The sequence below is a fragment of the Pigmentiphaga litoralis genome (genome assembly GCF_048632615.1).
Lineage (GTDB): Bacteria > Pseudomonadota > Gammaproteobacteria > Burkholderiales > Burkholderiaceae_B > Pigmentiphaga > Pigmentiphaga litoralis_B.
Genome location: NZ_CP184479.1, coordinates 5,115,871 through 5,341,816 on the forward strand (window position 1 = coordinate 5,115,871; position 225,946 = coordinate 5,341,816).

Below are 225,946 nucleotides of genomic sequence, written 5' to 3' on the forward strand. Positions count from 1 at the left end.
GACCGTCTGCCGGTGCCACAGCAGGCGGTGCGCCTGGGCCTGCTGCAGGTGCAACTGCCCGGCCGCTTCCAGATCCTGCCTGGCCAGCCGACCGTGATCCTGGACGTGGCGCACAATCCGCACGCCGCCGCCGTGCTGGCCGACAACCTGGGCAACATGGGCTTCCACCCCTACACCTATGCGGTGTTCGGCATGCTAAGCGACAAGGACATCGACGGTGTGGTGGAAAAGCTGAAGGGGCGTATCGACCACTGGCTGTGCGCCGGCCTGCCGGGCCCGCGCGGGCTGAGCGGCGAGGCGCTGGCCGAGCGTTTGCGCGCCCTGGGCGTGCCCGAGGGCAAGGACAACTCGATCACTGCTTACAACAACCCGGGCGACGCGTACGCTGCCGTCGAGGCAAGGGCAGGCGAGGGTGATAGAATCCTTGTCTTCGGATCATTTCTTACCGTGGCCGGCGTGTTGTCATATCAGCGTGAGGCCAAGGCCGCGCGCCATGCTTGACTGACAGCGGGTTGAAGTCCCAACCCCCACCACGCCGCCAGCCTCATCGCCGGACGTACAAATGGGATTGCTCGAACGCAAACAGAAGGCCGGAACGACCTCGGCCAGGCCCACTCGTGCCAGTTATGGTGCAGGTAACGACGAACCTCAAGATCCCGCGCAGGAAGCACGACGCCGCGCGCGCCGCCGCCTGGTCGGGGCGATCGCCCTCGTGCTGGCTGCCGTCATCGTGCTGCCCATGGTGCTCGATTCCGAGCCCACGCCGCTGCGCGACGATATCCCCATCCTGATTCCCGACAAGAACGGCCAGGTCGAAGCGCCCAAGCCGCCGGTCGCGGCCGTCACACCCGCGCCCGCGCCGTCCACCGACGCGCCGCCGGCCACGCCCGCGCCGTCGACCCCGGTGGCGCCCACGCCCGATCCCCGTCCGGCCGAGGTCGCCAGGCCGGAACCCGCCCGCCCGGAGCCGGCCCGGCCCGAGCCGCGTCCGGAGCCCTCGCGGCCCGAACGCACGGAACGCGCCGAAGCGCCCAAGCCTGAACCCAAGCCCGAACCCAAGCCGTCCGCCAACGCCGCCCGCGCCGAAGCCGAACGGGCACGCGCGCTGCTCGAAGGCCAGACCGTCGCGCGCGCCACCCCGCCCGCGGCCGCCGAATCGAAAGCGGACAGCAAGGCCGACAGCAAGAACAGTTTCGCGGTCCAGATCGCGGCGTTTTCGACCGAAGAACGCGCGCAGGACATGCGTGACCGGCTCAGCGCCGCCGGCATCAAAGCCTTTACCGAACGGGTCAAGACGGGCAAGGGCGACGTATTCCGCGTCCGCATCGGCCCGTTCTCGTCGCGCGAAGCCGCCGATGTCGCCCGCAATCGCGTCAATTCCGCAGGTTTCAGCAGTTCCATCGTGCCGCTGTGACCAATTTTGACTACGCGGTCATCGCGATACTGGCCGCGTCGGTCCTGATAGGCTTGTTCCGCGGGCTGATCAAGGAACTGCTGTCGCTGATCGCTTACGTTGCGGCCTTCACCGCCGCAACACGGTACGGCCCTCTTGTGTATGAGTGGCTGACCCCGCATATAGACACGCCCGCATTGCGCCTGGGCGTGTCCTACGTGGGCGTATTCATTGCGGTGCTGCTGGCGGTGGGCATCGTGAACATGGCGCTCGGCATGCTCATCAAGGCAACCGGGCTGTCACCCGCCGATCGCGGCCTGGGCGGAATTTTTGGCCTGGCACGTGGTCTGCTCATCGTGCTGGTGCTGGTCATTGCTGCAGGGTTCACTCCTTTACCCAAGGAGCCCTGGTGGACCGAGGCGACATTCTCGCCTCTCGCCGAAGAAGGCGCACGGGCGGTCAAGCCGTGGGTACCGGAACAGTTTGCGGATTGGATCCGTTATTGAAGTTGTGCTCTTGAAACGAGGCTCTCATGTGTGGAATCGTCGGTGTCGTCTCCAACGCGCCGGTTAATCAGTTGCTCTACGACAGTCTGTTGCTCCTGCAGCACCGTGGGCAGGACGCGGCCGGTATCGCCACGTCGCAGGGCAATATGTTCAATATGTACAAGGCCCATGGGCTGGTGCGTGACGTTTTCCGCACCCGCAACATGCGTTCGCTGCCTGGCAGCGTGGGCATTGGCCAGGTGCGCTATCCCACCGCGGGGTCCAGCTCCAGCGCCGAGGAAGCCCAACCCTTCTACGTGAACGCCCCGTTCGGCATCACGTTCGCCACCAACGGCAACCTGACCAACTGGGAAAGCCTGCGCGAAGAGCTCTTCCGTATCGACCGCCGCCACATCAACACGAACTCCGATTCCGAAGTGCTGCTGAATGTGCTCGCGCACGAACTACAGCAATCGTCGAATGGCGTCTCGCTCGATGAAGACGCGATCTTCCGCGCCGTGTCCGCCGTTCACCGGCGCGCCAAGGGCGCGTATGCGGTGGTCGCCCAGATTTCGGGCTACGGCCTGCTCGCCTTCCGCGACCCGTTCGGGATTCGCCCGCTCTGTATCGGCAAGCTCGAGACCGACACCGGCACCGAATGGATGGTGGCGTCCGAATCCGTCACGCTCGAAGGCATGGGCTTCCAGCTGGTGCGCGACGTCGAACCCGGCGAAGCCATCTTCATCGATATCAACGGCCGTTTCTCGGCCCGCCAGTGCGCGATCAACCCCCAGCTGAACCCCTGCATTTTCGAGTACGTGTACTTCGCGCGCCCGGACTCGCTGATGGACGGCGTGTCGGTGTATGGTTCGCGCCTGCGCATGGGCGAGTACCTGGCCGACAAGGTCGCGACCAACCTGCGCCTGGGCGATATCGACGTGGTCATGCCGATCCCGGATTCAGCCCGCCCGGCCGCCATGCAGCTGGCCGCCCGCCTGAACCTGGATTACCGCGAAGGGTTCATCAAGAACCGTTACGTGGGCCGGACCTTCATCATGCCGGGCCAGGCGGTCCGCAAGAAGTCGGTGCGCCAGAAGCTCAACGCCATGGGCGTCGAGTTCAAGGGCAAGAACGTGCTGATCGTCGATGATTCCATCGTGCGCGGCACCACCAGCGGCGAAATCGTCGACATGGCCCGCGCGGCCGGCGCCAACAAGGTGTTCTTCGCCTCGGCAGCGCCTCCAGTGCGGTTCCCCAACGTGTACGGCATCGACATGCCGACTCGCCGCGAACTGATCGCCTACGGCCGGACCGACGAGGAAATCGCCAAGGTCATTGGCGCCGACGCGCTGGTCTACCAGGACATCGGGGCCATGCAGCAGGCCGTGCGCGACATGAATCCGCGCCTGGAACGTTTCGATGTCTCGTGCTTCGACGGCAATTACGTCACGGGCGACGTCACCACCGAGTATCTGGACCATGTCGAGCGCTCGCGCGGTGCCCGCACCGACAAGGAGGCTGAAGGCGGCCTGCGTATCAACATGGGCCACGCAGCCACGGAAGAAGCCTGATCCGGCGGTGGGAGGCCGAGCCTCCCGCCGTTAATAAGCGCTTTTCTCATAAAGAACCGGGCGCTTAGATCAAAATCCGCATATATAAATGACAAATCGATGGTTCCGTTGATCGTCTGGCATTTGTAAGCTTCGACGATTACGCCGGGCGGGTGGCTTGCTTCCCGCCCCGACGCCATCCACAGAGGCAAGCTGCATGTATCAGTACGATCCCATCGACCAGCAATTGGTTGAGCAACGCGCCGCGCAGTTTCGCGGCCAGACGCGCCGCTTTCTGGCGGGCGAGCTGACCGAAGACGAATTCCGTGTGCTGCGCTTGCAGAACGGCCTGTATATCCAGCGCCATGCACCGATGCTGCGCGTCGCGGTCCCTTACGGCATGCTCGCATCGCGCCAGCTGCGTACGGTGGCCTACATTGCCCGCAAGTGGGATCGTGGCTACGGCCACTTCAGCACCCGTCAGAACATCCAGTTCAACTGGCCCAAGCTGGAAGACGTGCCGGACATTCTGGACGAACTGGCCAAGGTGCAGATGCACGCCATCCAGACCAGCGGCAACTGCATCCGCAACACCACCACTGACCAGTTCGCCGGCATCGCGCCCGACGAATTCGTCAACCCGCTGGTCTGGTGCGAGCTGATCCGGGAATGGTCCACCTTGCACCCCGAATTCGCGTTCCTGCCGCGCAAGTTCAAGATCGCGGTCAGCGGCTCGGTCACCGACCGCGCCGCCGTGGGCGTGCACGACATTGGCCTGCAGGCCGTCGAACAGGACGGCGAAGTCGGCTTTCGCGTCTGGATCGGCGGCGGCCTGGGCCGCACACCCATCGTCGGCCAGCTTATCCGCCCGTTCCTGCCCTGGCAGCACCTGCTGACCTACATGCAGGCCGCGCTGCGGGTCTACAACCTGCATGGCCGCCGCGACAACAAGTACAAGGCGCGCATCAAGATCCTGGTCAAGGACCTGACGCCGCAGGTGTTCGCCGAACAGGTCGAACAGGAATGGGCGTTGATCAAGGACGGCCCGGACACGCTGACCAGCGACATGGTCGACGCCATCGCCCAGCGTTTCACGACGCCGGCGTATGTGGCCGACCCGGGCGCGGACACGTCGGCGCACCATGCCGCCAACGACGTGGCGTTTGCCCGCTGGATGCGCCGCAATGTCCACCATCACAAGGTGGCGGGGTACGCCGCGGTGACGCTGTCGCTCAAGCGCACGGGCGTGCCGCCGGGCGACATCACCGCCGACCAGATGGACGCCGTCGCCGACCTGGCCGACCGTTATACCTTCGGCGAAATGCGCGTGTCGCACGAACAGAATCTGGTCTTTACCGACGTCCCGCGCAGCCAGTTGTTCACACTGTGGCGCGAACTGGATGCGCTGGGCCTGGCCACGCCGAACATCGGCATGTTGACCAACATCATCGCCTGTCCGGGCGGCGACTTCTGCGCGCTGGCCAATGCCGTGTCGATCCCGGTGGCCGAATCGATCCAGCAGCGTTTCGACGATCTGGATTACCTGTATGAAGTGGGCGAGATCGACCTGAACATCTCGGGCTGCATCAACGCCTGCGGGCATCACCACGTGGGCCACATCGGCATTCTTGGCGTCGACAAGGCAGGCGAGGAGTGGTATCAGGTCACCCTGGGCGGCCGCCAGAATGGCGCGGCCAAGCCGCTGCCGGATATTGAATCGCGCCGCGGCGCGGGCGCCGCGATCGGCAAGATCATCGGCCCGTCGTTTGCTCGTGCACAGGTGCCCGACGTGGTCGAGAATCTGGTCCAGACCTATCTTGAACTGCGCGACAGCGACGCCGAACGATTCATCGACGTCGTCGATCGCCTGGGCATCGATCCCTTCAAGACCCGCGTGTACGCCGACGAGAAGCTGGCCAAGCCCGCCAAGGAGGCCGCTCATGTCTGATCCTACGCTGATCCGTAATGGCGAACTGCAGGTGGACACGTGGCAGCGGTTCACGCCGTCCGACGACCAGGCCCTGCCCGCCGACGACGGCAACTGGCTCGTGCCACTGACGGTATGGCTGGCGTCGCATGCGCAACTGCGCACGCGCCAGCACCCGGTCGGCATCTTCCTGGAACCCGCCGATGAACCGCTGGAACTGGCCGACCACGGCGCATTCGATGCGACGGGCGTGGCCCTGATCGCCATCGACTTCCCCCAGTACACCGACGGTCGTGGCTATTCGATCGCACAGATCTTGCGCACCCGCCTGAAGTACACCGGCGAACTGCGCGCGGTCGGCGACGTGATGATTGACACCATCCACTATCAGGCCCGCTGCGGGTTCGACAGTTTCCTGCTCAAGCCGGGCCATCGTCCCGAAGAGGCCCTGGCCGCGTTCAACGCGTTCACGGTGCATTACCAGCAGACCTATCCCAAGCCGCGGCAGGTGGCTTGAATGGAAGCAGGGCGGTCAGGCCCAGTCTATCTTGTCGGCGCCGGTCCGGGCGCGGCCGACCTGCTCACCCTGCGCGCCGCGCGCCTGCTCTCGCGCGCCGACATTGTCTTCCATGATGCGCTGGTCCAGCCCGATGTGCTGGCGCTGGCGCCCCAGGCGCGGCTCGTGGCCGTCGGAAAACGCAGCGGTCGTCTCTCCACCGCCCAGCAGTTCATCAACAAGCAACTGGTCGACGCCGCCAGGCAATACGATTGCGTCGTCCGGCTCAAGGGCGGCGATCCCATGCTGTTCGGCCGCGCGCAGGAAGAGATCGATGCCTTGCACCAGGCGGGCATCGCGCTCGAAGTCGTGCCGGGCATCAGCGCCGCCTTTGGCGCGTCGGCCGAGGTCGGCCAGTCGCTGACGCGTCGTGGCCTGAGCCGCAGTGTCCTTTTCCTGACTCCGGCGGTAGGCAAGGGCGAAGTGCCGCATGCCTGGGCCGACGCCACCCACGGCGTGGACACGCTGGTGCTGTACATGGCCGGCCGCCAGGCGCGCGACATTGCCGACGGCCTGATCGCTGCCGGCATTCCGGCCAGCCGGCCCGCGATGCTGGTCGAAAACGCCAGCCTGCCGCAGCAACGCATGTGGCCCACGACGGTGGGCGGACTGCCTGATGCGGCCGCCCAGCTGGCAGAGGGTCCCGCACTCATCCTGGTCGGAGAGGTCTATGGCGAGTGCCTGCCGCAGGCGCTGGCCTTGCCCAGGCTGCGTCACGCTGCAGCCTGACCGCTAATCTTCTACACTGCCCGCATGCTGATCGAAGACTACATGCTGGGCTTCGGCAAGAGCTTCCTGTTCGCGCTTGCCACCCTCATTCCCATCCTGAACCCCACCGCCACCGCGCCCATCTTCCTGTCCCTGACGGAAGGCGCGTCCAATCACACGCGCGAAGTCCTGGCGCAGAAAATCGCGCGCAGCGTCTTCTTGCTGTTGACGGCGGCGATGCTGGTCGGGTCCTTCGTCCTCGACTTCTTCGGCATCTCGCTGGCCATTGTGCGCGTCGGCGGCGGCCTGTTGGTCGTGGCCAGCGCATGGCGTCTGCTCAACTCGTCCGACGGGGGCATGGAACGGTCCGCGCGCATGGCCGAAGGCTTCACGCCAGAAATGGCCAAACGCAAGGCCTTCTATCCGCTGACCTTTCCGATTTCATGTGGGCCGGGCTCGATCGCGGCGGCTATTACCGTGGGCGCCAGCCTGCATCCCAATATGTCGATCGCCATGGGCGCCAGCCGCATGTCGGGCGCGGTGGCCGGGCTGGTGCTGGTGGCCTTTGCCGTCTTCTTCTGCTTCCGTTTCGCGCAGCGCCTGCTGCGTCCCCTGGGCGAGACGGGAACCGTCGTGTTCCTGCGGCTGTCTGCTTTCATCCTGCTCTGCCTTGGCGTGCAAATCGTGTGGGATGGCGTCAGCGAACTCATCATCGACGTCATCCAGCGCGCGAACCTGGCCTTGCCGGCCGTACGCACCGCTTCCTGAGCCGTCTTCCTCCTTAGTGTGCGTCCCTCCATGACCTCTGCTCCGTCCGATCGCCAGCTTCTTTTCGTCACCTTTGCCAGTCTGTTGGCCGTGGGCATTGCGCTGGTGTCGCAGCACTTCTATGACATGCCGCCTTGCGCCTATTGTGTGTTCCAGCGGGTGGTCTACGTGGCGATAGCGTTCAGCGCCATCCTGGCCTTGCTGCTGCGCCGTGTGCGCCCCGCGCAAATGGCGTTTACCTTGCTGGCCGTGGTGCTGAGCCTGGTGGGCATCTGGGCCGCGTGGTATCAGCATTCGGTCGCCCAGCATCTGTTGTCGTGCGACATGACGTTCGCGGACCGCTTCATGACCAGGTCGGGCCTGGACGAAGCCTTGCCCAACGTGTTCGGCATCTTTGCCAGCTGCATGGACGCGGCGGTGGATGTCCTGGGGGTCAAGTACGAAATCTGGAGCCTGGCGCTGTTCGTGATCCTGGGCGGGGTGTCACTGATGGCGCTGATCCGTCAGTCGCGCACGCCGGCGCGGCGGTACGCTTAGCGCAAACCCGCCGCCTACACCTTCCATCCAGACGGAGACCCTCGCCATGAACGACGTCGTACTGTTCGAAGAGCGCCCGACCTCCCACGGCAAGGCCATCGGCATTGCCACGCTGAACGCGCCCAAGGCGCTCAATGCCGTGTCGCACGAGATGGTCGAACTGCTGCTGCCGCGGCTTCGTCAGTGGGCTGACGATCCGGCCGTTGCCGTGGTGGTGCTGCAGGGTGCGGGCGACCGCGCCTTCTGTGCGGGCGGCGATCTGCACGGGCTGTACCGCGGCCTGACCACGGGCGATACGACGTCGGCACCGGGTCTGCCGGTACCCGCATCGATCGAGGGCTTCTTTGCCGAAGAATATCGGCTCGACTACCTGATCCATACCTATCCCAAGCCCATGCTTTGTTGGGCAAATGGCGTGGTCATGGGTGGGGGCATGGGGCTGATGGTGGGCGCCAGCCACCGGGTGGTCACCGAGCACTCTCGCCTGGCCATGCCCGAAGTGGCGATCGGCTTGTTTCCCGATGTGGGCGGGTCGTGGTTCCTGAATCGCATGCCCGACGGCGTCGGCCTGTTCCTGGGCTTGACCGCATCGCAGCTGCGGGCGGCCGACGCCCTGTTCGCGGGCTGGGCCGACCATCACGTGCCGCACGCGCGGCATGCGCACGTGCTCGACACCCTGGTTGCGCAAGAGTGGGGCGATGATCGCACCGCCAACAATGTGACGCTGACACGCATCCTGACCGAGGCCGAGACCGCGCCCGAACCCGCGATCGGACCGTTGCAGTCGCACATGCCGGTCCTGCGCGAGATCTGCGCGGGCGACACCCTGGAACAGATCGTGGGTGCGATCCACCATGCGGCAGGCGCCGATCCGTGGCTGTACTCGGCCAACGCCAACCTGAAGGCGGGGTCGCCTGGTACGGCGCGCCTGGCGTTCGAGCTGTTGCGCCGCACGCAAGGCTGGTCACTGGCCGACGTGTTGCGACTGGAACTGCAGGTGGCCTTGCATTGCTCGGCCCAGCCCGATATTCGCGAAGGCATTCGCGCGCTGTTGATCGACAAGGACAAGTCGCCGAAGTGGCATCCGGCGTCGTTGGGCGATGCCGACGCGGACTGGGTGGAGCGGTTCTTCGTGCCCATCTATGACGCCCATGCGCACCCGCTGAGAGACTTGTGAGCCCGGACGCGGGGCCGCCCGCTCCCGTTTCGTTCTGGACCGCCTTCGGCTTCTGGTTCAAGCTGGGCTGCATCAGCTTTGGCGGACCGGCGGGGCAGATCGCCATCATGCATGCCGAACTGGTCGAACGCCGGCGCTGGATCAGCGAACGGCGTTTTCTGCATGCGCTGAACTACTGCATGGTGTTGCCGGGGCCCGAAGCGCAGCAGCTTGCCACGTATATCGGTTGGCTCATGCATCGCAGCTGGGGCGGGATCATTGCTGGCGGCCTCTTCGTGCTGCCATCCTTGTTCGTGCTGATCGCATTGTCGTGGGTCTATCTGCGCTTTGGCGACGTCCCTGTCATTGCCGGCATCTTCTACGGGATCAAGCCGGCCGTGACGGCCCTGGTGGTGCATGCGGCGTTCCGGCTTGGAAGCCGCGCGTTGCGCAATCGGGCCATGGCCGCGATCGCGCTTGCATCCTTCATTGCCATCTTTGCGTTTGGCGTGCCTTTCCCGGCGATCGTGGTCGCGGCGGCCGCGATCGGTATCGCGGGCGCGCGGTGGGCGCCGGCCGGGTTCGCGCCGCCCGCCGCGTCGGGCCACGGCGCGCCGGGTCGCGCGCAAGGCAAGCTCGACGACAGCGGCGCGGCACGTCTTCCGCCCGCCGTGATCGACGACGACACGCCCACGCCCGCCCATGCCCGTGCATCCCGTGGGCAGATGCTGCGTGTACTGACGATCGGCATCGCGCTGTGGGGCCTGGCCTTCGGCGCACTGGCCGCGTGGGCCGGACCGCATGGCACCCTCACGCAGATGGCCACCTTCTTTTCCAAGGCTGCACTGATCACGTTCGGCGGCGCCTATGCCGTGCTGCCTTACGTCTACCAGGCGGCGGTCGACCAATTCCAGTGGGTGACCGCCACGCAGATGATCGACGGCCTGGCCTTGGGCGAAAGCACGCCGGGGCCGTTGATCATGGTCGTGGCCTTCGTCGGTTTCGTTGGCGGATGGACGCATGCGGTGCTCGGCCCGGATGCGGTGTTTGTGGGCGGCGCGGTGGCTGCAACCGTGGTGACGTTCTTCACTTTCCTGCCGTCCTTCATTTTCATTCTGGCAGGCGGGCCGCTGATCGAAGCCACGCACGGGCGCCTGGCCTTCACAGCCCCGCTGTCGGCCATCAGTGCCGCTGTGGTCGGCGTCATTGCGACGCTGGCGTGTTTCTTTGCCTGGCACGTGTTCTGGCCGCAAGGCCTGGGCGGCCACATCGACGCCGTCGCGGTAGTCATTGCCTTGCTGGCCGCGATCGCCTTGTTCCGCTTCAAGGTCGGCGTGGTGCCGCTGCTGGCCGCGTGTGGCGCGCTTGGCGTGATGGCGACCTGGGCATTGCCGGGCTTGCGTTAGGCGTGCTGCGTGCGCGCTTCGTTGAGCTTGACCAACGCATACAGCACACGATTGGCTGGCGTCGGCACACCCAGTTCAGCGCCCTTGCGCACCACGTGGCCGTTCAGATGATCGATCTCGCTGGCGCGGCCGCGCGCCATGTCCTGCGCGGTGGATGACAACTGCGTCGGCATGGTGACCGCAATCCGTTCAACGGCATCCCACATCGATGGGCCGACGCGCACGCCTGCAGCAGCAGCCACGGCCAGGCATTCTTCCATCACGTCGCGCATGGTGCCGCGCACTTCCACGCCGTCGATCAGTCGGCCATACGGCGTCTGCGACAGCGCCGACAGCGCGTTGTAGACGCAATTCATCAGCAGCTTTTCCCAGAGCGCGCCCAGCACGTTATCGGATATGTCGGTCTGCACGCCCGCCGCGCGCAATGCCGCCGCCACGTCCGCGCTGCGGTGCGACGGCCCGATCACCAGCTCGCCGCGGCCATGGTGCCGGACATGACCAGCACCTACCATCTCCGTCGCCACATACACGACGGTGGGAACCACCAGGTGGTTCTGCAACACGGACTGCAGGCGTTCCGCATTGTCGACGCCATTCTGCAGCGTCAGTACGACGGTGTGTGGCGCAAGGAAGGGCAGCAGTTCCCGGCCCGCCGACTCGGTCGCGGTCGACTTGACGCAAAACAGGACGAGGTCGGCACCCTGCACACCATCAGGCTCGGTCGTGGCCGCGACACGAACGGGTGCATCGACGCCGGGCGCGTCCAGCCGCAAGCCTTGCCGCTGGATCGCGTCGACATGCTGCGGCCGTCCGATCAGGGTCACGTCGTGACCCGCGCGGCCCAGCATGCCGCCGTAATAGCACCCGACGGCGCCCGCGCCCATGACTGCGATCTTCATCTGTCGACTCCAGGAAAAGAGGGCGCCAGTGTAGATCGAGTCGGAAAGGCGACGTGCGTCAGTCCGTCAATCCCCGTCCCGCCGGCTCCTTGCAATCGTCCTCGTTCACGGAAAGCCCGCGCCCCCGGACGCGCCGTAGACCTGGCCCGTGGCGTAGCTGGATTCCTGGGATGCCAGCAGCACATACACCGGCGCGATCTCTGCGGGCTGGCCCGGACGGCCCAATGGGGAGTCGGCGCCGAACTGCGTCAGCTTTTCCTGCGTCTGGCCGCCGCTGGGTTGCAGCGGCGTCCAGAACGGACCCGGCGCGACGGCGTTCACCCGGATGCCTTTCTTGGCCAGCTGCTTGGACAAGGACTTGGTGAAGGCAACGATGGACGCCTTGGTCTGCGCGTAGTCCAGCAGATTGGCAGGCGGCTCGTAGGCCACGACCGATGCCGTGTTGATAATGGACGCGCCTTCGCCCAGATGCGCGATGGCCGCCTTGGTGATCCAGAACATGGCGTACACGTTGGTGCGGAAGGTCGCGTCGAACTGCTCGGTGGTCAGCTCGGTAATCGAATCGACCGAATGCTGCTTGCCTGCGTTGTTGACCAGGATGTCGAGCCCGCCCAGTTGCTGCGCCGCCGAGTTGACGAGCTGATTGCAAAAGGCCTCGCTGCGGATGTCGCCAGGAATCGCCACCGCCTTGCGGCCTGACGCGCGGATCCATTCGACCACTTCACGCGCGTCCGACTCTTCTTCAGGCAGATAGTTGATCGCCACATCGGCGCCTTCGCGGGCATAGGCGATGGCGGCGGCACGGCCGATGCCGGAGTCGCCGCCGGTGATCAGCGCCTTGCGGCCAAGCAGACGGCCCGACCCTTGATAGGTGGTCTCGCCATGATCGGGGCGGGGATTCATGCGGCTGGCAAGGCCCGGAAAATCCTGTGGCTGTTTGGCAAACGGAGGCTTGGGGTACTGGGACACCGGATTGCGTTTGACGGACTGCATTGGCCCCTGGCCTCCACCCGCGGCGCCTGCGGCAGCGCCAGGGGTGGACGGCGTCTGTGCCGTGACGGGGCTGGCCATGGCGGCAACGAGGCCCGTTGTCAGGCCTCCGACGAAGTGGCGGCGGGAATTGGGGGTGTTGGCGTCCTGGGTCATCATGGGTCCTGGTTTCGATGCCGCGCAGATGGGAGGCTGCCGGCGCGCGAATTCGCGCAACGGCCGGATCAGGCGGCGCGGCAAGACGCCGGATCCGGATGTCAGGGGTTTCCCGACGCCATCCATCGCGCAACCCGCGTTCCCGCGATCTCGCGACGGTGCGGCCGGCCACTGCGACTCAAATGCCGCACGGTTGTGGGGTTCGCCGCGGAACGCGCGCCGCGCCGTTGCCCGTGTTACCCACGTTTGCAAAGCAGTGTGTGACTAGTCCGTGAGGACTAGGCCAGAATTCCAGCTCTTCAATAAGCTGGCCGCCTTGCTTCGGCCGACATGAACACATGATTCGCTTCAGGCGTGCAAAGCGTTGTTGCAACCCTACCGCTGTGGCATCGGCCGCGGCGGCCTGGAAGGCCCCGCATGCCATCGCCGCGCTGTCGCTGGCATGGACGATGGCTTGCGCAGCAGCCGTCGCCGCAGCGCCTGCCGCCGTTCCCGGCCCGTCGCATATCGTTGTCGACACGGGGCACACCCCGCAGCATCCCGGCGCGACCGGGGCGAGCGGGCGCGTGGAATACCTGTACAACCTGGACTTGAGCACCGCCATCGCTGATCGCCTGGTGGCGGCCGGTCAGCAAGTCACCCGTGTCGCCGCGGACGGCCGGGAGATCGCACTGCAGGATCGCGCGACCCGCAAGCCGGATGCCGACCTGTTCGTCTCCATCCATCACGACTCCATGCAACAGGCATGGATCGACGCTGGCCGCCGCCGCGAATTTGCCGGGTATTCCATCTTCGTGTCCGAAAAGAATCCCCGCTATGCGGACAGCCTGCGTTGCGCGCAATCGGTGGGGGAGGCCATGCGCAATGCGGGCCAGATGCCTTCGCTGTATCACGCGACGCCAATTCCCGGCGAAAACCGCCCGCTGATCGACGCGCGGCTCGGCATCCATCGTTTCGATGACCTGGTGGTGCTCAAGACCGCGCCCATCCCCGCCATCCTGATCGAAGCCGGTGTCATCGCGAACCCGGATGACGAGGCACGGGTCGGGCGGCCCGATACCGTCCAGTTGCTGGCCACCGCGATCGCCCAGGGCATTCAGGCATGCCGGGCGCCGGGGTGACCCCCCAACCGTCTTACTCATACCCTTCTTTCCCACCCGGAGACGCACCATGAAAAAACTTGCCCTTGCTATGACTTGCCTGTCTGCCTCGCTGTTGACATCCGCGGCCTTTGGCGCCCAGTCGGGCTGCGATACGCCCCGCAATGCGTTCGATCAGCTGTATTGCTCCAGCACCATCTTTGCGCAGACCGACAAGGACCTGAACACCACCTACGGCGCCTTGCGCAAGCAATTGCAGCCTGCGCAGCAGGAAGCGCTCAAGCAGGGGCAACTGGCCTGGATCAAGAAGCGCGACGACGAATGCAGCTACGAGAAGCCTAACGGTTACTACGTCAACCTGACCTGCGCGGTGAAACAGACCCAGTCACGGCTGGATTTCCTGAAGGCGCGGCAGCGCGAATGCGGCAGCACCGGGTGCGTCACGTCGAAACTGGGCGAATGATTCCCGGCGATACGCAGTAGACTAAGGGTTTTCACTGACCCGGCCTCTCCAGGCCCTGTCTGGAATCCCTGATGTCTTCCCCTCCTGTCTATTCTCCCCGCGCCGTCGCCATGGCCGCGCTCGCCTTGGCCATCGGCGGCTTCGGCATCGGTACCGGCGAATTCGCCATCATGGGCTTGCTGCCCAATGTGGCCGAACACCTGCAGGTATCGGCGCCCGAAGTGGGCCACCTCATCAGCGCCTACGCCCTGGGGGTCGTGATCGGCGCCCCGCTGATTGCGGTCATGGCGGCGCATCTGTCGCGCAGCACTTTGCTGTTCGGCTTGATGATCTGGTTCGTCGTGGGCAACTTTGCCAGTGCTTTTGCACCGGGCTATTACTCGTTGATGGCCTTCCGTTTCCTGACCGGCATGCCGCACGGCGCCTATTTTGGCGTCGCCGCCCTGGTGGCGGCGTCCATGGTGCCGCCGCATCGGCGGGGGCAGGCGATCGGCAGGGTGATGCTGGGGCTCACGGTCGCCGCGCTGATCGGCAACCCGCTGGCGACAGGCCTCGGCCAATGGCTGGGCTGGCGTGCCGCGTTCGCGGCCGTTGGAACCATCGGCATCATCACCCTGATCATGCTCAACAAATTCGTGCCGCACCAGGCAGACCAGCCGGTCAGCAGCGCGCGGCAGGAACTGGGCGCGCTGCGGCGCGGCCAGGTGTGGTTCACGCTGGGCATCGGCGCCATCGGGTTCGGTGGCCTGTTCGCCGTGTTCAGCTATATCGCGCCGACACTGACGCAGGTCACGGGCCTGGGCGAGTCGTGGGTGCCGATCGCGCTGGCCGTCATGGGCGCGGGCATGATCGCCGGCAACATCGCCGGCGGCTGGCTGGCGGATCGCGCGCTGGTGAAGTCGATCGGCGGCGTGCTGGTGTGGACCATGCTGGTGCTGGCGATCTTCCCGTGGATGGCCGGCAATACCTGGACCATGATGCTCGACATCTTCCTGATCGGAACCGGTCTGGCCTTGGGTCCGGTGCTGCAGATCCGCCTGATGGACGTCGCGGCGGATGCGCAGACCCTGGCCGCGTCCCTCAACCATTCGGCGTTCAACATGGCCAATGCGCTGGGTGCGTGGCTAGGTGGCGTGGCCATCACGGCCGGATATGGCTGGACATCGACGGGCTGGGTCGGCGCAATGCTGGCGCTGGCCGGGCTGCTGCTGTTCGGGCTGTCGCTGCTGCACATGCGTCGCATGGAGACGGTTTCCGGGGCGGCCTGAGCGTCGGCCGACCGGGGTAGACGTCTCTGGGTCGCGGGGGAGTCCATATCAGGGCTTTCCCGCGTCTCCCCTAATGTAAGTTGATTTATATAAAGCGGCCTTATATAGTTCGCGAATCGACCCGCGCGGTGATCGTGCGGCAACTTACAACGAGGAGACGATCCATGTCCGAGCAGTCCAGCACCGCGCAAGAAACCCAGGCCAACGACGCACCGCCCGTCCTGGTCGAATTCGAAGATGGCATTGCGTGGGTGACCCTCAATCGCCCGCACAAGCGCAATGCCATCAACCCGGGCATCGTCTACGCCATGCTCAAGACCATGGAAGACCTGGAAACGGACGACCGGTGCAAGGTGCTGGTGCTGACCGGCGCCGGCGACGCCTTCTCCGCCGGCATGGACCTGCGTGAATACTTCCGTGGCACGGACAACAATCCCAAGGAACGCGTCAAGCTGTTCCGCGCCAACGGCCAGTGGCAGTGGCGCATGCTGCGCCATTATTCGAAGCCGACCATCGCCATGGTCAATGGCTGGTGCTTCGGCGGCGCGTTCACGCCGCTGATTTCGTGCGACCTGGCGATCGCCGCCGAAGAAGCGCAGTTCGGCCTGTCGGAAATCAACTGGGGCATCATCCCCGCCGGTGTGGTCAGCCGCGCCGTCGCCCAGCTGGTGCGCGAACGCGAAGCCATGTACTACGTCATGACCGGCGAAAAGTTCGACGGCAAGCGCGCCGCGCAGATCGGCCTGGTGAACGAAGCCGTGCCGCTTGCACAACTGCGTGACCGCGTCCGCGAACTTGCCAAGGTGCTGATGGCAAAGAACCCGACCGTGCTGCGCACGGCCAAGATCGCGCACCGCATCGCATCCGAAATGACCTGGGAGCAGGCGGCCGACTACCTGATGGCCAAGGTCGATCAGTCCACGTTCCAGGATCCCGAAAACGGCCGCAACACCGCCATGGGTCAATTCCTCGACGAAAAGACCTTCAAGCCGGGCCTCGAAACGTACCGCCGTTAAGGCGCACTATCGTTGGCAGGTGGACGGATGGTTGTTATCTGCAATCATCCGTGAAAGAACATCAGGGGATGAACGATGACCAGGAATGCACTGGAGCGCCTGTTGCGGCCGCGCTCCATCGCGGTGGTGGGCGCCTCGCCCGAACCCGCATCGGTAAGTGGCTTGCTGCTGACCAATATCGGACGTTTCGACTACGGCGGTGACCTGCACCTGGTCAGCCGCAGCCGCGACGAAGTCAACGGGCGGCCGTGTCTCAAGTCCATCGATGATCTGCCCGAAGGCGTGGATGCCGCCGTGCTGGTGGTCCCGCAAGTGGCGGTATATGACTCGGTGGAAGCCTGCGGCAAACGCGGCGTGGGCGGCGCGATCATTTTTGCATCGGGCTTTTCGGAACTGGGTGATGAAGGCCGGGCCGCGCAGGACCGGCTGGCCGACATGGCGCGCGGTTATGGCATGGCGCTGCTGGGTCCGAACTGCATGGGCTTCGTGAACTTCAGCGATCACGTGCCGCTGACCTTCGAGCCCGTGCCCGCACGCAAGACCATGACTGGCCCCAAGGTCGCGATCATCGCGCAAAGCGGCGCCATGAACGGAAACCTGCGCGCCGGCCTGACGGCACGGGGCGTCAACGTATCGTTCTCGCTGTCGACCGGGAATGAGGCGGTGACCAGCGCCGAAGATCTGCTTAGTGCACTGATCGATGCCGACGACGTGGACGCATTTGCGATCTTTGTCGAGATGCTGCGCAAGCCCGCGCTGTTCCTGCAGGCGGTGGCCCGCGCCCGCGCGCTGGGCAAGCCCGTCGTGCTGATGCACCCCGGCCGCAGCCAGCGCGCGCGCGAAGCCGCGCAGTCGCACACCGGCGCACTGGCGGGCGACTATCAGGTAATGCGCACGCTGGTCGAGCGTGAAGGCGTGGTGGTGGTCGACACGCTGGACGAACTGTTCGATGTGACGGCGATCCTGGCGCGCTATCCCGTTCCGATTCAGTCGGGCAAGGCAGCCGTGTCGTCGAACTCGGGCGCCCTGCGCGGCGTGGCGATCGACTTCTGCGAAGACGTCGGCATGGAACTCGCCACGCTGTCGCCACAGACGCTCACTCGCATCAACGAAATTCTGCCGGACTTCGTTACGGCGGATAACCCGCTCGACCTGACCTCGCAAGGCATGCAGCGGCCAGAAATCTTTGGACAGACGGCGCAAGCCATCCTGGACGATCCGGCCGTCGGCAGTCTGATCGTGCCCTTGATGGGCGGATCGCCGGCGCAGCAGGTGGCCAAGGCCAACTCCTTGCTGCCCGTCATGATCGCGTCGCAAAAGCCCGTCGCCTTCTGCATCATGGGCGACACCGCGCCGCTGGCCGAAGAATTCACGCGTCTGGTGACTGAAAGCGGCATGCCGTTTGGCCGGTCGCCCGACCGTGCCTTGCGCGCCATGGCGCACGTCCACCGCTACGGTCAGCTGAACACGGCAAGCGGCGAGCGGGCCGAAGGCGGTCAGGGCAGGAAGCTGCCCGATCTGAAGCCAGGTCCGCTGGTCGAGTATCGCGGCAAGGCCTGGCTGCGGGACCTGGGCATCAAGACGCCCGACGGTGACCTGGCGACATCCATTGAAAGCGCCCTGGCCGTGGCGGATCGCATCGGCTATCCGGTCGTGCTGAAGGCGCAGGCCGCGCAGCTGATGCACAAAAGCGATGTAGGCGGCGTGGCGGTGAATGTGCGTGATGCCGGGGCCTTGCGCGACGCATGGTCGCGCATGCAGGACAGCATTGCGGCCAAGTGCCCGGGGCTGGTGCTGGATGGCATCCTGGTCGAAGCCATGTCGCGTCCGGGCCTCGAAATGGTGATAGGCGGCCGACGGGATGCCAATTGGGGCGTGGTGATGCTCGTGGGCCTGGGCGGCATCTGGATCGAAGCCCTGCATGACGTCAAGCTGTTGCCTCCCGACCTGACCGTGCCGCAGATCATTGCGGCCATGCATACGCTCAAGGGCGCCAAGCTGCTGTCCGGCCTGCGGGGCAAGGGGCCGGTCGATGTGCAGGCCGTCGCCGAAGCGGTCTCGCGGCTCGCTGCATTGATGCTGGCCAACCCCGAGATCACCGAGATCGACGTCAACCCGTTGATCGCCCTGCCGGAAGGCGAAGGGGTGGTCGCGCTGGACGCCTTGTTCGTGATGTGAAGGAGACACGCATGCCCGCCGTCCTGGACGACGACAGCTTTCGGCAGTTGATGGATTCCATCAACCGGTTCATCCAGCAACGGCTCAAGCCGCTGGAAGCACAGGTGGAAGAGACCGAAGAAGTCCCCGCCGACCTCATTGCCACCATGCAGGAGATGGGCCTGTTCGGTCTGGGCATTCCCGAAGCCTACGGCGGCTTCGAGTTGACCCTGCGGCAGGAAATCGAGGTGCAGATGGCGTTCAGCCAGGTGTCACCGGCCTTCCGGCTGGTGTTCTGGCCGAACGTCGGCATCGGCAGCAAGGGCATCGTGATGGCCGGTACCGAGGCCCAGAAGCAGGCCTATCTGCCCGGGCTGGCGAGCGGCGAACTGCGCGCCGCGTTCTGCCTGACCGAACCGGAAGCGGGGTCTGACGCCGCCAGTCTCAAGACGTCGGCCGTGCGCGATGGCGATGACTTCGTATTGAATGGCACCAAGCGCTACATCACCAACGCGTCGCGCGCCCACGTGTTCACGGTCATGGCGCGCACCGATCCGGGCAAGCCAGGCGCCGACGGCGTGACCGCGTTCATCGTGGATCGCGACACGCCGGGTCTGCACATCGGCACGCCCGAACGCAAGATGGGCCAGCGCGGCTCGCCCATCTGCGACGTGATCCTGGAAAACGTTCGCGTGCCGGCCAGCCGCATCGTGGGCGGGCCGGCGAACGAAGGCAAAGGCTTCCGGATCGCCATGAAGGTGCTGGACGCGGGGCGCATCAGTGTGGCCGCGTCGGCGCTGGGCATGGCGAAACGCCTGATCGACGAAGCCGCCACCTACGCGCTGCAGCGCAAGCAGTTTGGCCAGGCCATTGCACAGTTCCAGCTGGTCCAGGCCATGCTGGCCGATTCCGAGACCGACTACCTTGCGGGCCACGCCTTGGTGCTGCGCGCGGCCGACGCGCTGGAGCAGGGCGAAGACACCCGCAACCTGGCCGCGGCCGCCAAGTATTTCTGTTCCGAAGCGCTGGGACGCACGGCCGACCGCGCCGTCCAGATCCTGGGCGGCGCGGGCTACGTGGCCGACTACCCGGTGGAACGCCTGTACCGCGACGCGCGCGCGGTGCGCATTTACGAAGGCACCAGCCAGGTTTTGCAACTGATGATCGCCCGCACGCTGCTCAAGCGCTACGAGGCCTGATCTCCTTACCAAGGAATTTCCCATGCATGCAACCGCGAACCTGGTGGGCCATGGGCCCCGGCACGTCATTGCGCTGAGCGGCTGGATGGGCAGCGCGGCCCACTGGGGCACGGTGTTCGACGCAATGGATCCGGCGGCGACCACCGTGGCCCTGATCGACTACCGCGGGTACGGCGCGGCTCGCGAGCATCCCGGCCCTTACGGCTTTGCCCAGGTGGCTGGCGATGTCGTGGCGATGGCGGACCAACTGGGCTGGGACCGCTACAGCCTGATCGGACATTCGATGGGCGGGGTCGCGATCCAGCACGTGCTGGCCTTGGCCCCCGAGCGCGTCGATGCGTTGATCGGCATCACCGCCGTGCCGGCCTGCGGCTCGCGCATGGACGACGCCCGGCTGGGTTTCTTCGACAAGGCGGTGGATGACGTCGGCGTGCGGCGCAAAATCTTCGAGGTATCGACCGGCGGGCGGCTGTCGGCCGCGTGGCTGGACCGCATGGCGGCCGAGTCCGACGGCCTCATGCGGCCCGACGCCATGCGCGCCTACCTGCGCGAGTGGGCGACCCAGGACATCTCGGCCCGGATCGCGGGACTGGAGCTGCCCGTGGGCCTGTTCATCGGGGAACACGATCCGACGCTGTCGGAGGCGCTGATGCGCGATACCTGGATGCGCTTCTATCCGAACGCCACGCTGGAGGTGATCGGCAACGCCGGGCACTACCCGATGTTCGAGGCGCCGGTGATGCTGGGCACGCGGATCGATGCATTTCTCAATGATCGAATTCGCTTGTGACTCCATCAATTTTATGTGATTCAGCTCCCCCGGGCTTTCCGATACATTGGCCGTATTCCTATAACGATGACAGCGATCGGAGACAAGCCGCTGGCATACGCCCATCACGGATGGACCCACTGTGTACCCGTTGAGCTATGTACGTCCAGACACGCTGGACCAGGCCCTGGCGCTGTTGGCCGACCAGGAAGACGCCAAGCCGCTGTCCGGCGGTATGACCCTCATCCCCACCCTCAAACAGCGCCTTGCGGCTCCGTCGCACCTGGTGGACCTGTCCCGCCTGGACGCCCTGCGCGGCATCGGTGTGGACGGCGGCGTGCTGCGGATCGGCGCCGCGACCCGGCATGTCGAGGTGGCGCGATCCGACGTGGTGGCCGGCACGATCCCGGCGCTGGCGGCCCTGGCCGGCGTGATTGCCGATCCCCAGGTGCGCAATCGCGGCACCCTGGGCGGTTCGGTGGCCAATAACGATCCGGCGGCGGACTACCCCGCCGCGGTGCTGGGGCTGGGCGCCGTCATCGTGACCAGCCGCCGCCGGCTCCCTGCCGACGACTTTTTCGTGGGCATGTTCGAAACGGCGCTGGAGCCCGGCGAACTGATCGTGGCCATCGAATTTCCGGTGCCCGAACGCGCGGGCTACCAAAAGCTGCGGCACCGCGCGACCGGCTATGCGATCACCGGCGTGTTCGTTGCGCAATTCAACGATGCCGTGCGCGTGGCGGTGACCGGCGCCGCCTCGTCGGTGTTCCGGTGGACCGAGGCCGAAACCGCGTTGGCGGGCGGCTGCCAGTCGGACCGCCTGGCCGATGCGCCGATCGACGAGACGCTGTTCAACAGCGATGCCAACGGCAGCGCCGCCTATCGGGCCAATCTGGTACGGGTCATGACCCGGCGCGCCGTCGACGCGCTGGTGGCGCGCCCCCGCTGATCGGGCGGGCAGCACGGCGCAGCCCGCGGGCGGCACGCCTTACGGCCACCGTTTGCGCCGCATCGTTGCCATGGCCCACGACGTCGAACCGCGGCATCCGTTGCCCCTCATTCTCTTTTCTTCTGGAAACGTCATGGAATTCAAAGGCAGTCATCGCATTCCGGCTCCCCGCAACCAGGTCTGGGCCGGCCTCAATGACCCCGCCGTGCTCCAGGCCTGCGTGCCGGGCTGCGAGGCCTTCGAGCCCACCGAACCGGACACGTACGCGGCGGTCGTCGTAGCCGCGATCGGGCCGGTCAAGGCCCGCTTCAAGGGCAAGCTGACCATTGCCGACAAGGTGGAAGACACTGGTTACACCATCATCGGCCAGGGCGACGGCGGCATGGCCGGCTTCGGCAAAATGACCGCCACGGTGACGTTGACGGACACCGACGACGGTTGCGAGTTGGTCTATGTGGCCGTGGCCGAAGTGGGCGGCAAGCTGGCCCAGATCGGGTCGCGCCTGATCGGTTCGGTGACCAACAAACTGGCCGACGAATTCTTCAAACGCTTTACGGCCGCCATGACCGAACGGGTGGGGCAGGCATGACGCAGGTGCACCTGACTCTGAACGGCGAGGCCGTCTCGCGCGACGTGGACGACCGCACGCTGCTGGTCGAGTTCATTCGCAAGGACCTGGGGCTGACAGGCACCCACGTCGGCTGCGACACCAGCCAATGCGGCGCGTGCACCGTGCATCTGGACGGCGTGGCCGTCAAATCCTGTTCCGTGCTGGCGGCGCAGGCCAGCGGCGGCGACGTCGTCACGATCGAAGGCCTTGCGCCATCGCCCGGCGCGCTTGGCCCGGTGCAGGAAGCGTTCGTGGCGTGCCACGGATTGCAATGCGGCTTCTGCACGCCAGGCATGATCATGGCGGTCGATCACTATCTGACGGTGGATGGCCGGCTTGACGACGCGTCGATCTGCCATGGCCTGGAAGGCAACATCTGCCGCTGCACCGGCTACGTCAACATCATCGAAGCCGTCAAGCATGCTGCGGCGGCGACGCAAGGAGCCCCGCATGCCTAAGCTGATCGGCCAGCCCATGCCAAGGGCGGAGGATGCGCGTCTGGTCGCAGGCAAAGGGCAGTACACGGATGACGTGTCGCTGCCGGGACAGGTGTATGCCGCCTTTTTGCGATCGTCGCGGCCCCATGCGGTCATTCGCGGCATGGACCTGGAAGCGGCGCGGTCCGCCCCCGGGGTGATCGCCGTGCTGACAGGCCAGGACTATCTGGATGATGGCCATCAGGGCATGGACCACGTGCCCAATCCCGCCGATGCCATCGCGCACGAACAGCGTGCGTTCAACGATTCCCTGACGGGCCACGTGTTCAACCAGCGCCATATTCCGCTGCCCATCGACAAAGTGCGCCATGTGGGCGAAGCGGTGGTCATGGTGGTGGCCGAGACGCAGCGCGAAGCGCGCGATGCAGCCGAACTGATTGATGTTGACTACGATCCCTTGCCCGCCGTGGTGGATGCGGACAAGGGGATGCTGCCCGATGCGCCACAGTTGTGGGACGACTTGCCATCGAATCTGTGCTTCCAGGTGCAGATCGGCGATCCCGAAGAGATCGCCCGCATTTTTGCCGGGGCGCACCATGTCGTGCGCCGCGAATTTCGCAACAGCCGCATCGTCAATTGCCAGATGGAGCCGCGGTCGGCGCTGGGCAGCTACGATCCCGAGTCGGGCTATCTGCTGATCTCGGGCAGCCAGGGTGTGACCCGCCAACAGTTGTGCATTGCGGATGCGCTGAAGGTGCCTCGCACGCAGGTGCGCGTGATCAGCCCCGACGTGGGCGGCGGCTTCGGCCCGCGCAGCATGGTCAACCCTGAACAGCTGGCGGTGCTGTGGGCATCGAAGCGGGTAGGGCGGCCGATCAAATGGACCAGCGATCGCAACGAGGCCTTCCTGTCGGATTACCAGGGGCGCGACCAGGTCGCGCGCGCGGCCATGGCGCTGTCGGCCGATGGCCGCATCCTGGCCGTCGACCATGAACTGATCGGCAACGTCGGGGCGCATACCGTGTCGTACGTGCCGCTGTCGAACGGGTCGCGTGTCATGACCACGGTCTACCACGTGCCCGCCGCCGCCGCGAAGCTGAGCGCCGTCATGACGAACAGTGCGCCCACCGGACCGTATCGCGGCGCGGGGCGGCCCGAATCGACGCACGTCATGGAACGCATGCTGGACATCGCCGCCCGCGAACTGGGGATCGACCGGGTCGAGATCCGCCGGCGCAATCTGATCCAGCCCGGCCAGATGCCGTACCGCAGCCCGATGGGCCTGAACTACGACAGCGGCGCGTTTGCCGCCAACATGGAACGCGCGCTGGCGGTGTCGGAGTGGGACGATGCCGAGGCGCGCCGTGCGGCGGCGCGCGCGCGGGGACGGTGGCTCGGCATCGGCGTCGCCAATTACGTCGAATCGCCCGTGGGCGCGCCCAAGGAACGCATCGAACTGATGGTGGAACCCGACGGCCGGGTGGATCTGGTGGCGGGTACGCAAACGACCGGACAGGGCCATGCCACCACGTTCGCGCAGGTCCTGGCCGACAAGCTCGGTGTGCCGTTTGACGCCATCACGCTGCGCACGGGCGATTCCGCGTTTGTGAGCGTGGGCGGTGGCACGCATTCCGACCGGTCCATGCGGCTGGTGGGTACGCTGATCGTTCAGGCCGTGTCGTCGCTGGTCGATCTTGGCAAGCCCGTGGCCGCGACCTTGCTGGACACGACCGAAGGGCAAGTCAGTTTCATCGATGGCGAGTATGTCGACGCTACGTCGCAGCGCAAGGTGGCCCTGGCCGACGTTGCCCGATGGATCGCGGAGTCCGGACTGCCGGAGGGGGCGAGCGCCGCTTCCGGGTCGTTGCGGAATTCAACGGTCGGATCCCGGCACACCCGACGGGCGCGGCGGTCTGCGAACTGGAAGTCGATCCGGATACGGGCGAAGTCGAACTCACGCGCTACACGTCCATCGATGACGTCGGCACGCCCATCAATCCGCTGATCGTGGAAGGGCAGGTGCATGGGGGACTGGCGCAGGGTATCGGCCAGGCCCTGTATGAAGGCTTCCAGGTCGATCCCGAAAGCGGGCAGGTGCTGAGCGGGTCGTACATGGATTACGGCGTGGCGCGTGCGGGCGCCTTGCCGCCCCTGCGCATCGAACTGACCGAAGACCCTACCAGCGGCAATCCGCTGGGCGTCAAGGGCGGCGGCGAAAGCGGCATCACGCCGGCCACTGCCGCCATCTTCAATGCACTGGCCGACGCGCTGCGCGAGGTCACTACCGACGAGTTGCCGATGCCCGCTACCGCGGCATCGATCTGGGAAGCCATCCATCAAGGGGACAGAGTGTGAATACCGACAAGGTCACCGTCACGCGCAACGGCGCGCTGCTCGACATCGCGCTGAACACGCCGGCCAATGGCAACCTGCTCGATGCGGAAATGGGCCGCGCCATCGTTGCCGCCGTCAACCAACTGGATGACGACATCAAGCTGATCCGACTTTCGGGCAACGGCGCCGACTTTTGCGCGGGGCGCGTGTCGCCCATGCCGGCCAAGGGCGCTGCGCCATCCGCCGAACATCTGCGCCGCACTGTGGCGATGCCGGCGCTGGAACTCTATGACGCCCTGAAGGCCACCGCGGTGCCGGTGCTGGGCGTGATCCGGGGCCGTGCGATCGGCGTGGGCTGCGCCCTGGCCGGGGTGTGCGACATCACCCTTGCGGCAGACAGCGCCACCTTCCAGATCCCCGAAATGGAGCGCGATATCCCGCCCACGCTGGTCATGTCTGCCCTGATCGGCCGCGTGCCCGTGAAGACCGTGGCGCGGATGGTGCTCACCCGCGACACCGTCTCGGCGGCCGAAGCGCTGCAGGCCGGACTGGTCAGTCAAGTCGTCACAGAGGACCAACTGGACGCCGAAGCCGAGCGCATCAGCACGATCATGCTGGGCTGCGGCGCGGTCACGATTCGTGCCGTCAAACAATTCCTGGAGCTGGCGCCGGGCCTGCCGCGCGGCACGTCCAGCGGACTGGCCGGGCATCTGGCCGGCACCGCCTTGTCGGCCAAGTTCTAGCACCGCCTGCACCGGTCGCCACCGCGGCCCGGCCGCAGGCATCCGCCGGCTTCCCATCCGTGACATCCCCAGACTTACCGGCGCGGCTACGTATCGCGCCATGCCCTACCCAGGAGACAGCATGACTTCGTTTTTTCCACGCGGCGGGCGTTTCACGCTGCCGCCTTGTCGGCCACCGGGCTGGCAGTGTTCGCAGCGGCTACCTTAGGCCTGTCATCCACCGCCCACGCGCAGGCCTACCCGGCCAAGCCCATTCGTATGGTGCTGGGCTATCCGGCAGGCAGCGGCATCGACGCCGTGGCCCGGCAGGTCGCGGCGCGCCTGGAAAAGGAAGCGGGCCAGCCGGTTGTCGTCGACAACCGTGCGGGCGCCCTGGGCAATATCGCGGCCGACATGGTGGCTAAGTCACCCGCTGATGGATACACGATTCTGTTCACGCCGAACTCGACGCACGCGGCCAACATCCATCTGTTCAAGAAGCTGCCTTTCGATCCGGTCAAGGACTTCCAGCCGGTGGGCACCGTCGCATCGCTCGGCTTCGTGCTGCTGACCAATCCCGAGGCGCGGCCCTACAAGACCGTGGCCGACCTGACCGCCACGCTCAAGCGCGAACCGGGCAAGTATTCCTGGGGGAGCGGCAACGCTACGGGGCAGGTCGCCGGCGAACTCTACAAGACCCTGGCCGGCGTGGATGCCGTCAATGTGCCGTACAAGGGCGTCCCGCAAGCCATGACCGATCTGATCGGTGGACGAATCGATTTTCTGTTTGCCGATGCGACCTTGGCGATTCCCCAGCTGAAGGGTGGCCGCGTGCGCGCGCTGGCCGTGACCGGCAAGACCCGCCCGACCTCCTTGCCCGACGTGCCCACCATGGCCGAAGCGGGCGTGCCCGGTTACGACCTGAGCGGCTGGTTCGGCATCTTCCTGCCTGCCAACGCCCCGGCGCCGGTGCTCGCAAGCCTGACGGGCTGGCTCAACACGGTCACGCGCGATCCGGCCATCGCGGAGTTCATGCGCAGCATTGGCGCCGAACCGTTGCCTGGCGGTCCGGCTGACCTGGCCACGCTGGTACGTACCGACACCGAGAAGTGGGGCAAGATCATCCGCGCGGCCGGTATCACTGCCGAATGATTGCAATCGTCAACTATCTGGAGCATCCATGAGCGATGATGTGCTGGACCTGAAAATGTTCATCGACGGCGAGTGGCTCGACACCACGGGCCGCCGTTCCGAGCCGGTCATCAACCCGGCCACCGGCGCCAGCCTGGGCGACCTGCCGCATGCCACGACCGATGATCTGCAACGGGCGATCGACACGTCGCAGGCCGCCTTCCAGCGCTGGCGCATCATGTCGCCCCTGGCGCGCGGTGAAATCCTGCGCAAGGCCGCACAGCTGTTCCGCGAACGCAGCGATCGTATCGCGCGGATCATGTCGCTCGAACAGGGCAAGACGCTGACCGAGTCCCGCATCGAAGTCATGGTGACGGCCGAGATGCTGGAATGGGCGGCCGAAGAGGGCCGCCGCACGTACGGCCGTGTGATTCCGCCTCGCGAGAACGGCTGGCGGCAGATCGTCGTGCAGGAACCCGTCGGCGTGACCGCGGCGTTCACGCCATGGAATTTCCCGGCGATGATTCCGGCGCGCAAGATCGCCAGTTCGCTGGCGGCAGGCTGCACGTGCATCATCAAGCCCTCGGAAGAAACGCCTGCATGCGCGATCGAAATCGCGCGCGCCCTGCAGGACGCCGGCTTGCCCAAAGGGGTGCTGAACGTGGTGTTTGGCGTGCCGGCCGAGGTCTCCGAATTCCTGATCGCATCGCCTGTCGTCCGCAAGGTGTCTTTCACCGGCAGCGTCGCGGTGGGCAAACACATTGCCGGCCTCGCGGCCCGGGGCGTCAAACCCGTCACGCTGGAGCTGGGCGGTCATGCGCCCGTGCTGGTGTTCGACGATGTCAATGTCGAAGCCGTGGCGCGCATGGCGGCCGCGGGCAAGTACCGCAACGCGGGGCAGGTCTGCATTTCGCCGACGCGTTTCTTCGTACATCGCAAGGTGCACGATGCCTTTGTCGATCTGTTTGGCCGCGCAGCCGGCGCTTTGCGGGTCGGCCCGGGTGTCGAGGCCTCGTCGCAGATGGGCGCCCTGGCCAACCCACGCCGCCTGACCGCCATGGACACACTGGTGGAGGACGCCCGGTCCCGTGGCGCTTCCGTCGTGACCGGCGGCGAGCGCATGTCGGGTGACGGCTTCTTTTCAGGCCCACGGTGCTGGCCAGCCTGCATGCCGAATCGCGGGTGCTGTCCGAAGAACCGTTCGGCCCGCTGGCCATGGTCGTGCCTTTCGATGATGACGAAGAGGCGCTGCGCCAGGCCAATCATCTGCCATACGGACTGGCGGCCTACGCGTTCACGTCCAACGCCGACCGCATCATCAAGGTGTCGAACGGCATTGAAAGCGGCATGGTAGGCATGAACACCTTTGCGATCGCCTCGGCCGAATCGCCCTTTGGCGGGGTGAAGGACAGTGGCTACGGGTCCGAGGGCGGCATCGAAGGCGTTGCCGCCTACCTGACGCCCAAATTCATTTCGCAGTCCCCCGCGCCATGAACGACCTGACCGGCAAGACCGCGATCGTCACCGGCGCAAGTTCCGGCATCGGCCGCGCCGTGGCCGTGGCATTGGCCGCGGCGGGCGCACGCGTGATGGTTGCGGCTCGCAACGAACAGGGGCTTGCCGAGACCGCGTCGCTGATCACCCAGGCGGGCGGCACGGCGTCGATCTGCATGACCGACGTGACCGACGAAGCGCAGGTGCAGCACCTGTTCGACAGCACCGTGGCCGCCTTTGGTGGCGTCGATCTGCTGGTCAACAATGCCGGCGTGACCACCAGTCAGCCCATCGAAGACCTGACCCTGGCGGCGTGGCGTCAGGTGCTCGACGTCAATCTGACCGGTGCCTTCTTGTGCAGCCGGGAAGCCTTCCGCGTGATGAAGCCGCGCGGCGGCGGGCGCATCATCAACATGGGGAGCGTGGCGGCTCGGGTGCCACGACCGCATTCGGTGCCCTACACGACGACCAAGCATGGCCTGGATGGCATGACGCACGCGCTGGCGCTGGATGGCCGCGAGCATGGCATTGCCGTCAGTGTGCTGCACCCTGGCGTGACCGAATCGGCGCTGGCCGAGAAGTCCGGACGCAAGTTCGCGCCCGGTGAACTGATGAAGGCGTCCGACGTGGCAAGGGTGGTGCTGTTGATGGCGTCCCTGCCGCCCGAGGTCAACCTGTATGAAAGCGTCATCTTCCCGCTGTCGATGCCGCTGCTGGGGCGCGGCTGAACCCGCCCGCCGCGACGATCACTTCGCGCGCGGTTTCTTGCCCGTGGGGATGGCCGGCACTTCGGCGCCGGTAGGGCCCAGGCCCTGGATCGCCAACGCCAGCAAGGCACGAAGGCGGGCCAGGCCGACCGCGGGCTTGGGGGTGCCTTGCGCGAGCCAGCGGCGCACTTCGGTCAGGTAGATCGTCATGATCAGGCCGGCGATCAATTCGGGTGGCGCGGTGTTGGCGATCTTGCCGGCTTCCTGCTTCTGGCGTGCAAGGTCGGTCAGCATCGACGAGATGTTGGAACGGCGCGCGTAGAAGCGGCTGGTTTCCTTGCCCTTGTCGGTGGTCTCGGCCAGGAAGTCGGCGGTTTCCTGCACGGCCGCGCGCGACAGGGGCGGTTCCTTGGCCCAGTAGGTGTAGCGCAGCGTGAAAAACTTCATCAGCTGTTCGAGCAAGGGCAGGTCGGACTGCAGGGCCTTTTCACCCTTTTCGTTCACGGCGTCCAGATCGTTGTTGATGATCAGCATCAACAGGTCGCGTTTGTCAGCCGCATAGACGAACACGGTGCCGATCGCGACGTCGGCGCGCTGGGCGATTTCGCGCGTGGTCGCGTCGTCGAACCCCTTTTCAAGGAAGACCTCGCGTGCCGCCTGCTTGATGCGACGGAGCTTGTCTTGTTTGCTGCGTTCACGCAGACCAAGCGCAGGGGCGGAGGCGGATTTTCCAGTGAGGGTGTCTTTCATGAATTTCTTGTTGTCGGCCCGCGCGAGCGTAGCCAGGGTAGGAGCGGATGCGTCAAACGGTGCCTATTCTAAAAGAAAAGCCCTGGGCGCACGATGCCGCGACGCGTTGACAAAGTAAGTGTAGTTTATATAAAGTTAACTTATTAATAAGGAGACCACCGTGGCCGACGCTGCCGATATCGCTGTCAAGGATGCTTCCGGGCTGTCCGCCAACGCAGGGGATACGGTCGTCGGAGACCTGCCGGCAGACGCAGCACGTTGGGAAGCCACGGCCCGCCGTGTCTCTACGCCTGAAGGGGCGAACACGATCACGTGGCGCATCTGGGGCAGCGGGTCGCCCGTGGTCTTGCTGCACGGCAATAGCGGCTCGTGGACGCACTGGATCCGCAACCTGGAAGCGCTGAGCGCCAACCACACGCTGTACGTGCCTGACCTGCCGGGCCACGGCGACGCCGATCCCTTTGCCGGCACGCCCAGCATGGCGGGGTTCGCGTCGCTGCTGTGGCGCGGGCTGGACGAGGTGTTGCCGGAGCAGAGCACGCCCGTGGACATCCTGGGGTTTTCACTGGGCTCGGTCCTGGCGGAGACCATGGCGGTTGAACGTCCTGCGCAGGTGCGCAAGCTGGTCCTGCTGCGCGGCAGCTTTTCCGATGGCCCGCTGGCCTTGCCCGAGGGCGTGCGACGCTGGCGCGGCGTTGATGATCCGGCCGAGATGGCGGCCATCCAGAAGCACAACCTGGGCGTGCTGATGATCCATGACACCGCGCGCATCGATGCGCTCGCCGTCGCCCTGCAAACCCGCAATGTGCTGCGCACGACGCTGGACATGCGGCCGTTGCTGGCCAGCCGTTCACCGCAAAACTTCCGTCAATTGGCCTGCGAGATCCATGGTGTGTCGGGAGAATTCGACGTCTATGGGGGCGACGTTGCCGAGCAGGGCCGCGTGCTGACGCAGGTGCACCCTTCCGCGCAATTCCATCTGATTCCAGGCGCGGGCCATTGGGCCATCTACGAGGCCGCCGATGTCATCAATCCCTTGCTGGTGGACATTCTGGCCGGTGCGACGGATCAGGCCTCCGGCATCCGGATGAAGGGTTGATCCGCATACGCCCGGCGCAGCAAATAAATGACCATGCTCAAATATGAGCGTAATATATTTTTCTGATACCGGCATTCAGACCGGTAGGTAAAGACAGCCGCGCCGCAAAACGTGCGCGGCCCAACAGGAGACCGCAGTGAAGACATGGACCCTTGCGCTGGCAGCCAGCTGCACGCTGGCTGTTCTGCCAGGCGCGTACGCCCAGGCGCCCGCAGCCTACCCCACCAAGCCGATTCGCATGATCGTGGCGTTTCCACCAGGCGGCAGCACCGACCTGATCGCCCGGGTGATCGCACCCGTCATGTCCGAGCGGCTCGGCCAGCAGGTCGTGGTCGAAAACCGCGGCGGGGCGGGCGGCAACATTGCGATGGAAGCGGTGGCGCGGGCAGCGCCCGATGGCTACGTGATCGGGTTCAGCGGCGCGGGCGCATTGGGCATCAACGGTGTGCTGTACCGGAACATGACCTTCGATCCGATCAAGGACCTGACGCCGGTCGGCCGTGTCGCGTATTCGCCGTTCGTGCTGGTGGGGCCGCCCGATGCCAAGGCCAAGACCATTGCCGACGTGCTGGCCGAAGCCAAGGCCATGCCTGACAAGTTGTCGTTGGGCCATGGCGGGCAAGGCACGGTCATGCAGCTGGCCAGCGAACTGTTCAACCAGACCGCGGGCGTCAAGACGGTGCTGGTGCCGTACAAGGGTACCGGTCCCGCCACGGTGGACGCCATGAGCGGACAGATCCCGCTGGCCATGAGCGACACGCCCAGCTCGGTCAACTACATCCAGGCCGGCAAGCTGAAGGCCTATGCCGTCACCACCGCCGAACGCAGCCCGGCCCTGCCCGATGTCCCGACGCTGGCCGAATCCGGTCTGAAGGGCTACGAGGCGACCGGCTGGTTCGCGATCGCCGCCCCGACCGGCACGCCGCCCGCCATCATCGACAAGCTGAACGGCGCGCTGAACGCGGCATTGAACAATGCCGAGGTCAAGACGCGTATCGTGGCCGCGGGTGCGACCCCCGGCCCGACGACGCCCGATGAACTGCGGCAGCTGATCGCCGTGGACACCGACAAGTGGGGCAAGATCATCAAGCGCCTGAACCTGCGGTTGGACTGATCGCCGGCGCATGAATATTTCCCTGCGTCAGCTCAAGGCCTTCCTGGGCGTGGCCGAGTCGGCCAACTTTACGAAGACGGCTCAGCATCTGCATCTGAGCCAGGCGGGCCTGAGCGCCACCATTCGCGAGCTGGAGTCCCAGCTCAACACCCGGTTGTTCGAACGGACCACGCGCGCGGTGGTGCTGACCGAAGCCGGCCGGGTGTTCCTGCCCACCGCGGCGTTGATCGCGCGGGAACTGAGCGACGCGGCGCTGCGCCTGCGCGACATGGAAAGGCAGGACATTGCCACGCTGCGGGTCGGCTTCACTCCGTTGATGGCGTCAACCATCGTGCCGGACACCTTGCTGCGGTTCGCAGCGACGCATCCGCAGGTGGATGTGGAAGTGGTGGACGGCAGCCCGGTCGAAATCCAGCAGGCCGTGGAAAACGGCGGACTGGATGCGGCTTTCGGCGCGTTCTTCGCCAAAGTGTCGGGGCTGCGGCGTGAAGCGATCGTCCCGTCTTATCTGGCTGCGGTGTACGCATCGGACCGGCGCGAGGGCAGGACGGCCAAGGCGGCCACTACCGCCCACGCCGCCGATACCGGCAGCGGCGACATGCCATGGCAGGCGTTGAACGAGCAGGCGCTGATCTGCCTCACGCCCGAGAGCCCCGTACAGAGCCTGACCGAAGAAGCCTTGTTCCGCCACAAGCTGAACATTGCGCGGCGGACCACGGTGCAGCATCTGGAGACCGCCATTGCGATGGCCGAAAAAGGTTTCGGCATCGCGATCATTCCGTCGTTCGCGCAGAGCGCCTGCCTGCGCTACGCGGTGCATTGCCGACCGCTGGTGCCGGCCGTCAGTTTCGACTTCTATGCCATCACGCGGGCCGGCGCCGTCCCGTCACCGACCTTGACCGCGTTCGTATCGACGTTCGAGCAGGTGGTCGCGGAACTGCCCAGACCGTCGGCGGGGTAAGGCAACCGGCCTGCGGCAGCCGGTTGCCCTTTGTTCGACGGATGCTTATCGCGCCGGCGCGATGCGCCCGCGGCATTCGCCAAAGCCTATCGTCCGAAAACCCGCTTTTTCGGCCTTGCCGCGCAGCACGATCTCGTCGCCGTCCATCAGCCACTTCCGCGTTTCGCCGTTAGGCAGCGTGATCGCTTCCGCCCCGGCGCTGGTCATCTCGGTCATGCAGGCCATCGAGCTGCGCGCTTCCCCCGACACCGTGCCGCTGCCGATCAGGTCGCCCGGCAGCAGGTTGCACCCGTTGCTGGTGTGATGCGCCACCATCTGGCCAAAGGTCCAGTACAAGGTCCGGGCATTGGTCTGGCTGATGCGGGCCGGACCTTCGCCGGACGTGCGCATGGCATCGCTGGACAGCCAGGCTTCGAGCTGGATATCGAACGCACCCTGGCGTTGATCCGCATCGCTTGCCAGATGGGGCAGCGGCGCGGGATCCCCTTCGGGACGCGCGCAGGCGGCCGTGCGAAATGGCGCCAGCGCCTCGGCCGTGACCACCCACGGTGACACCGAGGTATGGAAGTTCTTGCCCAGGAAGGGGCCAAGCACTTGTTCCCACCACTGGATACTTTTGGCGGACCAATCGTTCAACAGGCAGAAGCCGAACAGATAGTCGGCCACCTGGTCGATCGGAATCGGCGACGCCTGGGCGTTGCCCTGGCCCACGAACAGGCCAAGTTCCAGCTCGAAGTCCATGGCTTCAATCGCGCCGAACTGCACGCTGCCGTCCGCGGCCTTCCATTGACCATGCGGACGCACCACGTCCGGCCCGCTGACGCGAATCGACGACGTGCGGCCGTGGTAGGCGACGGGCAGGTACTTGAAGGCAGGCGGCAGCGGGTCTTTCAGGCCCTTGAGCTTGCCGTGGCGTTCGGTGTGATGGATAGACGTCAGGAAGTCGGTATAGCCTTCGATGCGGCAGGGCAGGTGCAGCGTTACGCCCGCGGCTGGCACCAGCACCTTGGCCGCGTCGGCACGCGCCTTGTCTGCCAGCGTTCCATTGGCGCGCAGCCTGTCGAAAAGCGCAGCCCGCAAGGCATGCGTGTCGGCGGGCGGCAGGGCCATCAAGGCGTTGAGCGTGGGCGCGGCGGCGGCTTCGGCGGCACGCCGGGCCGCGCCCTCGAACCAGCCCGCGTCCAGCGCAGCGCCGATATCCAGCACCTGATCGCCAATGGCGACCGCGCCCCCGCGTCTTCCATCGCGCTCAAGAATGCCGTACGGCAGGTTCTGGATCGGGAAATCGGTGTCGTCGGCATTGGCGCTCTCGACCCAGCTCCGCGCGGACGCGTCGTGGGTGGCGTTCAAAGCGGTGGTGTTCGATTCAGCCATACGGTCAGTGTCCCAAAGCGGTGGAGGAAGAAGCGCTGGCGGACGCGCGCAGCTGCGCCTTGTCGGTCACCCACTTGGCCAGATCGGCATGGGCGACGCGCGCATGCGACTTCATCTCGGCATCTGACACGGTGCGCACCGTCAGTTCGACCCGGAAGCCATTCGGGTCGAAAAAGTAGATCGACTTGACGATGTGGTGGTCCGTCACGCCCAGCACATCGACGCCGGCCTCTTCAAGCCTGGCCTTGAGCGCCATCAGCCGGTCCAGGCTGTCGACCTGCAGCGCAATGTGGTTGACCCACGCAGGCGTGTTCGGCGAGGGCAGGGCGGACACGTCGTCGCCCAGGTCGAAGAATGCAATGTAGGATCCGTCGCCCATCTCGAAAAAGATGTGGACGTAGGGGCAGTACTCGCCGGTGCTGGGCACGTGGTCCAGACGGATCACATGGACCAGCGGCAGGCCGATCAGGTCTTCGTAGAAATGCCGCGTTTCTTCGGCATCACGGCAGCGCCACGCGAAGTGGTGCAGTCCTTGAACGGTAGGCGCCGAGAGGTCGGCGGAGGTCAGGGTGTTCATGGGGTGTCCTTTCAACGGCAGGTTCACGACAGATGGCTGCGCGCGGCTTTAGAGCGGCGCGGTCTCGACGTCATACGTGAACAGCCATTCATAGCGTTCCTTGACGCGGTCTTCCTGCCACTCGCGATTCACATACGCGGCCGCCCCTTCGGGGTGGGCCAGTTCCTTGTTGTGGAAGCGTTTGGCGTTGGCGTTCGATCCTTCCACCACGCGCGCGGTGCGGTCCTTGCGGGCCTCTTCATAGTGCTGCAATGCGACTGCCGGATCGTCGCGGTATTCGTCCAGCGCGCGCGCCAGCATATAACCGTCTTCGATCGCCATGGCCGCGCCTTGCGCCAGGAAGGGAAGGGTGGGATGGCAGGCGTCGCCGAGCAAGGTAATGTTGCCGTTGCTCCACTTCTCCATTGGCGCGCGCACCATCAGCGCCCACTTGTACGGGACGTCGATCGCGCGGATCAGGCTGTGCACGTCCTCGTGCCAGCCGGCCAGGTCGGCCAGGCATTCTTCGGTCGACCCGCGCTCGGTCCACGACTCCACTTGCCAGTCCGTCCGCTCGACGGCAGCCACGAAGTTGACGAGCTTGTTGGCGCGCAACGGGTAGTGGATGACATGGGCGCCAGGACCCACCCAGTTCACGCCCAGGGGGCGCTGCAACTGCGGCGGCAAGGTCTCGGCTTCGATCACGCCGCGCCAGGCCACGATGCCCGAAAAGCGCGGCTTGTCGGCGCCGAACAAGGTTTCGCGCACCAGCGAATGCACGCCGTCGGCGCCGACCAGCACGTCGCCATGAAAGCTGCGGCCGTCTTCGGTCCGCACCGTCACACCGTCAGCATGCTGGTCGAACGCCACCATTTTCGCGCCCAGCACGATGGCATCCGGATCTTCGCGCCGCACGGCGTTGGCCAGTGTCTGGTGCAGATCCGCCCGGTGCGCGGTCAGGTAGGGGTAGCCATACAGCTTGCGGGACACGCTGCCCAGGTCGAACAGGTTCCACGTCTGGCCCGTGTTCCATAGCCGCACGATCTTGCCTTGCGGCTCGGATGCGAGCTTCATGAACTCGGGTTCAAGGCCAAGCTTGAACAGCACGTGATTGCAGTTGGGGCTCAGCTGGATGCCGGCGCCGACTTCTTTCAGCTGCGCGGCCTGCTCCAGGATCCGGACATCGAAGCCCTTCTTGAGCAAGGCCAGTCCGGCGGTCAGGCCACCCAGGCCGCCTCCCGCGATAAGTATGCGCATGATCAGTCCACGACAGGTTTGGTTTTGGCAACCAGCGCCGTCCACTTCTTGGACTCGCCGGCAAGGAAGGTGCGGAATTCGTCGGGCGTCGTCTGGATCACATCCAGTCCGCTCGTTTCCATCTGCTTGCGCAGTTCGGGATCGTTCTGCGCGTCACGCAGCGCGGCGTTCAACTTCTGCAGCACGGCAGGCGGTGTCTTGGCCGGGGCCACCAGCGCCAGCCACGAATACACCTCGAAGTCGTTGCCGTAGAGTTCCTGCACCGTGGGCACGTCGGGCATCGCAGGCGAGCGTTTCGCGCTGGTGGTGGCCAGCACCTTGATGCGGCCATTGGCCATGTAGGGCTGGGCCAGGCTGATGGTTTCGAGCGACATGTCGACCTGGCCGCTGACCATATCGGCAAAGGCCGGCGCGCCGCCCTTGTAAGGCACATGCAGCATGTCGAATTTGGCGACTTCCTTCAGCCACTCGCCCGTCAGGTGGTTGATCGATCCATTGCCGGCCGATCCGTACGATGACTTGTGGGTCTTGGCATAGGCCACGAACTCCTGCAGCGTCTTGGGCGGCAGCGCACTGCGCGTCACCAGCAGGATGGGCGTGCGGCCGACCATGCCGATCGGCGCGAACGATGTCATCGGCGCATAGCCCGGATTGGGATACAGCGAGGGCGCGACCCCCAGGCTGCTGGTGCTGCCCCACAGCAAGGTGTAGCCGTCGGCGGGTGCGCGGGCTACGAAGGCCGAGCCGACGGTGCCACCCGCGCCTGGGCGGTTTTCAACAATGACCGGTTTGCCAAGCAGGGTGCCCAGCGACTTCCCGACCAGACGCGCGCTGACGTCGGTCGGACCGCCCGGCGGAAAGGGCACGATCAGTGTGATGGGGCCGGTGGGATAGTCCTGGGCGGCGGCCGGGCTCAGCGGCGCCAGTGTGGCGGTGGCGCCCAGCGCGAGCGCGGCAATGGTGCCGAGGGCCCTGCAAACGAAAACGCGCCGCGAAGGGGCGGCGCGCGTGGTGGTGTCGGTCATCGGTGTCCCCTGGTCGATGCAGGCTGCGCGATCCGTGCCGCGGTGCGCGGCCAGTCGCTGTCGGTGTGGTCGTGAGCCACGTACCAGGGGAAATATAAAAGAAGCGATCCCTGAAATGAATCACATAAATATTATGGAGTCACAACTGAATTCGATGAACTGATGGCCCCCTAGGCGCTGCGCGCCTCCCCAGGTAACTCGCCACTGCGGTCGAGTTCAGGCGTTCTGGTCTTGTTCGTTTTGCGCTCCGCGCAACTCGCCCACCAGGATGCGCAGGTTGGCGCGCATCGTTTTCAGGTCGCGGGGGTCGAGGCAGGCGAAGGCGTCGGCTTCTACGGTTTCGATGTCTTTCGCGCCGGCGTCGACCAGGGTGCGGCCTTCGGGGGTGAGGCTGACACGCAGGATGCGGCGGTTGGCGGCGTCTTCGCGGCGGACGAGCAGGCCGCGTTCTTCCAGTGTGCTGAGCAACTGGCCCATGGACTGCGGCGTGACATAGAAGCGGCGGGACAGGTCGGCCGATGACAGACCGTCGCGATGTCCGAGCACGGACAGGACCGTGTACTGGATGCCCGTGACAGCGTATTTCTTCAGTGCGGCTTCGGTGCGGTTGCGCAACGCGAAGTGAACTTGCGACACGAGATACGTGGTGCTTGCGCCAAGGCTGGGTTCGGCGGCAGCGGGTGCGGTCTTCGGCAAAAAAGCTCCCCGGGGGTGTCGTTTTTTCTTGCCAGTTTAACGCGGACCGATCGGAAAAGGCCCACGAGCGAGGCACGCCAGACGTGCACTCGCTGGCGAGCGGCACGGTTCACACCGGCCGCTCAGGCACATGGCGCTTACTTCGCGTCCACGGCATCCTTCAGCACCTTGGCGGCGCTGAATGCGGGCGCTTTGCGCGCGGCGATCTGGATGGCTTCACCCGTACGTGGGTTGCGGCCCGTCTTGGCAGCCTTGGCCTTGACAGAGAACTTGCCGACACCTGGCAGCACGACTTCGTCACCGCTTGCCAGCGAGGCGCGCAGTGCGTCGCCCAGGGCGTCGATGAAAGCTTCCGACACGTTCTTCGGTTGCTGGGTCCGTTCGGCGAGGGCGTCGATCAGTTCTTTCTTGGTGCGCATGCGTACTCCTTAAAAAAGTTGGCAGGTCGCCGACAGTGGCGGGTCGCCAACAGCACTAGGGCGGCATTCAAACAATCTTGGAGGATAAATGCAAGTCGGTTTTGGCTTTGCGCGCGACACCTGCGGTGCCCGCGCGGCCTGTATCGACGCCAAATTCCGGCATTGCGATACAAAAAAAGGGCGTGCTCGGAACGATTCTTTCCAAGCCCGATAACTGAACGTTAAGGGTCAACTTGATCAACTTCGTGAAAATCACGGCAAAATCGGACAACTCTCACCGATACTGCCGCGATCCAGCGTTTGCGCCGCATGTCTGGATTGCCTACCATGCCAGGTTGCCGCGCGGCGCCCTCCTGAAAACCCGCGTGGTCAAGGAGTCCCCATGCATACCGATATCCCCACGACAAGCGTTACGCCTTCCGTTACAACTCGCCGCAATTCAGCGGCCTGGACAGTTGCCGGCATCGTCGAATTGTTCGAACTGCCTTTCGCGGATCTGATGTTCCGGGCCCAGCAGACCCACCGTGAACACTTCGATCCCAACGCGGTCCAGCTGTCAACGCTCTTGTCGATCAAGACAGGCGGCTGTCCCGAAGACTGTTCGTACTGCCCGCAATCCTCGCGCTACGACACCGGACTGGAAGCCGAAAAGCTGTTGCCGTTGTCCGAGGTGCTGGACGCGGCGCACGCCGCCAAAGCGAACGGCGCGACACGCTTCTGCATGGGCGCCGCGTGGCGCAGCCCCAAACCGCATCAGGTCGACGCCGTGGCCGAGATGGTGTCCGCGGTCAAGGACCTGGGTCTGGAAACCTGCGTGACGCTGGGCATGCTGCGCGATGGACAAGCGCAGCAGTTGCGGGATGCCGGTCTCGACTACTACAACCACAATCTGGACACCTCGCCCGAGTTCTATGGCCAGGTCATCACAACCCGCACCTATCAGGACCGCCTGGACACGCTCGCCCGTGTGCGCGACGCCGGCGTGAAAGTCTGCTGCGGCGGCATCGTGGGTCTGGGTGAAACACGGCGCGAACGCGCCGGCCTGATTGCGCAGCTGGCCAATATGGACCCGTATCCGGAGTCGGTACCCATCAACAATCTGGTTCGTGTGGAAGGCACACCGCTAGCCGACAATGACGCGGTGGACCCGTTTGAATTCGTGCGCACGATCGCCGTGGCGCGCATCACGATGCCACAGGCAATGGTGCGTCTGTCGGCCGGCCGCGAGACGATGGACGATGCGCTGCAAGCCCTGTGCTTCCTGGCCGGCGCGAATTCGATGTTCTACGGCGATCGTCTGCTGACCACTGATAACCCGCAATCCGTGGCTGACCGTGCGTTGATGGGCCGGCTCGGCCTGCACGCATCGTCAGGGCACTGATCGTCAGCATGCTGCACATCTACGGCAATGCCTGGCTGGACGAGGACGACGTCGAGTTCACCATGATCCGCGCGCAGGGATCGGGCGGGCAGAACGTCAACAAGGTGTCGAGCGCGATCCATTTGCGCTTTGACATTCCGCGCTCGTCGCTGCCGGATGAACTCAAGGCAGCGCTGCTCGCGGCGAACGATCAGCGCATCACCAAGGAAGGGGTGGTGGTGATCAAGGCGCAGGCCTATCGCAGCCAGGACAAGAATCGCGACGACGCCCTGCAGCGGCTGGTAGGCCTGATCGCGTCGCACGCGGTGCCGGCCAAGCCACGCAAGCCGACCAAGCCCACGCGCGGATCGCAGCAGCGCCGCTTGCAGCGCAAGGTGTTGCGGGGAGAGATCAAGCGCAACCGCGGCAAGGTAACGGACTGACCCGGATCCGTCGTCACGGCCGATAGCCCTAAGCGCACAGGCCGACGTGCAGGATATCGCCGGCGATCAGGTCCGGTAGGCGCCGTGCAGGTCGAGCGCGGCCCAGCCTTCGGGGCCGATGTTGCGCAGCGTCTCGATATTCTTTTCGTAAATGACGTCGGCTTCAGGGAAGCTGTCGACCGCCTTGTCCACGCTTTCTTCGCGCAGCAGATGCAGCGTGGGGTAGGGCGCGCGATTGCTGTAGTTCTCGATGTCGTCCGGGCCCGTATCCGCGAACTGATAGTCGGGATGGAAGCTTGCGACCTGGATGATGCCGCCCAGGTCCAGTTCTTCGACCGCCGCATCGGCAATGTCCAGAAAGTCGTTGTAATCCGCAAAGTCATTCAGCACCCACGGATGGATCAGCAGGGTCGTGTCGATCGTTTCCGGCGATGCCTGTGCGATCTCTTCCAGCGCCCGTGCCAGATCGGCCAGCAGCGCTTCTTCGTCGCGCGCGTCACTCACGATATAGCGGATCTGGTCCTTGACATGCACGGCCTTGGCAAACGGACAGAGATTCAGGCCGATGACGGCCTTTTCGATCCACGCGCGTGTGTCCGCAACGGCGGTTTCGTGGGAAGGGCCATTGCCGGTTTCGGGAAAAGAGGACATAGAAATTTCCATTCGATAAATAAGGTGGCACCATGCGGCATGCCGGCCGTGAGCGCGACGGTTCGTTGCGAACGCAAGGTGCTTGCGGCTCCCGTCAGGCCACCGTCACCGCGCCGTGCGACACCGCGTGCTGTTCGGGTTCGATGTGGATGGTGACGGAGCTGTCAATGACGGCGTGGCTGAGCGCGTCTTCAATGCGATCGCAGATGTCATGGGCGTCGGCCACGGTCATCTCGCCCGGCGTCACCAGATTGAATTCGATAAAGGTGATGTTGCCCGACCGGCGCGTCCGCACGGCATTGGCCTGGATCGCACCCGTGGCATGGGCCGCGATCACCGACGCGATGGTGGCCTGCACGTCGGGCGCAACGGCTTCGTCCATCAGCCCGCCGACCGACTCGCGCATCAGCTTCCAGCCCGACCACAGGATGTTGACGGCCACCAGCGCGGCAATGACCGAGTCGAGCTTGGCCCAGCCGGTCCAGGCCACCAGCGCCACACCGATCACGACGCCGATCGATGACACCACGTCGGTCCACAGATGGTGGGCATCGGCCACCAGTGCGGGCGAACGCCAGCGGCGGCCGAAACGGAACAGCACCAGGCTCCATATGCCATTCAGCACGCCCGCCCCGACGTTGATGGCCAGGCCCAGGGCCGGCGCCTGCAGGGGCGCGGGCGCCATGAACCCTTGCCACGCCTCCTTCAGTATCAGCAGGGCGGCGACCAGGATCAGCGCGGCCTCGAGCACGGCCGACAGGTACTCGGCCTTCTGGTGGCCGTAGGGATGGTTGGCGTCGGCCGGCATGGCGCTGACCGATACGGCGGCCAGCGTTGCGATCGCCGTCGCCACGTTGATGATGCTTTCGAGCGCGTCGGAATACAGCGCGACGCTGCCCGTCAGCACATAGGCCAGATACTTGAGGCCAAGGACGGCGACCCCGACGACGATGGTGCCGACCGCCAGGCGAGACGCAGGCGTCATGACCGTGCGTCCGGAACGGACGCTGGCAGGGGCGCGCATCGATCACAAGCGCATTGCGCCAGAGGACAGGAGGTGGGCATAAAAGGTTACAGGGCAGCCGGGATAAGCGGGATTCTAGCCCGTAGAATCGGCGGACCGCCCGCGACGGCGCCCTTTGTGGATGATGCATGAGCCCCTCCCGTCAGGACCTGACGACCGGTCCGATCGGCAGTACGCTGCTGAAATTCTCGCTGCCCGTGCTGGGCGGCAACGTGTTGCAGTCACTGAACGCGTCCGTGAATGCGGTCTGGGTCGGCCACTACCTGGGCGAAGCCGCGCTGACCGCCACATCCAATGCCAACATCATCCTGTTCTTCCTGCTGGGCGTGGTGTTCGGGGTAGGCATGGCCACGACGATCCTGGTGGGGCAATCGGTGGGCCGCAAGGACATTGCGCAGGCGCGCTGCATCGTGGGAACGGGATCGGTCTTCTTTATTGTGCTGTCGGTGATCGCAGCCGTGCTTGGCTATGTGTTCACACCGGCCATCTTCCTTGCAATGGGCACGCCGATCGAAGCGCAACCGCTGGCCATCAGCTATCTGCGCGTCATCTTCATTGCATTGCCGTTCATGTTCTTTTTCAGCTTCGTGATGATGGCCCTGCGCGGCGCGGGCGACTCGCGCACGCCGTTCTACTTCATGGCGCTGTCGGTACTGCTCGACCTCGTGCTCAATCCGGTCTTCATCTTTGGCGTAGGGCCGTTGCCAGCGCTGGGCATCGCGGGGTCCGCGCTGGCCACGCTGATTGCGCAACTGCTCAGCCTGCTCGCCATGCTGGTGTTTTTGGTCAAACGCGGCCACTTCCTGCTGCCGACGCGCAGGGAATTGAGCGTGTTCAAGCCCAAGCCGGCCTTGCTGCGCACCCTGGTGGCGAAGGGCCTGCCCATGGGCTTGCAGATGGTGGTGATCTCGTCATCGGCCATCGTCATGATCAGCCTGGTCAACACCTACGGCACGGACACCACCGCGGCGTATGGCGTTGCGTCGCAACTCTGGACCTATGTGCAGATGCCGGCGCTCGCACTGGGGGCGGGCGTGTCGTCCATGGCTGCGCAGAACGTGGGCGCGGGCCTGTGGAACCGGGTGGATCGTATCGCCACGGTCGGGGTAGGACTGAATCTGGTGCTGACCGGCGCGCTGGCCGGGGTGCTGTATGTGTTCAACCGCCACTCGCTTGGCATCTTCCTGCCCGAGGGCACGCAGGCGATCGCGATCGCGCAGCACATCAATCTGATCGTGGTGTGGTCCTTCGTGGCGTTCGGGGTCACCATCGTGGTGTTCGGCGTGGTCCGCGCCACGGGCGCCGTCTATGCGCCGTTGATCATCCTGTTCGTTTCGATCTGGCTGATCCGCCTGCCGGTGGCCAGCCTGTTGCAGGAACGCTTTGGAGCGGACGCGATCTGGTGGAGCTTCCCCTTGGGCGCGATGGTGTCGCTCGTCCTGGCGGCGGGGTATTACCGGTTTGGCGGATGGCGCCAGTCGCGCATGACGGTGGGCGCACCGGCGCCCGACAAAACGACGCCGGTCGCCCAGGCGCCCGAAACCGGCATGGGCATGCCCGCGGCGGCGCCGGCCGTGCCGCGTCAGCACTAGGACAGGGAAGGTATGCGGTGCCTGGCGCCAAATACGGCGCGCCAGGCACCCGGCACCTGGAGCGGGCGCCTAGCGGGCGCCGCTAAGCCCCGGAAACAGGCCGCCCAGGTCGGGCATCTGGAATGATCCGGCTGGCAGGTCGAAGCGAGCCGCGGCCGGGGTGGTGCCGTTCAGGGAATTGATCTCGATCCGGTTGCCGAAACGCAGGAGACCCAGGCCGTCCCGCTGGATGCGGGCCACCAGATCGTCCGCACCGGGCGGGATGATCGTGCCGGACGCCGCCGCCAGCGTCTTGCCGAAGTGCACCGCCGCCGACGTGAATTCATTGGCGCGTGCGTCCCTCGCCAGAACGAGGTCTTCGGTGCGCGTGCGGCGCTGGCCGTCTTCGTACGTCAGCTTGTAGACGGTGCCCGTGATCCCGGCCACTGTTTCCTTGGCCGAGGTCGGCGTCAGTGACACCACGCTGTTGACCTGCTCGATGGCGGCGGTCGGACTCGGCATCATGTTGCCCGCCATGCGCATCAGGTCCTTGGCTTCCATCACCACCGTGCGTCCCTGGATCTTCGCGATGTTGTAGACCTTTCCGTCTCGCGCGATCATGTAGGCGCCCGGCTGATTGGGCGAGGTCACCCGCAGCCGCGATGTCCCCACGAATTCGACCGTGGCAGTCAGTTGCTTGCCCTGTTCATCGCGCGCGGTCAGATTCGCGGTGCCACCGGCGTAGACACAGGCAGGCGCCAGCATTGCGGCAAGAATCCAGGTACGACCAATCATGCAAGCTTCCTTCGCCACAATGCGGCAGATGCGGCCGCGGGCTAGGCGCCTGCGGCCTGAGGGGGAGACGACGCCGGATGGAATTCACCGGTCGCCGGGTCGCGCACCAGCAATAGGCCGGTGGCGACGCCAAAGTACGCGCCGTGCAACTGCAGCTGGCCGCGTTCGACCAGGATCCGCACGCACGGAAACGTCATCAGGTTATTGAGGCTGTGCTCGACCACCGCAAGTTCCATCTGCATCAGATATTTGCCGGGGTTGTCGCCGATCGGGCCCAATCGTTCGGCCACCGGAGCGATCTGGCTCATCCACTTGCCGATGAAGTCGCCGGGCGACAGCGCGGCTGCGTTCTTGGCCACGGCCTGAATGCCGCCGCAATGGGCGTGGCCCAGCACGACGATGTGCTTGACACGCAGCGACTGCACCGCAAATTCGAGCGCGGCGCTGGTGCCGTGGTAGGTCTCGCGGTCATCTTCGTAAGGCGGCACCAGGTTGGCCACGTTGCGAACCACGAACAGTTCGCCTGGCGACGCATCGAAGATCACTTCGGGCGCGACACGCGAGTCGCAACAGCCGATCACCATGACTTCGGGGGTCTGGCCACGTTCGGCCAATGTGCGGTAACGGGCGCTTTCATCGCTGAAGCGGCCGTCAAGAAAATTCCGGTATCCGTCGGAGAGTCGTGTAGGGAACATGGGGGCACCTGTCTTCGCCGTTCCAGAACGGGAACGGATGGCGAATGATATCAGCCGCCCTGGGTCCGGGACGGCAAGGGCAGGTCAGCGCTGCGCGCGCAGATCGACCAGGGCCTGGGAAAGCAGGTGCAGCGGATCTTCCGACGCGGCCACGGCCACTCCGTCCACCGTCAGCACCAGAATGGCGCCCGGCAGTTCGATCAGGTCGATCGAATTGGGGGCAATCGCGACGCCGGCTTTTGGAGCGATCATCTTCAAGGTGCGCATCAGCGCGTCGAGATCGTCGTGGTCGTAATTGGGATGGAAACCGCGGAACCGATCGAGCAATTCGTCTTTGAGCCGGTCCACGGACCGTTGCAACGCCACTTCCACGCCATACACCTGTGCGCTTAGCAGGCCGTTTTCATCGGCCGTAACCAGTAGCGCGGTGGAAGGAAGGTCCGGACGGACGCCAAACAGGGCGGTCTGCAACTGAGCTTCAGCGACGAGGCGCCGGTCGCCGGTCGACTGGGGTATGGGCATGGCAAGACTTCCAGTTCGAAGGGACGAGTTCAGGATAGTCGGATGCCCCTTGGTGAGGGGTTACAGCAGGGTTGCGGGCATTTCCGGGTATGACAGGGAAACACGCTGCCGCAACCCCGTTGTTCCCATGGACTTTACCGAGCAGCCATGCGGGTTTGTGCTAAGGTAGCGCGCACCGCTGGGCTGCGCGCCCGGCGGCCAACGTTCTCGGGGCGGGGTGCGATTCCCCACCGGCGGTAATGGCGTCGCATCCTTGATGTGCGCCTAGCCCGCGAGCGCCCGCCACCCTGGTGGGGTCAGCAGATTTCGGTGCGATTCCGAAGCCGACGGTACAGTCCGGATGAAAGAGAGCGGGACCCATGCACCTTGCCGCGCCTGCGCGCCCGGCCGCTGCGTGGGCCATCCCGTTTGCCTCGACTTTTTCCTGAATGGAGAGTCGGAAGTGGGTCTTGCCAATACCAAATCATCTCCTGGCGCTGCCGCGCCGGGCCGCATCGCGTTCGTCCAGGCCTGCTGGCATCGCGAGATCGTCGACCAGAGTCGCGACGCGTTCATCGAAGAGATGGGCCGTCTTGGGTACGCCCGCGATGCCATCGATTGTTTCGAAGTCCCGGGCGCTTTCGAAATTCCCCTGCATGCGAAGCGCCTGGCTGGAACCGGGGCATATGCCGGCATCGTGGCGGCCGGCCTGGTCGTGGACGGCGGCATCTATCGGCACGAATTCGTCGCGCATGCCGTCATTGACGGCCTGATGCGCGTTCAGCTGGACACCGGCGTGCCGGTGTTCTCGGCCGTGCTGACGCCGCATCATTTCCACTCGCACGGCGAACATCACGACTTCTTCCATACGCATTTCCTGATCAAGGGCAGGGAAGTCGCCCAGGCTTGTGCCACCACGGTGGCTGCCCTGGCCGCGCTGCCCGCGTAACGCGCCTGACATTTCCGGAACGTTGGCGTATGCTCACGCCTTCGTTCCAATCGTGTCTTTTTGTTACGCGCCTTGTCATGAATCGGTTACTGAGTCTGTTGGTGCTGGGGTGGGTCCTTGGCGCGTTGCCGCCGGCAAGCGCCGATGTCGTCGGCGAAGCACGAGAAGCCTGCGCCACCACCCGCGACGTCAGTCTCGTCATCGTCAATCTTCGCGACCAGGGTTGGGCGGCCCAGCGCGTCGTCGACGCCGTGCTGGATGTCTCCAAGGTGGCGGACCCCGACACGCGCGCGTGGTTCCTCGGCCTGGTGCGGGATGCCTACGACAATCGCGTGAGCACGCAAGACGTCGAAACCGAATACCAGGCCTGCCTGAAAGTGCCGCCCGCCACCTCACGCCTGCAGATCTGACGCGTCAGGTTCCCAGGGCGTTCAGGCGCCGCCCGCGGCCAGCGCCTGCCGGCGTTCAGTCAGCGCGCCGGCCTGCGTAACGCTTACGCGCCGTTCACGGCTCGCCACGCCCTGCGCCAACTGATCGATGGCATCCTCCAGCCGCACGCGAACCTCGTCCGCGAACACATACCCCTTGTTGGCATTGCGCACCAATTGTGCTTCGGTCGCGAACACCGTGCTGAGGATGTGCCGCGCGCCCAGCGCGGAAAGCACCGGCTTCAAGGCGTAATCGACGGCAAGAAAGTGCGCGGCCGACCCTCCCGTTGCCACTGGCAGGATCAGCTTGTCGTGAAAGGCGGTCTGGGGCAACAGATCGAGCAGGGCCTTCAAGACGCCGCTGTACGCCGCTTTGTAGATGGGCGTTCCAATGATGACGGCGTCTGCCCGCTGCACCTGGTTGACGAAGTCAACGATAGCCGGACTGTCGAAGCGCGCGTGCAGCAGATCATGGGCAGGAATGTCGCGCACGTCCAGCGAGCGCGTATCGATGCCAAGGTCGTGCAGACGCGACGCCAGGGTGGCGACCAGGAAGGTGGAGCGGGAGTCGGCGGAAGGACTTCCGGAAATCGTCAGAATGGTCATCACGCCGCCTTTGCCGGGTTGACGTCCTGGGCCAGCAGGCGCCGCGCGGCGGCCAATGGTTCCGGCGTTATCCAATCGTCGATCGAAAAGTCCCGCTGGATGAAGCCGTGTGCGAGCAGGAAGTCTTTTCGGACACGCAAGGCATCCACCAGGTCGGGACGCAGGCTGGGTTCCAGGTTGTCGAACAACGCGTCGTCGAAGGCGTCGGGCACCCACTCTTCGACCACCGACACCTCGGCCGCAATGATCCGCGTTGCCTCCTGCTGGTGGGCGCGCGCCCAGGCGGCTGCGCGCAGGACCTGCGCCAGGTAGCGGGCAACCAGGTCAGGATGCTCGCGCACCAGCGCGCCGCTGACCGTCAGCACATTGGGCGTGCCGTTGTTGATCGCAACTTTCTGGTCCGGGTGATGATTGATATCGGCAACTACATGCGCGCCCAGGCAGGCCTGGAGCGACGGCCCCGAGGCGCCATAGTTGTAGATCGCATCGACTTCGCCGCGGATCAGCGCGAAGGTTTCGGCCCGCGCCGACGCCGCAGCCTGCCGCGCGTCGAACAGGGGTCCGTTCGCGGATGCGGACACGTTGCCGATGTAGGGGGCCTCCACGGGCAAGTCGACGAAAGTTACGTCATGGGCACCGAGGCCTTCGGCCGCAAGCGCCTGCAGATAGCCTTGCAATGCCGAGGCGCGCCAGAAGTCGATCTTTTCGTTCACGCGGCGCGGAAGGGCGAGCCGCCTGCCTTTCAGATCCGCGACCGAGGCGATGCCCGAATCGGGCAAGGACAGGATGGACTGGTATTGCGGCAGCCACGTCAGCCCGACCACCACGACGTCCTGCCCTTGCGAACGCGACCAGATGGGCGGCGCATTGCCGCCCTGGCGGAAGGAATTGACCTGGCGGTGATCGAAGTGCGACTCGCGCAGAGCGCGGTCGGGCGACGCCCGCAACGACGACACGGTAATGCCGTCGGGCGCGAATTCGGCGTCGATCCAGCCGTGATGGATGGCAATGCCCGAGGCGGTAGGAACGGGGCAGCGGGTGTACCAGAGACGGTCGATGGACATGAAGGCAGCTCCGGTTCAGTCGATGTGGATGTCGTGCGAGCGGATCACTTTTTCCCAGCTCGTGATGGAGTCGTTGATGACCTTGCCAAAGTCGGCTGGGGATCCGCCCACCGTGTCGAAGGCCTGCGCCAGCAGCTTGGCCTTGACGTCGGGATCGTTCAGCATGGCATTCAGTTCGGCGTTCAGGCGGTCGACGATCGGCTTGGGTGTCCCGCCTGGCACGACGAAGCCCTGCCAGGAATCGAACTTGAAGTCGGGCAGCCCCTGTTCGACAAAGGTCGGAACGTCGGGCAGTGCGGCCGAGCGTGTGCCGGTGGACACGCCCAGTGCGCGCAGCTTGCCTTCCTTGATGAAGGGCAGGGCCGGCGCGATCGTCACGATGATGCCGTCCGCATGTCTGCCCAGCACGTCGGTCAGCGCCGGCTGCGCGCTGCGGTACACGACTGGCTTGACCTGGATCGCGGCCTGGCTTTGCAGCAGCAGCACACCCAACTGGCCGGTGGTGCCGATGGCGGGCGATGCCAGGCCATACCTGTCGGGCGCCGCCTTGGCGAGCTGAATGAATTCCTGCACGCTGCGGGCTGGCACATCCGGGTGCACCGCAAAGACCTGCGGCGACGAAATGGCGTGGATGACGGGCGCGAAGCTGGTGCGCGCATCGAAGGGCAGGTTGCGGAACAGCGTCTGATTGATCGAGATACTGTCGGTCGCAACGAACAGGGTGTAGCCATCGGCTGGCGAACGTGCAACGTGGGTGGCGGCGATGTTGCCTGCGCCCCCTGGGCGGTTGTCCACGCTGACGGGCTGGCCGACGCGCGCGCTCAACGCCTTGGCGACGATGCGCGCCAGGATGTCGGGGCTGCCGCCTGGCGCCGCCGAGACGACGATCTGCAACGGTTTGGAAGGAAACGCATCCGCGGCAATGGCGGGCATGGCAAGGGCCGGCGCGAACAGCGCGAGGGTGAACGTGCGGAGCAACACGGGACGGGAGAAGCGGAGCATGGCGAGACAGAGCAGGGGTGAAGGTCGGCCAACCATACCGATGATCCCCGCGCGCGAGAACGAATAAGATCGGCTGTCGATATGCGCCGGATGCGTAACGGCGGCCGTGTCTGCGGCATGACCTTAGAGCCAGGCAATCGTTCGTGCGCAGCCCGCCCTGTGCAATGATCGTGATGATCGAATCCATCTGCCCAACGCCGCGCTGGCCGCCGGGGACATCGAAGCCAACGCCTTTCAGCATCTGCCTTTTCTTGAGAACCAGGTGAAGGCGCGGGGTTTCAAGATCGCGTCGGCGGGGCTGACCGTCACGGCACCGCTGGCGTTCTATTCACGCAAGGTCAAGTCGCTGGACGCGCTGTCCGACGGCGCGCGCGTGGGCATCCAGAACGATCCGTCCAACGGGAACCGCGCTTTGCAGTTGCTTGCCGCGAAGGGGGTGATCGGGTTGACGGCCGCTGCCATCGCAGGCAACGCCGCCACGCCGCGCGATGTGACGAGCAATCGCCCGAAGTCAAAGCGTATATCGTCAAGACCTTCCAGGGGTCGCTGATCCCGGCGTTCTAGGTCGCCTAGAGAGCGATTCGCGCGCCCCGCGATCCGCATATCGATACACGAATCGGATCGTTGCCGCCGGTCCGGGCGCGCGCCACCATGGCGATCGTTCCCAGGTGCGCACTCATGACTCTTTCTGCCATTGCCGTCGGTGACGGCGTTACCGCCTTGTCGGGCCCGGCGCTTGCGCTCGGCGCGGCCGACCGCCGATTGCGGTCGGCCCTTGTTGAAGCCGTGCACTCCTTGCACGATCGCAAGGCGCTGGATTTCGGCGGCGCGGCCAATGCCAGCGTGCGGCTGGTGGACCGCCCCGGGTGTGTCCTGGTCACTTCACGCGGCCTGCCGCGAGACCTGGGCGACGACGACTTCGGCATCGTCACGCTGGGCGGTGAATTCGTGGGCGGCAAGCTCGGCAAGGGCATCCGGTCGGTCATCGCGATGCACACCCATGCCTACCGCCGCGAAGGCGTCAACGCGGCGATCCACACGCATTCCCCTTATGCCACCGTATTTGCCGTCGCGCACCAGCCGATCCCGGCAGGCCATTACGAGCCCCTGGTGAACCGCGGCCAGCGCGTCGACGTGCCCGTGAGCCGCTACGGCAATCGCAATTCGGGCGAGATGGTGGGCGAACTCGACCGGGTGCTTGCTGACCATCCCGACACCCGCGCGGTGCTGCTTGCCAATCATGGGCTGCTGGTGTTTGACGAAGACATCCGCAAGGCAGCCGATCTTGTCGTGACGATAGATGAAGCCGCCGCGCTGTTCCTGCGTGCCCGCGCGCTGGGCGGATCGCGCCCCATCGATCGCTGATTTTTTTTCAGGACCCCATTGTGGATATTCTTTGGTACATCGTCGGCAAAGACGGCCGCTTCCCTTGGGACCCTTCGTGGTCCCGCCCCGTGGATCTGGGCTACCTGAAGGCCCTGGCCGCCACGCTGGATGCGCGCAATTATTCGGGCGCGCTGCTGGCCACGTCGCCCACGGGCGGACTGGACCCCTTCCTGACGGCTGCCTCGCTGGCCGAAGTCACGCGGCGCATGCGCTTTCTGGTGGCGATCCACCCGTCGATTTTTACGCCCACGCAACTGGTCAAGCTGTCGACCACGCTGGACCAGAATTCGGGCGGGCGGCTGCTGCTCAATATCGTCAACGGCCACACCAGCTTCGCGGCGGCGGGCATCCACCTGGACCACGATGCGCGCTATCGCCGCTGCGATGAATTCCTGACGGTCTACCGCCGCCTGATGGCGGGGGAGACCGTGGACTTCGATGGCGAATACCTGAACATCCAGGGCGCAAAGGCCGAGTTCCCGTCGATTCAGCGTCCGCATCCGCCACTGTGGTTCGGCGGGTCGTCGGACATTGCCATGGAGATCGCGGCCAAGCATGTCGACAAGTACCTGACCTGGGGCGAGCCGCCCCCCAGACGGCCGCCACGATTGCCGATGTCCGGGCGCGCGCGGCGCGGTACGGCCGGCAGCAGACGATAGGGTTCGGCATTCGCCTGAATCTGATCGTTCGCGACACCGACGACGAAGCCTGGGCGGCGGCGCAGGAGATGCTCGATAGCGCCAGTGACGCCACGATCGCCCGGGTGCAGGCCAACAACACGAAGCAGGATGCGGTCGGGCAGGACCGGCAGACTGCCTTGCACGGCGGCGTGCGGCCCCAGCGCGCCCGCGACCTCGAGGTGTATCCCAACATCTGGTCAGGGTTCGGCCTGCTGCGCCACGGACCCGGCATTGCGGTCGTGGGCAGCCCCCGATCGGTTGCGGACCGGTTGATCGAATACCACCGTCTTGGTGTCGAGTCCTTCATCGTTTCGGGCAATCCGCTGCTTGAAGAGGCGCATCGTTTTGCGGACCAGGTGATGCCCTTGCTGCCGCTGGACGAGGCCTGGACTTCCGGGCAGCGCGCGCCGATGCCTTATGAATGGCCCGCGGCCGCCCCTTCCGCTACCCCTGCGGCGACCCCCGCCCATACCCTGCAGACCTCTGCAGCATCGCTGGCCTCGGCTGGGTAACACGTTCCTCTTCCTGGACATTTCCATGCATTTGCGTACAGCGTTTCCTTCGTTCCAATCCCGACGTCAGCTCTTGAAAACCCTGCGGGCCGGCATGGTGGCGGCGGCCTTGGGGCCGTTGCTGGGCCTGTTGGCCACGGGCGCCCACGCACAGGTCCCCGCGCCTGTGACCTTGCGGCTAGGTGCGCCGGTGGGCGCCGTGGCGGGCATCAAGACCGCCATCGAAGAAGGATTTTTGCACGCGAGGGCATCACCATTTCGCTGGTGACGCTGGCGGGTGGGCCGAACATCCTGGCGGCCACGGTAGGCGGATCGCTGGAGGTCGGGTACGCCGATCTCTTTGCGTGGGTGGGCGCGCTGGACAACGGTTTCGATCTGACGATGCTGCAGTCCGCCAATGGCCGAGGCAATTCGGACTACCTGATCGCCGGTCCCAATACCGGCATCCAGTCGCCCAAGGATCTGAAGGGCAAGAAGATCGGCGTGGCCGCCCATGCACAGTCCAAGCTGCGCGTAGGCCTGTATCTGGAACGTTTTGGCCTGTCGGCCAAGGACATCCAGTTCGTGGTCATGAATCAGCGCGACACAGTGGGCGCCGCGCTGTCGAGCGGGCAGCTCGATGCGTCGATTGCGGCGGATCCGGATGTGGCGCAATGGGAGCATCAATACAAGGTGCGGCCACTGGAAGGACGTCCGTGGGAACAGATACCCGCTGCCACCACGACCGCGGGCTTTTTCGTGACCAAGGCCTGGGCGGCAAAGAACCCGGAACTGGCGGTGCGTTTCGTGCGCGCGGCCCGCGCGGGTGCGGCACGGTACAACGCCTATTCGGCTGAGCAGAAGGCGGGTATCTCGCTTAAGTACGACAAAGTCGATCTGTTCAAGCTGGAAAAGGAAGTGCCCGGCGTGATAAAGCGGATGGACGACGCCAATGCCGCGCAGTCGGGCCCCACCGATATCGCGGCGACGAATGGATGGATCGCAATCGCGCAGAAGCATGGCGTGGTCAAGAAGGCCATCGACATCACGCCGCTGCTGTATCCCACGGCAACGGCCGACACCCTGTAAGCGCGAGGCCGTATCCATGACACAAGCGCACCTTCAGCAGCCGGCCGCGTGGCCCACGACGCCGACGCCAACCATCGCTTCGCGCGCGGACGGCATTCACGTCAATGGCGTGGAAGTGACCTACGACGGCAAGCGCGGACCGGTGCGCGCGTTGTCCGGGGTGTCGCTGTCGATTGCACCCGGCGACTTCGTGGCGGTGGTTGGCCGTTCCGGATCGGGCAAGTCGACCTTGCTGCGCGTGTTGGGCGGGCTCATCCGCCCATCGTCTGGCCGCGTGACGCTGGACGGCGTGGCCGTGGAGGGGCCGCCGCGGCAGGCGCGTTTTGTCGCTCAGGACTACACACAATCCCTGTTGCCGTGGCTGACCGTTGAAGACAACGTGCGCTTTGGCAGCCGGCATGCGGTAGCCGCGCGTCCGTCGGTCCGGCAGGCCGCAGACGAGGGCGCGGGGGGCGCGGGTGGCACGGGTGGCGCGGGCGGCACGGGCCCCTCCATCAGCGAGCTGCTGGATCTGGTAGGGCTGACCCACGCGCGCACACGCTATCCGCGCGAGCTTTCCGGTGGCATGCAGCAGCGGGTGGCCATCGCGCGGGCGCTGGCGTCCCGCCCCGACATCCTGCTGCTGGATGAGGCGTTCGGGTCGGTCGACGCGCTGAGCCGGGCCACTTTGCAGGACATGGTGCTGGCCCTGTGGTCGGCGCTGGGCTTTACCGCCATTCTGGTGACGCATGACATCGATGAGGCGATCTATCTGGCCAACCGTGTCGTGGTCATGGACGAGGGCGGCAAAGGTATTGCCGCGGACGTCGCCATCGATCTGCCGCGCCCGCGCCTGCAGGTCGAAACCCGCGAGCAACCTCGCTATCTCGACTATCGCCGCGAGTTGCTGCGCCGCGTGCTCGCACCCACTCAAGAGGCCGCCTGATCATGAGCAGTACGCCAATGCCACCCAGCTTCGAGTCCGCGGTCGCGGCAGGCATGCTCGACACGCACGAGCTGCCCGGCAAAGTCGTTCCCGACCGGTATGGTTCCGGGCAGACGTCCCGCCGTGTGTCTCGCCCGGTGCGCAAGCTGTCCTTCTTCCATCGGCGCGCCTTCGGCTGGCTGACATTGCTGGCGCTGGTCGTGGTGTGGGAAGTGCTAGCGGCGGTCCATCCGTCGCCCGGCATGCCTGCGCCGACCCGCATTGCCACCGTGTGGTGGGAAGAGGTGACGCAGGGCGCGCTTCTGACGCAACTGGGCGATACCTTGCAGTCGATGGCGTATGGCTACGGCATTGCCGCCTGCCTGGGCATCACGCTTGGCGTGCTGATGGCGCGTGTGCGGGTGGTGTATGCCCTGTTCGAACCGCTGGTGGAAATGATCCGGCCGGTGCCGACCATCATTTTCATTCCGGTCATCATTCTGTACGTCGGGCTGGGCCGTGAAATGAATGTGCTGGCCATCGTGCTCAGCGCGACCGAACCCATTCTGATCGCGGCGTTCTCGGGTGCGCGCGCGGTGTCTGCGGCCTTGCGGGATACGGCGGCCACGTTCGGTCTGACGTCGTGGCAGGCGCTGCGCGAGATCGTGCTGCCGGCCGCCGCGCCGCAGATCTTCGTTGGCCTGCGGCTGGCGCTGGCAAGTTCATTGGTCCTGGCGATCGCATCGGGCATGATCGCCGGCAATTCCGGGATCGGCTTCTACATCCTGACGGCGCAGCAGACCCTGGATATAGCGCGCATGTACGCCGGCGCCTTTACGGTCGCGGCCGTCGGCTATGCGCTGAATTTCGGTTTCCTGGCGCTGGAACGCCGGCTGCTGCACTGGCACGCCGCGCACGACCGGCCCGCCACCACCTGACGCATCGATCGATTGACTTCACCGCATCAAGGACGCGCATGTCTGCCTTGCCCGCATCTTCCCTGACCGGCTTGCCTGAGGGAACGCGCCCGCGCGCCGACCCGCCCGCCAAGCTCTGGTACACCCGCTGTGCTGTGCCAACGGCCAGCGGTATCGCTTACGACCAAGGCTGGCTGTCCAGCCTGTATGCCAACGAGGGAGTCGAGATCGGCATCCTTCAGGACGCGCCGCTGGACATTGCGCGCCACCATTACGACCACGACCTGCCGGGCCTGATCCGCGAAGGCGGAAATGTGCCTGCGATCGTCGCCCGGGCGGCCGGCGCGCCCACCCGGCTCGTGGGCCTGACCTGGATCGATGAGCGGCAGGCGATCGTTGTCAGGGACAACGACCCGCAACGCGGCGCCAGCCTGAAAGGAAGACGCATGGCCGTGCCAGGCTGGGCCGCCGAGCGCCACGCCAGCCACCAGCGGGCGATGGCGCTGGCGGGCTTCGCGTCGGCGCTGGCGCATCAAGGACTGTCGCTGGATGACGTCGTGCACGTCGACCTGCCGGTGGGGGCCACCATCCCCCGGGACATCTGCGCAAGCGCGGACCCAAGGGCGAGTGGGCGGGCGTACATGCCGTCGCCGACGGACGTGCGGACGCGGCCTACATCAAGGGGGCTGCGGCCATCGAGGCGGCGCGCGCTGCGGGCCTGGTGGTCGAGGTCGAACTCGATCAATTGCCCGATCGCCGCTTCCGGGTCAACAACGGCACCCCGCGGCCCCTGACCGTGCACGAAGACCTGCTGCAACGCCGGCCGGAATGGGTGATCGGATTCCTTGCGCAGACCTTGCGCGCCGCCGCGTGGGCTACCGACCATCCGGCAGACGTCCGCGCGATCCTGGCGCGCGAAACCGGCGCGGGGGACGAAGGCGTCGCCGCCGCATACGGACCGGACTTTCATGCAACGCTGGCCCCGGATCTGTCGCGCGAACGGCTGGACCTGCTTGCGATACAGGTGGATTTCCTTGCCCGCCAGGGGTTCGTCGATACGCCCTTCAATGTGGATGGCTGGGCGGAGCACGGCATTCTGGCGCGGGCGCTTGCCTTGGCCTAGGCCTCCTGCATGGCCGCCTGCCGCACGGCCCCGATCTGCGGCACCAGCACCATCACCATCAGCCCGGCGGCACCCACCAGAAAAGCCAGGCTGAGCGGCATGGTCAGAAACACGGTCGGGTCGCCGTCCGACAGCCGCATCGACCGCCGGAAGTGTTCTTCGATCAAGGGGCCCAGCACGAAGCCGAGCACCAGCGGCGCGGGTTCGCAATCCAGCTTCTTGAACCCGTAGCCCAGCACCGCGAACAGGGCCAGCGACCAGACTTCGAACGTGCTTGTGCTGACGGCGTAGCCGCCGATGCAGCAGAACACCAGAATGGCCGGAAAGAGGGCGCGGTAGGGCACCTTCAACAGACGTATCCACAGCCCGATCAGCGGCAGGTTCAGCACCACCAGCATCAGGTTGCCGACCCACATGCTGGCGGTCAGTCCCCAGAAGAGTTCGGGCCTTTCGGTCATCACTTGCGGCCCGGGGGTAATGCCTTGCACCATCAGCGCGCCCAGAATGACCGCCATGACCGGGCCACCGGGAATGCCCAGGGTGAGCAGCGGAATGAACGACGTCTGCGCGCCCGCGTTGTTGGCCGATTCCGGGGCCGCCACACCGCGGATGTCACCGTCGCCAAAATGCGTGGGTGTCCGCGCGACCTTCTTTTCCAGTGAGTACGCACTGAAGGAAGCGAGCAGCGCGCCTCCGCCCGGCAGCACGCCCAGCACCGACCCGAGCGAGGTCCCGCGCAGAATGGCGCCGACTGACATGGCCAGTTCATGGCGCGTCGGCAGGATGCGGCCTACCTTGTCTACGCGTAGGGTGCGATGTTCGGGATGGGCCAGGTTGGCCGCGACTTCGGCGATGCCGAACAGCCCCATGGTGACGGCGACGAAGCTGATGCCGTCGGCCAGTTCCGGCACGCCGCCCAGCGTGAAGCGCTCGACACCGGAGTTGACGTCGGTCCCGACCAGGCCGAGCAGCAGCCCCAGCACGACCATGCACAGGGCATTGAGCAATGACCCATGGGCAAGGACGACTGCCGTGACCACGCCCAGCACCATCAATGAAAAATATTCCTGCGCGCGGAAGGTCAGCGCAACTTGCGCGAGCATGGGCGAACACACCGCGATCACCATGGTCGACACGCAGCCGGCGAAGAAGGAACCGATGGCGGCAATGCCCAGGGCGGCGCCCGCGCGGCCCTGCTGCGCCATCTTGTAGCCGTCGATCGCGGTCACCACGGACGACGCTTCGCCCGGAATGTTCACCAGGATCGCCGTCGTCGAGCCGCCATACTGCGCGCCGTAGTAGATGCCGGCAAGCATGATGATGGAAGACGTGGGTTCGAGCGTGAGGCTGAAGGGCATCAGCATGGCGACGGTGGCGACCGGGCCGAGTCCCGGCAGCACGCCGACCAATGTGCCGAGCAGCACGCCGCAGAAGCAGTACAGAAGATTGACGGGATCGAGCGCGGCGCCCATCCCCATGGCGATGCCGCCGAAAACGTCGGTCATGGTTGGTCCGGCATCAAGGCACGGCAGGAGTAGCGGAAGGGAAAAGCGCAGGCCACAGCGGCGCGGAAACGCCCAGCCCCCACACGAAAACGGCGGCCGCCAGCACGGACAGCCCGGCTGCCAGCACCACGGCGTCGCGCACGCGGAAGGCGTCGCCCGCCTGGGTGCTAACCAGGACCAGCACGGCCGTGGCCAGCACCAGTCCAAGGGGCATGAGCAGGGCCGCGAACAGCACGACCGCAAGCACGATCACCGCAAGGGGGCGCAGACGGCCCAGAGCAAGCGGCGTGGCGCTTGGGCCAAGGCCGCGTGCCGCCGATGCCAAGCCCAGCACGATCAGCAGGGCGGAAAGCGCCCCCGGCACGAAAGCCGGACCCATGCGTTCCGGCGTGCCGATGCGGTACTGGCCCGAATACACCAGGAACGCCAGGCCAAGCACGGTGAACAGCGCGCCCGCCCAGAATTCGCGGGTAGCAACCAGCCGGCGAAAAGTGGTTGACATCGTCAATCAGTCGGGACGGATGTTGGCTTTGCGCACGATGGCTTCGTTGCGGGCGGCTTCGGCCTTGACGGCGGCGCCAAAGGTGCCGAAGGTCGCGCCACCGGGTTCGGCGCCCAGGTTTTCGAGCTGTCCCTTGACGGACGGATCGGCCAGGGCGACGGCAAAATCGGCGGCCAGTTTCTGCTGAATGGCGGCGGGTGTGCCGGCCTTCACATATAGGCCGGTCCACACCGACGCCAGTGCGGCGTTCTTGTAGCCTTGCTCGGCCAGGGTGGGCCAGTCGGGCAGGCTGGCGAGCCGCTGGGTGCCCGTCACGCCGAGCACGCGCAGCGTGCCTGCCTTGACGTAGGGCAGCGCCGACGAGATGGCCATGGCGCCAAGGACCACTTCGCCGCCTGCGGCGGCCACCGACGCCGGTCCGCCGCCTTTGTACGGCACGTGCTTGAGCGAGATGCCAGCTTCATCCGAAAACAGTTCGACCGCCAGGTGCGGGTTGGATCCATTGCCCGCGGTCGAGTAGCTGATCTTGCCTGGCGCTGCCTTGGCAGCCGTGATCACGTCGTTCAGGGTCTTGTACGGCGAGTTGGCATGGATCGCCAGCACGATGGGGTTGAGCGTGGTCTGGAAAACCGGAACGAAGTCCTTGTCGTAGCTGTACGGCAGGTCATCGCGCACGAAGGGGCTGATCGTGATTTCGCTCGCAGCCACCATTTGCAGGGTGTAGCCGTCGGCCGGGGCGCGAGCGACCACGCCTGACGCAATAATGCCGCCGCCGCCAGGACGGTTCTCGACCTGCACCTGCTGGCCCCATAGTGTGGACAGACGCTGCGCGAAGACACGCGCGGCCACGTCGGCCACGCCGCCAGCCGACCAGCCGACGACGATCTTGACGGGTTTGGTGGGATAGGTGACGGCGCCTTGAGCATGGACGAAGCTGCTTATAAATGGAGACAGCGCGGCGGCCAGCGTCGCCAGCAGGAGAGGGTGTCGCATGGGATTCCTTGGGTGGCCCGATACACATCAGTGGCCCCGCGCAACCTGGTCATGACGGCGCAGCAGGGTTGGGCAGGGCGGGACAGGGATGGTAGCCAGCGACAGCCGGCTGCCAGAAGGAATCGATTTGTGCTTGCTTATGCGTTTTCTGTTGCAGCAATCAGGTGCGGTACGCCGGGGCCTCGTCTTCGAGCAGGCGCAGGGTGGCCTGCCAGTCACGCTGATTGGCGTCGGGATAGCCCAGGGCCTCATGTTCGCTTGCGGCAGCTTCGGCAGCAGCGTCGTCGATGATGATCAGATTGTCCCGGCCAGCGGACAATGCGGCGACCTGCGCGCGACATGACGCTTCAAAGAAGTGGTGCTTCAGGAACGCCTCCGGGATCGTGCGCCCGCCGATCAGCACCCCATGGTTGCGCAAGACCAGGACCAGCTTGTCGCCGATCGCCTTGCGCATGGCGTCGCGGGTGTCGATATGAAATTCGAAGCCGTTGAAGTCGTAGTAGCCGACCCGGTTGAAGAAGCGCACGGAATGCTGCGTCAGCGGCAACAGGCCCCATGTCTGCACGCTGACTGCCATGTTCGCGGGGGTATGGGTGTGGAACACGGTGGCCAGGTCGGGGCGGCTGGCCATCAGGCCTCCATGGATCACCAGCCCACCGCGGCTGACCTTGCCCTCGCCCGACAGCTTGGTGCCGCTCAGGTCGTACTTGAGCAACGACGACGCGGTCACTTCATTGAAGAACAGGTGTTCGCTTTTGATCAGGAAGTGATCAGGCTGGTCCGGCACCCGCGCCGACAGATGGTTGTAGGTCAGGTCGGTGATGCCGGCAAGCGCAAGCGCCCGGTAAGCCGCCGCCAGTTCCACCCGTGTCCGCCACTCGGCATCGCTGGCGTGGGGCGCCCGGGGCTCGAAGGGAATGTCAGTAAGGGTTGCGGTAGTCATGGCGGTCTGCCGAAAAAGTTTCCAGCATGCTACCCAGCTCGGCCAGCCGGGCTAACGACGGAATGCGTGCTTGCTTATGCGTTTCATGAAGCCTTGGACGCGAGTCGTCATCCGGTCCCGACGGCACCGCTGCCCATGCATGGTGTCCATGCCGCTGTGTATGCATATGCGAAATGCTTCGTTCGCGATCCTGGCGCCTCGGCTGACCATGCATGGCTTGCCCAGTCCAACCCGCCCATCCCGGCAACAGGAGCATGACGTGGCCCAAGCTCATTCGAAACTTGCGGCGGCGCCGACCGCCGTGCCGCCCCTGCGCGAGCGCGTGTCCGAAGCCGAATGGCAAGCCCGCGTCGATCTGGCCGCCTGCTATCGCCTGGCCGTGCAGTTTCGCTGGACCGATCACATCTACACCCATTTTTCGGCGCGCGTGCCCGGCGACGAAGACCATTTTCTGATCAACCCCTTTGGCTATACCTTTGAGGAAGTGACCGCCTCGAACCTGGTCAAGGTCGATCTCGACGGGAACGTCATCACCGACATCACGGGCGTGGGCATCAACCACGCCGGCTACATCATCCACAGCGCCATCCACGCCGGCAAGCCCGAGTACACCTGCGTGCTGCACACGCATACGCCAGCGGGCATCGCCGTATCGGCGCAGCGGGACGGGTTGCTCATGCTGTCGCAGCACGCCGCCCGGTTCTTCAACCGCGTGGGCTATCACGCGTACGAAGGTTTTGCCGTCGATGTGGACGAACGCGAACGCCTGGTCAAAGACCTTGGCAACCATCGTGTGATGGTGCTGCGCAATCACGGCCTGCTGGCGGCAGGAACCAGCATTCCGGAAGCGTTCCAGGAACTGCACTTCATCGAGCGCGCATGCGCGGCGCAATTGGCGGCGCAGTCGTCGGGCGCCCCTTTGTTGATCATTCCGGACCCGCAGGCCGAAGAGGCGGCGCAGTTCATCGAGGGCAGCCGGCACAGCGGCCGTATCGAGCGCCATTGGAATGCGCTGATCCGGCAACTGGATCGCGAGACGAACGACTACCGTCAGTAAGCCTGCACAGTGGGTGCTCCGGGTGGGAACCCGCAGATCCTGCCTTGGCTGCTACCTGCGCGGCAGGCCCAGATTGCCGCGCAGCGTGGTGGATGCGTAGTCGCGGTGGAACAGGCCGCGGTCCTGCAGGATAGGGATCACCAGATCGATGAAGTCCTGGAATGCGCCGGGAAAGTAGGGCGCCATGATGTTGAAGCCGTCGGCGGCGCCTTGGGTGAACCACTGCTCGAGTTCGTCGGCAATCCGGCTGGGCGATCCGACGATCAGGTGGTGACCATTGCTTGCCGCGGTGTGGCGATACAGTTCGCGCAGCGTCAGCCGCCTGCGCCGCGCCATCGACGACAACAGTTCGATCCGGCTGCGAAAGCCGTTGGTTTCGGGCAGGTCATCGGGTAGCGGATCGTCTGGATGCAAGGCCGACAGGTCCACGCCGAACCGGTGGCTCAATTGCGCCACGGAGTTGTTGGTATCAATCAACGATTGCAGATGCTCGTAGCGGTCCTGCGCCTCGGCGTCGGTCCGGCCGACGATAGGCATGACACCGGGAAGCACAAACACATGGGCGGGCGACCGGCCCTGCAGCGCAATGCCTTGCTTGATCCCCGAGTAGAACGCTTGCGCGGGCTGCAGTTCGGATTGCGCGGTGAAGATGATGTCGGCAATGCGGCTGGCAAGCGCCTGCCCCGGGCCGGACGACCCCGCCTGGATCATGACGGGGTGCCCTTGCGGCGGACGTGACATGTTGAGCGGCCCGGCCACATCAAAAAGTTCGCCGTGGTGGTCCAGCGCGCGCAGCCTGGATGCATCGACATAGGTGCCCGTCGCCTTGTCGCGCACCAGCGCACCGTCATCCCAGGTGTCCCACAGGCCACGTACCACGTCGACGAATTCTTGGGCGCGCGCGTAGCGCGCTTCGGGGCCGGGTGCGCGTCCATGCCAAAGTTGGCGGCGTCGTGCGTGCTGGCCGATGTGACCACATTCCACCCGGCGCGGCCGCGGCTGATGTGGTCGAGCGAGGCGAACTGCCGTGCGATATGGAAGGGCTGGCCGTAGGTCGTGCTGGCCGTTGCGGCAAGGCCGATGTGTCGCGTGCGCACGGCCACCGCGCTCAGTAGCGTGAGCGGTTCGAGCCGCGCAAGCATCGACGGAGGCGTTTTCGCAGACGCGCTCAGGCCGTCACCCAGAAACGCCAGGTGAAACTTTGCGCGTTCCGCGCGCCGACAGATGTCGGTCAGGAAGTCGATGTCCTCGGTATCGGACACGGCGTCGGGATGGCGCCAGCCAGCCACGTGATAGCCGGCGGCGTGAAGGAAGAGGCCCAGCACCATGGAACGTGGCGCCCGGGGCGTATCGAAGGGGGCGGATGAAGAAGCGGCGGACATGCGCGATTGTGTTCGCCGGGCCCCGTGTCGAGGAAGGAATGTTCTCGTGCTTGCTTATGCGCGGGATGTCATGTGCGGAATGTCGTTCGATCCGGGCGGCCGCGCGGAAGGTCGCGGCCCCCGTGCCGCACACCCACCCGAGCGGGTCGGCGCGATGCCGCGGTGCGTATGCATAGGCGGTTTTATTCGTTGGCGCACCTTTGGCGCATCGCTACCTTGGCGGCTTGTTCTTCATTTGACTGGAAGCCTTCATGCCTGCCCGACCCATCTGGATTGCCTCGCTGGCAGCCGCGGCCCTGCTTGCCGTGCTGCCCCCGGCAGCTTCCGCCGACGCCGACACCGCCGCCTATCCCACCAAGCCTATCCGGCTCGTGTTTCCCTGGACCTCGGGTGGATCGCTCAGCGACCTGGCGCGCAGCCTGGGCGACGGCGTGTCGCAGCGGCTTGGCCAGCCGGTCGTGGTGGATTACAAGCCCGGTGCATCGTCCACCATCGCAGCCGCGTTGGTCGCGCGATCGGCGCCCGATGGCTACACGCTGCTGATCGGCGGCAACCCCACGTATGCCATCAATCAGTTCACGCATCGCAAGCTGTCATATGACCCGGCCATCGATCTGGCGCCGGTCGCGCTCGTGGCGACAGCGCCGTTCTTCGTGATGACAGGTCCTTCCTTGCCGGTGTCAAATCTCAACGAGCTGCTTGCCCACGCCCGCGCCCATCCGGGCAAGCTGAGCTATGGCACGCCTGGCGTGGGATCGGTGCCGCATCTTTCGGTCGTGCGCTTTGCCGAGCAGGCCGGCCTGGACCTGGTCCACGTGCCCTACAACGGACAGGCCCAGTTCATGACCGACCTGATTGGCGGACATATCGATCTGGTGTTCAGCAGCGCCGGCTTTCCGTACATCCAGTCGGGCAAGGTCAAGGGCCTGGCGGTAACCGGCGCGCAGCGAGTGCCCGGCGCGCCTGACATTCCGACCGTTGCCGAAGCCGGCGTGAAGGGCTTCAGTGCCGAAGTCTGGTGGGGCATCGCCGCACCCCGCGGCACCCCGGCGGCGATCGTTGACAAGATCAACCATGCGATCAACGGCGTGATCGGGGAGGCGGCATTCCAGCAACGCTTCGCCGAAGCCGGCTACCGCTTTGAAACCGGCACACCCGCCCAATTCGCCAGCCGCATCCAAGGCGAAATCCCAGTCTGGCGCAACGTCGTCGCGCGCGCCAACCTGACCGGCGGCGAATGAGGGGCGAGGAGTGACAGGCGAGGAATGACGGACGACGGATAACGGCAGGCCCGCACGCCGCGTCAAAAGCGGAAACCGCCCGACCCAAGACACCCCAAGATCTAGGGCACAGCGGATCTGGCTCCGCCAGTCCGCCAGTGCCGCCCCTGGGGGAGGCGCGCAGCGCCTAGGGGGGCTTAACCCCTACTCTTTTTCGACGCCCGCGTCGGCCGCGACCTTCTGCCAGCGCACGCCTTCGGCGCGCACGAACTCGGCGAACTGCGCCGGGGTGCCCGGGGCGGCCGCCACGTTGCCGGCCTTTTCGATCCGGTCCATGTAGTCGGGCTGCTTCGCGATCTTTGCCAGTTCCGAATTCAGGCGCGTCACGATCGCAGGCGGCAGGTTGGCGGGTGCGAACAGGCCGGTCCATGCATTCACGGTCAGCTTGGGCAGGCCCTGTTCCGCGAAAGTGGGCACGTCAGGCAAGGACGTCGAACGCTTCTCCCCCGTCGTCGACAGCGCAATCAGCTTGCCGCCCTTGACCGCGCCCAGCGTGTTCGGAATGGTCTCGACCATCATCTGCACCTGTCCGCCGAGCAGGTCGGGCATGGCCGCGCCGCCGCCCTTGTAGGGCACGTGGGTGATGTCCAGGCGGCTTTCCGACTTGAAGAGCTCACCCGCCAGATGCGAGATCGACCCGATGCCGGCCGATGCATACGCCAGCTTGTTCGGGTTGGCCTTGGCATAGGCTTCCAGTTCGCGCATGTTCTTGGCCGGCACGGACGGGTTGATCACCAGCACCAAGGGACCGTCTTGCAGGCGGCCGATGGCGGTGAAGTCCTTGTTCAGGTCGAACGGCAGCGTTTTCTTCAGCGCCAGGTTGATGGCGTGGGTGCCGATGGTGCCGAACAGCAGCGTGTAGCCATCGGCCGGGGCGCGCGCCACCTGTTCCGACGCAATGATGCCGCCCGCACCCGGCTTGTTTTCGACAACGACCGGCTGACCCAGTTGCTGGGCGAGCGATTGGGCCATGCTGCGCGCCAGGATGTCCGACGAGCCGCCCGCCGCGAACGGCACGACCAGCCGCACGGGGCGGTTGGGGTAATCCTGGGCAGATGCGGCGGGCACGATGGCGACGGCCAGCAACAGGCCGGCGAAGGGTGCCAGCGCGGCGGCAACAGACGTTGAAAGCGAGGGCGCCGAGGTCGGACGCGTCGAGGTCAGGCGGTTAGGTAATCCCATGGTGGCTCACTCTGGCAGATGGTAGGAGATGCGGTGGACGGCTGAGCCCCGCGGGCTCATGGCGATTGCGGCGGGTCGGCACGCGATCGGTCTCCGTCGGCCAGCGCCTGCAAGGAATTCCATGCGGCATTGACCGTGTTGTTAGGGGTCTTGCGGGCACTTCGTAAACAAGCCCTGGACCACCGTTTCGTCTATGGTCCAGTAGTTTGCAGGCGACACATTATTGGCCCTCGTAACAGAGTGTCAAGGCATTTCGGGCGGTGTCCGGTCCAGCACCACGTATGTTGGAGCTATGCCAATATTGCATCGATCGCCTCAGCCGGTTAAGGTGGCGCGTTGCGGTCGGAGCACGGAAACATGGATTTCAAGCAGCTCGAGTATTTCGTTCGCGTGGCGGAACATGGCAGCTTCAGCCGGGCCGCCGCGGCGCTCGATACCGGCCAGCCTTTCCTGAGCCGGCAGGTGCGTCAGCTGGAGGTCGAGCTGCGCAAGAATCTGTTCCACCGGCACGGGCGGGGGATTGTGCTGACCGATGCCGGCGAGCAGTTCCTGGCCTTCGCCAAAAGCGTGCTGCTGCAATTCGAAGCGGCCAGCCAGGCGCTGAGCAAAGCCGAGGCGGACATCACCGGCCGCGTGGTAGTGGGCCTGCCGCCGTCGCTGGGACGGGTGCTGACCGTGCCGCTGGTACGTGCCTTCAGCTCGCGTTTTCCGCAGGCGCGGCTGACCATCGTCGAGGCGTTGAGTACATCGCTGCATGAACGGCTGGTGGCCGACAAGATCGACGCCACGCTGGTGTACGACCCCGTCGCCTCGTCGCTGACCCAGGTGGAACGCCTGGTGACCGAGCCGATGTGTCTGATCCTGCGCAAGTCCCCGGAAAACGCCGGCCTGAACACCGTGTCGTTTTCGCAACTGGCCGATCATTCCCTGATCTTTCCGTGCGAGCCGCATCCCTTGCGGTCGCGCGTCGATGCCGAGGCAAGCCGCCAGGGTTTCGAGCTGGACGTCGCGTTCGAGATCGACGGTGTGGCATCGATCGAGGCGCTGGTCGGCAACGGCCTGGGCGCCGCCGTGGTGCCGTACAACGTATTGCGCGCCGGGCTGCATGGCTCGCAGCACGCCGAGGAATTGCTGATCTGCCCGCTGGTCGACCCGATCATGAGTTCGACCATCTGTCTGGTGACCGCCAGCCGCCGGCCGCCCACCTTGCTGGCGACCAAGATGGTCGACATGCTGCGGCAGGTGGCGGTGGAGACGCTGGTGCTGCCTGATGACGCACGGGAAGCCTGGCTGAACGAGGCCGCGCGGGCGTAGCCTGCCAGGAGGGTGGCTGTTGCGGATTGCTATGCACCTCTTGCATATCAAGTAGTAGCCATCGGCGTCTGGCGAAGGACCGGCCGGACGCGCATGATGTCGTTACTGAACGCCCGTTGCGGGCCGCCTGTTACAGGCGGAGAACGCCGGCCGATTGCCCTGCAGAGGAAACCATGTCCTATACCTCCATTACCGCCACGCCGATTTCCCCGCACATCGGCGCCGAGATCGGCAATATCGATCTCACCCAGCCGCTGTCCGACATTCAGCAGAAAGAACTGCATGATGCCTTCATCAAGTATCAGGTCGTGTTCTTCCGCGAACAGGAAATCAGCTTCGAAGACCAGATCCGGGTCGCCAGCTATTTCGGGCCGCTCGGCAAGCATGTCGGCGTCAACACGATCAGCAAGACGACCGATAACCCGCTGGTGCGCAAGTTCCACTACGACGAAACCTCCAAGCAGATCTCGGGTGAAAACTTCCACAGCGACCAGTCGTGTGCCGCGATCCCGCCGCTCGGCAGCATGCTGTACAACCACACGGTGCCGCCCGATGGCGGTGGCGACACTATGTTCGCCAGCATGTATTCGGCGTACGACGCATTGTCGCCACGCATGAAGGTGTACCTGGAAGGCCTGACGGCAACCCATGACGGCACGCGGGTGTTTGGGCCGGGCACGCCCATCAATTCGCATCCGGTCATCGCGCGTCACCCGGTCAGCGGCAAGAAGCTGATCTACGTGAATACCGATTTCACGTCCAAGATCAACGAACTGTCGCCCAAGGAAAGCGATGCGATCCTAAAATTCCTGGTCGATCATTGCAACAAGCCCGAGTGGACCTGCCGCTTCCGCTGGCGCAATCATTCGATCGCGTTCTGGGACAACCGCTGCACCCACCATAAGGCGATCTGGGACTACTGGCCCAACGTGCGCTCGGGCTTCCGCGTGCAGGTCGAAGGCACGGCGCCCCCGCTGGCGGGCTGACGCCTACACGCGTTCGTCTGCATCGATGACGGTCCGGCCGCATCGTTTCCTTACGGACGGACCTGCCAGACCAACGGCGATGCCGCGCATGCGCGGCGTCGCCGTTTTTCATTGCCACGCCCGGTTACGTTGGCCGCGTGTTTGTGACGCGTCTTTTCCCTGACATGGCGTAAGCTTCGCGTGACTATTTCAGGAATCGGACGCCGGGCAGGACGGGCGCGAGCAGGAGCGGCAAGGCATGTGGAATGACATCTGGGGTACGGTCGTCGCGGAATTTTCTGATCTGCACGACGTGGCCGAGATCACGCGGGTATGCGTCAGACTGCTGGTGGCGATGGTGCTTGGCGGTCTGCTGGGGTATGAACGGGAGCTGCGCGGCACCGCGGCCGGCCTGCGCACCCACATGCTGGTGGCGGTTGGGGCGGCGCTGTTCGTGCTGGTGCCGCTGCAGGCCGGAACGCAGCTGGCCGACATGAGCCGGGTGTTGCAGGGCGTGATTGCCGGCATCGGCTTTCTGGGCGCGGGCGCCATCATCAAGCTGGGCGAGCAGCAGGTGCGTGGTGTCACGACCGCGGCAAGCATCTGGGCGACCGCGGCGATCGGCATTGCCGCGGGCATGGGCCGGGAAGCCACCGCCATTCTGAGCACGGTGTTTGCATTGATCATCCTGGCCGCCGTCCGCAAGGTGGCGCCCGACAAACGCTCGCCGCCGTTGGTGGAAGTGCCGCACGGCGCACGGCATGAAGACCGGTCCAAGCTGATGCCCTGACGAGCGCCGCTACGGCGGTGCCACGCTGCGCCGGGGGACGGCCCGGTCCGCGCCCGAGCTGGCGGCGATCCTGGTCAATGAAAATTCCGGCTTTCGGTATTGAGCTTGCCAAGCAGCCCCGACAGGTCGACCAGCCGCTTCGCCACCAGGCTGCGGACACCCTGGTGGCTTTGCCAGATGCCGTAGACCCCCAGTAACGAGGACCCCAGCAATTCCCTGCGTTGGGCGTCGACCAGGCTGGGCCAGACGATGACGTTGACCGGCCCGGTCTCGTCTTCCAGGGTGACGAAGATGGTGCCATGCGCCGTGCCCGGCCGCTGGCGGACAGTCACGATGCCCGCGGCGCGAGCCAGCCTGCCGTCGGGAAACTGGTTCAACCGGTCGGCCGCCATGAAGCCGCGCGTACCCAGATAACCCCGTAGCAAGGCCAGGGGGTGGCGGTTCAACGTCATCCGCAAGGACTGGTAGTCGGCCACGATCTCTTCGGATTCGGTAGGGGCGGGCAGGTCGGGCGCCGGTTCATGGACGCCGGCGTCGCGCAACAGGCCGCGTTCGGGCACGCTGTCGACTGCTTCCCACAAGGCCGTACGCCGATGGCCCGACAGCGCCTGCAATGCATTGGCCGCGGCCAGGGCCTGCAGGCTGTGCCGGTCCAGTGCGGCCCGGCGCCCCAGATCGGTGGTGTCGCTGAACATGCGTTGCCGCCGCACATCGACGATGCGCCGTCCCACGGCTTCGGCCAGTCCCTGGATCTGGTTGAGCCCGAGCCGCACCGACGGCGGTTGCGTGGCGTTGTCGAGTTTCGCGTCCCAGTCGCTGAGGCAGATATCGACTGGCAGCACCTTGACTCCATGCCGCTTGGCGTCCTGCACCAGTTGGTAAGGAGAATAGAAGCCCATTGGCTGGCTGTTCAACAGCGCGGTCAGGAAGGCTTCGGGTTCATGGCATTTGAGCCACGAACTGACATACGCCAGCTGCGCGAAGCTGGACGCATGCGATTCCGGAAAGCCGTATTCGCCAAAGCCTTCGATCTGCCGGAAGATGGCCTCGGCAAAGTCCGCGTCGTAACCGTTGCCCAGCATGCCCGCCATGAGTTTGGTGCGATGCTTTTCCAGGCCGCCCTTGCGTTTCCAGGCCGCCATCGACCGGCGCAGCTGATCGGCTTCACCCGCCGTATAGCCGCCGGCCAGGATCGCGATCTGCATCACCTGTTCCTGGAAGATGGGCACGCCCAGGGTCCGGGCCAGGGCCTGTTCCACCTGCGGGCTGGGATATTCGATCGGTTCCAGCCCCTGGCGGCGTTTGAGGTAGGGATGGACCATGCCGCCCTGGATCGGACCGGGCCGCACGATGGCGACTTCGACCACCAGGTCGTACAGCCGCCGCGGCCGCAACCTCGGCAGCATGGTCATCTGCGCCCGCGATTCGATCTGGAAGACGCCCATGGTGTCGGCGGCGCAGATCATGTCGTAGGTGGCGGTGTCGTCGGCGGGAATCTGGTACATCTCGAGCACGCGGCCGCGCTGCTGCGACACCAGGTCGAGCGCCCGCCGGATGACCGTCAGCATGCCCAGCGCCAGCACGTCCACCTTGAGCAGGCCAACGGCGTCCAGGTCATCCTTGTCCCACTGCACCACGCTGCGGTCGGCCATGGTGGCGTTTTCGATCGGCACCATCCGCGACAGCTTGCCCCGCGACATGACGAAGCCGCCCGGATGCTGCGACAGATGGCGCGGAAAACCCATCAGCCTTTCCGACAAGGCGCCCCAGCGCTGCGCATGCAGCGATGCCGGATCGAAGCCGCATTCCACGAACCGTTTGTTCAGACCTTCCTTGCCGTCCCACCACTGGTGGGTCTTGGCGACCTGGTCGACCACGGCCAGGTCGACGCCCAGCGCCTTGCCCACGTCGCGCAGCACGCTGCGCGGCCGGTAGCTGATGACCACCGCCGTCAATGCCGCCCGGTCGCGTCCGTATTTGGCGTAGATGTATTGGATCACTTCTTCGCGCCGCTGGTGTTCGAAGTCGACGTCGATATCGGGCGGCTCGGAACGTTCGCGGCTGATGAAGCGTTCGAACAGCAGCTCGCTTTCCAACGGCGAAACGGCGGTGATTCCCAGGCAGAAGCAGACCGCCGAGTTGGCCGCCGACCCCCGACCCTGGCACAGGATGCGGTGATGGCGGGCGAACTTGACGATGTCGTACACCGTCAGGAAATAGGCTTCGTAATTGAGTTCGACGATCAGGTCGAGTTCACGCGTCAGCTGCGCCACCAGCTTGGCGGGCAGGCTGGGCCCGAAACGTTCGTGCGCGCCCGCCCAGGTTTCGCGGCGCAGATAGCTGCCCGGCGTTTCGCCGGGTGGCACCACTTCTTCGGGGTATTCGTACTTGAGTTCGTCGAGCGAGAAGGTGCAGCTGTCGGCCACCTTCAGGGTTTCGGCCAGCACGTCCGGCTTGTACAGATTGGCCAGGTGCAGACGCGACCGCACGTGCTGCTCGGCATTCTGCGACAGCGCAAAGCCGCAGTCGGCCACGGATTTGCCGAGCCGGATCGCGCACATCGTGTCATGCAGGGGCTTGCGGGACCGCACGTGCATTTCGACCTGGCCCGTGGCCACGATGGGCAAGCCATGCAGGGCGGCGGCCTGTTCCACCACGGCGCGATGCCGCGTATCTTGTGCGCGGTTCAACAGGCACAGCCCCAGGCGGCAGCGCCCGGGAAAGGCGGCGGCCACCCACGCGGCCTGGGCCGACAGGGTGTCGGGGTCGATGCCGTAGTCGACCGACAGAATGATCTGGCAATCGGGCAGGCCCCGCAGGTGAGCCAGGTCTGGCGGAGGAGACGTGAAGTCGTTGGCAATGACCAGGTAGCTGCCCTTGTCGGCACGGGTGCGGGCCAGGGTAATGAGCTCGCACAGATTGCCATAGCCATTGCGATTCTGGGCCAGCGCCACCAGCGACAGCGCGGGCGTGCCATCGGGCGCGGTCAGGGTGAACTGGCTGCCGACAATGAGCTTGATCGGTGTGTCGGGATCCTTGGCCTGCACATGCGCGCGCACGACGCCGGCCAGCGAACATTCGTCGGTCATGGCCAAGGCCGAATAACCCAGGGCAGCTGCCCGCATGACCAGTTCTTCGGGGTGCGAGGCACCGCGCAGGAACGAGAAGTTCGACAGGCTTTGCAGCTCTGCATAGGCCGGAAGCATGGGTGTGAACAGGGAGGCCTGCGCGCTCATGCGAACAACCCGTGCAGGAACCAGCGAAAATCGTCGTCCACCCGTTCGCGGTAGATCCAATAACGAACCTGATTGTCGGATTCGGCAATGAAGTAGTCGCGCGAGGCCGGGGCATTATCCCACCAGCCGGTTTCGAGCCGGTCGGGGCCGCGCAGCATCTTCAGCCGTGACCCGTACACCGGCCGGTGCTGCTGCATGACGAGCGCAATCGGTTGTTCGAGCAGCCAGAAGGGCCGGTCGGCAGCAGGCGCCACGGGCGCCGGTTTGGCCTTGGGCTGCGGCGCCGGCTGCCAGCCATTGGCGACTTCCGGCCGGTGATCGGCCTTGGGCAGCGGCTGCAGCACCTTGTCGGCGCCCAGGCGCGCGGTCAGCAATTCCAACAGACGGTTGTGATCGGCCGGTGTGCCGCCCGGCTCGGGAAACAGGGATTCGGACGGCAGGGTGCGCGCCGCGACGTCGGGCGCCGACAGGGTGACCGCGATCACTGGCGCCGTCAGCACGAGCTGCGCCAGTTTTTCTTTCAGCAGCCGCACCAGATGTTCAGGATGCCAGGCGGGTTCGGCCAGGGAAATCTGCAGCAGGGTGGGCGGGATGGCATGCCGGCCCCGTTCGTGATCGAGGGCAAGTTCGATTTGCGCCACCGCCAGATGCTGCGCGACCAGCCACCCCGTCATTTGCTGGATCAGCCGATGGGCCACGAACAGCACCGCATCGGCATGGTCGATCCGTTCGATCAGTTCCAGCTTGGCCTGGAAGGTGGAAGGCGCCACGACCCAGTCGAACAGTTCGGGCGCCGCGCCCGTGGCCCGATCCAGCGCCATGCTGATGTCCTTGCCGCAGCGGCGCTGCAGGCCGGCCCGCGGCAGCCTGGCCAGCGCGCCCAAGGTGCGGCAGCCGATGCCTTCCAGCCAGTCCAGATGCGGCCGGGCCGGCGGCAGCAGGTGGCAGGACAGGCCGTCCATGCGCCTGGCCAGAGAGGGTTGGCGCAGCATGCGGCGGTGGTCGCGGCGCGGTGCGCGCGCCATGAGCCAGGCCCCTTGCGCAGTGGGCGCCATGCCCAGTTGCGCATGGAAACCCAGCAGCGCCATGGACTGCCGGATGCGCCGGCAGATGCCCCGCGGCCCGCCAAAGGCCAGCAGGCTGGCGCTGACGTCGAGCAGCAGACTGTCGTCGGCGGCCATGGCCACTTCCGGGGTGTATTGCAGCAGGCACAGCGCGATGTCGTTCAGGGCCGACGCTTCGCGCACCGGATCGCGGTCGAGCAGCGTGGCTTCGGGCGCGATCGTGGACACGCCGCCCCGGCGCATGCCGGGCTTCACGCCCATGGCGGCGGCGGATGGCGTCATGGCGCGCACCTTGTCGTGGTCGAGGATCACCTGCCCGTGGGCAGGCGATTCAGACCAGCTCGGGCACAACACGTCGAGGCTGAGGCGCGTCAGGTACACGCTGATCCACAAGCGCATCGTCGGACTCGATAGAGGAAGGGACGGGCCTGGCAGGGACCGTGGCCGGCGCCTTGATGCCAAAGCTGGGGGCGCCCAGGGGCACGAACAACGGCCGGTCGTGGCTGGGGCCGCGGCGCTTGACGATGTCGATCCGCACCTGATCCCCTGCGGGCTGCAGTAGCAGGCGCAACGGGGAGGGCGACGCGTCCTGGGCGACCTTGGCCGGCCGGAACAGAAAAAAGGGTGTCGGCGGACTGGGCTGCAAGGTGCAGGCGACGCAAGGATTCGGGACGGATCTGCGGCTGCCAATAGAGCAGGGCGCCGCAACTGCCGTTCTTGAGCACCTGTTCGGCCGCCCACAAGGCATCGGCCGTGCGGTCGGGCTTGAGCCACAGCAATTGTGACGACGACAGCCCCCACGCGCTCCAGCTGGCGACCTGGGGAACGAAGGGGGGCTGCAGCAGCACGATGCGCCGCTGCGGCGGCAGCGTATTCAGCACCGGCTGCAGCAACCGCAGTTCCCCGATGCCGGGCTGCGACACGAGCAGGTCGACCAGGGTGCCCGTGGGCCACCCGCCACCTGGCAATTCGGCCGACAGGGCGTCATGCCCGGTCGGCAGGCAAGGCTGCCCTGACTGCGCCAGTTGCGAGCCGCGCCACAAGGACGGGTGCAGGCTTTCAGGAGACAGCGTGGCGGGCTGCGCCTGAGGCGATTGCGGTGCGCAGGCCAGCGGTAGCTGCGATGGCGGCACTGCGGCGGGCCGCAAGGCAGCCCCCGGCTGGAGGCACCCGGGCGGACGGACGGCGGGTGTGCAAGAATCTGCATGACGGGCTCCAACCTAGAAAAGACTGTACAAATATACAGTGTTTCGCGGCGGGCCAGCAATGCGGTTCTGTAAGAGATGCTCAAGCCTGAGTCCGTTTGTTATCGGTGCTTGCCATCCTTTCGCCAGCATGCATGGGGTTGCTAAGATGCGTTGCGTTCCCTCATTCCCTGCCTTTCCCCTTTCCGGAGATCCCGAATGACCCTCAACGTCGCCGTTCTTGTCGGCAGCCTGCGCAAAGGCTCCTACACCCGCATGCTGGCCCACGCCCTGGCCGACGTGGCGCCAGACACCCTGAAGCTGTCCATTGTCGAAATTGGCGACCTGCCGCTCTATAACGAAGATCTGGATGGCGACGCCGCGCCCGCGGCATGGACGCGGTTCCGTACCGAAGTGCAGGCAGCCGATGCCGTCATGTTCCTGACGCCGGAATACAACCGCTCGGTTCCGGCTGCGCTCAAGAACGCGATCGACGTCGGCTCGCGGCCCTATGGCGGCAGTTCCTGGAGCGGCCGTCCGGGCGCCGTCATCAGCTGCTCGCCCGGCGGCATCGGCGGTTTCGGCGCGAACCACCACCTGCGCCAGTCGCTGGTCTTTCTTGACGTGCCCGTCATGCAGCAACCCGAGGCCTATCTGGGCGGCGTCAACAAGTTCTTTGACGACCAGGGGAAGGTCACCAATGAAGACACTCGCAAATTCCTGACGACGATCATGACGACCTTCGCCAAATGGGCAGAGACCAACCGCAAGCGTTGAGTCCTCAGTCCTGACAGGGGTGACCGCATGACCCGATCCGAAACCGTGCACGGCAGGCTGGGCGCAGGCCTGGCTGGTCTTGCGCTCAGCGTCGGTCTTGCCGATGCTTCGGCGCAGGCGCCACCCGCGCCGGCCGTCCCCCTGTACCAGGAATCCAAGGACTGGATCCTGGCATGCGACAACACCCGGTTCTGCGAAGCCAAGGGCTTCAGCGACGCCGAATCGGCCGTCATGCGCATTTCACGCGGCGCGGGTCCCACCGGTACCCTCACGGTCGAGATCGATGTTCCCGACACCGCCGAATCCCCCGATGTCACGGCCTTCCGGCTGGATGGACGGCGGCTGGATCTGAAAACCATTTCCTGGTCACCCGACGACGCGACCGGCCAGGGTCAGGCCACGCTGGTCACGGCCGACAACGATTCGGCCTACCGTCTGTTGCGCCGCATCCGTGATGGCCGGGTGCTCAGCCTGGGCGACACGCGAAGCGCGCCCGCCGTGCCTTTGCACGGCCTGGCCAAGGTCCTCAAGGTCATGGACGATGTCCAGTCCCGCTCCGGCAACGAAACGGCGTTGACCCAGCCCGGTCATGGCGGCGTGGCTGCGTTGGCCGCCGCGCCCGCCGCGCCGGCGCTGCGCGGTGCGCCACCGCCGCCCGCCCTGCCTGCAGCCGAAGCGCGGGCACTGGCAGCCGGGGTCCGCCAGGCCATGCGCGGGAGCGACGCCCTGGCCGCCTGCGATGCGCGCGCGCCCACGGACGTTGCCGTCGCGCTGACAGGTCACGACGCCCTGGTGATGGTGGAATGCGCCCGCGCCTCTTACCAGAGCAGCTACGTGATCTTTCGTGTACCCCGCGGCGAGCCGGCGGCGGCGCAGGTTTTGACGCTGGCCTTGCCGCCCGGCCTGGAAGCCGGGGCAGCCCCTGCCGCTGGCGCCACGCTGCAACTGGCCAACGCGACCTCGGACAGGATGCAGGCGGCCCCGGTTGCCTTGGCCCCCACGGCGTCGGCCGACCCGACCGGCCGCATGACCGAGCCCACCTACAACCCGCGCACGGCTACCCTGGCATCCGTATCGAAAGGGCGGGGCCTGGCCGACTGCGGCATCCGTGCCGAATGGCGGTTCGATGGTCAGGCGTTCATGCCGTCGGCTTACCGCCAGCAGATCCGCTGCGGCGGCGGGGCGCCGGGAGACTGGCCGACACTGTGGCGCACGCGGTGATCCAGGCCTGACCCGTCATGCTCCCGATTCCCCGATTCGTCCGGCAACGCGTCGAGTCCCTGGCCGCCCACCTGCTTCAGCCGTCCGACGGCCCGCGGGTCGATTTTTCGCTGCCGGCGGGCGAACCCGCACTGGTCGCACCCGACTCCGTTTCGTGGCAGGTCTTCAAGAACCCCGCCACGCTTTTCATAGGCGGCGTGGCGGCGGTGATTCTGGAATTGGCGGAGCCACGGGTGCGCACCGGGGTGTGGGAACACACCTCCTTCCGGCAGCAGCCGATGGCGCGCCTGCAACGCACCGGACTGGCCGCCATGATGACCGTGTACGGCGCTCGCAAGCAGACCGAAGCCATGATTGCCCACGTGGTGCGGCTGCACGGCGCGGTTCAGGGCATCACGCCTGGCGGCACGCCCTACCGGGCCACGGATACGGACCTGCTTGACTGGGTCCAGGCCACGGCCAGCTTCGGGTTCCTGAACGCGTATCACGTGTACGCAAGGTCACTCACGCCCGAAGACCGTGATCGCTTCTACGCGGAGGGCGCCGCGGCAGCAAGGCTCTATGGCGCCCAAGGCGCGCCCGTGTCCGAAGCCGACCAGCAGGCACAGTTCGCCGCCATGCAACCGCGCCTGGAAGCCTCGGACATCGTGCACGAATTCCTGACCATCATTGCGCACGTGCCCGTGCTGCCGGCGCGCTTGCGTGGTCTGCAATCGGTCATGGTGCGGGCCGCCATCGACCTTGTGCCGGCACCCGTCCGGCACACGCTGCAACTGGGATCCCGGGCTGGGCTCAGGCCCGGCGAGCGGTGGCTGGTCACGCGGATCGCAAAGGCCGCGGATCGTTTCCCCTTGCGGTCCAGCCCCGCCGTGCAAGCCTGCCGACGCCTTGGATTGCCGGACGATTACCTGTACCGCCGTCGTCCGCAGCAACGCTAGCCGCTCAGCCCCGCAGCGCCCCGTACGCCGGCCCGAACCGGTACTGGCTGGTGCCGCTGCGTTTGGCTTCATACATGGCAATGTCGGCCGCGCGCAGCAGGCTGGACGGTGATGCCTGGCTGCCGGCCTCGTAGATGGCAATGCCGGCGCTGGCGCTCATGCTGACCTGATTCGCGCCCAGCACGATAGGCACGCTCAAGGCAGCCAGCAAGGTGCTGGTCAGCCCGCGCATGGCTTCTTTGTCGGCCAGGCCTTCGACCACTAGCACGAATTCGTCGCCCGCCAGCCGAAAGACCTGGTTGCCGGCGCCGGCACGCTCCCGCAGGCGGCGGGCCACTTCCTTCAACACCATGTCGCCCTGTTCGTGGCCCAGGCTGTCATTGACCGCCTTGAAGCCGTCCAGGTCCAGGAACACCACCGCCACGGATTGGCCGGTGGCATCGGCCCGTTCAAGCGCCCGTGGCAGGAGTTCCTGGAAGGCGCGCCGGTTGGGTACGCCGGTCAGCACGTCCTCGCGGGCCTCCTGTTCGCGCGCCAGTTCTCGCACGTGGCGCTCGGTCACGTCATGCGCCATGCAGTAATAGCCGGCAAGGCGATGATCGATGAAATTCGGGATCAGCGTCACGGCGGTATATGCCGTGGACCCATCCGGCGCCCGCTGTGCGATTTCCAGCGACACGCGTTCGCCGTCACCCGCCGTGGCCAGGGCCCCGCGGATCTGTTGGGTGGCGGCGTCGTCCATGACGTCTTCGATCGGATGCCCGATCAGCCGTTGCGGGTCCTTGCCCAACGCCGACCGGTGTTTTTCGTTGGCGTACTGGTAGCGCAGGTCGGCATCGAAATACGCGACCAGCGCCGGCACGTTATCGCTCACCATCCGAAGCTGGTCGTTGGCGTGCTGCAGTTCGCGCGTACGGGCCTCGATCCGGCTTTCCAGGCTTTGTTGCAACGCCAGCAAGGCCGTCTGGGCTTCGACGCGTTTCTGGATGTCGTCCACAATGGAAATGAAGTACAGCGCCGTTCCGTCGACCGACCGGCGGGCAGCCACGGTCAGGTTCACCCAGATCACCTCGCCCGTCTTCCGGATGTAACGCTTGTCGATGGTGTAGCGATCCACGTCGCCGCGCACCAATTGCTGAACACGTTCCATGTCGATATCGAGATCACCGGGGTGGGTGATGTCCTGGAAAGTCAGATGCGACAGTTCTTCGTGTCCGTAGCCCACGATGTTGCACAGGGAATCGTTGACTTCGAGCCATCGTCCGTCCAGGCCGATCAGCGCAATGCCCACGGCCGCGCCTTCGAATACCGAACGAAAACGCGCTTCGCCGTCCAGGTCGCGCAATGCCGAGATGTCGCCACGGCGGCTGTCGATCAGGGCTTCCCGTTGCTGCAGTTCATGGCTGACCAGCAGTGCGGCCTGGCTCAGGCAACCGATGTCTGCTTCATCGAATTCGCGGGGTTCCCAGCCGACCGCGCAAACGGTGCCTAGTGCCAGACCCTTCAGGCTGCGGATCGCGACGCCCGCGTAGCTGCGGATGCCTGGCGTGCCGGTCACCAGCGGGTTGTCGAAGAAGCGGTCGTCGATCAGCGTATCGGGAATGACCAGGGGCGGATCCTGCACGATGCAATGCGCACAGAAGGCGCTTTGCCGGTCGAACTGACGAATGTCGAAACCGTAGCTGGACTTGAACCATTGCCGGTCGCGGTCGACCAGCGACACCAGCACCACCGGCACGCGCAGCGCCTGCGCGGCCAGACTGGTGATCAGGTCAAAGACCGGTTCACGTGGCGTATCGAGAATGTCGAGCGCGTGCAGCAGCGCCAACCGGTCTTCTTCATTGGGCGCAAGGGGCGCAATCTGCATGGTGCGGGAGCCTGGTGCTACGGAATACCGGCATCGTACGCCGATGCCTCGCGCAGCGCAGCCCCGGCGTCACCCTACAGATCCGTCCCGCAGAAGCGTTCAGTGGCAGCGGACTGGCTGACGAAAGGATTGCCCGAGCCCTGGATCTTCCAGATGCGCTGTTCGCGCTCGCGCTCCCAGGCATCCACCGGATAGGCCTTGGCCCACGTACAGAACAGGCGGCGTTCCTGGTCGCTCATGCGCAGCCGGTAGGTGGTGTGCATATACATCTGGATCCGGGCAATGCGGCCGCGGACCACCTGCCGCGGCTGTACGCGCCGATGCTTGAAATCCACCACCGTGCGGCACTGGCCGTACATGGGCGTGGGGTTGTTGTCCCACACGTTGAAGCCGAAGTTGGACCGGTCGCCGTTGACTTCGCCTATGGCCGGCACCAGGTTGACCAGATCGCCTTCGGCTTTGCCGTACACCGGATCGGTCGCGGCGCAGTGCTTGCGGCCGCCTTGCTGCCAGCACTGCCGCTGATGGCCGATGTTCCAGGCGGGCACGACGTGTTCCCATTCCAGGCGCGATGCGCGTGACGCGTTCTTGCGGGGCTTGAAGCCGCAGGACTTCGGGTCGATGGTCTTGCCCTTGTAGTTGCAGCCGCAATAGAAGTCCTGTTCCAGGTTGGCGTACAGCCGGGGCAGGACCTGCTTGGCGTGCTTGAAATCGCGGGGACCGACAGCGGTGGGGCGGGTGACGAGGGGAGCGGCGTGAGCGGGCAGCGCGGCCAACACCGAAAGCAGAAAAAGGAAAGACAGTCGCATGGGGCGGCATTGTATCGGGACCGTCCTACTACGTAGGCCATAATGGAAGGCTGACCTAGACATTTTTTTAAAGGAAGGCATGTTCCAGGCATTACAGCTCCGTCTCTCTCTCATTTTTTCCGAACCCTGGGCGCGCATCAGCGCCGCCATGGTCGCACTGGTCCTGGCGGCGGGATTGGCTTACGTGATCGTCCACCGCGTCGTTCAACGCGTCATGCGCGAGCTGCTGACCCACTTGTCCCTGGGGAACTGGGACGACGCACTGACCCGTCACGGTTTCTACAAGCGGCTGGCGCAGATGGCGCCACCCGTCGTCTTCCAGTTCGGCATCCTTGCCGTGCCCGATCTGACGATCTCCGCCACCGAAGTGCTGCGGAACCTGGCGATGGCGGCCACGCTGCTGTTCGGCATGCTGATGCTGTCGGCGGCAATGAACGCCGCCAACGATGCCTTCGCCACGTCGACCCGCGCCCACACCCGGTCGATCAAGGGCTATCTGCAACTCGGCAAGATCGTGTTGTGGGCTTTCGGCACCATCGTGATCGTTGCAACCGTCATCGATCGTTCACCCCTGTTGCTGCTGTCCGGCCTTGGCGCTATGTCGGCAGTGCTGCTGCTGGTTTTCAAGGACACCTTGCTGTCGTTCGTGGCCAGCGTGCAACTGACGTCCAATGACATGCTGCGGGTGGGCGACTGGATCGAAATGCCGCAAGTGGGCGCCGACGGCTTCGTGATCGACATTGCGCTGCATACGGTCAAGGTCGAAAACTGGGACAAGACCATCACGACCATTCCGACCTACCGGCTGTTCTCGGATAGCTTCCGCAACTGGCGGACCATGTTCACGTCGGGCGGGCGGCGTATCAAACGTACGATCCGGCTGGACGCAGGCAGCGTGCGATTCTTACGCGATGGCGAGATGGACCAGTTGCGGCGCTTTCGTCTGCTGGGCGACTATCTGGACCAGAAGCAGAAAGCCATCCACGAAGCGAATCAGGAGCTGGGCGAGCCCGGCCATGATCCGGTCAACCAGCGGCGGCTGACCAACCTGGGCACCTTCCGCGCCTATACCGAGGCGTATCTGAAGCAGCATCCCGGTATCAACACCAGCATGATCCTGATGGTGCGCATGCTGGAACCCGGCGACAAGGGCATTCCGATCGAGCTGTATTGCTTCACGGCCAGCACGGCCTGGGTCAGCTACGAGCAGGTGCAGGGCGATATCTTCGACCATCTGCTGGCCATCCTGCCCGAGCTGGGTCTGCGGCTCTATCAATCGCCCGCGGGCAACGATCTGGTGACCGCGTTTGCAGAGCGGCCGGTGTCGCCGTCGATGCATGCGCGACTTGAGGACAGGCAGGAAAGCCTGGCGGGCTGAGTGCTGCGGTGCGTGGGCCGACCTGGTCATGCAACGGCGCTCGGTGAGCCCGCGGCGCCCCTAACCTCGCGCGCCAACCTGGACCGTCCATTCACCCGCTCAGCCTGCGGCGGCCAGCACCTCGCGTGCGGCGGGCAGCGGCAGTTCACGGATCACCCCCGTGACCGCGCCCGTGCGCTTCGCGTGTTCGAGCCCTTCGTTGGCCAGGGCGTCCGCGCGTTCATTGCCGGCATGGCCGTTGTGCCCCCGCACCCACCGGAAGCTGACCTTGTGCCGCTGCGCCGCGTCGATCAGCGTCTTCCAGAGTTCCGGATTCTTGACGTCCTTCCAGTTCTTCTTGACCCAGCCATGGCGCCACTCGGTCATGCCTTTCACCACGTACTGGGAATCGGTATAGACGATGATGTCAGCGGGCTCGACAACCCACCGCAAGGCCTCGATCGCGGCGGTCAGTTCCATCCGGTTGTTGGTGGTATCGGGCGCGCCGCCATAGATTTCCACGGCCTTGTCGGGCGTCTGGATCCACGCTCCCCATCCCCCTGGGCCGCCCGGATTGCCGCGGCAGGCCCCATCGCAATAGATCGCGACGCCCGACGTAGGCGCATCGGTCGACGGCGGTGGCGCGTCGGGCAGGGCGGCAGGCTGCTCGGTCATCCACGCTTCGAACGGCGACAGGTCGGCCACGTCTTTGACGTACCACTTCTTTTGCGCGGGATTCCAGCGCGCGCCCAGCGCCTTGGCTTGGTCTTTCTCGGCAAACGGAACTTTCAACCAGACGATCATGGCAATTCGCTTTGGAGCAGGGAGGGACTTCAGGGGTCGGAACCTTACGGGCCGGGGCGGGCCGGTGTCAAGCCGGCAATCGGGGATTGCGCCGGGGCGCATCTCACGAATTTGTGCTAGGCCCGTTACGCAGTATCCACAGTGCCCTTTTTTTGTTCGATGTGTTTTGAACGCCCATTTCATGCGGCTTGCGCGAGCGGCTGAGCCAAATGTCCCCAAGCTTGTCCACAGGATATGGGGATAACTTTGTCACAGTTTCAAGATGCCGCGTGACGATGCGGCATCGGGATGCGGCGTCAAGGTTCCGCGTCAAGATACCGCGGCCGAAGGGGCTGCTTGCGGACCAGGCGGCGCAAAGCGCAGCGACTGGCTGACGGCGCTCGCGCAGAACATGACCCGTTCACCGATAGTCAGCCGCTCGTCCTCGGACAGGTGGGGCCGCGCAATGGTCAGGCTCAGGCTGCCCAGGCAATTGCCCGCGCCGTCCAGGATCGGCGCCGCCACGCCGGTCACGCCAAGGGTGACCTGGCCGCTGGAAATGGTGCAGCGCATGCGCCGCAGGCGCGCCAGCAGCGTCTTGACCTCGGCAAGCGAGTGGCCCAGGCCCGCATCCACGAACGCCTCGGGGTGTTCCGCGTACAGCCGCGTCACGGTCCGCGTGGGCGTATAGGCCAGGATGATGCGCGAGGCCGCCCCTTTGAGCAGCGGGCGTGCATAGCCGCGTTCGTAATGGCTGTGAAAGGCGTCGGTGCCTGCTTCCTGATGCACGCACAACACTTTGTCCTGGTACCGCCGGCAGAGCAGGGCGATGCCGGGCACCGCGCGCACCAGGTCCTGCATGACCGGACGGCTCGCGGTGATCAGCGGGTCGCGCAGGCGCATGGCGTGATCGAGTTCGGCCACACGGGGTCCCAGCGTAAAGCCCAGTTCGGGCAGCGACGTGATCAGCCCCGCTTCGGCCAGCACTTTCAGATAGCGGTACAGCGTGCTGCGGGGCAGGCCTGACCGCGCCAGCAATGCATCGGCATCCAGGCCGCCGGCGGCTTCGACGATGTCGATCAACGACAGCATTTTTTCCAGGCTGTTCATTGAAGGCGACCGCTGGTTCTACGATCCCTGTTGCACCCAGGCGGGATGCACGCGGTCAACGGCGCGCAGGTCATATCGGCGTGCGCAGCGGCCGTCCGGCAACCTGCCGTTCGGCGTTGTCCAGAAAGGACGCAACGGTCGCCGCGATCGCTTCGGGCGACGCGCCCGCCACATGCGGCGTCAGCACGACGTTGTGCAGACCGATCAGGTCGGCCGGTGCATCGGGTTCGCTTTCGTACACGTCCAGGCCCGCCCCCGCGATCACGCCGTCACGCAGGGCCTGCGCAAGCGTAGCGGTGTCCACCACGCTGCCGCGCGCAATGTTGACCAGGTAGCCGCGCGGCCCCAAGGCCTGCAGCACATCGGCGTTGACGATGTGCCGTGTCTCCGCGCCGCCCGGCGTGGCCACGATCAGGATGTCGGCCCACTGCGCCAGCGCGGCCGCGGAATCGAAATAGGCATGATCGACATCGGACAGCGGGCGCCGATTGTGATACCCGATCGCAAGGTCGAAGCCGGCCGCCCGCCGCGCAATCTGCCGGCCTATGGTGCCCAGGCCGATGATGCCCAGGCGCTTGCCGTACACGCTGGCGGGCGGTGGCAGGCCTTCACGCCAGCCGCCTTCGCGCACCCGCTGGTCAAGCCGCGGAATCTGCCGGGTGACGGCCAGCAGCAGACCCATTGCATGATCGGCCACGCACGCGTCGTTTGCACCCGCGCCGTTCGCCAATGCAATGCCCCGCGCCCGCGCCGCATCGACGTCCAGTCGTTCATACCCCGCGCCCAAAGCGCAGACGAACGCCAGCCTGGGCATCGCATCCATCTCGTCCGCCGTCAGCCCACGCGCGCCGATGGTCAGCACGATGTCGATATCTTTTCCATGGGTCGCGATGGCCTCGGCCTGCTGCGCCGTGTCGGGCGCATAGATGACGTCAAGCTGCGCTTCGATCTCGGCCAGATGGGCGGCGGAAAATCGATGAAGGACAAGGCAACGGCGGCGGGCAAGCGTCATGTGCATTCCATCATTGAGAGTTGGCGGGTTCGGGGTCGGCAGGATTCAGGGGTCAAGCAGGATTCAAGGGCCAGCAGCTTAGGGTTCAGCAAGTTTCAGAGGTCAGCAAGTTTCAGAGGTCAGCAGGATGCGGTGTTGAGCAGGGTCCAGCAAAGTTTGGCGTTCAACACGATCCGGTGTCCGGCAGCATGGATCAATGAATGCAGTGTTCAGCGTCGTTTCGATCCAGGCAGCCTGCGACTCAGGCCCAACCCGCAGTGCCAATAAAAAAGCACCTGGCCCGCTAGGACACAAGTGCTTTTTTCATCGGCTGCAGCGATAGATCTTGGCAAAGTTTTTGCTGAACACCTACCGCCTGCTGCCTGTCATTCTGGCTCCCCGACCTGGACTCGAACCAGGGACCTGCGGATTAACAGTCCGTCGCTCTACCGACTGAGCTATCAGGGAATTGAGACCGCAACTATAGCAGAAATTTCGGCTGTGTCAAAATGACGGCATGCATTTTTAGCAGGCGCTGCATGCCCGTCTACACCCTGGCCGACATCGCCACCCATCGCGAAGAAATCCGCAAGAGCCGCTTCCTTGCCTTGGCCGCGCCGGTGACCACACCCGACGCCGCCATGGCCTTCATCGCCACGCACGCTGATGCCACGGCCAGCCACAACTGCTGGGCCTGGCGCATTGGATCGGTCTATCGGTTCCACGACGCTGGCGAGCCCGGTGGCACCGCAGGCCGGCCCATTCTGGCCGCCATTGACGGCCAGGAATGCGATCGCGTTGCCGTCGTCGTCACGCGCTGGTTCGGCGGCATCCTGCTCGGCGCAGGCGGGCTGATGCGGGCGTATGGCGGCTGCGCGGCGACCTGCCTGCGCCTGGCTAACCGGGTGCCGATCGTTGAAGCAATCGTGGTGACGATGGCCTGCACCTTTGCCGAGATGCCCGTGCTGCGCGCGCGGCTGCGCGATCATGCGGCCAACCTCGAGTCGGAAGACTTTACCGGCGACGGCGCCGTGTGGCGGGTACGCCTGCCGCGCGAACGCGCATTGGCCTGGGCGGCGATGGTGAGTGATGTGACGCGAGGTCGGGTGCAGCTGGCGGAGCAAATCAAGCGCGTGGACTAAACGGAGCGGATCAGGCGGACGCACGTGGTGGACCCGATCAAGACCCTGCATTGGCATGCGCATCCCCACTCGCATGTCCATCGCCTTGCCATTCGCCCCGGTCGTTCCGCGGCCAACTCGGCGCCTCATTCCGCGCGCGTTTTCCCCACCAGATCGCGATGCGTCAGATACAGCCGCAGGTCGAACTCCAGCTGCGCGTAGCCTGGCTGCATGCTGTCGCACAGCCGATAGAAGGCCTTGTTGTGATCGTGTTCTTTCAGATGCGCCAGTTCGTGCACGGCGATCATCCGCAGGAATTCGGGCGGCCCTTCCTTGAACACGGACGCCACCCGGATTTCCTTCTTGGCCTTGAGCTTGCCGCCCTGCACACGCGAGATCGCGGTGTGCAATCCCAGCGCGCGGTGGACGACATCCAGCTTGCTGTCATAAGCCACCTTGTGGACCGGCGGCGCACTGCGCAGGTAGGTCTGCTTCAGGTCCAGCACGTATTCATACAGCGCCTTGTCGGTCTGAATGGCGTGCCGTTCCGGATACTTTTTCTGCAGGTAATCGCCCAGCCGATTCTGCTCGATCAGCTGACGCACCTGGTCCAGCAATTGGGGCGAATACGAGGCGAGATATTTCATGGGCAGACCCGGCAACGGGCTCGCAGGCAAAGGTTCAGGCGTGACGCGTCACGGTTCAGGCTTGGCGCGTCACGGTTCAGGCACGGCGTCACGGTTCAAGCATGACACGTCACGCCGCAGGGCGCAGAACATGCGATTCGAGACGCACGGCGCATGCAGCAGGCCTCAACCGGTCAACCGTGCCGCGTCTGCCGTAGCACCGAGCCGCGCGGCGTCTCCCGTGCAACCCACCCGCGCGGCGTTTGCCGCGGCGCCGAGCCGCGTGGCATCTCCCGCCACACCCAGCCGCCATAAGGACGTGACTTCCACCGATCGCGCGGCATGCAGCGGATCATCCGGATCGCTTGCCTTGCCATGCTGCGGCCGGGTATCGATGCGACCCAGCACCGCCAAGCCGGCATCGGCAATCCACCCGTCCAGTTCCACCCGCGACCGAAGGCCAAGATGTTCTGCCAGGTCGGACAGGATCAGCCAGCCTTCCCCGTTATCCGTCAGATGCGCCGCGAGTCCGGCCAGAAAGCCGCGCAACATCCGGCTCTCGGGGTCGTACACGGCATATTCGATCGGCGAACTGGGCCGCGCGGGCACCCATGGCGGGTTGCAGACAATCAAGGGCGCGCGCCCGGCCGGAAACAAGTCCGCCTCCACCACCTCCACCCGCGCCGCCAGCCCCAGCCGCGTCAGGTTATCGGTTGCGCACGCCAGCGCCCGCGCATCCTGGTCGGTGGCCACCACTCGTTCGACGCCGCGCCGCGCCAACACCGCCGCCAGCACGCCCGTGCCGGTGCCGATATCGAAGGCAAGGGTTGTGGACGGCAGCGGAGCCCGATCGACCAACTGGATGTATTCCCCCGCACGGGCGCAAACACGCCGTACCAGGGATGGATCCGATCGCCCAGCGCCGCAATCGGCACCCCTTTCTTGCGCCACTCGTGCGCCCCCACCAGGCCCAGCACTTCGCGCATCGACACCACGGACGGCTGACCGTCCGGCTCGCCATACGCCTCGGTGCATGCCAGCCGCACGTCCGGCGCGCGCCGCAACGGAATGCCGTAATCGCCATCCATGGGCAACAGCAGCATGCCCAAGGTACGCGCCCGCTGCCCCTGTGCCTGACGATGCGCATGGAACGCGTCCGCGGGCGACCCCGCGACCTTCTTGCGCGGCTTGCGATCGATCCGCCGGCCCATCGCCTGTAGCAACTGCCGCGCGTTCTGGAAGTCGCCACGCCACAATAACGCCGTACCCTCGCACGCCAACCGATACGCCGTATCCGCCGGCGTCGTGTCGTCCGCAATCACGACCCGCCTGGGCGGCCCATTACCCGCCTCCGACCGCCACCGCGCCGTATGCGCTTGGTCGGATTCCTGCCAGGTGAGGGTGGGTGGGGCTGGGTGCATGGGGGAAAAGGGGGGAGGGTGACCTTGAGAAGGGGGATTTTACGGGATGATGGGGGACGTGCTGGAAGAGGGGGGAGTGGTGCGGAACGGGTACTGGGGCGGGCGGGAGATTTGCTAAGGCGGTGCGGAAGATTTGCTGGTTTGGAGCCCGGACGCCGCGGGGAGTCGCATTGCAAGGCCGAGCTCGCTGGGTCCCGGCCTACGCCGGGCCTGGGCTTAGCAAGGCCTTGCAATGCGACTCCCCGCACCGTCCCTGCGCGAGCCCTCTTTCGTGAAGGGCCAAAGCCGCACCCATAACAACAAGAACGCCCGCACCAAGACAACCCCCAACGCAACGAAACCACTCAACTCCAGGCCGGCGCGGGTAGCGGGGCCGGGGGAATTGCGCCAGCTCTGACCCCCGGCCCCGCTACCCGCGCCGGCCGCGCAAGAAATACTGCGCGTCACAACCGACCACCAGCAAGCCCCCGCAAGCCGCATCAACACCCAAGCAATGCAACAACCAAGAACGCCCGCACCAAGACAACCCCCAACGCAACGAAACCACTCAACTCCAGGCCGGCGTGGGTAGCGGGGCCGGGGGGAATTGCGCCAGCTCTGACCCCCGGCCCCGCTACCCACGACGGCCGCGCAAGAAAGAAATCAACGCCCCGCTACCGACACCAGCCACGCAAGAAAACCATAACGCCCCGCGCCCCCCAAATCACCCGAAACCTAAATCAACGCCGCCAACTTCCGAACCTTGCGCGTCAACGCCCCCGTAGGACTCACCAACTCATCAAGAATCGTAAAATGATTCAACCCCGGCAGACACGCAATATGCCCAGGCAAATGCGCCCGCGCCGCCTCGAACGCCTCCGACTGCCGCTGCAACTCCGGCAACTCCGCCCCCCCATACGCCAACACCAGCGGCTTCGCACTCAACGGCAAATGCAGCGGACTCAATGCCCGCTCATCCGCCGGCGTCAACCCCAACTTGTCATTCAGATAATTCAGCCGCACCGGCTCCAGGTCGTAAATGCCGCTGATCGCCAGTCCACTATGCACACCCGGCGAGTCCAGACACATCGCCGCCAGATGTCCCCCCGCCGACCATCCGGACACGATCATATGTTCCGCATCACCGCCAAACGTCGGTGCATGATCCCCAAGCCACGCCACCGCCTGCCGGCACTCATCGACGATCTGCGCGAGCGTTGCGTCCGGCGCCAGCGTATAGCCCACCATCGCCACATGCATGCCATGCGCCAGCGGCCCGGCCGCCAGGGCGCTGAAGGTATCCTTGTGCCGCATCTGCCAATAGCCGCCATGAATGAAAACCAGCAGCGGACCCGGCCGGCCCGATGCGAAATAATCAATCCGGTTGCGCGGCGCCGGGCCGTATGCCAGGTTCAGGTAATCCGGATACGCCGCCCGCAGCTCCGCACTGCGCCGGTCCAGGTCCGCCATCAGCACACTGCTGTTCGCCACGCCCTTGCTATTGTCATAAGCCGCGTCCAGTTCCGCCCGCGTCATCCCGCGGTAGATCGCACTCATGGCGTCACCCCAGCTGGCCGAGCCACATTCGCTTCCGCCAAGACCGGCGCCTTCGACGCCACGTGGCTGCTCAGGCGCTGCGTAATATTTCGTCTGACCGTGTTGAAGCCCGGCTCGGACACCTCACGCGGGCGGGGCAGCAGCAACGGAATGTCTTCTTCGATGCGGCCCGGGCCCGCGGTCATCACCACCACCCGGTCCGACATCAGCACCGCTTCTTCCACCGCATGCGTCACGAACACGACGGTCACCTTCGTACGCGCCCAGATCTCCAGCAGGTCCTGCTGCAGCTTTTCGCGCGTCAGTGCATCCAATGCCCCGAACGGCTCGTCCATCAACAGCACTTCGCAATCATTGGCCAGCACCCGGGCGATCGCCACCCGCTGCTTCATCCCACCGGACAACTGGCCCGGGTAGTAGTCCGCAAAGGCCGACAGGCCCACCATGTCGACATAGTGGGCGGCGATCTCGTCCAGTTTGGCCTTGGGCAGATGCCGCTGCTTCGGGCCAAAGCCGATGTTCTCCTTGACCGTCAGCCACGGGAAAAGGCCATAGTCCTGGAAGACCATGCCCCGTTCCGGTCCGGGGCCGGTGATCGGCGCGCCATACATGCTGACCTTGCCCGACGACGCCGTCTCGAAGCCAGCCATGATGCGCAGCAGGGTGGACTTGCCGCAACCCGAGGCGCCGATCAGACACACGAATTCGCCCTTGTCGATGCGCAGATCCACCGAGGACAGGGCCTGCACGGTCTTGCCCCCCACCGAAAAGCGTTTGCTCACGCCTTCGATGGACAAAATGGGCAGGGGCTTTCTGCGGAGGTCGCTGTCAGACATGATGTTGCGGACTCCATTTGAGCAGGCGGTTGTTCACCATCACCAGCACGCGATCGGTCAGGAAGCCTGCCAGGCCGATCACGATCATGCCGGCAATCACCAGGTCGGTTCGCGACAGCATGCGGCCGTCCATGATCACCGCGCCCAGGCCTTCGGGCACACCAGTCATTTCACCGACCACGATCAGGATCCACGCAAAGCCATGACCCAGCCGCAGGCCGTTCAGAATTGCCGGGAGGGCCGCGGGCAGCACCACCTGGCGGAACATGGCCGGGCCACTGCAGCCCAGCATGGCCGACGCCTCGAACAGGCGGTGGTCCACGGCGCGTACCCCAAAGGTCGTGTTGAAGACGATCGGATAGAACGCGCCCAGGAACACCAGAAAGATCGCGGCATTCGGGCCAAGACCAAAGAAGATCATCGACAAGGGCAGCCAGGCCGTGACCGGCACCGGCCGCAGCAGCTGCAGGGTCGGGTCGACCACGTCCCGCACAAGCTTGATGCGGCCGATCAGCAGGCCGAGCGGAATGCCGACGATCGCCGCCGCAAAGAAGCCGCCATATACCCGCGTGACCGACTTCCACACATGCAGCGGCAAGGTTTCGCTGAACGCATCGTCGTAGACCCCGCCGACCGTGAAGTCCACCAGCATGCGCGCCACGTCATAGGGCAGGGGAATCAACTGTGTGCGCGTCAGACGGACTGCCAGATCCCAGGCAATCAGCAGGCCCAGCGGCAACAGCCACGGCGTCACGACGCGCCGCAGCGTGCCGGCCGCCGTGCGCTGTGCACCGGTCTCGGCGGCCTGGTTGCTGTCGGGCAGGGGCACGGCGCCGCTCGGCGGAGTCGGAAGGCTCGCCATTATTTCGCCGCCGCGACCTGCTGGATAAAGGTGGTATCGATGAACGTCGCGTAGTTCGGAAGCTGGCGAATCTGCTTTTTGTCGAGCATCTGGGCGCCGTAATACTTGGCGCGCGTCGTCCAGTCGTCGTCGATCTTCCAGGTCAGCTCCACGTTGGGCGCCGCCACTTCCACGACCTTGGCCGGGATGCCCAGCTTGGCAGACGACATCTCAATGAACGCAGCGCGATTGGACATCGCGTACTCGGTGGCCTTGCGGTGGATCTCCAGAAACACCTTGATCAGTTCCGGCTTGGCCTTGACGGTATCCGCATGCGTCGTCATGACCATGTTCACGGACCCGGTCGGTGTGTTGTACGGAAACTCGATGACCTTGCCGACGCCGCGGCCCACGCTGATCGAAGGACCGGGTTCGGCGCCCACGTACGCATCGATGTCGCCACGTTCCATGGCGGTCGGCATTTCGCTGAACGACAGGCGCACGGACTGCACGTCCTTGATCGTCATGCCCTCCTGCTTCAGCCGGTCCAGGAACACCACTTCCTGCGTCGAGCCCGGCAGTATGCCGATCTTCTTGCCCTTCAGCGTCTTGACCGAATTGGCGGGCGCGTCGGCCCGGCCGACGATCGCCATCCCGCGATTGCATTGGGCGCCAATGATCACCACGGGCTCGCCCGCCGCGCCACCCAGCGTGGCGGCAGCCAGGCCGAACGCACCGAAGTCCACCGATCGCGTCACCACGGCATTCTTGCCATCCGTGGGCGTCTCGAAAGGGACCACCTCGATCTTGTAGCCGGAAGGCGTGAACTTTTCGTAGAAATACGGGGTGATCGCGTGGATCAACTTGAGTGTGCCGACCCGGATGACCTGGTCGGCGGCGGCGGCGGGCGTGGCCCAGGCCACGGAAGCGCTCGCGGTGACTATGAGTGCGGCAATGAAGGTTCTGCGGTGGGGCACGGTGCATCCTCGGTCGGAACACGTCACGGCGACGTCCCCGTTTCTTGCAAACGGTGTGCCAGGCCTGCAGGACGGGTCGCGGGGCGATGGCTGGCGGGATACGGCGGCGGGGCGCACGGCAACGGTGCGCCGCCGGAAGGCACTGGGTCTGCCAAGAGGCGACGCGTTCCAAACCGGTGCGTGGTTCTGTCCAGCCTGGGGCGCGCAGGCGTTCTCGTCAAAAGGCGGCATGCACCCGGCTGCTACTATGACGCACTCCATTCGTCCCGCGCGCCCGCTCCATGTTCTGTGCGCGTACCTTATCGACATAGGAACGTCATGCCTTTCCCCGTCGTTCATGGGCCGGCCAGTATGCCGGTCTCGCCCCTTGCGCCTGCTTCGGAAGCTGGCGAAGTGTCCATCCACGACAAGCTGTCGACCCGCCGCCGTGTTCTGCGCACCGCCCTGGCCGCGACGCTGCTTCCCTCCCTGGCCGCTTTGGCTGCCTGCTCCAGGAAGGCCGAATACCACGGCATCGACCTGTCGCAGGCCACCTTCGCCACCGACTTCAAGTTGCAGGATCCCGCGGGCAAGGAACGGACGCTGGCCGACTTTCCCGGCAAAGCCGTCATGGTCTTTTTTGGCTTCACGCAGTGCCCGGATGTGTGTCCCACCGCACTGGCGCGGGCGGTCGAAATGCGCGGGATCATGGGCGCCGACGCCGACAAAGTGCAGGTGATCTTCATCACCATCGATCCCGAACGCGATACGCCGGAAGTACTGAAGGCCTACACCGAAGCCTTCGATCCGACTTTCGTGGGCCTGCGGGGCGACCTGACGGAAACCAAAGCCACGGCGGACGCGTTCAAGGTGTTTTACCAGAAGGTGCCCACGGGCACGTCTTACACCATGGACCACACGTCGTTGACTTACGTGTTCGATCAGAAAGGCAAGCTCCGCCTGGCGCTGCGCCATGACCAGAGTGCGCAGGAATGCGCATCGGATATCAAGACGCTGATGGCTACGGCCTAGCCCCTTCCCACCATGCGTTTCAGCCCCAACCACTGCTGGGCGAAGAAACCCTGGCCATAGTCTCGGCCGCCTTCTTCGGGCAGTTGGTCGCGAATGCCGGTGGCTTCGTACTTGCCGCCAAAGTGCGCCGTGCCAAACAGAATGTCCCAGATCGGGAACAGCACCGCGAAGTTATGGCCACCCAGGCGGCGGCCGCGCGATTCATGGCCCAACCCGATCGCGTGATGCAGGCGGTGAAAGCGCGGACCGACGATCAGCTTTTCACCGATCCGGCCAAAGCTGATGCGCACATTGGCATGCGAAAAACTTTCGATCAGGTTGCTGATCGCAACGATCGCGACGAACTGGCCAGGCGCCACGCCAATCAGCTGGGATGCGATCACCAGCATCGTGTCGTGCAGCAGGTCTTCCAGCAAATGGTTGCGGTCATCGCTCCACATGGTCATCTGGCGCTGGCTGTGGTGCACGGAATGCAGCGCCCACAGCCACCGGTAACTGTGCACCGCGCGGTGGAACAGGTAGCCCAGCAAGTCGAACAGCAACAGGTACAGCAGCAGGCTGGCAATCGGACCGTCAGTCACGCCAGGCCACAGCTGGTCCAGCTGGAAGGACGACAGCCCCATCACGTGCAGGCTGCCGAACATCGAATTCCATAGTGGGTCGATCGCAAAGAACAGGGCGACGCGGAAAATGCCCAGCCGATGAATCACCGTGTAGATCATGTCGAGGCGGATGCCGCGGTGGTCGGTCACCTGTTCCACGGGCTTCCAGCGCTGCATCGGCGCGATCACCGCGACCAGCACGACGATCTGGATCACGCCCACCAGCAGCCACATGGTGGCGTCAAAGGCGTCTTCGACAAGATTGCCCATGCCCATCGCAAACAACAGGGGCTGGATGGCCGCTTCGAACAGCCATTGCTGGGCGGCGGCAAAAAGGTCAGTGATCGTGTCCATCGTCAACCGTTTGTCTTGAGCCACTCCCGATAGGCCGGGTGCGTTTTCAGCGTGGCAAAACAGAAGCCCTTGTCCTTCAGACCGACGATCAGGGGCTCGAGCACCGCGGGCGCCCAAGGATCCTGACGCGACCAGATGCCAAGGTGCGCCAACAGGATATCGCCCGGCCGGATGCGCTGCAGCGCGCGATCCAGCAGGGCTTTGTTCGGATAGGCCTTGCTGGGCAGCTCGTCACCCAGAAAACCCGCCTCGGCCCAGCCGACGTGGCTGTAGCCGCAGCTTTTCGCCGCCGCCAGCAGGGCGGGCGACTGCTTGCCACCCGGCGCGCGGAACAGCGGACTGAGTGTCTGGCCGGTCATCGCCTTGAAACGCGTCGCCACCTTGTTCAGCTCGGCGCAATATTCCGCCGACGTCCATTGGCGGATCTGCCCGGCGTTGGGACCGGCGCTTGGTTTCATGCGAAACGTGCCGCCGGCCTGATCCGCCAGCCAGTACACATGGTCATACGTGTGCGAGCCGAACAGATGGCCTTCGGCCGCGCGCGCTTTCCACCAGGGCGCCCACTGGTCGTCCAGGCTTCCGCCTTCGGTCTGCGTCCGTTCGTTCGCCAGGAAGAAGGTCACCTTGACGTCATTGCGTTTGAGCACGTCGGCAATCAGCGGCGCGACGCCCATGTGCCCCGTGTCGAAGGTCAGGTAGACCGGCTTGCTGCAGTCGGCCGCGAATGCCGTGCTGGCAGCGAAGCCCGCCACGGCCAGCCCCAGGCTGACGCGTCTACCGTAGCGGAACATGATCCAGCGTCCAGACGCCATGCGGCGATCGGCCCACGTTGACCTGGCGCACCACTTTTTTGCTGTCCAGGTCGATCACGGTCAGTTTCTTGGCCCAGCGCGACGTCACCAGCAGCGTCTTGCCGCCGTCGATCACGTCCATGCAGTCCGGGCCGCCCGGGGCCGGGAAGGTGTCCACCACCGCCTGCGTCTGCATGTCGATGCGGCTGATGCTGTTGGCCACCCGGTTGCTGACGAACACGTGGCGTTTGTCGCCCTGCGCCCGGAACGCATGCGCGCCGGCGGCCGTCTTGATCTTCTTGACGAGTTTGGCCGGCGACACGGTCAGGTCGTAGACCTCGACAAAGCTGTCGCCGGTCAGTGCCAGGAACAGGAACTTGTCATCCGGCGACACGAACAGGTCGGCCGGCATCTTGCCAACCGGAATCGTCCACTTGGGCGTCTGCGTGGCCAGGTCGATCGCGATCATCTGGTCGCTGTCCTGCAGCGACACGTATGCCGTCGTGCTCTTGCTATCGGTATTGATGTGGCTGGGCGTCTTGCCGGCCGGCACGCGCTTGGCCAGCTTCAGGTCGAAACCGCCCGCCGGCAGCGGCTGCCAGCGGTAGATGTCGATATGGTCCAGGCGGTTCGCGGCGGTAATGAACCACTTCATGTCCGGCGAAAAGCGCAGGTGATACGGATCGACGATGCCGGTGATGGTGCGTTGGAACTTGCCCGTGCGCGGGTCGACCAGCGTCAGCGAGTCGCTCGACGCATTGGCAACGATCACCGACTTCTCGTCGGGCGTCAGATACAGATGATGCGGCTCCTTGCCGGTCGGTATGCGGCCCGTTTCCTGGTAGGTGACCGGGTCGATCAGGCTCAGGTTCGCATCAAGCGAATTCAGGACGATGATGGGGGCGGTCGGCGCCGCCTTGGCCGCCGTGGTTGCGGCGGGAGCGGGGACGGGGGCAGGTGCGGCGGAGGGTGCGGCGGCAAACGCGTTCAGCGCGAAAGCGACACTGCCGAGCAGGGCAAAACGGGCAAGGTGCAGGCGTATCAACGTAACTCTCGAAGAACAGGGAATCTGACTGTCGCCGCGATTGTTGCACAGAGGACTGACGAAAACCTTGCACCTTTCCAACACTCGCGCGTAAAAACGGCGAAACCCGCATGGTTGCTGGGTTTCGCCGGGTTCGCGCGTTACAAAATACCTGCGGTTCAGTGGTGCTGATGACCCCCGGCGGCGGCTTTGCCCTGGGCCCCGAAGTTGATGGCTTCCACCTTGAAATCCACCTTTACTTCCCCCGCCTTTTCGAAGACCAGCGTAGCCGGAAAGGTGGTGCCTTGTTTCAGTGGGGCCTTCAATTGCATGAACATGATGTGATAGCCGCCCGGCGCGAATTCGACCGTCTTGCCGGCCGGCACCGCCACACCCTCGACCTGGCGCATGCGCATGATGTTGTCTTTCATTTCCATGGTGTGGATTTCGGCCGTTGCCGAGACGTCGGACCGCACGGCCAGCAGCCTGTCGTCCTTGCCATGGTTGTCCAGCTTGAGAAAGCCGCCGCCAGCCGGTTGGCCTGGCACGGTGGCGCGAGCCCACGGGTGGCCGATGTCGATCTCGCCAGCCTTGTAGCCGTGGGCGAAAGCCGAAGTGCTCAGGGCGCCCAGAAGCAGGGCGGTCAGGGTAAGGGTACGCAGCGTCATGATGATCCTGAATGTCGTAAGAGGGCCGGCGCCAGGGCCTGCCGGGCAGCACGAAAGGAAGGGACTCGGAAGAGTCGTCACCCTTGAGCGGGCGGGCCTCTGGACAGGAAGGACAGCAGGACGCCGCCGGGCGCTGGTACGTCCACAGCGCGTCGCGCAAGGACGTGGGAGAGGGTGCCCGACCATGCCGTCAGCTCAGGCGCCGCAGGCAATACGGCGGCCATGGCGCCGGCGATGCAGAGCGGACACAAGGCCGCAGTCATGTCATGCGATGGTGTGGGATTGCCGCCAGGCGCTGTCGCGGTCTGCAACAGGCTTTTCGAGGGCGATCGCGGCGACAGGCAGAACGCGGCAGGAAGGGTCGCCGCGCCCGCCAGAACGCCGCGCGCCACGCCGCCCGCCGCGATGGCATGCCCGGCAGGCAGCAGCAGGTGCATGACCGCGGCCAGCAATGCCAGCCAGGCGACGCGGCGGACGGACGGGCGTGTCATGCGGCGGGAAACTCAGTCGGCTCTTGCGGACCGTTACGGTTCTAAAAGCTTTCGGTCGACGTGAACAGGCCGACGCGCAGGCCTTCGGCGGTATAGATTTCGCGGCCATCCACGCTCATGGAACCGTCCGCAATGCCCAAAACCAGCGACCGGTTGATCGTGCGCTTGATGTCGATGCGGTACGTGACCTTCTTGGCGGTCGGCAGCACCTGGCCCACGAACTTCACTTCGCCTGAACCCAGCGCGCGGCCGCGCCCGGGATTGCCCTGCCAGCCCAGGTAGAAGCCCAGCAGTTGCCACATCGCATCCAGACCCAGGCAGCCCGGCATGACGGGGTCGCCTTCGAAGTGGCAGGCAAAGAACCAAAGGTCCGGCGTGATATCGAGTTCGGCGATGATCTCGCCCTTGCCATGCTTGCCGCCCTGGTCCGAGATATGGACGATACGGTCGATCATCAGCATGTTGCCGGCGGGCAGTTGCGCATTGCCTGGTCCGAACAATTCGCCGCGGCTGCAGCTCAACAGTTCTTCGGTGGAGTAGGCGCTTTGTTTGAGATGGGGCATGAAAAAGTCTGGTAGTGGAAAAGTGCCGCCTGGGCGGTCGCAGGCAAGGATGATAACCGGAGTGGCCGGGCGCCTGCCTTGGGGCTGACCCGCGGACCCGCATGGCTCAAGGCGAATCGGGCCGCCACGAATGAAAACAGGAGCTCGATGGAGCTCCTGTTTCGTGTACTGCCTGCAGTGTATCCCGGGGTTTAGTCCTTCAGGTCCGCAGGCACTTTGCCGCCGTTGGCGGCCAGCTTGTTCATCACTTGTTTGTGCAGCCAGATATTCATGGCTGCGGAGTCCGAGGTGTCGCCAGAATAATTCAGTTCCTGCGCCAATTCCTTGCGCGACTGCAGGCTGCTGTCCAGCTGCAGCAACTTCAGCAGGTCGACGATCGACGTGCGCCAGTTCAGCTTTTCACCTGCTTGTTGTGCCTTGCCATCCAGAATGGCTTCCACATCCACTTGCGACATGGCGGCCGGGGCTGCGGCCGTGCCCGGTGCGGGCGAGCCAACCGGTGCCGACCCTACTGGCGGCGCGCCAGCAGGCGCGGCGCCTTCGGCTGGCTTGTCGGCCGCATGTGACGACGGAAAAATCTTGCTGAAGATGTTGCTCAGAATACCCATGGCTTGCCTCTGCGTTTTAGGTGGAATGTTCGGGAAAGGTCGGGCGTCACGATGACGGCGTCGATCGACCCGCGCTTCAGCCAAACAGTAGGGCAAGCGGTCGGCCATGGGTGTGTGGATGTATTACCGATGGAAAGCCTAAGGTACAGAGGCTAGATACCTGCGAAAAGTCAGAGCCGGGGTGTACGCCGGAGCGTTCGCGGGCAGGTCCTTCGAGGCAGCCATCGCGGCGGACAACACCCAAAAACAAAAAACCGGGCGCCATCGTAGGATGACGCCCGGTTTCTTTATTCTGGCTCCCCGACCTGGACTCGAACCAGGGACCTGCGGATTAACAGTCCGTCGCTCTACCGACTGAGCTATCAGGGAATTGTCTTGCAATACTGCATGGTTTTCACTTGCAGCTGCTTCAAACTGATCGGGCCAAACTGCTGAAACGATTTGCTTGAAGCGAGCCCGCTATTCTATATCAATAAAAAGCAGTTTTGCAAGCGAGCGCGAATTTCAAACCGAATTACTTAAGAACCGCGGCGATGCCGTCGGCTACGGCGTCGATATTGCGCGAATTCAGCGCGGCAACACAAATACGGCCCGTGCCAATTGCGTAGACCGCATGTTCTTCGCGCAGGCGATCCACCTGGTCAGGAGTCAAACCCGAATACGAAAACATGCCGCGCTGCTTCAGCACAAAATCGAAATTGCGTTCGACACCACGGTCTTTCAGCTTTTGCACCAGAGCCTTGCGCATGTCGCGGATACGATCGCGCATGCCTGCCAGTTCGGTTTCCCATTCGGCGCGCAGCTCCGGTGTACCAAGCACCTGGGCGACGACCGTGCCGCCGTGCGTGGGTGGGTTGGAATAGTTGGTGCGGATCACGCGTTTGAGCTGGCTCAGCACACGGGCGCTTTCTTCGCGATCCGCGGCGACCAGCGTCAACGCGCCGACGCGTTCGCCGTACAGCGAGAACGACTTGGAAAACGACGAACTGATCAGGAAGGTCAGATTCGCATCGGCGAACAGACGAACGGCCGCGGCGTCGGCATCGATGCCGTCACCGAAGCCTTGGTAAGCGATGTCCAGGAAGGGCACGAGCCCGCCTTCCTTCACTACCGCCACGACCTGCTGCCACTGGTCCACCGTCAGGTCGACGCCTGTCGGGTTGTGGCAGCACGCATGCAGAACGACCACGGTATTGGCCGGGTAGCTGCGCAGCGCCGCGAGCATGCCATCGAAATCCACCCCGTGGGTGGCGGCATCGTAATAAGGGTAGTTGACGACTTCAAAGCCGGCGCCCTCGAACAGCGCGCGGTGGTTTTCCCAGCTCGGGTTGCTGATGGCGACCTTGGCGCCTGGCAGCAGGCGCTTCAGGAAATCGGCGCCGACCTTGAGCGCGCCGGTGCCGCCCAGGCTTTGTGCGGTCAGCGCACGGCCCTCGGCGATCAGCGGGGAGTCCGTGCCCAGCAACAACTTCTGCACGAGCTGGTTGTAGGCAACGATGCCTTCGATCGGCAGGTACCCGCGCGCCGCAGCCGCCTCGATCCGCGCCAGTTCGGCCTTGCGGACCGCGCCCAGAAGGGGAATCTTCCCTTCATCGTTGTAGTACACGCCAACGCCGAGATTCACCTTGTTGCTACGGGTGTCAGCATTGAATTGTTCCGTCAGCCCGAGGATAGGGTCGCGGGGAGCCAGTTCTACGGCGGCGAAGAGCGAGGTCATGTAAAGCGTCCGTTGCGCGTGGGGTTGTCGTTGAAGAGTGCTACAGGGATAATGACAGGTTGGTCGTCAGCCAGGAAAGCAGGGGATCGGTCAGCGTGTTGCGGTCGGCGTGTGCGGTCAGCGTGTGCGGTCAATGTGTTGCGGTCAGCATGTCGTGGTCAGCATGTTGGCAAAGGCATATTGTGATCGGCGCTGTGCTCAACATCTTGCATTTGGCGTGCTGTCGTCAAGCACGGCCTGACGCCCACCCATCGACCCCGCACCCCGCCGGCACTTGAAAGTTGCGGCTTCAGGCCCAAGTTCACTTTAAGCCGGGCGGAACGAGCCAAGCCTTCAACAGCACCGATGCAACGCCAGCCGAAAGATCGATCCAGCGAACACGGATCCAGCAAACAACTACCTAGCCCACAACGACCTGGTAGAACAGAACGACGTAGTACAGAACGACCCAGCACAGAACTACACACCGAGCCCGTTGATCCAGCCCATCCGCACCCAGTCCGCTTTTCTACCTCGTTCCAGCCGTTCGGCCGCATCGCAGTCATCGTCCTTCGATCCAACGCCGTGTTGTCCGACGCATTCACCCTCTGGCTCACGCGGTCGGGGAACTCCCACCCGCTTTTCCTGCCGAAGTTTTCCAGATGAAACAAGAGTCTAGCATGCAGCCTGTGTCGCTCGAGAAAGCAAATGCCTTCGTTGAAGCCGGTTTTGACGTTGCCGAAGCGCTTCCTGGCGCCGCTCCGGGCGGCTCGGGCTTTGAGCCCGGCTCTGTCACGTACGAGGGCAGCCCGTTCCAGTTGTACCAACCTTACCGACCCGCGGGCGACCAGCCGACCGCGATTGACGGCTTGTGCCAGGGCATTGAAGACGGCCTTGTCTATCAGACCCTGCTGGGCGTGACGGGATCGGGCAAGACCTACACGATGGCCAACGTGATTGCCCGCATGGGCAAGCCGGCCTTGGTGCTTGCGCCGAACAAGACCTTGGCTGCGCAGTTGTACGCCGAAATGCGTGAGTTCTTTCCGCGCAATGCCGTCGAATATTTCGTCTCGTACTACGACTATTACCAGCCGGAAGCGTACGTGCCCACCCGCGACCTGTTCATCGAAAAGGACTCGTCGATCAACGAGCACATCGAACAGATGCGGCTGTCCGCCACCAAGAGCCTGCTGGAACGGCGCGACACGATCATCGTGGCCAGCGTGTCCTGCATCTACGGTATCGGCAATCCAAGCGACTACCACTCGATGGTCATGCTGCTGCGCATGGGCGACAAACTTGGGCAGCGCGAGATCATCAGCCGCTTGGTGGCCATGCAGTACACGCGGAACGACACCGATTTCACCCGTGGCGCGTTCCGCGTGCGGGGCGAACTGATCGACATCTTTCCGGCCGAACACGCGGAATTGGCGCTGCGCGTCACGCTGTTCGACGACGAGATCGAGACGCTGGAACTGTTCGACCCGCTGACTGGCCGCGTGCGCCAGAAGATTCCCCGCTTCACGGTGTTTCCCGGGTCGCATTACGTCACCCCGCGCGCCACGGTCGTGAACGCGATCGAAACGATCAAGGCCGAATTGCGCGAGCGCTCCAAGCAGTTTGTGGATGCGGGTCAACTGATCGAAGCGCAGCGAATTGAACAGCGCACGCGCTTCGATCTGGAAATGCTGCAGGAGCTGGGCTTCTGCAAGGGCATTGAAAACTACTCGCGCCATATGTCCGGAGCACGGCCGGGCGATCCGCCTCCCACGCTGATCGACTATCTGCCGCAGGATGCGCTCATGATCATCGACGAAAGCCACGTCACGATCGGGCAAGTGGGCGCCATGTACAAGGGCGACCGGTCGCGCAAGGAAACACTGGTCAATTACGGGTTCCGGCTGCCGTCCGCGATGGACAACCGCCCGCTCAAGTTCGAAGAGTTCGAAGGCAAGATGCGCCAGACGATTTTTGTCTCGGCCACCCCGTCCAACTACGAGAAAGAGCACGCGGACAATGTCGTGGAACAGGTGGTGCGCCCAACAGGCCTGGTGGATCCGGTCGTGGAAGTGCGCCCGGCGCTGAACCAGGTCGACGACGTGCTTGGCGAGATCCATGCGCGGATTGCCCAGGGCGATCGGGTCCTTATCACGACGCTGACAAAGCGGATGGCGGAAGACCTGACGGACTTCCTGGGTGAGCACGGCATCAAGGTGCGCTATCTGCACTCCGACATCGACACGGTGGAACGCGTCGAGATCCTGCGGGATCTGCGGCTGGGCACTTTCGACGTGCTGGTCGGCATCAACTTGCTGCGCGAGGGCCTCGACATTCCCGAAGTGTCCCTGGTCGCGATCCTGGACGCCGACAAGGAAGGTTTCCTGCGATCGGAACGCAGTTTGATACAGACCATCGGCCGGGCGGCGCGTAACCTGAATGGTCGCGCCATCCTGTATGCGGACCGCATGACGGACTCGATGGAGCGGGCGATCGGCGAGACGCAGCGCCGGCGCGAAAAGCAGATCCTGTTTAACACCGAACATGGCATCGTTCCGCGCGGCGTTAAGAAGGAAGTCCGCGATCTGATCGACGGCGTGTATGCACCCAATGGCGATCAGGAGGCTTTGAAGCTGTCGGTGGAAGCCGCCAAGTTCGAAGCCATGGGCGAAAAGCAGATCAGCAAGGAAATCAAGCGTCTTGAGAAAGCCATGCTGGAGCATGCCCGTAACCTTGAGTTCGAAAAGGCCGCCCAGGCGCGGGACCAACTGATGACGCTCAAACAGCGTTTGTTCGGGGCGTCCGGTGCGCAAGCCGATGCCGAAGCCATGGGTGGAATGCCGACCTGATCGTGCTTGCACGCATGGCTTTTCGGCCCTGGTTCGATTCATGCTGAGAGGGTCGCCAACGTCATGTTGCGACGCAGGCGGATGTTGCACCGGTGTGGTGCATACGGGCTAGGCGAAATTCGTACACGGGATGTACCACACTTGTGCACGGCGCGATGGAAATTCGCTATTCCGTCAATAAATTATGCGCAAGTGATTGATTTTCAAAGATTTTTCATCGCTTCGGCGTTTTGCACGCTTTTAAAAAAGCTTGAACTGAGCGGGGTTTTCCCGCACACTTTCGGACATGATGACGAAGGTACTCTTTGTGTGCATGGGCAACATCTGCCGCTCGCCGAGCGCAGAGGGCGTGTTTCGCCGTTTGGTGAAAGATGCCGGTCTTTCAGACGTTGTCCGAATCGAATCGGCCAGCACCCACGCTTTCCACATCGGAGAGCCGCCTGATGCACGGGCGCAAGCTGCAGCCCGCAAACGCGGTTACGACATTACGGATTTTCGTGCGCGACAGATTCGCCCCGACGACTTCCGCGAATTCGACATGATCCTGGCGATGGATTGGGACAACCTGGCGCTGTTGCAGCAGCAGGCTCCGAAGCAATATCAGCATAAGCTGATGCTGTTGATGCGCTTCGCCAATGAATACGAAGAAGCGACCGTTCCCGACCCGTACTATGGCGGACCGGAAGGCTTTGCCAAGGTGCTCGATTATATCGAAGACGCCTGCCAGGGCCTGCTTGAAGTCGTTCGCAAGCGCGCCACCCAGTATCAGGCCGCCTGAGCGGGCACGTCCGGCTACGGGTCGTCCGTTCAACGGATTGTTCGCATTGCCGGGCTGGTGTCTGACCCGCGTGCTACTTTGCGTTTCGGACGGTTTCCCGTCGAGGCAGACTGCTTCGTCACCGCCGGTCATTGTTCCAGTGTTCAGCCTGCACGGCGCCCGTTGCGATTCGCCCGCAGCGCGCGACGATGTCCATGGCGCCCCCTCAACACCGCGTATCGACGCGGTGTTTTCACGTCCGGCCCGGCATTTCGCGGTCTTCCTCTTCGGCTCCGTACACGTAATCCCTAGCAAAACGTTCGGGAATTAGGTATACTTGACCAAATCGTTAGGGATTGGCGCAGCGTGCAGGGTCCAGTGGTTCATGAACCAGGGCATGCAGAGTCCCATCCCGGCGCGCGAAGGATAGACTTCAGGGGTCCTGAATGCGACTTACCACCAAAGGGCGTTTCGCCGTCACGGCAATGATCGATCTGGCCCTGCGCCAGCACAGCGGGCCAGTCACGTTGTCCGCGATCAGCCAACGGCAGAACATCTCTCTTTCTTACCTCGAACAACTGTTCGGGAAGCTGCGCCGGCATGAGCTGGTCGACAGTATGCGCGGGCCCGGCGGCGGATATTCCCTTGCCAAGCTGGCGCGCCACGTCACCGTTGCCGACATCATTTTCGCCGTGGACGAGCCGCTCGACGCGACCGACTGCGGCGGCAAGCAGGACTGTACTCGCGGCAATGATGGCAAATCGGGCAAGTGCATGACCCATGAACTCTGGGCCACGCTTAACCGCAAGATGGTGGAGTACCTCGACTCCGTGTCACTGCAGGATCTGGTCGATCAGCAGCGCATGCGTGAGCTGCACGAGGCAAACGCGGCCAAGTCCGTGCTGCTCGATCGCCGCACCGGCGCTCCCACCGAATCCACTGCCGCGCTGTAAGCGCACCCTGGCCACGCAGGCAAGGGTTACGTAACAAGGTAAAGACGTCATGATCAAAACACCGGTATATCTCGATTACTCCGCAACGACGCCCGTGGACCCCCGTGTGGTCGATGCCATGGTGCCGTGGCTGTACGAACACTTCGGCAATCCTGCATCGCGCAGCCATTCGATCGGCTGGGAAGCGGAACAGGCCGTGGAAAACGCGCGCAAGCAGGTGGCCGATCTCGCCAATGCCGATCCGCGCGAAATCGTCTGGACGTCGGGCGCTACCGAGTCGATCAACCTTGCCCTGAAGGGCGCGGCGCATTTCTACAAAGAGCGCGGCAAGCACATCATCACGCTCAAGACCGAACACAAGGCCACGCTGGACACCTGTCGCGAACTTGAACGCCAGGGGTTCGAAGTTACGTACCTTGACGTGCAAGAAAACGGTCTGATGGATATCGAGGCGTTCAAGGCCGCGCTGCGGCCCGACACGATCCTGGCGTCCATCCTGTTCGTGAACAACGAAATCGGCGTGATTCAGGACATCGCCCAGATCGGCGAGATCTGCCGCGGCAAGGGCATTGTGTTCCACGTCGACGCGGCGCAGGCATCGGGCAAGGTCCAGATCGACCTGCAAACGCTTAAGGTCGACCTCATGTCGTTCTGCGCGCACAAAACGTATGGTCCGAAAGGCATCGGTGCGCTGTACATCCGCCGCAAGCCGCGCATCCGTATCGAAGCGCAGATCCACGGTGGCGGCCACGAACGCGGGTTCCGTTCGGGCACGCTGGCCACGCACCAGATCGTCGGCATGGGCGAATGTTTCCGCCTTGCCAAGGAAGAGATGGCTGTGGACAGCGACCGCGTCCGCATGTTGCGTGACCGTCTGTGGGCAGGCCTGTCGACGATCGAAGAGGTCTACCTCAATGGCGACATGGAGCAACGTGTTCCGCACAACCTGAACGTCAGCTTCAACTATGTCGAAGGCGAGTCGCTCATCATGGCGGTGAAGGACATTGCGGTGTCGAGCGGTTCGGCTTGCACGTCCGCCAGCCTGGAACCGTCGTATGTGCTCCGCGCCCTGGGCCGCAGCGATGAACTGGCGCACAGCTCGATCCGTTTCACGATCGGCCGTTTCACCACGGTCGAAGACATCGATTTCACCATCGAATTGCTGCGCAGCAAGGTGGGCAAGCTGCGCGAAATGTCGCCCCTCTGGGAAATGGCCCAGGAAGGCATCGACCTCAATTCGGTGCAGTGGGCTGCACACTGATCTAGGAGATTCATCATGGCATATAGCGAAAAAGTCATCGATCACTACGAAAACCCCCGCAACGTCGGCGGTTTCGAGAAGGGCGACACCTCGGTCGGAACCGGCATGGTCGGCGCTCCCGCCTGTGGTGACGTCATGAAGTTGCAGATCAAGGTCAACGAGGCCGGCATCATCGAAGACGCACGGTTCAAGACCTATGGCTGCGGTTCGGCCATTGCTTCGAGCTCGCTCGTGACCGAATGGGTCAAGGGCAAGACGCTGGACCAGGCCATGGAGATCCGCAACACGCAAATCGCGCAGGAACTGGCCTTGCCTCCGGTCAAGATCCACTGCTCGATCCTGGCCGAAGACGCCATCAAGGCGGCGGTCGACGATTACCGTACCAAGCACGGTACGAACTGATAGGTGAGGAAGCCATGTCGGTATTGCTGACCGAAAGCGCAGCCCGTCACGTCAGCCGCTATCTGCAGAAACGCGGCAAGGGCATCGGACTGCGGCTGGGCGTGCGTACCACCGGGTGCTCGGGCCTGGCTTACAAGCTCGAGTACGTGGATGAAAGCGCGCCCGAAGACCAGGTCTTCGAAAGTCAGGGCGTGAAGGTTTTTGTCGACCCCAAAAGCTTGCCGTATCTGGCGGGCGTGGAACTCGACTACACGCGCGAAGGCCTGAACGAAGGGTTCAAGTTCAACAACCCGAACGAAAAGGCGTCCTGCGGCTGCGGCGAGTCGTTCACGGTCTGATGCAGACGGATCCGGATCACTTCGAATTGCTGGGCGTGCCGGCGACGTTTGCGATGGACCGCAACGCGCTCGACGCCGCCTGGCGAGACGTTCAGGCCCGCGTGCATCCCGACCGCCACGCTTCGGGCACCGCGCAGGAACGGCGGGTGGCCATGCAGTGGGCGTCGCGGGCGAACGAGGCCTACCGCACGCTGCGATCGCCGCTGTCCCGCGCTCGCTATCTGTGCGAGCGCGCTGGCGTCGACCTGCAGGTCGAAACCAACACCGCCATGTCCACCGGTTTTCTGATGCAACAGATGGAATGGCGTGAAGCGCTGGACGATGCGCGCGCCTCGCGCAACCAGGACGCTTTGGACCACCTTGCCGCCGAACTGGCCGCCGAACGCGATACCATGGCTCGTCAGGTGGGCGATTTGCTCGATGTCGAGCGCGACTACGCGACTGCCGCCGCGCGGGTGCGCGAGTGGATGTTCATAGAAAAATTTTCCGAAGAGATCGATGCGGTTGCCGATGCTCTTGCGGATTCACACTGAGAAGAACGTAAACGCATGGCGCTTTTGCAGATAGCCGAACCTGGCATGTCCGAAGCTCCCCACCAGCGCAGGCTGGCGGTGGGCATAGACCTGGGGACCACCAACTCGCTCGTGGCCTCGGTACGCAATGGCGTGGCCGAAGTGCTCCGCAACGAGGCGGGTGACGCCCTGCTGCCATCCGCCGTGCGCTATCTGCCTGACGGCGCCGTACAGATCGGGCGCAAGGCGCTTGCCGCCCAGACCATCGATCCTCACAACACGCTGGTGTCGGTCAAGCGGTTCATGGGCCGCGGCCTGGCCGATGCGCAAAAGCTGAACGTGCCTTACGACTTCATCGACGCGCCGGGCATGGTCAGGATCCGGACGGTGCAGGGCGACAAGAGCCCGGTCGAAGTGTCGGCCCAGATCCTGGCCAAGCTGCGCCAGCAGGGCGAAGACGTGCTGGGTGACGACCTGGTCGGCGCCGTCATTACCGTGCCAGCGTACTTCGACGACGCGCAGCGGCAGGCCACGAAGGACGCGGCCAAGCTGGCGGGTCTGACCGTGTTGCGGCTGCTGAACGAACCCACCGCCGCGGCGATCGCCTACGGGCTGGATAACGCCGCCGAAGGCCTGTACGCGGTCTATGACCTGGGGGCGGCACCTTCGACATCTCGGTGCTGCGCCTGTCGCAGGGCGTGTTCGAAGTCATCGCGACCGGCGGCGACACGGCGCTGGGGGGCGACGATTTCGACGCGGCCATCGTCACTTGGATGTCCGAAAACTGGCATTTGACGGCCCTGATCCCGGAAGACCAGCGCGCCTTGCTCGTGGCGGCCCGCAATCTGCGCGAAACCCTGTCGTCGGCGGACCATGCCGAGACCAGCCTGACCTTGTCGACGGGTTATTCGTTGGCGGTGCAGTTGACGCGCGAACGGTTCGAGACCCTGGCCCAGCCCTTGGTCGCGCGGACGCTGACCAGCGCCAAACGCGCCTTGCGGGACGCGGACCTGACTGTTGCGGACGTCAAGGGCGTCGTCATGGTGGGCGGTGCCACGCGCATGCCCATCGTGCAGCAGAAGGTGGGCGAACTGTTCGGCACCACGCCGCTGACGAATCTGGACCCGGACCAGGTGGTGGCGCTCGGCGCGGCCATGCAGGCGAACCTGCTGGCGGGCAACCGCGCGGCGGGCGACGAATGGCTGCTGCTGGATGTGATTCCGTTGTCGCTCGGCCTGGAAACGATGGGTGGGCTGGTGGAGCGCGTGATCGCGCGCAATAGCACCATTCCCGTTGCCCGTGCACAGGAATTCACGACGTTCAAGGACGGCCAGACGGCCATGGCGATCCACGTGCTGCAGGGCGAACGCGAACTGGTGGCGGATTGCCGATCACTGGGCCGTTTCGAGCTGCGCGGCATCCCGCCCATGGTCGCTGGCGCCGCCCGCATCCGCGTGACCTTCCAGGTTGACGCCGACGGATTGCTGGGCGTGACGGCGCGCGAATTGAGCGCGGGCGTGGAAGCGTCGATTTCGGTCAAGCCATCGTATGGCCTGAGCGACGACGAAGTCGCTGCCATGTTGGCGGACGGCATGAACAGCGCCGACACCGACATGCAGGCGCGCAGTCTGCGTGAGCAGCAGGTCGAAGCAATGCGCCTGGTGGAATCCGTGCGGGCCGCCCTGGCGGCCGATGCCGATCTGCTGGACGCCGACTCGTTGGCCACCATCCGTACCCGCCTGGAAGAAGCCGAGCAGGCGTCGCGCGACGGGGATAGCGATGCGGTCCGCGCCGCTGTCGAGGCCTTGTCCGCCAGTACCGAAGAATTTGCCGCCCGCCGCATGGATCGCAGCATCCGCGCCGCGCTGGCTGGCCGTCGTATCGACGAAGTCGTTTGATTGCATGGACCGGCGGCGCGGCGCATTGCCCGCGCGGCCGTACCGTGATTCCCATTTCAGGTTTTTGATCATGCCCAAGTTAACGGTGCTTCCGCATCCCCAGCTCTGTCCTCAAGGCGCTGTCCTTGAGGCGCCCCAGGGCGTCTCGATCTGCCGCCTGCTGCTCGATAATCACATCGAGCTGGAACACGCCTGTGAGCTTTCCTGCGCCTGCACCACCTGCCATGTCATCGTGAAGGAAGGGTTTTCTTCGCTGCCCGAAGCAACCGACAGCGAAGAGGACATGCTCGACAAGGCCTGGGGCTTGACTTCCACATCGCGTCTGTCGTGCCAGGCCGTCGTGCAGGAAGCCGATCTGACCATCGAGATCCCTAAGTACACGATCAACCACGCTAGCGAGAACCACTGACATGCTCTGGTCCGACACCTTTGAGATCGCGGCGGCATTGGTCGAGCGGCATCCCGATGTCGAACCACAGTTCGTGCGATTTACCGATCTGCATCGCTGGGTCACGGAACTTCCGGGTTTTGCCGATGATCCCACACGGTCGAATGAAGGAATTCTTGAAGCGATCCAGATGGCCTGGATCGACGAGATCTAGCGCTATCCCGTCACGACACGCCGGGGGAGCGCCATTGAGCTTCAACTGCGTGGGCTGCGTGTCCACCGTCAACACGCGTCGGGAGCGCCATGACTTTCAGATTGCCGGAAACACGACGACGACGGCGTCCTGGGGCGTTGCAGGGGCATGACGCGTCCGCGCCGGCTGCTCCGAATGCTTCGACTGCCCCTGTTGCTCTCGTAGCACTCGCGGCGGTGGTGCTGGCGGGCTGCGCGCCTGCCATATCCCTCAAGGAAGATCCTTCGGCGAGCGCCTTGCAGGTGCAGCCGCAGGTACAGGACCAAGTCCAGAGCCAGACCCAGGACCAAGTCCACGCCCAGGCCCAGGGCGCTGACCGGTCGCCGGGCAAGGTCTATTACGCCACTACCACGGTGGCTACACCACCCGACTATGCCGCTGCGGCGCGGGACGCGGCAGCGCGCGACGCGACGACGGCTGCCGTCGCCTTTCCCGTGACCGAGCCGGGTGTCGATTCCCCCGTGGCGCCTGCGCCCCAGTGGAATCCGGATGCCGACAGCGGCGTTGCCGATGCCTGGGGCAATCAGCGGTATGGCCGTTCCACCGCCATGCGCAAGTCCGACTTCGAATTCGAACAGAAGCTGGACGACACCTGGTCGATCAAACAATCCCTGAAATACGGACGGCCCACGACCGAACAGGGCAATGGCTTGACGCCCGACAGCCTGCGTGCGTCCGACGACGGCCTGTTGCCAGGGCTGGGCACCTTCAATCTTGGCACGCATGCCATGGGCAAGTTCACCACGGTTCGCCTGCAGCACCAGTTCAAGTTCGGTTTTGATTATCTGAAAGCGCGCGACATCTACGAGACGCGTGTCGCGCTTGCGCCGTCACTGGATATCTTCGACCCTGCGTACGGCGCCGCTGTGGCCGGACCGCGTGCCGTGGCCCAGGCCTACGCCGAAAAACGCCAGCTGGGGCTGTTCGTGCAGGATCAGGTCACGCTGGACAAATGGACCATGTCGTTGGTCGGCCGGCGCGATCAACTGACCAACCGCACCATCGATCTCGGCGCGAACACCTCTGACGCGGTACTGCTGAACACTGAAACGGTCAGTGGCCGGATCGGCTTGAAATACCAGTTCGACAATGGACTGGCGCCGTACATGAACTACTCGAATACCTATGCGCCCGTTGGCGGCAGCGAGTTCACGTCCACGGCCAGCCAGCAGTACGAAACGGGGGTCCGCTACGTGCCGGACATTTTCGGCAAGGTCACGACCCTGTCGGCGTTCAATCAGATCCAGAACAACTCGCAGACCACCGATGCAGGCGGCGGTTGCGGGCTGGCAGGCTGCCAGGCCTGGGCGGAACTGCGCGTGCGCGGCGCCGCCGTCGAAAGCAAGCTGCAGCCCCTGCCCAATCTGCGCGTGGTCGCGGCATACATGGTCACGAATTCATCGGTCATGAACACGTCCGACGACGCCTACAGCGCGATGCTGGCCAACCGCTTCCCGACCGTCAGCGAACAGCAGGTGTCCGTGCGCGCGAAGTACGCGGTGGATCGTGGCAGCTTTGCCGGCCTGTCGCTGGACGGCCGGGTAGGGCACACCGGCGCAAGCTACGGTTACGCCGGACGTTCCAGCGACATTGCGCCGTCATACATGCTGGTCGATGCCGGCGTGAATTATGACTTTGGCCGGCTGTATTCGGAACTGAAGGGGCTGCAGTTCCGCGCCAGCGCGAGCAATCTGCTGGACAAGGGGTACGTGGCGTACTGCTACACCGACAGCTGCTCGGTGGGCGCAGGGCGGTCGGTGTCGGCGATCGTGAATTACCAGATGCCGTGGCCGTGATGTAAAGGCCCGATTGCAAAACAAGAAAGGGGTGCCAGCCTGGTCAAGCTGACACCCCTTTCTTTTGGCGTGGCGCTCAGTCCTCGCGGCGCATGTGCGGGAACAGAATCACATCCCGAATGCTGGCGCTGTCGGTGATCAGCATGACCAGGCGGTCGATGCCGATGCCGCAGCCGGCAGTGGGGGGCATGCCGTATTCCAGCGCGCGGATGTAGTCGGCATCGAAGTACATGGCTTCTTCGTCACCGGCGTCCTTGGCTTCGACCTGCTTGCGAAAGCGGTCGGCCTGGTCTTCGGCATCGTTCAACTCAGAAAATCCATTGCCGATTTCGCGGCCCATCATGAAGAGCTCGAAGCGTTCCGTGACGCCCGGGCGATCGTCCGAACCCCGTGCAAGCGGCGACACTTCAACCGGGTAGTCGATGATGTAGGTGGGGCTCCACAACTTCGCTTCGGCGGTTTCTTCGAACAAAGCCAGCTGCAGCGCGCCAATGCCGGCGCGGGCCAGTTGCGGGCCATCGACGTGGGCGCCCAGCTTCTTGAGCTCGGCGCGCAGGAAGGCTTCGTCCGCCAGCTGTTCGTCGGTATAGCCTTCGGCGTACTTCTGGATCGCGCCAGTAATCGTCAGGCGATCGAAGGGCCGGGCCAGATCGATTTCGCGGCCCTGGTACATCAGGGTGGCGCTGCCCGTCACGTCGATCGCGACCTGGCGCAGCAGGCCTTCCGTGAAGTCCATCAGCCACGTGTAATTGCCGTAAGCCGCGTAGAACTCCATCATCGTGAATTCAGGATTGTGACGCGGGCTGACGCCTTCGTTGCGGAAGTTGCGGTTCAGTTCGAAGACGCGTTCGAATCCGCCCACGATCAGCCGCTTCAGGTACAGCTCGGGCGCGATACGCAGGAACATTTCCATGTCCAGCGCATTGTGATGCGTCGTGAAAGGCTTGGCCGACGCGCCGCCTGGAATGGCATGCAGCATGGGCGTTTCGACTTCCAGAAAGCCGGTGTCGATCATGTACTTGCGGATCGAGGCGACGACTTTGCTGCGGCCGATGAAGGTCGCGCGCGTGGACTCGGTCATGATCAGGTCGACATAACGCTGGCGATAGCGCATTTCCTGGTCGGCGATGCCGTGGAACTTGTCGGGCAGCGGACGCAGCGACTTGGTCAGCAGGCGCAGTTCGATGGCATGGATCGACAGCTCGCCCTTGTTCGTCTTGAAGACATTGCCACGCACGGCCACGATGTCGCCGATGTCCCAGTGCTTGAACGCGTCATAGATCTCGGGGCCGACGCTTTCCTTGCTCAGGTAGATCTGGATGCGGCCGGTGGCGTCCTGCAGCGTGATGAAGCTGGCCTTGCCCATGACACGCTTGAGCATCAGACGGCCGGCGACGCTGGCGGTCACGGCAAGCGCTTCCAGCGCTTCCTTTTCCGTGTCGTCATAGGCGGCATGCAGCGGTGCGGCACGGTCGGCGGGCACGAAGTCGTTCGGGAAAGCGGGGCCTGCTTCGCGCAGGCGCGAGAGCTTGGCGCGCCGTTCCGCGACGATCTGGTTTTCGTCCTGGGGGAAGGGCTCGGGGGCGGTTGGCCGGGTATCGGTCATGGTGGGCTTGAGTCAGTAATTGCGGATGTCGTCGATCTCGGTCTGGCCGAAATCGTCGCGTTCCAGGTAGGCGACGATGCGGGCGGCCACATCGTCGGGCGACGACAACTGGCCGGTGGCGTGCATCGCCTTGAAATTGTCGAGCGCGGGAAAGGCGTCGGGCTGGCTCGCCCGGATCCGCGCCTGCATGGGGGTGTCGATCACGCCAGGCGCCAGCGACACGATGCGCACGCCGCTGTCGCCCTGTTCGAGCTTGACGCTGCGGGTGTACATGTCGATGGCCGCCTTGGTCGAACAGTAGACGCTCCAGCCGGCCATCGGCTTGCGGCCGGCGCCCGACGAGATGTTCAGCACGCGCCGGTCGGCACGCAGCCCGGCCGTCGCTGCGATGAAGCGCGAGGTGAGCAACATGGGCGCCGCGACATTGAGCGCCAGCGCCTGGGCGATATCGTCCGCGCGCAGGGAGCCGGACTGGCCAATGGGGTCCACCGTGCCAGCGTTGTTGATCAGACAGTATCGTTCGGCGTTGCGCGGCAACGTGGCGAAGAGGCGATCGATCGCACGTGTGGTTTCGGCGGCATCGGTCAGATCGGCCGGATGCTGCTTGACCACCGTGCCATGCGCCGCGGCATGCGCATCGAGCCTGGTGTGCTTGTGGCGCGACAGGGTGGCAAGGTGGGTGCCCGGGCGGCACAGCGCCAGCGCCAGCGCGGCGCCAAGGCCCCGCGATGCGCCGGTCAGGATGACAAGGGTGCCGCCCGTGGCACCGTAGGTTGCGGTCCTCACACGCCGTGCTTCAGGCTGGCCTGGATGAAAGGATCCAGATCGCCGTCGAGCACCTTTTGCGTGTTCGAGATTTCGACGTTGGTGCGCAGGTCCTTGATCCGGCTTTGATCAAGCACGTAGGAACGGATCTGGTGACCCCAACCCACATCGGTCTTGGAATCTTCCAGCTTCTGCTGTTCGGCCATGCGCTTGCGCATTTCCAATTCGAACAGGCGGGACTTCAGCATCTGCATGGCTTCGGCGCGGTTGCGGTGCTGCGACCGGTCGCTCTGGCACTGCACAACGATACCGGTTGGAATGTGCGTCATCCGCACCGCCGAGTCGGTCTTGTTGATGTGCTGACCGCCCGCGCCGGACGCCCGGAAGGTATCGACGCGCAAATCAGCGGGATTCACTTCGATTTCGAAGGAATCGTCGATCTCGGGATAGACGAACACGCTCGCGAACGATGTGTGACGGCCGCCCGACGAATCGAAGGGGCTTTTCCGGACCAGGCGGTGCACGCCGGTTTCGGTGCGAAGGAAACCGAAGGCGTATTCGCCTTCCATCTTGATCGTGGCGGACTTGATCCCGGCCACTTCGCCTTCGGACTCTTCCATGACTTCGGTCTTGAAGCCCTTGCGCTCCGCGTATTTGAGGTACTGGCGCAGCAGAATGGACGCCCAGTCCTGCGCTTCGGTACCCCCGGCACCGGACTGGATGTCGACGAAGCAGTTGAGGGGATCGGCCGGATTGTTGAACATGCGGCGGAATTCGAGCCCTTCGACCTTGACTTGCAGGGCCGCCGTATCGGCTTCGATCGACGCCAGCGTGTCGAAGTCGTCGTCGCCACGGGCCATCTCGAACAGCTCGCTGGCGTCGGCCAGGCCGGTCGTCAATTCACGGATGGTGTCGACGATGGTTTCAAGGGACTTTTTTCGCGGCCCAGTTCCTGGGCGTGCTTGGGGTCGTTCCAGACTTCCGCGCTTTCCAGCTCGGCGTTGACTACGTGCAGGCGTTCTTCTTTGACATCGTAGTCAAAGATACCTCCGAAGATCCTGAGTGCGCGCACTCAGGTCCTGCAGTCGAGCTTCGAGCTGGTTCAGGCGTTCTGCTTCCATGGTCTTCCTATGCAATTATTTCGGCGTAACTTCGTATTTTAGCGCTCGTTGCGGCGCGCGGGCTCGGCATGTTCAACAAGCAGTTGCACCGCCACCATGCCGTTCCAGTTGTTGAGTCCCAGGCGATAGGCGACATCGACCGCCGCCGGGAGCGAATCGGCCTGTCCGAACCAGATGCCGTCGAAACGTTGGCTGCCCCGCTCCAGCGCCAGCTTCAGGTGCTTTTCGCCGACGATGCGCTGGTTGCGCACGGTAAAGGTATCGACGAACACCGGCGCCGGGAAACCCGAGCCCCAGACCTGCTGATCCAGCAGCGTTGCCATTTCGGTGTTGGCATAGCAGGTGTCGAGCGAGCCATCGGTTTCCAGTGCGGGTTCAAACTGGCTGCGGCCGGTCAGTTCGCGCACAGCCGCATCGAACGCCGACGCGAACACGGGAAAGTCCGACTCGTGCAGCGTCAACCCCGCCGCCATGGCGTGTCCGCCGAACTTGCGGATCAGTTGCGGATAGCGTTTGGATACCAGGTCCAGGACATCGCGCAGGTGCACGTCCGGGACCGAACGGCCGGAGCCGCGCAGCTCGCCATCGCCGGCGGGTGCGAAGGCAATGGTCGGACACCAGAATTTGTCTTTCAGTTTCGACGCGACCAGTCCCACCACGCCCTGGTGCCAGCCCGCGTCGAATACACACACGCTGGCGTTCATGGACGCGGTCAGGTTGTCGACCGCCCGCAGCGCCTGCTCGCGCATCGTGGCTTCGATATCGCGCCGCTCGCGGTTGATGGCGTCGAGCTGACGCGCCAGTTGCAGGGCTTCGTCCTCGTCATCGGTGATCAGGCAGCGGATGCCCAGGCTCATGTCGGCCAGGCGTCCGGCCGCATTGACGCGGGGACCCAAGGCAAAGCCCATGTCGAAGGTGCTGGCTTCGCGCGGAGCACGAGACGCCACGGCGAACAGCGCCTGCACGCCCGGCTGCATCAGCCCCTTGCGGATCCGCTGCAGGCCTTGCGCAACCAGCAGGCGGTTGTTGGCGTCGAGCTTGACCACGTCGGCCACCGTGCCCAGCGCAACCAGGTCAACCAGGGTGTTGAGCCGCGGCCCGCCATCGGGCGGGTAGACGCCGCGTTTGCGGAGTTCCGCCCGCAACGCCAGCATCAAATAGAAAATGACGCCGACACCCGCCAGATTCTTGGATGGAAAACCGCAGCCGGGCTGGTTGGGGTTGACGATGGCCAGCGCGTCGGGCAGCACGTCGCCGGGCAAATGGTGGTCGGTCACGATGACGTCGATGCCGACTGCCTTTGCGGCCGCGACGCCATCGATACTCGCAATGCCATTGTCTACCGTAACGATGATGTCCGGCTTGCCCATCCTGGGATGCGCCAGTGCCAGTTCGACCACGGCGGGCGACAGGCCATAGCCGGTCTCGAAGCGATTCGGCACGAGAAAGTCGACATGGGCTCCCATGCTGCGCAGCCCGCGAATGCCGACGGCGCACGCCGTCGCGCCGTCGCAGTCGTAATCGGCCACGATCAACAGGCGCTTGCGGTCACGAATGGCGTCGGCCAGCAGTTCGGCGGCGCGGGTGGCGTGCGTCAGCCCGTGCGGCGCCAGCATCGACGTCCAATCGCCCCGCGTTTCAGCCGGTTCCGCCACACCACGCGCTGCCCACAAGCGGGCGAGCAAGGGGTGTATGCCTGAGCGTTCCAGGCGTTGGGCGATGCCGCTGTCGACGCGGCGCGTCAGGATTCGGGGTGCAGCCACCAGCGGGTCCAATCTTGTTTGGGTTGAGGAAGCCAGCGCAGCGCCTTGGGACGCGCAGTCAGGCGTAAGGTGACATGGCGTTCGACATCGGGAAATACAAGGTCGATGGACTGAATGCCGCCATTGAGCAGGGCGGCATCCAGCGGCGCGAACCAGTCGGCGTCGAGCCGGGCGAGAGCCGTGAGCCAGTCGCCCCAGGCCTGCGCGCGGCAGGGCAGCTCCAGTGCGTCGAGCAGTATTGCCGCGTCCGTCTTGATTTGCGAAGCGGGCGTGCTGCTGCCGCTCCAGGCGATGCGGGCACGCTCAGCCAGCCCTTGCAGCCACGTTGGGTCGCCAATCAAATGACGCGGCGGCGTGCCGCGCCAGGCAGGCGTCCAGGGGGCGCGCCGCCGTGCAGCCACAATCCGTTCACGGCGGGTTCGCCCCGTGCCGCGCGGGCGTCATTGACCGGATGGTCGTGCCAGCTCATCTGCACGTCATTGGCCAGGCGGCGCCATGGACGCGCGGGAAGGCCCTTGGGCCAGTACTCGTTCAGGTCTCCGCCCATGACCGCCGACGGTGTGGCCGCGTAGGGGGCAAGGCCGTCTGGCAGGCCGACCCGCCAGCGCCGGGGGCTCAGATACGTGATGGTCAGCCCGTCGGCGTCGAACAGCGGCCTGACCGTAGCCAGCAATGCCCGCGATTCGTCGGCGGTGACATCCAGCGAATTCGTGTCGGTCAATACCAGTCCGTCGCGCCCGACCTGGATGTGCGCCAGGTCCGCAATCCAGATGGGCGCATCGCCCTGGGCGTCGGGAGCGAGCAGGGCGGCCAGCCCGGAACCCAGCGGCGCCCTTGAACCTTCCAGCTTGCCTGCCGCCGAGCCATCGCTTTGCGTCGCCAGCCGGTCCGACTCGACCGGGGCAGCGGGCGGCTCGAAGCCGGCGCGGTGCAGCCACCAGGCCTCGGACGGCGTGGCCTTGGGATCGGCAACGGGCGGCTGGCTGACCGTCGCGGGCGCTGTCCGCAGCCACTTCAGAAGCGTGGGGGCGGGCGCCGGCGTGGCCGACAGTTGCTTGGCGATTTCGGAGGCGATCGGGCCGGGCGGCAACGCGCCGGGCACGACAAGGACAAGGGAAGGAGAGGCAGGCACGGCGCTATTGTAAGGCGGTCGGAAGCGGGGGCGGCGCGACGGGGCGGCGCAAGGGAATCGCAGCCATGTCTGTGACGACTGGACACCGGCGGCGGCTGAGCCAGCCGCAGGCATCTGACATAATACGCGCGTGCTCAATATTCCCTACGAACTCTGGGTCGGCTGGCGCTACACGCGCGCCGGCCGCGGGCGGCGTCGTGACCGCTTCATTTCCTTTATTGCCGGCAGTTCGATGGCAGGCATTGCGCTGGGCGTGGCGGCGCTGATCATCGTCCTTTCCGTCATGAACGGCTTTCAAACAGAGGTCCGGGACCGCATGCTCTCGGTGCTGCCGCACATCGAACTGTTTTCCAACAGTGGCGAGCGCGGAGCGGCCCTGGGCGACTGGCGTGGCCTGACCGAGCTTGCCAAAAGAATCCCGAGGTGCTTGCCGGTGCGCCTTACGTGTCGGCGCAGGCAATGATCGCGCGGGACCAGACGCTGCGAGGCGTCCAGGTCCGCGGTGTCGATCCGGCCACCGAGCGGAACGTGTCCGACCTGGCCGGCAGCATGAAGCAGGGTTCACTGGACGCGCTGCAGCCCGGCAGCTTTGGCGTGGTGCTGGGGCGGACCCTGGCTGGCGCACTCGACGTCAGGCTGGGGGACCCGGTATTGATGCTGGCGCCGCAAGGCTCGGTCACTCCGGCCGGTTTCACGCCACGCATGCGCCAATTCACCGTGGTGGGCGTGTTCGAAGCCGGTCATTATGAATATGACTCCAGCCTGGCGTTCGTGAACGTGGACGACGCCGCGCGCCTGTTCCGTGAAAGCGGCACTGGGGGCGTGCGCTTGCGTATCAAGGACATGCAGGAAGCCCCGCAAGTGGCGTCCCAACTGTCGTCCGTGTTGCCTGCGGGCATCGTGGCCAGCGACTGGTCCAGGAACAACCGTACCTGGTTCGCCGCCGTACAGACCGAAAAGCGGATGATGTTCCTGATCCTGACGCTGATCGTTGCCGTGGCGGCGTTCAACCTGCTGTCGTCGCTGGTGATGGCGGTCAACGATAAGCAATCCGATATCGCGATCCTGCGGACCCTGGGGGCCTCGCCAGGCGAAGTTGCCCGGGTATTCGTGGTGCAGGGCGCGCTGATCGGCGTCATCGGGACGATCCTTGGAGTGGGCGGCGGCATGCTGGTGGCCTTCAACATCGACGTGATCGTCCCGTTCATCGAGCGGTTGTTGGGCGTGCAATTCCTGCCGAAAGACATTTATCTGATTACCGAACTGCCGTCCGATCCCCGGATGGCGGACATCGTTTCCATTGGTGTGACGTCGCTGGTGCTGTCCTTCCTGGCCACGTTGTATCCCAGCTGGCGCGCCTCGCGGCTGCAGCCGGCGGAGGTGTTGCGTCATGATTGAACAGGTTCCGGGCAATAGGGGTCCGGGTGCGGGCGTACAGGGTGGGGCGCCGGTCCAGGTCGCGCCCGGCCGGGTCGTGCTGGAAGGCCGTGGCCTGACCAAGGTGTACACCGAGGGCGAGAATCGCGTGCAGGTGCTGGGCGGGGTCGACCTGGCCGTGCATCAGTCCGAAATGTTGGCGTTGATCGGCGCATCGGGTTCGGGCAAGAGCACGTTGCTGCACCTGCTGGGCCTGCTTGACCAACCCACGGCTGGCACGGTGACGGTGGATGGTCAGGCGGCTGCCAACTTTTCCGAAAAGCAGCGCAGTGTCGTCCGCAACGAAAAGCTGGGGTTCGTGTACCAGTTCCATCATCTGTTGGCTGAGTTCTCGGCGCTGGACAACGTGGCCATGCCTTTGATCATCCGGCGCATGAGCCGGGCCGAAGCGCGTGAGCAGGCCGCGGACATGCTGCAGCAGGTCGGTCTGGCGGCGCGCGCAACGCATCATCCGGGACAGTTGTCGGGGGGCGAGCGTCAGCGCGTTGCGCTTGCCCGGGCGCTGGTGACACGGCCGGTGTGTGTGCTGGCGGATGAACCGACGGGCAATCTGGATCGCCATACGGCACGGGACATCTTTGCGCTGCTGCGCCGCCTTAACCAGGAACTGGGCATGGCGTTCGTGATCGTGACCCATGATTCGGAACTGGCCGCCCGCGCCGACCGGCAGCTGAAGATGGCGGACGGGGTACTGCTGCCGGCAGAAGTCGCGGCGGTGTAAGACGCGGCGGCACGACGCCCCCGGGCGACCGGCCCCGTGCTTGCACTGGGGCGTTATTCGGTGTGTGTTCGCGCTGCTATGCTGGCGGATATGCTGATTGATACCCACTGCCATCTGGACGCGTCGGAATTCGACGCGGACCGGTGTGATGTGATTGCCGACGCCGCGGCGCGTGGCGTGCGCGCCATTGTCATCCCCGCCATTGCGCGATTCAACTTCGACACCGTGCGAGACCTGGCGCATCAATGTGAAGGTGGCGCCTACGCGCTTGGCATCCATCCCATTTTCGTGCGGCACGCGCAAGAGGACGATCTGGACGTCCTGCGGGACGCGATCATCGCTGCCCTGCCTGACCCACGCTTTGTCGCGATTGGTGAAATCGGCCTCGACTTCTTCATTCCCGAGATCGCTCAAGGCGTCGAGCGGGACAAGCAGGAACGTTTCTACGCCGCGCAGCTGAAGCTGGCTGCGGAGTTCGACCTTCCGGTCCTGCTGCATGTTCGGCGTTCGCAAGACATTCTCCTCAAGTATTTACGGCGCATCCCGGTGCGTGGCGGCATCGGCCACGCCTTCAACGGAAGCGCCCAACAGGCGCGTGCCTTCATCGACCTGGGCTTTGCGCTGGGCGTGGGCGGCGCCATGACGTGGACGCGCGCCCTCAACATCCGCCGGCTGTGCACCGATTTCGACCTGGGGCACTACGTGCTGGAAACCGATGCTCCCGACATTCCGCCGGCATGGTTGCCCGACGACGACCGGCGCAATACGCCCGGACAGGTGCACGGCGTGGCTCAGGCCCTGGCCCAACTGCGCGGCATCCCTGTCGATGACGTGATCAAGGTTACCGGCGCCAACGCCCTTCGTGTCCTGCCAAAACTGGCAGGGATAAAACTGTCCTGATCTGCCTCCGCGGACTACCCACCGTCGGTAGCATGGATCGTTTCGCGCCATGACGGTGCGGGGATTCGGGGGGCTGGGGCAGTCATGGGACGATGGGCAGCATGGGCATTTGTGGCGGGGGCGGCGCTTGTCCATGGCATGCCGGCGCTGCCGCATGCAGGGTGGGGCGCGGTCGGACTATCGGCGTCTGCCGTGCTGGCCGCGTGCCTATGGCTGGCGGCAGATCTGCGCGCTTGCAGACCTTGGGCGAACCGGCTTGCCTGGCCGGCCATAGCGCTTTGCCTGGGCACGGCCATGACGATGGTACGCGCCGATCTGCGTCTGCAAGTCGCCCTGGACGGGTCGCTGGAAAATCAGGCGATGCCGTTGACCTGGCGGGTGACCGGTCTGGCGACGGTGACCGAACGGGGGCAGCGGTTTGAAGCCAACATCATCGATCCGCCGCCCGGCGTGCCTGAGCGGGTGCTGGTGATGCAGCCCGGTGGTGCCGCCTTCACGCAGAGCGGGACCGCAGGGCCGCCCGTCCTGGCCGTGCCTGGAGAAATCTGGTCCGGCAGGCTCGCGCTCAAACGGCCTCATGGGCTCATGAACCCGCACGGCTTCGATTACGAGGCGCATCTTTTCCAGCAGGGCATTCGCGCGACGGCCACGGTACGTGGGGGCCGCGCGCGTCGGGGATGCGCCGTACGCCAGCTTCGGCATCGCCGTCCAGCGCGCCAGGCACCGGCTGCGCAACGCCATGGCGCCCGGACTTGCGGGTACGCGGTACGGCGGCGTCATTCTTGCCCTGGCCATGGGCGACCAGGCCGCCATCCGCAAGGAAGACTGGCGCACGTTCAATTTGACGGGCATCACTCATCTGGTATCGATCAGTGGGCTGCACGTCACGATGATGGCGGCGCTGGGCGGAACCCTGGCGATGCTGGGCTGGTCCCGGCTGTCGTGGCGAGGCGTCATGCTGGCCGAACGAGCGCCTGCGCAGGTCATGGGCGCGTGCGCGGCGCTGGGCGTCGCCTGGGCTTACTGCCTGGTGGCCGGCTGGGGGATTCCGGCCCAGCGCACGTTCTTCATGCTGGCCGTCGTCGCGGTCGCGGCCATTGGCCGGCTGCGGCTCGGCGGCCCGCGGGTGCTGGCCCTGGCGGCGGCTACCGTCACCGCCTTGGACCCTTGGGCGCCTATGTCCGCAGGGTTCTGGCTGTCGTTTGGCGCCGTGGCGGTGTTGATGCTTGCGGGAACCGGGCGATGGCGGCGACGACGGGTATCCGTCGTGGCAAGCCGGCTGACGGTGTGGCGGCACAGGCTGGGGCAGCGGCTACGCGACGCGAGCCGCCTGCAGGCGGCGCTGACACTGGGGCTGCTGCCCTTGCTGGCATTGATGTTCCAACAGGTCTCGCTGGTCTCGCCGTTGGCCAATGCCATTGCCATACCGACGGTCAGCCTGGTGGTCACGCCACTCGCGCTCGCGGCCATGTTTCTGTCCTTGGTGCCCGGGCTGCCTCAGCTTGCGCGCCCGGTTTCAGCCGCCGCGGAGGGCATGTTCGGGGCTGTCATGTGGCCCGTGCAGGCGTTGGCGGATCTGCCGTATGCCACCGCGAGCACGGCCGCCGCGCCCTGGCCCTGGGTCGCGGTCGGGCTGGCGGGGGTGGCGTGGGCCTTGCAGCCTGCCGGCCTGCCGCGGCGGTGGCTGGGCATCGTGTTGGTGCTGCCCGTGCTGTGCTACCGGCCAGAGCGGCCCGACCCGGGTGATTGGCGGCTGGCGGTGCTGGATGTCGGCCAGGGTGGCGCCGCGGTACTGGAGACGGCAACTCAGACGCTCGTGTTCGATACCGGGCCTCCGTTTGGCGACAACGCCGATGCCGGGGAACGTGTTGTCTGGCCCTATTTGCGTGCTCGTGGCATTCGCAAGGTCGATCATCTGCTGGTGTCGCATGGGGACGCCGATCATGCAGGCGGACTTGCGTCGCTGCTGGCTGCGGTACGCGTCGTCGCCATTACCGCGTCGTATGACGTGGCGCACGAGACGGCCTGGCCGCCGACCCTGCCCGGGCTGCCCGCCACAACCCAGTTGGGCCCGTGCGCGGCCGGGCAAGCCTGGCAGGTGGATGGCATGGTGTTCACGATGCGGTATCCCGTTGCCGTCACCGAGCATGCTCGCACGCAACCTTTCGATGCCGCCCCATCAAGGCGCGCATCGGCGCAACGCAATGCCAACAGCTGCGTGCTGCATGTGCAGGGACGTCATCACTCGGCGCTGCTACCTGGGGACATCGGCGGCCTGCAGGAGGCCGCCATTCTGCAATCCGCGGGCCCCGGCGGTGCGAACGCCTTGCGGGCGGATGTCGCGCTGATGGCGCACCATGGGTCGCGGCATTCCTCTGTTGCCGCCTGGACGCGCGCCGTCAACGCGCGTCACGCGGTTGCCCAGTCAGGTTACTTGAACAGCTACCGGCATCCGCACCCGGATGCCCTGTCGCGATGGCAGGCGGACGGCGCCGTCGTCCACCGCACGGACATCCATGGCGCCACCGTGTTCACGTCGCGGGGCGGCATGCTGTCCGTTAGCCGCGAGCGCGAGCAGCGAAGGCGGTATTGGCACGCCAGGTGACAGCGATCGCGGAGCCGTTGCCGCTGTGCCAGCACTTTACAATCGCTCCATCCATCCACCACGAGGTGACCCGCATGACGCAACACGCCGTACCCCACGCGTTTGAAGAACCCCGTCTTGCCTACGTCACTTGCCTGAGTCCGGCCGGGCTGCACCGGATGGCGTACTGGGAATGGGGCGATCCGGATAACCCGGCGGTACTGATCTGCGTGCATGGGTTGACCCGCAGCGGCCGCGATTTCGACCGGCTCGCGCGCCGGCTGTCATCGCGTTATCGCGTGGTGTGTCCCGACATTGTGGGGCGAGGGCAATCCGACTGGCTGAGCGACCCGGCCTATTACGTCATCCCGCAATACGTGTCCGACATGCTGCCTTTGCTGGCGGCGCTGGGCGGCAGGACCGTGCATTGGTTCGGCACGTCGCTGGGCGGATTGATCGGCATGAGCCTGGCAAGCCTGGCGGGTACGCCCATCACGCGTCTGGTGCTCAATGACGTCGGCCCGCGGCTGGCGCCCGATGCGTTGATGCGGATCGGGCAGTACGTCGGGAAGGCGGGGGACTTTCCGTCAAGGGAAGCCGGACTGGATTACCTGAGTGTCGTGTCCGCCGCGTTCGGGCCGCACACGCCTGAAGCGTGGCGGGAGTTGAACGAATACATCCTGGTTCCGGCCGACGCGGCACAGGGCAGGACGCAGCGAGGAAACCCAACGAGTCTGGTAGCCGCCATCCCCGCAGGAACACCCGCGGCTACCCCGGCATCCCAGGAAGCACCCCCGGCCTGGCGCCTGCACTATGACCCCGCCATCGCGGTGGCCTTCAAACCCATGGCGCCGCCTGTTGCCATGGCCGCCGAAATGATGTTGTGGAAGGCGTTCGATGCGATCCATTGCCCCACGCTGATCGTGCGGGGCGAGCAGTCCGATCTGCTCAGCGCCGCGACGGCTGCCGAAATGACGACGCGCAATCCCAATGCGCAGGTGGTCGAGATCGCCGGTGTGGGGCATGCGCCTACCTTCATGTCCGACGACCAGATTGCCATCGCCGAAAACTTCCTGACTGGCGGGCTGGGCGCGGCAAGCGCGGCGGACTGACAGTCAATGCTCCATCCCCCACGACATTACGTTTATCTCGACGCGGTCGCGCGCGCCGGCTCGATCCGCAAGGCGGCGGATCAGTTGCATGTCGCCTCCACAGCCTTGAACCGCAAGATCCTGGAGATCGAAGGGGAAGTCGGCACGGCTTTATTCGAACGGCTGCCGCGAGGAGTGAGGCTGACCGCGGCGGGCGAGGTCTTGCTGGCTACCGTGCGTCGCGGCCTGGCCGATCTCGAGTCGGCATCGTCACAGATCGAGCAATTGCAGGGCCTGGTGCGCGGCACTGTGCGTATTGCCTGTGCGGAATCGGTCGCCAACGACCTGGTGCCCGCGACCGTGGCGGCGTACCAGCGCACGCATCCCGGTGTGCAGTTCCGGATCACTGTGGGCGGCACGGCTGCGCTGCTGCGGGATGTGCTGAACGACGACGTGGAACTGGTGGTCGCGCATGACCCGCCCGCGGCCGAGGGGCTGCAGGTCATCGCCAGCGTGCCGCAACCCCTGTGCGTAATGATGCGGCCAGATCATCCGTTGGCCGGCCAACAAAGCATCCGTCTTGCGGACTGCGAACGTTATCCCATTGCCTTGGGGGCCGAAAGCTTTGGCAGCCGGCGCCTGATCGACCGGCTGGCCGCCAAGCTGCGGCTGTCCTTACGCGTCTCGCTGGAGGCCAACTCGGTCGAGACGCTCAAGTTCTTTGCGTTGACCACGCACGCGCTGTGCTTCCAGTTCCAGGTGGGAACCGCCCGCGACGTCGGTCGCGGCGATCTGATTGCGATCCCATTGGCGGACCGCGATCTGGCGGGCGGCAAACTCGTCATGGCCGCGCGCGCCGGCCGTGCCTTGCCGGTGGCCACGTCCAGCTTTGCGCAGACGCTGAAGGCGGCGCTGGAAGCCCTGTAAGGCGCATGGGGCGGCGCAAGAAAAAGGGCACGGTCGCATTGCGCCGTGCCCTGTCCCGTCAACTTGGCATCAATCGCATTACGGCGTCGTGCCGCCCGGATACGCCCCGGGCGAATCGCCATAGATCGGCGCGCCCATGTCGATCTTTACGGTATTGGGATCGACGTTGGCCTGGCCATCCTTGTAGTGCGTGACCATGCGGGGATACATGATCACCAGCGCGACCATGATGAGCTGGATCGCGATGAAAGGCACGGATCCCCAGTAGATCTGGCGCGTCTCGACCTTCTTGATCATCTTGCCCGTTACGCGATCCTTGTAGTCCTTGTTGGGCGCAACGGACCGCAGGTAGAACAGCGCGAAGCCGAAGGGCGGGTGCATGAACGAGGTCTGCATGTTGACGGCCAGCAGCACCCCAAACCAGACCAGGTCGATACCCAGCTTGTCGGCGACGGGGCCCAGCAGCGGCACCAGGATGAAGGCCAGTTCGAAGAAGTCCAGGAAGAAGGCCAGGAAGAACATGATGACGTTGACCGCGACCAGAAAGCCGATTTGTCCGCCGGGCAGGTTGGTCAGCAGGTGTTCCACCCACAGGTCTCCGCTTACGCCGCGGAAGGTCAGGCCGAACACGGTCGACCCCACCAGGATGAAGACAACGAAGCACGTGATCTTGGTGGTGACCGTCATCGATTGACGCAGCAGCGGCAGGCTCAGGCTGCGGCGCCCCCATGCCATCAGCAGCGCGCCGACGGCGCCCATGGCGCCACCTTCGGTCGGCGTGGCGATGCCCAAGAAGATCGTGCCCAGCACCAGGAAGATCAGGCCCAGGGGCGGGATCAACACGAAGGTGACGCGTTCGGCAATGGCCGAGAGCAGTCCCAGCTTGAACCATTTGTTCAGCAGGGCAAGCACCCACGCCACCGCACCGCCGACCAGCATGGCCAGCACGATCTTTTCGTCCATGGCCCGGCCGGCCAGTTCCAGCTTGGCATAGGTCACTGCAGCGGCGCTGGCGATGCCCAGCAGCACGAGCAGCGACAGGTTGCCGCTCGCGCCGTTGGATTCGCGAAAGCGCCGCGCCTCGGGGGGCAGGGCAGGGACGTCGCTTGGCCGGAACATGGCCAGCAGCATCACATACACCACGTACAGGCCGGTCAGGATCAGGCCGGGCAGCATGGCGCCCATGTACATGTCGCCGACCGAACGGCCCAACTGGTCGGCCAGCACGATCAGGACCATGGACGGCGGGATGACTTGCGTCAGCGTGCCGGAAGCCGCGATCACGCCGCTGGCCAGCTTGCGGTCATAGCCGTAGCGCAACATGATCGGCAGCGAGATCAGGCCCATCGAAATCACCGACGCCGACACCACGCCGGTCACGGCGCCCAGCAACGCGCCGACCAGGATGACTGCAACGGCCAGGCCGCCGCGGATCGGGCCGAACAGCTGGCCGATGGTTTCCAGCAGGTCTTCGGCCATTCCGGATCGATCCAGGATCAATCCCATGAAGGTAAAGAAGGGAATGGCCAGCAGCGTGTCGTTGGTCATGATGCCGAACACACGTTGCGGCAAGGCCTGGAACAGCACGGGCGTGAACAGCCCCAGTTCGATGCCGATCAGGCCGAACAGCACGCCGTTGGCCGCCAGGGCAAACGCAACCGGAAACCCGACCAGCAGGAGCAGGATCAGGCACGCGAACATGATCGGCGCCAGGTTGGCGATCAGCCATTCGGTCATGGCCGTTCTCCTTGCTGGGCAGCGGCCAGGCGCGCGGCTTCTTCGGTGCGGCGCTCGGCTTCAAGGCGGACCTGCTCGGTGTGTTCCTCTTCGGCCTGCGCTTCGGAATTCTTGATGCGCGGGTCCGGGCAATCGCCCCGCAGGTAGCCGATGCACTTGATCAGGTGCGACACACCCGCCAGGAACAACAACGAGAAGCCGACCGGGATCAGCAACTTGGCGGGCCAGAGGAGCAGGCCGCCGCTGTTCGCCGAGCGTTCCAGCGTGTCGTACGACGCGACGAACATGGGCCACGACGGCAGCAGGATCAGGAAGACCATCGGGAACAGCATGAAGAGAACGCCGAAGATCTCGATCTTGACCTGCGTGCGGATCGGCAGCTTTTCCATCAGGATGTCCAGCCGAACATGATCATTATTGAGCAGCGTATAACCGGCAGCGAGCAGGAAGCTGGCGCCGAACAGATACCACTGCAGTTCGAGCCAGGCGTTGGAACTGATGTGAAAGAACTTGCGGATGATGGCGTTGCCGGCGCTGATGACGACAACCACCAGCACGAGCCACGATACCCATTCGCCGACACGGCGATTGATGGCATCGATCAGATGCGAAAAGGCGAGCAGGGGCCGCATGGAACGGGTTCCTAAGACAAGAGCAATCGGTATGACGTGACGGCTGCCCGGGCGGGACCACAGGCGGCCCGGGCATGGCTTGCGCGACAGCAATGACACTGGCGGCGCTCAGCGCGCCCGGCGGAAAATCCCCTTGATGCGGTCCCACACCACGCCGACAAACATCCGGGTCGGACTGAACGCAGCGACCGGCGGTGGCGTGCCAGCGTCGGCCGGACGCTGCAGACGAGCCGTCACGTTGCGGCCGAAGTCCGCGATCATGCGGCGCACGAAGTCCTGGACGAGGCCCGAGCGCGAAAACTGCGCCAACGGCCCTTGCAGGGAGTACAGCAACTCCACGTCGACCCGCGTGTGGCTGCTGTCCAGAGCCGTAAGGCGATACGTGATGTCGCCGTTGGCGCGGGATTGGCTGAGCGTGTCCTGGCCCGCGCCGCGGAAGACCGCGGTTCTGGCGGCGTCATCGCGTTCCAGCCGGGCGGCGCCGTTGAATGCGGCGGACATCGGCCCGAACTTGATCGCCACCTTGCCCTTGACGCGATCCCCATCGTGTTCGGTGATGGAGGCACCGGGCAGGCAACTTGCCACCGCGGGCAGGTCCACCATGAAATCCCAGACCTGGTCGGCCGGAAACGGGACCTCGAATTGCCCGGTGATTTCCGATCCCTTGGTGCGGGACGCGGGCGCAGCGGATGAGGCGGCGGATGACGCCGCGGACGCCGGCGCGGACGAGGACGCCGATGCGGCCGCCGTCGATCCAAGCGCCGGCGCCGTGTCTGCCACCGGCGTGGTCACTTTCGCAATAAAGCCTTCGAACGGCGTCTGAGCAGCCGGGGCTGCCGCCGGCGACGCTGGCGCGGGCAGGGCCGCCACGGCCCCGGCAGGCTCACCGCGCAATGCGCGACGCAGCGCCAGTATCTCTTCATCCGGCGTCGCGATCAGATCCGCAAGCACCGACCGGATGGCGGCCACGATGCCCATGTATCCGGTGCACCGGCACAAGTTGCCAGCCAGCTCGACCCGGATGCGCGCATCGTCGGCGTCGGGGCATCGCAGCACGATGTCGCGCGCGGTGGCCAGCATGCCGGGCGTGCAATAGCCGCATTGCAAGGCATGGTGCGCCGTGAAGGCTTCGCGCAAGCGCCGCATGACGGGGTCCGCGTCGTAGCCTTCGATCGTGGTGATGTGCCTGCCCGCGCAGGCGGACGCGAACGAAATGCAGGACCTGATCGGTTGTCCGTCCATCAGGACAGTACAGGCGCCGCACACGCCATGCTCGCAGCCAAGATGGGTGCCGGTCAGGCGGGCTTCTTCGCGCAGGAAATCGCCCAGGTGCATGCGCGCGGGAACGTCGGATGAGACCTTGCGGCCATTCACATCCAGGGTGACTAACGCCATGTTGATTCTTCTGCTCCAAGAAGTTGCGCCAGGCAGCGGCGTACCGCTACGGCATGCAATTTACGGTCGACAGCGTCGTGATCCGGCATGGCTTCGGCCACGGCGTGGGCAATGGCTTCGTTCGTACAGGCTGTCTGGCCTTCGCGCGCCACCGCGGCCGCCAGGGCGGGGAGCAGGCGGGGCGCACCGGACAAGGCGCCAATCGCAATACGCGCCATCCCGGTGGACGAATCGAAGCGCGCCGCGCAGCTGGCTTCGGCAAACTCGCCAGTCTTGCGGCAGTACTTGTAGTAGCCCCAGCGCATGGCGGGCGATGCAACCGGGAAGCGCACCGCGGCGATCAGCTCGTTCTCGGCCAGGACCGTCGTGTAGGCGCCGATCATGAAGGCGTCGGCGTCTACCCGGCGGCTGCCGGCGGACGACACGATCTCCAGCGATGCCTCGAACGCCACGGCCGTGACCAGCCAGTCCGCTGCCGGATCGGCATGGGCCAGGCTGCCGCCCAAGGTGCCGCGGTTGCGTACCGACCGGTAGGCAATGCCTGCCGCGATCTTCTGCAGGGGCGTGCCGCGCAACAGCGGATGGACGCCGTCTTCGATCTCGGCGTGCGTCACGGCGGCGCCGACACGGATGCTGTCGCCGTCTTTCGTCACCGTGCGCAGGCCGGCGATGCCCGATACGTCGACCACGACGCCGGGCCGCGCGAGCCGCAGGTTGAGCATGGGGCCCAGCGACTGGCTGCCCCCCATGGCCTTGGCGCCCGGGCTGCCGGTCAGCGCCGACAAAGCGGCGCCGACCTCATCGGGTCGCGTGTAGTCGAATAAAGCGGCTTTCATGACAAGTCCTTCACGCCACGTTGACGGTCTGGCGGATCGGCAGGGTGATGACCAGGGGTCGGGACCCGGGCCGTCTTCGATCGCCTGCAGCAGGCGGCGCGGGCTGAGCGGCGTGCGCGTCACTTCCGCCGCGCCAATGGCCCGCAGGGCATCGTTGACGGCATTGAAGATGACCGCCGGCGGAGCAATCGCGCCACCTTCGCCCATTCCCTTCGCCCCAAACTCGGTATGGGGCGATTTCGTCTCGAAGTGATGCATGCGGATAGTTGGCACTTCGACCGCGCCAGGCAACACGTAATCGGCCAGCGTGGACGCAAGCGGCTGCCCGTTCTCGTCGTAGGGCGTCTCTTCGTACAGCGCGGTGCCGATGCCTTGCGCGATGCCGCCATAGGTCTGGCCTTCGACCACCATGGGGTTGATCATCGTGCCGCAATCCTCGACCACCACGTAATCCAGGATCTCGACATCGCCGGTATCGGTGTCGACCGCAACGACCGCGGCATGGGTGGCATAGGTGAACGCGCCGGTGTCCACCTTGGGCTTGTAGCCCGCCGTGACTTCGAGTCCGCCCGTGTCCACGTCGGCCGGCAACAGATGCGGACGCAGGTACCACGCGTTCGCGACATCGCCGATCGACACCGATTTGCCGTCGGGGCCCACCACGCGGCCGTCGGCCAGCGATACGGCGGACGCCTCGGCGCCCAACAGGTGCGCGCCGATGGCAAGCACGCGGGGCGCCAGTTTCTTGCACGCGACCGACACCGCGCCGCCCGACATCACCATCGATCGCGACGCGTAAGTGCCGGTCGAGAACGGGGTCTGGCCGGTGTCGCCGTGAATGAGTTTGGTGCGCGCGATATCGATGCCCAAAATTTCGTGAGCGATCTGTGCAAACGTGGTTTCCATGCCCTGGCCATGCGAATGCACGCCCACCCGCATTTCCAGGCCGCCATCGGGCGTGATGCGCACCGTGGCGGAGTCGAAGCCCGGGATCAGTGGCGTGCCCCACGCGGCGAACACCGACGTGCCGTGTGCCGATTGTTCGGTGTAGGTGGCGATGCCGATGCCGAGCAGACGGCCATCGGCTTCACCGGCCTTCTGGCGTTCGCGCAACTGGTCGAACTGCAGCATGTCCATGGCCTTGGCCAGGCTTGCGCCGTAGTCGCCACTGTCCAGATGCTTGTTGGTGACGTTGACGAAAGGCATGGCGTCGGCCGGCACCAGGTTTTCCTTGCGGACTTCCCATGGCTCGCGGCCGACCTCGCGCGCAATGGCGTCCATGGTCAGTTCGATCGCAAAACACACGCCAGTGCGCGCGACACCGCGATACGGCACGAAGCCAGGTTTGTTGGTCGCCACGCATTTGGTCACGCAGCGATAGCCCCGAAAGTCATACGGGCCGGGCAGGTTGCCAATGGCCTGGCCGGGTTCCAGTCCGGCCGTGAACGGCCAGACCGAATACGCGCCGCCATCGATGGTGATGACCGCATCGAGCGCGAGCAGCTTCCCGCGCTTGTCGACGTAGGCCGTCATGTCATACGAATGCTCGCGCGAATTGGCGCCGGCGATCAGGTGTTCGCGCCGGTCTTCGATAAAGCGGAACGGGCGCTTGTGCGTCTTCGCCAGCCAGGCGATACACAGCTCTTCCTGCTGCAGCACGCACTTGTAGCCAAATGCCCCGCCAACGTCGGGCGAGATCACGCGGACCTGATCCTGCGGCAGCTTCAGGCAATCGGCCAGGATCGTGCGGATCATGTGCGGAACCTGGGTTGCGCTCACCACCACCAGCTGGTCAGCCTGAAAATCCCAGTAGGCCAGCACGGCCTTGCCTTCCATCGGCACCATGCATTGGCGCGACAGGTCCACCGTGCGCTTGACTACCCGGTCGGCTTTCGCCGCCCAGGTGTCGAAGTCACGGTCGGCGTGCAGCGTCATGAACAGGTTGCTGGTCCAGTCGTCGTGCACGAAGGCGCTCGTGGCGGCCTCAGCCGCGGGGGCGTTGGCGTATACCGGCAGATCATCCAGGTCGATCTGGATCTGCTCGACGATGTCTTCCGCCAGCGCGCGGGTCGGCGCGAAGGCCATGGCCATCGGCTCGCCCACGAAGCGCACCTTACCCGACGCCAACGGCGGCTGGGCCGACAGCTGATAGGTGGGCAAGGTCGATTCGGCCACGATATCCAGCGAATCGGCCATGTCTTCCCGCAGCACCACCGCGGCGCGGACCTCGTGCGGGATCGATGCGCCCACGATGCGCGCATGGGCAAGGGGCTGCGCAAAAAGCCACTTCGTTCAGGCCCGGCATGGCCATGTCGGCAACGAAGTTGCCTTTGCCATGCAGGTGACGCGCGTCTTCCTTGCGGCGCACGCGCGCCCCGACCCCCTGCGGCTTGTGCGCGGACGTGGGATGTTCGATGCTCATGAGCTACGTGCGACCGCCGCGAAGGTGTAGTTGTCGAGCGCGTTTTCGGCCACGCGGAACCAGCTGACCTCGTCTTGCTGGAATTTCTTCCACGATGGATAGATGGCCTTGAAGTCGGCGTTCTTTTCGGACAGTTCGGTCCAGAGTTCCTGCGAAGCCTTGTAGGTCGCGTCCATCACGTCTTTCGGGAAGTAGCCAAGCTTGGCGCCGCCGCCCACCAGCTTGCGCAGCGCCAGCGGGTTCTGCGCGTCATAGTTGGCCAGCATCTTCATGGTCTGTTCGGCACAGGCGCATTCGAACGCCGCCTTGTAGGCGGCGGGCAGGGCTTCCCAGGCTTTCTCGTTGACCATCGAGGTGATCGATGCGCTGCCTTCGAACCAGCCCGGCGAGTAATAGAACGGCGCCACGCGGTTCAGGCCCAGCTTCTCATCGTCGTGCGGGCCAATCCATTCGGCCGCGTCGATCGTGCCCTTTTCCAGCGCCGAGTAGATGTCGCCGGCCGGAATCTGCTGCGACACCGCGCCGAACTTGGCGAGCACCATGCCGCCAATGCCGCCGATGCGCATCTTCAGACCGTTGAGATCCGCAACCGATTTGATTTCCTTGCGATACCACCCGCCCATCTGCACGCCGACGTTGCCGCTGACATGATTGACGATGCCGTATTGCTTGTACATCTTGCGCAGCAAGGCCATGCCACCGCCATAGTGAATCCAGGCGTTGTGCTGGCGCGAGTTCAATCCGAAGGCCAGGCCGGTGTCGAAAGCCACGGCGGTGTTCTTGCCGATGAAGGCCGAGCTGAGCACGTGATTGCATTCCACCGTGCCATTGCTGACGGCATCCATGTTCTGCGGTGGCGGTACGAGTTCACCGGCCGGGAAGGCGCGGATTTCGAACTTGCCGTCGGTCATCACCGATACGCGCTTGCACAGTTCTTCGGCCGAACCGTAGATCGTGTCCAGGCTCTTGGGCCAGCTGGTCGACATGCGCCAGCGCACGGTTGGCGTGCCCTGCGCAATGGCGGGAGCAGCCAGCGTGGCAATGCTGGCGCCGGCGGCGGTGGTGGCTTGGGAAAGGAAACGGCGTCGCTGCATGGATGCATCCCTGGGTAGTGGAGTGGGGTAGAGAATTACTCAGCGTACTGACATATTCGTCAGCCTACTGATGGATTTTGGCTGTGTCAACGGTATTTGCAGGGGTTGATTTCGCACGCGCTAAGGTGGTGCCGCCCAAGGAAGCCGGCCTGTTTTTCTGCACCATGCGCGCGCCTGCATGCATCGACTTGGCGCATTTTTCCGGCCACCTTGCACTGCACACAATTTGCGCTCGCCCCGAGCGTTTTATTGCGCTATGCCGAAGGAAGCGCCATGCGCAGACTGTGGGTGTTGCAGCGCAAATTCTTCATCGTCTTCCATGCAAACTTTCGTCTATCGACTTTCCATGGCCCATCCGGGCGACGTCTCGGCCCTGGCCGGCCTCATCGATGCGGGCGAACTGCAGGCCCGTGACATCGTTGCCTTCATCGGCAAGACGGAAGGCAACGGCGGCGTCAACGATTTCACGCGCGGCTATTTCACGCAGTCGCTGATGGCGCTACTGGCGCGTCACACCGGCGAGCCTGCCGAGGCATTGGCTGCGCGTATTCCCTGTGTGCTGTCCGGGGAACCGAAGGCGTGCTCAGTCCGCACTTCGTGGTCTTCGCCAGGCGTGGCGACACGGTGAGCGCCGATGCCCCCGGCGCCGAAGCGGCCCAACCGGTTGACACTGTCAACGGTTCGCTGGCGATCGGCACTGCCTTCACCGACCCCCTGCCGGCCGAAGCCGTTGGCCGGTGGGCCCAGGTGGAAAGCGTGGCCGCCGCGGTGCGCGCGGCCATGCAAGACGCCGGCCTGACCAGTCCGCGCCAGATCGAGTTCGTGCAGGTCAAGTGCCCGTGCATCACGTCGGCGCGCGTGCAGGACGCCATCGCCCGGGGCCATACCGTGGTGACCACCGACGCCAACCGGTCGATGGCCCTGTCGCGTGCGGCAGGGGCGTTCGGCATCGCGCTGGCCTTGGGCGAGCTGCCGGCGTCAGCCACCGACGCGGACCTGCTGTCGGATTTCGCGGTTGCCTGCGATCGCGCCAGTGTGTCGTCGGGTGTCGAAGTCACCTGCAACGAAGTGATCGTGCTCGGCAACTCCGCCCGCTGGTCCGGACCCTTGCAAATCGCCCATGCGCCGATGGCCGATGCGCTGGACCTGCCCGCCGTCGGCGCGGCGCTGGACCAGCTTGGCATCGCGGCTCGTCCGCAGGTGGCCGAAGCCGACCGGGATCGCATCGCCGCCGTGCTGGTCAAGTGCGAGCCCGATCGCCGCGGCCGAATTCGCGGCGCGCGTCACACCATGCTGGACGACACCGACATCAATGCGCAGCGGCATATCCGTGGCGCGGTCGGGGCAATGGTCGCCGGCGTCATCGGCGACGGCCGGCTGTTCGTGTCGGGTGGCGCGGAGCACCAGGGTCCGGATGGCGGCGGGCTGGTGGCCGTGATTGCGGCGGGGCGCGCATGAGCCGGCCGGACCCGACCTCGCCATCACGCGCGTCCTTGTTGCCCTCCTTGCCGGGCGGGTCACCAACACCAGCATGGCAACTGTCGGCCATCGAGCTGTCCTTGCAGTTTGCCGCGGGCACCCTGACGCCGGTTCAGGCGCTGCGATCCATTGCGGACCGCCTGGCAACGGTCAACCCGCTGCTCAACGCCGTCATCAGCGAACGGCTGGCCGATGCGGCGCGCGAAGCGGAAGCAAGCACCGCGCGCTGGCAGGCCGAGGCGCCTCTGTCCGCCCTGGATGGCGTGCCGTTTACCGTCAAGGACAACATTCCCGTCAGCGGGCTGCCCTGTACCTGGGGTAGCCGCCTGTATGCCGGCTATCGGCCGGACACGGATGAGCTAGGGGTGGCGCGTCTGCGCGCGGCGGGCATGATCGTGATCGGCAAGACCAACGTGCCCGAGTTCACGTTGCAGGGTTACACCGACAACCTGGTGTTTGGCCCCACAGTCAACCCGTGGAACCGATCGATGACACCCGGCGGATCAAGCGGCGGCGCCGTGGCGTGCGTTGCGGCTGGCATCGGTCCAATGGCGGTCGGCACCGATGGCGGCGGGTCGATCCGGCGGCCGTGCTCGCACACCGGCCTGGTCGGCTTCAAGCCGGGGAGGGCACGGTGCCGCGCGAACGTGGCTTGCCGGAGATCCTGCCCGGCATGGAAGTGATCGGGCCCATTACCCGAACCGTGGCGGACGCGGCGGCGGTGCTGCGACTGCTGGCTGGCGGCAGTATGTCGGTGGCGGAGCTTGTCGCGGATGCGAAGAAGACGCCATGCACCAACATCGCGCGGCCCAAGCTGGTGCAGGCCGCGCCGCGACACATCACCTACTGGCGCGAATTCCAGGGAGATCCCGTCGATCCGGCTATTTCGGCCAGCATCGACGAGGTGGCCCAGATACTTGCCAGCCTCAACCATGTCGTTGACACCCGCAACGCTCCGGCGATTCTGCGCGATTTCAACCGCCAGGCGTGGCCTGTCATCAGCCAGACCGGCCTGGCCGCCACGCTGCGATCGTCTTTTGGCGACACGCTGGACGACGCCATCATGACGCCCGCGCTGCAAACCATGGCCGCCGCGGGCCGCGCACTGTCGGCCACCGACCTGTTCGACGCGCAAGCGCTCGTGCGCCGCATGAAGGCCGATCTGTCGGCGTGCCTGACACCCGCGCAGTTGCTGCTATTGCCCAGTGCAGCCGCCTTGCCCTGGCCTGCGACGCAAAGCCATCCCGACACGATCGCCGGACAGCCGGTGGGGCCGCGCGGCCATGCCGTCTTCACCGCCTTCGTCAACGCGGCCGGGCTGCCAGCGATCAACCTGCCCGCCAGGCCCGCCCCGAATGGCATGCCCATCGGCTTCCAACTGGTAGGAAACCCCGGCGCGGAACCGCTGCTGCTGGACATCGCTGCCCAGTATGAAGCCGCCTGCCCGTGGGCTGACCGATGGCCGGTTCTGTCATGAGAATGATGGCCGCCTTCCACCCGCCATGCATGCCCCGCCTTGGCGCATGCCCATGGCACCGTTTTTGCCTATTGATGGGCGGGCATGCCGCGCCGCGCAAGCGCCGTGTCCGCCTGAGTCGTCAAGGAATCCCTGAAGCATGAAAATCGCAATTATTGGCGCTGGCGTCGCGGGCTGCATCCTGGCTCGTTCCCTGGCTGACATCCCCGGCGTCCAGACGGTCTGCCTTGAACGGGTCCTGCAAGACGATCATTCCGAATCGGGCACTGGCCTGAATATCGGTCCCAACGCGGTCAAGGCCCTGCGCCTGACCGAACCCGCGTTGGCCGATGCCATCGCTCGCGCCAGCTTTGCCTGGAAGACCTGGCGCGTGTCCTTGACCGACGGCACCGTGCTGTTCGATTTGCCGCTGGACCAGGTGGCCGATTGCGACGGCGTTCGCATCCGCTGGTCCGAGCTCTACAGTGTGCTGCGCCGGGAAGCCGCCGGCGTCATTCAGTATGGCTGCGAGATCCAATCGATCGCCCGCGATCCGCATGCCGCCGGCAAGACCGCGGTGCACTACACCCATCATGGTGAGCCGCGGGTCCTTGACGACATCGACCTGCTGATCGCCGCGGACGGCCGCTATTCACAAACCCGCGCCACGTTTTCCGGCACGCCGCCGGTGCGCCAGCTGGGCGTGTCCATCTTCCGCCTGTTGGTGCCTGATACCAGCGCGGGGTTGATCGACGACTACGAACAATGGTTCAACGGACCCAACCGCTTGCTGTCGTTCCGCGTGCCGTCTGCCCACATCTATATCGCCGGGACCTTTCCGATACCCGCCGACGAATCGGTGCCCGACGCCTGCAAGACCGCCGACTTCCTGCGTGCCGCCTATACGCCTGAAGGCGGCTTGCCGAGCGGGCAGGCCGCCTGGCTGATCGACACGGTGTGCGCCCATACGGATGCGCTGCACTGGGCGCGCATGCAGGAATCCGACATGCGCTTTGCCGAACCCGATGTGCAGGTCATGTACTTGGGGGATGCCGCCCACGGCATGGTGCCGACCCTGGGGCAGGGCGCCACGCAAGCCATCGAAGACGCCTGCTGCGCGGTGCATCTGCTGCGCGCCGGCATCGCTGCCGGCACGCCGCCGCGCGATTGGCTGGACCAGTTGGACGCCGCACGCCGCGACCGCGTCCGCTTCACCATGCAGCTGTCCTTCGATGCCAGCGACACCATGCTTGAGGGCGCCGATCCGGTGGCAGGCACGCTGAAGAAAACCGGGCCGCAGTTCATGGGTGACCTGACGCGTCTGTATCGCGACGTCTCCCTGCCGGGTATCGGCGCATGAACGCCCGCCCGCATCCCCTGCATTGCAAACGGAGCACGCCGCAATGACTGCATCCCCGACGACACGGGCGGCGGCCGCGCCTGGCGCCGCCATCCTTGGCCTTTTCCACATTGCCATCAAGACCTCGAATCTGGAAGCCACCCGCGCATTCTGGTGCAAGGTCCTGGGCCTGAAAGAGATCGCGCGCCCTGATTTCGGCTACCCGGGCGCCTGGCTTGCATGCCCGCAACCGGGCGGCCAGGCCATCATCCATGTCTATGCCGGCGGCCCGGCGCTGGGCCCTGAAGGCATCGCGCCCCAGGGCACAGCGGCCATCGATCACCTGTCGGTCGCCTGTCTGGGCTTTCATGCCTACGTGGCGCGCTTCAAAGCCGCCGGCCTGGCCTGGCGTGAATTCATCGTGCCTGGCACCACGCTGTGGCAGCTGTTCGTGTACGACCCCAGCGGCGTGCAGATCGAATTGACCTTCGAAGGCAGCATCGAAGGCGGCGTGGCCATCGGTCCCGATGGCACGGCCGGCGAACTGCCTTTGCCCGACATGTCGCCCGGCCGCGGCTACGTGGCCGGCGCCTCTTTTTCGACCCCCTGAAGTATCCCGACTTGCTCACTCTCTTGAACTGAAGGATGTTGTCATGAAGCTTCGTCATGGTTTTACCGCCGCCGTCGGGACTGCCGCCGTGTTGATCGCCGGGCTCTTTGCCGCGCCCGCCAGCGCAGCCGACAAGGTCAAGGTCGGGGTCTTCCCGTCCAGCTCGGCCCTGCCGTATTTCGTTGCCCTGCATCGCGGCTACTTCAAGGACGTGGGCATTGACGTCGAGACCGTGCCCCTGGCCAATCATCCCCTGATCGTGCAATCGATGGTTGCCGGCACCATCGACATCGCATCGAACCTGGTCACGCTTGAGGGCGCGAACATCAACGCGCGCCGCCCCAATACGCTCAGCTACATCGCACTGAACGGCCAGAACGCCCAGTACATCACCGAGCAGTTCGTGGTGAAGACGTCCAGTACCGCCAAGTCGCTCAAAGACCTGAAGGGCACGAAGCTGTTCTCGGCGCCCGGTCCGGCGAACATCGGCAGCGCGCGCGCCGTGCTCAAGGCCATTGGCCTGGAAGAGAACAAGGACTACACGATTCAGGAACAGCAACTGAGCGTGCATCTGGGCGCCTTGCAGGGCGGCCAGTTCGATGGCGGCTACACGCTGGAACCCATTGCCAGCAACATCATTGCGCAAGGGGTTGGAAGGCGGCTGGAGGCGGGCGTGATTTCGACGCACCTGCTAGGCAGCAAAGACGCGCTGGCCTTTGCCGCCGGCGCGGCCATCTCCGGCAAGCTCCTGGCCGACAACCCCGATCTGGCCAAGCGCTTTGCGTCGGCCTGGGCCAAGGGCGCCAAGGATGCGAACACCGATCCCAAGGTGCGTGACTACCTGGCGCAGGACATGAACACGCCCGCCGCGCTGGCGCCCACCGTGCCGCTGGCCAAGATCGTCATGGTCGCCGACCTGTCACCCGCCGATCTCACGTCCTTCCAGAAGTTCGTCGACATCGGGGTGAGCCTGGGTGTCGTGAAAGACAAGATCGACACCGCCACGTTCATCAAGAAATTCTGATCCAGGGTCCCCCATGCGCGCAGCACATCTCCAGGCCGTCGCCTCTGGCCCCGGCGCGGCCCCGGCCAGCGTGCCCGCGGGCCACCGCTGGTTTCCGGCAGGCACCCACATTACCGTGCGGGGCCTGACCAAGCGGTTCGAAGGCGGCACGCTGTATGAAAACTTCGATCTCGACATTCCGAAGGGCAAGATCATTTCGATCTTCGGCCCGAACGGCTGCGGCAAGAGCACCCTCATCAACATGATGTCGGGGATCATGCCGTACGACAGCGGCCAGATCCTGTTCGAGGGCAAGGAAGTGCGCGAAAGCCGCATCGGCTACGTCTTCCAGAACTACCGCGAAGCTGTGTTCCCATGGCTGCGCGCCCGCGACAACATCCGGTATCCGCTCCAGTTCCTTGGGCTGAGCAGGGCGGAATGCGATGCGCGCGTGGAAAGCCTGTTGGCCAGCTTCGACGTCAAGCTCGATCTGAACCGTTACCCGTACGAAATGTCGGGCGGACAACAGCAGCTGGTGTCGATCATGCGGGCACTGGTGGTCGATCCGGAGGTGCTGTTTCTTGACGAGCCGTTCTCGGCGCTCGACTACGAAATGACGCTGTTCCTGCGTGATCGGCTGCAGAAGGTCCTGACCGAGCGGCAGACGACCACGCTGCTGGTGTCGCACGACCTGGACGAGGCCGTATGCCTGGCCGACATCGTGCTGTTGCTCACGAAGCGGCCGACCCACGTGAGCGAGATCGTGCCATTCGATGCGCCCCGGCCGCGCACGGTGGACACGACCGTGACGCCGGAGTTTGTCCGGGTCAAGAGCCATTGCCTGGAAGTCTTCCAACGCGAGGTACGCAAGCCATGATCACGCACCTGTCGCGCCGCTGGGCGCCGCGCCTGCAACCGCTGGTGGGCGCCTTGCTCATCATCTTCCTGTGGTGGTTCGCGCATGAGGTCAAGCTGGTGGACCCGGTGCTGCTGCCGTCGCCCGGCCAATCTCTTGAGGCGTTCTGGAAGGGACTGACCCAGGGCACCCTGTGGGGCGACTTCTACAAGACCATCGTGCGGACCTTTGCGTCGTTCATCATCGCCACGGTCATTGCGGTCCCGCTTGGGATCTTGCTCGGATCGTCCGAACGCGTCTATCGTTCGCTCGAATTTGCGATCGACTTTTTCCGCTCGACACCGGCGTCGGCCATGTTCCCCTTGTTCCTGGTGCTGTTCGGCGTGGGCGAGGCAACCAAGATCGCGGTTGCGGCATTCGGCGCCGGCCTGGGCATTCTGTTCAACGTGTCGTATGGTGTGATGAACGCACGCAAGCAGCGTCAGCTCGCGGCCAAGGTGATGGGCGCGTCGGCGGTAAAGGTGCTGCGCGACGTGACCCTGTGGGAATCGCTGCCGCAGACGTTTGTCGGCATGCGGTCGGGCGTCTCGCTGGCGCTGGTGATCGTGATCGTGGCCGAAATGTTCATCGGTTCCACCGACGGCTTGGGCCAGCGCATCATGAATGCGCAAATGGTGTTCGACATGCCCGAAATGTATGCCGCGATCTTTGCCGCGGGCGCGCTCGGTTACGTGCTCAATCTGCTGTTCCTGGTGGCCGAACGCCGTTTCGTGCACTGGGGCGGCAAGTAAAACCTTCTCAATCTTCAGGCGTTTTCCATGTCCCCAGAAATCAACCATCCCGAAACCCTGGCCGAAGTCGAAGCCGTGTTTGCCGAGTACGAACAGGCGCTGGTCACCAATGACGTCGAGGTGCTCGACCGCCTGTTCTGGAATTCGCCGCACACGCTGCGCTACGGGGCGGGCGAAAACCTGTACGGCTTCCAGGCCATCCAGGACTTCCGTAACGCCCGTCCGTCGGTCGGCCTGTCGCGCACCATCTCGGCCAGGTCGGTCACGACCTTTGGCCGCGACTTTGCCGTGGCCAATGTCGAATTTACGCGTGAATCGACCCCGCGCATCGGCCGGCAGACGCAGACCTGGGTGCGGATGGACGAAGGCTGGCGCGTGGTGGCGGCGCATGTGAGCCTGATGGATGCGCCCAAGGCCTAGGGTCGAGGCGGCGCGCGGCCGCTGCTAAACTCGCTGCCGCGTTTCCCTTTCCCTCACGTTCAAGGAATTCCATGAGTCTCAAGCGCTTCCACACCGGCAAACGGATGTCTGAAATGGTTGTTCACGGCAACGTTGCCTACCTGGCGGGCCAGGTTGCGGGTGACCCGTCGCAAGATGTCGCCGGTCAGACCACCCAAGTGCTGGCCGCCATCGACGCCTTGCTGGCCGAAGCGGGTACCGACAAGACCAAGATCATCCGCGCCGAGATCTTCCTGGCCGACATCGCGACCTTCAGCCAGATGAATGGCGTGTGGGACACCTGGGTGCCGGCCGGCAATACGCCTGCCCGCGCCACCGTCGAAGCCAAGCTGGCCGCGCCGGAATACAAGGTCGAGATCGTCATCACCGCGGCGATCTGATGCGATAGGCGGACGTCCCGTGGGCCGGACCTGCAGGTTCGGTCTTGCCGGTTCGGTCCTGCCCGTTCGGTCCTGCTGGTTCAACCGGCCAGCGGGTCCTGCCGGTAATAAGCCGCCAGCAGCGCGTACCAGTCCGGGTATGCCGCGGCCAGCGGCGCCGGCTGGACAAAGAACGCTTCCGAACTTACCGCGAAGAACTCGGCGATATCGGTGGCAGCGTACGGGTCCATCGGCAGTTGCCCATACCATGCGTTGGCGTCTTCCGACTCGGGGTCCACATCGTCCGGAATCGCGGCTTCGATGGCGTCCAGCTGGTCATTGAACGCCTCATAACTTGCCGTTATCACCTGTCGCCAGCGGCGTGGTTGCAGATCGGGATGGGCGTCGAGCGCGGGCATGCCATCGGGCTCGCCATCGATCAGGTCGAGCTTGTGCGCGAACTCGTGCACCACCACATTGAAGGCATGGCCCGGGCCATCTTCGTCGTTCAGGTCGGCCTCGCGCGGCGCGGCGTCTTCCCACGACAGGACGACGGGGCCCCCGTCCCAGGCCTCGCCCGCGGCCTCTTGCACGTACTCGTGGACCACGCCGTCTTCATCCATTTCCTCTCGCGGGATCAGGAAACCGGCCGGGTAGACGATGATTTCGTTCCAGCCGTGGTAGAGCAGGGGATCGAGCTTCAGGATGGGCAGGCAGGCCTGAACGGCGATCGACAGGCAGATCGCATCATTCAGCACGAAGCCGCCGGCGCCGGTCATCGATTTGCTGGCCAGGAACCAGGCGCAACGGCTTTTCAGCTCGTCCATTTCGGATTGGCTCAACCGGGCCAGAAACCCATGCCCGCGGACCGTTTGGGTCCATAATTCGGGTGTAATGCGCGCCTGTACCTGAGCCACCTGCGTCGTTGACGCACCGCGGCCAAAAATCCATCCCAACATAGTGTGTGGTTCCCGGGTCTGAAGGCAGTGGTCGCACCCTTGCAACCCTGCGCGATGTAAAGTGTATGACGATGAGCGATACCACCCTTCAAGCCTCCTCCGCTGCCATGTCCCACTTCGGGGACACGTGGAATCATGTCGCCAACGACGGCCTGTCGTTCGACGCGCAGGAAGAACTGCGACAGGCACTGGCGTGGGCCTTGCCCCGCTTCGAGCGCGACGGCGTGGTGGGTGAAGAGTCCCTGGCCGGCCATGCGGCCGGCGTGGTTGCGATTCTGTCCGGCTTGCAGGTGGACGTGCACACCCGCATGGCCGCCATCCTGGCCACCGCGGTCGGCAATCGCGAAGTCAACGCCAATCCCGGCAAGGACCCGGTCACGCTGCGCTTCGGCGCCGAAATCGGCCGGCTGGTGCACGGCTATCGCGCCTTGATCCGGCTGGGGCAGGTCACCCGCGACGCCAGCGATTCGTCCGCCGGCAGCGGCGCGCAATCCGAAATGCTGCGCAAGATGCTGCTTGCCATGGCGGCCGACCTGCGCATCGTGCTGATGCGCCTGGCGTCCCGGCTGCAGACCCTGCGCTGGCATGCCCAAAGCAAAGTGCCGCTTCAAGAGTCGGTCGCGCGTGAGACGCTGGAACTGTACGCCCCCTTGGCCAACCGCCTGGGCATCTGGCAGATCAAGTGGGAGATGGAAGACCTGGCCTTTCGTTTCCTGGAACCGGTCCGCTACAAGGAAATCGCCCGGCTGCTGGAAGAAAAGCGGGTCGAACGCGAGCTGTTCATCAACCGGGCGGTCATGCGCGTGTCGACCGCGCTGACTTCCGCGGGTATTGCCGGCGAGGTGACCGGCCGGCCCAAGCACATCTACAGCATCTGGAACAAGATGCGCAACAAGCGCATGGATTTCTCGAGCCTGTTCGATCTGCGGGCGCTGCGCATCATCGTCGATGACATCCGCACCTGCTACACGGCGCTCAGCCTGGTCCACAACCTGTGGACCCCGGTGCCCAACGAATTCGATGACTACATCTCGCGGCCCAAGCCCAACGGCTACCGGTCCTTGCATACGGTCGTGTACGACGACGACGGCCGGCCGTTCGAAGTGCAGATCCGGACCGAAGAGATGCACCAGTTCGCCGAGTTCGGGATGGCGGCGCACTGGCGCTACAAGGAAGCCGGCGCCAAGGGGGCAGCGTCAGCGCCGATTCGGAATACGACCGCAAGCTGGCCTGGATCCGGCAGCTGCTGGCGTGGAAGACCGACGTCCAGGTCGACGAGACGCTGGGCGCGACCGCGCTCGACCAGCTGGACGACAACATCTACGTGCTGACGCCGCAGGCCCGCGTGATCGAACTGCCGTCAGGCGCAACGCCGGTCGACTTCGCCTATCAGGTGCATACCGACCTGGGCCATCGCTGCCGTGGCGCGCGTGTCGATGGCGTCATGGTGCCGCTCAACACCCGCCTGATCACCGGCCAGACGGTCGAGGTGATCACGACCAAATCGGGCGGCCCGTCGCGTGACTGGCTGAACCCGCAGCTGGCCTATCTGGCCAGCCAGCGGTCGCGCGCCAAGGTGCGCGCGTGGTTCAACGCCATCGACATCCAGCAGCGGATCGCGCAGGGCCAGACCATGCTCGACAAGGAGCTGCAACGCCTTGGAAAGACCGCGACCAATCTCGAGCAGCTGGCCCAGCAGCTTGGTTTTGCCTGCGCCGACGACTTGTATGTGGCCATCGCCAAAGACGAGTTCGGCCTGCGCCAGGTCGCCGCCGCGTTCGAGACGCCTGCCGTCGAACCCGAGATCGAATTGGCGGCGCTCAACCGGCCCAGCCTGTCCGAAAGCCCGGGCCATGCCGGCAAGAGTGGCGTGCTGGTGGTGGGCGTCGACTCGCTCATGACCCAGCTGGCCAAGTGCTGCCGCCCCGCGCCGCCCGATCTGATTTCCGGCTTCGTCACGCGCGGCCGCGGTGTGTCCATCCACCGCCGCGACTGCAAAAGCTTTCTGGCCCTGGCCGAGCGCGAACGCGAACGTATCATCGACGTGACCTGGGGTGACACCCGCGACGCCGTCTACCCGGTGGACATCATCGTCATGGCCGCCGACCGCCACGGGCTGCTGCGCGACATTTCCGAAGTCTTTGCCCGCCAGCGCATCAACGTGATCGGCGTGAACACCCAAAGCCGGCAATTGCAGGCGCGAATGGTGTTCACGGCCGAAGTCGGTAATGCCGAGCACCTGAACAAGGCGCTGGCGGGGATCCGGGACGTGGCGGGGGTGGTCGAGGTGTCGCGGCGCTAGGGCGCGCGTTAGTGCTGGCGTCCCGCAGCACGGCGCGCGTATGGCTCAACCCGCCGGTCCTTGCGAGTCGGCGGCCAGCCCGTCCAGCCAGTCTTCGATCCTGATGGAGGCCATGCCGGCTTGGCGGCTTAGTGTCGCCAGCACCTGTTCACGCTTTTGCGCCGGCCAATGATTCGCTGTCAGGCCGGCAAATTTGTCCAGCAGACGCGGCAGGCACTCGGCCCGCCGCGACGGGTCTCCGACGGGATACAGGGTCTCGATCCGGTCCGAGGTGTCGCCCGAGTGCAGCACGATCTGGACGGCATTGGCGCAGCTCAGCACGGCCGGGTCGTGGTGGCCGGCGGTGTAGGCGGGGTCTTCGATCACTTCCATCCTGTCGCGCAGCCCATCGATTCTCGGATCGCTGGCGCTGTCGTCGCTGTAATCCTCGCTGGCGACTGCCCCTTTCAGCAGGGCCATCGCAACGATGTACTGAAGAGAATGGTCGCGCGCGGCCCGCGTCGCAAGCGGGCCCGTCTTGTTGATCCGGCGCAAGACTTCGTCGTGCGTGAAAATGCGGATCCTGGCGATCTCATCGATGCGCCCCGCGAGCCATGGCCGCAGCAACACCGCGCTTTCGAGCGCGGTGCTGGCATTGCGTTGGCAAGGCGACAGCTTGAAGATCACGCGGTCCAGGATGCCGTGGCCCAGCGGTTGAGCCAGCGCGACCGGACGCCCGCCCAAATAGACCGCTTCGAAGCCCCAGGTCGGGGCCGACAGCGGTTGCGGATAGCCCATCTCACCCTGCAAGGTGCGCAGGGCAAGCCAGATTGCCCGGGCGCAGGCGTCGCCCGCCGCCCAGCCCTTGCGCGTGCCGGCATTGGGCGTATGCCGGTAGGCATTCATTGCCTGGCCATCCAGAAACGCGTTGCTCAATGCACGCCGGACCGCATGGCGATCGCCGCCCAGCAGGTGGGTGGACACCGCCGTGGAGGCGATCTTGACCCCGATGACGTGATCCAGCGCCACGGATGGATGGTCGAAGCGGTTGGCCTGGGCAAGGCGGCCCTGGATTTCGTAGGCCTTGATCATTGCATCCTGCACGTCGCGCAGCGTCAGGCCGGGCCGCCCCTGACGTTGCCGCGATCGGCTGGCGTAACAGGCCGCCGCAAGGATGGCGCCCAGATTGTCCGACGGATGGCCGCCGACCACGCTCGTGTCGCTGAAGTCCAGCCACCGTATCGCGGTACCGATGTCGAAGGCCGCGGTCACAGGATCGAGGCGCCACGCCGTCCCGGGCACCGGCACGTTTTCCCAACCGGGGGGCGAGGAAAACAGCGGGGTGAGCATCCGCATGCAATCGGGGTCGCCAAGGGCGCCCATCGCACAGCCCAGCGCATCGATCAGACACAGCCGGGTGGTGTCCAGCGTGGCGCCGGGCCAGTCGACATCCTTCACGACGAAGTCGGCAATGGCGTCCAGCACGGCTTCGCTTTCCCACTGGGCGGGCGCAGCACGGTCCGTCATCATTCGATCCTGGCGTTCGCGAGCTTGGCGATCCGGCCCCACTTGGTGCTCTCCGAGTTCAGGTAGGCCGCAAAGGCCTCGCGGGTGGTGGGCGACGGTTCCGCGCCTTGCGCAGTGAGCTTGGTTCGCACGGTATCGGATGCCAAGGTCTCGCGCATGGCCGCGCTGAGCTTGTCGAGCACGGCCACGGGGTGCCCGCTGGCGCCATCAGGCCGTTCCAGTTCAAGGCTTCGAAATTCGGCAGGCCGGCGCTGGCGATTGTGGGCACGTCCGGCAACGAGGGTGCGCGATTCAGGCTGGTCACGCCGATGGCTTTGAGGGTGCCATTCTTGATGTAGGGCAGGGCGGCCGGCACACTGCTGAAGTACATGTCGACCTGCCCGGCAGCGACGGCGAGCAGCGCCGGGCCGCCGCCCTTGTAGGGCACGTGCAGCCATGCGGCGCCCAGTTCGGTCTTGAGCCATTCCGCCGCCAGGTGCGTCGAACTGCCGTTGCCGGCCGACCCATACGTCAATCCTTTCAGTTCACCCTTGGATTTCGAGACGAATTGCGCAAGCGTGTCGGCCGGAAACGCCGCCTTGACCACCAGCACATTCGGGAAAACGGTTGCCAGCCCCACGGGCGCCAGATCTTTCACGGCGTCGTACGGCATCTTTGCGTAGAGATGCGGATTGATGGCGACTGGCGCAACGTTGGCCCACAGCAGGGTATAGCCATCGGGCTTGCTCTTCGCCACGGCATCGGTGCCGATGTTGCCACCCGCGCCAGCCTTGTTTTCCACGACAATGCTCTGCCCAAGGCGCTCGCTCATGTGCTGGGCGGTGATACGCGCGGTGAGATCCGTGCTGCCGCCAGGCTCGAACGGGACGATCAATCGGATGGGACGGGCAGGGTAGGCGTCGGCGGCGTGCGCCAAAGATCCCGACAAGGCGGTGGCGCTTACCATCGCGGCCAGGGCCGTCGGGATGGTCAGGTCGCCGAGTGCGTTCAGCCCCTTGCAGGCGTGGATGCCGGCGCGGCAAAGCAGGTGGACGATCATGGCGGTCTCCGGAATGATAATGGGGTGGCCTGGCTCTGCTTTTCGGTGGCCAGTTGGGCTGATTCTAGGTACACGAGCCGCAGGGCTCCAGCGAATAGATTTCCCGGTTGATGTGAGGAAAAGGAACGATGCGCCGCCTGCCGCCGTTGAATAGCTTGAAGACCTTCGAGGCGGCGGCGCGTCTGGGCGGCGTGGTGCCGGCCGCGGACGAGTTGTGTGTGTCGCACGGGGCGGTCAGCAAGCAATTGGCCAATCTGGAAAGCTGGATGGGCGTAGCGCTGTTCGACCGGCGCGCGCGCCGGCTGGTGCTGACCGCTGCGGGACGGGACCTGCTGGAGGCCGTCAGTCCAGCGCTTGACCGGGTGGCCGAGGCGATCGCGCGCATCACGCCCACGCCACAGCCTGAAGCCGTGCAACTGGTCGTGAGCGCGCCACCGACCCTGACCTTGCATTGGCTGGTCCCGCGGCTCACGAACTTTCTGCGGCTGCATCCTGACATCGGCATCCGGCTCAACAATCGCCGCGAACAGAATGGGGCATGGCCAGCGGGTGTGGATGTCGTGATCCGCCGCGGCGCCAGCCCCCTTGGGCACCGGCAGCAGTTGCCATTCATGCGCGAGTCGATCACCCCGATGTGTTCGCCTGCGATCGCCGGCCGCTTCACGAACCTGGCCCCGCCGGACCGCCAAGGCGGCCTGGGCAAGGATGCGCTGTCGGCGCTGGCCGCCCAGACATGGCTCACCGCCGACATGAGACCAGATGACTGGGGCCAATGGCAGACCTACGCGCGGGCGGCCGCGCCAGCTCCCGCAGCTTGCGTCAGCTTCGATCACACCTATCTGGCGCTGGAAGCGGCGCTCGATGGCCTGGGCGTGGCCATGGCGCCCCGCTACCTGATGGAAGACGAACTGGCGTCCGGGCGGCTGGTGGCGCCATTTCCGCAGGCGCTGGCTCCGTCCGATCCTTACGTCATCGTTTACGAAAACCATCGTGACGGCGATCCTGCCATTGCCGCTTTTGCCGCGTGGTTGCTGGGCGAAGGGTCGATGCACGAAGCCCGCGTGGCGGGCACCGACGCATTTATTGAATTCTCCTAGCGTCAGCGCTTTGACAAGCCGATATTTAATAGGTTATAGTTTCATTCGTTGCTGCTGCAGGCGGTTAGCTCAGTTGGTTAGAGCGCTTCGTTGACATCGAAGAGGTCGCTGGTTCGAATCCAGTACTGCCTACCAGTTAATTCATTCAAGCTTGGCAATCAGGAAGTTTTGTCATCAGAATTGCACGCGGTTGATTTATGCGCGCGTCATTCTGATAAACGCCCTGATGAAGGCCCTGATAAACGCCCAGGCTTGAATCTCCAGAGAACGTCCACAGATGTTCTCGGAACCGGCGGTTACTTTATGCCGGTCTCTCAGGAAATGCCGGAACATGTGTTCTGTCTTTAGCAAACAGTCTGAAGTGCGCGATGCACGAACTACTCGCAGAGAAATCGCCGCCTAGTCGCGCTGGTTTTTCTGAGGGCTGTTGTTGTTTGTCCCGATCGCTTCGGGGTCCTTGCAGAATCGGAAATGAAACGCGGCCATGGCCGCTTTTTTCGTCCATCGATCTGGCAGGTCTGCGCCGCATCCCCTTGCTGTCCCACTACCGCTTTCTCTTTCGAGGTTTGTCATGATTCAGGTAACGCTGCCCGACGGCTCCCAGCGTGAATTTCCCGGTCCGGTGACCGTGGGCGAAGTGGCTGCGTCGATTGGCGCCGGCTTGGCCAAGGCTGCGCTGGCGGGGCGGGTCACGCTCGACGACGGTGAGTCGCGCCTGGTCGATACCAGCTTCACCATTGATCGTGACGCCAAGCTGGCGATCGTGACCGGCAAGGATGCCGACGGGCTCGATACCATCCGGCACTCGACGGCGCACCTGCTTGCCTATGCTGTCAAGTCGTTGTTCCCGTCGGCCCAGGTCACCATCGGCCCGGTCATCGACAATGGCTTCTACTACGACTTTTCGTATTCGCGCCCGTTCACGCCGGAAGACCTGGCGGCCATCGAAGCCAAGATGGCGGAGCTGGCCAAGAAAGACGAGCCGGTCACCCGCGAAGAATGGAAGCGCGACGACGCGGTGGCCTTCTTCAATTCGATCGGCGAAAAGTACAAGGCCGAGATCATCTCGTCGATTCCGGCCGACCAGAACATCACGCTGTATCGCGAAGGCGACTTTATCGACTTGTGCCGCGGCCCGCACGTGCCCAACACCGGCAAGCTGAAGGTCTTCAAGTTGATGAAGGTGGCCGGCGCCTACTGGCGTGGCGACAGCAAGAACGAAATGCTGCAGCGTATCTACGGCACGGCCTGGGCCAGGAAGGAAGAGCAGGACCAGTACCTGCACCAGCTCGAAGAAGCCGAAAAGCGCGATCACCGCCGTCTGGGCCGCGAACTGGATCTGTTCCACTTCCAGGAAGAGGCGCCCGGCCTGATCTTCTGGCATCCCAAAGGCTGGACGATCTGGCAGAACGTCGAGCAATACATGCGCAGCGTGTATCGCGACAACGGCTACCAGGAAGTCAAGGCGCCGCAGATCCTGGATCGTTCGCTATGGGAAAAGACCGGCCACTGGGATAACTACCGTGACAACATGTTCACGACGGAATCCGAAAATCGGTATTACGCGCTGAAGCCCATGAACTGCCCGGGCCACGTGCAGATTTTCAAGTCCAATCTGCATTCATACCGCGACCTGCCGCTGCGCTATGGCGAATTCGGCCAGTGCCACCGCAATGAGCCGTCGGGTTCGCTGCACGGCATGATGCGGGTGCGCGGCTTTACGCAAGACGACGGCCACATCTTCTGTACCGACGACCAGATCCTGGACGAGTGCGTGGCGTTCACGTCGCTGCTGCAGAGCGTGTACCGCGATTTCGGCTTTGGCGAGATCCTGTACAAGGTGGCCACGCGGCCCGAAAACCGGATCGGTTCCGACGAAAGTTGGGACAAGGCCGAGCACGCGCTGATCGAAAGCCTGCGCCGTTCGGGCTGCGAGTTCGACATCACGCCCGGAGAGGGCGCGTTCTACGGTCCCAAGATCGAGTACACGCTCAAAGACGCGATTGGCCGCCACTGGCAGTGCGGCACGATCCAGGTCGACTTTTCGATGCCGGGCCGTCTCGGCGCCGAATATGTCGACCAGAACGACCAGCGTCTGGTCCCGGTCATGCTGCACCGTGCGATCCTGGGGTCGTTCGAGCGCTTCATCGGCATGCTCATCGAGCATTACTCGGGCGCCATGCCGCCGTGGCTCGCGCCGACCCAGGCGGTGGTGGTCAACATTTCGGCATCGTCTGCCGACTATGCCAAAAGTGTCGCCGACAACCTGAAAAAGCAGGGGTTCCGCGTGATTTCGGATTTGCGCGGCGAGAAGATCACCTATAAAATCCGTGAGCACAGTCTGCAAAAAATTCCTTATATCCTCGTGGTAGGCGACAAGGAAGCGCAGGCTGCTTCAGTGGCTGTGCGCGCCCGGGGTGGCGTCGATCTGGGTGTCATGCCTGTCGATGCCTTCGCATCCCGGCTCGCAACCGACGTCTCCGACCGCCGCAATCTGGACCTGCCCGCCGTTCCGAAATAACTCGGACCCGGCCGGCCCCAGGTCCCCACGGCGGGGTGGCAGCGTCGAGCACGCGCCGACGCTGCACTCGCGCCGCATGGTCACTCAATCCAATTAGGAGTTTCAAACATCGCAACCGACAAGCCGAATCGCATCAATGGTGAAATCAACGTACCAGAGGTGCGCCTGATAGGAGTCGACGGCGAAGCGCTTGGCATCGTCAAGATCGCTGAAGCAGTCAGGCTGTCCGAGCAAGCCGACGTCGACCTGGTAGAAATTGCCCCCACCGCGCAGCCTCCGGTCTGCCGCCTGATGGACTTCGGCAAATTCAAGTACCAGGAGCAGAAGCGTCAGCACGAAGCCAAGCTCAAGCAAAAGATCATCCAGGTCAAGGAAGTCAAATTCCGTCCGGGTACCGACGAAGGCGATTACCAGGTCAAGCTGCGTAACCTGAAGCGGTTCCTCGAAGAAGGCGACAAGGCCAAGGTCACGCTGCGCTTTCGCGGCCGTGAAATGGCCCACCAGGAACTCGGCATGCGGGTGTTGGAACGGGTTCGCGATGACCTGACGGATACGGCCATCGTCGAAGCCATGCCCAAGCTGGAAGGTCGGCAGATGGTCATGGTGTTGTCTCCAAAGAAAAAGGTCGTGCCCGCGGGCAAGCCTTCCGCCGAATAACGCGGTATACTCTTTGGCTGCCCGCAAATGCTTTTACGTAATTTCGGGTAAAACCACGCGTTCCGGGCGCTTTCAAATCCACAGCGTAAGGCTGTTGAAACCACCTGAACAGTTGCCTTGGCAATTGCGTCAGGCGTTTTCGCCTTACCTGCGGTGCGTTTCCGGACAGTGGTCAAAACAAGTGAATGCGGGTCATCAAGTGCCTCACCGTTTGTTGGTGGGTCCACCCGTGAGCATGTAAACAACAGGAAAGTCTCACCGTGCCTAAGATGAAATCGAAGAAAAGCGCTTCCAAGCGCTTTGTCGTCCGCCCAGGCGGTTCGATCAAGCGGGGTCAGGCGTTCAAGCGCCACATCCTGACCAAGAAAACGACCAAGACCAAGCGCCAGTTGCGTGGTTCCGCCGAGGTGGCCAAGTCCGACGTGAAGTCCATCCGGGCAATGTTGCCGTACGCATAACCCCTCAGCCGCTTAGATTGGAGTTTTTATATGCCTAGAGTCAAACGTGGGGTAACCGCAAGGGCCCGTCACAAGAAAGTCATCGACCTTGCCAAGGGCTACCGTGGCCGTCGTGGCAATGTGTTCCGTATCGCCAAGCAAGCCGTCATGCGTGCTGGCCAGTATGCGTACCGTGACCGTCGCGCCAAGAAGCGCACGTTCCGCGCACTGTGGATCACGCGTATCAACGCCGCCGTGCGTGAGCACGGCGTGACCTACAGCGTGTTCATCGCTGGCCTGAAAAAGGCGTCGATCGACCTCGATCGCAAGGTCCTGGCCGACCTGGCTGTGCACGACAAGGCTGGTTTTGCCGCCATCGTGACGCAAGTCAAGAACGCCCTGGCCGCCTAAGGTCGATTCCGCCGGCGCGTCGCCCCGCGGCGATTCCGCCGGCGATCTGAACCAGGCAGTGCGCGTTCATGCGCGCACGCTACCCGAACGGGGCTTCTCTGGAAGCCCCGTTTGCGTTTCCGCCACCGCGCCGTCGTACTCGCGCCTTCCTTTCCCTATTTGAACGAAACCGCCATGTCCCAGAATCTGGACGACCTGATACGCCAAGCCGGCGAGGCGTTTGCCGCCGCGGCCGACCCCACTGCGCTGGAAAACGAAAAGGCCCGCTTTCTGGGCAAGCAGGGGGCGCTGACCGCGTTGCTGAAGGGCATGGCCTCGCTTTCGCCCGAAGAAAAACGCAGCGAAGGCGCCCGGATAAACGTCGCAAAGACGTCCATCGAGACCCTGCTGAACGCTCGCCGCCAGGCGCTGGCGGACGCCAAGCTGGCCGCGCGTCTTGCCGAAGAAACGATCGACGTGACCTTGCCGGGTCGTGGCCGGGGCACGGGCGGCATCCACCCGGTGATCCGCACCTGGGAACGGGTCGAGGCGATTTTCCGGTCGATTGGTTTCGACGTGGCCGACGGCCCGGAAATCGAAAACGACTGGACCAACTTCACCGCCCTGAACAACCCGGAAAACCATCCGGCGCGTTCCATGCAGGACACCTTCTACGTCGACATGAAGGACGAGAAGGGCTTGCCGCTTCTGCTGCGCACGCACACCAGCCCGATGCAGGTGCGTTACGCGCGGATGAACAAGCCGCCCATCAAGGTGATCGCTCCGGGCAAAACCTACCGCGTCGACAGCGACGCGACGCATTCGCCCATGTTCCACCAGGTCGAAGGCCTGTGGATTGCCGAAGACATTTCGTTTGCGGATCTGAAGGGCGTCTACACCGACTTCCTGCGCGCGTTCTTTGAAACGGACGACCTGGTGCTGCGTTTCCGTCCTTCGTTCTTCCCGTTCACCGAACCGTCGGCCGAAATCGACATGATGTTCACGACCGGCCCCAACAAGGGACGTTGGCTGGAGATCTCCGGCTCGGGTCAGGTGCACCCGTCGGTGGTGCGCAATTTCGGGCTCGATCCCGAACGGTATATCGGGTTTGCGTTCGGCTCCGGCCTGGAGCGCCTGACCATGTTGCGCTATGGGGTCAATGACCTGCGCCAGTTCTTCGAAGGCGATCTGCGCTTTCTGAAGCAGTTCAACTGAACGAAGGTATACGCTGCTATGCAATTCCCAGAATCCTGGCTGCGGTCGCTGACCGACCCGGCCCTGTCCACCGCCGATCTCGCGCATACGCTGACGATGGCAGGCCTGGAAGTCGAAGATTTGGCACCCGTCGCGCCGCCGTTTTCGGGCGTGATCGTGGCCCATGTCACGCATCTTGAACCCCATCCCAACGCCGACAAGCTGCGGGTCTGCACCGTCGATACCGGCGCCGCCGCGCCGCTGCAGATCGTGTGCGGCGCGCCCAACGTCGCCCAGGGCATGAAGGTGGCGCTGGCGACCGTGGGCGCCACGCTGCCGGGCGGCATCACCATCGGGGTCGCCAAGATGCGCGGCGTGGAATCGGCGGGCATGTTGTGCTCGGCGCGCGAACTGGGCCTGTCGCAAGACCACGCCGGTCTGATCGATCTGGGTGCCGATGCGCCGATCGGACAGTCCGTGCGGGACTGGCTGGGCCTGGACGACACCTTGATCACCCTGAAGCTGACCCCGAACAAGGCGGACTGCCTGTCCATCCTGGGCGTTGCGCGCGAAGTCTCGGCCCTGACCGATACACCGCTGAAGCGCCCGACCTGGACGCCCGTGCCGGTCACGCTGGACGAGCGCCTGCCGGTACGTATTAGCGCGCCGGACCTGTGCGGCCGCTTTGCCGGACGCGTCATCCGCAACGTGCGCGCCGATGCGCCCACGCCGGACTACATCAAGCAGCGGCTGGAGCGGGCCGGGCAGCGCTCGATCTCGGCGTTGGTGGACATCTCCAACTATGTGATGCTGGAGATGGGCCGCCCGTCGCATGTGTTCGACCTGGACAAGGTGCGCGGCGGTCTGGACGTCCGCTGGGGCAAGCCGGGCGAAACCCTGCTGCTGCTGAACGGGCAGACGGTGGCGCTGGATGAAACCGTTGGCGTGGTGGCCGATGACAGCGGCGTGGAAAGTCTTGCAGGCATCATGGGCGGCGAGTCCACGTCCGTCAGTCTTGCGACCACCAATATCTTTGTCGAAGCCGCATTCTGGTTCCCGGACGCGATCGCAGGCCGCGCGCGCAAATTCAATTTCAGTTCGGACGCCAGCTTCCGCTTCGAGCGCGGCGTGGACTTCGAACACATCACCGAAGAACTGGAATACCTGACGCGCCTGATCGTGGACGTGTGCGGTGGCGACGTCGGTCCGATCGACCAGCAGACCGTGGCCTTGCCGGACCGCAAGCCCGTGCGCCTGCGTGTCGCACGCTGCCACAAGGTGCTGGGTGTGCAGGTTCCCGACGACGAGATCGCCGCGATCTTTACGCGCCTGGGCCTGGAATTCGTGCGCGAAGAGGGCGCGTTTGTCGTCACGCCGCCATCGTTCCGGTTTGACATCGAGATCGAGGAAGACCTGATCGAAGAGATCGCCCGCGTCTACGGCTTCGAGCGCATCCCCGACGTGCCGCCGATGGCGCGCGCCGAAGTGCGTGCCTTGCCGGAAAACCGCCGGTCGTTCCATGACCTGCGCCATCGCATGGCCGACCTGGACTACCAGGAAGTAGTCAATTTCAGCTTCGTCGAAGCCGACTGGGAAACCGACTACGCCGGCAACGCCGACCCGATCCGGCTCCTCAACCCGATCGCCAGCCAGCTGTCGGTCATGCGCAGCAGCCTGATCGGCGGCCTGGTCGCCAATGCGCAATACAACCTGAACCGCAAGATGGCGCGTGTGCGGGTGTTCGAACTGGGCCGGGTGTTCTGGCGCGATGCGTCGGTGCAGGCGGGTGACCTGACGGTTGCCGGCGTGTGCCAGCCCATGCGCCTGAGCGGCCTGGCTTATGGTCCGGCGGTCGAAGAACAGTGGGGCGTGCCCACGCGCCAGACCGATTTCTTTGACGTGAAGGCGGATGTCGAAGCCTTGCTGGCGGGCGCATCCCATCAGGCTGTCCGGTTCGAGCCCGCGTCGCACCCGGCGCTGCATCCTGGCCGCAGCGCCCGCATTCTGCTGGATGGCAAGCAGGCCGGCTGGATCGGCGAACTGCACCCGCAGTGGGCGCACAAGGCCGAACTGCCGCACGCGCCAGTCGTGTTCGAACTCGACGCCGAAGCCGTCTCGGCCCGCCCGTTGCCCGACCTGGCCGAGATCTCACGTCAGCCGGTCGTCACGCGCGACCTGGCCCTGTGGGTAGATGAGTCCGTCCTGGCGCAGCAACTGCTCGACACGATCGCGGCAACCTGCGCCGCCGAGCCCGAATTGGCGGTCGTGAAAGATGCACGCATTTTCGATGTTTGGCGAGATAAGTCCTTGTCAACAAAGGAAAAAAGCCTTGCCTTCCGATTCCGCCTGCAGGATACTGCCGTGACCCTGGATGACGCGCGCGTCGAAGGTTGTCTCACACGTATCCGCGACGCATTGGGTGCCGCGCATGGTGCGAGACTTCGGGTCTAACCTGCGTTCCGAATCCTTGCCTATGCATTCTCTTGCTTCCGACGTGTTTGATCCCAACGAAGACTTCGACGCGCCTACGGGCGCCGTCGCAGTCGCCGACGATTCCCGCACACTGACCAAAGCCGAACTTGCCGACCTCCTGTTCGAGCGGGTCGGCCTCAACAAACGCGAAGCCAAAGACATGGTGGAGACGTTCTTTGAGGAAATTCGCGACGCGCTCGAGCGGGGCGACATGGTCAAGCTGTCCGGCTTCGGCAACTTCCAGGTCCGGAACAAGCCGCAGCGTCCTGGACGCAATCCCAAGACAGGCGAAGCCATTCCCATTGCGGCGCGCCGCGTCGTTACGTTCCACGCCAGCCAGAAGCTGAAAAGCATGGTTGAGCAAGTCGCTCTGCGCGAGCAGAGCCAGTCCTGAGAGGTACTATGGCGCGTATTGAAACGCCGGTCGTTCTCCCTCCCATCCCTGCAAAGCGATACTTCACCATCGGTGAGGTAAGCGACCTGTGCGGCGTCAAGCCGCACGTGCTGCGCTACTGGGAGCAGGAGTTCACGCAACTCAAACCCATCAAACGTCGCGGCAACCGCCGCTACTATCAGCATCACGAAGTGCTGTTGATCCGTCGCATCCGCGAACTGCTGTACGAAGAAGGCTTTACGATCAGCGGCGCCCGCAATCGCCTGGACGACTCGCGCGCGAACGAGCGCGAAGAAGAACCCGTCGAGGTGACCTATGCGATTGCCGAAGGCGATTTGCTCGCGATTCGTGCGGAACTGGCAGATATTTCGCAAATGCTCGGCAGCGCATTGAAGTAATCAAAAATCCTGCTATAATCTTTTTCTGTTCGGAGCGTAGCGCAGCCTGGTAGCGCACTTGCATGGGGTGCAAGGGGTCGCGAGTTCGAATCCCGCCGTTCCGACCATTTATTCTGCAGTATCTGCTGTTCGCAGTGAAAGAAACCCGCCGGTTATTGCTGGCGGGTTTTTTGTTTTGCTGGCGTTTTTTGTTTTACTCGCGGGTTTTTTGTTTTGGCTTTTATACCGCGCAGGGGGTCTACGCAGCGGATCATGGTCTTAGCCACGCCGTTGCGGAATAACCATAGTGGTCAAGGAAAACCCAAGGCCGTCAAAACTGACGAACGCAGTCGTCGGTGAATCAAACCGGGCCGATCACAGATGTGATTAACAAGGTCATAATCTCTCGGTAAGTTGGCAAGCACAGCACAGGGGTCACATCACGTGGAAAACAGACAACTCAACGCGCTTCGCAACTGGGCAGCGGCATCACACCAGTATTTCGAAGCGTTCAGCAAAGCCCGGGAAGCCGGGTTCAATGCCGAATCGTGCTCCGCTTATCGTGAGGCGGCCAGGCAGGTCGACGATGCGAAACAGGAACTGGACGCCATCGTGGCGCTGCTGGAGCAGCATGCATCCTGAAAGGGTGTGCACAGCCGTGGCCTGAGGTGGTTTGCCTGAGCTGGGTTTGTCTGAGGTGAGTTTGCTTGATCTGGTGCGACCAGTCTCACCTGGACATGGGGTGACGCCTGATCAGCAGAATGAAAGCTATGTGTGCAGACTGTTGTAGCTGTTAGCGATGCGTTTCAAGGTAGTGGTTTTGGGCTCCGCGGTTACACGCTACGTGCGCGGGCGCCGGTCAAGGCGTGTAATGACTTGGCGATGCATGAGCTTATAACGACACCCCAGAAGGAGTACGGCATGAAACGCATACTACTCAGTACCTTGGTCGGGATGGCCTGCCTGTCGGGCGCGTCGTCCGTCATGGCGCAGTCGGCAACCTCGCCCGACGGCATGGCGCCGCCACCGCCGCCGATGGGCGCCCCCGGAGACCGTGTCCGTCCGCCCGCACCTCCGCCCGCCAGCACGTCGGGCATGATGAAGCCGCCGCCAAAGCCGCGCGCGGATCGCAACGACATGCGCGGCAGCGAGATGCAGCGGCCGCAGGACCAGGGTCCCCGCGGCAACCGTCCGCCGCCTCCGCCTCGTCCAGGCATGGAACCGGGCATGCAGCCCGGTATGCAGCAGGGCTCGCAACCGGGTATGCGGGGTGGCATGCAGCCAGGCATGGGCGGCCCCGGACGTGATGGCATGACCCGTCCCGGCATGGGCGCTGACGGCCGTGCGGGCGCTGCGCCAATGACGGGGTCCAACACCGGGATGGTGCCGCCGCGCTGGAACAAGGGCGACCAATTGCCGATGGACTATCGCGGCAACCAGTACGTGATCGATGACTGGAAGAGCTTCAAGCTGTCGGCGCCGCCTCGCGGCCATCGGTGGGTGGGCGTGGGTGCCGACTTCTATCTGGTCAACACCTCTAACGGACGCATCCAAGACATGATGGCCGGGCGTTGAACTGACCCGTCGCTTCGACGCTAGCGAAAGTCGCTGACGCCGAAAGCCGTAAAGGCCGCTGGCCTGCAACGCGACCAGCGGTTTCTTCATTTCGGACACGCGTTCAACAGACGCGAACCTGCGCGAAGCAGGACGTATCGCGCAACAACACCGTGCAACACGTAACGACCTTGTCACTGCCCGCAGGGGCCAGCGGGCTTTCTCGCAGGGCCCTTTGGCCCGGCAAGCGGGCGATCGGCGGCTATCAATGGCTGCCGCAGGTGACATAGATTGGTCATTGTTGGATACGTGCGGTGACTTGTGCCAGTCCCGCCGCGGCCGAATAATCATTGCTCGTTTCAACGAATTCTATTTTTCGCACAAGGAGCACGTGATGGGCGCAGAGGCAACGGCAGGAAAGGCCAAGGACGCAGTATCGGCAGGTGCAGATTCCGTCGAAGGTGCGATCAACGACGTGGCCAGCAAGGCGACGGAAGTGACCCGCAAGGCGAAAGAGACCGCATCGGAACTGATCGACGAACACCGTGACGCAGTGGCCGAAGCACTGCAAAGCGCGACCGAAACCATTCGCGCGCGTCCGATCACGTCGGTCGCCGTGGTGGCAGCAGTCGCGTACCTGTGGGGCAAGCTGTCGTAATCGGCAGGTGACGTGACGGTCAAGGAGTACCACGCAGGCCCATGGGTCTGGCAGCGCGGCTCCGAACACCGTCAAGCCGTATCGAAGAAGCCGTGCCGGGCTACGCCGGGCGCGGCTTTTTTGCGTGCGCTGATTTCTGCTAATTCTCTCCACAGGTGTAATCCGCGGGTTTCAACCTGGCGGTTTCAGGGGCTCTGGTTACATGCGACGCGCCATCGCACGTTGGCTGATGTGTAATCGGGGTGCTCGACCGCAGGACGTGAGGCGTGCCGATGGCACGGCCCGCGATCCGGCGGTCCTTTCCCTAGGAGGGGTCTCATGAAACACCGCATCATTAGCAGCTTGCTGGCCAGCACCTTGCTGGTGGCTTCGGTTGGCGTATCGGCGCAGGGCCGCGGAAATGGCCCGGATCATCGCGGTGGGCCGCCGCATGGACATGCCCATGGTCATGACAAGGGGCCGAAGGGGCATCCAGGGCCCCGCGGCGGCCCGCCCGACCGGGACTGGAATGGCCGGCATGCCGATTACCGTGGCCCGGCTCCGCGCCATTGGAATCGCGGCGACCGGCTGCCTTATGACTATCGGACGCGTCAGTATTACGTAAACGACTGGCGCGCTCACCGCCTGCCTCCGCCACAGCGCGGCCAGCAATGGGTGGCGGTCGGTGCCGACTACTTTTTGATCGGCGTGGCGACAGGAGTGATCGCGGCGACCATCTTCGGCCGATAACAACGCGCGGCCGGTGCCCAAGGCGCGGCGTCGAAAGACGCCGCGCTTTTTGTGCGGGGTGTCGTGGCCAATCTAGTCCGGACAAACTCGCTCAGAAACCTTTTCCGCACCTGGGACGCCTGCTATCGTGAGTATTCGCCTTAGTCGAACCTATCCAGGAGCATCGGTTTTATGAGCCAGGACCTATCCCCGAGCCTTGTTTCGTTTCAAGCCGCCACGGAGCAATTCCGCGCTGGCACGGACAGCCCGCGCGACTTTCTTGAGCGCGCCATTGACCGGCTGACGGCCGCCGAGCCGACCCTGCAGGCATTTGCCGCCCTGGCGATACCCAGAGCGCGGATCGTGGCGGACGCGGCGTCGTTGCGGTGGAAGGAGGGGAGGCCGGCGTCCCGGATCGACGGCATGCCGATCGGCATCAAGGACGTGATCGAGACCTTCGATATGCCGATGGGCCTGGGATCGCCTACGGTCAATGGATTCCAGCCGACGCGCGACGCCGCCGTGGTGCATGCGCTGCGCGAGTCGGGCGCGGCGATCGTGGGCAAGACAAAGACGACCGAGTACGCGGGCAGTTACGCCACCGACACCCGCAACCCGCATGATCCGACGCGAACGTCCGGCGGATCGAGCGCCGGGTCGGCCAGCGCCGTGGGCGCGGGTATTTTGCCGGTGGCGCTGGGCACGCAGGTGATCGGATCCACGTTGCGGCCCGCTAGCTTTTGCGGAGCGTTCGGTTTCAAGCCGACGCTGGGTGCGATCAATCGTGGGGGCAGTCATGACTTCCAGAGTCACAGCTGCATTGGTGTGATCGGTGCAAGCCTGGCGGACATCTGGTTCACGACGCACGAGATGGTGCAGCGGGCGGGTGGCGATCCGGGGGCCATGGGCCTGATCGGCAAGGCCGAATTGGCGGAGCCCACTCGGCCGGGCACGCTGATTTTGCTGCAGACGCCGGGATGGGACGACGCAACGGCGCGTGCCAAGGAGCAGTTGCTTGCCACGGTGTCGGCGCTCAGCGCGGCCGGCGTACAGATCCTGACACGGGACAACCACGAGGGTGTGGCAAAGTTCGAGACGGCCTTGCTTGAGGTGATGGACCTGGCATTGGATATCGTGGGCTATGAGTCGCGGTGGCCGCTCAAAAGCGTCGCTTACCGGGATCGCGATGGATTGAGCCCGTCGGTGCTGAGCCGGATCAAGTTGTCTGACGAATTGGGCCTGGACGGCTATCGGGCGCTGCTGGCACGGCGCGCGGCCATGCGGGACGCTTTCGAGTCGCTGGCGCGCGAGGCCGATGCCTTCATCACGCTGGGGGCAACGGGTGCCGCGCCCAAGGGTATTCAGTGGACGGGCAATCCTATGTTCAACGTGCCGGCGTCGGTGCTGGGCGCGCCGGCGTTGTCACTGCCGGTGTACCAGGACGAGGGCATGCCGCTGGGATTGCAGCTGATGGGTGCTCAGCACACCGATGAAAAGCTGTTCGGCATCGCGAACTACGTGATGGCGCGTTGAAGGAAGGCGACGGAACGATGACATAGCCGGCTGTCGCCGTCGCCATTATTCCGCATCACGCAGCCGCCGCCATAGCGTGGTGCTGCTGATGCCCAGTACGCGGCATGCGGCGGCGCGGTCGCCGTTGCAGTCGGCAAGCACGCGCTGAATATGCGCAACCTGACTGTGAAGGGATACCTGCGAGAGCGGGGAGAGCGGCGGCTGGCCAGTGCTCGCGGCGCGCGCCCCATCGGGTAAGGCCCCTACGAACATTTCAGGGATAGCCAGCCGCAGAGCATCCTGCTGGATATCGCTTGTCGCAACAGCATGGCCGGCTTCGGCGGCGTCAGAGCCCGCATCATCATCCTCCGCACCCAGCACCGCGATACGCTCCAATACGTTTTCCAGTTCGCGCACATTCCCCGGCCACGTATAGGTCATCAACGCCGCCTCGATCCAGTCGGGCAAGGGCTGCACACGCAAGCCAAGCCGTCCCAGGATCCTTTCGTATACCACGCTGGCGATCACGGGCAGGTCTTCCATGCGCTCGCGCAGCGGCGCGACGTCGATCCGCAGAATGTTGAGGCGGAACAGAAGGTCTTCACGGAACAGGCCCTCGCTCACGCGCGCGGCCAGATCGCGATGGGTCGCCGCCATGACGCGCACGTTGACCGGTACGGGATCCAGGCCGCCGATGGGCAACACCTGGCGTTCCTGCAGTACGCGCAGCAGCCGGACCTGCAGGGCAGGGGACATATCGCCGATTTCGTCCAGGAACAGGGTGCCATTGTGCGCCGCTTCAATCAGGCCGACCTTGCCGCCGCGGCTTGCGCCGCTGAAGGCGCCTTCCTGATAGCCGAACAGTTCGCTTTCCAGCAGGGGTTCCGGAAACGCGGCGCAGTTGACCGCGACGAAGGGAAAGGCGTGACGCGGACTCGCGTGGTGCATGCCCTGCGCGATGACTTCCTTGCCGGTGCCGCTGTCCCCGCGGATCAACACCGTCGAGTCCACCCGCGCATACCGGCGCGCCAGTGTGCGCACGCCGCGGATCGAAGGGGACTGGCCCAGCAGGTCGTCGAGCGTATAGCGAGTGCCGGTGCCACGCGGGCGGTTGCGTGAACGCAGGTTGCGGTCGACCCGCTGGATGGCTTGCGCGTCCTGCACCGTCAGCACCGCGCCGGCGGATGCGCCTTCGCGGATCAGGGGAATGCGGTTGACCACCACCGTCTTGTCGCCCAGCCGGTGGATGGCTTCCAGTTCCTGGCGGCCGGACCGCATGACGCTGTCGAGCGGCAAGGACGGCGACAGCGTCTGCCATCGCTGGCCAAGTGCTTCGTTCACCGGCACGTTCAGGAAGCGCTCCATGGCCGGGTTGAAGGCCTGGACGTCACCGGCGGCGTCGACGGCAACGACACCTTCATTCAAGTGGGCCAGGATGGCGTTGACGTACTGCCGGCGCACGGACTCGGCCTGCCTGACGTGCGCCGCGTCGATGGCGTCGTTCATGGCGGCGCGCACCGAATTGCCCGAATACAAAAAGACGCCGGTCATGCCTGCCTTGTCGGCCAGGTCCGTCACCAGCCCGGGGCCAACGACAACCTGCGTGCCGCCGGCCTTCAAGGACAGCACGAGCGTCGAGGCGTCGTAGCCTGTCAAGTAGGTGTGCAGGGGGATGTCGAGCTGGAAAGCCTGGCAGAAGTCCTGCAGTTCGGCATACACCGACGCGTGCGTGACCAGTGCGATGCGGGGCGACACGCGGCGCGCGGTCGCCAACGCACTCAGGACATCGAAGCCCGTGACTTTGACGAGGATGACCGGCACGGACACGTGCTGGCGCAGGTACGCGCCGTTCGCGCCGCCCGAGACGACGGCATCCACCCGCCGTTCCCGCGCTGCGGCCTCGACGGCCACGGCCGCCGCTTCAAAGCCCTTTTCGATGATCCGAATGTCCGCGCGGTCCGCAAAGCCCGGCACGATCTCGGCAAACGCACCGGACAGGCGGCTGATGCCGGCTGCCCAGATGATCGGGCGAGGAGAAGAGATAGCGACCATGGCGAGGGTGGGTGGCCCGTTGAGAAGAATGGAATAGGCACGGACAGGCGCGGGGCAGGCGGTCCGGGACCGCACATGCGCGCCGCTGACGCCTTGCGGGGCCGCGCCGGCGGGAGGGTGTGCCGCAGCGCTGGCATGACGCTCAGTCGGGCACTCATGATATCGCAAGTTTGCAATGGTAATTTCAGACTTGAAACGACCAAGGATTTCTTGCGCATACACGAGGGGCCGTAGCATGGACCGATCGTCCGCGTTTGGCTTGCTCCGCCGTCGCCGCTTGCACATCGCCGCCGCTTGGCACACCCTTTGCATTGAGACGGCGATCCTCTGACGAACCGGTTCACGGCGTTCCGCCCCCGGCACTCAGCCCACTACCACAAGGACGATCATGAGCCTGAATCCCTCCGCCGGCGCGCGTTTCCGGCAAGCCCTCAAAGACGAATCCCCTCTGCAGGTCGTTGGCACGATCAACGCCAATCACTCTTTGCTGGCCACCCGCGCCGGCTTCAAGGCCATCTATCTGTCAGGGGGCGGCGTGGCTGCGGGCTCGCTCGGCATGCCCGACCTGGGCATCAATACTTTGGACGATGTGCTGATCGACATCCGCCGCATCACCGACGTGTGCGACACCCCGCTGATGGTCGACATCGACACGGGATTCGGACCGTCGGCATTCAACATCGGCCGCACCATCAAATCGCTGATCAAGGCCGGCGCCGCCGCCTGCCATATCGAAGACCAGGCGGGCGCCAAGCGCTGCGGCCATCGCCCGGGCAAGGAGATCGTGTCCAAGCAGGAAATGGTGGATCGCGTGAAAGCCGCCGTGGACGCCAAGACAGATCCGGACTTCTTCCTGATCGCCCGGACCGATGCCATTGCGGTGGAAGGCATCGATGCCGCCATCGACCGGTCGCTGGCATGCGTCGAAGCAGGCGCGGACGCCATCTTTGCCGAAGCGGCCTATGATCTGGACAGCTATCGAAAATTCGTCGATGCCGTCAAGGTGCCGGTCCTGGCCAACATTACCGAGTTCGGCCAGACGCCGTTGTTCAGCGTGGACGAGCTGCGTAGCGCGGGCGTGGGGATGGTGCTGTACCCGCTGTCGGCCTTCCGCGCGATGAACAAGGCGGCCGAGAACGTGTTTGCCGCCATTCGCCGTGACGGGCATCAACAGGGCGTGCTGGACACCATGCAGACCCGCATGGAACTGTACGAAAGCATTGGCTACTTCGACTTCGAACGCAAGCTGGATGCCCTGTACGCGCAGAACAAGGACAAGGCGCCGCGCTGAGCGCCGTTTCGCTGGACCCACCCGAATCAGGAGACTTGTCGATGAGTGCTGAAAAGACCCCTCTCAAACCCAAAAAGTCGGTGGCCTTGTCAGGCGTGGCCGCCGGCAACACCGCGCTGTGTTCCGTGGGCCAGACCGGCAACGATCTGCACTACCGGGGCTATGACATCCTGGATATCGCCGAACAGTGCGAATTCGAAGAAATCGCGCATCTGCTGGTGCACGGCAAGCTGCCTACCCAGGCCGAGCTGACCGCCTACAAAACCAGGCTGAAAGCCTTGCGTGGCCTGCCCGCGCCATTGATGGCGGCGCTGGAACAGATTCCGGCCGCCGCGCATCCCATGGATGTGATGCGCACGGGCGTCTCGGTCCTGGGCACGGTGCTGCCCGAAAAAGACGATCACAACATCCCGGGCGCACGGGATATCGCTGACCGCCTGATGGCGTCGCTGGGCAGCATGCTGCTCTACTGGTATCACTTCAGCCATAACGGCAAGCGCATCGATGTCGAAACCGATGACGACTCGATCGGCGGGCACTTCCTGCACCTGCTGCATGGCGAAGCGCCCAGCGACGCCTGGGTGCATGCCATGCACGTGTCCTTGAACCTGTATGCCGAACACGAATTCAACGCGTCGACCTTCGCGGCGCGTGTGGTGGCCGGCACGGGGTCGGACATGCACTCGGCGATTTGCGGTGGCATTGGCGCGCTGCGCGGTCCCAAGCACGGCGGCGCCAATGAAGTCGCCTTTGAAGTGCAGAAGCGGTATGCCAATCCGGACGAAGCCGAAGCGGATATCCGCCGCCGGGTCGAGGCCAAGGAAGTGGTGATCGGTTTTGGTCATCCGGTCTATACGGTGAGCGATCCTCGCAACCAGGTCATCAAGGAAGTGGCGCGTGAGCTGTCGAACGCCAGCGGGTCCACCCGGATGTTCGACATTGCCGAACGGCTCGAGACCGTCATGTGGGACGTCAAGAAGATGTTCCCGAACCTGGACTGGTTCAGCGCCGTCAGCTATCACATGATGGGTGTGCCCACCGCGATGTTCACCCCCTGTTCGTGATCGCGCGCACCGCGGGGTGGAGCGCGCACGTGATCGAGCAGCGCATCGACAACAAGATCATCCGGCCCAGCGCGAACTACACGGGGCCCGACAACCTGGCGTTCGTACCGATCGACGCGCGCACCTGACGACGACGCCGAGGTCCGGCCACCTCGGTCGCCTTGCGCCGATCCACCCGCCATCCGGCCTTTCCTGCCCATCCTGTCCCTTTATCGAACACCATGAGCCAACACATTTCCAACGTCCGTCCCCAACCTGATCAGGTCCTGACCGACATCGTCGACTACGTTCTGAACTACCGCATTGACAGCGAGCAGGCATACGACACCGCCCGCAATTGCCTGATCGACACCCTGGGCTGCGGCCTGGAAGCGCTGGAATACCCCGCATGCACCAAGCTGCTCGGACCGGTCGTGCCCGGCACGGTCGTACCCCACGGGGCCAAGGTGCCAGGCACGCAGTTCCAGCTCGACCCCATCCAGGCCGCGTTCAATATCGGCACCATGATCCGCTGGCTCGATTTCAACGACACGTGGCTGGCGGCGGAGTGGGGCCATCCGTCCGACAACCTGGGCGGCATCCTGGCCACCGCTGACTGGCTGTCGCGCAATGCCATTGCTGATGGCAAAGCGCCGTTGACGATGAAAGACGTGCTGACGGCCATGATCAAGGCGCACGAAATCCAGGGATGCATCGCGCTGGAAAACTCGTTCAACAAGGTCGGCCTGGACCATGTGGTGCTGGTCAAGGTCGCGTCCACCGCCGTCGTCGCGCAGATGCTGGGCCTGTCGCGCGACGAAATCATCAACGCCGTGTCCCTGGCATGGGTGGACGGCCAATCGCTGCGCACCTACCGTCATTCTCCAAACACGGGGTCGCGCAAGAGCTGGGCGGCCGGGGACGCCACCAGCCGCGCGGTCCGTCTGGCCTTGATCGCCAAGACCGGCGAGATGGGTTACCCGTCGGTGCTGACGGCCCCGACCTGGGGCTTCTACGACGTGCTGTTCAAGGGCAAGCCGTTTGCCTTCCAGCGCCCTTACGGCAGCTACGTCATGGAAAACGTGCTGTTCAAGATTTCCTTCCCGGCCGAATTCCATTCGCAGACGGCCGTCGAGGCGGCCGTCACCCTGCACGGCCAGTTGATGGCCACGGGGCGCACCGCGGCGGACATTCGCAAGGTCACGATCCGGACACACGAAGCCTGCATTCGCATCATCGACAAGACCGGCCCGCTGAACAACCCGGCCGACCGGGACCACTGCATCCAGTACATGGTGGCGGTGCCGCTGCTGTTCGGCAGCCTGACCGCCGAGCATTACGAAGACAAGGTGGCCGCGGATCCGCGTATCGACGAACTGCGCAGCAAGATCGTGTGCGTGGAAGACCCGCGCTTTACGGCCGACTATCACGACCCCGACAAGCGTTCGATCGCCAATGCGTTGACCGTCGAATTCCACGATGGCACATCGCTGGCCGAGATCGAGGTCGACTACCCGATTGGCCACGGCCGGCGGCGGCATGACGGCATTCCCTTGCTGGTGGAGAAGTTCAGAACCAATCTGGCGCGGCGGTTCCCGGCCAAGCAGCAGCAGGCCATCCTGGATGTCTCTCTGGACCAGGCGCGGCTCGAGGCGATGCCGGTCCATGAGTATGTGAATTTGTACGTGATCTGATTCCCTGGCGCGGCGGTGCCGCGCAGGGTGGGGCAGGCGTAGCCCCAGGCAGGCGGCGATGTGTGGCCCGGACAGGCGGGCGCATCGCCGCCTCGTTTTGCTCATCCATGGTATCGGTTGCGCATAGATCCTTACATGCTGTAGCGCGGATAGGGCAGAGCAAAGGCGTAGGATGAGTTGCATCACAGGCGCGTCGCTTGTGACCCTCGCCAAAGCCGTCGTGCTTTGAGAACTGGACGCCCGGCGATGCTGGGTGTGTCGGACCCTCCGGTGGCATTGGCCGCGCAGGATGGAGGCCGATGCCGTCCAGTGCGGCAAATCCCGGTTTCGCCGCAAACCGCCCCTGGGGCGCACACGTGCCAATGCGAGGTCCTTCCGTCCGGGAGGAGCCACGGGGACGGGTGCGCACCACTGACCCGTGAGGAACCCCCGTGGCCACCACCAAGAAAACTGCACCAGCTGGCAAAACCGAACCAAAGAAAGCGGCTGCCAAGTCGTCCGCCCGCACGACATCGACCGGTCCATCGCATCCATCGACTGCCCCCGGCGATCTGCCCGCCGAGCACATGCAGCTCGTGAACGAGCTGTCGGCATCGATGCGCTACAACGTCAACAAGGCGGCCGAACATGGTCGTGACAACGCCGTCTCGCCACCACAGGGCGTGACCAGTGAGCCTGGTTCCCCCATTGCAACGGGCAGCACCCTGAGCGAGACCAATGCGTCCGCCAAGGTCGGCAGCGGCGTGCCTCCGATTGGCACCAATGCCACCATCCAGTCGCTGGATCGCGTGCGCGCCGACGCCACGGGCCAGGTGCTGACCACGAACCAGGGCGTGCCGATCGGCGACAACCAGAATTCGTTGAAAGCCGGGCTGCGTGGCCCGACGCTCATGGAGGACTTCATCCTTCGTGAAAAGATCACCCATTTCGACCACGAGCGTATTCCCGAGCGGATCGTGCATGCACGCGGTTCGGCTGCGCATGGCTACTTCGAGGCGTACAAGCCGCTGACCGAATACACCCGCGCCGCGCCGTTCAAGGAAGCGGGCAAGATCACGCCGGTATTCGTGCGCTTTTCGACCGTGGCCGGCGAACGTGGATCGACCGACACCGCCCGCGACGTGCGCGGCTTTGCAGTCAAGTTCTATACCGATGAAGGCAACTGGGACCTGGTCGGCAACAACATTCCGGTCTTCTTCATCCAGGACGCGATGAAGTTCCCGGACCTGGTCCACGCGGTCAAGCCCGAACCCAACAACGCGATTCCGCAAGCCGCCTCCGCCCATGACACGTTCTGGGACTTTGCATCGCTGATGCCCGAATCGACCCACATGCTGATGTGGGCCATGTCGGATCGTGCGCTGCCCCGCAGCTATCGCATGATGCAAGGCTTTGGCGTGCACTCGTTCCGTCTGGTCAACGAAGCCGGCGAATCGGTATTCTGCAAATTCCACTGGAAGCCGCTGCTCGGCACGCATTCGCTGGTGTGGGACGAGGCGGTCAAGATCTCGGGCGCCGATCCTGACTTTCACCGCCGCGACCTGTGGGAAGCGATCGAAGCCGGTGAATATCCTGAATGGGAATTGGGCCTGCAGATCTTTACCGAAGAACAGGCCGAGTCATTCAGCTTCGACATCCTGGACTCCACCAAGCTGATTCCTGAAGAACTCGTACCGGTCATGCCCGTGGGCCGCATGGTGCTCAACCGCAATCCGGACAACTTCTTTGCCGAGACCGAGCAGGTCGCCTTCTGTACCGCTCATGTGGTGCCAGGCATCGACTTCAGTAACGACCCGCTGCTGGCCGGCCGCAACCACTCGTACGTCGACACCCAGATTTCGCGTCTGGGTGGCGCCAACTTCCATGAGATCCCGATCAATACGCCGATCGCTCCCGTGGCCAATAACCAGCGCGATGGGCACCATCGCCAGACGATCAACCGTGGCCGCGTGGCCTACGAGCCGAACTCACTGGGCGGGGGCTGCCCCTTCCAGGCCGGCATGAAGGGTTTCGTGTCCTTCCCCGAGCCTATCCATGAAGACAAGGTGCGCGGCAAGCCCGAGAAGTTCGCAGACCACTACACCCAGGCCACGCTGTTCTACAACAGCCAGACCGACGCAGAGAAGCAGCACATCATTGGCGGCTTCCGTTTCGAGCTGAGCAAGCTGACGGTGCCTGCTATCCGGGAGCGGATGCTGTCGTCGCTGATGAACGTGTCGATGGAACTGGCAACCGAGGTGGCCGATGGCCTGGGCATGGAACTGCCGGAAGCCATGCCCAAGGCCTTGGAGACCGACGTGACGCCGGAAGTCACCGTGTCGCCCGCCCTGTCATTGACGGCGCTGCCAGGCGAAGGTGGCGTGCGGACCCGCAAGATCGCGATTCTTGTGGCCAATGGCGTAGAGGGCGCCTCGGTGCAAGCCCTGCAGACCGCGCTGGTCGATGCCGGCGCCGTGCCACTGCTGGTGGCGCCGCGTCTGGGCAAGGTCACTGCCGCGGACGGAACCGTGCTGGAAGCGCAGGCATCGATGGAGAACACGCCACCCGTGCTGTTCGACGCGATGGTGCTGCCTGATGGAGAAGACGCCGTCGCCCTGCTGGCGCGGGTTGGCTACACGGACGAGTTCATCAAGAACCAGTACCGTCACTGCAAGACGATCCTGGTCCTGGGTGCAAGTTCGAAGCTGACCGAAAAGATGGGGATCAACCCGACCTTGCCGACAGGCGAGACGGATCCGGGCCTGTTGTTCGCCGATGCCTCGGGCATCGACGCGGCAGCCCAGCAGTTCATCGACGCCGTGTCGCAGCACCGCCATCCGGCGCGCGACATGGATCCGCCGCTGATCTGAGTGTGACGGGCCCAGGGGCCTTGGCCCCTTGCGTGCCCCGGTAAAACGAAAGGCCGGAACGTTGCGATACGTTCCGGCCTTTTTCGTGCGATGCGCGAAAGAACGGTCAGGGCAGGGTGCCCGAAATCAGGCGGCGCGCGCCGGTGAAGCGGCGTTTCCAATACGAGTTGTGCATGTCATCGACGCGCACTTCGGACCCGCGCGACGGGGCGTGCAGGAACTGGTTGCCGCCCAGGTAGATGCCGACGTGCGAGCCAGGGTCGCGGCGGGTATTGAAGAACACCAGGTCGCCGGGCTTCATCTGAGTGCTGGAGACGGCAGTGCCGGTCTTGCGCTGTTGCTTGGCAATGCGCGGCAGGTCCATGCCCAAGGTTTGCTGGAAGACGAAGCGGACGAGGCCGCTGCAGTCGAAACCATCTTCGGGATTGTCGCCGCCCCAGACGTAGGGGGTGCCGATCCAGGATTCGGCGGTTTGCACGACGCGCTCACGGATCGAGAGGCGGGGTTCGGCATCGGCTTGGCGCTCGGTCACTGCATAGGCAGGAGCGGCCATCAGGGCGGTCAGCAGGGCAAGTGTTGCGGGAAGGCGGAAAGCGAAGGCACGAAAGAGGGCGCCGGAAGGAAAGCGAACAACCATTGTGGAGGGTACCGTCAGAAGGGACAGAAAACTCGCGGCTTACGAGGCGGTGACCAGACCTGTTGCTGCAAATAGCTACAAGCCCGACGGGATTCTAACAAAAGACGCGTGAAAAAATGTTACGGATCGCCGGAGTTACAGTTTTTTGACGGGGGATGCCTGCGAATTGCTAGGAATTTAGCGCAGGGGGTTTAAGAAGAACCCTTACAAATGCACGGGCTGCCGCTCAATCGGAAGGCCGAAATCACCCTGCGCGTGTCGGGTCCGAAGGTCATCTGCCGCGGGCAAAGGCAGGAATCGGGTCTACCTACACCCGATTCCTGTTCCTGGCAATACCGCTTCGATGGGAATCACACGACCTGGCGGTCCCGCTAGTCACGAGTCAGGCACGGACCGCGGGTTACCTGAAGAGGCAGGGTCCGACCGGCCACGTCCGATCGTGATCGCGTCAGAGTGGCGTGGCATGCTCGCGCATCCACGCCACGGCGGCGCGCGCCTCGTGCCGCAAGGCATCGACATCCAGCCCCGCCAGCACGCCGTCATCCACGACCTGCTTGCCGCCCACCAGCAAGGCCTTGACGCGACCTCCTCCGGAAGCGACCGGGGCGATGCCCAGGTCATGCAGGCCGAAGTGGCGCGGGGCATCGACCGCATGCAGCGCCAGGTCGGCCACCCGCCCGACTTCGATGCGGCCGAGGTCGGTCAGGCCAAGCACGTCGGCGCCGCCCGCGGTCGCCCAGCGCACGACGTCTTCCACCGTCGTGCGATTGCGCCCGGCTTCGCCTTCACCGCCGTGCAAACGGGCACGCGTGCCTTCGCCTTCCTTGGCCCGCTGCATGAGCCAGGCGGCATGGACTTCGGAATACATATCGGCCGCCTCGTTGGACGCGGCGCCATCGACGCCGATCGATACCTTGGCGCCCGCGGCCTCCAGCGCTTCGACCGGCGCGATGCCGCTGCCCAGCCGGGCATTGCACTGCGCGCAATGGGCCACACCGGTGCCGGTCGCGCCAAGCAAGGCGATCTCTTCCGCATCCAGCTTGACCAGGTGCGCGAAGGACACGTCCTGGCCTACCCAGCCGTTATCGGCGCAATACTGCACGGCCGACTTGCCTGCGATCCGGTGCGCGTCGTCCTGGTAGGACACGGTTTCGGAAAGGTGGGTATGCATGCGCAGCCCCAGGCCGCGCGCAAACGCGGCGCTTTCGCGCAATTGCCCGGCGTCGACGCCATGCAGGGGATTGGTCGGCGCCAGCACGACTTTGCGGCGCGCATCGGCGGCAGGGTCGTGGTAGCGCTGCGCCAGCCGCTCCACGTCGGCCAGATACTGCTCGAACCGTTCTGGCCGCAATGAGGCGGGCAGGGTGTCTTCGACCTGCCGCACGCGGGTCTGGCCGCCCCGGCACAGCACGAAGCGCAGGCCCAGCCGGTCCGCTTCCTCGAACAGGATGTCAGACGTGTCGAACCCGAGACCCGGGGCATACAGATAGTTGTGATCCGCAACCGTTGCGCAGCCCGACAGCGCCAGTTCGACCAGCCCGATGCGCGCCGCCGTGCGGAAGCGGGACTCGTCAAAGGCTGGGCGATAGCGAAAAGGGATCGCCGTCAGCCAGGGCATCAGCGTGACATTGATCCCCAGCGGATCGCCTTTGAGCAACGACTGGAACAGGTGGTGATGCGTATTCACCCAGGCCGGGTAGACCACACAATCGCTGGCATCCAGCACGCGTTCGCCCGGTTCGGGCGCCAGCGAGCCAATGGCGTCGATGCGGCCGTTACGCACCCGGATGTCGCGCGCATCGCTGCGCCCGTGCGCGCCGGGCAGGCCGGTCAGGATGGCCTGGGCGCCGCGGATCAGCAGGCTGTGCCCGGCAGGTTGCAGGGTATCGATGGAAAGCGCCATGGCTTCAAGCCTTGGCCATGCGATCGGCCAGCGGCGGCAGGAAACGCAGGTCGTACAGGCTGTCAACGGTGGGGCGGGTCTTCAGGCCGAAGGTGTCCGACACCATCGTGATCTGTTCGGCCACCAGTTCCTTGCGCACGTCCCCCATGCCATGGGTCCGGGTGTCCGGGGCAGCCAGGTACTTGGCGGTAATCAGCCAGCTGTCCAGTTGCACCTTTTCGTCGATCAGCGGATCACGCTGTTTGACGATGGCCATCGCGGCGACGGGGTTGACCAGGGCGTCCTGCAGGCCCCGGTTGCTGGCGCGCAAGAACGCGGCCAGCGCCTTGGGATTGTCGTTGATCAGCTTGCTGCTCGCCAACACGGCGTTGCCATACAGGTTGACGCCCGCGTCGGCAAACGGCAGCACACTGAGCATTTCCGGCTTCATGCGCTGGAACAGCGTCACGGCCGAATCGTGGAAGTACGTTGCTCCATCGACATCGCCGCGCACGATGACGTTGTCGCGCAGGCTGAAGTCGGTAGTGACCCATTCCAGCGCGTCGTCGGACAGGCCTGTCTTGCGCGCCACCATGGGCCAGGCGCGCTTGGTGGACTCGACCGCGGCGGCGGCAATGCGCTTGCCCTGCAAGCTCTTGAAATCGGTAATGCCGCGGTCCTTGCGGCCAATGATCGCAAAAGGCGCGCGGTTGTAGTACTGGTAGACGGCGCGTAGCGCAGGCGTGCCGGTGGCGGCGCCGTGGTATTCGATCAAGGAATTGATGTCGCCCAGACCGATGTCATAGGCCCCGGTCACCACGCGGGTAATGGACGCGACCGACCCGCTGCCGGCGTCGATCGTGACATCCAGGCCTTCTTCCTTGTAGTAGCCCTTGGCGAGCGCAACCAGGAACGGCGCGGTCTGTCCGGTCACGCGGTAATCGAGCGTGAAGCGCAGGCGGGTGAGGGGCTGGGCACAGACGACGGGCGCGGCCAGCACGGCTGCGGCGGCAGCACCCAATTTCAGCAATTGACGGCGATGCAAGGTGAAGCTCCTTCGGATAGCGGTCGGCGCCGGGGACTCGGCTTGCGACTTGAAGTGGGAATTCGCCCAGCCCGGCAGCGTCGTGGACGATGCACCGGCGGTGGGCACTTCAAGAGCAATTTCCGGCCACGCTGGCGACCCGTGCACCGGGACGGTGCCGAAGGAACGGTAGGTGGTGAACGCTTCTACTCTTGCCTCGGTTCAAGCACGTAGCGTGCCATGCAAAGGCAACCTGGCTTACTCGAGCCGACCCTGTCCGTTCAGACGCTGCCAGGTCGCAACCCATTCCAGCGCATGGGCGGTGCCGGCCTCGGGCGTGTCGAAATCCGTGGTGGGCGGGATCATGCAGGACTGGCGGTTGCCGCCCCATTTGGCTTCCAGTTCGATGTGCGGCTCAAAGCGGTTCTGCCGATTGCGGCGGATATGCACGCGCACGCTCCAGTCGCGCGCGCCGGCTTCATCGGGCGATGCGGGCGTGGCGCGGATCAGGACGCTCTGGATCACCGCAAGCATTACCAGCAGCGGCAACATCAATTCGAAGATCTCTTCGAAACTTTGCAGCACCGTGTTGACGGTGGCGGGTACCGATGCCATCAGGCCCGTGGAGACCAGCGTGACCGGCGTCCGGTCGAAGGCCTTGGCCAGCACGATGATGATCAGGAAGGTCATCAGCGTCAGCGCGGGGGCACGGCGGGACAATACCGCGTCCCACCAGGGCCGCGCGCCCCGGCGTATCAGCCACAGCATGGACAGCAGGGCGGGCAGCAGCGTCACCACCGCCATGACGATCTGCTCGAGCGACCCGTAGCGGTTGTAGAACCGCGCCTTGAGGATGCTGATGCCGAACATGGCCTTGTGCAGGTCGGCTTCGCGCGCGGCCAGGGACAGCAGCACGATGCACAGCGCAAGCTTGTCGGTTCGGGTCAGCCCCGGCATGCGGGTCATCACTACGCAGGCGACCGACGCCAGGTATAGAAAGATGGTGCCGCTTTCGACCGGGCCGCCTTCTTCCAGGAAGCCGGACGGCATGACCGTTGGCGTCAGCAGGCCGACGGCCAAGGCAGCCAGCGCAAAGACGGCAGCCAGCACCAGGCTGGCCTTGCCGCTGGACAGGCCACTGACGGACGGCGACAACGGAATGGCAGGAACCTGAACGGGAGCCGGTGGTCGTTCAGAGCGCGGCGACAGGTTGCTGGGACGAGCGTGGTCTGGCATGCCGGACGTTCCTTAAATGAGCGCCAGACTGAGGCTGCCGGGCAAACGTACTGAACGCAGCAAGGAGCAGCCAGGCACGTAGCCGGGCAATTGGCTCTTGCGCAAGATGACAACAAGATGACATCATACATACGTACATGAACGTATGTTGAAAAAGTCCATGGCTCAGTAGGGGATTTGTGCCGGCACAACGTCGGGATCAACCTTCCCAGCCGCCTCCCAGGGCCAGGAAAATCGCGATCTGATCGGCCGACAGCAGGCTGTCGGACGCGGCCAGCGCGGCATCGGCGGAGGCCAGTGTCCGTCCGGCATCCAGCACGGTAAGCAAGTTCTCGCGGCCGCGAGCGTACAGTTCGTTGGCTTGTTGCGCGGCCACGGCGCTCTGGTCGCGCGCAGCGCGCAGGGCAGCGTTGCGATCGAGCTCGCGGGCGTAGACGGTCAGCGCGGATTCGGCTTCGCGCAGCGCGCCCAGCACGACCCCGTCGAAGCGAGCCAGGCTGGCATCGCCGTTGGCCTGCGCCTGCGCGATGCGGGCGCGTGCAACGCCGGTATTGGGCAGGGTCCAGGAGATCAGCGGGCCGACGCTCCAGCGGTAGCTTGCGCTGTCCAGGAACCGGGCTGCCGGGCCGGTTGATCCTGCTGACAGCCCCAAGGAAATGGTCGGGTACAGGTCGGCCGTGGCCACGCCGATGCGCGCGGTGGCGGCGGCCAGTGTGCGCTCGGCTTGCCGGATGTCCGGGCGCCGGCGCAGCAGGGCCGCACCGTCGCCCGCGGGTATCGCCTGGACAAGGCGCGGCGGCGCGTCGCAGGCGGGATCAGGCGCATCGGCGGGGGTATGACCTGTCAGGGCCGCCAGCCGAAATGTCGCCACGCGCCGCTGCGCCGCAAAGCCGGGCAACGTGGCGCGCAAGGTGTCGAGCTGCGCCGCGGCGCGCACGCGATCGAACGCGGTGCCGCGGCCCGCCGCCGCCAGCCGGTCGGTCAGGTCCAGGCTGCGCTGTTGCAAGGCCACCTGGTCTGCTGCGGCCCGGGATTGGTATTGCGCGGAACACAGGTCGGCGTAGGCACGCACGGTATCGGCAACCACGGTCATGCGGGCCGCCTCGTAGGCGGCCTGCGTGGCCGAGGCATCGGCCTGCGCCGCTGCAATCGACCGGTCGATGCGCCCGAACAGATCCACCTGATACGACACGCTGATGCCCGCGTCGTACGACACCCGGTTGGGCAACGCGTTCTGCAGGCCCATGGCCGCTGCCGATGCATGCCCCAGCGACGGCCCGCCGCTGATCCCGATCGCCGGCAAGGCGGTGGCGCCGGCTTCCCGCACCACCGCCTCGGCACGCCGCAGGTTGGCCGCGGCGGCTTGCAAGTCCTTGTTCGCGGCCAGGGCCTGCGCCACCAGATCGTCCAAGGCCGGGTCCTGGTACAGCCGCCACCAATGCGGCGGCAGCGGCGCGCTGGTGACGCCGGGTTCCGTGGCGCCGATCAGCGGGCCGTTGGCCGAGGCGGCGTGGACGACGGCGGCAGCTGGCGCGCCCGTGTCGTCGCGGCCCACGTGCGCGCAGGCGGCAAGCCCCAGCACAAGGACGACGGGCAAGACCGCCATCGTCCGTGCAGAGGACGCGCGACCGGAGGCTGGCTGGTTGCGGGCAGGGCGGCAGGAATGACCACGCACCGACGGGTCACATGTGAATCGCGCCGACACAGCGCGCAGAAAAATCGTACGAATGCGGGCGCAAAGGTCATTCATGATCAATTGACGACCGTCACGGTTGCGGTCTGCCCGGCCACCAGCCGCACCGACGCCGGAACGTTCTCCAGCGACACGCGCACGGGTACCCGCTGCGCCAGCCGCACCCAGTTGAAAGTCGGGTTCACATTCGGGAGCAGGTCGTTGCCGGTACTGCGGTCGCGGTCGGCGATGCCCGACGCGATGCTTTCGACATGCCCTTGCAGGGCATGGCGCTCGCCCATCAGCACTACGGACGCTTTGTCTCCCAGTTGGATATGCGGCAGCTTGGTTTCTTCGAAATAGCCTTCGACGTAGAACGAATGCCGGTCCACCAATGCCAATACGGCCTTGCCCGCGGCGGCATAGGCGCCGGTGCGCAGATCGAGGTTGGTGACGGTGCCATCGACCGGTGACAGGACGCGTGTGCGTTGCAGATTGAGCGCGGCCGTGTCCCGGTTGACGACGGCCTGCATCAGCGCCGCGCGGGCCTGCTCGACGCGCGCCAGTCCCTGCTCGCGCACTTCGGCCGATACCAGATCACCCAGTTCATGGTTGCGCCGGGACTCGCGTTCGGCCTGGGACAGCACCGCGCGCTGCTGGCTTTCGGCGGACTGCGCCTGGCGCAGCGCAAGTTCGAAGCGGGTCGGATCGATCCGGAACAGCACCTGGCCGGCATGCACCGATTCGTTGTCATGCACGGCCACTTCCACGACCGGCCCGGTCACGTCGGGCGCGATCTGCACCACCGACGCCTTGACCCGCCCGTCACGTGTCCAGGGATCGATCTCGTAGTGATGCCACAGACGCAGGCCTGCGAACGCGGCCCCGATGACCACGATGGCCGTGACCGCGACACGGCCGGCTTTGGGTGCGTAGTGGGAAAGGGCGCGGGAAGTGGCGCGGATGACGCGGCGGACAGCAGGGGCAGGGCGTTTCATGGAAGTGACGACAGAAGGGTGGGCGACGCGCCCGCGGTCAGGGCGCAGACGCCGCCCAGCACCAGGATGAACAGACAGAAATCGAACAGGGCCGGATGCCACACGTAGCGATAAAACCCGATCGCGGCAAGCAGGCGCCGCAGCAGGCTGGACACCAGCAGCGCCGCCAATGTCAGCACCAGCAAGGCCGGCACGAAAATGCCATGCAGATTGACTTCACCGATCATGCAAGGGCTCCGCTTCGGGCACCGCGCGCAGGGGACGCGGCGCCGCCATCGGCCCCACGTATGCGTCCGCGGCGGGGAACAGGCTGTTGCGCAAGCCGGCCAGGGCAATCACCGCGCTGTCTCGCGCCGCACTGGCCGGGCCGGCCACAATGGCGCGCAGCGCGCGGTCCAGCGCGGCCAGCACAGCGGGTCCGGGCGCGCCGCGTGCGCCGGCCAGTCCTGCGGCCCTGAAACGGCCTGCCGACAGGTCGCCAAAATGACGCGACAGCGCGCGCAGCAACCGGCGCAGCGCCAGTTCACCGTCTTGCAGCAGCGGGCGCGCGCGCTGCAGTTGCGCGATGGTGTCGCCCACGCGCAGGTCCTGGAACGCATCGGCCGCCACTTGATGTTCCGCTACGCTCGACAAGGCGAGCCGGGGCGCAAGCAGGCCCACGCGATCCAGCATGCGATTTGCGGAGTTCTGAGGCGCGACGGCCCGCGCGGCCGACGGCCCGCGCGCACCCGCCATGGCGGCAAGTTCGGACCAGCCGGCGCGCAGCAGCCGCCGGGCCGTCCATTCGGCGCCGACGCTGCGCAGCAATTGCGTGATGAGCACGGCCGCGGCGGTGCCGGCGATCTGGCCGATGTTGCCGTTGATGAACGATGCAAGGTCGGCCGTGCCGGTGTCGTGCAGGCTAAGCGTCGATCCGAAGCCAAACAGCAGGGCCATGGCGCGCAGGGTGGTTTTCGGGCGGGCGACGAAGATGCCGATCGCAATGATCGCCGGCGCGGTCGCGAGCGCGAGCATGCCGAAACCATTGATGGCCGGCATGACGACCAGCAGGTAGAAGGCCGACAGCGGCAAGGAATAGATGGTGTAGGCCAGGAAGGTCTTGATGCTGGGCGCGGGATCGTCCTGCGTCGCAAAGAAGCAGCAGAACACCGCGGCGATCAGGGCCGCCGCCGACCCCGACGGCCACCCTGTGCCGATCCAGAAGGCGCAGCACACCAGAATCGCAATCACCGCGGCGAATGCCGACAGCAGCGCCAGGCCATGATCGCGATGGAAAGGGGTGCCGAAGCGCGCACGGATCACGCGGGTCATGCCGACGGTCAGGCGCGCCGGACCGCCACGCGCAACGCTGCCGATCTGCGCCCGCAGACGCCAGCTTTCCATGCGCGCATCCAGCAGTTCGTGCAGCCGCGCACACAGATGGAAGGCCATCAGGTCCCGCCAGGACGACGTAGCGTCGACCCCGGGGGTGCACGCATGGATACGCGTCTTGAGCGCGGCGCGTTGGGCGTCGGCGAGCTGCATGCGGGCAGCGTCGGCCGATGATGCGCCATCGGCGGGTTCCCAGGCCGCGATGTCGTCCAGCAGCGCCGCGTGGTCGGCCGACAGACCGCCTTGCGCCCGCAGTGCCGCCACGGCGTCTTCGATCGCGGCCAACACCGGCAGCAACAACGCCATGCGGTCCTGCAGGGCGCGCAAGGAATGGGAGGTGAAACGCAGGTGCGACGTATCGAAGGGCAGGTGGGTCGACAGCACGCGCAGCTCGGTAATGTCGCTGGCGACCTTGCGGCGGTCACGATCGCTCTTGGCGTCGCGGCCGCCGCGCAAGGCATCGCGCATCCAGGCCCGCGCGTCCGCCAGCGCCGCATCGAGCCGCTTGAGCAGCACGGGTCCCAAGCCCTGCGGAAACACCAAGGAATGCACCAGCGTGCCGCACACGATCCCCAGCGAAATTTCGATGACGCGCGCCAACCCCACGTCGAAGATCGTTTCTGGTTGAGACACCGCCGGAAAGCCGATCAGCGCCGCGCTGTAGCCGGCCAGCATGAACACGTAGCTGCGCGGCGTCCGATCGAGCAAGGACAGATAGAGGCAAGCCCCGACCCACAAGGCCAGTGCGAGCGACAGCAGTTCGGGCGCATTGGAAAGCAATGGCACGAGCGCGATGGCTGCCGCGGCGCCCAGCGCCGTACCGAGCAGCCGGAACACGGCCTTGGACCGCACGGCGCCCGACAGCGGCTGCGCGACCACGAACACCGTCAACATCGCCCAGAACGGCCGCGGCAATCCCATGCCCATCGCGATGAAAAGAGCCAGCATGGCGGCGGCGTAGTTCTTGAATGAGAACAGCCATTCGGCCCGGGTCGGCAAGGCAGTCATGGGCGGATCGGCACACGGATCATTTGCGGTTCAGCTGACCCAGCAGGTCGGGGCGCCCGAGCGCATCGGCCACGCTGCCGAACACGCGCATGCAGGCTTCCAGGTCATCCACCGACACCCCATGGAACACGCGTTTGCGCCACTGGATCAACGATGCTTCGATATCGTCGCGCAGCAGACGGCCTTCCTTGGTCAGGTACAGCGTCTTGGCGCGCCGGTCATTGGCGTCGTCCTTGCGTTCGACCAGACCGGCCGCGCAGAGCTGGTCGATCAGGCGCACCAGCGACGGGCCTTCAATGCCAACCGCTTCGGCCACCGCGCCTTGCCGGGTGCCTTCGCCCAGCCGGCCGATCATGACCAGGGGCCAGGCCGCCGCGTGCGACAGGTTAAAGCCGGCCAAGGCGGCGTCGGCCTCTTGCTTCATGGCGCGCGTGACCACCACCAGCGCGGTGCTGACCGACATGCGCAGGGAATCTGCAGGTCTCATGAAGCCTATCTTACCCTAATAGATAGGAAGCTATCAATTAGGATGGAATACAATTCAGGAGGCTGTCAGGATGTCAGTGGCTGACCCGGATGTCCGGCGTGCGTCTCGCGGGCTGGTAGAATCGCCGACTCGCTTTTCACCCGTGCTGTTTGCGCTTCTTTACCGATGGGTACCACCACGCCGCTGCGGCGTGCGTCCTGCCACCGTGAAGACTGCTTTGCATCACGCCGGCTTCACGGCAAGGACTGCTCTCATGCGTTTTGACCTGATCGATCTCGGTCTGTTTCGCCATATCGTCGAAGCGGGCAGCATTACCCACGGCGCCGCGCGCGCCAATCTGGCGCTGGCGGCGGCAAGCAAACGCATGCGCAACCTCGAGGTCTCGCTCAATATCCAGCTGTTCGAACGCGCGCGGCAAGGCATCACCCTGACGCCCGCTGGCCGCACACTGCTTGCGCACGCCAAGACCATGCTGGAACAGGAAGACCGCCTGCGCGGCGACCTGCATGCGTATTCGGGTGAGCTGGCCAAGCAGGTGCGCCTCCTGGCCAACAACCACGCGCTGACGGCTTTTTTGCCTTCCGCGTTGGCGATGTTCCAGAAACTGCATCCCGACCTGCATGTCGAGGTCAACGAACGCCTGGCCGACGAAGTGGTGGAGCAGGTAGGCGATGGCACGGCTGACCTCGGCCTGTTGCCCGCAACCACCGATACGGGCGGGCTGGAAACCTATCCTTTCCGGTCCGATCGGCTGGTGCTGGTCGTGCCGGCGGGCCACCTGCTGGCACGGCGCAAGGGCATGGGGTTTGGCGACGCGCTGGACCAGCCCTTCGTGGGACTGGATGCACGCAGCCCGTTTCAACAATTCCTGTCGGACAAGGCCCTGGCGCAAGGCAAGTCGGTGAACCTGAAGATCCAGGTGCGCAGCCACGATGCCATTTGCCGGCTGGTTGGGGGCGGTGCGGGAGTCGGCGTGGTGCCCGAGGCGGTGGCGGCCCCGTGGGTCAAGGTCGGGCAGCTCAAGGCGATCGTACTGGCCGACGCCTGGGCCCTGCGAGAACTGGTGATCTGCCTGCGCCGCCTGGCCAATCTGACGCCCGAAGCGCGATTGCTGGCCGAATATCTGGGCGGCGGATCGGCGGCCGACAAGCCGGCCGATGCGGCACTCGAACCTGGGCAGCAGGGCCTGTTGATCTAAGGCAGGGCCGCCACGCCGCGCCTACCAGGGCATGGGCTCGCCCTGGTAGTCCACGAAGGCGCACACCTTCTTGCCCGCATGCGCATCCAGCGTGCGGATCAGGCCTGCCGCGCTCTGTTCCACCGTTTCGGTCGCATGGGGTCCGCCCATGTCGGTCTTGACCCAGCCCGGGTGCAAGGCCAGCAGGCTGAATGGCAATACGTCCAGGGTCGATGCCCAGCTCAGCATCAGACTGTTCAGCGCGGCCTTGCTCGCGCCGTACAGGGCATGCCGCCGGACCGGTTCAGGGTCAGGCTGGCCATCTGCGAACTCATGAATCCGATCACCCCGCCATCGACCACGCTGCCGCACAACTGCTGCGCCAGCCGCACCGGCGCGATCGCGTTGGTCATGAAGAGCACACCGGCTTCCTCCATCGTCGCGGCCGCGACGCTTTGATGCAGGGGTGTCTTCACACCCGCGTTGAACACCATGCGGTCGAAGGTCATGTCCCCAAATCCCGCGCGCAGCACGCTGGCCGCGTCGGGCTCGTTCAGGTCGCACGTGATCAACGTCAACGCGCTGCCGTGTTTGCGCTCGAGCGCCTGTAGGCCTTCGGACCCCGCCGGGTTGCGCGCCACGGCCACCACATGATGCCCCTGCGCCAACAGCGCCGTGACCAATCCCAACCCGATACCGCGCGATGCGCCAGCGATCAATACGTTCATTGCGTCTTCTCCTGAAGTCAGGCAAGCAAGGTAGCGCCACGGCTTGCTGGCAGGCAAGTCACCGGACGTGTCCATCGGTGCCAGCGCCTGCCGCGTGCCGATGCTGTCCTAAAACATATCTAAAAACATGTGTCGTAAAACGTGTTTTTAGATATACTGAGTCCACTGCTGCAGCGAAGATGGCGAGGCGCCACCCTGGCGTACCCCCGCTGCGAACAAGGATCACCATGCATGGACACCATCGAGGAGGCGGCCGGGGCGGCCGTCGTTTCTCCGCCGGCTTCGACGACACGCAAGCCGGCCGGCCGGCATTTCGCACCGGCCGCAGGCTGACCTCCGAAGACCTTCAACTGGTGCTGCTGGCGCTGCTGGCCGACAAGCCCAGTCATGGATATGAATTGATCAAGACTCTGTCGGAGCGGTCGTCCGGTTTCTATGGGCCAAGTTCGGGCATGGTCTATCCGGCGCTTGCCTATCTGGAAGATATCGGGCACGCCACCGTCACGATGGAGGGCGCCAAGAAACGGTATGCCGTCACGCCCGACGGCGAAGCCTGGCTGGCCACCCAGCGCCACGTGGCGGATGACATCCTGGCGCAACTGGCCAGCGTCGGCGCCAAGATGGCCCAGGTGCGGCGTGTGTTCGCGGGCGAAGAAGACGCCGATGCCGTCGCGCCCGGCACCCCCGAATCGCTGATGCTGGCGCGGCTGAGTCTCAAGCATGCCCTGCACGACCTGGGCGCGTGTACGCCGGAAGGCAACCGCCGCATTGCAGAGATCCTGCAACGCGCGACCGACGACCTTCGTCAACTCAAACAGGACCTGACATGAGCAGCACACCGCAATCTGCAAGCATCGACGCCCGCACCGCCGACTCCCGCACTGCCGACTCCCGTACCGCCGACCCCCTTGCTGCCGACAACCGCGGGGCCGAACCCGCTTCGACTGGCATGGCGGCCCCGGCGCGCGGCGTGCGCCGCGTGCGGCACGAACTCAAGATGCGCCTGCTGCAGGTGCGCCGCGTCGAACCCGTTACGCCGCGTCTGCTGCGCGTCACCCTGACGGGCGACGATCTTGAAGGCTTCACCAGCGCGGCATTCGACGATCACGTGAAGGTGTTTTTCCCGGCGGCCGGCCAAAGCAAGCCCGACCTGCCGCAGTTGGGCCCCAACGGCCCGACGGGCCCCGGCGGACCCGACGCAACGGACACGCCACCCTCGGCGCGGCGCGACTATACGCCGCGCCGCTATGATCCCGTCGCCCGCGAACTGGACATCGAATTTGCCTTGCACGGACACGGTCCGGCTGCGGAATGGGCGGCGCAGGCGCAAGCCGGCCAGTACCTGGGCATCGGTGGTCCGCGGGGGTCGATGGTGATGGAAGGGGACTTCGACGGCTATTTGATGGTCGGTGACGAAACCGCCTTGCCCGCGATGGCCCGTCGTCTGGAAGAACTGCCGGCCGGCGCCCGGGTCTGCGTCGTGGCGCAGGTGGCCGACGCGCAAGAAGAGCAGACGTTCAAGACGCTGGCCGACCTGACGGTGCGCTGGGTGCATCGTGGCGCGTCCGACGATGCGGCTGCCGAGACGGCTGCGGTTCAAGCCGCCGAGGGCCAAGCCCCTATGGGGCAGGCCGCCGCGGGCGACCCCGTGGTGGCCGCCTTGCGCGATCTGCAACTGCCCGACGGCGACATCTATGCCTGGGTCGCGGCGGAATCCAGCGTGGCCAAGGCCGTCCGCGCCTATCTGGTGGGCGAGCGCGGCCTGAACAAGGCGTGGATCAAGGCCGCGGGCTACTGGCGCCGCGGGGCCGAAGCCACCCACGACAAGCACGAGGAATGATCCGGTTCCTGACGGACGGCTCGGCAGCTTCAGGCAAGGGTGGCGTAAAAATCGGACTCAAGGCAGTTCAGCCGGCACGCTGTCCTGCGCCAGATGCACCTGACGGCGGATGTCCCATTCCGCCAGCGTGGCCTGGACCGACCCGTAGAACACAGCGTTCTTCACGACATACATCGATGGCAGGTGGAACACTTCATAGCGTTCCACCAGCCCGCGGTTGTCGCCGGCGTCGATCCAGCAGATGCGTTCGACGGGCAGATTCATTTTGGGCAGATTCTCCCGTGCCAGCCGGCAATTGGCGCAGGTGCGGCTATGGAAGACCACGAGCGAGACGCCGGTGGAATCGAGCAGGAAGCGGTCGGCGGTACTGTCGTTGAGATCAAATTCTTGCATGGCGGGCCGAAGGGCGTAGGGAAGGGCATCAGTGGCGGGTGGCGATGGCGCGGACCGGCCGGGCCGAGGCGCACTACGATAGCGGATTGCGAACCGCAGGAACACCATGCCGCCGACTTTTGAAGACGGCCTCACGCGCTGCGCGTGGGTGACCGCCGATCCGGATTACCGTCATTATCACGACACCGAATGGGGCATGCCCCTGGGCACCGACACGGCGCTGTTCGAGCGCATCAGTCTGGAAGGCTTTCAGTCGGGCCTGAGCTGGCTGACCATCCTTCGCAAGCGGGAGGCCTTTCGCGCTGCCTTTGCAGGGTTCGACATCGACCGACTGGCGCGTTTTGACAACAAGGACGTCGAACGTTTGTTGCAAGACGCAAGCATCATCCGGCACCGCGGCAAGATCGACGCGGTACTGAACAATGCACACTGCGCCATCGCGCTTCGGAAAGAGGCTGGATCGCTGGCTGCATTCCTGTGGCGCTATGCGCCGCCCGAAACCCTGCCGACCACCCCAGTGCGCGCAACGTGTCCCGAATCGATCGCGCTGTCAAAAGCGTTGAAAGCGCGAGGCTGGAAGTTTGTCGGACCGACCACGCTGTATGCGTTGATGCAGGCAACGGGCATGGTGAACGACCATGCCGCCGACTGCGCCTACCGCGGCGTCGTGCACGCCGCGCGGGCCGCGTTCGTGCGGCCTGCCGACGCCCGGCCCTTACCGGAGACCTGAGCGACGCAACTCCGCCCGCAGGGCCAGGATTTCATCCATCAGGTCCAGCGCCAGCGCCACGCCGGGCGGATTCAATTCCAGATCCTGCTCCAACCGGCACGCCAGTCGCGTGCGCCGCAGCGACACACCCGTAAAGCGCCATTCGGGCGGCCGGTCGCCCACGGGCTCGAGCATGCCTTCGGATACCCAGGTCATGACACGCTCGCGCGGCGCGCCACTGGCCTGACACAGTTCCAGCAAGGTCAACTGCACATCTTCTTCGACGACCCGGCCCTGAAGGGCCGGCGATTCATTGGCGGTCATCACAGTCTCCTGATGTGGCCCGATGCGCGTCCGGTCAGAACCCCGCGCGTGGGTTGAAGTGGAAGGCTTTCTGCATGGCGGCGTAGGCGTCACGCGCTTCGGGCGTGTCGGCGGGCGGCAAGGCAATGCCCACGACCACGTACAGATCGCCCGCCGGATTGCTTGGCAAGCCCTTGCCCTTGAGGCGCAGCTTGCGGCCGGCCGAGGTGTTGGGCGGAATGGTCAGCTGCACCGATCCGTCGGGTGTCGGTATGTCGACCGTGGCGCCCAGCGCCGCTTCCCACGGGGCCAGCGGCAGGTCCACGTACACGTCCCGTTCGTCCACACGGAACAGACGATGCGGGCGGAAGGCGATTTCGAGATAGAGATCGCCAGGCTGGCCCTGGCCTATGCCGGGGCTGCCCTGGCCGGACAGACGCAGATGCTGGCCTTCGCGCACGCCCTTGGGAATGTTCACGCTGAGCGTGCGTTCCTGCGTCGTGACGCGGCCCGACGCATCCGTCGTCGGCATGCGCAGCGTGACATTGCGCGACGCGCCGCGATAGGCGTCTTCCAGGTCGATCAGGACCTTGGCATGGTGGTCTTCACCCTGGGCGTGCATCGGCCGCCGGGCGCGGCCGCGTGCCCCGCCGGCCTGCCCGCCGAACATCGACTCGAAAAAGTCGCTGAAGTCGCCACCATTGCCGCCGCGGCCCGTGAACTCGAAGCCGGCATCCCAGTTGGGTGGCGGCTGGAAGTCCTGGCCGCCTTGCCACTGCGTGCCCATGTTGTCGTAGGCCGCGCGCTTGTCAGGCTCTTTCAGCACCTGATAGGCTTCGCCGATTTCCTTGAAGCGGGATTCGGCGTCGCTTTCCTTGCTCACATCAGGATGGTATTTGCGCGCCAGCTTGCGGTAGGCGCCCTTGATCTCGGCTTCGGTGGCCGTGCGCGGCACACCAAGAATGTCGTAATAGTCTTTGTATTTCATGGCCCTTGGCGTCGAAGAGTGGGGAAAGGGACAGAACGGATAGGCATTACGTGTGGTCGCACGCCGGCAGATCAAGCGTGCTTGGTGTCAAACCCATAATACAACTGGCAACATTGGCGTCTGCTTGCAGGCTGCGCAGCCACGGCTTTCGCGTATCGTTGAGCGCAGGCAGACCCCGGGTGCGCGCGCGTGCGGGGCCCGCCCTCACAACAACACGCAACGACCATCCGGGCCCCGGCCCACCCAGGCAGCCATGAATAACTCGAGTCTCCATTACAAGACTTTCCTTCTGATTCTGATTACCGTATCGATCGCGTTCATCTGGATCCTCCAACCTTTCATGGGCGCGGTGTTCTGGGGGACGATTCTGGCGATCATCTTCGCGCCGTTGAACCGCAAGCTCGTCAACAAGTTCGGAAAGCGCCGCAACGCGGCCACGCTCGTCACCTTGCTGCTGGTGCTGCTGATCGTGATCCTGCCGTTGATGCTGATCACCGGGTCGCTGGTTCAGCAGGGCTCGCTGGTCTACGAACAGATCAAAAGCGGCAATCTGAACTTCGGCGCCTACTTCCAGCGTGCATTCGATGCCTTGCCGCTCTGGGTGCATGACATCATGGTGCGCTTCGGACTGAACGACATCGCCAGCATCCAGACCAAGCTGACCGACGCCGCGGCGCAGGGCAGCCAGTTGATGGCGACCAAGGCCGTCAGCATCGGGTCGGACACCTTCCAGTTGCTGGTCAGTTTCGCGGTCATGCTGTATCTGATGTTTTTCCTGCTGCGCGACGGTCCGCAATTGGCGCGCCGCATCCGCCAGGCGATTCCGCTCAGCGACGGGCACAAGCAGCATCTGCTGCAGAAGTTCACGACGATCGCGCGCGCCACGGTCAAGGGCAACATTGCCGTAGCGCTGGTGCAAGGCGCGCTGGGCGGCCTCATCTTCTGGATCCTGGGCGTGCAGGCGCCGCTGCTGTGGGCCGTCGTGATGGCCTTCCTGTCGTTGCTGCCCGCCGTGGGCGCCGGCCTCGTGTGGGGCCCGGTGGCCATCTATTTCCTGCTGACCGGGTCGGTCTGGGAAGGCGTGATCCTGATCGCCTTCGGCTTCCTGGTGATCGGTCTGGTGGACAACATCCTGCGACCATTGCTGGTGGGCAAGGACACCCGGATGCCTGACTACGTGGTGCTGATCTCCACCCTGGGCGGCATGGCGCTGTTCGGCCTGAGCGGCTTCGTGATCGGTCCGGTGATCGCCGGTCTGTTCATGGCCGCCTGGGACCTGTTCGCCACCGAAGACATGCCCGAGACAGTCGAAACCCGCATTCTGTCGGGCCCTGGCGACAGCGTGACGGTCAAGGCCGAAGCGACGCCCACCGCGCCAACGACGCCCACGGCGTCCGTGTCGTCAGCGGGTGAGACGCGGGTGAACACGCCGTCGGCCGAGCGGCGGTAAGCTGGCAGGGGCGGGGTAACGGCCACCCCCGCGGTTTGTGATCAGAAGCCGCCGAACTTGCCCGCCTGGTAATCGGCGATGGCCTCGTGGATTTCCTGTCGCGTGGTCATCACGAACGGGCCATGACTGACCACCGATTCCCGGATCGGATCGGCATGGCCGAACACCAGAAAGGCGTCGGCATCGGCGGACACGGCAATGGTGTCGCCATCGTGCGCGAAGGTGACCAGATGCTGGGCCGCCACCGGCGTGCCTGACGCCGTCACCGCCCCCGTACTAGGTAAAAGAAGACGGACCGGTCGGCCGGCGCTTCCAGCTGAACGTGCGCGCCGGCCGTCAGCGTCAGCGTCGTCATGGTGATGCCCGTCAGGGATTGAATGGGCGCAACCTGTCCGCCCCACTGGCCGGCGATCAGGTCCAGTTGCGCCTTGCCATCATCCAGTTCCAGCGACGGAATATCTTCGCGCTGGAGCCCCACGTACTTGGGCGGACTCATCTTCAGGCGGGACGGAAGATTGACCCACAGCTGCAGCACTTCGAGCGGGCCGCCATCGCGCTTGAAATCGGCGGATGACACTTCTTCGTGCACCAGGCCGCTGCCCGCCGTCATCCACTGCACGCCGCCCGCGTCGATCACGCTTTCATGGCCGCCCGTGTCGCGGTGGGCGATGTCGCCTTCCAGAATGAACGTGACGGTCTCGAATCCGCGATGGGGATGCGGGCCGAACGGCAGGCCGTTGTTGCGCGGGCGATAGACCTGCGGACCGTGGTGGTTCAGGAACAGGAAGGGATCGACCTGGTCCACACCGCGGCCTGGCAGCGGACGGCGGGTGATCAGGTCGGCAATGTCGTCACGCTGCGCGGCAAGCTGGCCGGTCACGCTGCGGCGTGCGCCGCGGGCCGAGCCCGCGGTGTCGAAAGGGAGGTCATGATCGGTCACTCAGCAAAATGAAGCCGCGGCCGGCGTGTCGCCGGCCAGGCAATGACCGTCATTATCGCCTGTCAGGCAGGCCCGCCCTGAGCGCTGCGCGTTGCACGCGACCAAGGCTGGGGCCGGCCTTTCTGCGCACCGCAAGAATCACTGCAGCACCGCGCCTGAGTCCTTGACCGCGGCGGCCCACTGCTGGTTGTCCGTCACGATCTTCTGGCTGAACTCGGCGGGCGTATTGCCCAGCGGTTCCACGCCGATTGCCGCCAGCTTTGCAACGAAGGTCTTGTCCTTGACGGCCAGGGCGATCGAATCGGCCAGTTGCCTGACGATTTCAGGGGGCGTTGCAGCCGGGGCGGCAACGCCGTTCCACGTTTGTGTCGAAAATCCCGGATAGCCCTGCTCGGCCACCGTCGGCACATTCGGGAATTCCGGCGCGCGCTTGGGGCCGGACACAGCCAGCACTTTCAGCTTGCTGGACTGGGCGTAGGGAATGATTTCAGCCACGTTGCCAAAGTAGAAGGGCACCTGGCCGCCCAACACATCGGCCAAGGCGGGCGCGCCACCCTTGTAAGGCGCATGGATCATCGACAGGCCGGCCGTCTTGGTGAACATGGCCATGGTCAGGTGGCTGACGGACCCGGTGCCGGCGGATGCATAGGCCACGGTGCCGGGGTGGTTTTTCACATGGGCGACCACATCCTGCAGGGACTTGGCTGGCATGTTGGCGGCCACGGCCAGCGCAAATTCATTGGTGGCGACGATGGAGACCGGCGCAAAGTCCTTGACCGCGTCATACCGCACTTTCTGCAGGTGAGGCACGATGGCCATCTGCGGCAGCGTTGCCATGAACAGCGTATAGCCGTCGGGCTTGGCGCGGGCAACGTGTTCGGCGGCGATGGCGCCGTTGGCGCCGGGGCGGTTGTCGACCACCACGGTCTGCTTGAGCTGTGCCGTCAGCCATTCGGCCGTGATCCGCGCAATGCTGTCGGTATTGCCACCGGCTGCAAACGGCACGACCAGCGTGACGGAACGTTCCGGCCAGGCGGCAAGAACGGGGGTTGCGGCAAGCAGGGCGGCCAGGGCGGCCAGTGATCGGATAGGGGACATCATGACGAGTTCCTCGTGGGTGGGGTAATCCGGTCAAGGCGGCCTGGCCGTACCACTACGGTCAGGCGGGGGCTCGGAAGGTCAGGCCGCCGCGTTCATTGCCAGGTACACATCGCGCGCTTCGGTCTGCGCCGCTTGCACGTGGGACACCGCGGCCGCGCGGGCAGCGCGGGCGTCGCCTTTCGCGATCGCGGCGTGGATCTGTTCAAGTTCGCGCACGCTGTGCTTCGCGCGTCCGGGACTGGCCATGGTTTTTCCTCGCAGGAAGTTGATGCGCGACAGCAGGCCGTGCAGCACGTCGCCCATGACGGGATTGCCGCAACGGGCGATGATCACTTCGTAGAAATCGGCCGTGGCCGAGATCCGCGCGGCCCAGTCCTGCTGCTCGACCGCGTCCCGGAAACGCGCCAGGGCGGCGGCCATCGTTGCAATGTCATCGTCCGTGCGGTTCCCCGCCGTCAGCGCGGCGGCTTCTCCTTCAAGCAATGCCCGCAGGTGATAGATGCCTTCGGCTTCGGCCCAGCTGACTTCGGCGACCGATGGGCCTTTGTTCGGCACGATGGTGATCAGCTTTTCGGCGGCCAACACGCGCAACGCTTCGCGGATCGATGTGCGGCTGACACCCATCTGGCTGCACAGCTTGGCTTCGATCAGCTTTTCGCCTGGCCGAAAGTGGCCCGACAGGATTGCTTCGCGCAGTAGGCGCACGGTTTCGTGCTGGACGGTGCGAGGGAAATCTTCAGATCCATGGTGTCTCCAGCTTCTTCTTGAATCAGGTCAGAGCGGCGGCAGCTGCCGCTCGCCGACCTTGGCAAAGACGTCATAGACGCCCTTGAACCAGGGTTCGGCCGATATGCGGTTGCGCCACGGCGTGTTGCGGGCTTTTTCGCGGGCCGGCGATGCTAGCGCGGATTCATCATCCAGGTAGTGCAGGGCCAGGCGGTTGTAGTCGCCAGGCACGCCGTCGGTCACATTGAAGCGGCGCACACAGCGCCACTCTGGGCATTCAAGCAGCAGCGGCACATGGTCCTGCTCGTACCAGGCGTCGAAGTCGGCCAGGCGTTCCGGGGGCACCTTGAACCAGACCGGATACAGCACCCTGGTCTCGATCCCTGCGGGGGACGTGTCACCGGCAATGCTGATTTCTTCGCACAGGTATCGGGTGAAGCCCGTCACGTTCTTGAGCATCCACGCGGTTTCCGGCGACGGGTTGTTCTTGATGGCCTGGTAGGCAACGGTCTTGAGCGCCTGCAACGTGTCCATCTCATAAACCGCCAGGTAGTTCCGGTCCGGACGCACATAACGCTGGCTGCTCTGGAACCCACGCAAGCCGACGCGGATGGGAATGTGTTCGTCGTCGTACCAGACGTTGAAACGGTCTTCCCACTCGGGGGCCGGCGTCATTTCGGAAAAGAGGATGGTACGTCCGCGCATGATGTTTTCCTGAATCATTTGACATTAGGATTGTATGACAATAGCATCGTCATCAAGTCGCAACAACATTTTTCTTGCGTCAGCGTCCTGGCGGTCCATGCGTGGCCTGCCGGTTCTGGCGTCACGCGTCATCTCCAGGAGCACGGCATGCAATTACAGGTCCGCAGGTGGGTCATGGTCGTCGAGCACAAGCTCGAAGAAGCGGGGCAGCGCGCCGACGTCCCGCTGCGCAAGGCCGCGGCCGTCGCCTTCATCCAAAACCCTTTTCTGGGTGCCTATCAGGAAGACCTGACCGAAGGCATCGAGGCCAGCGTGGCCCTGGGTGCGGAGGTCGCCCAACAGTTGATGTCGGTGTGGGGGGACTACCCGGTGCAGGCCTACGGCAAAGGTGGCGTGGTCGGGATCGCGGGCGAACAGGAACATGTGAACGCGTTGCTGACCACCGCGGCCGCGACGCCACTGCGCGACATCATCGGCGGCGGCAAGGCGTGGATCTCGTCCGTCACGAAAGTGGGTGGACCGGGTGTCACGATCGACATCCCTCTGGCGTCCAAAGATGCGCTGTACGTGCGCTCGCACTACAACGCCATGACGTTCCAGCTGAGCGACGGGCCGATGCCCGACGAGATCGCGGTGATCTTCGCGGTGGCCAACCGCGGCCGCATCAATGCACGCGTGGGTGGCATCACCCATGACCAAATGCAGGGCAAGGACGGCCTTATCTAACCGACGCAGGAGTCAGCCATGAAAGTAGCTATCGTCAATCTGGGACGCATCCTCAATGGGGAGTGGCGCGAGCCCGTCACCGCCGGGGATTCGATCCTGACCGAAGACGGCAAGATCGTGAAAGTCGGGACCTTGTCCTCGGCCGACGTCGAAAGCGCGCAGATCGTGATCGATGCCGATGGCGCAACGGCCATCCCGGGGCTTATCGACTCGCAGGTGCACAACACGTTTGGGGACTACACGCCGCGTCAGAAGACCGTCGGTTTCCTGGAAAGCTATGTGCATGGCGGCATTACCACCGCCATCAGCGCGTCCGAAGTGCATGTGCCGGGCCGGCCCAAGGATCCGGCCGGCGTCAAGGCGCTGGCCGTGGCGGCGCTGCGCTGCTTCGAACATTTCCGTCCGGGGGCATGAAGGTGTATGCCGGGTCGATCATCATCGAACCGGGCCTGGTCGAACAGGACTTTGCCGATATCGCGTCCCAAGGCGTGTGGCTGGCCAAGGCAGGCTTTGGCGCGGTCAAGTCGCCGTATGAATATGCCGAGATGGTCGGCTGGGCCCGCAAGCACGGCATGATCACCACCGTTCACACCGGCGGCGCGTCGATCCCGGGGTCTTCCGGTATATGGGCGGATCATCTGATCGCCATGAAGCCGCACGTGTCGTTTCACGTGAACGGCGGCCCGGTGGCCATGCCCGACGAAGATTTCCCCAAGCTGGTGTATGAGTCGGACATTGCCTTGCAGGTCTGCACCGCCGGCAACCTGCGCACCACGCTGATGCTGGGCGACATGGTGCGCACCGCCGACGTGTTTGACCGATTCCTGATCGCCAGCGACACCCCCACCGGCAGCGGCATCATGCCCCTGGGCCTGATGTACACGATCACGCATCTGGCCAGCCTGACCGACATGCCGGTGGAATGGGCCATTGCGGCCGCGACGGGCAACAACGCGCGTACCTACGGCATCAACAGCGGCTTCTTGAAGCCGGGCAAGAATGCCGACATCGTCCTGCTCGATGCGTGCGTGGGAGGCACCAAGACCGACCCGCTGGACGCACTGCGCAACGGCGACATCGCCGCGGTGGCGGCAGTGGTGACCGATGGCGTACCGCGTTTCGTCGGCAAGAGCCGCAACACGCCGGCGGGCAACCGCAAGGTGCGGGTCGCGCGCTGCGACATTCCACAGGACTTTTCCGGAGCGGCGCATTGATGACCCAACACCATATCGTCGTCGTGGGGGCCGGGCCGGTCGGCGTCATCGCCTCGCTTGCCTGCGCCCAGCGAGGCTTCAAGGTCACGCTATGCGAAGCGGAAAGTGCTGTCGATGAAAGTCCTCGCGCGGCCACCACGCATTGCTCCACGTTGGAGATGATTGCGAACGTCGGTCTGATCGACCGCTTCGTGGCGGAAGGTCTGGTGGCGCGCTATTTCCAGTTCTGGGACCAGGGCAGGCGTGAGCGGGTGGCCCAGTTCGATCACGCCATCCTGAAAGACGACACGGCCTATCCGTTCGTGGTGCAGACCGAGCAGCACAAGCTGGCCTACATGGGCATCGATGCCCTGCGCGCGATGCCTGATGTGTCGGTCCGTTTCGACACCCGCGTTTTGGATCTGTCTCAGACCGACACACAGGTGCGGGTGAACGTGCAGGGGCCGGACGGCATGGAAACGCTGCAGGCGGACTACGTGGTCGGGGCCGACGGCGCGCGCAGCACCTTGCGCAAAGCCCTGGGCATCGAATTCGAAGGCATTACCTGGCCCGAAAAATTCATTGTGCTGACCGTGCTGGACGACTTCGAGCAGATGATGGGATGCTGCTACCGCAACTATCTGGCCGACCCCGACGCGTGGACCAATCTGTTCAAGATTTCGGGTGACGATGGCAAGGGCCGATGGCGCGCGGTGTTCCCGTCAGGGGCCGACGAAACCGACGAAATGGCCCTGAGCGACGCCGCCGCGCACCGACGGCTGCAGCACGTGTGTCCGACCGACAAGACCTACGACTTGGTGCACCGGAATATCTACCGCGTGCATCAACGGGTGGCGGCCACGTTCCGCAAGGGACGGGTGTTTCTGGCCGGCGATTCGGCCCACGTGAATAACCCGATCGGCGGCCTGGGGCTGAACAGCGGCATTCACGACGCCATGGAACTTGCCACGATGTTCACCGAAGTGCGTGACGGGGCGGACACGGCGGTGTTCGATCGCTACAACCGGCGCCGGCGCGATCTGAACATTGAGTTCGTGCAGCAGCAGACCGTGGCCAACAAGAAGCGGCTGGAAGAAAAGGATCCAGCCAAGCGCGCAGCCGCGCTCGACCACATTCGGCAGACGGCCGAGGATCCGGTACGGGCCAAGCAATTCCTGATGCGCAGTTCGTTGATCGACAGCGTCAGGAAAGCTCAGGCGATCGCCTAGGAGAGAAGGGGGCGGTCCGATCGTTCGGCTGGGGCCGCGCCTTGTTGTGTCACCTCGGGGCTTCACCAAAGGGGCTTCAGCCAGGTGCCACGGCTACATGCTTCGGCCGACGTGGGGGCTCAGTCCTCCACGTAGGTGTCCGGGTCGAAGCCGGTTCGCACGCCTCGGTCCAGTTCCTGGATCGAGGCAATGTCCTGCTGGTCCAGCGCGAAGTCGAACACTGCAAAATTCTCGGCCATGCGTGCCGGGTGTTGCGTCTTGGGAATGGCCGCCAGGCCCAGTTGCAGGTGCCAGCGCAACACGACCTGCGCGGGCGTCTTGCCATGTTTCTCGGCAATGAAGGTCAATGCCGGATCCGCCAGGTTGCGCCCCCGTCCGATCGGGCTCCATGACTGCGTCACGATGCGCCGGCCAGCGTTGTAGTCACGCAGCTCGGGTTGCGAGAAAGCAGGATTCAGTTCGATCTGGTTGACGGCGGGCGCCTCGCCTGTGGCGTCTATCAGTCGATCAATATGCGCCGGCTGGAAGTTCGATACCCCGATCGACCGCACCTTCCCGGCCGCGCGCAGGTCGATCAACGCGCGCCATGCATCGACATAGTTGTCGCGGGTGGGCTGCGGCCAGTGGATCAGGAACAGATCCAGGTAGTCGGTGTCCAGGCGCTCCAAGGTGGCATCCAGGGCCTTCAATGCCGGACCGTAGCCGTGGTCCGTGCCGCGCAGTTTGCTGGTCACGAACAGTTCGCCGCGCGGCACGCCCGATTGCTTGAGCCCGCGTCCCACGCCGGTTTCGTTGCCGTAGCGGGCGGCCGTGTCGATCAGCCGATAGCCGGTCTGGATCGCACAGGCCACCGCCTGTTCGGCGGCGGCATCGTCCAGCGGCCACGTCCCGAAGCCCAGCGCGGGCAGGGCGTGGCCATCGTTCAGCATCAGGGTGGGGGAAGCAGTCATGACAGGGCGCCTTGGACGATGATCGGATGCATCAAGAGTAGCGCATGCCGATGGCGCCGCAGTTGCCGTTCACCGAGTCATGATCAGAAGGTCGTCCGCAGGCCGACCTTCACGCTGCGCCCCCAGCGGTGCAATGTCGCGCAACACCGACGTTGCCGTGCGCGCGGTCTCGTTGGTCAGATTGTCCAGCCTGACATAGGCCAGCGAATTCAGTCCGGACCACTTGAAGCGATAGCTGAACGAGGCGCCCAGCAGGGTGTAGCTGTCGGTGGCAGTATCGGCCACGGGCACGTGCGTCTGACGCGCGACGTAGGAGACGTCCGCACGGGCGCCCCAGGGTCCGGATCCATAGATCAACGAGGCGCCCAGCCGCCATGGCGCGAGCCGTGGCAGCGCTTCGCCCGTGTCGCGGTTCTTGCCGCGCACCACGTCGCCCCGCAAAGACACATCCAGCGTGTCGGCGCCTGTCAGCAGCTGCTGCGCCACCCGGGTCTTGCCTTCGGCTTCAATGCCGTACAACACGGCGGGCACGCCGGCGTAGCGGTATTCCGGCAGGCCATCGGCACCGACCACCGCGCCTTCTTCGTCCCGCAGCACCCCCGTCGTGCCCAGCGCCAGGTAGTTGGCAAACCGGCTGTAGTAGGCCGACACGTTTGCCGTGCTTGGGCCCTGGCCAAAGCGCATGCCCAGATCCAGCGACGTGGCTTTTTCCTTTCTGGCGTTGGAGTCGCCGATCTCGTAGGACCCCGTGGCAAGGTGCGGGCCGTTGGCAAACAGTTCGTAGAAGGTGGGCGCGCGTTCGGTATAGGCCAGGTTGGACACCAGGCTGTAGGCCGGATCGAGCTTGTAGACCAGGCCGGCCGACGCGCTGCCGGTCGTGAAGCTGCGGCTGGCGTCGGCAAAGCGTTCGTTGTCGCCGGACTTGGCTTTGACGCGGGTGTGGTCCATGCGGCCGCCCAGGCTCAACTTGAGATCTTCGTTGCCTGTCAGCGGCAATTCTTCAAGAATGAACAGGCCGGCGTTGTCGGTCTCGGTCGACGGCACGAAAGCCTCTTCCCCCAAGGCCGAAAACTTCTTCTGGCCGAACTCCGCGCCGATGACGCCTTTCATCTTGCCGATGGGCCGGTGCTGCGCTTCGAATCGCGCATCCCAGCCGCGGTTCTTGAAGGTCGTGCCGGTCTCGCCGTTTTCGATTTCCTTGTGCTCGTAATCCGAGAAATTGATTTTGCTCCGCACGGTTTCGACGATGCCCCAGCCCAGGTTGCGGGCTTCGCCTTCCAGCGCCAGATTGTCCTGCTTCATGTCGATGCGCACGTCTTCTTCGGCGACCGTACCGTAGTTGCTGCGGTAGCCCGTGTAGCTTGCACCCAGGTATCCGTCGGCCCACGTGTAGGCGCCGCCCAGCGATCCGCCCTGCTGCCGCGCGCTGCTGTTGGGCAGGCGGCCCCTGGCTTCGGTTTCGCCATCGGGCAGGGGGTTGGCGTTGCGCAGGCGTTCGCTGCGCGCAAAGCCGGGAATGTGCAGGTTGCTGGTGTGGCGATCGAAGGCATCGGCGTGCAATGCAAATTGGCCGTTGCCTGCTTCCACCATGGCGCTGCCGCCTCGTTCCGCATCGGCGCCACCGGCGCGTGCATCGACCGCGCCATGCACGCCGTTGATCGGCTCTTTGGGAATGCGGTTGGTGATGACGTTGACGACGCCGCCTATGGCCGTGCCGCCGTACAGCAGCGCCGCCGGCCCGCGCACGACCTCGACACGATCGACGGCCAGCGGGTCGATCGGCAAGGCGTGGTCGTAGGACAGCGCGGACGCATCGAGCGAGGTGCCGCCGTTCTGCAGGATGCGGATGCGGTCGCCATCCAGCCCGCGAATGACCGGACGGCTGGCGTTCGGGCCGAAATAGCTGGAAGACACGCCCGGCAGGTCGTTCAACGTTTCGCCAAGCGTGCTGGCCCGGCGGAGCGTGAGTTCGTCGCCTTCCAGCGTGGAGACAGGGGTGACCATGTCGTTCAGGTCGCTGCCCAGCGGGTTGCCGGTGACGACGATGCCGCGCAGGGTGACGGCGGAGGAGGCGGGGGCGGCGGTGGTGTCCGTTGTGGGCGGCGCGGGAGTCGGGCGGACGGCGGGGGTTGCGGTAGCTGCCGGGGCGGCGTTTTGCGCGTGGGCGGCATACGGCAGGGAGAGCAGGGCCACCGCCGCGGCGCGGGGAGTCAGGCGGGCAGCGCCGTGGGCGACGCGGCGTGCACGACGGGAAATCGAAGGAACGTTCATGGCAGGCTTGAAGGGTGCCGGAACCGGTTCGCGTGACGCACGCGCAGGGTTCCTGGACAGAAATCGACGCCGGCGGCAACGCGCCACCGGCACAGCTCAGGCTAGGACGACAGTCCACCGCGCGGCGGGGCGCGGGAGTGGAAGGCGCGCAGGGGCGCCAGGTCGACCGGCAGCGCAGCGAAGGACCGCGGCGCGAGCTGGGTGACGCGCAGCGGCGTCAGGGAAGGGGAAGGCAGGCGCCGCCAACGAATAGCGCATCACCGTCGAACAGGACACAGGAATGACCGAGGTGAGCGGAAGCCGGAGCGACACCCGACGCATCGCCAGAAGCGTCGTCCAGGCCTTGCGCTGCACCGATGGCCAAGGCTGCCGCGACGCCAGGAATGGCGGCGTCGCCATGCTGGATCCGGTGCGCCAGGCCCGCCGTCTGCATGACCAGCACCAGCAAGGCAATCGCCATCCACCCGAAAGCAGGTCGGCCGGCAGGTGTCCGGCCGCCGAGCCGCCGTCTCATGCCAGGTCGTACGCATCGGGCAAGGGCTTGCCACATCGTATCGACTCCTTTCATGGGAACGGGGGTTTCAGGGCGGCGGGCGCAACAAGGCGCATGATCGTCGGCCATTGTGCAACGGAGTTGCACTCAATACAAGCCGGCGGCTCTGTGAGCGTGGCGGTCAGGCTTCATCGCCTGGAGCGATCCGCAATCCGAAACCCGCCATCCGCGGCGCTGCCCACGCCAACGCCGCGTCACTCCCGCCTCGCCTCGTCTTCCAGCCACTTGCAGAAATCCCGCACCAGCGGCTGCGCGGCATGCTGCCGCGGCACGATCCACCAATAACTGCGTGCCGGCACATCGGGCTTGCGCAGCGCGACCACCAGCCGCCCGCTGTCGACCTCGTCCCGGATCAAAGGAAGGGGCCCCAGCGCCACCCCCAGCCCATCGGCCGCCGCCTGCAACGCCAGGTAGTAATGGTCGAAAAACTGCCGTTTGCCGAAAGCCTGCGGCGACAGCCCGGCCGACACCAGCCACTTCTGCCAGGCGTCGGGCCGGGTGTCGGAGTGCAGAAGCGTATGGTGACGCAGGTCTGCCGGCTCGCGAATGGGTGATTGCAGCATCAATGCCGGACTGCATACCGGCACTTCTGTCTCCTGCATGAATTCACGGCTATCGCAGTTCGCCCAATGCCCGGGTCCACGGCGCACGGCCACGTCGAAGACTTCGCTGGCGTCGGTCAGTGCGGTGTTGGACGTGGCTAGCTTCAATTCAACGGCCGGGTACAAGCGCTGGAAGCGGCTGAGGCGCGGCAACAGCCAGCGCATGGCGAAGGTGGCAAGCGCGTTGATTCGCAGGGTGCGGACCGTGCCCGACTCCGCCAGCCGTGCGCTGGCAGCGGCCACGCTGTCGAAGGCGGCTTGCACCGTGGCCAGGTAGCGGCGACCGTCATCTGTGAGCTGAACGCGCTTGCCACGCCGATGGAAGACCTGCACGCCCAGCCAGTCTTCCAGCACCGCGACCTGCCGGCTGACCGCCCCATGCGTGACATGAAGCTCCTCGGCCGCAAGCGAAAAGTGTTCGTGGCGAGCGGCGCATTCAAAGACCTTGAGCGCCTGCAAAGGAGGAAGTTTGCGTTGCATGCTTGTGAGTGCAAATCACATAGAAGCGGTATAAAAATCGATTTGGTTGCGGTCCGCAACGGTCTACCATGCACAGCCTGATGACCCTGTGATGACGTTCCGATGCTTGCGCCCACCTTGCCTGCCGCCCCTCCGTCCCCAGCCGCCGACGTGACGGTAACGCCCACGGTCATGGATCTGTTCCTGGGCTTTCTTGGTCTGGGCATGATAGGTTTTGGCGGGGTCTTGCCGCTCGCGCATCGCCTGGTCGTCGAAAAGAAGCGCTGGTTGAACGAGGCTGAATTCACGGATCTGCTGGGCCTCTGTCAATTCCTGCCGGGCGGAAACATCCTTAACCTGGCGGTGGCCATCGGCATGAGGTTCCATGGTCCGCGCGGCGCGATGGCCTCCCTGTTCGCGATCATTGCCGCGCCGTCGGCCGTCGTGATCGCGCTGGGATCGATCTACACACGTTTCAACGGCCCACATCTGCAGCATATGTTTGCCGGATTGGCCGCGGCCGCGGCCGGCTTGCTGATTTCGACGGCGCTCAAGATCGCGGTCCCCATCCGCCGCAAGCCGATTGCCATCGTCATTGCCTGTCTGTTCTTCATCGCGATCGCAGTGCTCAGATTACCGCTGTTGCCGACCATGGCGGTGTTGGTCCCGCTGAGTCTGGCCGTGACTTGGCGGGCCGCGAAATGACGCCGGTGCTGGTTTCGCTGGCCATCATCTTCACGCAGCTGTCCTTGCTGGCCTTTGGTGGGGGCAACACCATCCTGCCTGAAATGCAGCGGCAGGTAGTCGAGGTCCATCAGTGGATGTCGGCCCAGGATTTCAGCGCCATGTTCGCGCTGGCGCAGGCGGCCCCTGGGCCGAACATGATGGTGGTGACACTGGTTGGCTGGCACGTCGCGGGCTGGCCCGGCGTGCTGGTGACCACGCTGGCCAAATTCGGGCCATCGTCCATCGTGACCGGGCTGGCCCTGCATGCGTGGGAACGTTTCAAGCACAAGCCGTGGCGCGTCAAGGTTCAGGCCGCCTTGGTCCCCATGACCGTGGGCCTGGTGGCGGCCAGTGCGGCGCTGATCACCCTGGCCACCGCGCATGAATGGATGTTGGGGGTCATCACGGCGGTGGTCGCCATCGCGGGGTTCAGGCTGCGCATCCACCCGTTGTGGCTACTGGCGGCGGGCGCGCTGGTGGGCTTGACCGGCTTAGGGCAGGGGTAGGCGGCTACCGCGACGCTGTCACGCGCCAGATGACATTCCCGACATCGTCGGCCACCAGCAATGCGCCTTGCTTGTCCAGGGCGACGCCCACCGGGCGGCCCTGGGCTTCTTCCTTGTCGCTCAAGAAGCCGGTCAGCACGTCTACCGGCGCACCCGCGGGCTTGCCGCCGGCGAACGGCACGAACACGACCTTGTAGCCGCTGAATGGCTTGCGGTTCCATGAGCCGTGCTGGCCAATGAACATGCCTTCCTTGAAGGATGCCGGCAAGGACGTGCCGGTCGACGTGGCCAGCCCCAACGACGCGGTGTGTGGCCCCAAGGCGTAATCGGGCACCCTGGCCTTGGCCACCAGGTCGGGGCGGGGCGGCTGCACACGTCCGTCCACGTTCGCGCCGAAATAGCTGTAGGGCCAGCCGTAAAGGCCGCCGTCCACCACAGAGGTCAGGTAGTCCGGCACCAAATCACTGCCGATCTCGTCCCGTTCGTTCACGGCCGTCCACAGCACATTGGTGCCTGGCGCCCAGGCCATGCCATTGGGGTTGCGCAGGCCGGATCCGAACAGGCGCTTCTGGCCGCTTGCCACATCGATCTCCCAGATCGCGGCGCGGCCCTCTTCGATGTCCATGCCGTTCTCGCCCACGTTGCTGTTCGAGCCCACGGTGGCATACAGCTTCTTGCCGTCTTTGGAGGCGATCAGGTTTTTGGTCCAGTGGTGATTCAACCCCCTGGCAGGTCCGTCACCTTGACACCCGGCGCAGTGATAGTCGTGGCGCCCGGCTGATACGGAAAACGCAACACGGCATCGGCATTGGCCACGTAGAAGGTGTCGCCGATCAGCGCCATGCCGAACGGGGAAAACAGTCCTTGCAGGAACACGCTGCGCTGATCCGCCACGCCGTCGCCGTTGGTGTCGCGCAGCAAGGTGATGCGATTGGCGCTCGGCGCTTTGGCGCCGGCCCGCGCCATGACCTTGCTCTGCACCCAGGCCTTGATGCCGGATGGCTTCTTTTCGGGTCCGTTCGTTTCCGCCACCAGCACGTCGCCGTTGGGCAGCAGGTAGATCCAGCGTGGGTGGTCCAGCTTGTCGGCAAAGGCATTGACGGCCGTGCCGGCCGCGGCGTGCGGCGTGGCGCCCTCCGGCCATCCCACCGCCTTGGCAACGTTCACGGTCGGAATCAGGGTTTTGGTCGGCGCCGGCAATTGCGGGTTGGGGCCGTAGCCGTCCGACACGTGAAGGCGGGCCATGTCGCCGCACGCCACCAGGCTGGCCAGCGTCAGGGATGCAATAAGTATCTTGGGTGCGAACATGAATGCTTCCTCGAAGATGGCATGGCGGGACGCCCGGCAGCCGATAGGTGTTCGGCACAGTCTAGGGACGATCGAGGTAAGCAGGTCACGCGAATGTGCAAGAGATGTTGCTCGGCGCTCCGCGAATGGACGCCAGCCCATGGCCAGACCATGGGTTGATCGCCCACCGCCGCCCGCCCGGGCGCCGCCTGCGGCAACGCAGCGGGGCCCCGGGTCGGCTCCAGCGGATCAGGTATGCAGCGACGACAGGAATTGCTTGAGTTCCGGCGTCTGCGGATTGCCAAACAGTTCCGACGGGGGACCCGATTCGTGCACCTTGCCTTGATGCATGAAGATCACGCGATCGCTGACCTTGCGCGCAAAGTTCATTTCGTGGGTCACCATGATCAGCGTCATGCCGTCGGCGGCCAGCGACTCCACCACCTGCAGCACTTCGCCCACCAGCTCAGGGTCCAGCGCCGAGGTGATCTCGTCGCACAAAAGCACGGCGGGTTCCATGGCCAGCGCACGGGCGATCGCCACCCGTTGCTGCTGCCCGCCCGACAACTGGTCCGGGTAGGCGTCGAACTTTTCCGCCAGGCCGACCCGTGCCAGCAGCTTGCGGGCGCGTTCTTCACCGGGGGTCCTGGGCAGACGCTTGACTAGCGACGGCGCGAGCATGACGTTCTGCCCGGCCGACAGGTGGGGAAACAGATTGAAGTTCTGGAACACCATGCCGACCTGCTGGCGCAGTTCGCGCATGGCCTGCGTGTCGTTGTGCCGAAGCGCCTGGCCATCCACGGTCAGGCTGCCCTCCTGGAACACTTCCAGGCCGTTGATGCAGCGGAGCAGGGTGCTTTTGCCCGATCCGCTCTTGCCGATAATGCAGACCACTTCGCGCCGGCCGATCTGCAGGTCGATGCCTTTCAGGACCTCATTGCTGCCAAAGCGCTTGCGCAGACCGCGGATGTCGACCAGGGCGTACGGAGCAGCGCCAGGCGTGGAAGTGACCGCGGGGGCGGAATTAACGGTTGGCATGATTTAATTTCCTTTCCAGTCGGCGGCTCCAGGCCGAGATGGGATAGCAGAGGCAGAAGTACATCAGACCGACGCAGCTGAAGACCAGAAAGGGCTTGAACGTCGCATTGGCGATCATGGATCCGGCCTTGGTCAGCTCGATGAAGCCGATCACCGACGCCAGGGCCGTGCCCTTGACGACCTGCACCATGAAACCGACCGTTGGCGCGATGGCGATGCGGCCAGCCTGCGGCAGGATGATGTGCATCAGTTGTTCTTTCAGGTTCATGGCCAGGCTGCTCGATGCTTCCCATTGGCCCTTCGGTATGGCGTTGACGCAGCCGCGCCAGATTTCGGTCAGATACGCCGACGCGTGCAGGGTCAGGGCCAGCGCCGCGGCCGTCCAGGCCGACGTGTCGACGCCGAACAGCGCAATGCCGAAATACGCCAGGAACAGTTGCATCAGCAACGGCGTGCCCTGGAAGACCTGCACGAAAAGCGCCACGCCGCGCTGCGCGCCAGGCACCTTGGCCAGGCGCAGCACCAGCAGCACCATGCCCAGAATGCCGCCGCCCACGAACGCGATGACGGACAGGACCACGGTCCAGCGCACGGCCAGCAGCAGGTTGCGCACGATGTCCCATAACGAGAATTCGATCATGGGGTGTCCTTAGCGGTTGAACAGGAAGCGCGGGCCGAACCAGTTCAGCAGCCGGCGCAACACGATGGAAAGCACAAGATAGATCGCGGTGGCGACGATGAAGGCCTCGAACGCACGGAAGTTTCGGCTCTGGATCAGGTTGGCGACCAAGGACAATTCTTCGGTCGAGATCTGCCCGCACACGGCCGATCCCAGCATCACGATGATGATCTGGCTGACCAGCGCCGGCCACACGCGTGACAGCGCGGGCGGCATGACCACCCGGGTGAAGATCTGCCAGCGATTCATGGCCAGGCTTTGCGCGGCCTCGATCTGGCCGCGCGGCGTCGATTCGATGCCCGCGCGTACGATTTCGGTGGCATAGGCGCCCAGGTTCAGCGTCATGGCAATGATGCTGGCCATTTCGGCTGACAGCTTGAGCCCCAGCGCGGGCAGGCCGAAGAAGATGAAAAACAGCTGCACGATGAACGGCGTGTTGCGGATCAGCTCGACATAGGCGCCAACCAGCGGCCGCAGCCACACCGGGCCCTGCGAGCGCGCCCAGGCGGCGCTGACGCCGACCAGGCCGCCCAGCACGGTGGCGATCGCCGTCAGCTTGATCGTCATCAGGGTGCCGAGCAGCAACAGCCGCCAGTCCACGAGCACCGCGGCAAAATCAAAGGTTATGTTCATGGAAAAGCCCCAAAGCGGCTCGATGAAAGAAAAAGCCGGACGCGCGATCGGCGGCCGGCGGGGTCGAGCGAGGGGAAGCGGACCGCCTTATTCAGGCAGGGTGCCGGCCGGGCGGCCCAGCCACTTCTGCGACATCTTGTCGAGGGTGCCATCGGCCTTGGCGGCCAGGATGATCTCGTTCACCTTGGCGCGCAGCTTGTCTTCGCCCTTGGCAATGCCGATGAAGTTCGGCGAATCCTTGATCAACAGCTTGTATTCGGTGTTGGTCTGGGGATTCTTCTGCATGATGGTGCCGGCCACGGCGGCGCCGATCGCCACCAGTTGCGTCTGCCCGGCCACGTAGGCCGATGCGGTCACGTTGTTGTCTTCAAACCGTTTGATGTCCACGCCCGCGGGCGCGAGCTTGGTCAGTTCCTGGTCTTCCATCGCGCCGCGCGTCACGGCGACCGTCTTGCCCACCAGGTCCGCCGGCGTCTTGACCGTAATGCTCTTCGGGCCGAACACGGCCTGGAAGAAGGGCGAGTAGGCCGCCGTGAAATCGATGACCTTCTCGCGTTCGGCATTCTTGCCAAGGGTCGAAATCACCAGGTCGGCCTTCTTGGTCTGAAGGTAAGGAATGCGGTTGGCGCTGGTGACCGGCACCAGGTCGAGCTTGACGCCCAGCTTCTGTGCGATCAGGGTAGCCATCTCGACGTCGAGACCGATGGGTTTCAGGTCCGGACCCACGTACCCATAGGGCGGGTAGTCGGTTGGCACGGCAATGTGGATGACCTTCTTGCTCATGACGTTATCAAGGGCCGCTTGCGCGTGGACCGGCGCGTGGGCGAGCAGGGCGGCAGCGGAAACGCTGGTGAGGAGCGAGAGGAACTTCATGGTGGAGATCGTCCAGTAAATGAAACCAAACCTTTCTAAGCAAGCGCTGTGCCATGCTGGCGTGGGTGATTCGGCCCCGAGTTGGTGCGCCGGCGACCCCGTAAACCGGTTGGGTGGCACCGATGCGGTGCGCGCTTGCCATACCGTCTACCATGACGCCAACTGACATCCGGAGTCCGATCATGCCTTTGGCACCCGACGAGCTCGCCGCGATTGCGGCACGCACCCTCGCGCACTACAGCGCGTCCGCCGAGCCTTTTCGCGAGGGAACCCGCGACCACGACGTGTCCCAGAACATCCATGCCTTGCTGTCGGCAATCAACGGCGAGGCGCCTTACGACATTCTGGATATCGGTTGCGGCCCGGGCCGGGATCTGCGCACATTCACCGCCCTGGGGCATCGGGCGGTCGGCCTTGACGGCGCACCGCAATTCGTGGACATGGCGCGCACCGATTCGGGGTGCGAGGTCTGGCATCAGGACCTGCTGGCGCTCGACCTGCCCGCGGCGCAGTTCGACGGCATCTTCGCCAACGCCGTGCTGTTCCACGTGCCAAGCCAGGAATTGCCGCGCGTGCTCAACGAACTGCGCGCCACGCTCAGGCCCCGCGGCGTGCTGTTCACGTCCAACCCGCGTGGCAACAACGAAGAAGGCTGGAACCGCGGCCGCTATGGCGCCTATCACGACCTGGAGCGCTGGCGGTCGCTGGTGACCGCCGCTGGCTTTGCCGAAATCGATCATTACTATCGTCCGGCGGGCCTGCCGCGCGAGCAGCAACCCTGGCTGGCCAGCGTGTGGCGCGCATGCTGATGACATGTCGCGCGCATGCCCGCAAGTGTGGCGTTATCCACCGTTAGGACGATACCCTCATGTACAATCGTCCCTCGTCGGCGGGCTCCCCGGCGTGTATCGAGAGCGGGCCGGTACATGATTCAAGCCCGCGGGGATTGCCTGGCGGGCTTTTTAGTTGATGGATGACATGCTGATCCTGGTTTCGAATGATGACGGGTACTTTGCCCCTGGCCTGGCGGCACTGGTGGACGCACTGCGTCCTCTTGCAGAACTGATCGTCGTTGCACCCGAAACCAACCGCAGCGGGTCGTCCAACTCCCTGACGCTGGACCGGCCGCTGTCGGTGCGCAAGGCGGCCAGCGGCTTCATGTACGTCAACGGCACGCCGTCCGACTGCGTCCACGTTGCCCTGACCGGGTTGCTGGACCGCCGGCCCGACCTGATCGTCTCCGGTATCAACGACGGTCAGAACATGGGGGAAGACACCCTGTATTCCGGCACGGTCGCCGCCGCCACCGAAGGCTATCTGTTCGGCATTCCCTCCATTGCGTTCTCCCAGGTGCAGAAGGGCTGGACCCATCTGGATGCCGCGGCCGCCGTCGCCCGGCGGGTGGTCGAACAGTTCGTGGCCAATCCGCTGCCGTCGCCCGTGCTGCTCAACGTCAACATTCCTAACCGGCCCCTGATCGAACTGCTGCCGCCCCGTGTCACGCGCCTGGGCAAACGCCACCCATCCGAGCCGGTCGTCAAATCCGCCACGCCCTATGGGGAACCGGTGTATTGGATCGGCCCGGCCGGCAAGGCCGCCGACGCCACGCCGGGCACCGACTTCCATGCCTGCGCGGACGGGGCCGTATCGATTACACCGCTGCGTTTTGACCTGACCCACGCCGAACAGATGCCTGCCGTGCGCGAGTGGGCCGCCACCAATTGGGCCACGCCCGAATGGACCGGCGCAAACCGCTGAACTCGCCGGGAATGGCGCCCGGCCCGAACGATCGCGACACCTCGCGTCCTGCGGGCAATCGTGCGTCCGATGGCCGCGAGATGGACACGCGCAGACCAGCCGTCGCCGCGCCCGTCAAGGTCACGCCAACCAACAGCAACACCCGCGTCACCACGGGCCGCCCGGCGCTGACGCGCACGCCACTGCCGGCGTCGGTCGGCCGCCCCGACGCAGTCGCGCGGGCGTTCAACAGCAATACCCGCATCGGCAATCCGCGCACGGCGGTGGCGATCACGGTGCCACAGCGCACGGCGCCCATCACCACGCCGCCGCGCCAGGACGATAATCTTGGCCTGAATTCCGAGCGCATGCGCAACGCGCTGGTGGCAAGGCTGCGGGTGCAAGGCATTACCGACGAACGGGTGCTGGCGGCCGTGCAGGCCATCGCGCGCCACCGTTTCGTCGACGAAGCGCTGGCCAGCCGCGCCTACGAAGACGCGGCGCTGCCGATTGGCCATGGCCAGACCATTTCGCAGCCCTGGATCGTGGCGCGTATGATCGCGGCGGCGCGCAACGGCAAGGAACTGGGCAAGGTCCTGGAGGTCGGTACAGGGTGCGGTTACCAGGCCGCGGTCCTGGCGGGTGTCGCCAAAGAGGTTTACACGATCGAACGCATCCGGGCGCTGCATGAGCTTGCGCGGACCCGGCTGCGTCCGTTTCGTTTGCCGCATGTGCGGCTGGTATTCGGCGACGGCATGCTGGGCGTTCCCAGCGCCGCGCCGTTCGATGCCATCGTTGTCGCTGCGGCGGGTCTGTCGATCCCGGACGCGTTGCTGAGTCAGCTCGCCATCGGCGCGCGGCTCATCGCGCCCGAAGGCGGCGCCCGGCAGCGGCTTGTCATGATTGAGCGCACGGGTGCGCAAAGCTGGGTCAGAACCGAGCTTGAGCCCGTGCGTTTCGTGCCCCTGCAACCAGGGGTATTGTTGTAATGCATAGGAGATGCGGGATGCTGAATGGGCGCACGCCAGGTGTGACGTTGCAAAAGGGCCGGATGGCAGGCAAGGACGACATGTTCGCCCTGGCGCCCGTGCCCTGGGGGCAGGCGTTGCGGCGCGGCGCCATGCTGGCTCTCGGCGCGCTCGCCCTGACGGCCTGCACGACCACGCCCCGTACGGTGTCGGTCGTGGATCGCACGACGCCTGCGCGCAGCACGACCGCCACCACCGGCGCGTCGGCTTCCACACCGGGCACGACGCCCGACGGCCGCCCGGTGTCGGACGCCGAAACCTATGTGGTCAAACGCGGCGACACGCTCTACCAGATCGCGCTGGATCACGGTCAGGACTGGCGTGACATTGCCCAGTGGAGCGCGCTGGAAGACGCCAACCAGTTGCGCGTCGGGCAGGTGCTGCGCGTGCGCCGCCCCGGCTCGGCGCCGCCCGTGGTGGCGCAAAACGACACAGGCGTTGCCCAGACCGCGCCCATTGCCGGTCCGGCGCCGATCGCCCCGCGTCCGCTGGGCACGCCCGCGCCCGCTACCCCGGCCACGCCACCGGCTGCCGTGGTGGTGCCCACGCCGCCCACCGTGCCTGCGCCACCCGCAACCGCGGCCAAGCCGTCGGATGCGCCCGGCGATCGCATCGACTGGGCCTGGCCGGCAGGGGGCAAGGTCATCGAAAACTTCAACGAAACCCGCAACAAGGGCCTGGACATCGCCGGCACGCCGGGCGATCCGATCCTGGCCGCGGCTGATGGCAAGGTGGTCTACAGCGGCAGCGGCCTGCGGGGCTACGGCAACCTCATCATCCTCAAGCACAACAATACCTACCTGTCCGCTTACGCGCACAACCGCGCCATGATGGTCAAGGAAGGGCAGTCCGTGAGACGAGGCCAGAAGATTGCCGAGCTGGGCCAGACGGATGCGGAATCGCCGCGCCTGCATTTCGAGATCCGCCGCCAGGGCAAGCCCGTGGACCCATCCGGCTTTCTGCCGTCGCGCTGAACCATGACGCCTATTCTGGTATTCGACCTCGAAACGATTCCCGATGTGGACGGCCTGCGTGCCCTGAATGGCTGGGGGCCGGAAGTGGGCGACGAAGAGGTCGCCGAACGCGCCTTTACGGCGCGGCGCGAAGCGGTGGGCCATGACTTCCTGCCGCTGCATCTGCAAAAGATTGCGGTAGTGGGCTGCGCCTTTCGCGACGACGAAGGATTTCGCGTCAAATGCATTGGCAAGGCAGAGGATCCCGAAGCCAAGCTGATCGACGGCTTCTATAAAACGATCGAACGCTACACGCCGCAACTGGTCAGCTGGAACGGCTCGGGTTTCGATCTGCCCGTGCTGCACTACCGCGCCCTGATTCAGGGCGTGCAGGCGTCCCGCTACTGGGAAATGGGTGAAGACGACCGCGACTTCAAGTACAGCAACTACATCAGCCGATACCACAACCGGCACATCGACCTGATGGACCTGCTGGCCAAGTACAACGGCCGCGCCAACGCGCCGCTGGACGAACTCGCCAAGCTGTGCGGCTTTCCCGGCAAGCTTGGCATGGATGGCAGCCAGGTCTGGCATGCGTGGCGCAATGGCGATGCAGACGAAGTGCGCGGTTACTGCGAAACCGACGTGGTGAACACCTGGCTCGTATACTGCCGCTTCCGCTTCATGCGCGGCGAGCTGACCAAGGCGCAATACGACGCCGAAGTCGCCCTGGTCCGTACGACGCTTGAAGGCATCGACGAGCCCCACTGGTACCAATATCTGGATGCGTGGCCCGCGCCGCGCCGTGGCTGAAGCGGATCCTCCTTTCTTTTCTGGTGTCACCCGCTCAAGTCATGAGTCACGCTCTTCCCGACGCATCCTGTCCCCCCGGCGATGCACTGCCCGCCGACGCCGCTCCCCGCGATCCGAACGCCGTCCTGACCATCGAGTCGCTCGATCTGGACGGGCGCGGCATCGCGCGCCGGGACGGGAAAGTCATTTTCATCGACGGCGCCTTACCTGGCGAACGCGTTACCGTCAAGACGCTGCAGAACAAGTCGTCTTATGAAATTGCCCAGGTCACCCGCCTGGTGCGTGAATCGGCCATGCGAGTCGTGCCGCGCTGCCCGCATGTGGACGAATGCGGTGGCTGCGCCGTCCAGCATCTGGACGCGCGCGCGCAAGTCGCGGTCAAGCAGCGGGTGTTGGAAGACAATTTTGCGCATATCGGCAAGCTGTCGCCCCAGGAAGTCCTGGCCCCCATCCACGGCCCGACCTGGGGCTACCGCTTCCGCGCGCGTCTGTCGGTGCGCTATCTGCCCGAAAAGAACGGCATGCGAGTCGGCTTCCGTTCGCGTAAAGGCAGCCACATAGCGGACATGCGCGAATGCCACACCTTGCCGCCGCATGTGTCGGCCCTGTTGATGCCGCTGCGCTTCCTGCTGATCAACATGCGCTCGCGCAAGAAGATTCCGCAGATCGAGCTGGCGGTGGGGGATCAGCAGACGGCGCTGGTGCTGCGCCATATGGTTCCGCTGATCGAGTCGGATATCCAATTGCTGCGCAACTTCGCGGCCAAGCATGATATCCACTGGTGGCTGCAGCCGGGAGGCCCGGAAACCGTCCACCCGCTGGTGCGCGATGACCTGGAAGGCCTCGCCTACACGCTGCCGGAATTCGGTCTGCGCATGCCGTTCAAGCCTACCGACTTCACGCAAGTCAACCACGCAATCAATCGCACCCTGGTGTCGCGGGCCTTGACCCTGCTGGCTCCCGAACCGACCGATCGCGTGGCCGACCTGTTCTGCGGACTGGGCAACTTCACGCTGGCATTGGCCACGCGTTGCCGCGAGGCCGTGGGCGTGGAGGGCAGCGCCGCGTTGACCGAGCGGGCGCTGGACGCCGCCCGGCGCCATGGGCTGGAAGGCAAGACATCGTTTTCGACCCTGAACCTGTTCGAAGTCGACGCCAAGTGGTTGCGCAGCCTGGGCCGCTTCGACCGCATGCTGATCGACCCGCCGCGCGACGGCGCGCTGGCCGTCTCGCGGGCGCTGGCGGAACTGGGTGACGATCGGCCGCGCCGCATCGTGTACGTGTCGTGCAATCCGGCCACGCTCGCGCGCGACGCCGACGTGCTCGTGAAGGAGGGCGGGTATATCCTGAGCAAGGCCGGCGTGATCAACATGTTTCCGCATACCGGGCACGTGGAATCGATTGCGGTGTTCGACCTCGGGCATCCTGGCGCGCAGGCATAAAAAAGGCCTATGCGCTGCGGCACAGGCCCTTCCAACTGCTCCGGGTCTCAAACCGGAGCCCTACTCACCGTTTACTCGCGGCTGCCGCCGAAAATGCCCAGCAGCGCAAGCAGGTTGGCAAAGACGTTATAGACGTCCAGGTAGATTGCCAGGGTGGCCGACACATAGTTCGTCTCGCCGCCGTTCACGACCCGCTGCAGGTCCACCAGCATGAATGCCGAGAAAATGACGATGGCCATGACGGACACGGTCAGCATCAGCGCCGGCAACTGCAGGAAGATGTTGGCCAGGCTCGCCAGGATCAGCACGACCGCGCCGACCATCAACCACTTGGCCATGCCCGACAGGTCACGTTTGATGGTGGTGGACAGAACCGCCATGGTGCCGAACACCGCCGCCGTTCCGCCAAACGCCGTCATGACCAGCGTGGCGCCGTTGCTGAAGCCCATCACGAAACCTATCATGCGGGACAGCATCAATCCCATGAAGAACGTGAACAGCAGCAGCAGGCCGACGCCCACACCGCTTTCCTTGTTCTTTTCAATGGCGAACATCAGGCCGAACGCGCCGACCAGGAACAGGATGGCGGTAATGCCGGGGCTACGGCCCATGACCGACGCCAGGCCGGTCGCCATGCCGATGTAGGCGCCCAGGACAGTAGGCACCAGGGAGGCCGCAAGCAGCCAGTAGGTATTGCGCAGCACTCGGTTGCGCACGACCGCACCGGGCGCAGCCCCGGCACGATTGAAGGTAGTGGTACGACTCTCGTTCATTTTGAGCGACTCCTTGATGGTCTTTTGCTCGAACAACCCCGCGAACGGGCTGATAGGTATGAGACACAGAGTATGCACCAGGGTTCCCGTTGCGGGCGGCCGCGACCGGGGCGGCATACGCCGTGACACATCCGCACGGCATCCTGTGTGCAGGAACCGACGTATCGTCGTGTCCCCATGATACAATTTAAGGTTAGTTTCACCCCAAAGTATCTGTTTTTATTGGAGTTTTTGATGGCTATCGAGCGTACCCTTTCGATCATCAAGCCGGATGCCGTTGCTAAGAACGTCATTGGCCAGATCGTTTCCCGTTTTGAAACCGCCGGCCTGCGCGTTGTCGCAGCCCGCCTGGTGCAACTGTCGCGCGCCGACGCCGAGCGTTTCTACGCCGTGCACGCCGCCCGTCCTTTCTTCAAGGACCTGGTCGACTTCATGATCTCCGGCCCTGTGTTCGTGCAGGCCCTGGAAGGCGAAGGCGCCATTCTGAAGAACCGCGACCTGATGGGCGCAACCGATCCCAAGAAGGCCGAGAAGGGCACGATCCGTGCTGACTTCGCCGACAGCATCGATGCCAACGCCGTGCACGGCTCCGACGCCCCGGAAACCGCGAAGGTCGAAATCGCGTTCTTCTTCCCGGAACTCGAGATCCACAGCCGTTGATTTGCCTAGCTCCCTGCCCAACCTGGAGGTTGAGATGACCGATGTCTCGACAGTAACCCCCGCCAGCCCGACGTCGCCCGACCCAGCCAAGCGGATCAATCTGCTTGGCCTGGACGGCGGCTCGCTCGCGTCCATGGTGGGGCAGTGGGGCGACAAGCCGTTTCGCGCCAAGCAGTTGCAGCGCTGGATCCACCAGCGCGGCGTGGCCGAATTCGACGAGATGACCGACCTCGCAAAGTCCTTCCGCGCCACGCTGGCGGACCGATGCGAGGTTCGGGCGCCTTCCGTCATTACCGCTCAGAAGTCTTCCGATGGCACGCGCAAATGGCTGCTGGACGTGGGCAACGGTAATGCCGTTGAAACCGTATTCATTCCCGAAGATGACCGTGGCACGCTCTGCATTTCCACGCAAGCGGGCTGCGCGGTGGCCTGCCGGTTCTGTTCGACTGGCCACCAGGGCTTCAATCGCAACCTGACCGTTGATGAAATCATCGGCCAGTTGTGGCTGGCCCGCCGCACCATCGAAGCCGACGGGCAGGGCGCGCGCGTGGTTCACGCCGGTGCGCAAGGGTCCCCCGGGCTGGCGGGTGGCGGCATCGTTCCGACGGCCAACACCGACCATCGTGTCATCAGCAACGTCGTCATGATGGGCATGGGCGAACCGCTGCTGAATTACGAGCCGACCGTCCAGGCACTCAAGCTGATGCTGGACGACAATGCCTATGGCCTGTCGCGGCGCCGCGTCACGCTGTCCACGTCGGGTGTCGTGCCCATGATGGATCGGCTGTCGCAGGACTGCCCGGTGGCCCTGGCTGTGTCGCTGCACGCGCCGAACGACGCATTGCGTGACGATCTCGTGCCTCTGAACCGCAAGTACCCGCTGCGCGAGCTGATTGCCGCCTGTCAGCGCTACCTTGCCTTCGCGCCGCGCGATTTCATCACGTTCGAATACATCATGCTCGACGGCATCAACGATGCCGACGAACATGCGGACCAGCTCATCGACATCGCGCAGCAGGTGTCGTGCAAGTTCAATCTGATTCCGTTCAACCCCTTCGCCCTGTCCGGCCTGAAGCGCTCGCCCCCTGCTCGGGTGCGCCTTTTCGCGCAGCGGCTGATGGATGCGGGCATCGTCACCACCGTGCGCAAGACGCGCGGCGACGACATCGATGCCGCGTGCGGGCAACTGGCGGGCGAGGTCAAGGACCGCACCCGCTTCAAGGAAAGAATGGCCGCCGACAGCCGGTTCGGCCGTATTGTCGAGGTGCATGAATGAGTGAAGGGCAGGGCGCAATGACCGGTGCAAACGACGCGGCAGCCATGGGTGCAAGCAGTACGGCCACGTCGGCTGGCGCGATGCTTCGCGAGGCGCGCGAGCGGCGCGGCTGGTCGCAGGACGAAGTGTCGATCCGGCTGAAATTCGGCGTGCGCCAGATCGCGGCGCTGGAAGACGAACGCTGGAGCGATCTGCCGCACGGCATGTCCCTGCGCGGCTTCGTGCGCAACTATGCGCGTGTGCTCGACATTCCCGCTGAACCCCTGCTGCAGGCCATGGGCCCGCGTCTGGAAACCGGCGACCCCGTGTCGCTGGCCCAGGCTTCGTCCTTGTCGAGCCCGCTGGCCCAATCCGGCGGGCGCGCCTGGCCCAAGGCGGGACGCAAGCGCCCCGCGCCCTGGATCATTGGCGGGTTCATGCTGCTGTTGGCCATCGGCCTGGTGGCGTACGCGCTGACCCAGCAGGGCGCCTTGTCGGTCCTGACGGGCACGCCCAAACCGTCGACCACGGCCCTGGCGCCGGTGGCGCCGGTCACCGAATCGACCGAATCGGTGGCGCCGCCCAACACCACCCCGACGGGATCCAACGAACCCCTGGGCGTGACGCCGGGCACGCCGGCGCCGCCCGTTGCCGCCGCCCCGGTGGCACCGCCCGCCCCCACGCCCGAACCGGCCGCCGCTGCCGCGCCTGCCGCCGCCAACGCCGATGGCCTGGTCATCCGCACGCGCGAAGCCAGCTGGGTCGAAGTGCGCCGCGCCAACGGCACGGTCGCCATTTCCCAGATCGTCCCCCCAACACCGACGTGTCGGTCGAAGCTTCCGCCGCGCCGCTGCGCATCGTGATCGGCAACGTCAAGGGCGTGGACGCCCAGTGGCGCCGCGCGCCGCTCGACATGAGCTCGGCCCGCCGCGACAACGTCGCCCGCATGACGCTGAACTGAGAATCCGCCTTCGTACCATGCAGAGCCCTTACGATCCTTTGTCTGTCGTCACCGCCGACACCGCCGCGGCGCCGTTTCCCGCGGGTCCGGCGCCACGCCGCGCCACCCGCCAGGTCCATATCCGCTGGGACGGCAACGTCGTCGCGGTGGGGGTGGAGCGCCCGTGGTCGTCCAGTCCATGACGAACACCGACACGGCCGACGCCATCGCCACGGCGATCCAGGTCAAGGCGCTGGCCCTGGCTGGCTCCGAAGTGGTGCGCATCACGGTCAACACGGCCGAAGCCGCGAAGGAAGTGCCGGCCATCCGTGAACAGCTTGACCGCATGGGCGTGTACGTCCCCCTTGTGGGCGATTTCCACTACAACGGTCACAAGCTGCTGACGCAGTACCCCGATTGCGCGCAGGCCTTGTCCAAATACCGGATCAACCCCGGCAACATGGGGACCGGCAAGCGCCGCGACGACAATTTCGCCCAGATGATCGATGTGGCGAACCGCCATGACAAGCCCGTGCGTATCGGCGTCAACTGGGGCAGCCTGGACCAGGACCTGCTGGCCCGGATGATGGACGACAACGCCCGCCGCGCCGCGCCGTGGGAAGCCGGCGCCGTCATGCGCGACGCCCTGGTCGTGTCGGCGATCGAGAACGCCCAGCGCGCAGAAAGCCTGGGCATGCCGGCGGACCGCATCATCCTGTCCTGCAAGGTCAGCAACGCGCAAGACCTGATCGCCGTGTATCGCGATCTGAGCGCGCGCTGCGACTACCCGCTGCACCTGGGGCTCACCGAGGCCGGCATGGGCAGCAAGGGGATCGTGGCGTCCACGGCGGCCATGGGCATCCTGCTGCAGCAGGGTATCGGCGACACGATCCGGGTGTCGTTGACGCCGGAACCTAACGGCGACCGCAGCACCGAGGTCGTCGTCGCGCAGGAAATCCTGCAAAGCCTGGGTTTGCGCGCCTTTGCGCCGGTGGTGGTGGCCTGCCCAGGTTGCGGCCGCACCAGCAGCACCGTGTTCCAGGAACTGGCCGCCAGCATCCAGGGCTATCTGCGCGCCCAGATGCCTGTGTGGCGTTCGCGTTACCCCGGCGTGGAATCGCTGCACGTGGCCGTGATGGGCTGTGTGGTCAATGGCCCCGGCGAAAGCAAGTTTGCCGACATCGGCATCAGCCTGCCAGGGTCCGGCGAACAACCCATCGCCCCGGTGTACATCGACGGCGAACGCAGCATGACGCTCAAGGGCGATCACATTGCCGAAGAATTCCAGGCCCTGGTCGAAGACTACGTCAGCCGCCGATATGGCGCGGCGGCCTCGGCCACGCCGGACACCTTGGACGCCTGAACGCGGTGCTTACCGCGATATCAACAACAAGACACCATGGCAGATACTTTCCAGAAACTTTCCGCGATCCGCGGCATGAACGACATCCTGCCGGGCGATTCGGCGCAGTGGGACAAGCTTGAAGCGCTGGTTCGCGACTGGCTGCGCAGCTATGGCTATCGCAGCCTGCGCACGCCGGTGCTCGAGCACACGCGGCTGTTCACGCGCGGCATCGGAGAAGTCACCGACATCGTCGAGAAAGAGATGTACAGCTTTACCGACAGCCTGAACGGCGAATCCCTGACGATGCGGCCCGAGTTCACCGCCGGCATGGTCCGCGCCACGGTCGAGCACAACCTGATCTATGAACGTCCGCAGCGCGTGTTCGCAATTGGTCCGGTATTCCGCCACGAGCGTCCGCAGCGCGGCCGCTACCGTCAGTTTCACCAGATCGACGTCGAGGCGCTGGGTTTCGCCGGTCCCGATATCGATGTCGAACTGATCCTGATGCTGGCGCGGCTCTGGCGCACCTTGGGCCTGACGGACATCCGCCTCGAAATCAATTCGCTGGGATCGGCTGACGAACGCCTGGCCCATCGCCAGGCGCTGATCACCTACCTGGAAGGCTTCCAGGATCAGCTGGATGACGACGGCAAGCGCCGCCTGTACACCAATCCGCTGCGCGTCCTGGATACCAAGAATCCCGCCCTGCAATCCATGGCCGACGGCGCGCCGCGCCTGCTGGACTTCCTGGGTCCCGAGTCCCTGGCGCACTTCGAGGGCGTCAAGCAACGCCTGGACGACGCGGGGGTGGCCTATCGCATCAACCCGCGTCTGGTGCGTGGCCTGGACTACTACAACCTGACCGTATTCGAGTGGGTGACCGACCGCCTCGGCGCGCAGGGCACCGTGTGCGGCGGCGGCCGGTACGACGGCCTGATCCATTTGCTGGGCGGCAAGCCGGCGCCGGCGGTGGGTTTCGCCATCGGCATGGAACGCCTGCTGGACTTGTGGACGCAAGGCGTCACGGTCGAACCCACGCCGGAATGCGACGTCTACGTGATCCACCAGGGCGAAGCCGGCGCGCGCCGGGCCGCCGCGGTCGCCGAAACGCTGCGTGACGCCGGGCTCGACGTGATCCTGCATGCAGGCAGTCCCAGCTTCAAGTCGCAAATGAAGCGCGCCGACGCCAGCGGCGCCGAATTTGCGGTCATTCTGGGCGACGACGAGATCGCCGCCAACGAAGCCAGCCTGAAGGCGTTGCGCCGCGAAGCCGCCGTCAACCAGCGCCGCGTGCCGCTGGCGGCGCTGGTCGACGTGATCATTGCCGAACTGTCGCAGACCGATCCGGACTGACGCGCCGCCGCTTCTGTCCGCCCGGTGCGGGTGGCATGGCGGCGCACTCCACTTCGCGGGAGTTGGCGGAATCCGGTAACCTCCCGCACTGACATCGCGCAGGCCGCCCTTTACGGCAGGTCTGCGTTCTCTGCCATTGACATTAACCGGGGCATGCATGGCCTACGATTTAGAAGAACAGGAACAGATTGAATCGCTGAAGGCATGGTGGGCCAAGTACGGCACCGCCATTCTCGGCATCGTGGCGGTGTGCCTGCTGGCCGCCGCCGCATGGAACGGCTGGAACTGGTATCAGCGCCGCGACGCCGCGCAGGCCATGGCGCAATTCGAAGTGCTGGAAAAAGCGGCCGACGCGGGCGACATTGCTCGCGTGAAAGACAGCGCAGGAACCATCCTGGAAAATTTCGGCCGTAGTGCCTATGCCCCGCGCGCCGCGCTGATCGCGTCGAGCGCCTACGCCAAGGCGGGCGACGCCCGTTCGGCCAAGGCGCAGCTGCAGTGGGTCGTCGACCGCAGCAAGGACGACGCCCTGGTGCCGGTTGCGCGCCTGCGGCTGGCCGGCTTGCTGCTCGACGAGAAGGCCTACGACGACGCCCTCAAGCAGTTGAGTGCATCGCGCCCGGACGCCTTCGCGGCGTTGTTCGCCGACCGCCGCGGCGACGTGCTGATCGCGCAGGGCAAGCGTGACGAGGCGCGCGCCGCCTACAAGGAAGCGCTCGACAAGCTGGATCCGGCCACGGATCTGCGCTCGTCCATCCAATTGAAGCTCGACGCCTTGGGCGGGGCATGACAGGAACCGTATGGCCACCACAATTCAGCAACGTCACGTTTCACCTCGCGTCCCCGCACTGATGCGCGCCGTCGCGGTCGCGCTGGTCATCGGCGCCCTGGGAGGGTGCTCGCTGTTCGGGGGCAGCAAGCCGCGCTACGTGCCCGCGCCATTGACTACCTTCACGCCCAGTCTGACGGTCAATCCCGTCTGGAGCGTGTCGGCCGGCAACAAATCGGGGGTGGGCTTCGTGCCCGTCGCCGTCGGCAACGCCGTGTATGCCGCGACCGAAAACGGCACCGTCGGCAAATACGACCTGACGACTGGCGCGACGCAATGGCGCGGTTCCGCCAAGCAGACCCTGTCGGCTGGCGTCGGCAGCGATGGCAAGATCACTGCCGTGGCCACCCCGCGCGGCGAAGTCATCGCCTTCGATGACAACGGCCAGATCAAATGGACGGCGCAGGCCACCAGCGAAGTCACGGTGCCCCCGCTGGTGGCGGATGGCCTGGTGGTGGTGCGCAGCGGCGACTATCGCGTGCAGGCTTTCGACGCGGAAACCGGCCGCCGCCGCTGGAGCGTGCAGCGCCCAGGCCCGGCCCTGGCGCTGCGTGCGCCGGGCGAAATGCTGATGTCGAATGGCTTTGTGTTCTCGGGGCTGCCGGGTGGCAAGGTCATCGCGATCTCCACGGCCAACGGCGTCATGCGCTGGGAAGGCACCGTGTCGAACCCGACCGGCACCAGCGAACTGGAACGCGTGTCCGACGTGGTCGGCGCTCCCGTCATCTCGGGCCGCCTGCTGTGCGCGGTCACGTACCAGGGCCGTATCAGCTGCTTCGATGTCAGCAGCGGCAACACCACGTGGTCGCGTGAATTTTCCAGCGTGAACGGCATGTCGGCCGACGTGCGATTCGCGTACTCGGCCAACGACAAGAGCGTGGTGCATGGCTTCGCTCTCGACGGCGGCGCCAACGTGTGGAAACAGGACGCGCTGCAACATCGCAGCCTGACCGCCCCGGTCTCCGTCGGCCGAGCCATCGCGCTTGGCGACTACCAGGGCTACGTGCATTTTCTCGGGCGGGAAGACGGTCGTCTTCTTGCACGCATTGCCACCGATGGCAGTGCAATCGTTTCGCGGCCCCTGGCAACCACACGGGGCTTGATCGTTCAAACCTCGAAGGGCAACCTGGCGCTGCTTGGTGTTGGCGAATAAAGGTTCTTGAGTTCAATGAAACCAGTGGCATTCAAACCGGTTGTCGTCATCGTGGGACGGCCCAACGTGGGGAAATCCACGTTGTTCAACCGGCTCACGCGTTCACGCGACGCCCTCGTGGCCGACCTTCCGGGTCTGACACGGGACCGCCACTACGGCGAGGGCAGGGTGGGTGACCATCCGTTCATCGTCGTGGATACGGGCGGCTTCGAGCCGGTGGCCAAGGACGGCATCATGGCGCAGATGGCCAAGCAGACCGTGCAGGCCATGGTCGAGGCCGATGTCGTCATCTTCCTGACCGACGGCCGCATCGGCCTGACCGGTCACGACCGCGAGATCGGAGAACGCCTGCGCAAGTCGAGCCGCAAGGTCGTGCTGGCGATCAACAAGGCCGAAGGCATTTCGCACGCCACGGCCGCTGCCGAGTTCTACGCGCTCGGTCTGGGCGAACCGCATCCGATTTCGGCTGCGCACGGCGACGGCGTGACCGAGCTGATCGAGATCGCGCTCGAAGGCATGGTCGAACCGCTGCCCGAACCGGAAGAGTGGGACGGCTACAGCCCGATCGTGGCGCCGTCCGAAGAAGAGTTCGTGCCGGTCGACCCGCTGTCGCACCGCGTCAAGCTGGCGATCGTCGGCCGCCCCAATGTGGGCAAGTCCACCCTGGTGAACACTTTGCTGGGCGAAGAGCGGGTCATTGCATTCGACCAGCCAGGAACCACCCGCGACGCGATCGAAATCGACTTCGAACGCGGCGGACGCTCGTATACGCTCATCGATACCGCGGGCCTGCGCAAGCGCGGCAAGGTATTCGAAGCGATCGAAAAGTTTTCGGTCATCAAGACGCTGCAGGCGGTCGAAGCCAGCAACGTCGTGCTGCTGATGCTGGACGCCAGTGCCGAAATCTCGGATCAGGACGCGCACATCGCCGGGTTCGTGCTCGAAACCGGGCGCGCGCTGGTCGTAGGCGTGAACAAGTGGGACAGCATCGACGGCGAAAAGCGCGACGAGATCAAGCGCGAGCTGGAACGCAAGCTGCGTTTCCTGTCGTTCGCCAAGATCCACCACATCTCGGCGCTGAAGAATTCGGGCATCAACCCGCTGCTGAAGTCGGTGCTGGATGCGCATGCGGCCGCCTTCGCGAAGCTGTCGACGCCCAAGCTGACCCGCGAACTGCAGGAGGCGCTGGAACAGCAGCAGCCGCCACGCCGCGGCATCTTCCGCCCCAAGATGCGCTATGCGCACCAGGGCGGGCAGAATCCGCCGCTCATCGTCATTCACGGAAATGGCCTGGACGACATTCCCGACTCGTACCGCCGGTACCTTGAGTCGCGATTCCGGGAAACTTTCAAGCTTCAGGGCACTCCACTTAGAATCGAGTTCCGGACCAGCGACAACCCCTACAAGGACAAGGCGCCGGTCAAGGCGGTGGATCCGAACAAGCGGCCCCGGCCGCGCGGACGGAGCCGTTGAAAAGGGCGCATACGTCCTGATATACGGTGTGTAGTTCGAAGATGTAGACCGAGTGTTTTCGGTGATTCATGCAGTCATGTAGGCTAGTTTGCTCGGGGAAAACCCGGTAAAGTAGCCAGGTTGGCATCCGCCAAGAAAAACACAACCAGGAGCCCACTTATGAGCAATAAAGGGCAATTGCTACAAGACCCATTCCTTAACGTGCTTCGCAAAGAACACGTACCAGTGTCTATTTATCTGGTGAACGGTATCAAATTACAAGGCCAGATCGAGTCTTTCGATCAATACGTGGTGCTGCTGCGGAACACTGTGACGCAAATGGTTTACAAGCACGCCATATCTACCGTGGTGCCTTCGCGCCCGGTCAACTTCCAGGTTGAACCCACTGCTGACTGATCGTAATCCGGCAGCTTCGGACAGGCCGCCGCCAAAGGCGCTGATCGTCAGCGTCAACTTCGGCGAGCCTGACTTCGAAGCACAGACCGAAGAATTCCATATGCTTGCGCAAGGCGCAGGCGCAGAGATCGTCGATACGATCATCTGCAAGCGTGCCCGCCCCGATGCCAAACTCTACGTTGGCACGGGCAAGGCGCAGGAGATCGCGTTGGCCGTACAGGCCAACGACATCGAACTCGTCCTGTTCAATCACAACCTGACCCCCGCCCAGCAGCGCAACATCGAACGTGAGATCAAGGTCCGCGTGGTCGACCGCGTCGCGCTCATCCTGGACATTTTTGCGCTGCGAGCGCAGAGCCATGAAGGCAAGCTGCAGGTCGAACTTGCTCAGCTGCAGCACCTGGTCACGCGCCTGACCCGGATGTGGACCCACCTGGAACGTCAGCGTGGCGGTATCGGCATGCGCGGCCCGGGCGAAGCCCAGCTCGAAATGGACAAACGGATCATTGCGGACAAGGTCCGCATGCTCAAGGAACGGCTGAGCAAGCTGCAGAAGCAGCGGCAGACGCAGCGCCGTTCGCGCGCCCGGGGCGGTGCGTTTTCGGTGTCGCTGGTCGGTTATACCAACGCCGGCAAGTCCACCGTGTTCAACGCACTCACGGCAGCCGATGTGTACGCGGCCGACCAGCTGTTCGCAACGCTCGATACCACCACTCGCAAAGTGTGGATCGAAGGCGCGGGGTCGGTCGTGGTGTCGGACACGGTAGGGTTCATCCGCGAGCTGCCCCACATGCTGATCGCCGCGTTTCGCGCCACGCTGGAAGAGACGATCCATGCGGATCTGCTCCTGCACGTCGTGGATGCCGCAAGCCCGCAGCGGGACGAACAGATCGCCGAAGTGGACAAGGTGCTCGAGGAAATCGGCGCCGCCGACATCCCGCGCATCCTCGTCTTCAACAAGATCGACCTGACTCATCTGGAGCCCGGAGTGGAGCGCGACGAGCGTGGTACGATTTCGCGAGTGTTCGTCAGCGCGACAGAACGCCTGGGGTTCGATGCTTTGCGGGGAGCGATCGTCGAAGCCAGCCAGGCAGAACCCGTGGTTGTCAGCAGCATCGACAATGACGACCCGCGTTTTCGTACGCAGTCTCCGTCCGTCAGCCCTGCGGCTGACGCCCGCTCCTGAGCGGGCGGGTTTCCCGTCCGCCTCGCTTTCCAGCAAAGATGCGTCTGCCTTCGATATCAAGAATATTCAATTTGAACGACTCGAACTGGGGCCGCGGTAATAACGGTTCCGGCAACGAGCCTCCACGTCGCCCAAACAATAACAACGATGGCGGCAAGAACAACAATAACGGCGGACCTCCCGACCTGGACGAACTCTGGCGCGACTTCAATCGTCGCCTGGGGGGCCTGTTCGGGCGCAAGCCGGGTGGCCCGCGCGGCGGTGGAAACGGTGGCGACAACAACGGCCGGTTTGCGCCGTCGCCGCGTGGCGCCGGCATCGGTGTCGGCGTCATTGGCGGCATCGTCGTCCTGCTGTGGCTGGGCTCCGGCTTTTTCATCGTGCAGGAAGGCCAGGTCGCGGTCGTGACGCAGTTCGGCAAGTACAAGGAAACCACGCGCGCCGGCTTCCAGTGGCGTCTGCCGTACCCGATCCAGTCGCACGAGATCGTCAACCAGTCGCAACTTCGCACGATCGAAGTCGGGTTCCGCAACAACTCGCGTAGCAAGGTGCTGCAGGAATCGCTGATGCTGACCGACGACGAGAACATCGTCGACATGCAATTCGTTGTGCAGTACCGCCTGAAAGAGGGTGGGGCGCGCGATTACCTGTTCAACTCGCGCAACCCCGACGAATCGGTCAAGCAGGCGGCCGAATCCGCCATGCGTGAAATCGTCGGCAAGAAGAAAATGGACTTCGTGCTGTACGAAGGCCGGACCGAAGTGGCCGCCGAAGTCACCAAGCTGATGCAGAACATCATGGACATCTACGGAACGGGCGTGCTGATCAGCACGGTCGCTATCCAGAATGCCCAGCCGCCCGAGCAGGTGCAGGCGGCGTTCGACGACGCCGTCAAGGCCGGTCAGGACCGCGAACGCCAGGTCAACGAAGGCCAGGCCTACGCCAACGAGGTCATTCCGCGCGCCGCGGGCGCCGCGTCGCGTCTGCTGCAGGAAGCCGAAGGTTACCGCTCGCGTATCGTTGAAAACGCAGAGGGTGACGCATCGCGTTTCACCCAGGTGCTGACGGAATACCAGAAGGCGCCGGGCGTGACCCGCGACCGTCTGTATCTCGACACCATGCAAGAGGTGTTCACCAACGCGTCCAAGGTGCTGGTCGATACCCGTTCGGGCAACAATCTGCTGTACCTGCCGCTCGACAAGATCATGCAGCAGGTATCGAAGGAGTCCTCCGCGGCGGTCGCAGCACGGTCCAATGGCGGTTCGAGCACGATGAACAACGGTACGGCATTGCCTTTGCCCGCACCGATGTCCAGCAGCGTGCCTGAACCCACCCCACGGGAAGCCCTGCGCTCCCGCGACCGTAACGTCCCCCGTTGAGACAAGGAACCCCGTCATGGATCGTCTGATTCCCACCGTGGTCGGCCTGCTCATCGCGCTGGCCGCCCTTTCTTCCTGCGTTTTCGTGGTCAACGAACGCAATTACGCTGTCGTGTTCGCCTTGGGTGAGATCAAGGAAGTCGTCAGTGAACCGGGGCTGTACTTCAAGCTGCCGCCCCCGTTCCAGAACATCCAGCAATTCGACAAGCGCGTCCTGACCATCGACGCGACCGATGTCGAGCGCGTGCAGACTTCCGAAAAGAAGAACCTGCTGATCGACTCGTTCGTGAAGTGGCGTATTTCCGACCCGCGCACGTACTACGTCACGTTCGGCGGCAACGAACGCGCCGCACAGGAACGTATGTCTGCCTTGCTGCGTGATGCATTGAATGCGTCGATCAACCGCCGCACGGTCAACGATGTCACCTCGAAAGAGCGCGACAAGATCATGCAGGAAATCCGTACCAACACCGCGGCGGCGGCCAAGCTGCTGGGTGTCGAGGTGCTGGACGTGCGTCTGAAGCGCGTCGACTTTGCGCCCGAGATTTCCGAGTCGGTGTATCGCCGCATGGAAGCCGAGCGCAAGCGCGTGGCCAACGAACAGCGTTCGATCGGCGCTGCCGATGGCGAAAAGATCCGCGCCGACGCCGATCGCCAGCGCGAAGTCATCATTGCCGAAGCGTACCGCCAGGCGCAGAAGACGATGGGCGAGGGCGATGCCAAGGCATCGGCCGTGTATGCCCAGGCTTTCGGGCAGGACCGCGAGTTCTACAAGTTCTACAAGAGCCTTGAAGCCTATCGCGCGTCATTTGCCAACAAGGGCGACGTGATGGTGGTGGACCCCAGTTCGGAGTTCTTCCGCTTCATGAAGTCGGCGGGCGGCAACGCAAGCACGCCGGCACCCGCGCCCGCACGTTGATGGGCCCGCGGCGGGTGCACGCCATCCGCCGGGCGCGCGGCAGGCACCAACGTGGCGTTCTGGCAGCGAATTGATTGCTGCCCGCGCCACGGCCGAGCCGGTCCCTTGATTTTGTCCTCGAACGAGTGGACAATAGCGTGTAAGCCAAGAGTCGAATCGTTTCCTGCGTAGTGCACCGTTCAAGTGCGCCACGTTTCATGGATTCCACCCCGACACAAGCTTGGAAGAAGCGGTTGATGGGCTTGCACTGTGTGCACCCCCGTAGCCGCTTTTTTCGTCCATTGATTTTTCATCGTCTTTACCGAGAATCCCGCATGGGCAAATGGCTGTTGCCCGAGAGCCTGGCAGATATTTTGCCGGCCGAGGCCCGGCGCATCGAAGAGTTGCGCCGACTCCTGCTAGACCTGTATCGCACCTACGGCTACGAGCTGGTGCTTCCGCCGTTGGTCGAATACCTCGACTCGCTGCTGTCCGGCAGCGGTGGCGATCTGGATCTGCACACGTTCAAGCTCGTCGACCAGCTTTCGGGCCGGTCGCTGGGCATCCGCGCCGACATGACGCCGCAAGTCACGCGTATCGACGCGCACTTGCTCAATCGTGCCGGCACGACGCGTCTGTGCTATTACGGCAGCGTGCTGCATACCTTGCCGCGGGGCCTGTGGGCCACGCGCGAGCCGCTGCAGATCGGCGCCGAAATCTACGGCCATGCCGGTCCTGAAGCGGATATCGAAGCGCTGCAGCTGGCGGTCGAGAGCGTGCGCCGCGCGGGCGTGCCGAGCTTTCGCGTCGACCTGAGCCACCTGGGCGTCGTGCAGGCGCTGCTGGACGCCGACCCGGCTGCCGCGGCGCTGTCCGACGTCATCTTCGGGCTGCTGCGTGACAAGGACGTTCCTGGACTGGCCGCGCTGGCCGACCAGCTGCGTCCGGACACCGCCCACGCACTGCAGGTCCTGCCGACCTTGTACGGCGACCTGGATGTGCTGCAGCGGGCACGTGAGGTCCTGCCCGCCCTGCCGCAGATTGCTCGGGCGCTCGACGCCCTGGCGACACTCGGGCGGGCGCTGGGTGACCAGCAGGTGGGTATCGACCTGGCCGACGTGCATGGTTTCCAGTACCACACCGGCATCGTGTTCGCGGTGTACTGCCCGGGCTGGCCGAACGCCATTGTCCGGGGCGGCCGGTATGACGACGTCAGCGAGGTCTATGGCCGCGCGCGTCCGGCTACCGGTTTCAGCCTGGATCTGCGCGAACTGGCGGGACTGTTGCCCGCGCCGATCGCCACGCCGGCCATCAGCGCGCCATGGGGCCTGGAGCCTGCCCTGGTGCACGCGGTTCGAACGCTGCGCGACGCGGGTCATATCGTCGTCCAGGTTCTTCCAGGCCACGAGCACGAGCAGCAGGAATTTCTGTGCGATCGTGCGTTGGTCTTGCGTGACGGCAACTGGCAGGTCGTGCCGCTGTCGTCCCCCCAGACTGCGTCGTAGGCGCATCTTCCTTATTTGAAATCTGAGCGCCCGTCGCGGGCTTACTAAAGAGAAGCAGAATCAGCATGGCTAAGAATGTCGTCATTATCGGAACCCAGTGGGGCGACGAGGGCAAAGGCAAGATCGTCGACTGGCTGGCCGAGTCCGTCCAGGGCGTCGTGCGTTTCCAGGGCGGTCACAATGCGGGCCACACCCTGTGGATCGACGGCAAGAAAACCATCTTGCGCCTGATCCCGTCGGGCATCATGCATGCCGGCGTGACCTGCTACATCGGCAACGGCGTGGTGTTGTCGCCCGAAGCGCTGCTGCGTGAAATCGACGAACTGGAAGCCGCCGGTCTGGAAGTCCGCAAGCGCCTGCGCGTGTCGGAAGCCTGCCCGCTGATCCTGCCTTACCATGTCGCGATCGACCAGGCGCGGGAAGCGCGCAAGGGCGACGCCAAGATCGGCACGACCGGGCGGGGCATTGGCCCGGCCTACGAAGACAAGGTGGCCCGCCGCGCCATTCGCGTGCAGGATCTGTACGATCCGGCCGCGTTCGACGCGAAGCTGGAAGAAGTGCTGGAATATCACAACTTCGTGCTGGTGAACTACCTGGGCGGCAAGGCGGTGGACGCCGCCGAAGTACGCGACCAGGCAATGGCGCTGGCGCCGGTGCTCAAGCCAATGGTGGCTGACGTGGCCAATGAGTTGTTCGAAGCGTCGGCTGCCGGCAAGCGCCTGCTGTTCGAAGGCGCGCAAGGCGCGCTGCTCGACGTCGATCACGGCACCTATCCCTTCGTCACCAGCAGCAACTGCGTCGCGGGCGCTGCCTCGGCTGGCGCGGGCGTGGGTCCGCAAACGCTGGAATACGTGTTGGGCATCACCAAGG

Annotated in this window: 206 protein-coding genes, 4 tRNA genes, 18 pseudogenes and 1 riboswitch (2 of these 229 running past the window's edge); of the genes and pseudogenes, 135 read left to right on the forward strand and 93 right to left on the reverse strand. The window is 64.9% G+C overall.

Translation table 11 applies throughout. The features are described from left to right. The 11 genes from folC to chrA form a co-directional block, all read left to right on the forward strand. Positions 1-501, forward strand: partial view of a bifunctional tetrahydrofolate synthase/dihydrofolate synthase gene (gene folC / locus ACNANG_RS23585; protein WP_420225053.1) — the 3' end only. The gene continues 822 nt to the left of window position 1, outside the view; the window shows 501 of its 1,323 coding nt (coding positions 823-1,323); its start codon lies beyond the left edge, outside the window; its stop codon occupies positions 499-501. Between the two features lie 61 nt (positions 502-562). Continuing rightward, positions 563-1,414, forward strand: coding sequence for an SPOR domain-containing protein (locus ACNANG_RS23590; protein ID WP_420225054.1), 852 nt, complete (start codon positions 563-565; stop codon positions 1,412-1,414). Further along, positions 1,411-1,899, forward strand: coding sequence for a CvpA family protein (locus ACNANG_RS23595; RefSeq protein WP_420225055.1), 489 nt, complete (start codon positions 1,411-1,413; stop codon positions 1,897-1,899). The genes ACNANG_RS23590 and ACNANG_RS23595 overlap by 4 nt, the downstream gene beginning before the upstream one ends. 26 nt (positions 1,900-1,925) lie before the next feature. Continuing rightward, a complete protein-coding gene (gene purF / locus ACNANG_RS23600; protein ID WP_420225056.1) occupies positions 1,926-3,449 on the forward strand; it encodes an amidophosphoribosyltransferase in 1,524 nt (507 codons plus the stop codon). A gap of 196 nt (positions 3,450-3,645) precedes the next feature. Further along, positions 3,646-5,376: a nitrite/sulfite reductase gene (locus ACNANG_RS23605; protein WP_420225057.1), complete on the forward strand. Its 1,731-nt coding sequence runs from the start codon at positions 3,646-3,648 to the stop codon at positions 5,374-5,376. Continuing rightward, positions 5,369-5,872, forward strand: a complete 504-nt coding sequence (locus tag ACNANG_RS23610) for a DUF934 domain-containing protein (protein WP_420225058.1) — start codon at positions 5,369-5,371, stop codon at positions 5,870-5,872. The genes ACNANG_RS23605 and ACNANG_RS23610 overlap by 8 nt, the downstream gene beginning before the upstream one ends. Further along, positions 5,873-6,640, forward strand: a complete 768-nt coding sequence (gene cobA, locus ACNANG_RS23615) for a uroporphyrinogen-III C-methyltransferase (protein WP_420225059.1) — start codon at positions 5,873-5,875, stop codon at positions 6,638-6,640. A gap of 24 nt (positions 6,641-6,664) precedes the next feature. Further along, entirely contained in the window at positions 6,665-7,387 is a 723-nt protein-coding gene (locus ACNANG_RS23620) for a MarC family protein (protein ID WP_420225060.1), read from the forward strand. Between the two features lie 30 nt (positions 7,388-7,417). Beyond that, positions 7,418-7,924, forward strand: coding sequence for a disulfide bond formation protein B (locus ACNANG_RS23625; RefSeq protein ID WP_420225061.1), 507 nt, complete (start codon positions 7,418-7,420; stop codon positions 7,922-7,924). Between the two features lie 46 nt (positions 7,925-7,970). Next, positions 7,971-9,101: an enoyl-CoA hydratase/isomerase family protein gene (locus ACNANG_RS23630; protein WP_420225062.1), complete on the forward strand. Its 1,131-nt coding sequence runs from the start codon at positions 7,971-7,973 to the stop codon at positions 9,099-9,101. Next, on the forward strand, positions 9,098-10,486 hold the full coding sequence (chrA, locus tag ACNANG_RS23635) for a chromate efflux transporter (protein ID WP_420225063.1): 1,389 nt from the start codon (positions 9,098-9,100) through the stop codon (positions 10,484-10,486). Before ACNANG_RS23630 ends, chrA begins: the two co-directional genes overlap by 4 nt. Here chrA and ACNANG_RS23640 read toward each other — a convergent pair. After that, a complete protein-coding gene (locus ACNANG_RS23640; RefSeq protein ID WP_420225064.1) occupies positions 10,483-11,385 on the reverse strand; it encodes a ketopantoate reductase family protein in 903 nt (300 codons plus the stop codon). The two genes, chrA and ACNANG_RS23640, sit on opposite strands and share 4 nt — an antisense overlap. A 105-nt stretch (positions 11,386-11,490) precedes the next feature. After that, positions 11,491-12,534: an SDR family oxidoreductase gene (locus tag ACNANG_RS23645; RefSeq protein WP_420225065.1), complete on the reverse strand. Its 1,044-nt coding sequence runs from the start codon at positions 12,532-12,534 to the stop codon at positions 11,491-11,493. A gap of 335 nt (positions 12,535-12,869) precedes the next feature. Here ACNANG_RS23645 and ACNANG_RS23650 point away from each other — a divergent pair, with 335 nt between their 5' ends. The 16 genes and pseudogenes from ACNANG_RS23650 to ACNANG_RS23725 all read left to right on the forward strand — a co-directional run bounded on the left by ACNANG_RS23650 (position 12,870) and on the right by ACNANG_RS23725 (position 28,908). Next, complete coding sequence (locus tag ACNANG_RS23650; protein ID WP_420225066.1) at positions 12,870-13,652, forward strand: N-acetylmuramoyl-L-alanine amidase; 783 nt, start codon at positions 12,870-12,872, stop codon at positions 13,650-13,652. A 49-nt stretch (positions 13,653-13,701) separates the two neighbouring features. After that, positions 13,702-14,094 carry a lysozyme inhibitor LprI family protein gene (locus tag ACNANG_RS23655; protein WP_420225067.1) on the forward strand — a complete coding sequence of 131 codons (393 nt, stop codon included), beginning with the start codon at positions 13,702-13,704 and terminating at the stop codon, positions 14,092-14,094. Positions 14,095-14,165: 71 nt separating this feature from the next. Further along, positions 14,166-15,362, forward strand: a complete 1,197-nt coding sequence (locus ACNANG_RS23660; protein WP_420225068.1) for an MFS transporter — start codon at positions 14,166-14,168, stop codon at positions 15,360-15,362. A 164-nt stretch (positions 15,363-15,526) separates the two neighbouring features. After that, a complete protein-coding gene (locus ACNANG_RS23665; RefSeq protein ID WP_420225069.1) occupies positions 15,527-16,378 on the forward strand; it encodes a p-hydroxycinnamoyl CoA hydratase/lyase in 852 nt (283 codons plus the stop codon). Positions 16,379-16,453: 75 nt separating this feature from the next. Further along, positions 16,454-18,556 (forward strand): acetate--CoA ligase family protein, encoded by a 2,103-nt coding sequence (locus ACNANG_RS23670; RefSeq protein WP_420225070.1) that lies wholly within the window; start codon positions 16,454-16,456, stop codon positions 18,554-18,556. Positions 18,557-18,567: 11 nt separating this feature from the next. After that, the gene (locus ACNANG_RS23675; protein WP_420225071.1) at positions 18,568-19,734 is read left to right on the forward strand and encodes an acyl-CoA dehydrogenase family protein; all 1,167 of its coding nucleotides are present in this window, start codon (positions 18,568-18,570) and stop codon (positions 19,732-19,734) included. 22 nt (positions 19,735-19,756) lie between these two features. Beyond that, complete coding sequence (locus tag ACNANG_RS23680) at positions 19,757-20,524, forward strand: alpha/beta fold hydrolase (RefSeq protein WP_420225072.1); 768 nt, start codon at positions 19,757-19,759, stop codon at positions 20,522-20,524. A gap of 121 nt (positions 20,525-20,645) precedes the next feature. Next, complete coding sequence (locus ACNANG_RS23685; RefSeq protein ID WP_420225073.1) at positions 20,646-21,452, forward strand: FAD binding domain-containing protein; 807 nt, start codon at positions 20,646-20,648, stop codon at positions 21,450-21,452. A 133-nt stretch (positions 21,453-21,585) separates the two neighbouring features. Beyond that, positions 21,586-22,041, forward strand: coding sequence for a CoxG family protein (locus ACNANG_RS23690; protein ID WP_420225074.1), 456 nt, complete (start codon positions 21,586-21,588; stop codon positions 22,039-22,041). Beyond that, on the forward strand, positions 22,038-22,520 hold the full coding sequence (locus tag ACNANG_RS23695) for a (2Fe-2S)-binding protein (protein WP_420225075.1): 483 nt from the start codon (positions 22,038-22,040) through the stop codon (positions 22,518-22,520). Before ACNANG_RS23690 ends, ACNANG_RS23695 begins: the two co-directional genes overlap by 4 nt. Then, positions 22,513-24,504 (forward strand): xanthine dehydrogenase family protein molybdopterin-binding subunit, encoded by a 1,992-nt coding sequence (locus tag ACNANG_RS23700; RefSeq protein WP_420225076.1) that lies wholly within the window; start codon positions 22,513-22,515, stop codon positions 24,502-24,504. The genes ACNANG_RS23695 and ACNANG_RS23700 overlap by 8 nt, the downstream gene beginning before the upstream one ends. Beyond that, on the forward strand, positions 24,420-24,854 hold the full coding sequence (locus ACNANG_RS23705; protein ID WP_420227645.1) for a molybdopterin cofactor-binding domain-containing protein: 435 nt from the start codon (positions 24,420-24,422) through the stop codon (positions 24,852-24,854). Before ACNANG_RS23700 ends, ACNANG_RS23705 begins: the two co-directional genes overlap by 85 nt. Next, positions 24,851-25,576 (forward strand): enoyl-CoA hydratase/isomerase family protein, encoded by a 726-nt coding sequence (locus ACNANG_RS23710; protein WP_420225077.1) that lies wholly within the window; start codon positions 24,851-24,853, stop codon positions 25,574-25,576. The genes ACNANG_RS23705 and ACNANG_RS23710 overlap by 4 nt, the downstream gene beginning before the upstream one ends. A 165-nt stretch (positions 25,577-25,741) precedes the next feature. Then, a complete protein-coding gene (locus ACNANG_RS23715; RefSeq protein WP_420225078.1) occupies positions 25,742-26,707 on the forward strand; it encodes a Bug family tripartite tricarboxylate transporter substrate binding protein in 966 nt (321 codons plus the stop codon). Between the two features lie 28 nt (positions 26,708-26,735). After that, positions 26,736-28,180, forward strand: a pseudogene (locus ACNANG_RS23720) (NAD-dependent succinate-semialdehyde dehydrogenase). After that, entirely contained in the window at positions 28,177-28,908 is a 732-nt protein-coding gene (locus ACNANG_RS23725; protein WP_420225079.1) for an SDR family oxidoreductase, read from the forward strand. Before ACNANG_RS23720 ends, ACNANG_RS23725 begins: the two are co-directional and overlap by 4 nt. A gap of 18 nt (positions 28,909-28,926) precedes the next feature. On the opposite strand, the gene ACNANG_RS23730 is transcribed toward ACNANG_RS23725, so the two are convergent. Beyond that, complete coding sequence (locus ACNANG_RS23730) at positions 28,927-29,637, reverse strand: TetR/AcrR family transcriptional regulator (RefSeq protein WP_420225080.1); 711 nt, start codon at positions 29,635-29,637, stop codon at positions 28,927-28,929. A gap of 160 nt (positions 29,638-29,797) precedes the next feature. On the opposite strand from ACNANG_RS23730, the gene ACNANG_RS23735 reads away from it, so the two are divergent. From ACNANG_RS23735 to ACNANG_RS23745, 3 genes are all read left to right on the forward strand, one after another. Next, complete coding sequence (locus ACNANG_RS23735; protein WP_420225081.1) at positions 29,798-30,736, forward strand: alpha/beta fold hydrolase; 939 nt, start codon at positions 29,798-29,800, stop codon at positions 30,734-30,736. A gap of 136 nt (positions 30,737-30,872) precedes the next feature. Then, on the forward strand, positions 30,873-31,850 hold the full coding sequence (locus ACNANG_RS23740; RefSeq protein WP_420225082.1) for a Bug family tripartite tricarboxylate transporter substrate binding protein: 978 nt from the start codon (positions 30,873-30,875) through the stop codon (positions 31,848-31,850). A 10-nt stretch (positions 31,851-31,860) separates the two neighbouring features. Next, entirely contained in the window at positions 31,861-32,811 is a 951-nt protein-coding gene (locus ACNANG_RS23745) for a LysR family transcriptional regulator (RefSeq protein WP_420225083.1), read from the forward strand. Positions 32,812-32,856: 45 nt separating this feature from the next. On the opposite strand, the gene fahA is transcribed toward ACNANG_RS23745, so the two are convergent. The 6 genes from fahA to ACNANG_RS23775 form a co-directional block, all read right to left on the reverse strand. Then, the gene (gene fahA / locus ACNANG_RS23750) at positions 32,857-34,185 is read right to left on the reverse strand and encodes a fumarylacetoacetase (RefSeq protein WP_420225084.1); all 1,329 of its coding nucleotides are present in this window, start codon (positions 34,183-34,185) and stop codon (positions 32,857-32,859) included. 4 nt (positions 34,186-34,189) lie between these two features. Continuing rightward, the gene (locus tag ACNANG_RS23755; protein ID WP_420225085.1) at positions 34,190-34,762 is read right to left on the reverse strand and encodes a VOC family protein; all 573 of its coding nucleotides are present in this window, start codon (positions 34,760-34,762) and stop codon (positions 34,190-34,192) included. 48 nt (positions 34,763-34,810) lie between these two features. Continuing rightward, positions 34,811-35,998 carry an FAD-dependent monooxygenase gene (locus tag ACNANG_RS23760; protein ID WP_420225086.1) on the reverse strand — a complete coding sequence of 396 codons (1,188 nt, stop codon included), beginning with the start codon at positions 35,996-35,998 and terminating at the stop codon, positions 34,811-34,813. 2 nt (positions 35,999-36,000) lie between these two features. After that, on the reverse strand, positions 36,001-37,023 hold the full coding sequence (locus ACNANG_RS23765; protein WP_420225087.1) for a Bug family tripartite tricarboxylate transporter substrate binding protein: 1,023 nt from the start codon (positions 37,021-37,023) through the stop codon (positions 36,001-36,003). A 216-nt stretch (positions 37,024-37,239) separates the two neighbouring features. After that, positions 37,240-37,719 carry a MarR family winged helix-turn-helix transcriptional regulator gene (locus ACNANG_RS23770; RefSeq protein ID WP_420225088.1) on the reverse strand — a complete coding sequence of 160 codons (480 nt, stop codon included), beginning with the start codon at positions 37,717-37,719 and terminating at the stop codon, positions 37,240-37,242. 137 nt (positions 37,720-37,856) lie between these two features. Next, complete coding sequence (locus ACNANG_RS23775; protein WP_420225089.1) at positions 37,857-38,138, reverse strand: HU family DNA-binding protein; 282 nt, start codon at positions 38,136-38,138, stop codon at positions 37,857-37,859. Positions 38,139-38,520: 382 nt separating this feature from the next. Here ACNANG_RS23775 and bioB point away from each other — a divergent pair, with 382 nt between their 5' ends. Together bioB and arfB are read left to right on the forward strand one after the other, a co-directional pair. Then, positions 38,521-39,519, forward strand: a complete 999-nt coding sequence (gene bioB / locus ACNANG_RS23780) for a biotin synthase BioB (RefSeq protein ID WP_420225090.1) — start codon at positions 38,521-38,523, stop codon at positions 39,517-39,519. 8 nt (positions 39,520-39,527) lie between these two features. Beyond that, positions 39,528-39,941, forward strand: coding sequence for an alternative ribosome rescue aminoacyl-tRNA hydrolase ArfB (gene arfB, locus ACNANG_RS23785; RefSeq protein ID WP_420225091.1), 414 nt, complete (start codon positions 39,528-39,530; stop codon positions 39,939-39,941). A gap of 66 nt (positions 39,942-40,007) precedes the next feature. Here the strand turns inward: arfB and ACNANG_RS23790 are convergent, their stop codons facing one another. Together ACNANG_RS23790 and ACNANG_RS23795 are read right to left on the reverse strand one after the other, a co-directional pair. Further along, positions 40,008-40,592: a DUF1415 domain-containing protein gene (locus ACNANG_RS23790; RefSeq protein ID WP_420225092.1), complete on the reverse strand. Its 585-nt coding sequence runs from the start codon at positions 40,590-40,592 to the stop codon at positions 40,008-40,010. Between the two features lie 94 nt (positions 40,593-40,686). Further along, positions 40,687-41,577, reverse strand: coding sequence for a cation diffusion facilitator family transporter (locus tag ACNANG_RS23795; RefSeq protein WP_420225093.1), 891 nt, complete (start codon positions 41,575-41,577; stop codon positions 40,687-40,689). Positions 41,578-41,744: 167 nt separating this feature from the next. Between ACNANG_RS23795 and ACNANG_RS23800 the strand changes: the two genes are divergently transcribed. Next, positions 41,745-43,208, forward strand: a complete 1,464-nt coding sequence (locus tag ACNANG_RS23800) for an MATE family efflux transporter (protein WP_420225094.1) — start codon at positions 41,745-41,747, stop codon at positions 43,206-43,208. A 69-nt stretch (positions 43,209-43,277) separates the two neighbouring features. On the opposite strand, the gene ACNANG_RS23805 is transcribed toward ACNANG_RS23800, so the two are convergent. The 3 genes from ACNANG_RS23805 to ACNANG_RS23815 all read right to left on the reverse strand — a co-directional run bounded on the left by ACNANG_RS23805 (position 43,278) and on the right by ACNANG_RS23815 (position 45,199). Beyond that, positions 43,278-43,982: a hypothetical protein gene (locus ACNANG_RS23805; RefSeq protein ID WP_420225095.1), complete on the reverse strand. Its 705-nt coding sequence runs from the start codon at positions 43,980-43,982 to the stop codon at positions 43,278-43,280. 41 nt (positions 43,983-44,023) lie between these two features. Next, complete coding sequence (locus ACNANG_RS23810) at positions 44,024-44,677, reverse strand: carbonic anhydrase (RefSeq protein ID WP_420225096.1); 654 nt, start codon at positions 44,675-44,677, stop codon at positions 44,024-44,026. Positions 44,678-44,761: 84 nt separating this feature from the next. Continuing rightward, complete coding sequence (locus tag ACNANG_RS23815) at positions 44,762-45,199, reverse strand: hypothetical protein (RefSeq protein ID WP_420225097.1); 438 nt, start codon at positions 45,197-45,199, stop codon at positions 44,762-44,764. 199 nt (positions 45,200-45,398) lie between these two features. Beyond that, positions 45,399-45,555, forward strand: a riboswitch (FMN riboswitch). 86 nt (positions 45,556-45,641) lie between these two features. On the opposite strand from ACNANG_RS23815, the gene ACNANG_RS23820 reads away from it, so the two are divergent. Further along, positions 45,642-46,127: a 6,7-dimethyl-8-ribityllumazine synthase gene (locus tag ACNANG_RS23820; RefSeq protein ID WP_420225098.1), complete on the forward strand. Its 486-nt coding sequence runs from the start codon at positions 45,642-45,644 to the stop codon at positions 46,125-46,127. 77 nt (positions 46,128-46,204) lie between these two features. Next, positions 46,205-46,537 (forward strand): hypothetical protein, encoded by a 333-nt coding sequence (locus ACNANG_RS23825; protein WP_420225099.1) that lies wholly within the window; start codon positions 46,205-46,207, stop codon positions 46,535-46,537. A 21-nt stretch (positions 46,538-46,558) separates the two neighbouring features. On the opposite strand, the gene ssuE is transcribed toward ACNANG_RS23825, so the two are convergent. The 3 genes from ssuE to ACNANG_RS23840 are packed head-to-tail and all read right to left on the reverse strand — an operon-like array spanning position 46,559 to position 49,227. Beyond that, positions 46,559-47,161 carry an NADPH-dependent FMN reductase gene (gene ssuE / locus ACNANG_RS23830; protein ID WP_420225100.1) on the reverse strand — a complete coding sequence of 201 codons (603 nt, stop codon included), beginning with the start codon at positions 47,159-47,161 and terminating at the stop codon, positions 46,559-46,561. After that, entirely contained in the window at positions 47,161-48,225 is a 1,065-nt protein-coding gene (locus ACNANG_RS23835; protein WP_420225101.1) for an ABC transporter substrate-binding protein, read from the reverse strand. Before ACNANG_RS23835 ends, ssuE begins: the two co-directional genes overlap by 1 nt. A gap of 15 nt (positions 48,226-48,240) precedes the next feature. Then, entirely contained in the window at positions 48,241-49,227 is a 987-nt protein-coding gene (locus ACNANG_RS23840; RefSeq protein ID WP_420225102.1) for a Bug family tripartite tricarboxylate transporter substrate binding protein, read from the reverse strand. A gap of 190 nt (positions 49,228-49,417) precedes the next feature. Here ACNANG_RS23840 and ACNANG_RS23845 point away from each other — a divergent pair. The 9 genes and pseudogenes from ACNANG_RS23845 to ACNANG_RS23885 all read left to right on the forward strand — a co-directional run. Then, positions 49,418-49,750: pseudogene (locus ACNANG_RS23845) on the forward strand (MetQ/NlpA family ABC transporter substrate-binding protein); the annotation flags it as partial. A gap of 155 nt (positions 49,751-49,905) precedes the next feature. Continuing rightward, positions 49,906-50,592 carry a class II aldolase/adducin family protein gene (locus tag ACNANG_RS23850; protein ID WP_420225103.1) on the forward strand — a complete coding sequence of 229 codons (687 nt, stop codon included), beginning with the start codon at positions 49,906-49,908 and terminating at the stop codon, positions 50,590-50,592. 89 nt (positions 50,593-50,681) lie between these two features. Then, a pseudogene (locus tag ACNANG_RS23855) lies at positions 50,682-51,805 on the forward strand (LLM class flavin-dependent oxidoreductase). A gap of 25 nt (positions 51,806-51,830) precedes the next feature. Next, positions 51,831-52,073, forward strand: a complete 243-nt coding sequence (locus ACNANG_RS23860; protein ID WP_420225104.1) for a hypothetical protein — start codon at positions 51,831-51,833, stop codon at positions 52,071-52,073. Beyond that, positions 52,070-52,873 carry an ABC transporter substrate-binding protein gene (locus ACNANG_RS23865; protein ID WP_420225105.1) on the forward strand — a complete coding sequence of 268 codons (804 nt, stop codon included), beginning with the start codon at positions 52,070-52,072 and terminating at the stop codon, positions 52,871-52,873. Before ACNANG_RS23860 ends, ACNANG_RS23865 begins: the two co-directional genes overlap by 4 nt. Before the next feature lie 16 nt (positions 52,874-52,889). Next, a complete protein-coding gene (locus tag ACNANG_RS23870) occupies positions 52,890-53,798 on the forward strand; it encodes an ABC transporter ATP-binding protein (RefSeq protein WP_420225106.1) in 909 nt (302 codons plus the stop codon). Positions 53,799-53,800: 2 nt separating this feature from the next. After that, complete coding sequence (locus ACNANG_RS23875; RefSeq protein ID WP_420225107.1) at positions 53,801-54,715, forward strand: ABC transporter permease; 915 nt, start codon at positions 53,801-53,803, stop codon at positions 54,713-54,715. A 38-nt stretch (positions 54,716-54,753) separates the two neighbouring features. Next, positions 54,754-55,488, forward strand: coding sequence for a hypothetical protein (locus ACNANG_RS23880; protein ID WP_420225108.1), 735 nt, complete (start codon positions 54,754-54,756; stop codon positions 55,486-55,488). 2 nt (positions 55,489-55,490) lie between these two features. Continuing rightward, on the forward strand, positions 55,491-55,817 hold the full coding sequence (locus ACNANG_RS23885) for a hypothetical protein (protein WP_420225109.1): 327 nt from the start codon (positions 55,491-55,493) through the stop codon (positions 55,815-55,817). On the opposite strand, the gene ACNANG_RS23890 is transcribed toward ACNANG_RS23885, so the two are convergent. The 4 genes from ACNANG_RS23890 to ACNANG_RS23905 all read right to left on the reverse strand — a co-directional run bounded on the left by ACNANG_RS23890 (position 55,814) and on the right by ACNANG_RS23905 (position 59,760). Beyond that, positions 55,814-57,322, reverse strand: a complete 1,509-nt coding sequence (locus ACNANG_RS23890) for a tripartite tricarboxylate transporter permease (protein ID WP_420225110.1) — start codon at positions 57,320-57,322, stop codon at positions 55,814-55,816. The genes ACNANG_RS23885 and ACNANG_RS23890 overlap by 4 nt on opposite strands. A gap of 13 nt (positions 57,323-57,335) precedes the next feature. Continuing rightward, the gene (locus ACNANG_RS23895; RefSeq protein ID WP_420225111.1) at positions 57,336-57,824 is read right to left on the reverse strand and encodes a tripartite tricarboxylate transporter TctB family protein; all 489 of its coding nucleotides are present in this window, start codon (positions 57,822-57,824) and stop codon (positions 57,336-57,338) included. Between the two features lie 6 nt (positions 57,825-57,830). Then, on the reverse strand, positions 57,831-58,817 hold the full coding sequence (locus ACNANG_RS23900; protein ID WP_420225112.1) for a Bug family tripartite tricarboxylate transporter substrate binding protein: 987 nt from the start codon (positions 58,815-58,817) through the stop codon (positions 57,831-57,833). 160 nt (positions 58,818-58,977) lie between these two features. Beyond that, positions 58,978-59,760 (reverse strand): class II aldolase/adducin family protein, encoded by a 783-nt coding sequence (locus ACNANG_RS23905; protein WP_420225113.1) that lies wholly within the window; start codon positions 59,758-59,760, stop codon positions 58,978-58,980. Positions 59,761-60,019: 259 nt separating this feature from the next. Here ACNANG_RS23905 and ACNANG_RS23910 point away from each other — a divergent pair, with 259 nt between their 5' ends. After that, positions 60,020-60,817 carry a class II aldolase/adducin family protein gene (locus ACNANG_RS23910; protein WP_420225114.1) on the forward strand — a complete coding sequence of 266 codons (798 nt, stop codon included), beginning with the start codon at positions 60,020-60,022 and terminating at the stop codon, positions 60,815-60,817. Between the two features lie 51 nt (positions 60,818-60,868). Here the strand turns inward: ACNANG_RS23910 and ACNANG_RS23915 are convergent, their stop codons facing one another. Together ACNANG_RS23915 and ACNANG_RS23920 are read right to left on the reverse strand one after the other, a co-directional pair. Next, on the reverse strand, positions 60,869-61,801 hold the full coding sequence (locus ACNANG_RS23915) for an NtaA/DmoA family FMN-dependent monooxygenase (protein WP_420225115.1): 933 nt from the start codon (positions 61,799-61,801) through the stop codon (positions 60,869-60,871). After that, positions 61,783-62,199: pseudogene (locus ACNANG_RS23920) on the reverse strand (LLM class flavin-dependent oxidoreductase); the annotation flags it as partial. The pseudogene ACNANG_RS23920 and the gene ACNANG_RS23915, both read right to left, overlap by 19 nt. 251 nt (positions 62,200-62,450) lie before the next feature. Here ACNANG_RS23920 and ACNANG_RS23925 point away from each other — a divergent pair. Then, on the forward strand, positions 62,451-63,440 hold the full coding sequence (locus ACNANG_RS23925) for a Bug family tripartite tricarboxylate transporter substrate binding protein (protein WP_420225116.1): 990 nt from the start codon (positions 62,451-62,453) through the stop codon (positions 63,438-63,440). A gap of 183 nt (positions 63,441-63,623) precedes the next feature. On the opposite strand, the gene ACNANG_RS23930 is transcribed toward ACNANG_RS23925, so the two are convergent. Next, positions 63,624-64,661, reverse strand: a complete 1,038-nt coding sequence (locus tag ACNANG_RS23930; protein ID WP_420225117.1) for a Bug family tripartite tricarboxylate transporter substrate binding protein — start codon at positions 64,659-64,661, stop codon at positions 63,624-63,626. 357 nt (positions 64,662-65,018) lie between these two features. Between ACNANG_RS23930 and ACNANG_RS23935 the strand changes: the two genes are divergently transcribed. The 3 genes from ACNANG_RS23935 to ACNANG_RS23945 all read left to right on the forward strand — a co-directional run bounded on the left by ACNANG_RS23935 (position 65,019) and on the right by ACNANG_RS23945 (position 67,730). Then, complete coding sequence (locus ACNANG_RS23935) at positions 65,019-65,975, forward strand: LysR family transcriptional regulator (RefSeq protein WP_420225118.1); 957 nt, start codon at positions 65,019-65,021, stop codon at positions 65,973-65,975. A gap of 173 nt (positions 65,976-66,148) precedes the next feature. After that, complete coding sequence (locus ACNANG_RS23940; RefSeq protein WP_420225119.1) at positions 66,149-66,961, forward strand: TauD/TfdA dioxygenase family protein; 813 nt, start codon at positions 66,149-66,151, stop codon at positions 66,959-66,961. A 238-nt stretch (positions 66,962-67,199) separates the two neighbouring features. Beyond that, on the forward strand, positions 67,200-67,730 hold the full coding sequence (locus tag ACNANG_RS23945) for an MgtC/SapB family protein (protein WP_420225120.1): 531 nt from the start codon (positions 67,200-67,202) through the stop codon (positions 67,728-67,730). A gap of 74 nt (positions 67,731-67,804) precedes the next feature. On the opposite strand, the gene ACNANG_RS23950 is transcribed toward ACNANG_RS23945, so the two are convergent. From ACNANG_RS23950 to imuA, 3 genes and pseudogenes are all read right to left on the reverse strand, one after another. Further along, on the reverse strand, positions 67,805-70,966 hold the full coding sequence (locus tag ACNANG_RS23950) for an error-prone DNA polymerase (protein WP_420225121.1): 3,162 nt from the start codon (positions 70,964-70,966) through the stop codon (positions 67,805-67,807). After that, positions 70,963-72,429, reverse strand: a complete 1,467-nt coding sequence (locus ACNANG_RS23955; RefSeq protein ID WP_420225122.1) for a Y-family DNA polymerase — start codon at positions 72,427-72,429, stop codon at positions 70,963-70,965. The genes ACNANG_RS23950 and ACNANG_RS23955 overlap by 4 nt, the downstream gene beginning before the upstream one ends. Beyond that, a pseudogene (imuA, locus tag ACNANG_RS23960) lies at positions 72,362-73,100 on the reverse strand (translesion DNA synthesis-associated protein ImuA). The gene ACNANG_RS23955 and the pseudogene imuA overlap by 68 nt, the downstream one beginning before the upstream one ends. Positions 73,101-73,433: 333 nt before the next feature. On the opposite strand from imuA, the gene ACNANG_RS23965 reads away from it, so the two are divergent. Genes ACNANG_RS23965 through ACNANG_RS23975 form a run of 3 tightly spaced genes read left to right on the forward strand, consistent with a single transcriptional unit; the run spans position 73,434 to position 76,150 of the window. Next, the gene (locus ACNANG_RS23965; protein WP_420225123.1) at positions 73,434-73,991 is read left to right on the forward strand and encodes an NADPH-dependent FMN reductase; all 558 of its coding nucleotides are present in this window, start codon (positions 73,434-73,436) and stop codon (positions 73,989-73,991) included. A gap of 27 nt (positions 73,992-74,018) precedes the next feature. Next, positions 74,019-75,212: a DUF1176 domain-containing protein gene (locus ACNANG_RS23970; RefSeq protein WP_420225124.1), complete on the forward strand. Its 1,194-nt coding sequence runs from the start codon at positions 74,019-74,021 to the stop codon at positions 75,210-75,212. A gap of 17 nt (positions 75,213-75,229) precedes the next feature. Beyond that, positions 75,230-76,150 carry an oxygenase MpaB family protein gene (locus tag ACNANG_RS23975; RefSeq protein WP_420225125.1) on the forward strand — a complete coding sequence of 307 codons (921 nt, stop codon included), beginning with the start codon at positions 75,230-75,232 and terminating at the stop codon, positions 76,148-76,150. 4 nt (positions 76,151-76,154) lie between these two features. Here ACNANG_RS23975 and ACNANG_RS23980 read toward each other — a convergent pair whose 3' ends face one another. Beyond that, positions 76,155-78,017, reverse strand: coding sequence for a diguanylate cyclase domain-containing protein (locus ACNANG_RS23980; RefSeq protein WP_420225126.1), 1,863 nt, complete (start codon positions 78,015-78,017; stop codon positions 76,155-76,157). A gap of 74 nt (positions 78,018-78,091) precedes the next feature. Next, the gene (locus tag ACNANG_RS23985; RefSeq protein WP_420225127.1) at positions 78,092-78,826 is read right to left on the reverse strand and encodes an endonuclease; all 735 of its coding nucleotides are present in this window, start codon (positions 78,824-78,826) and stop codon (positions 78,092-78,094) included. A 148-nt stretch (positions 78,827-78,974) separates the two neighbouring features. On the opposite strand from ACNANG_RS23985, the gene ACNANG_RS23990 reads away from it, so the two are divergent. Then, positions 78,975-80,204, forward strand: a complete 1,230-nt coding sequence (locus tag ACNANG_RS23990) for a mechanosensitive ion channel family protein (protein ID WP_420225128.1) — start codon at positions 78,975-78,977, stop codon at positions 80,202-80,204. A 99-nt stretch (positions 80,205-80,303) separates the two neighbouring features. Here ACNANG_RS23990 and rnhA read toward each other — a convergent pair whose 3' ends face one another. The 4 genes from rnhA to ACNANG_RS24010 form a co-directional block, all read right to left on the reverse strand. Beyond that, positions 80,304-80,987, reverse strand: coding sequence for a ribonuclease HI (gene rnhA, locus ACNANG_RS23995; protein ID WP_420225129.1), 684 nt, complete (start codon positions 80,985-80,987; stop codon positions 80,304-80,306). Between the two features lie 309 nt (positions 80,988-81,296). Continuing rightward, a complete protein-coding gene (locus ACNANG_RS24000; RefSeq protein WP_420225130.1) occupies positions 81,297-82,076 on the reverse strand; it encodes an IclR family transcriptional regulator in 780 nt (259 codons plus the stop codon). A 70-nt stretch (positions 82,077-82,146) separates the two neighbouring features. Beyond that, positions 82,147-83,088 carry a 2-hydroxyacid dehydrogenase gene (locus ACNANG_RS24005; RefSeq protein ID WP_420225131.1) on the reverse strand — a complete coding sequence of 314 codons (942 nt, stop codon included), beginning with the start codon at positions 83,086-83,088 and terminating at the stop codon, positions 82,147-82,149. Between the two features lie 371 nt (positions 83,089-83,459). Then, positions 83,460-83,535, reverse strand: a tRNA-Asn gene (locus ACNANG_RS24010). Between the two features lie 71 nt (positions 83,536-83,606). Here ACNANG_RS24010 and ACNANG_RS24015 point away from each other — a divergent pair. Further along, positions 83,607-84,209 carry an IMPACT family protein gene (locus tag ACNANG_RS24015; protein ID WP_420225132.1) on the forward strand — a complete coding sequence of 201 codons (603 nt, stop codon included), beginning with the start codon at positions 83,607-83,609 and terminating at the stop codon, positions 84,207-84,209. Between the two features lie 125 nt (positions 84,210-84,334). On the opposite strand, the gene ACNANG_RS24020 is transcribed toward ACNANG_RS24015, so the two are convergent. The 6 genes and pseudogenes from ACNANG_RS24020 to ACNANG_RS24045 form a co-directional block, all read right to left on the reverse strand. Further along, the gene (locus tag ACNANG_RS24020) at positions 84,335-84,835 is read right to left on the reverse strand and encodes a YgjP-like metallopeptidase domain-containing protein (RefSeq protein ID WP_420225133.1); all 501 of its coding nucleotides are present in this window, start codon (positions 84,833-84,835) and stop codon (positions 84,335-84,337) included. Positions 84,836-85,111: 276 nt separating this feature from the next. Further along, positions 85,112-86,235 (reverse strand): annotated as a pseudogene (locus ACNANG_RS24025) (methyltransferase); the annotation flags it as partial. A gap of 714 nt (positions 86,236-86,949) precedes the next feature. Continuing rightward, positions 86,950-87,771, reverse strand: a complete 822-nt coding sequence (locus ACNANG_RS24030; RefSeq protein ID WP_420225134.1) for an alpha/beta hydrolase — start codon at positions 87,769-87,771, stop codon at positions 86,950-86,952. After that, positions 87,768-88,607, reverse strand: coding sequence for an ABC transporter ATP-binding protein (locus tag ACNANG_RS24035; RefSeq protein WP_420225135.1), 840 nt, complete (start codon positions 88,605-88,607; stop codon positions 87,768-87,770). The genes ACNANG_RS24030 and ACNANG_RS24035 overlap by 4 nt, the downstream gene beginning before the upstream one ends. Beyond that, positions 88,600-89,469, reverse strand: a complete 870-nt coding sequence (locus tag ACNANG_RS24040; protein WP_420225136.1) for an ABC transporter permease — start codon at positions 89,467-89,469, stop codon at positions 88,600-88,602. The genes ACNANG_RS24035 and ACNANG_RS24040 overlap by 8 nt, the downstream gene beginning before the upstream one ends. Further along, complete coding sequence (locus tag ACNANG_RS24045; RefSeq protein ID WP_420225137.1) at positions 89,469-90,425, reverse strand: ABC transporter substrate-binding protein; 957 nt, start codon at positions 90,423-90,425, stop codon at positions 89,469-89,471. The genes ACNANG_RS24040 and ACNANG_RS24045 overlap by 1 nt, the downstream gene beginning before the upstream one ends. Before the next feature lie 318 nt (positions 90,426-90,743). On the opposite strand from ACNANG_RS24045, the gene ACNANG_RS24050 reads away from it, so the two are divergent. Then, positions 90,744-91,436 (forward strand): SCO family protein, encoded by a 693-nt coding sequence (locus ACNANG_RS24050; RefSeq protein ID WP_420225138.1) that lies wholly within the window; start codon positions 90,744-90,746, stop codon positions 91,434-91,436. On the opposite strand, the gene ACNANG_RS24055 is transcribed toward ACNANG_RS24050, so the two are convergent. The 9 genes from ACNANG_RS24055 to ACNANG_RS24095 form a co-directional block, all read right to left on the reverse strand. After that, the gene (locus ACNANG_RS24055) at positions 91,433-92,392 is read right to left on the reverse strand and encodes a sterol desaturase family protein (protein ID WP_420225139.1); all 960 of its coding nucleotides are present in this window, start codon (positions 92,390-92,392) and stop codon (positions 91,433-91,435) included. The genes ACNANG_RS24050 and ACNANG_RS24055 overlap by 4 nt on opposite strands. Before the next feature lie 2 nt (positions 92,393-92,394). After that, positions 92,395-93,204, reverse strand: coding sequence for a polysaccharide deacetylase family protein (locus tag ACNANG_RS24060; RefSeq protein WP_420225140.1), 810 nt, complete (start codon positions 93,202-93,204; stop codon positions 92,395-92,397). Beyond that, positions 93,167-94,219, reverse strand: a complete 1,053-nt coding sequence (locus ACNANG_RS24065; protein WP_420227646.1) for a YncE family protein — start codon at positions 94,217-94,219, stop codon at positions 93,167-93,169. The genes ACNANG_RS24060 and ACNANG_RS24065 overlap by 38 nt, the downstream gene beginning before the upstream one ends. Before the next feature lie 167 nt (positions 94,220-94,386). Beyond that, positions 94,387-94,875, reverse strand: a complete 489-nt coding sequence (locus ACNANG_RS24070) for a copper chaperone PCu(A)C (protein WP_420225141.1) — start codon at positions 94,873-94,875, stop codon at positions 94,387-94,389. Between the two features lie 77 nt (positions 94,876-94,952). Continuing rightward, on the reverse strand, positions 94,953-95,366 hold the full coding sequence (locus tag ACNANG_RS24075; RefSeq protein WP_420225142.1) for a DUF2946 family protein: 414 nt from the start codon (positions 95,364-95,366) through the stop codon (positions 94,953-94,955). A 41-nt stretch (positions 95,367-95,407) separates the two neighbouring features. After that, positions 95,408-95,929 (reverse strand): 3-hydroxyacyl-[acyl-carrier-protein] dehydratase FabA, encoded by a 522-nt coding sequence (gene fabA, locus ACNANG_RS24080; protein WP_420225143.1) that lies wholly within the window; start codon positions 95,927-95,929, stop codon positions 95,408-95,410. 191 nt (positions 95,930-96,120) lie between these two features. Next, positions 96,121-96,537: a DUF3597 domain-containing protein gene (locus ACNANG_RS24085; RefSeq protein ID WP_420225144.1), complete on the reverse strand. Its 417-nt coding sequence runs from the start codon at positions 96,535-96,537 to the stop codon at positions 96,121-96,123. Between the two features lie 293 nt (positions 96,538-96,830). Further along, positions 96,831-96,906 (reverse strand) — tRNA-Asn (locus ACNANG_RS24090). Between the two features lie 145 nt (positions 96,907-97,051). Continuing rightward, positions 97,052-98,254 carry an amino acid aminotransferase gene (locus ACNANG_RS24095; protein ID WP_420225145.1) on the reverse strand — a complete coding sequence of 401 codons (1,203 nt, stop codon included), beginning with the start codon at positions 98,252-98,254 and terminating at the stop codon, positions 97,052-97,054. A 659-nt stretch (positions 98,255-98,913) separates the two neighbouring features. Here ACNANG_RS24095 and uvrB point away from each other — a divergent pair. The 11 genes and pseudogenes from uvrB (at position 98,914) to ACNANG_RS24150 (ending at position 109,637) form a co-directional block, all read left to right on the forward strand. Then, positions 98,914-101,079, forward strand: a complete 2,166-nt coding sequence (gene uvrB, locus ACNANG_RS24100) for an excinuclease ABC subunit UvrB (RefSeq protein ID WP_420225146.1) — start codon at positions 98,914-98,916, stop codon at positions 101,077-101,079. Between the two features lie 286 nt (positions 101,080-101,365). Beyond that, the gene (locus tag ACNANG_RS24105) at positions 101,366-101,857 is read left to right on the forward strand and encodes a low molecular weight protein-tyrosine-phosphatase (RefSeq protein WP_179587482.1); all 492 of its coding nucleotides are present in this window, start codon (positions 101,366-101,368) and stop codon (positions 101,855-101,857) included. A gap of 425 nt (positions 101,858-102,282) precedes the next feature. After that, positions 102,283-102,789, forward strand: a complete 507-nt coding sequence (locus ACNANG_RS24110; protein WP_179587483.1) for a Fe-S cluster assembly transcription factor — start codon at positions 102,283-102,285, stop codon at positions 102,787-102,789. Positions 102,790-102,838: 49 nt separating this feature from the next. Further along, a complete protein-coding gene (locus ACNANG_RS24115) occupies positions 102,839-104,050 on the forward strand; it encodes an IscS subfamily cysteine desulfurase (RefSeq protein ID WP_420225147.1) in 1,212 nt (403 codons plus the stop codon). A gap of 15 nt (positions 104,051-104,065) precedes the next feature. Then, entirely contained in the window at positions 104,066-104,452 is a 387-nt protein-coding gene (iscU, locus tag ACNANG_RS24120; RefSeq protein WP_420225148.1) for a Fe-S cluster assembly scaffold IscU, read from the forward strand. 14 nt (positions 104,453-104,466) lie between these two features. Then, a complete protein-coding gene (gene iscA, locus ACNANG_RS24125; RefSeq protein WP_420225149.1) occupies positions 104,467-104,790 on the forward strand; it encodes an iron-sulfur cluster assembly protein IscA in 324 nt (107 codons plus the stop codon). Continuing rightward, positions 104,790-105,323 carry a Fe-S protein assembly co-chaperone HscB gene (hscB, locus tag ACNANG_RS24130; RefSeq protein ID WP_420225150.1) on the forward strand — a complete coding sequence of 178 codons (534 nt, stop codon included), beginning with the start codon at positions 104,790-104,792 and terminating at the stop codon, positions 105,321-105,323. Before iscA ends, hscB begins: the two co-directional genes overlap by 1 nt. A gap of 15 nt (positions 105,324-105,338) precedes the next feature. After that, a pseudogene (hscA, locus tag ACNANG_RS24135) lies at positions 105,339-107,200 on the forward strand (Fe-S protein assembly chaperone HscA). Between the two features lie 70 nt (positions 107,201-107,270). Further along, a complete protein-coding gene (gene fdx / locus ACNANG_RS24140; RefSeq protein WP_420225151.1) occupies positions 107,271-107,609 on the forward strand; it encodes an ISC system 2Fe-2S type ferredoxin in 339 nt (112 codons plus the stop codon). A gap of 1 nt (position 107,610) precedes the next feature. After that, positions 107,611-107,802, forward strand: coding sequence for a Fe-S cluster assembly protein IscX (gene iscX / locus ACNANG_RS24145; protein ID WP_420225152.1), 192 nt, complete (start codon positions 107,611-107,613; stop codon positions 107,800-107,802). Positions 107,803-108,083: 281 nt separating this feature from the next. Further along, on the forward strand, positions 108,084-109,637 hold the full coding sequence (locus ACNANG_RS24150; RefSeq protein WP_420227647.1) for a TonB-dependent siderophore receptor: 1,554 nt from the start codon (positions 108,084-108,086) through the stop codon (positions 109,635-109,637). 76 nt (positions 109,638-109,713) lie between these two features. Here the strand turns inward: ACNANG_RS24150 and lysS are convergent, their stop codons facing one another. The 6 genes and pseudogenes from lysS to ACNANG_RS24180 form a co-directional block, all read right to left on the reverse strand. After that, the gene (gene lysS / locus ACNANG_RS24155) at positions 109,714-111,243 is read right to left on the reverse strand and encodes a lysine--tRNA ligase (protein WP_420225153.1); all 1,530 of its coding nucleotides are present in this window, start codon (positions 111,241-111,243) and stop codon (positions 109,714-109,716) included. A gap of 12 nt (positions 111,244-111,255) precedes the next feature. After that, the gene (locus ACNANG_RS24160; protein WP_420225154.1) at positions 111,256-112,029 is read right to left on the reverse strand and encodes an SDR family oxidoreductase; all 774 of its coding nucleotides are present in this window, start codon (positions 112,027-112,029) and stop codon (positions 111,256-111,258) included. Continuing rightward, positions 112,026-113,129, reverse strand: a pseudogene (prfB, locus tag ACNANG_RS24165) (peptide chain release factor 2). Before prfB ends, ACNANG_RS24160 begins: the two are co-directional and overlap by 4 nt. Before the next feature lie 38 nt (positions 113,130-113,167). Beyond that, positions 113,168-114,892, reverse strand: a complete 1,725-nt coding sequence (recJ, locus tag ACNANG_RS24170; RefSeq protein ID WP_420225155.1) for a single-stranded-DNA-specific exonuclease RecJ — start codon at positions 114,890-114,892, stop codon at positions 113,168-113,170. Further along, complete coding sequence (locus ACNANG_RS24175; protein WP_420225156.1) at positions 114,871-115,233, reverse strand: hypothetical protein; 363 nt, start codon at positions 115,231-115,233, stop codon at positions 114,871-114,873. Before ACNANG_RS24175 ends, recJ begins: the two co-directional genes overlap by 22 nt. Beyond that, entirely contained in the window at positions 115,230-116,024 is a 795-nt protein-coding gene (locus tag ACNANG_RS24180; RefSeq protein ID WP_420225157.1) for a hypothetical protein, read from the reverse strand. The genes ACNANG_RS24175 and ACNANG_RS24180 overlap by 4 nt, the downstream gene beginning before the upstream one ends. Positions 116,025-116,154: 130 nt before the next feature. Here ACNANG_RS24180 and ACNANG_RS24185 point away from each other — a divergent pair. The 7 genes and pseudogenes from ACNANG_RS24185 (at position 116,155) to ACNANG_RS24215 (ending at position 123,684) form a co-directional block, all read left to right on the forward strand. Further along, positions 116,155-117,422 (forward strand): annotated as a pseudogene (locus tag ACNANG_RS24185) (lipoprotein-releasing ABC transporter permease subunit). Continuing rightward, complete coding sequence (lolD, locus tag ACNANG_RS24190) at positions 117,415-118,182, forward strand: lipoprotein-releasing ABC transporter ATP-binding protein LolD (RefSeq protein ID WP_420225158.1); 768 nt, start codon at positions 117,415-117,417, stop codon at positions 118,180-118,182. Before ACNANG_RS24185 ends, lolD begins: the two are co-directional and overlap by 8 nt. A 90-nt stretch (positions 118,183-118,272) precedes the next feature. Beyond that, entirely contained in the window at positions 118,273-119,082 is an 810-nt protein-coding gene (locus tag ACNANG_RS24195) for a TatD family hydrolase (protein ID WP_420225159.1), read from the forward strand. A 138-nt stretch (positions 119,083-119,220) separates the two neighbouring features. Next, a pseudogene (locus ACNANG_RS24200) lies at positions 119,221-119,685 on the forward strand (DUF4131 domain-containing protein); the annotation flags it as partial. 52 nt (positions 119,686-119,737) lie between these two features. Next, on the forward strand, positions 119,738-121,687 hold the full coding sequence (locus tag ACNANG_RS24205; RefSeq protein WP_420225160.1) for a DNA internalization-related competence protein ComEC/Rec2: 1,950 nt from the start codon (positions 119,738-119,740) through the stop codon (positions 121,685-121,687). 74 nt (positions 121,688-121,761) lie between these two features. Next, a complete protein-coding gene (locus ACNANG_RS24210) occupies positions 121,762-122,778 on the forward strand; it encodes an alpha/beta fold hydrolase (protein WP_420225161.1) in 1,017 nt (338 codons plus the stop codon). A 6-nt stretch (positions 122,779-122,784) separates the two neighbouring features. After that, positions 122,785-123,684: a LysR family transcriptional regulator gene (locus tag ACNANG_RS24215; protein WP_420225162.1), complete on the forward strand. Its 900-nt coding sequence runs from the start codon at positions 122,785-122,787 to the stop codon at positions 123,682-123,684. Positions 123,685-123,762: 78 nt separating this feature from the next. Here the strand turns inward: ACNANG_RS24215 and ACNANG_RS24220 are convergent, their stop codons facing one another. The 6 genes and pseudogenes from ACNANG_RS24220 to ACNANG_RS24245 all read right to left on the reverse strand — a co-directional run bounded on the left by ACNANG_RS24220 (position 123,763) and on the right by ACNANG_RS24245 (position 131,800). Beyond that, complete coding sequence (locus ACNANG_RS24220; RefSeq protein ID WP_420225163.1) at positions 123,763-125,421, reverse strand: TRAP transporter large permease; 1,659 nt, start codon at positions 125,419-125,421, stop codon at positions 123,763-123,765. After that, positions 125,418-126,053: a TRAP transporter small permease subunit gene (locus ACNANG_RS24225; RefSeq protein WP_420225164.1), complete on the reverse strand. Its 636-nt coding sequence runs from the start codon at positions 126,051-126,053 to the stop codon at positions 125,418-125,420. The genes ACNANG_RS24220 and ACNANG_RS24225 overlap by 4 nt, the downstream gene beginning before the upstream one ends. Before the next feature lie 108 nt (positions 126,054-126,161). Then, the gene (locus ACNANG_RS24230; protein ID WP_420227648.1) at positions 126,162-127,454 is read right to left on the reverse strand and encodes a xanthine dehydrogenase family Fe-S subunit; all 1,293 of its coding nucleotides are present in this window, start codon (positions 127,452-127,454) and stop codon (positions 126,162-126,164) included. Next, on the reverse strand, positions 127,439-128,284 hold the full coding sequence (locus ACNANG_RS24235; RefSeq protein WP_420227649.1) for an FAD binding domain-containing protein: 846 nt from the start codon (positions 128,282-128,284) through the stop codon (positions 127,439-127,441). Before ACNANG_RS24235 ends, ACNANG_RS24230 begins: the two co-directional genes overlap by 16 nt. Before the next feature lie 63 nt (positions 128,285-128,347). Then, positions 128,348-130,706: pseudogene (locus ACNANG_RS24240) on the reverse strand (xanthine dehydrogenase family protein molybdopterin-binding subunit); the annotation flags it as partial. Further along, complete coding sequence (locus tag ACNANG_RS24245) at positions 130,703-131,800, reverse strand: TRAP transporter substrate-binding protein (protein ID WP_420225165.1); 1,098 nt, start codon at positions 131,798-131,800, stop codon at positions 130,703-130,705. The pseudogene ACNANG_RS24240 and the gene ACNANG_RS24245, both read right to left, overlap by 4 nt. Positions 131,801-132,146: 346 nt before the next feature. Here ACNANG_RS24245 and ACNANG_RS24250 point away from each other — a divergent pair. The 9 genes and pseudogenes from ACNANG_RS24250 to ACNANG_RS24290 all read left to right on the forward strand — a co-directional run bounded on the left by ACNANG_RS24250 (position 132,147) and on the right by ACNANG_RS24290 (position 140,173). Further along, positions 132,147-133,258 (forward strand): annotated as a pseudogene (locus ACNANG_RS24250) (ring-opening amidohydrolase). Continuing rightward, positions 133,255-134,756, forward strand: a pseudogene (locus ACNANG_RS24255) (amidase). Before ACNANG_RS24250 ends, ACNANG_RS24255 begins: the two co-directional pseudogenes overlap by 4 nt. A gap of 139 nt (positions 134,757-134,895) precedes the next feature. Continuing rightward, complete coding sequence (locus ACNANG_RS24260) at positions 134,896-136,095, forward strand: FAD-dependent oxidoreductase (RefSeq protein WP_420225166.1); 1,200 nt, start codon at positions 134,896-134,898, stop codon at positions 136,093-136,095. A gap of 43 nt (positions 136,096-136,138) precedes the next feature. Continuing rightward, complete coding sequence (locus ACNANG_RS24265; RefSeq protein WP_420225167.1) at positions 136,139-136,684, forward strand: VOC family protein; 546 nt, start codon at positions 136,139-136,141, stop codon at positions 136,682-136,684. 43 nt (positions 136,685-136,727) lie between these two features. Further along, positions 136,728-137,708 carry an ABC transporter substrate-binding protein gene (locus tag ACNANG_RS24270; protein ID WP_420225168.1) on the forward strand — a complete coding sequence of 327 codons (981 nt, stop codon included), beginning with the start codon at positions 136,728-136,730 and terminating at the stop codon, positions 137,706-137,708. A 13-nt stretch (positions 137,709-137,721) separates the two neighbouring features. Continuing rightward, on the forward strand, positions 137,722-138,564 hold the full coding sequence (locus tag ACNANG_RS24275; RefSeq protein ID WP_420225169.1) for an ABC transporter ATP-binding protein: 843 nt from the start codon (positions 137,722-137,724) through the stop codon (positions 138,562-138,564). Next, a complete protein-coding gene (locus ACNANG_RS24280) occupies positions 138,561-139,334 on the forward strand; it encodes an ABC transporter permease (RefSeq protein ID WP_420225171.1) in 774 nt (257 codons plus the stop codon). Before ACNANG_RS24275 ends, ACNANG_RS24280 begins: the two co-directional genes overlap by 4 nt. A 27-nt stretch (positions 139,335-139,361) precedes the next feature. Beyond that, the gene (gene hpxZ, locus ACNANG_RS24285; RefSeq protein WP_420225172.1) at positions 139,362-139,754 is read left to right on the forward strand and encodes an oxalurate catabolism protein HpxZ; all 393 of its coding nucleotides are present in this window, start codon (positions 139,362-139,364) and stop codon (positions 139,752-139,754) included. A gap of 71 nt (positions 139,755-139,825) precedes the next feature. Continuing rightward, positions 139,826-140,173 carry a RidA family protein gene (locus ACNANG_RS24290; protein ID WP_420225173.1) on the forward strand — a complete coding sequence of 116 codons (348 nt, stop codon included), beginning with the start codon at positions 139,826-139,828 and terminating at the stop codon, positions 140,171-140,173. 80 nt (positions 140,174-140,253) lie between these two features. Here ACNANG_RS24290 and ACNANG_RS24295 read toward each other — a convergent pair whose 3' ends face one another. Further along, on the reverse strand, positions 140,254-141,111 hold the full coding sequence (locus ACNANG_RS24295) for a zinc-dependent peptidase (RefSeq protein WP_420225174.1): 858 nt from the start codon (positions 141,109-141,111) through the stop codon (positions 140,254-140,256). A 107-nt stretch (positions 141,112-141,218) separates the two neighbouring features. Here ACNANG_RS24295 and ACNANG_RS24300 point away from each other — a divergent pair. Further along, positions 141,219-143,413: pseudogene (locus ACNANG_RS24300) on the forward strand (RelA/SpoT family protein). 45 nt (positions 143,414-143,458) lie between these two features. Here the strand turns inward: ACNANG_RS24300 and prpD are convergent. Both prpD and ACNANG_RS24310 read right to left on the reverse strand, forming a co-directional pair. Beyond that, a complete protein-coding gene (gene prpD, locus ACNANG_RS24305; RefSeq protein WP_420225176.1) occupies positions 143,459-144,919 on the reverse strand; it encodes a 2-methylcitrate dehydratase in 1,461 nt (486 codons plus the stop codon). Between the two features lie 58 nt (positions 144,920-144,977). Continuing rightward, complete coding sequence (locus ACNANG_RS24310) at positions 144,978-145,958, reverse strand: Bug family tripartite tricarboxylate transporter substrate binding protein (protein ID WP_420225177.1); 981 nt, start codon at positions 145,956-145,958, stop codon at positions 144,978-144,980. 128 nt (positions 145,959-146,086) lie between these two features. On the opposite strand from ACNANG_RS24310, the gene ACNANG_RS24315 reads away from it, so the two are divergent. The 16 genes from ACNANG_RS24315 to ACNANG_RS24390 all read left to right on the forward strand — a co-directional run bounded on the left by ACNANG_RS24315 (position 146,087) and on the right by ACNANG_RS24390 (position 159,950). Beyond that, positions 146,087-147,055: a LysR substrate-binding domain-containing protein gene (locus ACNANG_RS24315; protein WP_420225178.1), complete on the forward strand. Its 969-nt coding sequence runs from the start codon at positions 146,087-146,089 to the stop codon at positions 147,053-147,055. A gap of 58 nt (positions 147,056-147,113) precedes the next feature. Then, positions 147,114-147,190, forward strand: a tRNA-Val gene (locus ACNANG_RS24320). Between the two features lie 436 nt (positions 147,191-147,626). After that, positions 147,627-149,576, forward strand: a complete 1,950-nt coding sequence (thrS, locus tag ACNANG_RS24325) for a threonine--tRNA ligase (protein ID WP_420225179.1) — start codon at positions 147,627-147,629, stop codon at positions 149,574-149,576. 87 nt (positions 149,577-149,663) lie between these two features. After that, positions 149,664-150,233: a translation initiation factor IF-3 gene (gene infC / locus ACNANG_RS24330; RefSeq protein WP_420227650.1), complete on the forward strand. Its 570-nt coding sequence runs from the start codon at positions 149,664-149,666 to the stop codon at positions 150,231-150,233. 260 nt (positions 150,234-150,493) lie between these two features. Then, complete coding sequence (rpmI, locus tag ACNANG_RS24335) at positions 150,494-150,691, forward strand: 50S ribosomal protein L35 (protein ID WP_420225181.1); 198 nt, start codon at positions 150,494-150,496, stop codon at positions 150,689-150,691. Positions 150,692-150,721: 30 nt separating this feature from the next. Continuing rightward, positions 150,722-151,081: a 50S ribosomal protein L20 gene (gene rplT / locus ACNANG_RS24340; RefSeq protein ID WP_179587526.1), complete on the forward strand. Its 360-nt coding sequence runs from the start codon at positions 150,722-150,724 to the stop codon at positions 151,079-151,081. 174 nt (positions 151,082-151,255) lie between these two features. Continuing rightward, positions 151,256-152,275 (forward strand): phenylalanine--tRNA ligase subunit alpha, encoded by a 1,020-nt coding sequence (pheS, locus tag ACNANG_RS24345; protein ID WP_420225182.1) that lies wholly within the window; start codon positions 151,256-151,258, stop codon positions 152,273-152,275. Positions 152,276-152,293: 18 nt separating this feature from the next. Beyond that, positions 152,294-154,705: a phenylalanine--tRNA ligase subunit beta gene (gene pheT / locus ACNANG_RS24350; protein WP_420225183.1), complete on the forward strand. Its 2,412-nt coding sequence runs from the start codon at positions 152,294-152,296 to the stop codon at positions 154,703-154,705. A gap of 22 nt (positions 154,706-154,727) precedes the next feature. Continuing rightward, positions 154,728-155,120: an integration host factor subunit alpha gene (locus tag ACNANG_RS24355; protein WP_420225184.1), complete on the forward strand. Its 393-nt coding sequence runs from the start codon at positions 154,728-154,730 to the stop codon at positions 155,118-155,120. An 8-nt stretch (positions 155,121-155,128) separates the two neighbouring features. Next, on the forward strand, positions 155,129-155,518 hold the full coding sequence (locus ACNANG_RS24360; protein WP_420225185.1) for a MerR family transcriptional regulator: 390 nt from the start codon (positions 155,129-155,131) through the stop codon (positions 155,516-155,518). A gap of 30 nt (positions 155,519-155,548) precedes the next feature. Next, positions 155,549-155,625: transfer RNA gene (locus ACNANG_RS24365), tRNA-Pro, on the forward strand. A gap of 316 nt (positions 155,626-155,941) precedes the next feature. Further along, positions 155,942-156,139: a hypothetical protein gene (locus ACNANG_RS24370; protein WP_420225186.1), complete on the forward strand. Its 198-nt coding sequence runs from the start codon at positions 155,942-155,944 to the stop codon at positions 156,137-156,139. 279 nt (positions 156,140-156,418) lie between these two features. Further along, entirely contained in the window at positions 156,419-157,072 is a 654-nt protein-coding gene (locus tag ACNANG_RS24375) for an RcnB family protein (protein WP_420225187.1), read from the forward strand. Between the two features lie 373 nt (positions 157,073-157,445). After that, the gene (locus tag ACNANG_RS24380) at positions 157,446-157,709 is read left to right on the forward strand and encodes a hypothetical protein (RefSeq protein ID WP_420225188.1); all 264 of its coding nucleotides are present in this window, start codon (positions 157,446-157,448) and stop codon (positions 157,707-157,709) included. 318 nt (positions 157,710-158,027) lie between these two features. Continuing rightward, positions 158,028-158,438 carry an RcnB family protein gene (locus ACNANG_RS24385; protein WP_420225189.1) on the forward strand — a complete coding sequence of 137 codons (411 nt, stop codon included), beginning with the start codon at positions 158,028-158,030 and terminating at the stop codon, positions 158,436-158,438. Positions 158,439-158,609: 171 nt separating this feature from the next. Beyond that, entirely contained in the window at positions 158,610-159,950 is a 1,341-nt protein-coding gene (locus ACNANG_RS24390) for an amidase (protein WP_420225190.1), read from the forward strand. A gap of 45 nt (positions 159,951-159,995) precedes the next feature. Here ACNANG_RS24390 and prpR read toward each other — a convergent pair whose 3' ends face one another. Then, positions 159,996-161,981 (reverse strand): propionate catabolism operon regulatory protein PrpR, encoded by a 1,986-nt coding sequence (gene prpR / locus ACNANG_RS24395; protein WP_420225191.1) that lies wholly within the window; start codon positions 161,979-161,981, stop codon positions 159,996-159,998. Between the two features lie 388 nt (positions 161,982-162,369). Between prpR and prpB the strand changes: the two genes are divergently transcribed. The 4 genes and pseudogenes from prpB (at position 162,370) to ACNANG_RS24415 (ending at position 168,858) form a co-directional block, all read left to right on the forward strand. After that, positions 162,370-163,272: a methylisocitrate lyase gene (prpB, locus tag ACNANG_RS24400; RefSeq protein WP_420225192.1), complete on the forward strand. Its 903-nt coding sequence runs from the start codon at positions 162,370-162,372 to the stop codon at positions 163,270-163,272. Positions 163,273-163,313: 41 nt separating this feature from the next. Continuing rightward, positions 163,314-164,464, forward strand: a pseudogene (gene prpC / locus ACNANG_RS24405) (bifunctional 2-methylcitrate synthase/citrate synthase). Between the two features lie 93 nt (positions 164,465-164,557). Beyond that, positions 164,558-166,009, forward strand: a complete 1,452-nt coding sequence (locus tag ACNANG_RS24410; protein WP_420225193.1) for a bifunctional 2-methylcitrate dehydratase/aconitate hydratase — start codon at positions 164,558-164,560, stop codon at positions 166,007-166,009. Positions 166,010-166,440: 431 nt separating this feature from the next. Then, complete coding sequence (locus tag ACNANG_RS24415) at positions 166,441-168,858, forward strand: catalase (RefSeq protein WP_420225194.1); 2,418 nt, start codon at positions 166,441-166,443, stop codon at positions 168,856-168,858. A 106-nt stretch (positions 168,859-168,964) separates the two neighbouring features. Here ACNANG_RS24415 and ACNANG_RS24420 read toward each other — a convergent pair whose 3' ends face one another. From ACNANG_RS24420 to ACNANG_RS24460, 9 genes are all read right to left on the reverse strand, one after another. Further along, positions 168,965-169,495 carry a C40 family peptidase gene (locus tag ACNANG_RS24420; RefSeq protein ID WP_420225195.1) on the reverse strand — a complete coding sequence of 177 codons (531 nt, stop codon included), beginning with the start codon at positions 169,493-169,495 and terminating at the stop codon, positions 168,965-168,967. A 448-nt stretch (positions 169,496-169,943) separates the two neighbouring features. After that, positions 169,944-171,398, reverse strand: coding sequence for an amidohydrolase family protein (locus ACNANG_RS24425; protein ID WP_420225196.1), 1,455 nt, complete (start codon positions 171,396-171,398; stop codon positions 169,944-169,946). A 4-nt stretch (positions 171,399-171,402) separates the two neighbouring features. After that, positions 171,403-172,422, reverse strand: coding sequence for an ABC transporter substrate-binding protein (locus ACNANG_RS24430; RefSeq protein ID WP_420225197.1), 1,020 nt, complete (start codon positions 172,420-172,422; stop codon positions 171,403-171,405). Between the two features lie 237 nt (positions 172,423-172,659). Further along, positions 172,660-173,637: a hypothetical protein gene (locus ACNANG_RS24435; RefSeq protein WP_420225199.1), complete on the reverse strand. Its 978-nt coding sequence runs from the start codon at positions 173,635-173,637 to the stop codon at positions 172,660-172,662. A 199-nt stretch (positions 173,638-173,836) separates the two neighbouring features. After that, complete coding sequence (locus ACNANG_RS24440; protein ID WP_420225200.1) at positions 173,837-175,243, reverse strand: efflux transporter outer membrane subunit; 1,407 nt, start codon at positions 175,241-175,243, stop codon at positions 173,837-173,839. 146 nt (positions 175,244-175,389) lie between these two features. Beyond that, entirely contained in the window at positions 175,390-176,307 is a 918-nt protein-coding gene (locus tag ACNANG_RS24445; RefSeq protein ID WP_420225201.1) for an efflux RND transporter periplasmic adaptor subunit, read from the reverse strand. Then, positions 176,304-176,534, reverse strand: coding sequence for a DUF1656 domain-containing protein (locus ACNANG_RS24450; RefSeq protein WP_420225203.1), 231 nt, complete (start codon positions 176,532-176,534; stop codon positions 176,304-176,306). The genes ACNANG_RS24445 and ACNANG_RS24450 overlap by 4 nt, the downstream gene beginning before the upstream one ends. Then, a complete protein-coding gene (locus ACNANG_RS24455; protein WP_420225204.1) occupies positions 176,524-178,686 on the reverse strand; it encodes an FUSC family protein in 2,163 nt (720 codons plus the stop codon). Before ACNANG_RS24455 ends, ACNANG_RS24450 begins: the two co-directional genes overlap by 11 nt. Positions 178,687-178,705: 19 nt before the next feature. Further along, positions 178,706-179,173, reverse strand: a complete 468-nt coding sequence (locus ACNANG_RS24460; RefSeq protein ID WP_420225205.1) for a MarR family winged helix-turn-helix transcriptional regulator — start codon at positions 179,171-179,173, stop codon at positions 178,706-178,708. 253 nt (positions 179,174-179,426) lie between these two features. Here ACNANG_RS24460 and ACNANG_RS24465 point away from each other — a divergent pair, with 253 nt between their 5' ends. Continuing rightward, a complete protein-coding gene (locus ACNANG_RS24465; protein WP_420225206.1) occupies positions 179,427-180,371 on the forward strand; it encodes a LysR substrate-binding domain-containing protein in 945 nt (314 codons plus the stop codon). A gap of 21 nt (positions 180,372-180,392) precedes the next feature. Here the strand turns inward: ACNANG_RS24465 and ACNANG_RS24470 are convergent, their stop codons facing one another. Together ACNANG_RS24470 and ACNANG_RS24475 are read right to left on the reverse strand one after the other, a co-directional pair. Beyond that, positions 180,393-180,599: a hypothetical protein gene (locus tag ACNANG_RS24470; protein WP_420225207.1), complete on the reverse strand. Its 207-nt coding sequence runs from the start codon at positions 180,597-180,599 to the stop codon at positions 180,393-180,395. An 8-nt stretch (positions 180,600-180,607) separates the two neighbouring features. Then, entirely contained in the window at positions 180,608-181,078 is a 471-nt protein-coding gene (locus ACNANG_RS24475) for an SDR family NAD(P)-dependent oxidoreductase (protein ID WP_420225208.1), read from the reverse strand. Positions 181,079-181,305: 227 nt separating this feature from the next. Between ACNANG_RS24475 and ACNANG_RS24480 the strand changes: the two genes are divergently transcribed. Further along, on the forward strand, positions 181,306-181,908 hold the full coding sequence (locus ACNANG_RS24480; RefSeq protein ID WP_420225209.1) for a PadR family transcriptional regulator: 603 nt from the start codon (positions 181,306-181,308) through the stop codon (positions 181,906-181,908). 119 nt (positions 181,909-182,027) lie between these two features. Continuing rightward, on the forward strand, positions 182,028-182,918 hold the full coding sequence (locus ACNANG_RS24485; protein WP_420227651.1) for a siderophore-interacting protein: 891 nt from the start codon (positions 182,028-182,030) through the stop codon (positions 182,916-182,918). A gap of 57 nt (positions 182,919-182,975) precedes the next feature. Here ACNANG_RS24485 and ACNANG_RS24490 read toward each other — a convergent pair whose 3' ends face one another. Beyond that, positions 182,976-183,311 (reverse strand): thioredoxin family protein, encoded by a 336-nt coding sequence (locus ACNANG_RS24490; RefSeq protein ID WP_420225210.1) that lies wholly within the window; start codon positions 183,309-183,311, stop codon positions 182,976-182,978. Positions 183,312-183,417: 106 nt separating this feature from the next. On the opposite strand from ACNANG_RS24490, the gene ACNANG_RS24495 reads away from it, so the two are divergent. After that, on the forward strand, positions 183,418-184,041 hold the full coding sequence (locus ACNANG_RS24495; protein WP_420225211.1) for a DNA-3-methyladenine glycosylase I: 624 nt from the start codon (positions 183,418-183,420) through the stop codon (positions 184,039-184,041). Here the strand turns inward: ACNANG_RS24495 and ACNANG_RS24500 are convergent. Then, complete coding sequence (locus ACNANG_RS24500; protein WP_420225212.1) at positions 184,027-184,344, reverse strand: chaperone modulator CbpM; 318 nt, start codon at positions 184,342-184,344, stop codon at positions 184,027-184,029. The two genes, ACNANG_RS24495 and ACNANG_RS24500, sit on opposite strands and share 15 nt — an antisense overlap. 34 nt (positions 184,345-184,378) lie before the next feature. Next, complete coding sequence (locus ACNANG_RS24505) at positions 184,379-185,311, reverse strand: DnaJ C-terminal domain-containing protein (protein ID WP_420225213.1); 933 nt, start codon at positions 185,309-185,311, stop codon at positions 184,379-184,381. A gap of 253 nt (positions 185,312-185,564) precedes the next feature. On the opposite strand from ACNANG_RS24505, the gene ACNANG_RS24510 reads away from it, so the two are divergent. Continuing rightward, positions 185,565-186,761 (forward strand): AI-2E family transporter, encoded by a 1,197-nt coding sequence (locus ACNANG_RS24510; RefSeq protein WP_420225214.1) that lies wholly within the window; start codon positions 185,565-185,567, stop codon positions 186,759-186,761. Positions 186,762-186,802: 41 nt separating this feature from the next. On the opposite strand, the gene ACNANG_RS24515 is transcribed toward ACNANG_RS24510, so the two are convergent. The 5 genes from ACNANG_RS24515 to ACNANG_RS24535 all read right to left on the reverse strand — a co-directional run bounded on the left by ACNANG_RS24515 (position 186,803) and on the right by ACNANG_RS24535 (position 190,233). After that, entirely contained in the window at positions 186,803-187,006 is a 204-nt protein-coding gene (locus tag ACNANG_RS24515; protein ID WP_420225215.1) for a pirin-like C-terminal cupin domain-containing protein, read from the reverse strand. Positions 187,007-187,023: 17 nt separating this feature from the next. Next, the gene (locus ACNANG_RS24520) at positions 187,024-187,701 is read right to left on the reverse strand and encodes a pirin family protein (protein ID WP_420225216.1); all 678 of its coding nucleotides are present in this window, start codon (positions 187,699-187,701) and stop codon (positions 187,024-187,026) included. A 138-nt stretch (positions 187,702-187,839) separates the two neighbouring features. Then, a complete protein-coding gene (locus ACNANG_RS24525) occupies positions 187,840-188,802 on the reverse strand; it encodes a Bug family tripartite tricarboxylate transporter substrate binding protein (RefSeq protein ID WP_420225217.1) in 963 nt (320 codons plus the stop codon). 78 nt (positions 188,803-188,880) lie between these two features. Next, a complete protein-coding gene (locus tag ACNANG_RS24530; RefSeq protein ID WP_420225218.1) occupies positions 188,881-189,507 on the reverse strand; it encodes a GntR family transcriptional regulator in 627 nt (208 codons plus the stop codon). Between the two features lie 69 nt (positions 189,508-189,576). Next, a complete protein-coding gene (locus tag ACNANG_RS24535; RefSeq protein ID WP_420225219.1) occupies positions 189,577-190,233 on the reverse strand; it encodes a hypothetical protein in 657 nt (218 codons plus the stop codon). 147 nt (positions 190,234-190,380) lie between these two features. Here ACNANG_RS24535 and ACNANG_RS24540 point away from each other — a divergent pair, with 147 nt between their 5' ends. The 4 genes from ACNANG_RS24540 to ACNANG_RS24555 are packed head-to-tail and all read left to right on the forward strand — an operon-like array spanning position 190,381 to position 193,381. Further along, positions 190,381-190,959, forward strand: coding sequence for an amino acid synthesis family protein (locus ACNANG_RS24540; RefSeq protein WP_420225220.1), 579 nt, complete (start codon positions 190,381-190,383; stop codon positions 190,957-190,959). Positions 190,960-190,977: 18 nt separating this feature from the next. Next, positions 190,978-191,373 carry a hypothetical protein gene (locus ACNANG_RS24545; RefSeq protein WP_420225221.1) on the forward strand — a complete coding sequence of 132 codons (396 nt, stop codon included), beginning with the start codon at positions 190,978-190,980 and terminating at the stop codon, positions 191,371-191,373. After that, on the forward strand, positions 191,370-192,173 hold the full coding sequence (locus tag ACNANG_RS24550; protein WP_420225222.1) for an amidohydrolase family protein: 804 nt from the start codon (positions 191,370-191,372) through the stop codon (positions 192,171-192,173). The genes ACNANG_RS24545 and ACNANG_RS24550 overlap by 4 nt, the downstream gene beginning before the upstream one ends. Next, entirely contained in the window at positions 192,173-193,381 is a 1,209-nt protein-coding gene (locus ACNANG_RS24555) for an FAD-dependent oxidoreductase (protein WP_420225223.1), read from the forward strand. Before ACNANG_RS24550 ends, ACNANG_RS24555 begins: the two co-directional genes overlap by 1 nt. A gap of 119 nt (positions 193,382-193,500) precedes the next feature. On the opposite strand, the gene ACNANG_RS24560 is transcribed toward ACNANG_RS24555, so the two are convergent. From ACNANG_RS24560 to ACNANG_RS24575, 4 genes and pseudogenes are all read right to left on the reverse strand, one after another. Continuing rightward, positions 193,501-194,331, reverse strand: a complete 831-nt coding sequence (locus ACNANG_RS24560; RefSeq protein WP_420225224.1) for an aldo/keto reductase — start codon at positions 194,329-194,331, stop codon at positions 193,501-193,503. Between the two features lie 83 nt (positions 194,332-194,414). Then, positions 194,415-196,602, reverse strand: a pseudogene (locus ACNANG_RS24565) (TonB-dependent receptor). Between the two features lie 217 nt (positions 196,603-196,819). After that, the gene (locus tag ACNANG_RS24570; RefSeq protein WP_420225225.1) at positions 196,820-197,116 is read right to left on the reverse strand and encodes a hypothetical protein; all 297 of its coding nucleotides are present in this window, start codon (positions 197,114-197,116) and stop codon (positions 196,820-196,822) included. A gap of 233 nt (positions 197,117-197,349) precedes the next feature. After that, entirely contained in the window at positions 197,350-198,237 is an 888-nt protein-coding gene (locus ACNANG_RS24575) for a transcriptional regulator GcvA (protein WP_420225227.1), read from the reverse strand. Between the two features lie 102 nt (positions 198,238-198,339). On the opposite strand from ACNANG_RS24575, the gene ACNANG_RS24580 reads away from it, so the two are divergent. Together ACNANG_RS24580 and ACNANG_RS24585 are read left to right on the forward strand one after the other, a co-directional pair. Further along, on the forward strand, positions 198,340-198,921 hold the full coding sequence (locus tag ACNANG_RS24580) for a chromate transporter (protein WP_420225229.1): 582 nt from the start codon (positions 198,340-198,342) through the stop codon (positions 198,919-198,921). Further along, positions 198,918-199,448: a chromate transporter gene (locus ACNANG_RS24585; protein ID WP_420227652.1), complete on the forward strand. Its 531-nt coding sequence runs from the start codon at positions 198,918-198,920 to the stop codon at positions 199,446-199,448. The genes ACNANG_RS24580 and ACNANG_RS24585 overlap by 4 nt, the downstream gene beginning before the upstream one ends. Positions 199,449-199,452: 4 nt before the next feature. Here ACNANG_RS24585 and ACNANG_RS24590 read toward each other — a convergent pair. The 5 genes and pseudogenes from ACNANG_RS24590 to ACNANG_RS24610 all read right to left on the reverse strand — a co-directional run bounded on the left by ACNANG_RS24590 (position 199,453) and on the right by ACNANG_RS24610 (position 203,958). After that, positions 199,453-200,756: pseudogene (locus tag ACNANG_RS24590) on the reverse strand (PQQ-dependent sugar dehydrogenase). A 228-nt stretch (positions 200,757-200,984) separates the two neighbouring features. After that, a complete protein-coding gene (locus tag ACNANG_RS24595; protein WP_420225230.1) occupies positions 200,985-201,773 on the reverse strand; it encodes an amino acid ABC transporter ATP-binding protein in 789 nt (262 codons plus the stop codon). Further along, entirely contained in the window at positions 201,760-202,413 is a 654-nt protein-coding gene (locus ACNANG_RS24600) for an amino acid ABC transporter permease (RefSeq protein WP_420225231.1), read from the reverse strand. Before ACNANG_RS24600 ends, ACNANG_RS24595 begins: the two co-directional genes overlap by 14 nt. A 9-nt stretch (positions 202,414-202,422) precedes the next feature. Next, the gene (locus ACNANG_RS24605; RefSeq protein ID WP_420225232.1) at positions 202,423-203,085 is read right to left on the reverse strand and encodes an amino acid ABC transporter permease; all 663 of its coding nucleotides are present in this window, start codon (positions 203,083-203,085) and stop codon (positions 202,423-202,425) included. Positions 203,086-203,172: 87 nt separating this feature from the next. Next, positions 203,173-203,958 carry a transporter substrate-binding domain-containing protein gene (locus ACNANG_RS24610; RefSeq protein ID WP_420225233.1) on the reverse strand — a complete coding sequence of 262 codons (786 nt, stop codon included), beginning with the start codon at positions 203,956-203,958 and terminating at the stop codon, positions 203,173-203,175. A gap of 182 nt (positions 203,959-204,140) precedes the next feature. Between ACNANG_RS24610 and ACNANG_RS24615 the strand changes: the two genes are divergently transcribed. The 6 genes from ACNANG_RS24615 (at position 204,141) to rlmD (ending at position 209,931) form a co-directional block, all read left to right on the forward strand. Beyond that, a complete protein-coding gene (locus ACNANG_RS24615) occupies positions 204,141-204,767 on the forward strand; it encodes a class I SAM-dependent methyltransferase (RefSeq protein WP_420225234.1) in 627 nt (208 codons plus the stop codon). A gap of 169 nt (positions 204,768-204,936) precedes the next feature. Next, the gene (gene surE, locus ACNANG_RS24620) at positions 204,937-205,716 is read left to right on the forward strand and encodes a 5'/3'-nucleotidase SurE (protein WP_420225236.1); all 780 of its coding nucleotides are present in this window, start codon (positions 204,937-204,939) and stop codon (positions 205,714-205,716) included. 263 nt (positions 205,717-205,979) lie between these two features. Beyond that, complete coding sequence (locus tag ACNANG_RS24625) at positions 205,980-206,684, forward strand: protein-L-isoaspartate(D-aspartate) O-methyltransferase (protein ID WP_420227653.1); 705 nt, start codon at positions 205,980-205,982, stop codon at positions 206,682-206,684. 80 nt (positions 206,685-206,764) lie between these two features. Beyond that, complete coding sequence (locus tag ACNANG_RS24630; RefSeq protein ID WP_420227654.1) at positions 206,765-207,697, forward strand: peptidoglycan DD-metalloendopeptidase family protein; 933 nt, start codon at positions 206,765-206,767, stop codon at positions 207,695-207,697. A 3-nt stretch (positions 207,698-207,700) separates the two neighbouring features. After that, entirely contained in the window at positions 207,701-208,489 is a 789-nt protein-coding gene (locus tag ACNANG_RS24635; protein ID WP_420225238.1) for a 3'-5' exonuclease, read from the forward strand. Between the two features lie 41 nt (positions 208,490-208,530). Then, a complete protein-coding gene (rlmD, locus tag ACNANG_RS24640) occupies positions 208,531-209,931 on the forward strand; it encodes a 23S rRNA (uracil(1939)-C(5))-methyltransferase RlmD (RefSeq protein ID WP_420225239.1) in 1,401 nt (466 codons plus the stop codon). A 71-nt stretch (positions 209,932-210,002) separates the two neighbouring features. Here the strand turns inward: rlmD and ACNANG_RS24645 are convergent, their stop codons facing one another. Then, entirely contained in the window at positions 210,003-210,704 is a 702-nt protein-coding gene (locus tag ACNANG_RS24645; protein WP_420225240.1) for a Bax inhibitor-1/YccA family protein, read from the reverse strand. A 234-nt stretch (positions 210,705-210,938) separates the two neighbouring features. Between ACNANG_RS24645 and ndk the strand changes: the two genes are divergently transcribed. The 15 genes and pseudogenes from ndk to ACNANG_RS24720 all read left to right on the forward strand — a co-directional run. Further along, a complete protein-coding gene (gene ndk, locus ACNANG_RS24650; protein WP_179588729.1) occupies positions 210,939-211,364 on the forward strand; it encodes a nucleoside-diphosphate kinase in 426 nt (141 codons plus the stop codon). Between the two features lie 34 nt (positions 211,365-211,398). Beyond that, entirely contained in the window at positions 211,399-212,640 is a 1,242-nt protein-coding gene (gene rlmN, locus ACNANG_RS24655) for a 23S rRNA (adenine(2503)-C(2))-methyltransferase RlmN (RefSeq protein ID WP_420225241.1), read from the forward strand. Continuing rightward, entirely contained in the window at positions 212,637-213,482 is an 846-nt protein-coding gene (locus ACNANG_RS24660) for a helix-turn-helix domain-containing protein (protein WP_420225242.1), read from the forward strand. The genes rlmN and ACNANG_RS24660 overlap by 4 nt, the downstream gene beginning before the upstream one ends. Continuing rightward, positions 213,443-213,580: a RodZ domain-containing protein gene (locus tag ACNANG_RS24665; protein WP_420225243.1), complete on the forward strand. Its 138-nt coding sequence runs from the start codon at positions 213,443-213,445 to the stop codon at positions 213,578-213,580. Before ACNANG_RS24660 ends, ACNANG_RS24665 begins: the two co-directional genes overlap by 40 nt. Positions 213,581-213,597: 17 nt before the next feature. Next, positions 213,598-214,922, forward strand: a pseudogene (gene ispG / locus ACNANG_RS24670) (flavodoxin-dependent (E)-4-hydroxy-3-methylbut-2-enyl-diphosphate synthase). 36 nt (positions 214,923-214,958) lie between these two features. After that, positions 214,959-216,257: a histidine--tRNA ligase gene (gene hisS / locus ACNANG_RS24675; protein WP_420225244.1), complete on the forward strand. Its 1,299-nt coding sequence runs from the start codon at positions 214,959-214,961 to the stop codon at positions 216,255-216,257. 157 nt (positions 216,258-216,414) lie between these two features. Beyond that, complete coding sequence (locus ACNANG_RS24680; protein WP_420225245.1) at positions 216,415-217,047, forward strand: YfgM family protein; 633 nt, start codon at positions 216,415-216,417, stop codon at positions 217,045-217,047. 10 nt (positions 217,048-217,057) lie between these two features. Then, entirely contained in the window at positions 217,058-218,239 is a 1,182-nt protein-coding gene (bamB, locus tag ACNANG_RS24685) for an outer membrane protein assembly factor BamB (RefSeq protein WP_420225246.1), read from the forward strand. A gap of 24 nt (positions 218,240-218,263) precedes the next feature. Next, positions 218,264-219,712, forward strand: a complete 1,449-nt coding sequence (gene der, locus ACNANG_RS24690; RefSeq protein WP_420227655.1) for a ribosome biogenesis GTPase Der — start codon at positions 218,264-218,266, stop codon at positions 219,710-219,712. A gap of 159 nt (positions 219,713-219,871) precedes the next feature. Beyond that, positions 219,872-220,108, forward strand: coding sequence for an RNA chaperone Hfq (hfq, locus tag ACNANG_RS24695; RefSeq protein WP_179587593.1), 237 nt, complete (start codon positions 219,872-219,874; stop codon positions 220,106-220,108). A 40-nt stretch (positions 220,109-220,148) separates the two neighbouring features. Then, positions 220,149-221,294, forward strand: a complete 1,146-nt coding sequence (hflX, locus tag ACNANG_RS24700) for a GTPase HflX (RefSeq protein ID WP_420227656.1) — start codon at positions 220,149-220,151, stop codon at positions 221,292-221,294. Positions 221,295-221,332: 38 nt separating this feature from the next. Further along, entirely contained in the window at positions 221,333-222,673 is a 1,341-nt protein-coding gene (gene hflK, locus ACNANG_RS24705) for an FtsH protease activity modulator HflK (RefSeq protein ID WP_420225247.1), read from the forward strand. Between the two features lie 16 nt (positions 222,674-222,689). Then, positions 222,690-223,592, forward strand: coding sequence for a protease modulator HflC (gene hflC, locus ACNANG_RS24710; RefSeq protein WP_420225248.1), 903 nt, complete (start codon positions 222,690-222,692; stop codon positions 223,590-223,592). Between the two features lie 314 nt (positions 223,593-223,906). Next, positions 223,907-225,076 (forward strand): ATP phosphoribosyltransferase regulatory subunit, encoded by a 1,170-nt coding sequence (locus ACNANG_RS24715; protein WP_420225249.1) that lies wholly within the window; start codon positions 223,907-223,909, stop codon positions 225,074-225,076. Between the two features lie 65 nt (positions 225,077-225,141). Further along, positions 225,142-225,946, forward strand: partial view of an adenylosuccinate synthase gene (locus ACNANG_RS24720; protein WP_420225250.1) — the 5' portion only. It continues 491 nt past the right edge of the window; 805 of the gene's 1,296 nt are visible here — the first part of the coding sequence; its start codon is at positions 225,142-225,144; the stop codon falls past the right edge of the window.

What these genes read in the sequence shown, in the direction of transcription:
- ACNANG_RS23590 (WP_420225054.1), top strand. Translation starts at nt 563, where the DNA reads ATGGGATTGCTCGAACGCAAACAGAAGGCCGGAACGACCTCGGCCAGG.
- purF (WP_420225056.1), top strand. Translation starts at nt 1,926, where the DNA reads ATGTGTGGAATCGTCGGTGTCGTCTCCAACGCGCCGGTTAATCAGTTG.
- ACNANG_RS23605 (WP_420225057.1), top strand. Translation starts at nt 3,646, where the DNA reads ATGTATCAGTACGATCCCATCGACCAGCAATTGGTTGAGCAACGCGCC.
- ACNANG_RS23610 (WP_420225058.1), top strand. Translation starts at nt 5,369, where the DNA reads ATGTCTGATCCTACGCTGATCCGTAATGGCGAACTGCAGGTGGACACG.
- cobA (WP_420225059.1), top strand. Translation starts at nt 5,873, where the DNA reads ATGGAAGCAGGGCGGTCAGGCCCAGTCTATCTTGTCGGCGCCGGTCCG.
- ACNANG_RS23620 (WP_420225060.1), top strand. Translation starts at nt 6,665, where the DNA reads ATGCTGATCGAAGACTACATGCTGGGCTTCGGCAAGAGCTTCCTGTTC.
- ACNANG_RS23625 (WP_420225061.1), top strand. Translation starts at nt 7,418, where the DNA reads ATGACCTCTGCTCCGTCCGATCGCCAGCTTCTTTTCGTCACCTTTGCC.
- ACNANG_RS23630 (WP_420225062.1), top strand. Translation starts at nt 7,971, where the DNA reads ATGAACGACGTCGTACTGTTCGAAGAGCGCCCGACCTCCCACGGCAAG.
- ACNANG_RS23640 (WP_420225064.1), bottom strand. Translation starts at nt 11,385, where the DNA reads ATGAAGATCGCAGTCATGGGCGCGGGCGCCGTCGGGTGCTATTACGGC.
- ACNANG_RS23645 (WP_420225065.1), bottom strand. Translation starts at nt 12,534, where the DNA reads ATGATGACCCAGGACGCCAACACCCCCAATTCCCGCCGCCACTTCGTC.
- ACNANG_RS23650 (WP_420225066.1), top strand. Translation starts at nt 12,870, where the DNA reads ATGATTCGCTTCAGGCGTGCAAAGCGTTGTTGCAACCCTACCGCTGTG.
- ACNANG_RS23655 (WP_420225067.1), top strand. Translation starts at nt 13,702, where the DNA reads ATGAAAAAACTTGCCCTTGCTATGACTTGCCTGTCTGCCTCGCTGTTG.
- ACNANG_RS23660 (WP_420225068.1), top strand. Translation starts at nt 14,166, where the DNA reads ATGTCTTCCCCTCCTGTCTATTCTCCCCGCGCCGTCGCCATGGCCGCG.
- ACNANG_RS23665 (WP_420225069.1), top strand. Translation starts at nt 15,527, where the DNA reads ATGTCCGAGCAGTCCAGCACCGCGCAAGAAACCCAGGCCAACGACGCA.
- ACNANG_RS23670 (WP_420225070.1), top strand. Translation starts at nt 16,454, where the DNA reads ATGACCAGGAATGCACTGGAGCGCCTGTTGCGGCCGCGCTCCATCGCG.
- ACNANG_RS23675 (WP_420225071.1), top strand. Translation starts at nt 18,568, where the DNA reads ATGCCCGCCGTCCTGGACGACGACAGCTTTCGGCAGTTGATGGATTCC.
- ACNANG_RS23680 (WP_420225072.1), top strand. Translation starts at nt 19,757, where the DNA reads ATGCATGCAACCGCGAACCTGGTGGGCCATGGGCCCCGGCACGTCATT.
- ACNANG_RS23690 (WP_420225074.1), top strand. Translation starts at nt 21,586, where the DNA reads ATGGAATTCAAAGGCAGTCATCGCATTCCGGCTCCCCGCAACCAGGTC.
- ACNANG_RS23695 (WP_420225075.1), top strand. Translation starts at nt 22,038, where the DNA reads ATGACGCAGGTGCACCTGACTCTGAACGGCGAGGCCGTCTCGCGCGAC.
- ACNANG_RS23700 (WP_420225076.1), top strand. Translation starts at nt 22,513, where the DNA reads ATGCCTAAGCTGATCGGCCAGCCCATGCCAAGGGCGGAGGATGCGCGT.
- ACNANG_RS23725 (WP_420225079.1), top strand. Translation starts at nt 28,177, where the DNA reads ATGAACGACCTGACCGGCAAGACCGCGATCGTCACCGGCGCAAGTTCC.
- ACNANG_RS23730 (WP_420225080.1), bottom strand. Translation starts at nt 29,637, where the DNA reads ATGAAAGACACCCTCACTGGAAAATCCGCCTCCGCCCCTGCGCTTGGT.
- ACNANG_RS23745 (WP_420225083.1), top strand. Translation starts at nt 31,861, where the DNA reads ATGAATATTTCCCTGCGTCAGCTCAAGGCCTTCCTGGGCGTGGCCGAG.
- fahA (WP_420225084.1), bottom strand. Translation starts at nt 34,185, where the DNA reads ATGGCTGAATCGAACACCACCGCTTTGAACGCCACCCACGACGCGTCC.
- ACNANG_RS23755 (WP_420225085.1), bottom strand. Translation starts at nt 34,762, where the DNA reads ATGAACACCCTGACCTCCGCCGACCTCTCGGCGCCTACCGTTCAAGGA.
- ACNANG_RS23760 (WP_420225086.1), bottom strand. Translation starts at nt 35,998, where the DNA reads ATGCGCATACTTATCGCGGGAGGCGGCCTGGGTGGCCTGACCGCCGGA.
- ACNANG_RS23765 (WP_420225087.1), bottom strand. Translation starts at nt 37,023, where the DNA reads ATGACCGACACCACCACGCGCGCCGCCCCTTCGCGGCGCGTTTTCGTT.
- ACNANG_RS23775 (WP_420225089.1), bottom strand. Translation starts at nt 38,138, where the DNA reads ATGCGCACCAAGAAAGAACTGATCGACGCCCTCGCCGAACGGACCCAG.
- bioB (WP_420225090.1), top strand. Translation starts at nt 38,521, where the DNA reads ATGCATACCGATATCCCCACGACAAGCGTTACGCCTTCCGTTACAACT.
- arfB (WP_420225091.1), top strand. Translation starts at nt 39,528, where the DNA reads ATGCTGCACATCTACGGCAATGCCTGGCTGGACGAGGACGACGTCGAG.
- ACNANG_RS23790 (WP_420225092.1), bottom strand. Translation starts at nt 40,592, where the DNA reads ATGTCCTCTTTTCCCGAAACCGGCAATGGCCCTTCCCACGAAACCGCC.
- ACNANG_RS23795 (WP_420225093.1), bottom strand. Translation starts at nt 41,577, where the DNA reads ATGACGCCTGCGTCTCGCCTGGCGGTCGGCACCATCGTCGTCGGGGTC.
- ACNANG_RS23800 (WP_420225094.1), top strand. Translation starts at nt 41,745, where the DNA reads ATGAGCCCCTCCCGTCAGGACCTGACGACCGGTCCGATCGGCAGTACG.
- ACNANG_RS23805 (WP_420225095.1), bottom strand. Translation starts at nt 43,982, where the DNA reads ATGATTGGTCGTACCTGGATTCTTGCCGCAATGCTGGCGCCTGCCTGT.
- ACNANG_RS23810 (WP_420225096.1), bottom strand. Translation starts at nt 44,677, where the DNA reads ATGTTCCCTACACGACTCTCCGACGGATACCGGAATTTTCTTGACGGC.
- ACNANG_RS23815 (WP_420225097.1), bottom strand. Translation starts at nt 45,199, where the DNA reads ATGCCCATACCCCAGTCGACCGGCGACCGGCGCCTCGTCGCTGAAGCT.
- ACNANG_RS23825 (WP_420225099.1), top strand. Translation starts at nt 46,205, where the DNA reads ATGAATCGGTTACTGAGTCTGTTGGTGCTGGGGTGGGTCCTTGGCGCG.
- ssuE (WP_420225100.1), bottom strand. Translation starts at nt 47,161, where the DNA reads ATGACCATTCTGACGATTTCCGGAAGTCCTTCCGCCGACTCCCGCTCC.
- ACNANG_RS23835 (WP_420225101.1), bottom strand. Translation starts at nt 48,225, where the DNA reads ATGTCCATCGACCGTCTCTGGTACACCCGCTGCCCCGTTCCTACCGCC.
- ACNANG_RS23840 (WP_420225102.1), bottom strand. Translation starts at nt 49,227, where the DNA reads ATGCTCCGCTTCTCCCGTCCCGTGTTGCTCCGCACGTTCACCCTCGCG.
- ACNANG_RS23850 (WP_420225103.1), top strand. Translation starts at nt 49,906, where the DNA reads ATGACTCTTTCTGCCATTGCCGTCGGTGACGGCGTTACCGCCTTGTCG.
- ACNANG_RS23860 (WP_420225104.1), top strand. Translation starts at nt 51,831, where the DNA reads ATGCATTTGCGTACAGCGTTTCCTTCGTTCCAATCCCGACGTCAGCTC.
- ACNANG_RS23870 (WP_420225106.1), top strand. Translation starts at nt 52,890, where the DNA reads ATGACACAAGCGCACCTTCAGCAGCCGGCCGCGTGGCCCACGACGCCG.
- ACNANG_RS23875 (WP_420225107.1), top strand. Translation starts at nt 53,801, where the DNA reads ATGAGCAGTACGCCAATGCCACCCAGCTTCGAGTCCGCGGTCGCGGCA.
- ACNANG_RS23880 (WP_420225108.1), top strand. Translation starts at nt 54,754, where the DNA reads ATGTCTGCCTTGCCCGCATCTTCCCTGACCGGCTTGCCTGAGGGAACG.
- ACNANG_RS23890 (WP_420225110.1), bottom strand. Translation starts at nt 57,322, where the DNA reads ATGACCGACGTTTTCGGCGGCATCGCCATGGGGATGGGCGCCGCGCTC.
- ACNANG_RS23895 (WP_420225111.1), bottom strand. Translation starts at nt 57,824, where the DNA reads ATGTCAACCACTTTTCGCCGGCTGGTTGCTACCCGCGAATTCTGGGCG.
- ACNANG_RS23900 (WP_420225112.1), bottom strand. Translation starts at nt 58,817, where the DNA reads ATGCGACACCCTCTCCTGCTGGCGACGCTGGCCGCCGCGCTGTCTCCA.
- ACNANG_RS23905 (WP_420225113.1), bottom strand. Translation starts at nt 59,760, where the DNA reads ATGACTACCGCAACCCTTACTGACATTCCCTTCGAGCCCCGGGCGCCC.
- ACNANG_RS23925 (WP_420225116.1), top strand. Translation starts at nt 62,451, where the DNA reads ATGCCTGCCCGACCCATCTGGATTGCCTCGCTGGCAGCCGCGGCCCTG.
- ACNANG_RS23930 (WP_420225117.1), bottom strand. Translation starts at nt 64,661, where the DNA reads ATGGGATTACCTAACCGCCTGACCTCGACGCGTCCGACCTCGGCGCCC.
- ACNANG_RS23935 (WP_420225118.1), top strand. Translation starts at nt 65,019, where the DNA reads ATGGATTTCAAGCAGCTCGAGTATTTCGTTCGCGTGGCGGAACATGGC.
- ACNANG_RS23940 (WP_420225119.1), top strand. Translation starts at nt 66,149, where the DNA reads ATGTCCTATACCTCCATTACCGCCACGCCGATTTCCCCGCACATCGGC.
- ACNANG_RS23945 (WP_420225120.1), top strand. Translation starts at nt 67,200, where the DNA reads ATGTGGAATGACATCTGGGGTACGGTCGTCGCGGAATTTTCTGATCTG.
- ACNANG_RS23950 (WP_420225121.1), bottom strand. Translation starts at nt 70,966, where the DNA reads ATGAGCGCGCAGGCCTCCCTGTTCACACCCATGCTTCCGGCCTATGCA.
- ACNANG_RS23955 (WP_420225122.1), bottom strand. Translation starts at nt 72,429, where the DNA reads ATGCGCTTGTGGATCAGCGTGTACCTGACGCGCCTCAGCCTCGACGTG.
- ACNANG_RS23965 (WP_420225123.1), top strand. Translation starts at nt 73,434, where the DNA reads ATGACCCTCAACGTCGCCGTTCTTGTCGGCAGCCTGCGCAAAGGCTCC.
- ACNANG_RS23970 (WP_420225124.1), top strand. Translation starts at nt 74,019, where the DNA reads ATGACCCGATCCGAAACCGTGCACGGCAGGCTGGGCGCAGGCCTGGCT.
- ACNANG_RS23975 (WP_420225125.1), top strand. Translation starts at nt 75,230, where the DNA reads ATGCTCCCGATTCCCCGATTCGTCCGGCAACGCGTCGAGTCCCTGGCC.
- ACNANG_RS23980 (WP_420225126.1), bottom strand. Translation starts at nt 78,017, where the DNA reads ATGCAGATTGCGCCCCTTGCGCCCAATGAAGAAGACCGGTTGGCGCTG.
- ACNANG_RS23985 (WP_420225127.1), bottom strand. Translation starts at nt 78,826, where the DNA reads ATGCGACTGTCTTTCCTTTTTCTGCTTTCGGTGTTGGCCGCGCTGCCC.
- ACNANG_RS23990 (WP_420225128.1), top strand. Translation starts at nt 78,975, where the DNA reads ATGGTCGCACTGGTCCTGGCGGCGGGATTGGCTTACGTGATCGTCCAC.
- rnhA (WP_420225129.1), bottom strand. Translation starts at nt 80,987, where the DNA reads ATGATCGTCTGGTTGAAAGTTCCGTTTGCCGAGAAAGACCAAGCCAAG.
- ACNANG_RS24000 (WP_420225130.1), bottom strand. Translation starts at nt 82,076, where the DNA reads ATGAACAGCCTGGAAAAAATGCTGTCGTTGATCGACATCGTCGAAGCC.
- ACNANG_RS24005 (WP_420225131.1), bottom strand. Translation starts at nt 83,088, where the DNA reads ATGACGCTTGCCCGCCGCCGTTGCCTTGTCCTTCATCGATTTTCCGCC.
- ACNANG_RS24015 (WP_420225132.1), top strand. Translation starts at nt 83,607, where the DNA reads ATGCCCGTCTACACCCTGGCCGACATCGCCACCCATCGCGAAGAAATC.
- ACNANG_RS24020 (WP_420225133.1), bottom strand. Translation starts at nt 84,835, where the DNA reads ATGAAATATCTCGCCTCGTATTCGCCCCAATTGCTGGACCAGGTGCGT.
- ACNANG_RS24030 (WP_420225134.1), bottom strand. Translation starts at nt 87,771, where the DNA reads ATGAGTGCGATCTACCGCGGGATGACGCGGGCGGAACTGGACGCGGCT.
- ACNANG_RS24035 (WP_420225135.1), bottom strand. Translation starts at nt 88,607, where the DNA reads ATGTCTGACAGCGACCTCCGCAGAAAGCCCCTGCCCATTTTGTCCATC.
- ACNANG_RS24040 (WP_420225136.1), bottom strand. Translation starts at nt 89,469, where the DNA reads ATGGCGAGCCTTCCGACTCCGCCGAGCGGCGCCGTGCCCCTGCCCGAC.
- ACNANG_RS24050 (WP_420225138.1), top strand. Translation starts at nt 90,744, where the DNA reads ATGCCTTTCCCCGTCGTTCATGGGCCGGCCAGTATGCCGGTCTCGCCC.
- ACNANG_RS24055 (WP_420225139.1), bottom strand. Translation starts at nt 92,392, where the DNA reads ATGGACACGATCACTGACCTTTTTGCCGCCGCCCAGCAATGGCTGTTC.
- ACNANG_RS24060 (WP_420225140.1), bottom strand. Translation starts at nt 93,204, where the DNA reads ATGGCGTCTGGACGCTGGATCATGTTCCGCTACGGTAGACGCGTCAGC.
- ACNANG_RS24070 (WP_420225141.1), bottom strand. Translation starts at nt 94,875, where the DNA reads ATGACGCTGCGTACCCTTACCCTGACCGCCCTGCTTCTGGGCGCCCTG.
- ACNANG_RS24075 (WP_420225142.1), bottom strand. Translation starts at nt 95,366, where the DNA reads ATGACACGCCCGTCCGTCCGCCGCGTCGCCTGGCTGGCATTGCTGGCC.
- fabA (WP_420225143.1), bottom strand. Translation starts at nt 95,929, where the DNA reads ATGCCCCATCTCAAACAAAGCGCCTACTCCACCGAAGAACTGTTGAGC.
- ACNANG_RS24085 (WP_420225144.1), bottom strand. Translation starts at nt 96,537, where the DNA reads ATGGGTATTCTGAGCAACATCTTCAGCAAGATTTTTCCGTCGTCACAT.
- ACNANG_RS24095 (WP_420225145.1), bottom strand. Translation starts at nt 98,254, where the DNA reads ATGACCTCGCTCTTCGCCGCCGTAGAACTGGCTCCCCGCGACCCTATC.
- uvrB (WP_420225146.1), top strand. Translation starts at nt 98,914, where the DNA reads ATGCAGCCTGTGTCGCTCGAGAAAGCAAATGCCTTCGTTGAAGCCGGT.
- ACNANG_RS24105 (WP_179587482.1), top strand. Translation starts at nt 101,366, where the DNA reads ATGATGACGAAGGTACTCTTTGTGTGCATGGGCAACATCTGCCGCTCG.
- ACNANG_RS24110 (WP_179587483.1), top strand. Translation starts at nt 102,283, where the DNA reads ATGCGACTTACCACCAAAGGGCGTTTCGCCGTCACGGCAATGATCGAT.
- ACNANG_RS24115 (WP_420225147.1), top strand. Translation starts at nt 102,839, where the DNA reads ATGATCAAAACACCGGTATATCTCGATTACTCCGCAACGACGCCCGTG.
- iscU (WP_420225148.1), top strand. Translation starts at nt 104,066, where the DNA reads ATGGCATATAGCGAAAAAGTCATCGATCACTACGAAAACCCCCGCAAC.
- iscA (WP_420225149.1), top strand. Translation starts at nt 104,467, where the DNA reads ATGTCGGTATTGCTGACCGAAAGCGCAGCCCGTCACGTCAGCCGCTAT.
- hscB (WP_420225150.1), top strand. Translation starts at nt 104,790, where the DNA reads ATGCAGACGGATCCGGATCACTTCGAATTGCTGGGCGTGCCGGCGACG.
- fdx (WP_420225151.1), top strand. Translation starts at nt 107,271, where the DNA reads ATGCCCAAGTTAACGGTGCTTCCGCATCCCCAGCTCTGTCCTCAAGGC.
- iscX (WP_420225152.1), top strand. Translation starts at nt 107,611, where the DNA reads ATGCTCTGGTCCGACACCTTTGAGATCGCGGCGGCATTGGTCGAGCGG.
- lysS (WP_420225153.1), bottom strand. Translation starts at nt 111,243, where the DNA reads ATGACCGATACCCGGCCAACCGCCCCCGAGCCCTTCCCCCAGGACGAA.
- lolD (WP_420225158.1), top strand. Translation starts at nt 117,415, where the DNA reads ATGATTGAACAGGTTCCGGGCAATAGGGGTCCGGGTGCGGGCGTACAG.
- ACNANG_RS24195 (WP_420225159.1), top strand. Translation starts at nt 118,273, where the DNA reads ATGCTGATTGATACCCACTGCCATCTGGACGCGTCGGAATTCGACGCG.
- ACNANG_RS24210 (WP_420225161.1), top strand. Translation starts at nt 121,762, where the DNA reads ATGACGCAACACGCCGTACCCCACGCGTTTGAAGAACCCCGTCTTGCC.
- ACNANG_RS24215 (WP_420225162.1), top strand. Translation starts at nt 122,785, where the DNA reads ATGCTCCATCCCCCACGACATTACGTTTATCTCGACGCGGTCGCGCGC.
- ACNANG_RS24220 (WP_420225163.1), bottom strand. Translation starts at nt 125,421, where the DNA reads ATGACCGAATGGCTGATCGCCAACCTGGCGCCGATCATGTTCGCGTGC.
- ACNANG_RS24225 (WP_420225164.1), bottom strand. Translation starts at nt 126,053, where the DNA reads ATGCGGCCCCTGCTCGCCTTTTCGCATCTGATCGATGCCATCAATCGC.
- ACNANG_RS24235 (WP_420227649.1), bottom strand. Translation starts at nt 128,284, where the DNA reads ATGAAAGCCGCTTTATTCGACTACACGCGACCCGATGAGGTCGGCGCC.
- ACNANG_RS24245 (WP_420225165.1), bottom strand. Translation starts at nt 131,800, where the DNA reads ATGCAGCGACGCCGTTTCCTTTCCCAAGCCACCACCGCCGCCGGCGCC.
- ACNANG_RS24260 (WP_420225166.1), top strand. Translation starts at nt 134,896, where the DNA reads ATGAAAATCGCAATTATTGGCGCTGGCGTCGCGGGCTGCATCCTGGCT.
- ACNANG_RS24265 (WP_420225167.1), top strand. Translation starts at nt 136,139, where the DNA reads ATGACTGCATCCCCGACGACACGGGCGGCGGCCGCGCCTGGCGCCGCC.
- ACNANG_RS24270 (WP_420225168.1), top strand. Translation starts at nt 136,728, where the DNA reads ATGAAGCTTCGTCATGGTTTTACCGCCGCCGTCGGGACTGCCGCCGTG.
- ACNANG_RS24275 (WP_420225169.1), top strand. Translation starts at nt 137,722, where the DNA reads ATGCGCGCAGCACATCTCCAGGCCGTCGCCTCTGGCCCCGGCGCGGCC.
- ACNANG_RS24280 (WP_420225171.1), top strand. Translation starts at nt 138,561, where the DNA reads ATGATCACGCACCTGTCGCGCCGCTGGGCGCCGCGCCTGCAACCGCTG.
- hpxZ (WP_420225172.1), top strand. Translation starts at nt 139,362, where the DNA reads ATGTCCCCAGAAATCAACCATCCCGAAACCCTGGCCGAAGTCGAAGCC.
- ACNANG_RS24290 (WP_420225173.1), top strand. Translation starts at nt 139,826, where the DNA reads ATGAGTCTCAAGCGCTTCCACACCGGCAAACGGATGTCTGAAATGGTT.
- ACNANG_RS24295 (WP_420225174.1), bottom strand. Translation starts at nt 141,111, where the DNA reads ATGTTGGGATGGATTTTTGGCCGCGGTGCGTCAACGACGCAGGTGGCT.
- prpD (WP_420225176.1), bottom strand. Translation starts at nt 144,919, where the DNA reads ATGACGGACCGTGCTGCGCCCGCCCAGTGGGAAAGCGAAGCCGTGCTG.
- ACNANG_RS24310 (WP_420225177.1), bottom strand. Translation starts at nt 145,958, where the DNA reads ATGATCGTCCACCTGCTTTGCCGCGCCGGCATCCACGCCTGCAAGGGG.
- ACNANG_RS24315 (WP_420225178.1), top strand. Translation starts at nt 146,087, where the DNA reads ATGCGCCGCCTGCCGCCGTTGAATAGCTTGAAGACCTTCGAGGCGGCG.
- thrS (WP_420225179.1), top strand. Translation starts at nt 147,627, where the DNA reads ATGATTCAGGTAACGCTGCCCGACGGCTCCCAGCGTGAATTTCCCGGT.
- rplT (WP_179587526.1), top strand. Translation starts at nt 150,722, where the DNA reads ATGCCTAGAGTCAAACGTGGGGTAACCGCAAGGGCCCGTCACAAGAAA.
- pheS (WP_420225182.1), top strand. Translation starts at nt 151,256, where the DNA reads ATGTCCCAGAATCTGGACGACCTGATACGCCAAGCCGGCGAGGCGTTT.
- pheT (WP_420225183.1), top strand. Translation starts at nt 152,294, where the DNA reads ATGCAATTCCCAGAATCCTGGCTGCGGTCGCTGACCGACCCGGCCCTG.
- ACNANG_RS24355 (WP_420225184.1), top strand. Translation starts at nt 154,728, where the DNA reads ATGCATTCTCTTGCTTCCGACGTGTTTGATCCCAACGAAGACTTCGAC.
- ACNANG_RS24360 (WP_420225185.1), top strand. Translation starts at nt 155,129, where the DNA reads ATGGCGCGTATTGAAACGCCGGTCGTTCTCCCTCCCATCCCTGCAAAG.
- ACNANG_RS24375 (WP_420225187.1), top strand. Translation starts at nt 156,419, where the DNA reads ATGAAACGCATACTACTCAGTACCTTGGTCGGGATGGCCTGCCTGTCG.
- ACNANG_RS24380 (WP_420225188.1), top strand. Translation starts at nt 157,446, where the DNA reads ATGGGCGCAGAGGCAACGGCAGGAAAGGCCAAGGACGCAGTATCGGCA.
- ACNANG_RS24385 (WP_420225189.1), top strand. Translation starts at nt 158,028, where the DNA reads ATGAAACACCGCATCATTAGCAGCTTGCTGGCCAGCACCTTGCTGGTG.
- ACNANG_RS24390 (WP_420225190.1), top strand. Translation starts at nt 158,610, where the DNA reads ATGAGCCAGGACCTATCCCCGAGCCTTGTTTCGTTTCAAGCCGCCACG.
- prpR (WP_420225191.1), bottom strand. Translation starts at nt 161,981, where the DNA reads ATGGTCGCTATCTCTTCTCCTCGCCCGATCATCTGGGCAGCCGGCATC.
- prpB (WP_420225192.1), top strand. Translation starts at nt 162,370, where the DNA reads ATGAGCCTGAATCCCTCCGCCGGCGCGCGTTTCCGGCAAGCCCTCAAA.
- ACNANG_RS24410 (WP_420225193.1), top strand. Translation starts at nt 164,558, where the DNA reads ATGAGCCAACACATTTCCAACGTCCGTCCCCAACCTGATCAGGTCCTG.
- ACNANG_RS24420 (WP_420225195.1), bottom strand. Translation starts at nt 169,495, where the DNA reads ATGGTTGTTCGCTTTCCTTCCGGCGCCCTCTTTCGTGCCTTCGCTTTC.
- ACNANG_RS24425 (WP_420225196.1), bottom strand. Translation starts at nt 171,398, where the DNA reads ATGGCGCTTTCCATCGATACCCTGCAACCTGCCGGGCACAGCCTGCTG.
- ACNANG_RS24435 (WP_420225199.1), bottom strand. Translation starts at nt 173,637, where the DNA reads ATGCCAGACCACGCTCGTCCCAGCAACCTGTCGCCGCGCTCTGAACGA.
- ACNANG_RS24440 (WP_420225200.1), bottom strand. Translation starts at nt 175,243, where the DNA reads ATGGCGGTCTTGCCCGTCGTCCTTGTGCTGGGGCTTGCCGCCTGCGCG.
- ACNANG_RS24445 (WP_420225201.1), bottom strand. Translation starts at nt 176,307, where the DNA reads ATGAAACGCCCTGCCCCTGCTGTCCGCCGCGTCATCCGCGCCACTTCC.
- ACNANG_RS24450 (WP_420225203.1), bottom strand. Translation starts at nt 176,534, where the DNA reads ATGATCGGTGAAGTCAATCTGCATGGCATTTTCGTGCCGGCCTTGCTG.
- ACNANG_RS24455 (WP_420225204.1), bottom strand. Translation starts at nt 178,686, where the DNA reads ATGACTGCCTTGCCGACCCGGGCCGAATGGCTGTTCTCATTCAAGAAC.
- ACNANG_RS24460 (WP_420225205.1), bottom strand. Translation starts at nt 179,173, where the DNA reads ATGAGACCTGCAGATTCCCTGCGCATGTCGGTCAGCACCGCGCTGGTG.
- ACNANG_RS24465 (WP_420225206.1), top strand. Translation starts at nt 179,427, where the DNA reads ATGCGTTTTGACCTGATCGATCTCGGTCTGTTTCGCCATATCGTCGAA.
- ACNANG_RS24470 (WP_420225207.1), bottom strand. Translation starts at nt 180,599, where the DNA reads ATGCTGAGCTGGGCATCGACCCTGGACGTATTGCCATTCAGCCTGCTG.
- ACNANG_RS24475 (WP_420225208.1), bottom strand. Translation starts at nt 181,078, where the DNA reads ATGAACGTATTGATCGCTGGCGCATCGCGCGGTATCGGGTTGGGATTG.
- ACNANG_RS24480 (WP_420225209.1), top strand. Translation starts at nt 181,306, where the DNA reads ATGCATGGACACCATCGAGGAGGCGGCCGGGGCGGCCGTCGTTTCTCC.
- ACNANG_RS24485 (WP_420227651.1), top strand. Translation starts at nt 182,028, where the DNA reads ATGGCGGCCCCGGCGCGCGGCGTGCGCCGCGTGCGGCACGAACTCAAG.
- ACNANG_RS24490 (WP_420225210.1), bottom strand. Translation starts at nt 183,311, where the DNA reads ATGCAAGAATTTGATCTCAACGACAGTACCGCCGACCGCTTCCTGCTC.
- ACNANG_RS24495 (WP_420225211.1), top strand. Translation starts at nt 183,418, where the DNA reads ATGCCGCCGACTTTTGAAGACGGCCTCACGCGCTGCGCGTGGGTGACC.
- ACNANG_RS24500 (WP_420225212.1), bottom strand. Translation starts at nt 184,344, where the DNA reads ATGACCGCCAATGAATCGCCGGCCCTTCAGGGCCGGGTCGTCGAAGAA.
- ACNANG_RS24505 (WP_420225213.1), bottom strand. Translation starts at nt 185,311, where the DNA reads ATGAAATACAAAGACTATTACGACATTCTTGGTGTGCCGCGCACGGCC.
- ACNANG_RS24510 (WP_420225214.1), top strand. Translation starts at nt 185,565, where the DNA reads ATGAATAACTCGAGTCTCCATTACAAGACTTTCCTTCTGATTCTGATT.
- ACNANG_RS24525 (WP_420225217.1), bottom strand. Translation starts at nt 188,802, where the DNA reads ATGATGTCCCCTATCCGATCACTGGCCGCCCTGGCCGCCCTGCTTGCC.
- ACNANG_RS24535 (WP_420225219.1), bottom strand. Translation starts at nt 190,233, where the DNA reads ATGCGCGGACGTACCATCCTCTTTTCCGAAATGACGCCGGCCCCCGAG.
- ACNANG_RS24540 (WP_420225220.1), top strand. Translation starts at nt 190,381, where the DNA reads ATGCAATTACAGGTCCGCAGGTGGGTCATGGTCGTCGAGCACAAGCTC.
- ACNANG_RS24545 (WP_420225221.1), top strand. Translation starts at nt 190,978, where the DNA reads ATGAAAGTAGCTATCGTCAATCTGGGACGCATCCTCAATGGGGAGTGG.
- ACNANG_RS24550 (WP_420225222.1), top strand. Translation starts at nt 191,370, where the DNA reads ATGAAGGTGTATGCCGGGTCGATCATCATCGAACCGGGCCTGGTCGAA.
- ACNANG_RS24555 (WP_420225223.1), top strand. Translation starts at nt 192,173, where the DNA reads ATGACCCAACACCATATCGTCGTCGTGGGGGCCGGGCCGGTCGGCGTC.
- ACNANG_RS24560 (WP_420225224.1), bottom strand. Translation starts at nt 194,331, where the DNA reads ATGACTGCTTCCCCCACCCTGATGCTGAACGATGGCCACGCCCTGCCC.
- ACNANG_RS24570 (WP_420225225.1), bottom strand. Translation starts at nt 197,116, where the DNA reads ATGAGACGGCGGCTCGGCGGCCGGACACCTGCCGGCCGACCTGCTTTC.
- ACNANG_RS24575 (WP_420225227.1), bottom strand. Translation starts at nt 198,237, where the DNA reads ATGCAACGCAAACTTCCTCCTTTGCAGGCGCTCAAGGTCTTTGAATGC.
- ACNANG_RS24580 (WP_420225229.1), top strand. Translation starts at nt 198,340, where the DNA reads ATGCTTGCGCCCACCTTGCCTGCCGCCCCTCCGTCCCCAGCCGCCGAC.
- ACNANG_RS24585 (WP_420227652.1), top strand. Translation starts at nt 198,918, where the DNA reads ATGACGCCGGTGCTGGTTTCGCTGGCCATCATCTTCACGCAGCTGTCC.
- ACNANG_RS24595 (WP_420225230.1), bottom strand. Translation starts at nt 201,773, where the DNA reads ATGCCAACCGTTAATTCCGCCCCCGCGGTCACTTCCACGCCTGGCGCT.
- ACNANG_RS24600 (WP_420225231.1), bottom strand. Translation starts at nt 202,413, where the DNA reads ATGATCGAATTCTCGTTATGGGACATCGTGCGCAACCTGCTGCTGGCC.
- ACNANG_RS24605 (WP_420225232.1), bottom strand. Translation starts at nt 203,085, where the DNA reads ATGAACATAACCTTTGATTTTGCCGCGGTGCTCGTGGACTGGCGGCTG.
- ACNANG_RS24610 (WP_420225233.1), bottom strand. Translation starts at nt 203,958, where the DNA reads ATGAAGTTCCTCTCGCTCCTCACCAGCGTTTCCGCTGCCGCCCTGCTC.
- ACNANG_RS24615 (WP_420225234.1), top strand. Translation starts at nt 204,141, where the DNA reads ATGCCTTTGGCACCCGACGAGCTCGCCGCGATTGCGGCACGCACCCTC.
- surE (WP_420225236.1), top strand. Translation starts at nt 204,937, where the DNA reads ATGCTGATCCTGGTTTCGAATGATGACGGGTACTTTGCCCCTGGCCTG.
- ACNANG_RS24630 (WP_420227654.1), top strand. Translation starts at nt 206,765, where the DNA reads ATGTTCGCCCTGGCGCCCGTGCCCTGGGGGCAGGCGTTGCGGCGCGGC.
- ACNANG_RS24635 (WP_420225238.1), top strand. Translation starts at nt 207,701, where the DNA reads ATGACGCCTATTCTGGTATTCGACCTCGAAACGATTCCCGATGTGGAC.
- rlmD (WP_420225239.1), top strand. Translation starts at nt 208,531, where the DNA reads ATGAGTCACGCTCTTCCCGACGCATCCTGTCCCCCCGGCGATGCACTG.
- ACNANG_RS24645 (WP_420225240.1), bottom strand. Translation starts at nt 210,704, where the DNA reads ATGAACGAGAGTCGTACCACTACCTTCAATCGTGCCGGGGCTGCGCCC.
- ndk (WP_179588729.1), top strand. Translation starts at nt 210,939, where the DNA reads ATGGCTATCGAGCGTACCCTTTCGATCATCAAGCCGGATGCCGTTGCT.
- rlmN (WP_420225241.1), top strand. Translation starts at nt 211,399, where the DNA reads ATGACCGATGTCTCGACAGTAACCCCCGCCAGCCCGACGTCGCCCGAC.
- ACNANG_RS24660 (WP_420225242.1), top strand. Translation starts at nt 212,637, where the DNA reads ATGAGTGAAGGGCAGGGCGCAATGACCGGTGCAAACGACGCGGCAGCC.
- hisS (WP_420225244.1), top strand. Translation starts at nt 214,959, where the DNA reads ATGGCAGATACTTTCCAGAAACTTTCCGCGATCCGCGGCATGAACGAC.
- ACNANG_RS24680 (WP_420225245.1), top strand. Translation starts at nt 216,415, where the DNA reads ATGGCCTACGATTTAGAAGAACAGGAACAGATTGAATCGCTGAAGGCA.
- bamB (WP_420225246.1), top strand. Translation starts at nt 217,058, where the DNA reads ATGGCCACCACAATTCAGCAACGTCACGTTTCACCTCGCGTCCCCGCA.
- hfq (WP_179587593.1), top strand. Translation starts at nt 219,872, where the DNA reads ATGAGCAATAAAGGGCAATTGCTACAAGACCCATTCCTTAACGTGCTT.
- hflK (WP_420225247.1), top strand. Translation starts at nt 221,333, where the DNA reads ATGCGTCTGCCTTCGATATCAAGAATATTCAATTTGAACGACTCGAAC.
- hflC (WP_420225248.1), top strand. Translation starts at nt 222,690, where the DNA reads ATGGATCGTCTGATTCCCACCGTGGTCGGCCTGCTCATCGCGCTGGCC.
- ACNANG_RS24715 (WP_420225249.1), top strand. Translation starts at nt 223,907, where the DNA reads ATGGGCAAATGGCTGTTGCCCGAGAGCCTGGCAGATATTTTGCCGGCC.